This is a genomic window from Nocardiopsis ganjiahuensis DSM 45031, assembly GCF_000341085.1.
Taxonomy (GTDB): domain Bacteria; phylum Actinomycetota; class Actinomycetes; order Streptosporangiales; family Streptosporangiaceae; genus Nocardiopsis; species Nocardiopsis ganjiahuensis.
Map to the genome: position 1 here is coordinate 171,079 of NZ_ANBA01000013.1, position 229,117 is coordinate 400,195.

General features: G+C 70.4%; 215 protein-coding genes, 4 tRNA genes, 1 pseudogene and 3 riboswitches (1 of these 223 cut by a window edge). Of the genes and pseudogenes, 157 read left to right on the forward strand and 63 right to left on the reverse strand.

From position 1 onward, the window contains the following. The 25 genes from D458_RS0118640 to D458_RS0118760 form a co-directional block, all read left to right on the forward strand. Positions 1 to 1,053 carry the 3' portion of a zinc-dependent metalloprotease gene (locus D458_RS0118640; RefSeq protein WP_026119453.1) on the forward strand. The gene continues 27 nt to the left of window position 1, outside the view, so the window shows 1,053 of its 1,080 coding nt (coding positions 28–1,080); its start codon lies off the left edge, out of view; it ends in the stop codon at positions 1,051 to 1,053. Then, positions 1,050 to 2,063 (forward strand): tRNA lysidine(34) synthetase TilS, encoded by a 1,014-nt coding sequence (tilS, locus tag D458_RS0118645; RefSeq protein ID WP_017588271.1) that lies wholly within the window; start codon positions 1,050 to 1,052, stop codon positions 2,061 to 2,063. The genes D458_RS0118640 and tilS overlap by 4 nt, the downstream gene beginning before the upstream one ends. Positions 2,064 to 2,159: 96 nt before the next feature. Continuing rightward, entirely contained in the window at positions 2,160 to 2,714 is a 555-nt protein-coding gene (gene hpt, locus D458_RS0118650; RefSeq protein WP_026119454.1) for a hypoxanthine phosphoribosyltransferase, read from the forward strand. A gap of 271 nt (positions 2,715 to 2,985) precedes the next feature. Next, complete coding sequence (gene ftsH, locus D458_RS0118655; protein ID WP_017588273.1) at positions 2,986 to 4,989, forward strand: ATP-dependent zinc metalloprotease FtsH; 2,004 nt, start codon at positions 2,986 to 2,988, stop codon at positions 4,987 to 4,989. Beyond that, on the forward strand, positions 4,986 to 5,579 hold the full coding sequence (folE, locus tag D458_RS0118660; protein WP_017588274.1) for a GTP cyclohydrolase I FolE: 594 nt from the start codon (positions 4,986 to 4,988) through the stop codon (positions 5,577 to 5,579). The genes ftsH and folE overlap by 4 nt, the downstream gene beginning before the upstream one ends. A 133-nt stretch (positions 5,580 to 5,712) precedes the next feature. Further along, positions 5,713 to 6,618 carry a dihydropteroate synthase gene (gene folP, locus D458_RS0118665; RefSeq protein ID WP_017588275.1) on the forward strand — a complete coding sequence of 302 codons (906 nt, stop codon included), beginning with the start codon at positions 5,713 to 5,715 and terminating at the stop codon, positions 6,616 to 6,618. Beyond that, complete coding sequence (locus D458_RS0118670; RefSeq protein ID WP_017588276.1) at positions 6,615 to 7,061, forward strand: nuclear transport factor 2 family protein; 447 nt, start codon at positions 6,615 to 6,617, stop codon at positions 7,059 to 7,061. Before folP ends, D458_RS0118670 begins: the two co-directional genes overlap by 4 nt. Next, the gene (gene folB / locus D458_RS0118675) at positions 7,061 to 7,432 is read left to right on the forward strand and encodes a dihydroneopterin aldolase (RefSeq protein WP_017588277.1); all 372 of its coding nucleotides are present in this window, start codon (positions 7,061 to 7,063) and stop codon (positions 7,430 to 7,432) included. The genes D458_RS0118670 and folB overlap by 1 nt, the downstream gene beginning before the upstream one ends. A 31-nt stretch (positions 7,433 to 7,463) precedes the next feature. Beyond that, the gene (gene folK, locus D458_RS0118680) at positions 7,464 to 8,003 is read left to right on the forward strand and encodes a 2-amino-4-hydroxy-6-hydroxymethyldihydropteridine diphosphokinase (RefSeq protein WP_017588278.1); all 540 of its coding nucleotides are present in this window, start codon (positions 7,464 to 7,466) and stop codon (positions 8,001 to 8,003) included. Continuing rightward, positions 7,993 to 8,487: a DUF3180 domain-containing protein gene (locus D458_RS0118685; RefSeq protein ID WP_017588279.1), complete on the forward strand. Its 495-nt coding sequence runs from the start codon at positions 7,993 to 7,995 to the stop codon at positions 8,485 to 8,487. Before folK ends, D458_RS0118685 begins: the two co-directional genes overlap by 11 nt. A gap of 150 nt (positions 8,488 to 8,637) precedes the next feature. Continuing rightward, positions 8,638 to 9,129, forward strand: coding sequence for a PH domain-containing protein (locus tag D458_RS0118690; protein ID WP_017588280.1), 492 nt, complete (start codon positions 8,638 to 8,640; stop codon positions 9,127 to 9,129). Positions 9,130 to 9,294: 165 nt separating this feature from the next. Next, a complete protein-coding gene (locus D458_RS0118695) occupies positions 9,295 to 10,704 on the forward strand; it encodes a PH domain-containing protein (protein WP_017588281.1) in 1,410 nt (469 codons plus the stop codon). 243 nt (positions 10,705 to 10,947) lie between these two features. Continuing rightward, positions 10,948 to 11,187, forward strand: a complete 240-nt coding sequence (locus tag D458_RS0118700; RefSeq protein WP_017588282.1) for a membrane protein — start codon at positions 10,948 to 10,950, stop codon at positions 11,185 to 11,187. Positions 11,188 to 11,627: 440 nt separating this feature from the next. After that, entirely contained in the window at positions 11,628 to 11,870 is a 243-nt protein-coding gene (locus tag D458_RS0118705; RefSeq protein ID WP_017588283.1) for a hypothetical protein, read from the forward strand. Positions 11,871 to 12,059: 189 nt separating this feature from the next. Next, positions 12,060 to 12,944 (forward strand): Rossmann-like and DUF2520 domain-containing protein, encoded by an 885-nt coding sequence (locus D458_RS0118710; RefSeq protein WP_026119457.1) that lies wholly within the window; start codon positions 12,060 to 12,062, stop codon positions 12,942 to 12,944. 186 nt (positions 12,945 to 13,130) lie between these two features. Further along, positions 13,131 to 14,006 (forward strand): pantoate--beta-alanine ligase, encoded by an 876-nt coding sequence (gene panC / locus D458_RS0118715; protein WP_026119458.1) that lies wholly within the window; start codon positions 13,131 to 13,133, stop codon positions 14,004 to 14,006. Positions 14,007 to 14,059: 53 nt separating this feature from the next. Further along, positions 14,060 to 16,666 carry an L-aspartate oxidase gene (locus D458_RS0118720; RefSeq protein ID WP_026119459.1) on the forward strand — a complete coding sequence of 869 codons (2,607 nt, stop codon included), beginning with the start codon at positions 14,060 to 14,062 and terminating at the stop codon, positions 16,664 to 16,666. A gap of 61 nt (positions 16,667 to 16,727) precedes the next feature. Then, positions 16,728 to 17,510 (forward strand): type III pantothenate kinase, encoded by a 783-nt coding sequence (locus D458_RS0118725; RefSeq protein WP_017588287.1) that lies wholly within the window; start codon positions 16,728 to 16,730, stop codon positions 17,508 to 17,510. A gap of 120 nt (positions 17,511 to 17,630) precedes the next feature. Next, the gene (gene lysX / locus D458_RS0118730; RefSeq protein ID WP_017588288.1) at positions 17,631 to 19,130 is read left to right on the forward strand and encodes a bifunctional lysylphosphatidylglycerol synthetase/lysine--tRNA ligase LysX; all 1,500 of its coding nucleotides are present in this window, start codon (positions 17,631 to 17,633) and stop codon (positions 19,128 to 19,130) included. A 703-nt stretch (positions 19,131 to 19,833) separates the two neighbouring features. After that, on the forward strand, positions 19,834 to 20,157 hold the full coding sequence (locus D458_RS0118735) for a LuxR C-terminal-related transcriptional regulator (RefSeq protein WP_017578778.1): 324 nt from the start codon (positions 19,834 to 19,836) through the stop codon (positions 20,155 to 20,157). 153 nt (positions 20,158 to 20,310) lie between these two features. Next, positions 20,311 to 20,892 (forward strand): amino-acid N-acetyltransferase, encoded by a 582-nt coding sequence (locus D458_RS0118740; protein ID WP_017588289.1) that lies wholly within the window; start codon positions 20,311 to 20,313, stop codon positions 20,890 to 20,892. 450 nt (positions 20,893 to 21,342) lie between these two features. Beyond that, entirely contained in the window at positions 21,343 to 21,624 is a 282-nt protein-coding gene (locus D458_RS0118745; RefSeq protein WP_026119460.1) for a hypothetical protein, read from the forward strand. 217 nt (positions 21,625 to 21,841) lie between these two features. After that, positions 21,842 to 22,180: a histone-like nucleoid-structuring protein Lsr2 gene (locus D458_RS0118750; RefSeq protein WP_017588291.1), complete on the forward strand. Its 339-nt coding sequence runs from the start codon at positions 21,842 to 21,844 to the stop codon at positions 22,178 to 22,180. A 987-nt stretch (positions 22,181 to 23,167) separates the two neighbouring features. Then, entirely contained in the window at positions 23,168 to 25,672 is a 2,505-nt protein-coding gene (locus D458_RS0118755) for an ATP-dependent Clp protease ATP-binding subunit (RefSeq protein WP_083936359.1), read from the forward strand. Positions 25,673 to 26,142: 470 nt separating this feature from the next. After that, a complete protein-coding gene (locus D458_RS0118760; protein ID WP_017588293.1) occupies positions 26,143 to 26,742 on the forward strand; it encodes a DUF3105 domain-containing protein in 600 nt (199 codons plus the stop codon). 45 nt (positions 26,743 to 26,787) lie between these two features. On the opposite strand, the gene D458_RS0118765 is transcribed toward D458_RS0118760, so the two are convergent. Next, positions 26,788 to 27,663, reverse strand: coding sequence for an HhH-GPD family protein (locus D458_RS0118765; protein ID WP_026119462.1), 876 nt, complete (start codon positions 27,661 to 27,663; stop codon positions 26,788 to 26,790). Between the two features lie 144 nt (positions 27,664 to 27,807). Between D458_RS0118765 and D458_RS0118770 the strand changes: the two genes are divergently transcribed. Together D458_RS0118770 and D458_RS0118775 are read left to right on the forward strand one after the other, a co-directional pair. Then, complete coding sequence (locus tag D458_RS0118770) at positions 27,808 to 28,494, forward strand: hypothetical protein (RefSeq protein WP_017588295.1); 687 nt, start codon at positions 27,808 to 27,810, stop codon at positions 28,492 to 28,494. A gap of 92 nt (positions 28,495 to 28,586) precedes the next feature. Next, positions 28,587 to 28,985: an SSI family serine proteinase inhibitor gene (locus tag D458_RS0118775; protein ID WP_017588296.1), complete on the forward strand. Its 399-nt coding sequence runs from the start codon at positions 28,587 to 28,589 to the stop codon at positions 28,983 to 28,985. A 51-nt stretch (positions 28,986 to 29,036) separates the two neighbouring features. Here the strand turns inward: D458_RS0118775 and radA are convergent, their stop codons facing one another. Next, entirely contained in the window at positions 29,037 to 30,425 is a 1,389-nt protein-coding gene (gene radA, locus D458_RS0118780) for a DNA repair protein RadA (RefSeq protein WP_083936360.1), read from the reverse strand. Positions 30,426 to 30,621: 196 nt separating this feature from the next. Between radA and D458_RS0118785 the strand changes: the two genes are divergently transcribed. The 8 genes from D458_RS0118785 to D458_RS0118820 all read left to right on the forward strand — a co-directional run bounded on the left by D458_RS0118785 (position 30,622) and on the right by D458_RS0118820 (position 39,361). After that, positions 30,622 to 31,563, forward strand: coding sequence for an SGNH/GDSL hydrolase family protein (locus D458_RS0118785; RefSeq protein ID WP_017588298.1), 942 nt, complete (start codon positions 30,622 to 30,624; stop codon positions 31,561 to 31,563). A gap of 221 nt (positions 31,564 to 31,784) precedes the next feature. Beyond that, entirely contained in the window at positions 31,785 to 32,375 is a 591-nt protein-coding gene (locus D458_RS0118790; protein ID WP_026119463.1) for a C40 family peptidase, read from the forward strand. Positions 32,376 to 32,556: 181 nt separating this feature from the next. Continuing rightward, positions 32,557 to 33,495 carry a sugar phosphate isomerase/epimerase family protein gene (locus tag D458_RS0118795; protein ID WP_026119464.1) on the forward strand — a complete coding sequence of 313 codons (939 nt, stop codon included), beginning with the start codon at positions 32,557 to 32,559 and terminating at the stop codon, positions 33,493 to 33,495. Positions 33,496 to 33,614: 119 nt separating this feature from the next. Continuing rightward, the gene (gene proC, locus D458_RS0118800) at positions 33,615 to 34,409 is read left to right on the forward strand and encodes a pyrroline-5-carboxylate reductase (RefSeq protein ID WP_017588301.1); all 795 of its coding nucleotides are present in this window, start codon (positions 33,615 to 33,617) and stop codon (positions 34,407 to 34,409) included. 564 nt (positions 34,410 to 34,973) lie between these two features. Further along, entirely contained in the window at positions 34,974 to 36,527 is a 1,554-nt protein-coding gene (locus tag D458_RS0118805; RefSeq protein ID WP_017588302.1) for a hypothetical protein, read from the forward strand. A 219-nt stretch (positions 36,528 to 36,746) separates the two neighbouring features. Then, positions 36,747 to 37,907, forward strand: a complete 1,161-nt coding sequence (locus D458_RS0118810; protein ID WP_017588303.1) for an acetoin utilization protein AcuC — start codon at positions 36,747 to 36,749, stop codon at positions 37,905 to 37,907. Between the two features lie 194 nt (positions 37,908 to 38,101). After that, entirely contained in the window at positions 38,102 to 38,899 is a 798-nt protein-coding gene (locus tag D458_RS0118815) for a phosphatase (RefSeq protein ID WP_017588304.1), read from the forward strand. A gap of 258 nt (positions 38,900 to 39,157) precedes the next feature. Beyond that, positions 39,158 to 39,361 (forward strand): helix-turn-helix domain-containing protein, encoded by a 204-nt coding sequence (locus D458_RS0118820; protein ID WP_013155995.1) that lies wholly within the window; start codon positions 39,158 to 39,160, stop codon positions 39,359 to 39,361. A 144-nt stretch (positions 39,362 to 39,505) separates the two neighbouring features. Here D458_RS0118820 and D458_RS0118825 read toward each other — a convergent pair whose 3' ends face one another. Then, entirely contained in the window at positions 39,506 to 40,648 is a 1,143-nt protein-coding gene (locus tag D458_RS0118825) for an epoxide hydrolase family protein (protein WP_017588305.1), read from the reverse strand. 63 nt (positions 40,649 to 40,711) lie between these two features. Between D458_RS0118825 and D458_RS0118830 the strand changes: the two genes are divergently transcribed. From D458_RS0118830 to ccsB, 5 genes are all read left to right on the forward strand, one after another. Then, positions 40,712 to 41,671, forward strand: a complete 960-nt coding sequence (locus D458_RS0118830) for a helix-turn-helix transcriptional regulator (protein ID WP_026119465.1) — start codon at positions 40,712 to 40,714, stop codon at positions 41,669 to 41,671. A 93-nt stretch (positions 41,672 to 41,764) separates the two neighbouring features. Next, positions 41,765 to 42,538 (forward strand): TlpA family protein disulfide reductase, encoded by a 774-nt coding sequence (locus tag D458_RS0118835; protein WP_394296589.1) that lies wholly within the window; start codon positions 41,765 to 41,767, stop codon positions 42,536 to 42,538. Beyond that, the gene (locus D458_RS0118840; RefSeq protein ID WP_017588308.1) at positions 42,538 to 43,356 is read left to right on the forward strand and encodes a cytochrome c biogenesis CcdA family protein; all 819 of its coding nucleotides are present in this window, start codon (positions 42,538 to 42,540) and stop codon (positions 43,354 to 43,356) included. Before D458_RS0118835 ends, D458_RS0118840 begins: the two co-directional genes overlap by 1 nt. 1 nt (position 43,357) lies before the next feature. Further along, complete coding sequence (resB, locus tag D458_RS0118845) at positions 43,358 to 44,983, forward strand: cytochrome c biogenesis protein ResB (protein WP_017588309.1); 1,626 nt, start codon at positions 43,358 to 43,360, stop codon at positions 44,981 to 44,983. Beyond that, positions 44,980 to 45,975, forward strand: a complete 996-nt coding sequence (gene ccsB / locus D458_RS0118850; protein WP_017588310.1) for a c-type cytochrome biogenesis protein CcsB — start codon at positions 44,980 to 44,982, stop codon at positions 45,973 to 45,975. Before resB ends, ccsB begins: the two co-directional genes overlap by 4 nt. A gap of 70 nt (positions 45,976 to 46,045) precedes the next feature. On the opposite strand, the gene D458_RS0118855 is transcribed toward ccsB, so the two are convergent. Continuing rightward, positions 46,046 to 47,041 carry a LacI family DNA-binding transcriptional regulator gene (locus D458_RS0118855; protein ID WP_017588311.1) on the reverse strand — a complete coding sequence of 332 codons (996 nt, stop codon included), beginning with the start codon at positions 47,039 to 47,041 and terminating at the stop codon, positions 46,046 to 46,048. Between the two features lie 250 nt (positions 47,042 to 47,291). On the opposite strand from D458_RS0118855, the gene D458_RS0118860 reads away from it, so the two are divergent. Further along, positions 47,292 to 48,626 (forward strand): pectate lyase family protein, encoded by a 1,335-nt coding sequence (locus D458_RS0118860; RefSeq protein WP_017588312.1) that lies wholly within the window; start codon positions 47,292 to 47,294, stop codon positions 48,624 to 48,626. A gap of 182 nt (positions 48,627 to 48,808) precedes the next feature. On the opposite strand, the gene D458_RS0118865 is transcribed toward D458_RS0118860, so the two are convergent. Both D458_RS0118865 and D458_RS0118870 read right to left on the reverse strand, forming a co-directional pair. After that, positions 48,809 to 49,165 (reverse strand): PLD nuclease N-terminal domain-containing protein, encoded by a 357-nt coding sequence (locus D458_RS0118865; protein ID WP_017588313.1) that lies wholly within the window; start codon positions 49,163 to 49,165, stop codon positions 48,809 to 48,811. A 114-nt stretch (positions 49,166 to 49,279) separates the two neighbouring features. After that, positions 49,280 to 49,480, reverse strand: coding sequence for a BldC family transcriptional regulator (locus D458_RS0118870; RefSeq protein WP_017535950.1), 201 nt, complete (start codon positions 49,478 to 49,480; stop codon positions 49,280 to 49,282). A gap of 410 nt (positions 49,481 to 49,890) precedes the next feature. On the opposite strand from D458_RS0118870, the gene D458_RS0118875 reads away from it, so the two are divergent. Beyond that, complete coding sequence (locus D458_RS0118875; protein ID WP_017588314.1) at positions 49,891 to 50,253, forward strand: DUF4229 domain-containing protein; 363 nt, start codon at positions 49,891 to 49,893, stop codon at positions 50,251 to 50,253. Between the two features lie 60 nt (positions 50,254 to 50,313). Here D458_RS0118875 and D458_RS0118880 read toward each other — a convergent pair whose 3' ends face one another. Then, positions 50,314 to 51,582 carry a hypothetical protein gene (locus D458_RS0118880; protein WP_017588315.1) on the reverse strand — a complete coding sequence of 423 codons (1,269 nt, stop codon included), beginning with the start codon at positions 51,580 to 51,582 and terminating at the stop codon, positions 50,314 to 50,316. Positions 51,583 to 51,746: 164 nt separating this feature from the next. Here D458_RS0118880 and D458_RS0118885 point away from each other — a divergent pair, with 164 nt between their 5' ends. From D458_RS0118885 to D458_RS33730, 19 genes are all read left to right on the forward strand, one after another. Beyond that, complete coding sequence (locus D458_RS0118885) at positions 51,747 to 52,457, forward strand: demethylmenaquinone methyltransferase (RefSeq protein WP_017588316.1); 711 nt, start codon at positions 51,747 to 51,749, stop codon at positions 52,455 to 52,457. Positions 52,458 to 52,885: 428 nt separating this feature from the next. Continuing rightward, a complete protein-coding gene (locus tag D458_RS0118890; protein ID WP_017588317.1) occupies positions 52,886 to 54,190 on the forward strand; it encodes a geranylgeranyl reductase family protein in 1,305 nt (434 codons plus the stop codon). A gap of 188 nt (positions 54,191 to 54,378) precedes the next feature. Further along, positions 54,379 to 54,738 carry an NADH-quinone oxidoreductase subunit A gene (locus D458_RS0118895; protein ID WP_017588318.1) on the forward strand — a complete coding sequence of 120 codons (360 nt, stop codon included), beginning with the start codon at positions 54,379 to 54,381 and terminating at the stop codon, positions 54,736 to 54,738. Between the two features lie 82 nt (positions 54,739 to 54,820). Then, positions 54,821 to 55,366, forward strand: a complete 546-nt coding sequence (locus D458_RS0118900; protein WP_017588319.1) for a NuoB/complex I 20 kDa subunit family protein — start codon at positions 54,821 to 54,823, stop codon at positions 55,364 to 55,366. Between the two features lies 1 nt (position 55,367). Beyond that, positions 55,368 to 56,108 carry an NADH-quinone oxidoreductase subunit C gene (locus D458_RS0118905; protein WP_017588320.1) on the forward strand — a complete coding sequence of 247 codons (741 nt, stop codon included), beginning with the start codon at positions 55,368 to 55,370 and terminating at the stop codon, positions 56,106 to 56,108. A gap of 55 nt (positions 56,109 to 56,163) precedes the next feature. Then, positions 56,164 to 57,459, forward strand: coding sequence for an NADH-quinone oxidoreductase subunit D (locus D458_RS0118910; RefSeq protein ID WP_017588321.1), 1,296 nt, complete (start codon positions 56,164 to 56,166; stop codon positions 57,457 to 57,459). Then, entirely contained in the window at positions 57,456 to 58,193 is a 738-nt protein-coding gene (nuoE, locus tag D458_RS0118915) for an NADH-quinone oxidoreductase subunit NuoE (protein WP_017588322.1), read from the forward strand. Before D458_RS0118910 ends, nuoE begins: the two co-directional genes overlap by 4 nt. Continuing rightward, on the forward strand, positions 58,190 to 59,512 hold the full coding sequence (nuoF, locus tag D458_RS0118920; RefSeq protein WP_017588323.1) for an NADH-quinone oxidoreductase subunit NuoF: 1,323 nt from the start codon (positions 58,190 to 58,192) through the stop codon (positions 59,510 to 59,512). Before nuoE ends, nuoF begins: the two co-directional genes overlap by 4 nt. Next, positions 59,509 to 61,968: an NADH-quinone oxidoreductase subunit G gene (locus D458_RS0118925; protein ID WP_017588324.1), complete on the forward strand. Its 2,460-nt coding sequence runs from the start codon at positions 59,509 to 59,511 to the stop codon at positions 61,966 to 61,968. Before nuoF ends, D458_RS0118925 begins: the two co-directional genes overlap by 4 nt. Next, on the forward strand, positions 61,965 to 63,338 hold the full coding sequence (gene nuoH / locus D458_RS0118930; protein ID WP_017588325.1) for an NADH-quinone oxidoreductase subunit NuoH: 1,374 nt from the start codon (positions 61,965 to 61,967) through the stop codon (positions 63,336 to 63,338). Before D458_RS0118925 ends, nuoH begins: the two co-directional genes overlap by 4 nt. Next, a complete protein-coding gene (nuoI, locus tag D458_RS0118935; RefSeq protein WP_017588326.1) occupies positions 63,331 to 63,879 on the forward strand; it encodes an NADH-quinone oxidoreductase subunit NuoI in 549 nt (182 codons plus the stop codon). The genes nuoH and nuoI overlap by 8 nt, the downstream gene beginning before the upstream one ends. After that, positions 63,876 to 64,847 carry an NADH-quinone oxidoreductase subunit J gene (locus D458_RS0118940; RefSeq protein ID WP_017588327.1) on the forward strand — a complete coding sequence of 324 codons (972 nt, stop codon included), beginning with the start codon at positions 63,876 to 63,878 and terminating at the stop codon, positions 64,845 to 64,847. The genes nuoI and D458_RS0118940 overlap by 4 nt, the downstream gene beginning before the upstream one ends. After that, on the forward strand, positions 64,835 to 65,134 hold the full coding sequence (nuoK, locus tag D458_RS0118945; RefSeq protein ID WP_017543069.1) for an NADH-quinone oxidoreductase subunit NuoK: 300 nt from the start codon (positions 64,835 to 64,837) through the stop codon (positions 65,132 to 65,134). The genes D458_RS0118940 and nuoK overlap by 13 nt, the downstream gene beginning before the upstream one ends. Positions 65,135 to 65,148: 14 nt before the next feature. Further along, on the forward strand, positions 65,149 to 67,095 hold the full coding sequence (gene nuoL, locus D458_RS0118950) for an NADH-quinone oxidoreductase subunit L (RefSeq protein WP_017588328.1): 1,947 nt from the start codon (positions 65,149 to 65,151) through the stop codon (positions 67,093 to 67,095). Then, positions 67,096 to 68,748: an NADH-quinone oxidoreductase subunit M gene (locus D458_RS0118955; RefSeq protein WP_017588329.1), complete on the forward strand. Its 1,653-nt coding sequence runs from the start codon at positions 67,096 to 67,098 to the stop codon at positions 68,746 to 68,748. It begins immediately after the preceding gene. Continuing rightward, positions 68,745 to 70,406, forward strand: coding sequence for an NADH-quinone oxidoreductase subunit NuoN (gene nuoN / locus D458_RS0118960; RefSeq protein WP_017588330.1), 1,662 nt, complete (start codon positions 68,745 to 68,747; stop codon positions 70,404 to 70,406). Before D458_RS0118955 ends, nuoN begins: the two co-directional genes overlap by 4 nt. Positions 70,407 to 70,546: 140 nt before the next feature. Further along, positions 70,547 to 71,551 carry a polyprenyl synthetase family protein gene (locus tag D458_RS0118965; RefSeq protein WP_017588331.1) on the forward strand — a complete coding sequence of 335 codons (1,005 nt, stop codon included), beginning with the start codon at positions 70,547 to 70,549 and terminating at the stop codon, positions 71,549 to 71,551. 243 nt (positions 71,552 to 71,794) lie between these two features. Continuing rightward, positions 71,795 to 72,538: a hypothetical protein gene (locus D458_RS0118970; RefSeq protein ID WP_026119467.1), complete on the forward strand. Its 744-nt coding sequence runs from the start codon at positions 71,795 to 71,797 to the stop codon at positions 72,536 to 72,538. 300 nt (positions 72,539 to 72,838) lie between these two features. Beyond that, complete coding sequence (locus D458_RS33730; protein WP_160168056.1) at positions 72,839 to 73,852, forward strand: serine/threonine-protein kinase; 1,014 nt, start codon at positions 72,839 to 72,841, stop codon at positions 73,850 to 73,852. A 104-nt stretch (positions 73,853 to 73,956) separates the two neighbouring features. On the opposite strand, the gene D458_RS0118980 is transcribed toward D458_RS33730, so the two are convergent. The 3 genes from D458_RS0118980 to rarD all read right to left on the reverse strand — a co-directional run bounded on the left by D458_RS0118980 (position 73,957) and on the right by rarD (position 77,446). Beyond that, the gene (locus D458_RS0118980; RefSeq protein WP_017588334.1) at positions 73,957 to 75,240 is read right to left on the reverse strand and encodes a hypothetical protein; all 1,284 of its coding nucleotides are present in this window, start codon (positions 75,238 to 75,240) and stop codon (positions 73,957 to 73,959) included. 206 nt (positions 75,241 to 75,446) lie between these two features. Further along, positions 75,447 to 76,361 (reverse strand): hypothetical protein, encoded by a 915-nt coding sequence (locus D458_RS36765; protein ID WP_026119468.1) that lies wholly within the window; start codon positions 76,359 to 76,361, stop codon positions 75,447 to 75,449. A gap of 125 nt (positions 76,362 to 76,486) precedes the next feature. Continuing rightward, positions 76,487 to 77,446, reverse strand: coding sequence for an EamA family transporter RarD (gene rarD, locus D458_RS0118990; protein WP_017588335.1), 960 nt, complete (start codon positions 77,444 to 77,446; stop codon positions 76,487 to 76,489). A gap of 134 nt (positions 77,447 to 77,580) precedes the next feature. Between rarD and msrA the strand changes: the two genes are divergently transcribed. After that, the gene (gene msrA / locus D458_RS0118995) at positions 77,581 to 78,246 is read left to right on the forward strand and encodes a peptide-methionine (S)-S-oxide reductase MsrA (protein WP_083936362.1); all 666 of its coding nucleotides are present in this window, start codon (positions 77,581 to 77,583) and stop codon (positions 78,244 to 78,246) included. Positions 78,247 to 78,418: 172 nt separating this feature from the next. On the opposite strand, the gene D458_RS0119000 is transcribed toward msrA, so the two are convergent. The 3 genes from D458_RS0119000 to D458_RS0119010 all read right to left on the reverse strand — a co-directional run bounded on the left by D458_RS0119000 (position 78,419) and on the right by D458_RS0119010 (position 81,999). Then, positions 78,419 to 80,035 (reverse strand): aldehyde dehydrogenase (NADP(+)), encoded by a 1,617-nt coding sequence (locus D458_RS0119000; RefSeq protein WP_026119469.1) that lies wholly within the window; start codon positions 80,033 to 80,035, stop codon positions 78,419 to 78,421. A gap of 46 nt (positions 80,036 to 80,081) precedes the next feature. Next, a complete protein-coding gene (locus tag D458_RS0119005) occupies positions 80,082 to 81,005 on the reverse strand; it encodes a 5-dehydro-4-deoxyglucarate dehydratase (RefSeq protein WP_017588338.1) in 924 nt (307 codons plus the stop codon). 91 nt (positions 81,006 to 81,096) lie between these two features. Next, complete coding sequence (locus D458_RS0119010; RefSeq protein ID WP_017588339.1) at positions 81,097 to 81,999, reverse strand: LysR family transcriptional regulator; 903 nt, start codon at positions 81,997 to 81,999, stop codon at positions 81,097 to 81,099. A gap of 297 nt (positions 82,000 to 82,296) precedes the next feature. Here D458_RS0119010 and D458_RS0119015 point away from each other — a divergent pair, with 297 nt between their 5' ends. The 5 genes from D458_RS0119015 (at position 82,297) to D458_RS33740 (ending at position 90,203) form a co-directional block, all read left to right on the forward strand. Continuing rightward, complete coding sequence (locus D458_RS0119015) at positions 82,297 to 83,316, forward strand: acyltransferase (RefSeq protein ID WP_026119470.1); 1,020 nt, start codon at positions 82,297 to 82,299, stop codon at positions 83,314 to 83,316. A gap of 134 nt (positions 83,317 to 83,450) precedes the next feature. Further along, a riboswitch (cobalamin riboswitch) is annotated at positions 83,451 to 83,562 on the forward strand. Positions 83,563 to 83,597: 35 nt separating this feature from the next. Next, on the forward strand, positions 83,598 to 87,188 hold the full coding sequence (cobN, locus tag D458_RS0119020; protein WP_017588341.1) for a cobaltochelatase subunit CobN: 3,591 nt from the start codon (positions 83,598 to 83,600) through the stop codon (positions 87,186 to 87,188). Further along, complete coding sequence (cobF, locus tag D458_RS0119025) at positions 87,185 to 87,910, forward strand: precorrin-6A synthase (deacetylating) (RefSeq protein ID WP_017588342.1); 726 nt, start codon at positions 87,185 to 87,187, stop codon at positions 87,908 to 87,910. The genes cobN and cobF overlap by 4 nt, the downstream gene beginning before the upstream one ends. Beyond that, complete coding sequence (locus tag D458_RS33735; protein ID WP_017588343.1) at positions 87,907 to 89,433, forward strand: cobyric acid synthase; 1,527 nt, start codon at positions 87,907 to 87,909, stop codon at positions 89,431 to 89,433. The genes cobF and D458_RS33735 overlap by 4 nt, the downstream gene beginning before the upstream one ends. Further along, a complete protein-coding gene (locus D458_RS33740) occupies positions 89,430 to 90,203 on the forward strand; it encodes a cobalt-precorrin-6A reductase (RefSeq protein ID WP_040702556.1) in 774 nt (257 codons plus the stop codon). Before D458_RS33735 ends, D458_RS33740 begins: the two co-directional genes overlap by 4 nt. Here the strand turns inward: D458_RS33740 and D458_RS0119040 are convergent. Beyond that, positions 90,167 to 90,829, reverse strand: a complete 663-nt coding sequence (locus tag D458_RS0119040) for a response regulator (protein WP_017588345.1) — start codon at positions 90,827 to 90,829, stop codon at positions 90,167 to 90,169. The genes D458_RS33740 and D458_RS0119040 overlap by 37 nt on opposite strands. Next, entirely contained in the window at positions 90,826 to 91,944 is a 1,119-nt protein-coding gene (locus tag D458_RS0119045) for a sensor histidine kinase (protein WP_017588346.1), read from the reverse strand. The genes D458_RS0119040 and D458_RS0119045 overlap by 4 nt, the downstream gene beginning before the upstream one ends. 196 nt (positions 91,945 to 92,140) lie before the next feature. Here D458_RS0119045 and D458_RS0119050 point away from each other — a divergent pair, with 196 nt between their 5' ends. After that, positions 92,141 to 92,548, forward strand: coding sequence for a DUF6223 family protein (locus tag D458_RS0119050; protein WP_017588347.1), 408 nt, complete (start codon positions 92,141 to 92,143; stop codon positions 92,546 to 92,548). A 139-nt stretch (positions 92,549 to 92,687) separates the two neighbouring features. Here D458_RS0119050 and D458_RS38180 read toward each other — a convergent pair whose 3' ends face one another. The 3 genes from D458_RS38180 to D458_RS33745 form a co-directional block, all read right to left on the reverse strand. Next, the gene (locus D458_RS38180) at positions 92,688 to 92,897 is read right to left on the reverse strand and encodes a DUF397 domain-containing protein (RefSeq protein WP_083936363.1); all 210 of its coding nucleotides are present in this window, start codon (positions 92,895 to 92,897) and stop codon (positions 92,688 to 92,690) included. A 95-nt stretch (positions 92,898 to 92,992) separates the two neighbouring features. Continuing rightward, positions 92,993 to 93,658, reverse strand: coding sequence for a response regulator transcription factor (locus D458_RS0119055; RefSeq protein ID WP_017588348.1), 666 nt, complete (start codon positions 93,656 to 93,658; stop codon positions 92,993 to 92,995). After that, positions 93,655 to 94,824, reverse strand: coding sequence for a sensor histidine kinase (locus D458_RS33745; RefSeq protein ID WP_017588349.1), 1,170 nt, complete (start codon positions 94,822 to 94,824; stop codon positions 93,655 to 93,657). The genes D458_RS0119055 and D458_RS33745 overlap by 4 nt, the downstream gene beginning before the upstream one ends. 134 nt (positions 94,825 to 94,958) lie before the next feature. On the opposite strand from D458_RS33745, the gene D458_RS33750 reads away from it, so the two are divergent. Continuing rightward, complete coding sequence (locus D458_RS33750) at positions 94,959 to 95,900, forward strand: DMT family transporter (protein WP_051049718.1); 942 nt, start codon at positions 94,959 to 94,961, stop codon at positions 95,898 to 95,900. A gap of 265 nt (positions 95,901 to 96,165) precedes the next feature. Here the strand turns inward: D458_RS33750 and D458_RS0119070 are convergent, their stop codons facing one another. Beyond that, positions 96,166 to 96,420: a DUF397 domain-containing protein gene (locus D458_RS0119070; protein WP_017588351.1), complete on the reverse strand. Its 255-nt coding sequence runs from the start codon at positions 96,418 to 96,420 to the stop codon at positions 96,166 to 96,168. Next, the gene (locus tag D458_RS0119075) at positions 96,407 to 97,273 is read right to left on the reverse strand and encodes a helix-turn-helix domain-containing protein (protein ID WP_017588352.1); all 867 of its coding nucleotides are present in this window, start codon (positions 97,271 to 97,273) and stop codon (positions 96,407 to 96,409) included. Before D458_RS0119075 ends, D458_RS0119070 begins: the two co-directional genes overlap by 14 nt. 229 nt (positions 97,274 to 97,502) lie before the next feature. Between D458_RS0119075 and D458_RS0119080 the strand changes: the two genes are divergently transcribed. After that, complete coding sequence (locus D458_RS0119080; protein WP_040702557.1) at positions 97,503 to 98,084, forward strand: ATP-binding protein; 582 nt, start codon at positions 97,503 to 97,505, stop codon at positions 98,082 to 98,084. 127 nt (positions 98,085 to 98,211) lie between these two features. Next, positions 98,212 to 98,694 (forward strand): hypothetical protein, encoded by a 483-nt coding sequence (locus D458_RS0119085; protein WP_017588354.1) that lies wholly within the window; start codon positions 98,212 to 98,214, stop codon positions 98,692 to 98,694. Between the two features lie 297 nt (positions 98,695 to 98,991). Here D458_RS0119085 and D458_RS0119095 read toward each other — a convergent pair whose 3' ends face one another. Continuing rightward, positions 98,992 to 99,567: a hypothetical protein gene (locus D458_RS0119095; protein WP_017588356.1), complete on the reverse strand. Its 576-nt coding sequence runs from the start codon at positions 99,565 to 99,567 to the stop codon at positions 98,992 to 98,994. 77 nt (positions 99,568 to 99,644) lie between these two features. On the opposite strand from D458_RS0119095, the pseudogene D458_RS38185 reads away from it, so the two are divergent. After that, positions 99,645 to 99,725, forward strand: a pseudogene (locus D458_RS38185) (IS5/IS1182 family transposase); the annotation flags it as partial. A gap of 28 nt (positions 99,726 to 99,753) precedes the next feature. On the opposite strand, the gene D458_RS0119105 reads toward D458_RS38185, so the two are convergent. The 5 genes from D458_RS0119105 to D458_RS0119125 form a co-directional block, all read right to left on the reverse strand. After that, positions 99,754 to 100,434, reverse strand: coding sequence for a DUF2306 domain-containing protein (locus D458_RS0119105; protein WP_051049719.1), 681 nt, complete (start codon positions 100,432 to 100,434; stop codon positions 99,754 to 99,756). Positions 100,435 to 100,521: 87 nt separating this feature from the next. Next, a complete protein-coding gene (locus D458_RS0119110; RefSeq protein ID WP_026119472.1) occupies positions 100,522 to 101,190 on the reverse strand; it encodes a response regulator transcription factor in 669 nt (222 codons plus the stop codon). Further along, entirely contained in the window at positions 101,187 to 102,326 is a 1,140-nt protein-coding gene (locus D458_RS0119115; protein WP_017588360.1) for a sensor histidine kinase, read from the reverse strand. The genes D458_RS0119110 and D458_RS0119115 overlap by 4 nt, the downstream gene beginning before the upstream one ends. 95 nt (positions 102,327 to 102,421) lie before the next feature. Continuing rightward, positions 102,422 to 103,549 carry a DUF308 domain-containing protein gene (locus D458_RS0119120; RefSeq protein ID WP_017588361.1) on the reverse strand — a complete coding sequence of 376 codons (1,128 nt, stop codon included), beginning with the start codon at positions 103,547 to 103,549 and terminating at the stop codon, positions 102,422 to 102,424. A 62-nt stretch (positions 103,550 to 103,611) separates the two neighbouring features. Further along, positions 103,612 to 104,634: a GlxA family transcriptional regulator gene (locus D458_RS0119125; protein WP_017588362.1), complete on the reverse strand. Its 1,023-nt coding sequence runs from the start codon at positions 104,632 to 104,634 to the stop codon at positions 103,612 to 103,614. A 70-nt stretch (positions 104,635 to 104,704) separates the two neighbouring features. Between D458_RS0119125 and D458_RS0119130 the strand changes: the two genes are divergently transcribed. Together D458_RS0119130 and D458_RS0119135 are read left to right on the forward strand one after the other, a co-directional pair. Then, entirely contained in the window at positions 104,705 to 105,544 is an 840-nt protein-coding gene (locus tag D458_RS0119130; protein WP_239648002.1) for an alpha/beta fold hydrolase, read from the forward strand. A gap of 266 nt (positions 105,545 to 105,810) precedes the next feature. Further along, the gene (locus D458_RS0119135) at positions 105,811 to 106,410 is read left to right on the forward strand and encodes a Uma2 family endonuclease (protein ID WP_017588364.1); all 600 of its coding nucleotides are present in this window, start codon (positions 105,811 to 105,813) and stop codon (positions 106,408 to 106,410) included. Here the strand turns inward: D458_RS0119135 and D458_RS0119140 are convergent. The 3 genes from D458_RS0119140 to D458_RS0119150 all read right to left on the reverse strand — a co-directional run bounded on the left by D458_RS0119140 (position 106,391) and on the right by D458_RS0119150 (position 111,674). Continuing rightward, entirely contained in the window at positions 106,391 to 108,859 is a 2,469-nt protein-coding gene (locus D458_RS0119140; RefSeq protein ID WP_017588365.1) for a cobyrinate a,c-diamide synthase, read from the reverse strand. The genes D458_RS0119135 and D458_RS0119140 overlap by 20 nt on opposite strands. A 77-nt stretch (positions 108,860 to 108,936) precedes the next feature. Further along, entirely contained in the window at positions 108,937 to 109,551 is a 615-nt protein-coding gene (cobO, locus tag D458_RS0119145) for a cob(I)yrinic acid a,c-diamide adenosyltransferase (protein WP_017588366.1), read from the reverse strand. Next, positions 109,551 to 111,674, reverse strand: coding sequence for a VWA domain-containing protein (locus D458_RS0119150; RefSeq protein ID WP_394296590.1), 2,124 nt, complete (start codon positions 111,672 to 111,674; stop codon positions 109,551 to 109,553). Before D458_RS0119150 ends, cobO begins: the two co-directional genes overlap by 1 nt. 30 nt (positions 111,675 to 111,704) lie before the next feature. Then, a riboswitch (cobalamin riboswitch) is annotated at positions 111,705 to 111,839 on the reverse strand. Positions 111,840 to 111,894: 55 nt separating this feature from the next. Between D458_RS0119150 and D458_RS0119155 the strand changes: the two genes are divergently transcribed. Together D458_RS0119155 and D458_RS0119160 are read left to right on the forward strand one after the other, a co-directional pair. Then, positions 111,895 to 113,127, forward strand: a complete 1,233-nt coding sequence (locus D458_RS0119155) for a bifunctional cobalt-precorrin-7 (C(5))-methyltransferase/cobalt-precorrin-6B (C(15))-methyltransferase (RefSeq protein WP_017588368.1) — start codon at positions 111,895 to 111,897, stop codon at positions 113,125 to 113,127. A 214-nt stretch (positions 113,128 to 113,341) separates the two neighbouring features. Continuing rightward, positions 113,342 to 113,944, forward strand: coding sequence for a Uma2 family endonuclease (locus tag D458_RS0119160; protein ID WP_026119475.1), 603 nt, complete (start codon positions 113,342 to 113,344; stop codon positions 113,942 to 113,944). A gap of 31 nt (positions 113,945 to 113,975) precedes the next feature. On the opposite strand, the gene cobM is transcribed toward D458_RS0119160, so the two are convergent. The 15 genes from cobM to D458_RS0119235 form a co-directional block, all read right to left on the reverse strand. Beyond that, on the reverse strand, positions 113,976 to 114,728 hold the full coding sequence (cobM, locus tag D458_RS0119165) for a precorrin-4 C(11)-methyltransferase (RefSeq protein WP_017588370.1): 753 nt from the start codon (positions 114,726 to 114,728) through the stop codon (positions 113,976 to 113,978). Then, a complete protein-coding gene (locus tag D458_RS0119170; RefSeq protein ID WP_017588371.1) occupies positions 114,713 to 116,227 on the reverse strand; it encodes a precorrin-2 C(20)-methyltransferase in 1,515 nt (504 codons plus the stop codon). Before D458_RS0119170 ends, cobM begins: the two co-directional genes overlap by 16 nt. After that, entirely contained in the window at positions 116,224 to 116,889 is a 666-nt protein-coding gene (locus D458_RS0119175) for a precorrin-8X methylmutase (protein ID WP_017588372.1), read from the reverse strand. The genes D458_RS0119170 and D458_RS0119175 overlap by 4 nt, the downstream gene beginning before the upstream one ends. Further along, complete coding sequence (locus tag D458_RS0119180; RefSeq protein ID WP_017588373.1) at positions 116,886 to 117,803, reverse strand: hypothetical protein; 918 nt, start codon at positions 117,801 to 117,803, stop codon at positions 116,886 to 116,888. Before D458_RS0119180 ends, D458_RS0119175 begins: the two co-directional genes overlap by 4 nt. Before the next feature lie 55 nt (positions 117,804 to 117,858). Then, positions 117,859 to 118,063, reverse strand: a riboswitch (cobalamin riboswitch). Positions 118,064 to 118,227: 164 nt separating this feature from the next. Beyond that, positions 118,228 to 119,490, reverse strand: a complete 1,263-nt coding sequence (locus tag D458_RS0119185) for a cyanophycinase (protein ID WP_063825738.1) — start codon at positions 119,488 to 119,490, stop codon at positions 118,228 to 118,230. Positions 119,491 to 119,565: 75 nt separating this feature from the next. After that, entirely contained in the window at positions 119,566 to 120,762 is a 1,197-nt protein-coding gene (locus tag D458_RS0119190; RefSeq protein ID WP_040702589.1) for a M20/M25/M40 family metallo-hydrolase, read from the reverse strand. Between the two features lie 5 nt (positions 120,763 to 120,767). Then, the gene (locus tag D458_RS0119195; RefSeq protein ID WP_017588376.1) at positions 120,768 to 121,544 is read right to left on the reverse strand and encodes an amino acid ABC transporter ATP-binding protein; all 777 of its coding nucleotides are present in this window, start codon (positions 121,542 to 121,544) and stop codon (positions 120,768 to 120,770) included. Continuing rightward, a complete protein-coding gene (locus D458_RS0119200; protein ID WP_017588377.1) occupies positions 121,541 to 122,479 on the reverse strand; it encodes an amino acid ABC transporter permease in 939 nt (312 codons plus the stop codon). The genes D458_RS0119195 and D458_RS0119200 overlap by 4 nt, the downstream gene beginning before the upstream one ends. Positions 122,480 to 122,545: 66 nt before the next feature. Beyond that, complete coding sequence (locus tag D458_RS0119205; RefSeq protein ID WP_017588378.1) at positions 122,546 to 123,469, reverse strand: ABC transporter substrate-binding protein; 924 nt, start codon at positions 123,467 to 123,469, stop codon at positions 122,546 to 122,548. A 165-nt stretch (positions 123,470 to 123,634) separates the two neighbouring features. After that, a complete protein-coding gene (locus D458_RS0119210) occupies positions 123,635 to 124,504 on the reverse strand; it encodes a MurR/RpiR family transcriptional regulator (RefSeq protein WP_017588379.1) in 870 nt (289 codons plus the stop codon). A gap of 112 nt (positions 124,505 to 124,616) precedes the next feature. Continuing rightward, positions 124,617 to 126,419, reverse strand: coding sequence for an ATP-binding cassette domain-containing protein (locus tag D458_RS0119215; RefSeq protein ID WP_017588380.1), 1,803 nt, complete (start codon positions 126,417 to 126,419; stop codon positions 124,617 to 124,619). Then, complete coding sequence (locus D458_RS0119220) at positions 126,416 to 128,281, reverse strand: ABC transporter ATP-binding protein (RefSeq protein ID WP_017588381.1); 1,866 nt, start codon at positions 128,279 to 128,281, stop codon at positions 126,416 to 126,418. Before D458_RS0119220 ends, D458_RS0119215 begins: the two co-directional genes overlap by 4 nt. A 258-nt stretch (positions 128,282 to 128,539) precedes the next feature. Next, complete coding sequence (locus D458_RS0119225; RefSeq protein WP_017588382.1) at positions 128,540 to 130,087, reverse strand: tripartite tricarboxylate transporter permease; 1,548 nt, start codon at positions 130,085 to 130,087, stop codon at positions 128,540 to 128,542. Next, positions 130,087 to 130,695 (reverse strand): tripartite tricarboxylate transporter TctB family protein, encoded by a 609-nt coding sequence (locus D458_RS0119230; protein ID WP_017588383.1) that lies wholly within the window; start codon positions 130,693 to 130,695, stop codon positions 130,087 to 130,089. Before D458_RS0119230 ends, D458_RS0119225 begins: the two co-directional genes overlap by 1 nt. Next, a complete protein-coding gene (locus D458_RS0119235) occupies positions 130,692 to 131,684 on the reverse strand; it encodes a Bug family tripartite tricarboxylate transporter substrate binding protein (protein ID WP_017588384.1) in 993 nt (330 codons plus the stop codon). The genes D458_RS0119230 and D458_RS0119235 overlap by 4 nt, the downstream gene beginning before the upstream one ends. A gap of 217 nt (positions 131,685 to 131,901) precedes the next feature. Between D458_RS0119235 and D458_RS0119240 the strand changes: the two genes are divergently transcribed. Together D458_RS0119240 and D458_RS0119245 are read left to right on the forward strand one after the other, a co-directional pair. Continuing rightward, positions 131,902 to 133,563, forward strand: a complete 1,662-nt coding sequence (locus tag D458_RS0119240; RefSeq protein WP_017588385.1) for an ATP-binding protein — start codon at positions 131,902 to 131,904, stop codon at positions 133,561 to 133,563. Beyond that, the gene (locus D458_RS0119245; protein WP_026119476.1) at positions 133,560 to 134,243 is read left to right on the forward strand and encodes a response regulator; all 684 of its coding nucleotides are present in this window, start codon (positions 133,560 to 133,562) and stop codon (positions 134,241 to 134,243) included. Before D458_RS0119240 ends, D458_RS0119245 begins: the two co-directional genes overlap by 4 nt. 12 nt (positions 134,244 to 134,255) lie before the next feature. Here the strand turns inward: D458_RS0119245 and D458_RS0119250 are convergent, their stop codons facing one another. Beyond that, a complete protein-coding gene (locus D458_RS0119250; RefSeq protein ID WP_026119477.1) occupies positions 134,256 to 134,855 on the reverse strand; it encodes a Uma2 family endonuclease in 600 nt (199 codons plus the stop codon). Positions 134,856 to 135,003: 148 nt separating this feature from the next. On the opposite strand from D458_RS0119250, the gene D458_RS0119255 reads away from it, so the two are divergent. Further along, positions 135,004 to 135,372: a VOC family protein gene (locus D458_RS0119255; protein ID WP_017588388.1), complete on the forward strand. Its 369-nt coding sequence runs from the start codon at positions 135,004 to 135,006 to the stop codon at positions 135,370 to 135,372. 125 nt (positions 135,373 to 135,497) lie between these two features. Here the strand turns inward: D458_RS0119255 and D458_RS0119260 are convergent, their stop codons facing one another. Both D458_RS0119260 and sigJ read right to left on the reverse strand, forming a co-directional pair. After that, positions 135,498 to 136,670, reverse strand: coding sequence for an FAD-dependent oxidoreductase (locus D458_RS0119260; protein ID WP_017588389.1), 1,173 nt, complete (start codon positions 136,668 to 136,670; stop codon positions 135,498 to 135,500). Positions 136,671 to 136,674: 4 nt separating this feature from the next. Beyond that, a complete protein-coding gene (sigJ, locus tag D458_RS0119265; RefSeq protein ID WP_017588390.1) occupies positions 136,675 to 137,583 on the reverse strand; it encodes an RNA polymerase sigma factor SigJ in 909 nt (302 codons plus the stop codon). 135 nt (positions 137,584 to 137,718) lie between these two features. Here sigJ and D458_RS0119270 point away from each other — a divergent pair, with 135 nt between their 5' ends. Continuing rightward, positions 137,719 to 138,255, forward strand: a complete 537-nt coding sequence (locus D458_RS0119270; RefSeq protein WP_017588391.1) for a GNAT family N-acetyltransferase — start codon at positions 137,719 to 137,721, stop codon at positions 138,253 to 138,255. Between the two features lie 161 nt (positions 138,256 to 138,416). Here the strand turns inward: D458_RS0119270 and D458_RS0119275 are convergent, their stop codons facing one another. From D458_RS0119275 to D458_RS0119300, 6 genes are all read right to left on the reverse strand, one after another. Then, positions 138,417 to 138,635, reverse strand: a complete 219-nt coding sequence (locus D458_RS0119275) for a hypothetical protein (protein WP_017588392.1) — start codon at positions 138,633 to 138,635, stop codon at positions 138,417 to 138,419. A gap of 109 nt (positions 138,636 to 138,744) precedes the next feature. Continuing rightward, on the reverse strand, positions 138,745 to 138,957 hold the full coding sequence (locus D458_RS0119280; protein ID WP_017588393.1) for a hypothetical protein: 213 nt from the start codon (positions 138,955 to 138,957) through the stop codon (positions 138,745 to 138,747). A 348-nt stretch (positions 138,958 to 139,305) separates the two neighbouring features. Then, positions 139,306 to 139,845 (reverse strand): hypothetical protein, encoded by a 540-nt coding sequence (locus D458_RS0119285; RefSeq protein WP_017588394.1) that lies wholly within the window; start codon positions 139,843 to 139,845, stop codon positions 139,306 to 139,308. Positions 139,846 to 140,041: 196 nt separating this feature from the next. Then, positions 140,042 to 140,704, reverse strand: coding sequence for an NAD(P)-binding oxidoreductase (locus D458_RS0119290; protein ID WP_017588395.1), 663 nt, complete (start codon positions 140,702 to 140,704; stop codon positions 140,042 to 140,044). Positions 140,705 to 140,836: 132 nt separating this feature from the next. Continuing rightward, entirely contained in the window at positions 140,837 to 141,910 is a 1,074-nt protein-coding gene (locus tag D458_RS0119295; protein WP_017588396.1) for a 2-oxoacid:ferredoxin oxidoreductase subunit beta, read from the reverse strand. Further along, positions 141,903 to 143,753 (reverse strand): 2-oxoacid:acceptor oxidoreductase subunit alpha, encoded by a 1,851-nt coding sequence (locus D458_RS0119300; RefSeq protein WP_017588397.1) that lies wholly within the window; start codon positions 143,751 to 143,753, stop codon positions 141,903 to 141,905. The genes D458_RS0119295 and D458_RS0119300 overlap by 8 nt, the downstream gene beginning before the upstream one ends. Positions 143,754 to 144,247: 494 nt before the next feature. On the opposite strand from D458_RS0119300, the gene D458_RS0119305 reads away from it, so the two are divergent. Then, on the forward strand, positions 144,248 to 145,108 hold the full coding sequence (locus D458_RS0119305) for a M48 family metalloprotease (protein ID WP_017588398.1): 861 nt from the start codon (positions 144,248 to 144,250) through the stop codon (positions 145,106 to 145,108). Positions 145,109 to 145,348: 240 nt separating this feature from the next. Here the strand turns inward: D458_RS0119305 and D458_RS0119310 are convergent, their stop codons facing one another. Next, positions 145,349 to 145,846: a YajQ family cyclic di-GMP-binding protein gene (locus D458_RS0119310; protein ID WP_017588399.1), complete on the reverse strand. Its 498-nt coding sequence runs from the start codon at positions 145,844 to 145,846 to the stop codon at positions 145,349 to 145,351. A gap of 223 nt (positions 145,847 to 146,069) precedes the next feature. Between D458_RS0119310 and D458_RS0119315 the strand changes: the two genes are divergently transcribed. The 17 genes from D458_RS0119315 (at position 146,070) to D458_RS0119395 (ending at position 161,904) form a co-directional block, all read left to right on the forward strand. After that, positions 146,070 to 146,151: transfer RNA gene (locus tag D458_RS0119315), tRNA-Tyr, on the forward strand. A 397-nt stretch (positions 146,152 to 146,548) separates the two neighbouring features. Beyond that, positions 146,549 to 146,794 (forward strand): hypothetical protein, encoded by a 246-nt coding sequence (locus tag D458_RS0119320; RefSeq protein WP_017578673.1) that lies wholly within the window; start codon positions 146,549 to 146,551, stop codon positions 146,792 to 146,794. Positions 146,795 to 146,850: 56 nt separating this feature from the next. Continuing rightward, complete coding sequence (locus D458_RS0119325; protein WP_017588400.1) at positions 146,851 to 147,102, forward strand: hypothetical protein; 252 nt, start codon at positions 146,851 to 146,853, stop codon at positions 147,100 to 147,102. Between the two features lie 12 nt (positions 147,103 to 147,114). Next, positions 147,115 to 147,360, forward strand: a complete 246-nt coding sequence (locus D458_RS0119330; RefSeq protein WP_017588401.1) for a hypothetical protein — start codon at positions 147,115 to 147,117, stop codon at positions 147,358 to 147,360. A gap of 11 nt (positions 147,361 to 147,371) precedes the next feature. Beyond that, entirely contained in the window at positions 147,372 to 147,695 is a 324-nt protein-coding gene (locus D458_RS0119335) for a hypothetical protein (protein ID WP_017588402.1), read from the forward strand. 130 nt (positions 147,696 to 147,825) lie between these two features. Next, on the forward strand, positions 147,826 to 148,377 hold the full coding sequence (locus D458_RS0119340) for a hypothetical protein (RefSeq protein ID WP_017588403.1): 552 nt from the start codon (positions 147,826 to 147,828) through the stop codon (positions 148,375 to 148,377). Between the two features lie 221 nt (positions 148,378 to 148,598). Next, a complete protein-coding gene (locus tag D458_RS0119345) occupies positions 148,599 to 149,717 on the forward strand; it encodes a DUF2397 family protein (protein ID WP_026119479.1) in 1,119 nt (372 codons plus the stop codon). Continuing rightward, entirely contained in the window at positions 149,717 to 151,105 is a 1,389-nt protein-coding gene (locus D458_RS0119350) for a TIGR02678 family protein (RefSeq protein ID WP_026119480.1), read from the forward strand. The genes D458_RS0119345 and D458_RS0119350 overlap by 1 nt, the downstream gene beginning before the upstream one ends. Next, positions 151,059 to 155,804, forward strand: a complete 4,746-nt coding sequence (locus D458_RS0119355; protein WP_017588405.1) for an SbcC/MukB-like Walker B domain-containing protein — start codon at positions 151,059 to 151,061, stop codon at positions 155,802 to 155,804. The genes D458_RS0119350 and D458_RS0119355 overlap by 47 nt, the downstream gene beginning before the upstream one ends. Positions 155,805 to 155,957: 153 nt before the next feature. Further along, complete coding sequence (locus tag D458_RS0119360) at positions 155,958 to 158,063, forward strand: ATP-binding protein (protein ID WP_017588406.1); 2,106 nt, start codon at positions 155,958 to 155,960, stop codon at positions 158,061 to 158,063. Between the two features lie 265 nt (positions 158,064 to 158,328). After that, positions 158,329 to 158,404, forward strand: a tRNA-Thr gene (locus D458_RS0119365). 101 nt (positions 158,405 to 158,505) lie between these two features. After that, positions 158,506 to 158,581 (forward strand) — tRNA-Met (locus tag D458_RS0119370). Between the two features lie 101 nt (positions 158,582 to 158,682). Then, positions 158,683 to 158,847: a 50S ribosomal protein L33 gene (gene rpmG / locus D458_RS0119375; RefSeq protein ID WP_026117477.1), complete on the forward strand. Its 165-nt coding sequence runs from the start codon at positions 158,683 to 158,685 to the stop codon at positions 158,845 to 158,847. Positions 158,848 to 158,962: 115 nt separating this feature from the next. Next, positions 158,963 to 159,406 carry a MaoC family dehydratase N-terminal domain-containing protein gene (locus D458_RS0119380; protein ID WP_017588407.1) on the forward strand — a complete coding sequence of 148 codons (444 nt, stop codon included), beginning with the start codon at positions 158,963 to 158,965 and terminating at the stop codon, positions 159,404 to 159,406. A gap of 17 nt (positions 159,407 to 159,423) precedes the next feature. Beyond that, entirely contained in the window at positions 159,424 to 159,852 is a 429-nt protein-coding gene (locus D458_RS0119385) for a MaoC family dehydratase (RefSeq protein WP_017588408.1), read from the forward strand. A gap of 55 nt (positions 159,853 to 159,907) precedes the next feature. Further along, positions 159,908 to 160,984 (forward strand): UDP-N-acetylmuramate dehydrogenase, encoded by a 1,077-nt coding sequence (locus D458_RS0119390; RefSeq protein WP_193374632.1) that lies wholly within the window; start codon positions 159,908 to 159,910, stop codon positions 160,982 to 160,984. A gap of 326 nt (positions 160,985 to 161,310) precedes the next feature. Then, entirely contained in the window at positions 161,311 to 161,904 is a 594-nt protein-coding gene (locus D458_RS0119395) for a TMEM165/GDT1 family protein (RefSeq protein ID WP_026119481.1), read from the forward strand. Positions 161,905 to 161,974: 70 nt separating this feature from the next. On the opposite strand, the gene D458_RS0119400 is transcribed toward D458_RS0119395, so the two are convergent. Continuing rightward, positions 161,975 to 163,024: an adenosine deaminase gene (locus tag D458_RS0119400; protein WP_017588411.1), complete on the reverse strand. Its 1,050-nt coding sequence runs from the start codon at positions 163,022 to 163,024 to the stop codon at positions 161,975 to 161,977. 114 nt (positions 163,025 to 163,138) lie between these two features. After that, entirely contained in the window at positions 163,139 to 164,347 is a 1,209-nt protein-coding gene (locus tag D458_RS0119405) for a pyridoxal phosphate-dependent aminotransferase (RefSeq protein ID WP_017588412.1), read from the reverse strand. A gap of 225 nt (positions 164,348 to 164,572) precedes the next feature. Between D458_RS0119405 and D458_RS0119410 the strand changes: the two genes are divergently transcribed. The 5 genes from D458_RS0119410 to rplA all read left to right on the forward strand — a co-directional run bounded on the left by D458_RS0119410 (position 164,573) and on the right by rplA (position 167,524). Continuing rightward, positions 164,573 to 164,645, forward strand: a tRNA-Trp gene (locus D458_RS0119410). A gap of 103 nt (positions 164,646 to 164,748) precedes the next feature. After that, positions 164,749 to 165,003, forward strand: coding sequence for a preprotein translocase subunit SecE (gene secE / locus D458_RS0119415; RefSeq protein WP_017588413.1), 255 nt, complete (start codon positions 164,749 to 164,751; stop codon positions 165,001 to 165,003). 222 nt (positions 165,004 to 165,225) lie between these two features. After that, positions 165,226 to 166,047 (forward strand): transcription termination/antitermination protein NusG, encoded by an 822-nt coding sequence (nusG, locus tag D458_RS0119420; protein ID WP_017588414.1) that lies wholly within the window; start codon positions 165,226 to 165,228, stop codon positions 166,045 to 166,047. A gap of 282 nt (positions 166,048 to 166,329) precedes the next feature. Continuing rightward, a complete protein-coding gene (gene rplK, locus D458_RS0119425) occupies positions 166,330 to 166,758 on the forward strand; it encodes a 50S ribosomal protein L11 (protein WP_017578654.1) in 429 nt (142 codons plus the stop codon). 88 nt (positions 166,759 to 166,846) lie between these two features. After that, entirely contained in the window at positions 166,847 to 167,524 is a 678-nt protein-coding gene (rplA, locus tag D458_RS0119430; protein ID WP_017588415.1) for a 50S ribosomal protein L1, read from the forward strand. A gap of 81 nt (positions 167,525 to 167,605) precedes the next feature. Here rplA and D458_RS0119435 read toward each other — a convergent pair whose 3' ends face one another. From D458_RS0119435 to D458_RS0119445, 3 genes are all read right to left on the reverse strand, one after another. Next, positions 167,606 to 168,463 carry an LppX_LprAFG lipoprotein gene (locus tag D458_RS0119435; protein ID WP_017588416.1) on the reverse strand — a complete coding sequence of 286 codons (858 nt, stop codon included), beginning with the start codon at positions 168,461 to 168,463 and terminating at the stop codon, positions 167,606 to 167,608. Positions 168,464 to 168,603: 140 nt separating this feature from the next. Next, positions 168,604 to 169,476: a hypothetical protein gene (locus D458_RS0119440; RefSeq protein WP_017588417.1), complete on the reverse strand. Its 873-nt coding sequence runs from the start codon at positions 169,474 to 169,476 to the stop codon at positions 168,604 to 168,606. 58 nt (positions 169,477 to 169,534) lie between these two features. Continuing rightward, positions 169,535 to 170,296: a hypothetical protein gene (locus D458_RS0119445; RefSeq protein WP_017588418.1), complete on the reverse strand. Its 762-nt coding sequence runs from the start codon at positions 170,294 to 170,296 to the stop codon at positions 169,535 to 169,537. Positions 170,297 to 170,616: 320 nt separating this feature from the next. Here D458_RS0119445 and rplJ point away from each other — a divergent pair, with 320 nt between their 5' ends. The 41 genes from rplJ to truA all read left to right on the forward strand — a co-directional run bounded on the left by rplJ (position 170,617) and on the right by truA (position 205,773). Continuing rightward, a complete protein-coding gene (gene rplJ, locus D458_RS0119450; protein ID WP_017588419.1) occupies positions 170,617 to 171,144 on the forward strand; it encodes a 50S ribosomal protein L10 in 528 nt (175 codons plus the stop codon). Between the two features lie 97 nt (positions 171,145 to 171,241). Next, positions 171,242 to 171,625, forward strand: a complete 384-nt coding sequence (gene rplL, locus D458_RS0119455; protein ID WP_017588420.1) for a 50S ribosomal protein L7/L12 — start codon at positions 171,242 to 171,244, stop codon at positions 171,623 to 171,625. Between the two features lie 866 nt (positions 171,626 to 172,491). Next, positions 172,492 to 175,959 (forward strand): DNA-directed RNA polymerase subunit beta, encoded by a 3,468-nt coding sequence (gene rpoB, locus D458_RS0119460; RefSeq protein ID WP_026119482.1) that lies wholly within the window; start codon positions 172,492 to 172,494, stop codon positions 175,957 to 175,959. A gap of 34 nt (positions 175,960 to 175,993) precedes the next feature. After that, complete coding sequence (locus D458_RS0119465; RefSeq protein WP_017588422.1) at positions 175,994 to 179,872, forward strand: DNA-directed RNA polymerase subunit beta'; 3,879 nt, start codon at positions 175,994 to 175,996, stop codon at positions 179,870 to 179,872. A gap of 149 nt (positions 179,873 to 180,021) precedes the next feature. Further along, positions 180,022 to 182,772, forward strand: coding sequence for a hypothetical protein (locus tag D458_RS34905; protein ID WP_026119483.1), 2,751 nt, complete (start codon positions 180,022 to 180,024; stop codon positions 182,770 to 182,772). 471 nt (positions 182,773 to 183,243) lie between these two features. Further along, complete coding sequence (gene rpsL / locus D458_RS0119475) at positions 183,244 to 183,615, forward strand: 30S ribosomal protein S12 (RefSeq protein WP_014912437.1); 372 nt, start codon at positions 183,244 to 183,246, stop codon at positions 183,613 to 183,615. Between the two features lie 2 nt (positions 183,616 to 183,617). Next, positions 183,618 to 184,088: a 30S ribosomal protein S7 gene (gene rpsG, locus D458_RS0119480; RefSeq protein ID WP_017543010.1), complete on the forward strand. Its 471-nt coding sequence runs from the start codon at positions 183,618 to 183,620 to the stop codon at positions 184,086 to 184,088. A gap of 45 nt (positions 184,089 to 184,133) precedes the next feature. Continuing rightward, a complete protein-coding gene (fusA, locus tag D458_RS0119485) occupies positions 184,134 to 186,245 on the forward strand; it encodes an elongation factor G (RefSeq protein ID WP_026119484.1) in 2,112 nt (703 codons plus the stop codon). An 83-nt stretch (positions 186,246 to 186,328) separates the two neighbouring features. Then, positions 186,329 to 187,522 carry an elongation factor Tu gene (tuf, locus tag D458_RS0119490; RefSeq protein WP_017588424.1) on the forward strand — a complete coding sequence of 398 codons (1,194 nt, stop codon included), beginning with the start codon at positions 186,329 to 186,331 and terminating at the stop codon, positions 187,520 to 187,522. 260 nt (positions 187,523 to 187,782) lie between these two features. Next, positions 187,783 to 188,091 carry a 30S ribosomal protein S10 gene (rpsJ, locus tag D458_RS0119495; RefSeq protein WP_013156110.1) on the forward strand — a complete coding sequence of 103 codons (309 nt, stop codon included), beginning with the start codon at positions 187,783 to 187,785 and terminating at the stop codon, positions 188,089 to 188,091. 12 nt (positions 188,092 to 188,103) lie between these two features. Beyond that, a complete protein-coding gene (gene rplC / locus D458_RS0119500) occupies positions 188,104 to 188,754 on the forward strand; it encodes a 50S ribosomal protein L3 (RefSeq protein WP_017588425.1) in 651 nt (216 codons plus the stop codon). 3 nt (positions 188,755 to 188,757) lie between these two features. Continuing rightward, positions 188,758 to 189,429, forward strand: a complete 672-nt coding sequence (gene rplD / locus D458_RS0119505) for a 50S ribosomal protein L4 (protein ID WP_017588426.1) — start codon at positions 188,758 to 188,760, stop codon at positions 189,427 to 189,429. Next, a complete protein-coding gene (rplW, locus tag D458_RS0119510; RefSeq protein ID WP_017588427.1) occupies positions 189,426 to 189,716 on the forward strand; it encodes a 50S ribosomal protein L23 in 291 nt (96 codons plus the stop codon). Before rplD ends, rplW begins: the two co-directional genes overlap by 4 nt. Before the next feature lie 59 nt (positions 189,717 to 189,775). Beyond that, positions 189,776 to 190,615, forward strand: coding sequence for a 50S ribosomal protein L2 (gene rplB / locus D458_RS0119515; protein WP_026119485.1), 840 nt, complete (start codon positions 189,776 to 189,778; stop codon positions 190,613 to 190,615). Between the two features lie 12 nt (positions 190,616 to 190,627). Beyond that, on the forward strand, positions 190,628 to 190,906 hold the full coding sequence (gene rpsS, locus D458_RS0119520) for a 30S ribosomal protein S19 (protein WP_017543003.1): 279 nt from the start codon (positions 190,628 to 190,630) through the stop codon (positions 190,904 to 190,906). A 74-nt stretch (positions 190,907 to 190,980) separates the two neighbouring features. Beyond that, positions 190,981 to 191,349 carry a 50S ribosomal protein L22 gene (gene rplV / locus D458_RS0119525; protein WP_017578640.1) on the forward strand — a complete coding sequence of 123 codons (369 nt, stop codon included), beginning with the start codon at positions 190,981 to 190,983 and terminating at the stop codon, positions 191,347 to 191,349. Then, entirely contained in the window at positions 191,349 to 192,128 is a 780-nt protein-coding gene (rpsC, locus tag D458_RS0119530) for a 30S ribosomal protein S3 (RefSeq protein ID WP_017588429.1), read from the forward strand. Before rplV ends, rpsC begins: the two co-directional genes overlap by 1 nt. Before the next feature lie 3 nt (positions 192,129 to 192,131). Next, positions 192,132 to 192,545, forward strand: coding sequence for a 50S ribosomal protein L16 (gene rplP, locus D458_RS0119535; RefSeq protein WP_017588430.1), 414 nt, complete (start codon positions 192,132 to 192,134; stop codon positions 192,543 to 192,545). Beyond that, the gene (rpmC, locus tag D458_RS0119540) at positions 192,545 to 192,799 is read left to right on the forward strand and encodes a 50S ribosomal protein L29 (protein ID WP_017542999.1); all 255 of its coding nucleotides are present in this window, start codon (positions 192,545 to 192,547) and stop codon (positions 192,797 to 192,799) included. Before rplP ends, rpmC begins: the two co-directional genes overlap by 1 nt. Continuing rightward, positions 192,796 to 193,068: a 30S ribosomal protein S17 gene (rpsQ, locus tag D458_RS0119545; protein WP_017588431.1), complete on the forward strand. Its 273-nt coding sequence runs from the start codon at positions 192,796 to 192,798 to the stop codon at positions 193,066 to 193,068. Before rpmC ends, rpsQ begins: the two co-directional genes overlap by 4 nt. A gap of 104 nt (positions 193,069 to 193,172) precedes the next feature. Next, entirely contained in the window at positions 193,173 to 193,541 is a 369-nt protein-coding gene (gene rplN, locus D458_RS0119550) for a 50S ribosomal protein L14 (RefSeq protein ID WP_013156121.1), read from the forward strand. 3 nt (positions 193,542 to 193,544) lie between these two features. Continuing rightward, the gene (gene rplX, locus D458_RS0119555) at positions 193,545 to 193,850 is read left to right on the forward strand and encodes a 50S ribosomal protein L24 (RefSeq protein WP_017588432.1); all 306 of its coding nucleotides are present in this window, start codon (positions 193,545 to 193,547) and stop codon (positions 193,848 to 193,850) included. Beyond that, positions 193,850 to 194,425 carry a 50S ribosomal protein L5 gene (gene rplE / locus D458_RS0119560; protein ID WP_017578634.1) on the forward strand — a complete coding sequence of 192 codons (576 nt, stop codon included), beginning with the start codon at positions 193,850 to 193,852 and terminating at the stop codon, positions 194,423 to 194,425. The genes rplX and rplE overlap by 1 nt, the downstream gene beginning before the upstream one ends. Positions 194,426 to 194,438: 13 nt before the next feature. Beyond that, positions 194,439 to 194,624: a type Z 30S ribosomal protein S14 gene (locus tag D458_RS0119565; protein WP_017588433.1), complete on the forward strand. Its 186-nt coding sequence runs from the start codon at positions 194,439 to 194,441 to the stop codon at positions 194,622 to 194,624. 273 nt (positions 194,625 to 194,897) lie between these two features. After that, complete coding sequence (rpsH, locus tag D458_RS0119570; RefSeq protein ID WP_026119486.1) at positions 194,898 to 195,296, forward strand: 30S ribosomal protein S8; 399 nt, start codon at positions 194,898 to 194,900, stop codon at positions 195,294 to 195,296. 18 nt (positions 195,297 to 195,314) lie between these two features. Continuing rightward, positions 195,315 to 195,851 carry a 50S ribosomal protein L6 gene (rplF, locus tag D458_RS0119575; protein ID WP_017588435.1) on the forward strand — a complete coding sequence of 179 codons (537 nt, stop codon included), beginning with the start codon at positions 195,315 to 195,317 and terminating at the stop codon, positions 195,849 to 195,851. Between the two features lie 2 nt (positions 195,852 to 195,853). Continuing rightward, complete coding sequence (rplR, locus tag D458_RS0119580) at positions 195,854 to 196,234, forward strand: 50S ribosomal protein L18 (protein ID WP_017588436.1); 381 nt, start codon at positions 195,854 to 195,856, stop codon at positions 196,232 to 196,234. 51 nt (positions 196,235 to 196,285) lie between these two features. Next, positions 196,286 to 196,888: a 30S ribosomal protein S5 gene (gene rpsE, locus D458_RS0119585; protein WP_017578630.1), complete on the forward strand. Its 603-nt coding sequence runs from the start codon at positions 196,286 to 196,288 to the stop codon at positions 196,886 to 196,888. A gap of 2 nt (positions 196,889 to 196,890) precedes the next feature. Further along, positions 196,891 to 197,076 carry a 50S ribosomal protein L30 gene (gene rpmD / locus D458_RS0119590; protein ID WP_017578629.1) on the forward strand — a complete coding sequence of 62 codons (186 nt, stop codon included), beginning with the start codon at positions 196,891 to 196,893 and terminating at the stop codon, positions 197,074 to 197,076. Continuing rightward, positions 197,073 to 197,537: a 50S ribosomal protein L15 gene (gene rplO / locus D458_RS0119595; RefSeq protein WP_017588437.1), complete on the forward strand. Its 465-nt coding sequence runs from the start codon at positions 197,073 to 197,075 to the stop codon at positions 197,535 to 197,537. The genes rpmD and rplO overlap by 4 nt, the downstream gene beginning before the upstream one ends. A 282-nt stretch (positions 197,538 to 197,819) precedes the next feature. Then, positions 197,820 to 199,130, forward strand: a complete 1,311-nt coding sequence (gene secY, locus D458_RS0119600) for a preprotein translocase subunit SecY (protein ID WP_017588438.1) — start codon at positions 197,820 to 197,822, stop codon at positions 199,128 to 199,130. Further along, the gene (locus D458_RS0119605; RefSeq protein WP_193374633.1) at positions 199,131 to 199,790 is read left to right on the forward strand and encodes an adenylate kinase; all 660 of its coding nucleotides are present in this window, start codon (positions 199,131 to 199,133) and stop codon (positions 199,788 to 199,790) included. It begins immediately after the preceding gene. Further along, a complete protein-coding gene (gene map, locus D458_RS0119610) occupies positions 199,790 to 200,614 on the forward strand; it encodes a type I methionyl aminopeptidase (protein WP_017588440.1) in 825 nt (274 codons plus the stop codon). The genes D458_RS0119605 and map overlap by 1 nt, the downstream gene beginning before the upstream one ends. Positions 200,615 to 200,701: 87 nt before the next feature. After that, on the forward strand, positions 200,702 to 201,145 hold the full coding sequence (locus D458_RS0119615; RefSeq protein WP_017588441.1) for a DUF1707 SHOCT-like domain-containing protein: 444 nt from the start codon (positions 200,702 to 200,704) through the stop codon (positions 201,143 to 201,145). A gap of 356 nt (positions 201,146 to 201,501) precedes the next feature. Next, entirely contained in the window at positions 201,502 to 201,723 is a 222-nt protein-coding gene (gene infA, locus D458_RS0119620; RefSeq protein ID WP_017578623.1) for a translation initiation factor IF-1, read from the forward strand. A 54-nt stretch (positions 201,724 to 201,777) separates the two neighbouring features. Beyond that, a complete protein-coding gene (gene rpmJ, locus D458_RS35600; protein ID WP_082206327.1) occupies positions 201,778 to 201,891 on the forward strand; it encodes a 50S ribosomal protein L36 in 114 nt (37 codons plus the stop codon). 222 nt (positions 201,892 to 202,113) lie between these two features. After that, positions 202,114 to 202,494, forward strand: a complete 381-nt coding sequence (gene rpsM / locus D458_RS0119625; protein WP_017588442.1) for a 30S ribosomal protein S13 — start codon at positions 202,114 to 202,116, stop codon at positions 202,492 to 202,494. 69 nt (positions 202,495 to 202,563) lie between these two features. Continuing rightward, positions 202,564 to 202,968 carry a 30S ribosomal protein S11 gene (gene rpsK, locus D458_RS0119630; protein ID WP_017542982.1) on the forward strand — a complete coding sequence of 135 codons (405 nt, stop codon included), beginning with the start codon at positions 202,564 to 202,566 and terminating at the stop codon, positions 202,966 to 202,968. A 181-nt stretch (positions 202,969 to 203,149) separates the two neighbouring features. After that, on the forward strand, positions 203,150 to 204,172 hold the full coding sequence (locus D458_RS0119635; RefSeq protein WP_017588443.1) for a DNA-directed RNA polymerase subunit alpha: 1,023 nt from the start codon (positions 203,150 to 203,152) through the stop codon (positions 204,170 to 204,172). Positions 204,173 to 204,237: 65 nt separating this feature from the next. After that, complete coding sequence (gene rplQ / locus D458_RS0119640) at positions 204,238 to 204,723, forward strand: 50S ribosomal protein L17 (RefSeq protein ID WP_017588444.1); 486 nt, start codon at positions 204,238 to 204,240, stop codon at positions 204,721 to 204,723. Between the two features lie 168 nt (positions 204,724 to 204,891). Further along, entirely contained in the window at positions 204,892 to 205,773 is an 882-nt protein-coding gene (gene truA, locus D458_RS0119645; RefSeq protein WP_086002521.1) for a tRNA pseudouridine(38-40) synthase TruA, read from the forward strand. 209 nt (positions 205,774 to 205,982) lie between these two features. On the opposite strand, the gene D458_RS38100 is transcribed toward truA, so the two are convergent. Next, positions 205,983 to 207,308: a hypothetical protein gene (locus D458_RS38100; protein WP_338037010.1), complete on the reverse strand. Its 1,326-nt coding sequence runs from the start codon at positions 207,306 to 207,308 to the stop codon at positions 205,983 to 205,985. A gap of 947 nt (positions 207,309 to 208,255) precedes the next feature. Between D458_RS38100 and rplM the strand changes: the two genes are divergently transcribed. From rplM to D458_RS0119675, 4 genes are all read left to right on the forward strand, one after another. Further along, a complete protein-coding gene (gene rplM, locus D458_RS0119660) occupies positions 208,256 to 208,705 on the forward strand; it encodes a 50S ribosomal protein L13 (RefSeq protein WP_026119489.1) in 450 nt (149 codons plus the stop codon). Positions 208,706 to 208,742: 37 nt separating this feature from the next. Then, positions 208,743 to 209,255: a 30S ribosomal protein S9 gene (gene rpsI / locus D458_RS0119665; RefSeq protein WP_017588448.1), complete on the forward strand. Its 513-nt coding sequence runs from the start codon at positions 208,743 to 208,745 to the stop codon at positions 209,253 to 209,255. A 163-nt stretch (positions 209,256 to 209,418) separates the two neighbouring features. Then, positions 209,419 to 210,756, forward strand: a complete 1,338-nt coding sequence (gene glmM / locus D458_RS0119670) for a phosphoglucosamine mutase (RefSeq protein WP_017588449.1) — start codon at positions 209,419 to 209,421, stop codon at positions 210,754 to 210,756. 163 nt (positions 210,757 to 210,919) lie between these two features. Continuing rightward, the gene (locus tag D458_RS0119675; protein ID WP_017588450.1) at positions 210,920 to 211,948 is read left to right on the forward strand and encodes an ROK family glucokinase; all 1,029 of its coding nucleotides are present in this window, start codon (positions 210,920 to 210,922) and stop codon (positions 211,946 to 211,948) included. A 3-nt stretch (positions 211,949 to 211,951) separates the two neighbouring features. Here D458_RS0119675 and D458_RS0119680 read toward each other — a convergent pair whose 3' ends face one another. Beyond that, positions 211,952 to 212,542, reverse strand: coding sequence for a Uma2 family endonuclease (locus tag D458_RS0119680; RefSeq protein ID WP_017588451.1), 591 nt, complete (start codon positions 212,540 to 212,542; stop codon positions 211,952 to 211,954). A 203-nt stretch (positions 212,543 to 212,745) separates the two neighbouring features. On the opposite strand from D458_RS0119680, the gene D458_RS0119685 reads away from it, so the two are divergent. Further along, on the forward strand, positions 212,746 to 213,519 hold the full coding sequence (locus D458_RS0119685) for an SDR family oxidoreductase (protein WP_017588452.1): 774 nt from the start codon (positions 212,746 to 212,748) through the stop codon (positions 213,517 to 213,519). 9 nt (positions 213,520 to 213,528) lie between these two features. Next, positions 213,529 to 214,293: a crotonase/enoyl-CoA hydratase family protein gene (locus tag D458_RS0119690; protein ID WP_017588453.1), complete on the forward strand. Its 765-nt coding sequence runs from the start codon at positions 213,529 to 213,531 to the stop codon at positions 214,291 to 214,293. A 77-nt stretch (positions 214,294 to 214,370) separates the two neighbouring features. Here the strand turns inward: D458_RS0119690 and D458_RS0119695 are convergent, their stop codons facing one another. Continuing rightward, positions 214,371 to 216,044, reverse strand: coding sequence for a stealth family protein (locus tag D458_RS0119695; RefSeq protein ID WP_239648003.1), 1,674 nt, complete (start codon positions 216,042 to 216,044; stop codon positions 214,371 to 214,373). A 368-nt stretch (positions 216,045 to 216,412) separates the two neighbouring features. Here D458_RS0119695 and D458_RS0119700 point away from each other — a divergent pair, with 368 nt between their 5' ends. Then, positions 216,413 to 217,513: a DUF6716 putative glycosyltransferase gene (locus tag D458_RS0119700; RefSeq protein WP_026119490.1), complete on the forward strand. Its 1,101-nt coding sequence runs from the start codon at positions 216,413 to 216,415 to the stop codon at positions 217,511 to 217,513. Between the two features lie 309 nt (positions 217,514 to 217,822). Then, the gene (locus D458_RS35605) at positions 217,823 to 218,353 is read left to right on the forward strand and encodes a DUF6309 family protein (protein ID WP_017588456.1); all 531 of its coding nucleotides are present in this window, start codon (positions 217,823 to 217,825) and stop codon (positions 218,351 to 218,353) included. A 6-nt stretch (positions 218,354 to 218,359) separates the two neighbouring features. Here D458_RS35605 and D458_RS0119710 read toward each other — a convergent pair whose 3' ends face one another. Further along, on the reverse strand, positions 218,360 to 220,474 hold the full coding sequence (locus D458_RS0119710; RefSeq protein WP_017588457.1) for an acyltransferase family protein: 2,115 nt from the start codon (positions 220,472 to 220,474) through the stop codon (positions 218,360 to 218,362). 819 nt (positions 220,475 to 221,293) lie between these two features. Between D458_RS0119710 and D458_RS0119715 the strand changes: the two genes are divergently transcribed. From D458_RS0119715 to D458_RS0119735, 5 genes are read left to right on the forward strand one after another with little or no spacing between them, the layout of a single operon-like run. Next, positions 221,294 to 223,930, forward strand: a complete 2,637-nt coding sequence (locus D458_RS0119715; protein ID WP_017588458.1) for a phage tail protein — start codon at positions 221,294 to 221,296, stop codon at positions 223,928 to 223,930. Then, entirely contained in the window at positions 223,930 to 224,793 is an 864-nt protein-coding gene (locus D458_RS0119720; RefSeq protein ID WP_017588459.1) for a phage distal tail protein, read from the forward strand. Before D458_RS0119715 ends, D458_RS0119720 begins: the two co-directional genes overlap by 1 nt. A gap of 54 nt (positions 224,794 to 224,847) precedes the next feature. Next, a complete protein-coding gene (locus D458_RS0119725) occupies positions 224,848 to 225,834 on the forward strand; it encodes a hypothetical protein (RefSeq protein ID WP_017588460.1) in 987 nt (328 codons plus the stop codon). Between the two features lies 1 nt (position 225,835). Further along, positions 225,836 to 227,002 carry a hypothetical protein gene (locus tag D458_RS0119730; protein WP_017588461.1) on the forward strand — a complete coding sequence of 389 codons (1,167 nt, stop codon included), beginning with the start codon at positions 225,836 to 225,838 and terminating at the stop codon, positions 227,000 to 227,002. Beyond that, complete coding sequence (locus tag D458_RS0119735) at positions 227,002 to 228,675, forward strand: right-handed parallel beta-helix repeat-containing protein (RefSeq protein ID WP_017588462.1); 1,674 nt, start codon at positions 227,002 to 227,004, stop codon at positions 228,673 to 228,675. The genes D458_RS0119730 and D458_RS0119735 overlap by 1 nt, the downstream gene beginning before the upstream one ends. Positions 228,676 to 229,117: the final 442 nt, after the last annotated feature.

Genomic DNA, 229,117 nt, shown 5'->3' on the forward strand with positions numbered 1-229,117 from the left:
ACCGGTGTCCGCCTCGTGCGCCCTGGGCCGCAGGTGGACCTGTCCGACGCACGGCAGGCCGTGGTGCAGTTGCGCGAGCTTTCCACTGTGGCGGCCGGGCACGTGCGCGAATTCACCGGAATGAACCCCCTCGAACCCTCAGGGCCGGCGGTCATCGTCGACCGCCCGGGATGGATTCGAGCCAACGTCGACGGGTTTCGGGTTGTTCTCGAACCCGTACTCGAACAGATGGGCGCCGACAGGCTGAAGAACAGCCCGGCCGGGAACCTGACCAGCGCGGTCGGGTCGCGGATCACCGGGGTGCAGCTGGGGGCGGTCCTCTCCTACCTGGCCGGGCGGGTCCTCGGCCAGTACGAACTCTTCCTGCCGCCGGACCCGGACGGCAGTTCGCCGACCGGTCGCCTGACCCTGGTGGCACCCAACATCGTCAACACCGAACGCGAGCTGGACGTCGACCCGCGCGACTTCCGCCTGTGGGTCTGCCTGCACGAGGAGACCCACCGGATGCAGTTCACGGCCACGCCGTGGCTGCGGGGGCACGTCCAGGACCTCATGCAGCAGCTCCTGCTGTCCACGGAGATGGACGCCTCCGACCTCATCGACCGCCTCCGGCAGGCGGGCGAGGCCGTGGCCGACGCCGTGCGGGGCGGTGAGGGCAACCTGCTCACCGCCTTCCAGACCCCGGAGCAGAACGCGCTCATGGACCGGATCACCGCGGTCATGAGCCTGGCCGAAGGGCACGGCGACTACGTGATGGACGCCGTCGGCCCGGAGGTCGTGCCCTCGGTGGAGACCATCCGCGCCCGCTTCCAGAAGCGGCGCCAGTCGCCCAACCCCCTCGACCGGGTCATGCGCCAGCTCCTGGGCATGGACCTCAAGATGAAGCAGTACGAGGAGGGCGCCGCCTTCGTGCGGCAGGTCGTCGCCCAGGTGGGGATGACCGAGTTCAACAGGGTGTGGACCTCGAGCGAGACGCTGCCCTCCCTCGAGGAGATCCGCAGCCCCTCGCAGTGGATCGAACGGGTCGTGCGCCCCGCCGCCATCGCCGAGTGAGCGGTCCGCCCCCCGCCGTGGCCGCCGTCCGTTCGGCGGTCCGGCGGGTGCTGTCCGACCTGCCGGAGGGAACCACCGCGCTGGTGGCGTGCAGCGGCGGGGCCGATTCCCTGGCCCTGGCCGGCGCGGTGGCCTTCGAGGCGCCCCGGCTGGGGGTCCCCGCGGGCGGGGTCACCGTCGACCACGGACTCCAGGAGGGGTCGGGCCGACACGCCGAGGCCGTCTCGGGTGTCCTGCGCGGGCTCGGCCTGGACCCCGTCCGGGTCGCCGCGGTGCGGGTCTCCGGCGGCGGCGGACCCGAGGCCGCGGCGCGGCGGGCCCGCTACGACGCCCTGGACGAGACGATCGCCGAACACGCCCCGGCGGTGGCGCTGCTCGGCCACACCCTCGACGACCAGGCGGAGACGGTCCTGCTCGGGCTGGCCCGCGGATCGGGCGCCCGGTCCCTGGCCGGGATGGCCCGGCGCACCGGGGACTACCTGCGCCCCCTCCTGGACCTGGACCGGGCCACCGTCCGTGAGGCCTGCTCCCTGATGGGGCTGAGCCCGTGGGAGGACCCGCACAACCACGACCCGCGCTTCGCCCGGTCCCGGGTGCGCCACGAGGCGCTGCCCGCCCTGGAGAGCGCGCTGGGGCCGGGGATCGCGGCCGCCCTGGCCAGGACCGCGGCCCTGCTGCGTTCGGATGCCGACACCCTGGACGCGCTCGCGGACACCCTCCACGAGCGGGCCCGGGCGCTCGCCGGCACCGGGGGTTCCGCTGAGGGAGCAAACCCCGCGGCGGACGGAAGCCTCGCGGTGGAGCCGCTGGAACACGCCGAACCCTCCCTGCGCACCCGCGTGCTGCGCCGCGCGGCCCTCGAATCGGGCTGCCCGGCCAGCGCGTTGAACGCGCGTCACGTACGTGAGCTCGATCGCCTTGTCACGGAGTGGCGCGGACAGGCCCACATCGACCTGCCCGGCGGGATTCGGGGACGTCGGAGTGCCGGTCGGATCCTCTTCGAACGCTGAACCGGGCGCCCCGGCCAGCCCGTCGGGCACCATGGCCTCGTTCGGCACGTTTATCCTGGTTGCCGCAAACGGGGAACCCAGCAGCGAGGAATCAGCGTGGACGCTAAGGACATGGGTCAGGACCTGGAGAAGGTCCTGGTCACCGAAGAAGAGATCAAGACGCGCCTGGCCGAGCTGGGGGCGCAGATCGATGCGGACTACGCGGGCAAGGACCTGCTGATCGTCGGGGTGCTCAAGGGCGCGGTCATGGTCATGGCCGACCTCGCGCGGGCACTGCACAGCCCCGTCGCCATGGACTGGATGGCCGTCTCCTCCTACGGGGCCGGAACCACCTCGTCGGGTGTGGTGCGCATCCTCAAGGACCTGGAGACCGACATCAAGGACCGCGACGTCCTGATCGTCGAGGACGTCATCGACTCCGGGCTGACCCTCTCCTGGCTGGTGGGCAACCTGAAGTCGCGCGGCCCGAAGTCCGTGGAGATCTGCACCATGGTCCGCAAGCCCCTCGCCTTCGACGTCGACCTCGAGGTCAGGTACATCGGTTTCGACCTGCCCAACGAGTTCATCGTCGGCTACGGGCTCGACTACGCGGAGAAGTACCGCAACCTGCCGTTCATCGGCACCCTCGCCCCGCACGTCTACGAGAAGTAGGCTCCCCGGCCGCCGTGCCGGGCCCTGGGGCCCCGCGCGGCGGCGTTCACGGGAACGGCGGCCACGGGAACAAGGGAACGGGTCGCCGTCGTTGCCTTCATGACGGCCTCGTGTCCGGCCTGAGCGGTGTGCCCGCTCCGCACGGCGAGGTGTAGCGTCGAATATCCCGGCGTCATCGCGGGGAGCACGTGTCCGATAGGTCCTGCTTCGGAAAGTCCTCTGAGGCGGGCGGCCTGGTCAGGAGGGACGGACCCGACAGGGTTCCGCTCACATGAATCTGAAGCGTTTTTTCCGCGGCCCGTGGATCTGGATCCTGGCCGTCGCCCTCATGCTCGTCATCGGTTTCCGCGTGTTCGACGTCGGCGCCGGTCCACAGCCCGAGGAAACCGACATCTCGACGGTCTACCAGCTCATCGAGCAGGACCGGGTGGACAACGCCGAGATCGTCGACCGCGACCAGCGCATCCAGCTGACCGACACCGACGGTGACATCCACGAGGCGTACTGGGTCGAGGGTCAGGGCCTGGAACTGGCCAACATGCTCCAGGAGTCCAGCCAGAACCCCGACGGGAACCTGGACTCCTACGAGGTGTCGGTCGCGACCACCCCGATCTGGACCACGGCCCTGTTCAGCCTTCTGCCGCTGGTCATCATCATCGTCATCTTCTGGTTCATCTTCAGCCAGATGCAGGGCGGCGGTTCGAGGGTGATGCAGTTCGGCAAGTCCAAGGCCAAACTCATCACCAAGGACACCCCGAAGAACACCTTCGAGGACGTGGCCGGTGCCGACGAGGCCATCGAGGAGCTCCACGAGATCAAGGAGTTCCTCCAGAGCCCCGAGAAGTTCCAGTCGATGGGGGCCAAGATCCCCAAGGGCGTCCTGCTGATGGGGCCGCCCGGAACCGGTAAGACCCTGCTGGCCCGCGCCGTCGCCGGCGAGGCCGGGGTCCCGTTCTACTCCATTTCCGGCTCCGACTTCGTCGAGATGTTCGTCGGTGTGGGCGCCTCGCGTGTACGCGACCTGTTCGAGCAGGCCAAGGCGAACGCCCCCGCGATCATCTTCATCGACGAGATCGACGCCGTGGGCCGCCACCGCGGAGCCGGCATGGGCGGCGGGCACGACGAGCGCGAGCAGACCCTCAACCAGATGCTGGTCGAGATGGACGGCTTCGACGTCAAGGGCGGCGTCATCCTGATCGCCGCCACCAACCGCCCCGACATCCTCGACCCGGCCCTGTTGCGCCCGGGCCGCTTCGACCGCCAGGTCGTCGTGGACCGCCCGGACATGGACGGCCGCAAGGAGATCCTCGCGGTCCACTCCAAGGGCAAGCCGATGGCCGACGACGTGGACTTCACCGTCATCGCCCGCCAGACCGCCGGGATGACCGGCGCGGACCTGGCCAACGTCATCAACGAGGGCGCCCTGCTGTCGGCCCGCGGGGACAAGAAGGTCATCGACCACGCCGTCCTCGAGGAGGCCATCGAGCGCGTGATGGCCGGCCCCGAGCGCAAGACCCGCGTGATGTCGGACCGCGAGAAGAAGGTCATCGCCTACCACGAGGGCGGTCACGCCCTGGTCGGCCACGCGCTGCCCAACTCGGACCCGGTCCACAAGATCACGATCCTGCCGCGCGGCCGCGCCCTCGGCTACACGATGTCGGTGCCGACCGAGGACAAGTTCCTCACCTCGCGCTCGCAGATGATGGACCAGCTGGCCATGATGCTCGGCGGACGCGCCGCCGAGGAACTGGTCTTCCACGAGCCCACCACGGGTGCCGGGAACGACATCGACAAGGCCACCAACCTGGCCCGCAACATGGTCACCGAGTACGGCATGAGCGAGCGCCTGGGCGCCCGCAAGTTCGGCTCCTCGAACACCGAGCCGTTCCTGGGCCGGGAGATGTCCCACGCCCGCGAGTACTCGGAGGAGATCGCCTCCATCATCGACGAGGAGGTCCGCCGCCTCATCGAGTCCGCGCACGACGAGGCCTACGACGTCCTCGTCGAGTACCGCGACGTGCTCGACGACCTGGTCGTGCAGCTGCTGGAGAAGGAGACGCTCACCAAGAGCCAGGTGCTGGAGATCTTCGCGCCGGTCGAGAAGCGGCCCTCGCGTGGCTCCTACACCGGCTACGGAAAGCGTCAGCCCTCCAACCGGCCGCCGGTCCGCTCCAAGAAGGAGCTGGCCTCGCTCAACGGCGCCGAGATCCAGGGCTCCTCCACCAACGGCCAGCTTCCGGGGCCGTCCACCAGCACAGAAGGAGACCAGGAGTGAGCCCGGACCTGCCTGCCAGATCCGTGGACCGCGAGCGCATCGAGCACGCGGTTCGGGAGATCCTCATCGCCATCGGGGAGGACCCCGACCGCGACGGTCTGACCAAGACGCCCGAGCGGGTCGCCCGGGCCTACGAGGAGCAGTTCGCCGGGCTCGGCCAGAAGCCCGGTGACGTCCTCACCACGGTCTTCGAGGCCGACCACGAGGAAATGGTCCTGGTCAAGGACATCGAGCTGTACTCGACCTGTGAGCACCACCTCGTGCCGTTCTACGGGGTCGCGCACGTGGGCTACATCCCGGGTGCGCACGGCCGGATCACCGGGCTGAGCAAGCTCGCCCGCCTGGTCGACGTCTACGCCCGGCGCCCGCAGGTGCAGGAGCGCCTCACCGGCCAGGTCTCCGACGCGATCATGGACCACCTCGACCCGCGCGGCGTGATCGTGGTCATCGAGGCCGAGCACCTGTGCATGACCATGCGCGGGGTGCGCAAGCCCGGTGCCAAGACGGTCACCTCCGCGGTGCGGGGCATCTTCCGCAGCAGCGACCGCACCCGTGCCGAGGCCATGAGCCTCATTCTGGACCGGCGCTGACCGGACCGGCACCCACCGGTCGGCGCCGACCGGAGCGGAGCCGGACAGCGTCCGGACACACTCCGACAACACCGGCCGAGGGGCCGGGGGCCGTGTGCCTCCGGCCCCTCGGCGTACGCGTAGGGTGATGCGCATGGCGCCGAAACACACACTTCCGGGGCTGCCCGACCGCGGGCGGTGCCTGGTCATGGGGGTCGTGAACGTCACCCCCGACTCCTTCTCCGACGGCGGGTCCTGGTTCGACCCCGAGCGTGCGATCGAGCACGGTCTGCACCTCGTCGAGGAGGGCGCGGACATCGTCGACGTGGGCGGTGAGTCCACCCGCCCCGGCGCCCAACGGGTCTCCGCCGCCGAGGAGCTGCGCCGGGTCGAGCCGGTGGTGCGCGAACTCGCCTCGCGGGGGATCGCCGTCAGCGTCGACACGATGCGCGCCGAGGTCGCCGCGAACGCGGTCGAGGCCGGCGCTGTGCTGGTCAACGACGTCAGCGGCGGGCTCGCCGACCCGGAGATGGCACGACTTGTCGCTTCTTCCGGTGTGGCCTATGTGTTGATGCACTGGCGTGGGCATAGTCATGACATGCAGAGCCGTGCCGTGTACACGGATGTCGTCCAGGAGGTCCTCGATGAGCTCCGCGACCGTATGGAGGCCATGATCAGTGCAGGTGTCGACCCCGGCCAGATCGTTCTGGACCCGGGGCTGGGATTCTCCAAGCGCCCCGAACAGGCGCACAACTGGGCGCTGCTCCAGCATCTCGACCGGTTCCACGAACTCGGCCGGCCCGTCCTGGTGGCGGGATCGCGCAAACGCTTCCTGAGCCGTCTGCTCGGTGACGCCAAGGGCGAGGAACGGCCCTTCGTGGAGTGCGACGCGGCCACCGCGGCCGTGACCACCCTGTCCGCGGACCGGGGCGCCTGGGCGGTTCGGGTCCACGACGTCCGTCCCAACGCCGACGCCGTACGGGTGGCGGCGGCCTGGGCCGACGGCGGTGCCGGGCTCGACGAGGGCCGCGGCGAGACCGTGGACCGGAGCGGCCAGTGAAGTCCCGCCAGGAGGTCATGGAGCGCGTCGCCGAGGCCAACGCGCAGTTCTACAGCGCCATCGAGAACGGCGACATCGACCTGATGCGCACCGTGTGGGCGGAGGAGCACGAGGCTCCCGACCTGGTGTGCGTCAACCCCGGATGGCCGCTGCTGCGCGGCCGGACCGAGATCATGCGCGCCTGGTCGCTGATCATGGCCAACGTGACCTACATCCAGTACGTGCTCACCGAGACGCACATCGGGGTCGGCGGCGACATCGCCATGGTGACCTGCGAGGAGAACGTGCTCACGGCGGAGGACGGCAGCCCCGGGTTCGTGGCGGGCGGGCAGGTGGTCACCACCAACCTGTTCGTCGACACCGACCAGGGGTGGCGGCTGTGGTCGCACCACGCCTCCCCGGTGCTGATGGAGGACGACGACGAGGCGGAGGCCGAGGACTGATGCGGGACCGCATCGAGCTCCGGGGCCTCCGGGCCCGGGGCTACCACGGGGTGTTCGACTTCGAGCGCCGCGAGGGCCAGGACTTCGTGGTCGACGCCGTGCTGTACCTGGACACGGCCCCCGCCGCGGCCAGCGACGACGTCGGCGACACGGTGCACTACGGCCTGCTCGCGGACCGGCTGGTCGCGGTGGTGACGGGCGAGCCCGTGAACCTGATCGAGACCCTGGCCGAACGGCTGGCCGAGGTGTGCCTGGCCGAGTCGTTGGTGGAGGGTGTGGAGCTGACGGTGCACAAGCCGTCGGCCCCCATCGAGCACGAGTTCACCGACGTGGCGGTCACCGTCACCCGGGGGAAGCGGGGCCAGTGGTGAGGTTGACGGTGAGAGGGAGGCTGGAACAGTGGTGACGCGTGCCGTGCTCTCCCTGGGCTCCAATCTCGGCGACCGCATGGCCGCTCTCCAAGGTGCCGTGGACCTGCTGGCGACCGGGCCGGGGAGCACGCCGGTGGCGGTGTCGCCGGTCTACGAGACCGCTCCGGTGGGCGGGCCCGAACAGGGCGCCTACCTCAACGCGGCCCTGGTCGTGGACACCGCGGGCGAGCCGAAGGAGCTGCTGGAGCTGGCCCGGTCGGCGGAGCGCGCCTTCGAACGGGTCCGCGAGGTCCGGTGGGGCCCGCGCACCCTGGACGTGGACGTGATCGCCTTCGGTGAGCTGACCGACGACGACCCGGAGCTGACCCTGCCGCACCCGCGCGCCCATCTGCGCGCGTTCGTGCTGCGCCCCTGGCTGGACACGGACCCGGCAGCGGTCCTGCCCGGACGGGCCCCGGTCGCCACCCTGCTGGCCGGGGTGGAGGCCGCGGACACCGAGGGGGAACAGCTGCTGACGCGCCGGGAGGACCTGCGGCTGAGGCTGCCGGGGGAGGCGGACCGTGTCCGATGACGGCAGGGGCACGCTCACCCCGACCGGGTGGCGTGTCCCTTCCCTGCTGGCCCTCCTCGGGGCCCTGGCCGGGCTGTTGGTCGCCAACTCGGTGAGCGGTCTGCCGCTGATGCCGTGGTCGGCGATCCCGACCCTGCTGCTGCTCGCCTTCGCGGAGGCCTTCACCGCGGGGCGCACCGCGCGCCGTATCCGCCGGGCGCCGGGGACCGAGCCGATCGAGCCGCTCAGCGCGGCCCGGCTGGTGGCCCTGGCCAAGGCGAGCGCGCTGTTCGCGTCACTGGCCACGGGGTTCTTCGCGGGGACGGCCCTGGCCGTCTCCGACCGGCTGGAGCTGCCCAGCCACCGCGAGGTGTTCCTGACGGCGCTGGGCACGGCGCTCGCCGCCGGGCTGCTGCTGGCCGCCGCCCTCTACCTGGAGCACGCCTGCCGGGTTCCGGAGGACGACGGCGACCAGGACGGGGACGACACCCCCGGGCTCGCCTGAGGGGTCGGCCCGGCCGCGCGGCGGGTTCGGATGCCGGTTCGGGCCGAGCCGTTTCGGACGGGGCTTGCCCGCTGATGGTTGACTGAGGCGGTGGACACCAGTGAACCGACATCACCGACAGCGGAGGGGGCCGAACGGCCGCCCCGTCCCGTGGACGACGCCTTCACCGCGCCCGGGGACACGACCTGGCAGCGGATCCCGACCGCGTTGGCCTGGTACCGCCGCCTGGTGACGGGTGCGGGCTGCCTGGCCCTCGGCGCGGGGGGCGCGCTGCTGCTGCTCCTGTGGGGGAAACCGGTCCTGGCCGGGGTCTGGGCGGCGCTGGTCCTGGTGGCCGCCGCCGTCCTCTGGTTCCTGGCCGGGCGCTTCCAGCGGTCCTGGGGGTACGCGGAGGCCACCGCCGAGCTGTACCTCACCTACGGGGTCCTGGTCCGCCAACTGGTGGTCGTCCCCTACGGCCGGATGCAGGTCGTGGACGTCACCGCCGACCTGCTCGAACAGGCGCTGGGGATCGCGACCGTGCGGGTGCGCACCGCCGCGAGCACCGCGGACACCCGTGTGGTGGGGCTTCCGCTCGCCGATGCCGTCCAGCTGCGCGACCGGCTCGCGGCGCGCAGCGAGAGCTTCTCAACGGGGTTGTAAGTGCACGGACCGCCGCAGCAGCCCGGACCCCGGCCGTACGAGGGCCGGCAGGCCGGGCCCGAGCCTCACGGGCCCCAGCAGCCCGGATACCACCAACCTGCTCCGCAGCCGACCGGTCCGCCACCCGGTCCGCAGCCCGGCCCGCCGCCCGGCTGGGGTCCGGCGATGCTGCCGCCGCGGTACGCCTGGGGCGCACCGCCGCCGGGGCCGCCGCGGAAGCCCGATCCGGATGGCGACGTCACCACGGGGGTCTTCCGCTCCCACTGGCTGGTCATCCCGTTCCAGGTCCTCGCGGTCACCCTGGTGTTCGTGGCGCTGATCGGGCCGATCCTGATCTCGTTCGGCTACGCCTGGGTGCTCCTGCTGGGTGTGTCCGTGGTGTTCGGTTCCCTCGCCTACGCGCTGCCCGCCTGGTGGTACGGCACCTTCGGGCTGCGCGAGGACCACCTCGTGGTGCACAGCGGTCTGGTCCTGCGCAGTTCCCGGGAGATTCCACTGAGCCGCCTGCAGGCGGTGGACGTGGTGCAGCCCCTGCTGATGCAGGTGTTCGGGCTGGCGGAGCTGCGGATCGAGCTGGCCGGCGGCGACGGGAGCGCCATCCGGCTGCGCTGTCTGCGCCGGGGGGTGGCGGAACGGCTGCGGGTGGCGGTGCTGGCGCACGCCGCCGGGCTGCCTGGGCGTTCGCCCGAGGCGCCCGAGTGGCCCTTCTACCGCCTGCCCTTCCTGCTGCTCCTGGGCGCCCTGACCTTCCGGGTCCCGGTGCTGCTGTGCTTCATCCTGCTGCTCCTGCTGGCCACGGCGTTCGTGGTGTTCCTCGAACCCGGTGTGCTGGGCGGGGCCGTTCCGCTGGTCCTGGGGCTGCTGCGCTACTACTGGGGCCCGCTGGCCCGGTACACGGATTTCTACGCCTCGCTGTCCTCGGACGGGCTGCGGCTGCGCTACGGGATGTTCCAGCGCCGCATGCAGACGGTTCCGCCCGGTCGGGTCCAGGCCGTGCGGGTGGTGGAGCCGCTGCTGTGGCGGGCGCTGGGGGTGGCCAGGGTCGAGGCGACCGTGGCCGGGTACGCGGGCGCGCGCCAGGGCGACTCCGCCGACCTGCTCCCGGTGGCACCGCGCGGGCGGGCGTTCTCCTTGGTGAACGAGCTGTTCCCGGAGAGCGAGGCGTCGTCGGTGCCGCTGGTGGACAACCGCGGCCTGATGTCGAACGCCGCGGGGGTGGACGAGCGGCTGTTCGTGAGTGTGCGGGGGCGGTTCTGCCGGGTGACGGAGATCGTCCCGGTCGAGCGGATGCAGACGCTGCGGCTGTCCTCGGGGCCGCTCGCCCAGCTCAGGGGGAGGGCGACCGTCGACGTGGACACACCCCCGGGGCCGGTCACGGGGCGTGCGTCGGACCGTGCGGCGGACGAGGGGCGCCGGTTCCTGGACGCCCTGGTCGAGTACGGAAGGCGGGCCAGAGTGCCTTCCGCGGGAACGGAACGGTGGGCGACTCGGGCGACCATGCGCGGAGAGTCGGTAACCAACCGGGACGAGGGCGAGGAACCGGAAGTTCGAAGCGGTGACACCCCCGAGAGATGACTGTGGCGTGCCTCACATTGTGGTGCTGAAGTGGTTCCAGTTAAGGGATCCATATCCGACATGTCTGATCACTATTGGTGATATCTCCAGGTCAGGGTTGCAGAATTCTTCTGCGTTCTGGTCACGTGCGGCGACCGAGTGTGGCTAAATAGGGGTGAACACGTTGAGTGTTCACTGTCATACACATCGTCAACGTTATCGACCGGTTGGCGCCCCTGCCCTCCGGTCCGACGGGAGAAACACATGCTGAAGAAGGCTCTCGCCGCCACGGCCATCGCTGCTGCCGCTGGCAGCGTCCTGTTCGCCGGCGCTCCGGCCATGGCCAACAGCAACGTCTTCACCTCCGGCAACGGCAGCATCCTCGGCGGCAACCAGCTCGTCGCCGACCTGGACGTTCCGATCAACGTCTGCGGCAACGCCATCTCCATCCTGGGCGTTTCCGGTGCTTCCTGCACCGACTCCGACGCCAAGGTGCTGAACTAGCCGCACTCTGACTTTCCGGCCCGGCCGGGCGGGGGTGTCCAGTCGGAGACGTCCCGACTGAACCGACCCGACCGAGGCCAGCGAGCTTTCCGCGCAAGGGGCGCCACTCCGTGACGACGGAGTGGCGCCCTTTTCCTGTGCCCGGGGGTCGGACCGCGGTGCACGCCCGGAATCGGCATTGGTGCCTGGCTGCAACCCTGAACTGCGGTAACGCTGCGCGCACGGGTGGGGTGACGAACTCCCCGCCTTTGTCCCGATCGGCCCCGGGGTGTTCTGCTACCCAGTGTGAACTTTGGTGGTTTTCCGTGATCAATGCAGTTCAAGGCATGTTCATGGGGCTTGTGTCTCGGTAATTTCTTTCTCGGCACCCCCCGGGTGTCGGGAAAGAAACACTGCGAGTCCGGCCGGTCCCCCCGCCCGGACACAAAAGGAGACAAGTAGTGCTGAAGAAGACGCTCGCCGCCGGTGCCGTGGTCCTCGCCTCCGCTGGGGTCCTCCTCTCCGCTGCCCCGGTCGCGGCGCACGCCGGCGCCTGGACCTCGGGCAACGGCTCCGACGTCAGCGGGAACATCGCCTACATCAACGGTGTGGACAACACCAACTACGGCTGCGGCAACTCCAACGCCGTCCTCGGCCAGTCCGTGGGCTCCTGCTTCAACTCCGGCGTGATCATCCAGAACTGATCCCGGGGACCCCTCTGACGGAGGGGGCGCGGTGAACTCGCGGGGACGGGCAACGGAGCCCGTCCCCGCTCCCGTGTGCGCGCTCTTCCCGAGGGGGCGGGGCGGCAGGTCACCGGTCCGGGAGGGCTATCGTGTGCTCAGCGGTGCGGGGAGAAACGGCCGCGCCGGGACCACGAGGGGACACGGAACATGGAGACGACAGAGGGGCGTCCCGCCCGCCTGCGCGTGGGCGTCATCGGGGCCGGCCGGGTCGGCTCCGTTCTCGGCGTCGCCCTGGCACGGGCCGGACACAAGGTCGTGGCGGCCTCGGCGGTCTCCGACGCCTCGGTGGCCCGGGTCGAGGAACGCCTGCCCGGCGCACGGATCCTCGAACCCGCCCAGGTGGCTGAGGCCTCCGACCTCGTTCTGCTGACCGTCCCCGACGACGCGCTGCTCGACCTCGTCGAGGGCCTCGCGGCGACCGGGACCGACCTGCGCGGCAAGATCATCGTGCACGCCAGCGGAGCCCACGGCTACGGCGTCCTCGCCCCCGCCACCGTCGCCGGAGCCCTCCCCCTGGCCCTGCACCCGGCCATGACCTTCACCGGGCGGGACGAGGACGTCGACCGGCTGGCCAACTGCGCCTTCGGCGTGACCGCGCCCGAACAGCTCCGCCCCATCGCCGAGGCCCTCGTGGTCGAGATGGGCGCCGAGCCGGTGTGGATCGCCGAGGACAAGCGCACCCTCTACCACGCGGCACTCGCGGGAGGGGCGAACCACCTGGTCACCCTGGTCGCCGACAGCGCTTCCCTGCTCAGCGCCGCCGGGGTGCCCGAGCCCGGCCGGATGCTCGCGCCCATGCTCAGCGCCGCCCTGGACAACGCCCTGCGCCTGGGCATCCACGGGCTCAGCGGCCCGGTCCTGCGCGGTGACGCCGGAACCGTGGCCGGTCACGTCGAGCAGCTGCGGGAGAACGCGCCCGAGAGCGTGGCCAGCTACGTCGAGCTCGCGCGGCTCACCGCGGACCGCGCCATCAACGCGGGGATGCTCAAACCCGAGGACGCCGTGCGCCTGCTCGACGTCCTCCGGCGCTGACCGCCCCGACCGCTGCCGCTCCGGCGGCCGTACGGCTCCGAACACCCACGAACCACTCCCTCCCAGAGCGCGGAGCGCCCCAGCCGACGGGAAGCGCCGCGACCACGACGTCCACCGGCGAGCGCACGGGTACCGGGCACCGTCCCGGACACGATGCCGCTGCGGCAGACCATCAAGGAGAGAACCATGACCGAAACCGCTCCGCGCGACCCCGCCCGGGGTCCGCTCGTCGTCCGCACGGCGAAGGAGCTGCGCGCCGCCCTGGCCGACGCGGGCCGGGTGGGCCTGGTCCCCACCATGGGCGCCCTGCACGGCGGCCACCGCAGCCTCATGCGGCTGGCCCGGGAACAGGCCGACACCGTGGTGGTCAGCGTCTTCGTCAACCCGCTCCAGTTCGGCCCCGACGAGGACTTCGACCGCTACCCGCGCGACCTGCCCGGCGACACCGCGCTGTGCGGTGAGGAGGGTGTCGACGTGGTCTTCGCCCCCGAGACCGCCACCGTGTACCCCCTCCCGCAGATGGTCACCGTCGACGCGGGTGCCATGGGCGAACGCCTGGAGGGCGCCTCCCGCCCCGGCCACTTCACCGGCGTCCTCACCGTCGTCACCAAGCTGTTCAACCTGGTCCGCCCGGACTTCGCCGTCTTCGGGGCCAAGGACGCCCAGCAGATCGCCCTGGTCCGCCGCCTGGTCGCCGACCTCGACCTCCCCGTGGAGATCGTCGGCGCCCCCACCCTGCGCGACCCCGACGGGCTGGCCTCCTCCAGCCGCAACGCCTACCTCTCCGACGAGGAGCGCGTCAGCGCCCTGGCCCTGTCGAGGGCCCTGCGCGCCGGCGCCGACGCCGCGTCCGGCGGGGCGGAGGCCGTCCGCGAGGCGGCCCGGGCCGTCCTGGAGGAGGCCGCCAAGGCCGACCCGCCGCTCGAACCCGACTACCTGGCCCTGGTCGACCCCGCCACCTTCGCCGACGTCGCCGCCGGCCACCGGGGTGAGACCGTCCTGGCCGTCGCGGCCCGTGTGGGCGCCACCCGACTCATCGACAACGTGTCGGTGAACCTCTAGGCCGTTCCCGGCCGGCCGCCGACCACCGGCGGCATCGCGGAAAGAGACCCCAGATGAGTTCTGCCAGACAGTCCCGTATCGAGGCACCCGAACCCAGTTGGTTCGTCCACGCGGACGTAGCGGTGGTCGGTTCGGGTATCGCGGGCCTGAGCACCGCCCTGCGGTACGTCCAGCGCACCGACGCGGGCCGGGTGGTCCTGGTCACCAAGGACCGTCTCTCCACCGGTTCCACGGCCTACGCCCAGGGCGGCATCGCCGCGGCCATGGCGCCCGAGGACGGTCCCGTCGCCCACATGGTCGACACGCACCTGGCCGGGGCCGGGCTGTGCGACCCCCACGCCGTCAACGTCCTGGCCACCGAAGGCCCCGGCGCACTGCGCTGGCTCATCTCCCTCGGCACCGAGTTCGACCGGGACGACGACGGCGGGCTCTCCCTGACCCGCGAGGGCGGCCACCGCGCCGACCGGGTGGTCCACGCGGGCGGCGACGCCACCGGTGCCGAGATCCAGCGCGCCCTGGTCCAGGCGGTCCTGGACGAGGAGCGCATCGAGGTCGTGGAGCACGCCGTCGCCCTGGACGCCCTGCGTGATCCGGACAGCGGCGCGGTGCGCGGGGCCACCCTGCACGTCATGGGGGAGGGGCAGCGCGACGGTGTCGGCGCCGTCGTGGCCCCCGCGGTCGTGCTGGCCACCGGCGGCATGGGCCAGGTCTTCGCCGCCACCACCAACCCGACCGTGTCCACCGGCGACGGGCTCGCCCTGGCCGCCCGGGCCGGGGCCCGCCTGCGCGACCTGGAGTTCATCCAGTTCCACCCGACGGTCCTGTGGCTCGGCCCGCACGCCCGCGGCCGACAACCCCTCATCTCCGAGGCCCTGCGCGGCGAGGGCGCCTACCTCGTGGACGCCGGGGGCCGCCGGATCATGGAAGGGGTGCACGAGCTCGGCGACCTCGCCCCCCGCGACGTCGTGGCCCGCACCATCGCCAGGACCATGGCCGAACAGGGCACCGACCACGTCTACCTGGAGACCCGCCACTTCGGCCGGGCCACCTGGGAGCGCCGCTTCCCGACCATCCTGGCCTCCTGCCGCGCCCACGACATCGACCCGCTCACCCGGACCATCCCGGTCGCCCCTGCCGCGCACTACGCCTCCGGCGGTGTGGAGGTCGACATCGACGGCCGCACCGGGGTGCCCGGACTGTGGGCCGTGGGCGAGGTCGCCCGCACCGGAGTGCACGGGGCCAACCGCCTGGCCTCCAACTCCCTGCTGGAGGGGCTGGTCTACGCGGACCGGATCGCCGCCCGCCTGGCCGAAGCCCCGGCCGGGGCTCCGGCAGCACCGGACTCCGGCGGCGCGGAGCCCCTGGGCGCCACCACGCCGCTGGTGGACCCGGACTCCTCCGCCACCGTCCGCGCCCTGATGTCCCGCGACGCCGGGGTCCTGCGCACCGGTGAGGGCCTGACCGAACTCGTCACCAGGCTCGACGCCCTGGCCGCACCCGCCGAGCACGTCGCCCCCGACGTCGCCGCCTGGGAGGCCACCAACCTGCTCACCGTGGCCCGCCTCGTGGCCGCCGCCGCACTGCACCGCACCGAGAGCCGAGGCTCGCACCAGCGCGCCGACGCACCCGAACCCCGACCCGAGCTGCGTGTGCGGCCCGTGGTCGTCCGACTGGAAGGGGACTCGATCGTGACCACGGACGAGACCTGGCAGCCCTCCCTCCCGCCCGCCCTCGTGGCCGAGCTCGACGCCGTCGCGTTCCCCCTCGCCCGGCCGGAGGCCTCACCCGAGGCCCGCGCCGAGTTCACCCTCCCCTGGACGGCGCCGCACCAGTCACACGTGGACACCGTCCGCCGCGCCCTCGCCGAGGACCTCACCGCCGGGCCCCGCATCGACGTCACCACGGTGGCGACCATCCCCGCCGACCAGGTCCGCACCGCCCACGTGGTGGCCCGCGCCGACGGCACCGTCAGCGGGCTCCCCCTCGCCGAACTCGTCTTCTGGCTGGTCGCCGAGGGAGCCCTGGAGGTCGCCCGGCGGGCGGAGGACGGTGACTCCGTCAAGCGCGGGGACGTGCTCATGACCGTCACCGCCCGCACCCGCGACCTGCTCACCGCCGAGCGCACCGCGCTGAACCTGCTCACCCACATGTCCGGGATCGCCACCGCCACCCGTACCTGGGTGGACGCGGTGGCCGGCACCGGAGCCCGGGTCCGGGACAGCCGGAAGACCACACCGGGCCTGCGCGCACTCGACAAGTACGCGGTGCGCTGCGGCGGCGGGGTGAACCACCGGTACAGCCTCAGCGACGCCGGCCTGGTCAAGGACAACCACGTGGTCGCCGCCGGGGGTGTGGGCGAGGCGGTCCGCGCCATCCGCGAGCGCTTCCCGGACCTGCCCCTGGAGGTCGAGGTGGACCGGATCGACCAGGTCGAGGACGCGCTGGCCGCCGGGGCCGAGGAGATCCTGCTCGACAACTTCACCGTCGACCAGCTCACCGAGGCGGTGGCCCTGGTCGGCGGCCGGGCCCGGCTGGAGTCCAGCGGAGGACTCACCCTCGACGTCGCCGCCGACGTCGCCCGCACGGGCGTCGACTACCTGGCCGTCGGGGCGCTCACCCATTCCAGTCCGGCACTGGATATCGCGCTCGACCTGTTGTGAGCGGTCCGCGTGGTGGAAGATTCCTTTGGTACATCCCAATTCGACCAGTGAGGCCCCCAGAATGCTGCTCGCGATCGACGTCGGCAACTCCGAGACGGTCTTCGGTCTCTTCGAATCCGACGACCTTCTCGAACACTGGCGGGTGGGAACCGACACCAGGCGCACCGCGGACGAGTGGGCGGTGGTCCTGCGCGGACTCATCGACGGCAGCTCCCTGAGCAACCTGAACGAGGTCGACGGCATCGCGATGTGCTGCTCGGTTCCCTCCGTCCAGCACGAGATGCGGGACATGTTCCGCCGCCACTTCGGCGACCTGCCCGCGGTGATCGTCGAACCCGGTGTGAAGACGGGCGTGCCGATCCGGATGGACAACCCGAAGGAGGTGGGCAGTGACCGGATCATCAACGCGCTGGCCGCCAGCCACCTCTACGGGGGGCCCTGCGTGGTGGTGGACTTCGGGACCGCGACCACCTTCGACGCGGTCAGCTCCAAGGGCGAGTACGTGGGCGGCGCCATCGCGCCGGGCATCGACATCTCGGTGGACGCCCTCTCCCGGCGGGGCGCGCAGCTGCACATGGTCGAGATCGTGAAGCCGCGTACCGCCATCGCCAAGAACACCACGGAGGCGCTGCGCTCGGGGATCGTCTACGGCTTCGCCGGGCAGGTCGACGGGATCGTGGACCGCATGGTCGCCGAGCTCACCGACAACCCCGACGACGTGACGGTGGTCGCCACCGGAGGCCTGGCCTCGACGGTGGTGAGCGAGTGCGAGACGGTCGACGTCCACGAGCCCTGGCTCACCCTCACCGGCCTGCGCCTGGTCTTCGCCCGCAACACCGGCTGAGGGCAGGGGTGGGCGGTGACACCGCCCACCCCTGCGGTTCCGGTCGCGGCGCTGGACGCGGGCTCGGGAGAACCGGTTCGTGGTGCGTCCGGGGGTGTCGGCGCCGGTAGGATCGGGGCCGTGAATGACACGCACGACGACTACGACGACATGCCCGAACAGATGCGGGTCCGGCGCCAGAAGCTGGACCGTCTCCGGGAGGAGGGCATCGATCCCTTCCCCGTGAACTACCCGCGGACGACGTCGATCGGCCCCGTGCGTGAGAAACACCAGGGCCTGGAGCCCGACACCCACACCGGGGCGAAGGTCGCCATCGCCGGTCGCGTCATGCTCTACCGCTCCGGCGGCAAGCTGTGCTTCGCGACCCTGCGCGACGAGACCGGGGACGTGCAGGTCATGCTGTCCCTGGACCAGGTCGGCCAGGAGAGCCTCGACGCCTGGAAGGCCGATGTCGACCTCGGCGACCACGTGGGTGTGGAGGGCGAGGTCATCACCTCCCGCCGCGGCGAGCTGTCCGTCCTGGTGAGCGACTGGACGCTGACGGCCAAGTGCCTGCGTCCGCTCCCGGAGAAGCACAAGGGCCTGACCGACCCCGAGGCCCGGGTGCGCCAGCGCTACGTGGACCTCATCGTCAACCCCGAGTCGCAGCAGATGGTGCGCAGCCGATCGGCCGCCATCCGGGCGATCCGGGAGGGGCTGGGCTCCCGCGACTACATCGAGGTCGAGACCCCGATGCTGATGCGCGTGCACGGCGGCGCCACGGCGCGTCCGTTCGTCACGCACATCAACGCCTACGACATGGACCTGTACCTGCGCATCGCTCCCGAACTGTCGCTCAAGCGGCTGGTCGTGGGCGGCCTGGAGAAGGTCTTCGAGGTCAACCGGAACTTCCGGAACGAGGGCGCGGACTCCACGCACAACCCCGAGTTCACGATGCTGGAGTTCTACCAGGCCTACGCCGACTACAACGACGTGGCGGAGGTGACCCGCGAGCTCGTCCAGGAGGCGGCCCGAGCGGTCTTCGGCTCCACCACGATCGAGCGTGACGGCCAGACCTTCGACCTGGGCGGGGAGTGGCCGCGCATCACCCTGTACGGCTCGGTCTCCGAGGCCCTGGGCGCCGAGGTCACCCCGCGCACGCCGATCGAGGACGTCCGCCGCCTGGCCGAGGCCAAGGGTGTCGAGTACAGCCACGAGTGGGGCCCGGGCAAGCTCGTCGAGCACGTCTTCGAGGAGCTGGTCGAGCACACGCTGATCCAGCCCACGTTCGTGTGCGACTTCCCGGTCGAGACGAGTCCGCTCACCCGCCAGCACCGTGAGGACCCGCTCCTCACCGAGAAGTGGGACCTGATCGGCTTCGGTATGGAGCTCGGTACGGGCTTCTCCGAGCTGGTCGACCCGGTCGAGCAGCGCCGCCGGCTGACCGAGCAGTCGCTGATGGCCGCCGAGGGCGACCCCGAGGCGATGCAGCTCGACGAGGACTTCCTGCGCGCGCTGGAGTACGGCATGCCGCCCACCGGCGGCGTGGGCATCGGGATCGACCGCCTGCTCATGGCCTTCACGGGCAAGAACATTCGGGAAACTGTGCTTTTCCCGATCGTGAAGCCCTCTGGGGACTAGCCTCGATCCTTTGACCCTGCCCAGGGAATGAGCAGAGGGTTAATCTCCATAGAGGGATGACCGAAAGAGCAATTCGGGGCCGTCGCACCTCAGGTGCGACGGCCCCGACGTGTAGGCCCCTGCCTGCGCTTATGTGGTTGAGAACACGAGATCTGGCTCACTTGTCGGTCATACGGAACAAACTCCCAGCCAGGAGGGGATGTCCTGCGAAGGCAGAGCACAGTTTTTCCCTGAGGAGTGGGCTTGCCGGGGCCGTGCCTTTGTTGGAGATTGTTTACGCAGGTCAGGATGGGGAGGATATTTCCAGGCCCATGGCATTGTGACTGAGTGGCTTTGCTTAATCACGCATGGTGATTTATTGGGCCTTGACGGTATCATCTGCTCCGCCTAGCGTGCTGAGAGCGGGCTTCGGTCCGCGAGTTTGCCGAAGTGCATCGAGAAAACGGTGAGCAGGGGTTCGGGTCGAGATGCGACCGAGAACCCGCCGCACACGCACCCATGGTGTGGTCTGTCCGTCCCAGACCACGACGTTCGGGGTTCGTGTGTCCTTGTGCTCCCCTCCGACTCCCACCCCTGTGCCAGAGGGGCTCCGGGAGCGGTCCGGGGTGGCCGGGACTCGCCCGCGCCGACAATCCAGTCGGATGCGCTCGATCGTTCGGTGACGAGTTGATGTTCCGCACTCACATGGATGAGGGAGGACGGAGTGGAACAGGCCACACTCGTACGACGTACCGTTGAGGATCAGAACACCCTCTCGCCGCGGGAGCACAGGGAGAACGTGGTTCCCCTGCAGGCCCGGTCGCGTGAGAACACGCTCAACGGCGCCTACACGCCGGTTGAGCTGAGCCACGAAGAGCTGGAACTGCTCGCCGAGATCGCCACCGGTGTCACCACCGAAGTGGCCGCTCGGCACCTCGAGCTCAGCGCCCGAACCCTGCGTCGCCGTATTCGCAACATCTGCGACGTGCTGGGCGTGAACACACCCATCGAGGCGGTCGTGTGGGCCGCGAGGCGTCAGCTCATCTGATCCGGTCGTCCGACCGGTCTTTTCGACCTGACGCTTCCCGGTGACTGCCGGGAGACACACCGCGGGCATACCGGCCCAGGAGACCGCGCGTTTCCGCCCACCGGATGAAGAGCGTTCCGGTGGGAGGTCACGTGGGCGTAGTCTGGTCCGGCTATGCCCGTTCGTCATGTCCGGGTCCGCCGCGCCAGGACGCGCGACGTCACCCACATCCGCCGCCTCGTCGACACCTACTCCGTCGACCGGCGAGTGCTCTCCAAGAGCACGGTCAACCTCTACGAGGACATCCAGGAGTTCTGGGTGGCCGAGGCCGAGACGCTTCCTGACGACACACCGGGCGAGCCCCCGCCGCCGGAGGGTGAGCTCCGCGTGGTCGGCTGTGGCGCCCTCCACGTCCTCTGGGAGGACCTGGCGGAGGTGCGCACGGTCGCGGTGGACCCCTCTCTGCGCGGATTCGGTGTCGGTCACCGAATCGTGACCGAGCTTTTGGGCACTGCGCGTGAGTTGGGAGTACGGCGTGTGTTCTGTCTGACATTCGAGACCGGTTTCTTCGCCAAACACGGCTTTGCCCCGATCCAGGGCACTCCGGTCCCCTTCCGTGTCTACGAGGAACTTCTGCGTTCCTATGATGAGGGCGTGGCCGAATTCCTCGACCTCGAGCGGGTCAAACCCAACACCCTGGGGAACACCCGGATGCTTGTGCACCTCGACGGGACTCCGGCGAGTGCGCCCGGCTAAAGGTTTTGGGGTCCGGATAGGACGTGCTTCCCCCCTTCCGAACCGTTCGTCTCATCCTCCCGCCGCTGTAGGCGCTTAAGTGCACCGGGTGGTATGGATGTGGAACAAGGCAGGTAATGTGTACCTGCGTCAGCCTGGATCGCCGGTTCCCCGGTGAAGTGACTTCGGGACGTTCGGCCACACCGGTTTTGCCGGTGCCGCCACTGCTCGACCGTCTCCGCGTCGGAGGTCTTCCGCGTGACACCGGAACAGCCGACCGGACATTGGACGCAACGGGCTTTGCCGGGGCGTCTTCGGTACGTCCGGTGTCAAACCGGGGGCAAACGATGTCTATGATGTCTGGTATGCGTTTGCCCGGTCGTGCCGGAGCGCCATCCCCCCAGGACTGTCCCGACACTGAGTCGGGTATTTGCTGCAATAAGTAACAACCGGGAAGGGTAGGCCGCTTCGATGGGTGACTTTTTGTCGTCAGTGCTTCCTCCTGGACTGATCGACGTATTGTCCGCGCTCATCCCGCCAGTGGTTGTCGCGACCGTGTTCTGTGCCTTCGTCATCAAGCTGCTGCGCAAGGAGATGGCACCGCGCAGGATGGACGGAAGCCTGGTCAGCGACGGGGCGGACGATGATGCCGGCGCGGGTGACAACGGCTCGGCCGGGGTCGACGAGACCGAGGCGCCGAACGAGACGCCGATTGTCCGGGGTGGGGAACGCACCGAATCCGACGGTCGTTAGGCGTGGTGCCTGACTGACACTCGGTCCCAAGTGCCCCCGGTACTGGGACTCCGCGTGTGCGGGCCGACTCGCCGCCCCCGCGCTGCTTCGGTGACCCCGAATCCCGCCGATCCGGATCCGGATGATTTCTGGCACGCCGGGAATTGTCTTTCGCGTTCTCGCGAGATAGCTTTATATTCAGGTGTGGAGACACCGCTCTTCTGAAAGGTTTGATTCCATGGCACAGAAGGTCCAGGTTTTCCTGGTCGACGACCTCGACGGCGGCGAGGCCGAGGAGACGGTGACGTTCGGTCTGGATGGGTCGACGTACGAAATCGACCTCAGCGCGGGTAATGCCACCAAGCTCCGCGAGGCCCTTAGCCCGTTCGTCGAGGCCTCCCGCAAGGCTCCCGCGAAGCAGGTTCGCGGTACCGCCCGGCGCGGTAGCCGGAATGCTCCCAGCCGTGAGCGCAGCGCGGAGATTCGCGCCTGGGCGAAGGCCGCTGGGAAGCCCGTCAATGAGCGTGGCCGTATCCCCGCTGCCATCGTCGCCGAATATGAGGCGATCAAGGGTTAGGTTTGCCACTGCCCCGGGCGGCCGAAATGTTGTCAGGTCTTGATCGAAATTTCGCCGCACGCCTCGCTGATCGCCGTCCTTGACCCGTACATCCCGAGGCCCGGTTCGGTCCGGATGTCCTATGAGTGAGGGCGTTCGAGACGTCGGAAATCCGGATCGCCGGATTCCGAGCGCTTCGGACCCCGCCGCCCCGGGACCCGTGACACCGAGAGCCTGTGACATCGGGACGACAGGGGATGTTCCACGGGACGCGAGGCCCGGCAGGATCGGGCCGCTGACCGGGCCCGGGGGAGTGCCCGGCCGAACCCGGGTGTGTTCGGCGGATGCTGCCCGCCACCGCCGACCTCGGTGGACGGGGCGGGTAGCGTGGTGTGCGGACACCTCGCCGACGAGGCGGATCCGGCACCACGGTCGGAAGCACGTGCGGCCGACGCCGCGACGCGGTCCCGACCGCGTCGCGACGAGGCGGCTCGGTCGAGGAGGAGCCCGCGGGGGCCATGGGGCCCCCGCCGCTCATCCCGGCCCCGCCGCCGGGGAGACGCTCCGCGGTCGGCCCGACACAGGGGCCGCCGCACACGGGACCGGGACGGGTCCCGCCCGGAGATGGTTCGGACCATTTCCGCTTGAAGAACAACACGGCTTCGGCTTGTTCGCTAAGAGCCGATAATCCGGCTTACGCACGTGCGGCCCGGGCACTCTCGTGATGGATGGGAGTGCCCGGGCCGTTCGCCTTCGGCGTACAGGGAAATCTGTCGCGTCAATTGGTAGTTGGATGTTGGGTGAACGCCCTATCGTCGGGGAAAGTCTCTGGCACGGACGGCTGCGGTCGGCCGTACGGAGACGTCCACTCTGTCGACAGCCGTCGGCAAGGTGGACGGGTGCGACAGTGCTCCCCGGGGCGGTTAATCCCTGTGGGGCCTATATGCGGAAGAGTTGGGTCGGTAATGACCGTCCCTGCCTGACCGCTCTGTAGAGGAGCGACGAGACATGTTCGAGAGGTTTACCGACCGCGCGCGGCGAGTGGTGGTTCTGGCTCAGGAAGAAGCCAGGATGCTCAACCACAACTACATCGGTACGGAGCACATCCTGCTCGGCCTCATCCACGAGGGTGAGGGTGTCGCCGCCAAGGCTCTGGAGAGCCTTGGTATCAGCCTCGAAGCGGTTCGGCAGCAGGTCGAGGAGATCATCGGTCAGGGCCAGCAGGCTCCGTCGGGGCACATTCCCTTCACCCCGCGCGCCAAGAAGGTCCTTGAGCTGTCGCTGCGCGAGGCGCTTCAGCTCGGCCACAACTACATCGGTACCGAGCACATACTGCTGGGCCTGATCCGCGAGGGCGAGGGCGTCGCAGCCCAGGTCCTCGTGAAGCTCGGCGCGGACCTGAACCGCGTCCGTCAGCAGGTCATCCAGCTGCTGCACGGGTACCAGGGCAAGGAGCCGCAGGCCACCGGTGCCTCCTCCGAGTCCACCCCCTCCACCTCGCTGGTGCTGGACCAGTTCGGCCGCAACCTGACGCAGGCCGCGCGTGAGTCCAAGCTCGACCCGGTCATCGGCCGGGACAAGGAAATCGAGCGCGTCATGCAGGTGCTCTCGCGGCGCACCAAGAACAACCCGGTGCTGATCGGTGAGCCCGGTGTCGGTAAGACCGCGGTCGTCGAGGGCCTGGCGCAGAAGATCGTCAAGGGTGAGATCCCCGAGACGCTCAAGGACAAGCAGCTGTACACGCTCGACCTCGGGGCCCTGGTGGCCGGCAGCCGCTACCGCGGTGACTTCGAGGAGCGCCTCAAGAAGGTGCTCAAGGAGATCCGCACCCGCGGCGACATCATCCTCTTCATCGACGAGCTGCACACGCTGGTCGGAGCGGGCGCGGCGGAAGGCGCCATAGACGCCGCCTCCATCCTGAAGCCCATGCTGGCCCGGGGTGAGCTCCAGACCATCGGTGCGACCACGCTCGACGAGTACCGCAAGTACCTGGAGAAGGACGCGGCTCTCGAGCGCCGCTTCCAGCCGATCCAGGTGGACGAGCCGACGATCACGCACGCCATCGAGATCCTCAAGGGCCTGCGTGACCGCTACGAGGCCCACCACCGGGTCTCGATCACGGACAGCGCCCTCGTGGCGGCCGCGCAGCTGGCCGACCGCTACATCAGCGACCGGTTCCTGCCGGACAAGGCGATCGACCTCATCGACGAGGCCGGTTCCCGGATGCGCATCCGCCGGATGACCGCTCCGCCGGACCTGCGCGAGTTCGACGAGAAGATCGCCGCCGTGCGCCGTGACAAGGAATCGGCCATCGACGAGCAGGACTTCGAGAAGGCCGCATCCCTGCGGGACGACGAGAAGCAGCTGCTCAACAAGAAGGCGCAGCGGGAGAAGGAGTGGAAGGCCGGCGACATGGACGTCGTGGCCGAGGTCGACGAGGAGCTCATCGCCGAGGTCCTGGCCGCCTCCACCGGCATCCCGGTCTTCAAGCTGACCGAGGAGGAGAGCTCGCGCCTGCTGCGCATGGAGGACGAGCTGCACCGCCGGGTCATCGGCCAGGAGGACGCCATCAAGGCGCTCTCCCAGGCGATCCGCCGTACCCGCGCCGGTCTGAAGGACCCCAAGCGCCCCGGTGGTTCGTTCATCTTCGCCGGTCCGTCCGGTGTGGGTAAGACCGAGCTGTCCAAGACCCTGGCCGAGTTCCTGTTCGGGGACGAGGACTCGCTGATCCAGCTGGACATGTCCGAGTTCATGGAGAAGCACACGGTCTCGCGGCTGTTCGGTTCGCCTCCCGGCTACGTCGGTTACGAGGAGGGCGGCCAGCTCACCGAGAAGGTGCGCCGCAAGCCGTTCTCCGTGGTCCTCTTCGACGAGATCGAGAAGGCCCACAACGACATCTTCAACTCTCTGCTCCAGGTGCTGGAGGAGGGTCGTCTCACCGACGCCCAGGGTCGCATCGTCGACTTCAAGAACACGGTCATCATCATGACGACCAACCTGGGTACGCGGGACATCTCCAAGGGCCAGGCCATGGGCTTCGCCAAGGAGGACGACGCCAACACCAACTACGAGCGGATGAAGGCGAAGGTCAGCGAGGAGCTCAAGACCAACTTCCGGCCCGAGTTCCTCAACCGTGTGGACGACGTCATCGTCTTCCACCAGCTGACCGAGAAGGAGATCTTCCAGATCGTGGATCTCATGATCACGAGCCTGGACGGTCGCCTCAAGGAGAGGGACATGGGCATCGAGCTCCGCCCCAAGGCGAAGCAGGTCCTGTCCGAGCGCGGTTTCGACCCGGTCCTGGGCGCGCGGCCGCTGCGTCGCACGATCCAGCGGGAGATCGAGGACCAGCTCTCCGAGAAGATCCTGTTCGGCGACCTCAAGGCGGGTCAGATCGTCGTGATCGACGCCGAGGGCGAGGGCACGGACGCCAAGTTCACCTTCAAGGGTGTTCCGAAGCCCGCCGCGGTGCCGGACACCCCCGAGGTGGAGTCCGCCGCCAAGGGCGAGTAGCACCGCCGGCCGGTTCCGTACCGGCTCCGGTCTGAGGACGGGGGCATCCCTTCGGGGGTGCCCCCGTCGTCGTTCCCGGGAGGAGACCCCGGAGGGGGCGGGACGCTAGTGTGCGGTTCGTGGCCTATCCAAACGATCCCCGCCAGGGCGGCTCTCAGCCCTCGCAGGGGCCTTCTCCCGGTTCCCCGTCCCCGAACGGCCCCTCGGGGGCTCACGAAGCGCCTCAGGGGCCTCCCTCAGGCCAGGGTCCGCCGCCCGGTTACCCGCCGCAGGGGCCGCCCCCCGGTTACCCGCCGCAGGGAACGCCTCCGCCCGGCTATCCGCCGCAGGGTCCTCCCCCCGGCTATCCGCCGCAGGGGCTGCCCCCCGGTTACCCGCCGCCCGGTTACCCGCCGCAGGGCTACCCGGGCGCACCCGCGCCCCAGCCGAAGAAGAGCTCCGCGGCGCCGTGGCTGATCGCCGGCGGCGTCGTGCTCGCACTGCTCCTGGTGGGAGCCGTGGTCCTCGGCGGGATGTGGATGTTCGGCAGCCCCGGCTCCGGCTCCAGCGGCGGCGGCACGGCCGGCAGCGGTGGTGCGGACGCCGACGGGGTCCAGACCTTCGAGGACCTGTCCCGGGAGCACGTGGAGACCGGCGAGACCGTCGACTACGACCAGTTCCCGCCGGTGGGCGGTGAGCACTACGGCTTCTGGCAGAACTGCGGGGTCTACGACGAGCCGGTCCTGACCGAGGCGGCCGTCCACTCCCTGGAGCACGGCGCGGTCTGGATCACCTACGACCCGTCGCTGAGCTCGTCCGACGTCGAGGCGCTGGCCTCGCACCACGTCTCCGGGTCCTACGTGCTGGTCAGCCCCATGGAGGGGTTGCCCGCCCCGATGGTGGCCTCGGCCTGGGGCGCACAGCTCCAGCTGGAGGACGCCTCCGACCCGCGACTGGTCGCCTTCCTGAACGAGTACGAGCAGAGCCCGGACTCCCCGGAACCCGGTGCGCCGTGCAGCGGCGGCTTCGGCGGTACCCAGGCGGAGTTCGACGCCGAGGGCGCCGGCGTCCTCGGCGCACGGATGGACTGAGCGCTCCGGTCCGCCGGGCCGGCGGACCCTGGGCGGGGCGCCGGGTTACCCGGGCAGCGCGTAGCGGCCGTCCTCCAGGGGATCGACGAGGCCGTCGGAGACCAGGGCGTCGAGGGCGCGTTCACGCTGGACGCGGTCGTCCCAGACCGCGTCCAGCGCGCTCTTGGCCACGGGGTCGGGGGAGTCGCGCAGTACGGCGAGGAGCTTGCCGCGCACCTGCCGGTCGGTGCCCGCGTAGGTCTGTCCGCGCCGGGGCGGGCCGTCGTGGGCGGGTTTGCCCGCGAGTTTCCAGGCGCACTGTCCGGCGATGGGGCAGTCCGCGCAACGCGGGGCGCGCGCGGTGCAGACCAGGGCGCCCAACTCCATCACCGCCACGGCCCAGCGGGCCGCGACGGAGGGCGTCGGCGGCAGGAGCGACTCGGCCAGGGCGGTCTCCGCCTTGGTCTGTGCTTTCGGCGGGTACTCGATCCCGGTTTCGGCCCGGGCCAGGACCCGCCGCACGTTGGTGTCCAGAACCGCGTGTCGCTGCCCGTAGGCGAAGCTCGCCACCGCGGCCGCGGTGTACGCGCCGACCCCCGGCAGGCTGAGCAGCGTCGCGTGGTCGTCGGGGACCTTCCCGTCGTGCTCCTCGGTGATGGCGACGGCGCAGGCGTGCAGCCGAAGGGCCCGGCGCGGGTAACCGAGCCGGTTCCACATGCGGACCGCCTCACCCGAGGGTTCCTTCGCCAGGTGGGCGGGGGTGGGCCAGCGTTCCATCCAGGCCTCCCAGGCGGGGAGTACCCGCACGACGGGGGTCTGCTGGAGCATGATCTCGCTGACCAGAATGGACCAGGACGAGGCGTTCGGTGCACGCCAGGGAAGATCTCGGGCGTTGGTCTCGTACCACGCCAGAACCGCGGTGCTGTAAGGGTTATCGCTCATCTTTAACGGGAAATCGGCGGGTTGAGTAGGTGAGGGGCGCGCAAAACCGCAATACTACGGCCCATGGCGTCAAGTACCGGACACCCAGCACCCGTCAGCCGTGAGACCTACTGGAAGCGACGGGCCTTCGTACTGGCTGGTGTGATGCTGGTGTTCACACTGATCGCGCTCGCCTTCCGGGACACCGGTGACGACGCCGATCCGGCGGGCTCCCAGGCGGGTGTCGAGGAGCCCGAGGCCTCCCCCAGTGTCCCAGCCGAAGAGCCCTCCGACCCCGAAACCGAGGAAGAGACCGAGGATCCGTCCCCTTCGCCCTCCCCGTCGCCCTCGGAGGAGGACGGCAACAAGGACGAGGAGGGGTCCGGGGACGGCTCCGAGGGCGGCTCCGGTGAGGGCTCGGCCGAGGCCCCCGCGCCCGAGCGCCCCGAGGATCCGTGCCGACCCCAGGACGTCGTGGTCACCTTCGACTTCGCGGAGCGGGACCGTGAGGTGTACGGCGGCGGCGCCGGCCCCGAGTTCAAGGTGACGGTGGTCAACGTCGCCGAGCAGACCTGCACCGTGGACGTGGGGCCCGAGGCGTTCGAGCTGAGGCTCGACTCCGGTGACGACCGGGTCTACTCCTCCGCCGACTGCGTGGAGGGGAAGGCCGAGGAGGAGCGCCAGCTCAAACGGGGCACCCCGCACGAGTACACGATCACCTGGGAGTTGGAGCGCTCCTTCACCGACTGCCGCGAGAGCAGCGCCAAGGCCCAGCCGGGCTGGTACAAGGCCAATCTGCGCGGGGACTACGTCGGCAGCGTCGACCAGCTGGTCTTCCAGCTCAAGGCCTGAGACCGGGCGGGTTCCCGCAAACTTCACGACGAACAGTCACCTAGTCGTTACTATTCGTGGTGAAGTGGTGTCCCCGTCCCAGGAGTTGACCAGTGAAACGCATCGCCACCGCCCTGACCTGTGCCGCCGCCCTCGCGCTCTCCCTGGGTGCGCCCGCGTACGCGGAACCCGAGACCGACCACGCAGGGGCCACCGGCTACACGCTCGAGATCCTCTCTTCGGAGGGCGGTCTCGGCGGTGTCCAGGACTCGGACCGCCGGACCGCCCTGGACTGCGACCCGGCCGGGGGCAGCCACCCCAGGGCCGAGGAGGCCTGCCGCCTCATCGACGAGCACGGTGACATCGCCAGTGTGCGGATGGAGTCGGGGGGTGTCTGCACGCTGGAGTACCGACCGGTCACCGTTCGGGTCACCGGGGCCGAGGAGTACCAGGAGACCTTCGGCAACGAGTGCGCCATGAAGAACACCAAGGGCGCGGTCTTCGACTTCTAGGCACCGGGTTCCAGGTCCGGAGCTCCAGGGCAGGGCGCTTCCGGCGGTCGGCTACTCCTCGGCGGACTCGCTCTTGGGGCTCCGGCGCCGGCGGCGCCGCTCGACCCAGGACAGGGCCTCGCTCAGCTCCTCCACCTCGTGGACCCGGATGCCCTGGATCGGGTCGCCGAAGTGCTTGGGCACGACCGCCTGGGTGAAGCCCAGGCGCTGTGCCTCGGCGACCCGGCGCCGGACCCCGTTCACGCTGCGGACGTCGCCCGCCAGGCCGACCTCGCCGATGGCGATGAACCCGCTCGGCAGCGGGACGTCGTTGCTGGAGCTGGCCGCGGCCATGGCCAGGGCCAGGTCCACCGAGGGCTCGCCCAGTTTCACCCCGCCCACGGTCGAGGCGTACACGTCCATGTTGGCCAGCTTCATCCCGGTGCGCTTCTCCAGTACCGCCAGGATCATGTTCACCCGCGAGGTGTCCAGACCCGAGGTGGCGCGGCGGGGCGCGGGCAGCGGGGTCGGTGCGACCAGTGCCTGCACCTCGGTGATGAGGGGGCGGCGCCCCTCCAGGGTGACGGTCACGCAGGTGCCCGGTACCGGGTCGGTCCGTTCGGTGAGGAAGAGGCCGCTGGGATCGGGCAGTCCGAAGATGCCCTTCTCGGTGAGCTCGAAGACGCCGATCTCGTCGGTGGGCCCGTAGCGGTTCTTGACCGCGCGCAGCAGCCGCAGCTGGGAGTGGCGTTCGCCCTCGAAGTGGAGGACGACGTCCACCAGGTGCTCCAGCATGCGGGGTCCGGCGATGGAGCCGTCCTTGGTGACGTGGCCGACCAGCACGGTCGCGATGCCGCGCTCCTTGGCGATCTGGATGAGCGCCCCGGTGACCTGCCGGATCTGGTTGACACCGCCGGGGACGCCGGTGGCCTCCGGGGAGACCATGGTCTGCACCGAGTCCACGATCAGCAGCTTGGGCGCCACCGCGTCGACGTGGCTGGCGAGCGTGGCCACAGAGGTCTCCGCGGCCAGGAAGAGCTGGTCGGAGAGGGCGCCGAGGCGTTCGGCGCGCAGGCGCACCTGGCCGGCCGACTCCTCGCCGGTGATGTAGAGGACGGGGGCCTGCGCGGCGCGCATCGCGGCGACCTCGAGGAGGAGCGTCGACTTGCCCACACCGGGCTCGCCGGCGAGCAGGACCACACCGCCGGGGACCGCGCCGCCGCCCAGGACCCGGTCGAGTTCGTCCACCCCGGTGGGCACCGCCTCGGCGCTCTCCACGCTGATCTCGGTGATGGGGCGGGCCCGGGAGGTGACCGGTGCGGCCGCGACGGCGGAGGGCGCGGGGGGACCGGCCTCGTCGACGGTGCCCCAGGCCTGGCACTCGCCGCAGCGCCCCACCCACTTGAGGGTGCTCCATCCGCACTCGGCGCACCGGAACGTGGTCTTCGCTGCTTTTGCCATGGTCGACACGCTAACGGCTGTGAAGGACAGACCTCGTTGGAACGGGTGCGCCCCAGAGGGCACAAGAAAGTTACCTACGAGTTAGGGCGCCGGTTTCGTCAATCATGTTAAAGAGTGTGTGTGGGGACGGTCACCCTCCGTCCCCCGAGTCCCGAACACTCCGATGCCCCCGCTCCTTGGAGAGAGGAAAACCCTCGTGTTCCGCTTGCGCCGACCGCCCGCCGTCCCCCATTCCCCCACGGACTCCGCGAACCCCGGAAGCTCCGCGCGCCCCGGAGCCCTGCGCGGGCTCGCCCGCCTCAGCGCGCCGTTGGTCCTCGCGGCCCTGGGCGTCTCACTGGCCACCGCCCCCGTCGCGGCCGACGAGGTCGAGTCGGCCGCGTTCGGCCACTACGTCGCCCTCGGCGACTCGTTCGTCGCCGGGCCCATGGTCAGGGCCCAGATGCCGCTGCTGGGCTGCATGCAGTCCTCGGTCAACTACCCCAAGCGCCTCGCTGAGGAGCTGGGGATCGCCGAGATCACCGACGTCAGCTGTTCGGGCGCGGTGATGAGCCACTTCTACGAGGCGCAGTTCGACGACGCACCCCCGCAGCTGGACGCGCTCCGGCCCGAGACCGACCTGGTCACGGTGGGTATCGCGGGCAACGACTTCGGCTTCTCCGAGGTCCTCGTCGAGTGCGCGAAGCGGAGCCTGGGCAACCCGTGGGGCAGTCCGTGCGCCAGCCACTACGGCGACGAGCTGGACCATCGGATCGAAGGGATGCGGGGCGAGGTCTCGGGTGTCTACGCGGACATCGCGGAGCGCAGCCCGAACGCCACGGTCCTCAGCATCGGTTACCTCCAGATCCTGCCGGAGAGCGGCGGCTGCTGGCCGAGCACGCCGATCGCCCGGGGCGACGTGCCGTTCCTGGACGCGGCCCAGACGGCCCTCAACGCGATGCTCAAGGAGGAGGCGGAGGCCCAGGGCGCGGTCTTCGTCGACACCTTCGAGCGCGGCCACGACGTCTGCCAGGGCTCGGACACCCGCTGGGTCGAGGGGCTGATCCCGGAGGACGGGGCGCCGATCCACCCGAACAACCTCGGCATGGCGGCGACGACCGATTTCGTCCGTGACGCCCTGGGTGTCCCGCAGCCCTGACGCACGGTCACCGGGCTCGGGGACGGATGGTTGGTTGGTGGTTCGCTGACCGTTTTGTCCACCGAGGTCAAGCAGTCTTTACCGTCTTTGGATACCGATTAGACTACGGAGAGTGACTTCTCGTGACGTCTGTGTGACCAATGGTGGTGTGTTGGGGGTCAGGAGATCCGCGTCACAGTGGCGCGGACGGCCCCGACGGACCATGCAGGGAGAACCACGTCATGCGACTACCGCGACACCACGAGCAAACGCGGGCCTGCCGTTCCACCACGGACCCGGGGCGGCAGGCCGCACCCGCTCAGTCGCGTCGCCGTACGCCACGCGCACTCGCCGTCGCCGTCCTCGCGGCCACGGCCCTGGTGGCCGGGGGAGCCCCGGCCCTGGCCCAGCCCGCACCCACCGCTCCGGCGGTCGCCGCGGAGAGCGGCGCCGAACGGATCCACCAGGCGCTCTCCGCCTCCGCCATCGAGAAGGCCATCAGCGCCGCGGAGTCCCAGAAGGGCAAGCCCTACGCCTGGGGCGGGACCGGGCCGGACTCCTTCGACTGCTCCGGGCTGGTGCAGTACTCCTTCAAGCAGGCCGGCGTGAGCCTGCCCCGCATCGCCCACGACCAGGTCAACTCCGGGACCCGGGTCACCTACGCGAACGCCGAGCGCGGTGACGTCCTCTACTGGACCGACGGCGGCGGGTACGCCTACCACGTCGCCATCTACCTCGGCGGCGGCCGCATGATCGACGCCCCGAGCTCCGGCGGCACGATCTCCGAGCGGGACGTGACCCGCCACAACCTCGCAGGCGCCGTCCGGCTCTGAACCCCGCCGACCGCGCCGCTGCTCCACCGTTCTCCGACGGCCGCGCCCCCGTGCACCCGGGGACGCGGCCGTCCCTCCTGTCACGGGGACACCGTGAAGCCGACCGGAAGCGGTTCAGCGCCACGCCGCGTTCACGGAGTCGGACGCCCCAAAGCGCCGCGAAGCGCATAGTCTGGGTTTCGTGAGCCCTATCCAGGTCCCAGACGCGCCCGTGGTCCTCTCGTCGGCGTCGGTCTACCCGGAGAAGACCCCGGCCGCCTTCGAGATCGCGGCGAAGCTGGGGTACGACGGTGTTGAGGTCCTCGTCTCCTCCGACCCGGCCAGCCAGGACATCGAACTCCTCCGGCGTCTCTCGGACTACCACCAGATGCCCGTCACCGCAGTCCACTCGCCCTGCCTCGTGCTGACCCAACGGGTGTGGGGCCGCGAGCCCTGGGGCAAACTCGTCCGCTCCAAGGAGATGGCCGAGGCTCTGGGAGCCAAGACGATCGTCGTGCACCCGGCCTTCCGCTGGCAGCGCGAGTACGCCCGCGACTTCGAGAACGGCGTCGCCCGCATGCAGGACGAGACCGACGTGGTCTTCGCCGTCGAGAACATGTACCCGGTGCGGGTGCGCGACCGCGAGGTCGTCCCCTACGCGCCGAGCTGGAACCCGCTCGACCGCGACTACCCGGACGTCACCCTCGACCTGTCGCACACCGCCATGTCCGGCTCCGACGCGTTGGACATGGCCAAGCAGCTGGGCAACCGCCTCTCCCACGTACACGTCACCGACGGTTTCGGCGGCCAGAACCTCGACGAGCACCTCATCCCCGGGCGCGGCAGCCAGCCCGTCGCCGAACTGCTCGAACACCTGGCGGGCAACGGCTACGAGGGCCAGCTCGTCCTGGAGGTGAGCACCCGCAAGGCCGCCGACCGCCAGGCGCGCATGCGGGAACTGGCCGAGGCGCTGGCCTTCACCCGGCTGCACTTCGCGCAGGGACCCCAGAACCCCGAACCCCGGCTGGACCGCCGCGAGCGCATCGCGCTGCTGCGCAGGCGCCCGCAGTCCCCGCCCCGGCGCTTCTCGGTGGACCCCGGTGGATCGGTCGACGACGAGGGCTCGGTCGACCAGGACTGAGGGGGCCGGCCCCCGGAGCTGCGGTCGCGGCCGCCGGTTGTCCGACCGATGAGACAACCGGTCGGTTCCGGCGTCCGGGGGCGGCTAGCGTGGAGGGGACTCGCAGAGAGGACCCCTTCATGATCGCGATCATCGGTGCAGGAAAGATGGGCGAGGCGCTGCTCGCCGGGCTGCTGGCCAAGGGCCACGCTCCGGAGGACGTGCTCGTCACCGAGCCGCGTGAGGAGCACGCGGCGGAGCTGCGCGGCCGCTACGGGGTCGAGACGGTCCCGGCGGAGGACGCCGCCAAGCACGCGGACACCCTGCTCCTGGCCCTCAAGCCGCAGGACATGCTCGCCCTGTTGGACGACATCGCGCCGCACCTGTCCAAGGACCACCTGGTCATCTCCGTTGCCGCCGGGCTGACCACGGCCGTCCTGGAAAGCCACCTGCCCGCGGGTGTGCCCGTCGTGCGGGCGATGCCCAACACCCCCGCGCTCATGGGCCAGGGGATGACCGCCGTCTCCGGCGGGGCGCACACCGGCACCGCGCACCTGGACCGGGCCGAGGAGCTGCTGGGCACGGTCGGCGAGGTGCTCCGGGTCGGCGAACAGCACATGGACACGGTCACCGCCATCTCCGGCAGCGGACCGGCCTACTTCTACTTCATCGCCGAGACCATGATCGAGGCCGGGGTCGCCATGGGTATGCCCCGTGTCACGGCGCAGCGGCTGGTCGGCCGGACGATCACCGGCGCCGCGGCCATGCTCGACGGTTCGGGGGAGCACCCGGTGGTACTGCGCGAGGCCGTCACCTCGCCGGGCGGAACCACCGCGGCTGCCCTGCGTGAGCTGGAGCGGCACGGGGTGCGCACCGCCTTCACGGACGCCATCGAGGCGGCCCGGGACCGGAGCCGGGCGCTCTCCGAGAGCTAGGCCGCAGCATATGTGACGCATATCACATATCGAATTCGGGGGTCGACTGGTCATGGGGCGCTGGACGCGGCGTCGTACCTGGTGAATAAAGTCGGGATAAGAGGGGTTCGCCCCTCCTTACCCTCCCGCCTGTGTACGTGTTCCCCTCTTCACTGATTCCGGGGCCCCATGACAACTCCTCAACCCCCTTCGGACCCGTCCAACAACCCCGGCCAGCCCGGACCCGCGACGCCTCCCCCTGTACCGAGCGGCCCGCAGAATCCCGTTGGGGGTTCCCCCACGGGAGGCAACCCCGCCGCGCAGAACCCCACCGGTGGCCAGCCCCCGTTCGGGGGTCAGCCCCCCGGCGGTCAGCCTCCCGGCGGACCGCCCCCGGGAGGCCCACCGTCCGGAGGGCAGCCGCCGCTCGGCCGCACCCCCTCCGGTGGAGTGTCCCCGATGGGACCGGGCGGCCCCCCGCCCGGTCATTTCAGCGGGCCGCCCCCCGGCGGACCACCGCCTTTCGGACAGCCGCCTGGCGGTCCCGGTGGCCCCGGCGGCCCCGGTGGGATGCCTCCGGGTGGGATGCCCCCCGGCGGTCCCGGCGGTCCCGGCGGTCCCGGCGGCCCCGGCCAGTTCGGCGGCCCGCCGATGCCCCCGCCCCTGCCCCCGCTCGGCCTCTTCCAGTCGAAGTCGGGGCTGCGCGCCGCGCTGCTGAACCTGTCCGGCCTCGGCGCAGGCTACTTCTACCTGCGCAGCTGGGTGTTCTTCGGGATCACCCTGGCCGTCACCATCGGCCTGCTGGTCACCGCCGCCGTCATGGGCGCCGCCGACAACCTGCTCACCTGGGTTCCGTCGCTGCTCGCCTGGGTCCTGGCCACCGTCGTGCACGGCCTCTTCGCGGGCCGCCAGCACGACCGGCGCCTCATGGCCCAGGGCGTGCCGCCCGCGGCCCGGTCCAAGCCGCTCATCCTGGCGGCCTGCCTCGTCGTGGCCATGATGCTGTCGCTCGTCGGCGTCTGGCAGACCGGCGAGTGGCGGCTCCGGGTCGCGGACGCCGCGCACGCGCGCGGTGACTGCGACACCGCGACCGACGTCTACGGCCAGGTGGAGGGCGGTTTCCAGCTCTCCATGTCGCCCTCGCTGATGGACCGGGCCCGCGCCGGGAGCGAGGCCTGCCGACTCCTGAACAGCGCTCAGGCCGACGTCAGGAACGAGGACTACGACCTCGCGCTGGAGTCCTACACCGACTACTTCGCGCACGAGGCCGCCCGCTGGGAGGACACCGACGGCAGCATCGCCGAGATCCAGTTCGACTACGCCGGCCAGCTCGCCGCCGAGGCGGGGGAGCTCTACGCCGGTGAAGTGACCGAAGAGGTCAGCGGGACCTACCGCCAGGCGCAGGAGACCTACGCCTTCATCGCCGAGGACCTCTCCGACACCCCGGCCGCCGCGGAGGTCCCCGCGGCCCTGACCGAGATGTACGACCTGGCCACCAGTGACTACGCCGGCGAGAGCTGGTGCTCGGGCTTCGACCAGATCGAGATGTTCGAGGGCCTCGACTGGGACGCGGCCCCCGACATCGCCGACCGCATCGAGACGGAGCTCCCGGACGCGGCCCTCAACTGCGGCTGGGCCCAGGTCGACGCGGGTGAGTTCGACGACGCCGAGGCCCGCGCGGACTACCTCGCGGCCGAGTACCCGGACCACGAGGCCGACGACGTCGAGAAGCTGGTCACGCACGCCGGGGCCGGCCGGATCGAGGCGGAGATGGACCGGGCGGTCCTCCTCGGCGAGAGCGACCTCGACGCGGCCCCGTTCGAGACCGGTGGCGGCGGCAAGGTCTCCGTCGAGTACGTGAACTACACCGACGAGGAGATGCGCTTCCTCTACGTGGGCCCGGACAAGGTGCACGGGGAGGTCATCATCGAGCCCTGCGCGGACTGTGACGTCTCCTCCCCGCCGACCGACACGTCCTGTCTGAGCGACGCCAACGCCATGGACCTGACGCTGGACCCGGGCAAGTACCGGATCCTGATCGGCTCGACGGAGAGCCTGTTCGACCGTCCCCTGCACGGTGACGTCAACATGAAGGCCGGAGAGACCTACGCGGACTGCTTCTACCGTGAGGAGGGCTGACCCGAAGCCCTCTTCCACGGCGGCTCCGTGAAGGTGCCGACCGACCGTGTCCCGGGCCCCGGTGTGAAGGACTCCTTCACACCGGGGCCCGCTCCCTTCCCGGCGGCAACCACCCCCGGGGTTCTGTCCGGACCCTCTCTTGCGTACTGTGTGCTTCGAAGCACGCACACCTGAAACGGGGGTCACCACATGGGAGGGCGCACGTCCTGCTCGCTTCGGGTGGCATGGGACGACGGACTCACTGCCTACGACTTCGGGCCGCAGCACCCGATGGCACCGATCCGGGTCGAGCTGACCATGGCGCTCAGCCGTGAGCTCGGCGTCTTCGACGGGCCGGGGGTCGATCTCCTGGACGTCGAACCGGCCTCCGACGAACTCCTCTCCCTGGTGCACGACCCCGCCTACATCAAAGCGGTCAAACGGGCCGGCCGGACCCTCGAGCCCGACGACGCCCACATGCTCGGGACCACCGACAACCCCGTGTTCCGTGACATGCACGAGGCCTCCGCGCTGATCTCCGGCGCCTCGGTGGCCGCCGCCAAGGCCGTGTGGACCGGACAGAGCGCGCACGCCGCCAACATCGCGGGCGGCCTCCACCACGCCATGCACGGCAACGCGTGGGGCTTCTGCGTCTACAACGACCCCGCGCTGGCCATCGCCTGGCTCCTGGAACAGGGTGCCAAGCGCATCGCCTACGTCGACGTGGACGTGCACCACGGGGACGGCGTCCAGAACGCCTTCTACGACGACCCCCGGGTCCTCACCATCAGCCTCCACGAGTCACCGGTGACCCTGTTCCCGGGCACCGGGCAGGCCTCCGAGGTCGGCGGTCCGAACGCCGAGGGGTACGCGGTCAACGTCGCCCTGCCCGCGGGGACCGGGGACACCGGCTGGCACCGCGCCTTCGACGCGGTCGTCCCGCCGCTGCTGCACGAGTTCCAGCCCGAGATCCTGGTGACCCAGCAGGGCTGTGACACCCACGCCCTCGACCCCCTGGCCAACCTCACACTCAGCGTGGACGGTCAGCGCCGGGCCTACGAGGAGCTCCACAAACTGGCGCGCAAGACCGCGGGCGGCCGCTGGCTGCTGTTCGGCGGCGGCGGCTACGGCCTCGTGCACGTCGTACCCCGGGCCTGGACCCACCTGCTGGCCGAGGCCGCGGGCTCGCCCATCGACCCGGACAGCGAGACGCCGCAGGGCTGGCGCGACTTCGTGCGCCGGCGCACCGGCGAGCTGGCCCCGCTCTACATGACCGACGGCCGCGGGGTCTCCTTCACCCCGTTCGAGCAGGGCTACGACCCGGGCGACCCCGTCGACCGGGCCATCCACGCCACCCGCACCGCGGTCTTCCCCAGCCACGGGATCGACCCCACGCTCTGAGTCCGCTCCTCGCCCACCCCTCCCCGTCCCGGACCACGCCGCTCTCATCACGCCCTGGTGAAATCTCCGCGATTGCCGCGTGGCGTGCGTTCAGCGGGTAGGAAGAGGATGAATACCGGGCGAACAGGAGCCGACGCCGTGGTGGTCGCGCGGCGTGTCACAGGCTCGCCGCGCAGACGAGGAAGGGAACGCAGGTGACGCCGCCGACACGCGCTGAACTCATCACCTATCTGGTTCGCACGGGGATCGCGGGGCATGTCGACACCCCACGGCAGAACAACCTGCGTCACTACCGGAGGCTCGTGCAGAAGGACCCGTACCACCAGTTCGGGCTGACCTTCTCCCACGACTGGACCTACTCCGAGGTCCTGTCCCTGATGAACAAGCGCTGCGGTGTGGTGGGCGACGAGGAGTACGTCTGGGGGATCGACACGATCGACCCCGACCGCACCATCGACGCCCTGGAGGCCCTCGGCGACCGGCTGGCGCTGGCGGCCGAGCGCCGGGAGAGCGTCATGTTCGCCACCGGCCACCCCCGCAACCTCCGGGAGACCTACCAGGCCTGGAAGGAGGCCCTGGTCGGGCGCGGCTGCAGGGTCGTCACCGCGGCGGGCGGATACTCCTACGAGGTGACCACGGAGCGGCCGCCCAACCGCCGGATCGTCGTCTGGAAGGGTGACGTCGCCCTGGTGACGGACGGGCACCTTCCCCGGCACAGCCACCACCCCTTCGCCATGCGGGCCATCCTCGGGGAGCTCTCCGACCGCGGTGAGGCATGGCCGCAGTTGGTCATCGCCGACCACGGCTTCGCGGGCGCCGCGGGGGAGGCGGGCCTCCCCACGATGGGCTTCGCCGACTGCAACGACCCGGCGCTCTTCCTCGCCGAACACGAGGGAAAACTACTGGTCACGGTGCCTCTGGACGACGGTTACCTGCCCGAGGACTACGCCCCGCTGCGCGACTACGTCCTCGCCAGAGCGGGCCTTCTCTGAGCAGGGAAGACCATTTATACCCACCGTTAAACCTCAACTGACCCGTGTTCAACGTATAACCCGGAAGACAGCACAAACGACCTTCCGCAGAAGAGAACTCGGCTCTACTCTGAAAACGGACGTGTCAGTAGTGACAGCATGACACGCTGGCGTGTCGGTGGGACGGGCACAGGTTTTCCGGGGTCGCCCACCCACCGCAGGCGCGCCAGGGCTGAACGGTAGACAATTGCTCACGTCCGGGAATGAGGGCGTCGGAAGATGAACGGGAGCAAGCCGCCTCTCGAAGAGGTCAGGTTCTTGACCGTGGCGGAGGTCGCCACGATCATGCGTGTGTCCAAGATGACCGTTTACCGAATGGTGCACTCGGGAGTTCTCCCCGCGATTCGTGTGGGGCGTTCCTACCGGGTTCCCGAACGGGCCGTGCACGACTACCTCCGCGAGGCTTTCGTCGAGGCTGGTTGACAGGCCAGGCAGGGCCCGGGTGCGGGGCGAGACGCCAAGCACCCGGACCGCCGACAACCCGGGGGGCGATGAGTCCCCAGCATCGCCCCCACCGGGAAACACCCGCCTCGCGAGCGCCGCTCCGGGCACGGTCCTGACGCGGAGTCAGGAAACGCCGCGGAAGAAGGTGCGGATGTCGTCCGCGAGCAGCTCCGTCTCCTCCATCGCGGGGAAGTGGCCGCCCTCGGCGAACTCGCTCCAGTGGCCGATCGCCTTCCCCGGATCCATCGCGCGGCGCACGAGCGGGTGGGTGTCGAACACGACCCAGCCGGAGGGCACGTCGGAGGCCATGAGCAGGTCGGTCCCGGAGTGCTCGGACTCGTAGTAGAACTGCGCGCTCGACGCGCCGCTGCGGGTGAACCAGTACAGGCTGATGTTCGTGAGGAGCTGGTCGCGGTCCACCGACTCGTCCGGCGTCCGGTAGGCGCCGCCGGCCCTGGTGCTGAACTTCTCGGCGATCCACGCGAGCTGGCCGACCGGCGAGTCGGTGAGCGCCGCACCGATCGTGTCGGGACGGTGGTCCTGCATCGCGAGGTACCCGCGCTCTGCCGCGTACTCGGCGCGCACGGCCTCGATCCGGGCGTTCTCGTCATCGGACAGGCCCTCGGGGTAGGGGAACTTGTCGCCGAGCAACCCGAGCAACCGGGAATCGACGCCGATGTGCGTGCCGATGACGCGCTCCGGGTGGAGCGCCGCGAGGCGGCCGGTGGTGCCCGCACCGATGTCGGTGCCGTGGGCCGCGAACCTCTCGTAGCCCAGACGCGTCATGATCTCTGCGTAGGCCTCCGTCGTCCGCGCCAGCTCCCAGCCGGTCCCTGACAGCGGGGTGGAGAACCCGAAGCCGGGCAGCGACGGGACGACCACGTGGAACTCGTCGGTCAGCAGCGGGATGAGCCGCTGGTACTCGACGAACGAGCCCGGCCAGCCGTGGTTCAGGAGCAGCGGGGTGGCCTCCGGGTTCGCCGATCGCACGTGGACGAGGTGGAAGGTCTGGCCGTCGACGACCGTCGTGAACTGTTCGTGCTCGTTGAGCTTCTCCTCCTGCGCGCGCCAGTCGAACCCGTCGCGCCAGTACTCGGCGAGCTCCTCCAGGTACACCGGCGGGATGCCGCGGCTGAAGTCGGTGCGGTCGTCCCGGCCCGGCACGGGAGCCGGCCGGCGCGTGTGCGCCAGCCGGTGGCGCAGGTCGTCGATGTCGGCCTGCGGGACGTGGACGCGGAACGGTGTGAGTGCGCTGTTCTCGTTCATGGAGCCGACGCTCTCAGCCAATGCGGCAGACCGGCTTCCGCGATTTCCGGGATGATCGGGAACATGTTGGAGACTTCGGCCCGCCTGCTCGAACTGCTGTCACTGCTCCAGCTCAAGCGCGACTGGACGGGCTCCGAGCTCGCCGGCCGGCTCGAGGTGAGCCCGAGGACCGTGCGCGCCGACATCGGCAAGCTGCGGTCGCTCGGCTACCCCGTGGACGCGCGCCCCGGCGTCGCGGGCGGGTACCGGCTGGCCGCCGGGACGGCGATGCCCCCGCTGCTGCTCGACGACGACGAGGCCGTCGCAGTCGCGGTCGGACTGGGGACGGTCGCGACCCAGAGGCGCGGCGTCGAGGAGACATCGCTCACCGCGCTCGCGAAGCTGGAGCAGGTGCTGCCCTCGCGCCTGCGTCGGCGCGTCGAGGCGGTGCGCGAGGCGACGAGCGTCGTTCCAGGGGCCGAACCGCCGCTCGACCTCTCGGTCCTCGGCGCGGTCGCCGCCGCGATCCGCGGTCGCGAACGGCTCCGGTTCGGTTACACGAAGCCGGGGGCCGCCGAGGGGGCCCGCCACACCGAACCGCAACGGCTGGTGAGCTGGGGTCCGCTCTGGTACCTGCTCGCGTGGGATCTCGACCGTGACGACTGGCGGATCTTCCGCGTGGACCGCATGGTCGCGCACGCACCGACGGGTGCGCGGTTCCGGCCGCGCGCCGTCCCGGCGGACGACGTCGTCGAGTACGTCGTCGGGCGCGTCAGCAAGGCGTCCTGGAAGTACCGCGCCCGGGTACTCGTGCACGCTCCCGCCGCGGAGGTAGCCGCGAAGATCCCCCTCCCGGTCGGCGTCGAGGCGGTCGACGAGTCCACGTGCCGTGTCGAGCTGGGTTCCGACGACCCGGACGGGCTCGCGCTGTGGCTGACGCAGCTCGACGCCGACATCGAAGTGATCGACGGGGACGAGCTCGCGGCGGCGTTCGACCGGCTCGCGAGGAGGCTCCGCCGCGCGGCGGTTCGGAACACCCTCTAGCCCCGGGGCGGCGGAGTGGGCCCCAGAGCATCTACTACACTTTGTCGTTGTTGTAGTCCGCCCTGTTCACACCCCGTTCGCGAGGTCGCCTCGATGCCCAGTACCAGTACAGGTACGCGACGCCGCCGTGCCGTGCCGCGCTTGTCGGCCGCCGCGCTGGCCGCCGTCCTCGCCCTGTCCGGATGCGCCGGGGGTACCGAGATCGAGACCGGCGGCGAGGACGACCGGTTCATCTCCGGCGACGGCAGCGCCACCGTCTTCGAGGCGGGAGAGCGGGAGCCCGCCCCGGACGTCACCGGAACCACCTTCGAAGGTGACGAACTCGCGCTGAGCGACTACGCGGGCGAGATCCTCGTGCTCAACGTGTGGGCCAGCTGGTGCGGCCCCTGCCGCGCCGAGCAGCCCGTGCTGGACGAGGTGCACGCCGAGTACGGCGACCTCGGCGTGGAATTCCTCGGTGTGAACATCAAGGACAACGAGACCGCCGCGGTCGCCTACACCGACAACAAGGGCGTGCTCTACCCCAGCCTGTACGACCAGCCCGGCGAGATCCCGCAGGCCTTCCGGGACACGGTCCCGCCCCGCGCGATCCCCAGCACCCTGATCATCGACCCCGACGGCGACATCGCCGCCCGGGTCATCGGTCCCACCACCTACGGGCAGCTCACCGGACTCCTCGACCCGCTGGTGGTCGAGTTCGACCTCGGCGACCCCGAGGACCGCCCCCGCGTCTCCGAGCAGGAGGGCTACGGCGAGGGCGCGGAGGAGGACGGCTCCGAGGCCGCCGAGGACGGCGACGAGGACTCCGGGACCGCCGAGGACGCCGGCCGGGAAGCCGACGACGGCGCCGCGGACGGGGACAGCTGATGGATCCGATCGGCACCACCGTCCTGACCGGTTCCCTCCTCCTCGCCGCGCCCCTCGCCTTCGCCGCCGGCCTGGTCTCCTTCCTCTCCCCGTGCGTGCTCCCGCTGGTGCCCGGCTACCTGTCCTACGTGTCCGGCATGAGCGGCTCCCACGTGCGTGAGCGCCGGCAGAGCGCGGCGGTCGGCGGGGGCGGAACGGCCACCGGCACGGTGGCCGACATCGACGCCGAACTCGCTCAGCGCCGGTGGACGATGGTCACCGGCAGCATCCTCTTCATCGCCGGGTTCACCCTGGTGTTCGTCGCCGTGGGCGGCTTCATCGGCTGGCTCGGCGACCTCCTCATGGACTACGCCGACCCCATCACCCGGGTGCTCGGCGCGCTCACGATCGTCCTGGGCCTGGCCTTCATGGGCCTCCTGCCGGGGTTCGGCCGCGAGTTCCGGTTCCACCGGCTCCCCCGCGCCGGTCTGGCCGGGGCACCGCTCCTCGGCGTCCTGTTCGGCCTGGGCTGGACCCCGTGCATCGGACCGACCCTGGCCGCCGTCCAGACCCTCGCCTTCATCGAGGGCGGCGCCGGACGGGGAATGCTCCTGTCCCTCGTCTACTGTGTCGGTCTGGGCCTGCCGTTCATCCTCGCCTCCCTGGTCTACCGGCGCGCGCTGAACGCGTTCGGGTGGCTCAAGCGCCACACCCGAACGGTCACGGTGTTCGGCGGTGTCATGCTCGTCCTGGTCGGCCTGGCCATGGTCACCGGCCTCTGGACGCAGATGACCATCGCCATGCAGGGCTGGGCCGCCAACTTCCAGACGGTGATCTGACTTGACCACGAGCACGACCGAGAACCCGGAGAACACGACCGGGGCGAAGCCGGCCGAGAAGGGCCCCAAGGGCCTGGGCATCGCGGGCTGGGGGCGCTGGGTCTGGCGAACCCTCACCTCGATGCGGACCGCCCTGATCCTGCTCTTCATGCTGGCGCTGGGCGCCATCCCCGGCTCGATCCTGCCGCAGAACGTGGTCAGCGTCGACGAGGTGAGCACCTACTTCCGGGAGAACCCGGAGCTGGCGCCGTGGCTGGACCGCTTCTACCTCTTCGACGTCTTCTCGTCACCGTGGTACGCCGCGATCTACCTGCTCCTCTTCGTCTCCCTGGCCGGGTGCGTGATCCCGCGCGCGCTGGTCCACGCCAAGGCGGTCCGGGCCCGCCCCGTGCCCACCCCGCGCAACCTGGGCCGGATGCCCTACGTGGCCCGGTTCAGCACCGACGCCGCACCCGAGACCGCCCTCGAACAGGCACGCAAGGTCCTCAAGGGGTACCGGGTCGAGCGGTACGCCGACTCGGTCTCCGGTGAGACCGGCTACCTGCGCGAGGTCGGGAACGTGCTGTTCCACTTCGCGCTCCTGGCGCTGCTGCTGGCCCTGGCCGCCGGCTCCTTCTTCGGCTACCGCGGCAACATGCTCGTCGTCGAGGGCGACGGCTTCGCCAACACGCTGCCGTCCTACGACGCCATCTACCCGGGGCACTGGACCGACACCGACCGGTTCGAGCCCTTCACGATGCACCTCGACAGCTTCGAGGCCTCCTTCATCAGCGAGGGGGACCTGCGCGGCCAGGCCGAGTCCTACGTCGCGGAGGTCACCTACAAGGAGGCGCCCGGGGCGGAGGAGAAGCAGCACACGCTGGAGGTCAACCACCCGCTGAGCGTGGACGGCGTCCAGGTCTACCTGCTGGGCCACGGCTACGCCCCGGAGTTCCAGGTCCACAACGCCGAAGGCGACCTGGTCTTCGACCAGGCGGTCCCCTTCCTGCACCGCGAGACCATGAGCTACACCTCCGACGGGGTCATCAAGGTCCCGGACACCGGCGGCGAGGAGCTCGGGTTCGTCGGGGTCTTCCTGCCCACCGCGGTGGAGGACGCCGAAGGCGAGCTGACCTCCTCCTTCCCCGGCCCGGAGAACCCGATGGTGACCCTGGAGGCGTATCGGGGCGACCTGGGGATGGTCAACCCGCAGTCGGTCTACCAGCTCCAGACCGAAGGCATGGAAGGGCTCGGCGAGTCACCCGTGATGGCCGTCGGCGACACCTGGGAACTGCCCGACGAAGCCGGGTCGATCACCTTCACCGGCTACAAGCAGTACGCCACGCTCCAGAGCAACCGGGACGGCGCCCGCCTCCCGGCCCTGGGGGCGGCCACGGTGGCCGTGGCGGGCCTGCTCCTCACGCTGTTCGTGCGGCCCCGCCGAGTCTGGGTGCGGGCCACCGAGGGCGAGGACGGGCGCACCCGCGTCGAACTGGCCGGACTCGGCAAGACCGAGGTGGCCGGGGACAACGCCGAGTTCCACGAGATCACCAAACAGCTTGCCGGACGGCTCCGGAACGAGTCGGACGACAACCCCCGCACACCATCCGACCCGCCAGAGTCGACGACAAGAGGGAGTGACCGGTGACGTACACACTCGCCGGACCGGTGGACGAGACGATGGCGTCGGCCAGTGACACGCTGATCATCGCGATGATCGTGACGTACGCGGCCGCCCTGTTCCTCTTCGCCATCGAGGCCGCCTACGGACGACGCACCAGGCTCAGGGCCGGACGGCTCATGCCGGTCGGAGCCGGGGCCGCCGAGGGCGCCCACGACAGCGGCATCGAGGTCAACGTCCGCACCACCGAGGGTGAGGCCAGGGCCTCCCAGAGCGCGCTCGGCAGGATCGCCCTGGCCGTGACCGCGCTGGGCTTCCTGTTCGGCCTCGCGCAGATCGTCACCCGGGGGCTGGCCGCGGGCCGCTGGCCCTGGGGCAACATGTTCGAGTTCGTCGTGGCGATGTGCCTGGTGGCCGTCGGCGGACTGCTCTACGCGGCCTGGCGCTACCAGGCCCGCTTCCTCGGCGCCTTCGTCCTGGTGCCGGTGCTGCTCCTGCTGGGCATCGGCGTGCGCTGGCTCTACGTGGACCCGGGTCCGCTGATCCCCGCCCTGCACTCCTACTGGGTGCCGATCCACGTCACCGCGGTGATCATCGCGGGCGGCGCGTTCATGGTCTCCGGCGCCGCGGGCATCACCTACCTGGTGGCGCACCGGGCCGAGGCGAAGCGGGCCCTGGGGGAGAAGGTCGCCGGTATCGCCGGCCGCCTGCCCAGCTCGGAGCTGCTGGACCGCATCTCGCACCGCTTCATCCTCTTCGCCTTCCCGCTGTGGACCTTCGGCGTCATCGCCGGCTCCATCTGGGCGGACGAGGCCTGGGGCCGGTTCTGGGGCTGGGACCCCAAGGAGGTCTGGTCCTTCATCTCCTGGGTCATCTACGCGGCCTACCTGCACGCCCGGGCCACGGGCGGCTGGCGCGGACCCAAGGCGACGTGGATCAACGTGATCGGCTTCCTGACCGTCATGTTCAACTTCTTCGCCGTGAACTACATGTTCAGCGGTCTGCACAGCTACGCGTGATCCTTTCGGGCCTCCGCTTCCGGGCGCCCGAACGGAAAAGAACCCCCTGGGTTTCGCTACTCGAAGAGGCTCATCCGGCCGCGTCGTCCCTCCGGGGCGGCGCGGTCGAGTCGCGTACGACCAGGGCCGTCTCCAGGGACACCGTGCCCGTGGAGCCGCCCGGGGCCACCGCCTGGAGCAGCAGGTCGACGGCGCTGCGCCCGGCCTCGGCCACGGGCATGTTCACCGTGGTCAGGGCCGGGGTGGAGTAGCGGGCCAGGTGGCTGTCGTCCACACCGACCACGCTGAGGTCCCCCGGAACGTCCACTCCGAGCTCGGCCGCCCGCCGGGCCAGACCGAAGGCCATCAGATCGTTGTGGGCCAGGACGGCGGTGGCGCCGCTGGCCACGACCTCCTCGGCCGCGGCGCGCCCGCCCTCCTCGGTCGGCGCGTTGGGGCCGATCCGCTGGATCAGCACACCGTGCTCGTCGGCGATGCCCCCGGCGGCGCGCTCGATCTCACCGCTGGTCCAGGCACGTCCGGGGCCGCTCACCAGCGCGATCTCGCGGTGTCCGAGGCCGAGCAGGTGCTCCACGGCCGAGCGGGCGCCCGCCCCGACGTCCATGAGCACACCGGGGACGCCCCGCAGCCGCCGGTTGACCACGACCAGCGGGAGCTCCTCGGCGAGCGAGGCGATGGCGCTGTCGGTCAGCCGCGGCGCGACCAGCACGGCGCCGTCCACCTGCTTGGCCATCGAGTGGACCAGCTCCTCCTCGACCCGGGCCTGTTCGTCGGTGTCGGCGATGAACACGTGGTAGTCGCGGGCACGGGCCTGGGCCTGGGCGGCCTTGAGCAGCGGTGGGAAGAAGGGGTTGGCGATGTCGGCGACGATCAGGCCGAGGTTGCCGGTCCGCCTGGTGGACAGGGCCCGGGCGGCCCGGTTGGGGCGGTAGCCGAGCTGGTCCGCGGCGGCCAGGACCCGGGCCCTGGTCTCGGGTTTGACCAGGTGGGCCGCGGTGAGGGCCCGCGAGACCGTGGAGACGTGGACCCCGCTCACCCGTGCCACGTCCCTGATGGTGACGGCCACCCTCGTACTCCGTTCCGCAGACGCAGTGAATCGACCGGTGCAGTGCTGATGCGACAACTGTTTGCGGGAAGAAACCGGATCCGCGCTCGCCGCTTTTGTCATCCTGACCTATCGAAGGCCCGCTTTTCCAGGGTTTTCCGGAACGAACTTCCACTGGAGGGTTGACGCCCCCTCGCTGATCGGGGAGATTCTTGCAAACGTTTGTAGTCAGACCGCTCTGACTCCGACGACCCCCTGAGGAGCAACCCCCATGCGTAGGCCCATCCCGCGCCCACCCCTGACCCTGGCCCTTGCCGCGTCGGTCCTGTTGGCCGCCACGTCCTTCGCCCCCGCCTCGGCGGAACCCGATCCCGACCCCCGCGGCCTCGGCCGCCAGACCCTGCCCGAGGGCGACGGCTGGGGCTCCGCCGGGTACGGGACCACCGGTGGCTCGGCGGCCGCCCCGGAGGACGTCCACGTGGTCTCCACCTTCGAGGACTTCCGGGAGGCGGTCGGCGGCAAGGACGACGACACCCCCAGGATCGTCTACGTCGAGGGGGTCATCGACGCCAACACCGCGGCTGACGGGACCCCGCTGACCTGTGCGGACTACGCGGTGGACGGATACACCCGGGAGGACTACCTGGAGACCTACGACCCCGGGGTCTGGGGCTGGAAGGACCCGGAGGGCCCGTTGGAGGAGGCCCGGATCGCGTCGTCCGCCGCGCAGGCCGAGCAGATCAGGGTCGAGGTGGGCTCCAACGTCACGGTCCTGGGCCTGGGCGACGACGCCGTCCTGACCGGCGCGAGCCTGCGGGTCCACGACGTGGACAACGTCATCCTGCGCAACCTGACCTTCGCCGACGCCCACGACTGCTTCCCCGGCTGGGACCCCGGTGACGGCGGCAGCGGCAACTGGAACTCCGAGTACGACCAGGTGGAGGTCTCCGGGGCGACCAACGTGTGGGTGGACCACAACACCTTCAACGACGGTGACAACCCCGGAACGGAGCTGCCCGAGTACTTCGGCCGCAAGTACGAGGTGCACGACGGCCTGCTCGACATCGTCCGGCAGACGGACCTGGTCACGGTCTCCCGGAACCACTTCGACGGGCGGGACAAGGCCATGCTGCTCGGCAACAGCGACGGTCGGACCAGCGACCGCGGCTATCTGCGGGTCACCTGGCACCACAACCACTTCGACGGCCTGGGGGAGCGGGCGCCCCGGGTGCGCTACGGGCAGGTGCACGTCCACAACAACTACTACACGGTCCGCGACCCGGACCACTTCGGCTACGGCCTGGGCGTGGGGAAGGAGTCGCACCTGTACGCGGAGAACAACATCTTCGACCTGCACGACGGGATCGGCGCCGGCGAGCTGCTGTACAACTGGGGCGGCACGGACATCGTGGAGCAGGGGAACGTGCTGATGAGCGGGGGCTCGGGCAGGCTGACTCCGGTGGACCTGGTCGCCGAGCACAACACGCTGTTCCCGGACCGGCCGCTGGGCACCGACCTGACCTGGGTGCCGCAGCTCACCGCCGAGGTGGAGCCGGTGCACGCGGTGCGCGGACTTCCCCGGAAGGTGGGCGCCGGGCGCCTGTGAGCGGTGCCGGCCGAGCGGTACCGCCGGTGAGCGGTACCGGCAGAACGACGGTGGGGCCGTACCCGGTTCGGGTACGGCCCCACCGTGCTGGGAGCTGTGCTGCTGAAGGCAGTGGTCTCCGGATGCCGGAGCCTTCGGAGGCTTCCCTTCGGTGACGACGGCCGGGACACCGTCCCGGGGGCTCAGTCCTCCGGGTCGATCCGGCGGTTGAGGTCTCGGAGGAAGTCCGGATCGTCGTCAGGGCCGAGTGGATGCGGGCTGTCCGAGGGCTTGGCGAAGTCTGACGGGTCAAGGTCGTCTACGGACGCGGCGGCCTGAGCCGGGGAGGCCGCGTTGCCCAGGACGGAGGCGGGCTTGCGCGGACGACCGAGGAAGAGCCACAGGATCGATCCCACGGGCATGAACAGCGCGATGACGACCAGCCACAGGACCTTCGGGAGATTCCGAACCTCCTGGGCAGGGGTGGTCAACGCGTCGAAGAACGCGTACACCCATAGAACGATCGATACGAGCGTGATCAGGCCACCGAGCCACACCATGGTTCCAGCCTACTCTTGCTGTCGACTCCTCACAGCCGGGGACACCGGACCAGGGGTGCGGGAGACCGCGCGGATCTTCGGGTCCGGGGCCGCAGAGGGTGTGTTGAACGTCCGTCAGGGGGTGCTCTCGCTCGGCTCCCCGAGTAGGAGGGCACGCACCTCGGACTCCCGGAAACGGCGGTGTCCGCCGGGGGTCCGAATGCTGCTGATCCGCCCGGAGGCGGCCCAGCGCGTGACGGTCTTGGGATCAACCCGGAAGAGTGAGGCCACTTCCCCGGGGGTCAACAGGCGTTCGCTTGCTCGTTCCACCTTCACATTCCCCCAATCGTGCCCGCCTGGACTGAGGGGGCGGCGGGCGTTTGATCCCCTAGTGTGCACGAGTTGGTCCGTTTCCTCCCTAGTTTTCGGAGAAATTGCGGTGTTCGGGGGAAGAGCGGGGGATATGTGATCGGAACGTGATGTTCAGGCCCTGCTGTCGGGATTGGAAACATCCCATGACTAACTGAATCCGATACCGCCCGCGCCTGTCCCTGCCTGCGGTGGAACACACCCCGCCCTGGTGCGCGCCGGCGAAGGCACGCCCTTAACCTGGAGGTAAGGCTGCCTGGTGCGGGGCACCGCCCCTTCGACCGCGGTCGTACGACTCGTCACCCGCGTACGTGATCTGCGCGGATGGGCGTGCTGACCAATCTAGTGCAGGTAAACGTCTGTTGTGAGGCTTTTTGATGCGTAGCTGGCTGACCTATACCGCCGCCCGTGTGGCGCTGTTCGCGGGCGCCTTCGGGGTCGTCTACCTGTTCGGTGCGCGGTCGTGGATCGCGCTGATCCTCGCGTGGGTGATCAGCGGACTCGCCTCCTACGTCCTCCTCTCGAAGTGGCGCGACCAGATGTCGGCTTCGGTCGTCGACTGGTCGAAGAAGCGCGAGGAGCAGAACAAGGCCGTGGGCAGCCGCCTGGTCGGCGGCGCCGCCCGGGAGGACGAGATCCAGGACGAGCTCCTGCGCGCCCAGGAGGCGGAGGGCGGCACGGAGGCCGCTGCCGGGGCGGGGGCCGAGGAGGCCCCGAAGGCCGAGGGCACCAAGAAGTAGGAACGACGAACGGGGCGGCTCCGCCGACGGCGGACGCCACCCCGTGCGGTTCCCCGTCCGTCAGGCGACGGGGAACATCCCCAGCCGGGCGTGGTACTCGTCGGCGAGCTGCTCGGTGTCGCTGCCGACGTAGAGGCCGTCGGGGGTCGCGTGCAGCGCCTCCACGCCGTGGCCGCGCGTCCGGCCCGGGTTCCAGGGCAGGGCCCGGCCCGTGACGGGGTCCACCGCGCCGATGCCCTCACGGGCGACCGAACCCGGGCCGGGGTTCATGGCGCCCAGCTCGTTGTCCATCCAGCGCTGGTGGCCGCCCACGTAGACGGCGGACGAGGTGATCTCGACCGAGTACAGCGAGTCCCCGCCGGTCATGTTGGTCCAGGTGGGGGTGGCGTCCGGTGTGTCGGTGTTCTCGAAGCGGGCCGTGGACTTGCACAGTCCGGGCTTCGTCTGCGGGCCGCCCCCGGTCACCACGGCGAAGTAGGAGCCGTCGGGGGAGAAGTCCATCTGCCGCATGTACGTGTGGATCGTCGGGTAGTCACAGGGCGCCTCGTAGGCCGAGGTCGACCAGGGGCTCAGCGCTCCGGCCGCGGTGTCGATCATGGCGATCTGGTAGCGGTCCTGGCCGTCGACCTTGGTGAAGGTCCCGTTGACGGCGAGCCTGTCCCCGTCGGGGCTCAGGGCCATTTCCTGGACGCGCAGGGTGCCCCGGCGCTGCTCCGAGAGGATCGGGGTGAAGTCAGGGTCCACCTCTCCCGTGGCGGCGTCGATCCGGGCCAGACCGGTGCGCTCCTGCCCGTTCACCCCCGAGAAGTTCCCGCCGAGGTAGACGTCGCTTCCGTCACCGACCAGCCGGTGCACGCCCCCGTCGTCCACCGAGGCGTCGAAGTCCGCCGCGTTCTGGCCCGTGCGCGCGTCGACGCGCGCGACCCCTCGGCTGTCCGCGCCGTTGACCTGCCGGAAGCGGCCGCCGAGGATCAGTGATCCGTCGGGCCCCTCGGCCAGTGAGGTGACGGTGCCGTCCACCCCCGGCGCGAACTCGGGGAGGACCTCACCGCTGCCGTGCCGGAAGGCGAAGACGTTGCGGCGGTCGTGGGTGCGGCCTCCGTCGGGGTCGGACACGCTGTTGAACTCGCCGGCCACCACGACGGTGTCGCCGATGCGGAGGATGTCCTTGATCGCCCCGTCCAGGACGTGGGGTGTCCACTGGACGGGCTGTTCGCTGACCACTCCCTCGTGAGGGGCCGCGGAGGCCGGTGCGGCGGTCGCGATTCCCAGCGGGGGCAGGAGCAGAGAGCTCATCGTCAGTGCGACGAACGATCGGACCGGTTTCACGGGACTCTCCTCGGGCGCGCGGTACGGGGTTTCGGAAACCACATTATTGCACGCTGTTGCCGTTTGATTACTGCAAGTAATCGAATGTTCCGCTGTCCTGTCCGGTTTCCGGCTCTCCGTTCACCCGGTCCGCGTCGCTGTTCGGCCACCCTTAGGCTGTTTCCATGACCCGCGCGAAGCTCGACAAGAAGCCTCAGGACGTCGCCGCGATGTTCGACGGCATCGCAGAGAACTACGACCTCGTCAACGACGTCATCTCGCTCGGCCAGGACCGCGTCTGGCGACGCTCCGTGGTCGACGCGGTCGACGCCCACAGCGGCGAACTGGTGCTGGACCTCGCCGCGGGTACCGGTACCTCCTCGGAGTCCTTCATCAGGAAGGGCGCCCGTGTGATCGCCTGCGACTTCTCGCTGGGCATGCTCCAGAACGGGGCCCGGCGCCGGGGCGGCGCCTCGCGCGGAGGGGTGACCTTCGTGGCCGGGGACGCGCTCTCGCTGCCCTTCGCCGACGAGACCTTCGACGCGGTGACGATCTCCTTCGGCCTGCGCAACGTCGCCGACGTGGACCAGGCCCTGCGGGAGCTGCTCCGGGTGACCAGGGTCGGCGGCCGGCTGGTCATCTGCGAGTTCAGCCACATCCCGGTGGAGTTCGTGGACAAGCTGTACTCGACCTACCTGATGGCGGCCCTGCCGAAGATCGCCGGAGTCTTCTCCGGGCGCAGCGAGGCCTACAACTACCTGTCGGAGTCGATCATGGCCTGGCCCGACCAGGCCGAGCTGTCGAAGTACCTCCAGGGCGCCGGATGGTCGAGGGTCGCCTGGCGCAACCTCACGCTGGGCACGGTGGCCCTGCACCGCGGCTTCCGGGAGAAGTAAAACCCGACATAACGCCCATGGGGCGAAAGACTTCACTTTTAATCAAAAACTACGCAAACCCCGAGAAGCGATCTGTTTCTCGGGGTTTTCTGTTACTCATCAGTCACTTGAGTCCCAGTGGTGTCCTACTGGGTGTTGCCAGCTGCGACTTTGACACCGAGTGACGGCTTTGGTGGTCATGTAGAGGCTTATGGGCGCTATATCCGATTTCTTGAAGAAGGCACCCCGGGGGTCGCCTCTCGGCTCGGGAGGGTCTAGACTGCGGAAAAGTGGCTTGTGAAGTGCTTCACAAGGCCACGAGGCATCGGACACAAGACCTGTGTCGGATATGTCGGAAGTCCCAAACCGCCCCATAGCACCCCCCGTGAGCGGGTCGACCCCGCACTGACCCGCCACGGCGTACCGCGCGAGTAGTCGAGGACACATCCGTGAGCGAGACAGCCACCTCCTCTCCCAGAGGCCGGGAACGGATCGAGTACGACGCCGACGTCATCGTCGTCGGCGCTGGCCCTTCTGGCTCCACCACCGCCTACTACCTGGCCCAGGCCGGACTTGACGTCCTCCTCCTGGAGAAGACCTCCTTCCCGAGGGAGAAGGTCTGCGGTGACGGGCTCACCCCGAGGGCGGTGAAACAGCTCACCGCCATGGGGATCACCTTCGAGGACGAGGGGTGGATCAAGAACCACGGCCTGCGCATCGTCGGCGCGGGCGTCCGCCTCGAACTCCCCTGGCCCGACCTGGCCGCCTACCCGGGCTTCGGGCTCGTCCGCACGCGCTTGGACTTCGACCAGATCCTGGTCAACCGGGCCGTGTCCGCCGGGGCCAAGCTCCTGGAGCGCACCAACGTCACCGGGCCCCTCATGGACGAGCGCAGCAACCGCATCGTCGGGGTCCACGCCAAGAACGCCGACCGCGAACCCGTGACCTTCCGGGCGCCGCTGGTCGTCGCGGCCGACGGCAACTCCTCCCGGCTCTCCGTCGCCATGGGCATCCGCAAGCGCGACGACCGCCCCATGGGCGTGGCCGTGCGCACCTACTTCGAGAGCCCCCGCCACAAGGACGACTACCTGGAGTCCTGGCTGGAGCTGTGGGACAAGAGCGGCGACAAGGACGTCCTCCTGCCCGGCTACGGGTGGGTCTTCGGTGTCGGCGACGGCACCAGCAACGTCGGCCTGGGCATCCTCAACTCCACCTCCTCCTTCCAGGACACGGACTACCGCAAGCTGCTGCGCCGGTGGACCGAGTCGATGCCCGAGGAGTGGGGCTTCACCGAGGAGAACCAGAAGGGCGGCATCCGCGGAGCCGCGCTGCCGATGGGCTTCAACCGGGTCCCGCACTACTCGCGCGGCCTGCTGCTGGTCGGTGACGCGGGCGGCATGGTCAACCCCTTCAACGGGGAGGGCATCGCCTACGCCATGGAGGCCGGGCAGATCGCCGCCGACGTGATCGTGCAGGCGCACGGCCGGACCACCCAGCAGACGCGTGAGCGCGCGCTGCTGCACTACCCGGACGTCCTGGCGGACACCTACGGCGGCTACTACACACTCGGCCGCTACTTCGTGAAGGTCATCGGCCAGCCCGAGTTCATGAAGTACGCGACCAAGTACGGACTGCGTCAGCGCACGCTCATGAAGTTCGTGCTGAAGATGCTCGCCAACCTCACCGAGCCCAGCAAGGGCGACGCCATGGACCGGGTCATCAACGGCCTGACCAAGATGGCGCCCGCCGCCTAGCGGCCCACTCGTACGGCCGGACCGCGGACGTCCCCCGGTTTTCCGGGCCCTTCCGCCGAAGCGGTCCGGCCGTGTCGGAAGTCGCAGCACAAAGTCATTTCGGGAAGAGCCGAGAGAACCACGTGAAAACGTTCACAAGACTGCCGGTCACGCGCTCCGGCCAGCCATTCAGTGGAGGAGGGTGAGCCGTGGAGCTGTACACACCGATATTCGTGCTCGGCGGGATCGGCGCCGCGTTCGTCGTGGTGTCGATGGTCGTCGGCGCCGTCGTCGGTCCCAAGCGGTACAACCGGGCCAAGATGCAGGCCTACGAGTGCGGTATCGAACCCACTCCGCAGCCGGCGGGCGGCGGTCGTTTCACCGTCAAGTACTACATGACGGCGATGATGTTCATCGTCTTCGACATCGAGATCATCTTCCTCATCCCGTGGGCCGTGCACTTCGACGCCCTGGGCTGGTTCGGCGTCATCGCGATCATCCTCTTCCTGGTGAACGTCTCCATCGCCTACGCCTACGAATGGCGCCGCGGAGGCCTCGAATGGGACTGATCCCCCTGAGCCACGCTCCCCGAGGCCCCCGCGCCCGGACACACCAGACCCAGCCGCCCATCCCGGAGGAGGTCCGCAGCTGATGGGACTCGAAGAGAAACTGCCAGCCGGAGTCGCGCTCACCACGGTCGAGCAGGTCGTGGGCCTGGCCCGCAAGACCTCGATGTGGCCCGCCACGTTCGGTCTGGCCTGCTGCGCCATCGAGATGATGTCCGTCGGCGGCCCCCACTACGACCTCGCCCGGTTCGGCATGGAGAAGTTCGGCGCCACCCCGCGCCAGGCCGACCTGATGGTCGTCGCCGGCCGGGTCAGCCAGAAGATGGCCCCGGTCCTGCGCCAGATCTACGACCAGATGCCCGAGCCCAAGTGGGTCATCGCGATGGGCGTCTGCGCCTCCAGCGGCGGCATGTTCAACAACTACGCGATCGTCCAGGGGGTCGACCACATCGTGCCGGTCGACATCTACCTGCCGGGCTGCCCGCCGCGGCCGGAGATGTTCCTGGACGCCGTGCTCAAGCTCCACGACAAGGTGCAGAACACCAAGCTCGGCGCCCACCGGGAGCAGGAGATCACCGAGACCGAGGAGCGCATGCTCCGCCGTTCGCTGCCCCTGGTGACCAAGGACTGACATGAGTAACGAGAACGAGCGCGACGAGGCGGCGGAGAACCTTCCCGACCAGCTCGGTCGCGAGCGCTTGGCCGCACCGGTCAAGCGCGTCGGCATGTTCGGCGCGAACACCACGGGGGACACCTCCGGTTTCGGCGGCCTCCAGGTGCGGGGGAGCGCTCCCGCCCACAGCCGGCGCCCCTTCACCGATCCGGACGACCCGCGTACCGCGGACTTCGACCGGGTCGCCGACGACCTGGAGGCGGCGCTCACCGGGATCGGCAAGGAGGGGGAGGTCGAGCGGGTCGAGATCGCCCACGGCGAGATCACCTTCCACGTGCGCCGCGAGGCCCTGCTGGAGCTGGCCCGCGTCCTGCGTGACGACCCGGCCCTGCGCTACGAGCTGTGCACGGGTGTGGCCGGGGTGCACTTCCCCGACGACGCCGGTCGCGAGCTGCACGCGGTCTACCACTTCCGGTCGATCACCCACAACAGCGAGATCCGGGTCGTGACCACCTGCCCCGACGCCGACCCGCACCTGCCCTCGATCGTGTCGGTCTACCCGACCAACGACTGGCACGAGCGCGAGGCCTGGGACTTCTTCGGGATGGTCTTCGACGGCCACCCGTCGCTGACCCGCATCCAGATGCCCGACGACTGGCACGGCCACCCCCAGCGCAAGGACTACCCGCTGGGCGGCATCCCGGTCGAGTACCGGGGCGCCACGGTGCCCCCGCCGGACGAGCGGCGGTCCTACAAGTGATCCGCCCGGCCACCACACCAGCCACACGAAGGCCCCTCCAGAAGGGAGGCACGGCATGACCGTCACCGAGGACTACATCGACGCGTCCGGTGGGGACTGGGACGACGTCATCGAGAAGGCCCAGGGCACCAGTGCCGAGCGCCTCGTCGTCAACATGGGACCGCAGCACCCGTCCACACACGGAGTGCTCCGACTGATCCTCACGCTGGACGGCGAGACGTGCACCGAGGCCCGCGTGGGCATCGGTTACCTGCACACCGGTATCGAGAAGAACATGGAGTACCGGACGTGGACGCAGGGCACCACGTTCGTGACCCGCATGGACTACCTCACGCCGCTCTTCAACGAGACGGCGTACTGCCTGGCGGTCGAGAAGCTGCTCGGCATCACCGACCGGGTGCCCGAGCGCGCCAGCGTCATCCGCGTGATGCTCATGGAGCTCAACCGGATCGCCTCGCACTTCGTGGCCATGGCGACCTTCGGCATGGAGCTGGGCGCCACCACGGTGATGACCAACGGCTTCCGTGAGCGCGAGATGATCCTGGACGTCTTCGAGCTCATCACGGGCCTGAGGATGAACCACGCCTACGTCCGGCCCGGAGGGGTGGCGCAGGACCTGCCGCCCGGTGCCGTGGGCAAGGTCCGGGAGCTGCTCAAGGAGATGCCCAAGCGCATCCGGACCATGCGCAAGCTCCTGGACGAGAACCCGATCTACCTCGCCAGGACCAAGGACGTCGCCTACCTGAACCTGCCCGGCTGCATGGCGCTCGGCATCACCGGCCCGCTGGTGCGCGCCTCGGGCCTGGCCTGGGACCTGCGCAAGGCCAAGCCGTACTCCGGCTACGAGAACTACGAGTTCGACGTCCCGGTCTCCGACGGCGGCGACGTGTACGCCCGCTACCGGGTGCGCATCGCCGAGATGGAGGAGAGCCTCAAGATCGTCGAGCAGTGCCTGGACAAGCTCCGGACCGGCCCGGTGATGATCGAGGACGCCAAGATCGGCTGGCCCGCCAAGCTGGCGCTGGGCCCGGACGGCCTGGGCAACTCCCCGGACCACATCGCGCACATCATGAGCGGCTCCATGGAGGCGCTCATCCACCACTTCAAGCTGGTCACCGAGGGCTTCCGGGTCCCCGCGGGCCAGGTCTACGCGGCGGTGGAGAGCGCCAAGGGCGAACTCGGCTGCTATGCGGTCAGCGACGGGGGCACCCGCCCCTACCGCGTGCACTTCCGCGACCCCTCGTTCACGCACCTGCAGGCGGTCGCCGCCATGTGCGAGGGCGGGACGGTGGCGGACGTCATCGCGGCCGTGGCCAGTATCGACCCGGTGATGGGAGGCGTGGACCGGTGAGCGAACACAACGAGAACAACCCCGAGGAGACCCCCGAGGTCTTCACCGACGAGGTCGTGGCGCGTCTGGAACAGGACGCCAAGGAGGTCATCAGCCGCTACCCGAAGCCGCGCTCGGCGCTGCTCCCGCTGCTGCACCTGGTGCAGTCCGAGGAGGGGCACGTCAGCAAGGCCGGGATGCAGTTCTGCGCCGACCAGCTCGACCTCACCCTCGCCGAGGTCAAGGCGGTCGCCACGTTCTACACCATGTACCGCCGCGAGCCCGGCGGCGACTACCAGGTGGGCGTGTGCACCAACACCCTGTGCGCGGTGATGGGCGGTGACGAGATCTTCTCCGCCCTCAAGGAGCACCTGGACGTCGCCAACGCGGAGACCACCGGCGACGGCAAGGTCACGCTGGAGCACGTCGAGTGCAACGCGGCCTGCGACTTCGCGCCGGTCGTGATGGTCAACTGGGAGTTCTTCGACAACCAGACCCCGGCCACCGCCAAGCAGCTGGTGGACGACCTGCGCCTGGGCAGGGACGTCGCGCCCACGCGCGGCCCCGCGAGCCTGTGCACCTGGAAGCAGGCCTCGCGCGTGCTGGCCGGGTTCGACGACGGCCGCGCGGGCGAGGGCGTCCAGGCGGCCGGTCCCTCGCTTGCCGGGCTCGAACTGGCCCGGCGCAAGGGCTGGTCCGCTCCCGACCCCGCCGACCTTCCGATTCGCGAGCAGGGCGAGGAGGGCTCGAAATGACCACCCTGACCCCGATCCTGTCCCAGAACTGGGACCGTCCCGACTCCTTCACGATCGACGGCTACCGGGCCACGGGCGGCTACGACTCGCTCCGCAAGGCCCTGGCCATGGACCCCGACTCCATCGTGGACCTGGTCAAGCAGTCCGGGCTGCGCGGCCGCGGCGGCGCGGGCTTCCCCACCGGGATGAAGTGGGGGTTCCTGCCCAAGGACAACCCCAACCCGCGCTACCTCGTCGTCAACGCCGACGAGTCCGAGCCGGGTACCTGCAAGGACATCCCGCTCATGCTCGCCAACCCGCACGTGCTGGTGGAGGGCGTGGCGATCGCCTCGTACGCGATCAAGTCCAACCAGGCCTTCATCTACGTGCGCGGCGAGGTCGTCCACGTCATCCGCCGCCTGCGCCAGGCGGTCGCCGACGCCTACGAGGCCGGCCTGCTCGGGAAGGACATCCTCGGCAGCGGCTTCGACCTCGACGTCGTCGTGCACGCCGGGGCGGGCGCCTACATCTGCGGTGAGGAGACCGCCCTCCTGGACTCCCTTGAGGGCTACCGGGGCCAGCCCCGGCTCAAGCCGCCGTTCCCCGCCGTGGCCGGGCTCTACGCCTCGCCCACCGTGGTGAACAACGTGGAGTCCATCGCCAGCGTCCCCGGGATCGTCGCCAACGGCGCCGAGTGGTTCACGTCCATGGGCACCGAGAAGTCCGCCGGCTTCGGCTTCTTCTCCCTGTCCGGGCACGTCACCAACCCCGGCCAGTACGAGGCGCCGCTCGGGATCACCCTGCGCGAGCTCCTGGACATGGCCGGCGGCATCCGCGAGGGCCACCAGCTCAAGTTCTGGACCCCGGGCGGCTCCTCCACGCCGATCTTCACCGAGGAGCACCTGGACACCCCGCTCGACTTCGAGTCGGTGGGCGCCGCCGGGTCCATGCTCGGCACCCGCGCCCTCCAGATCTTCGACGAGACCACCTGCGTGGTCCGCGCCGTCGGCCGCTGGATCTCCTTCTACGCGCACGAGTCCTGCGGCAAGTGCACGCCCTGCCGCGAGGGCAACTTCTGGATGGTCCAGGTGCTGGACCGGTTGGAGCGCGGCGAGGGCACCGAGGCCGACATCGACAAGCTCCTCCAGATCTGCGACAACCTGCTCGGCCGCTCGTTCTGCGCGCTGGGCGACGGTGCCACCAGCCCCGTCATGTCGTCGATCAAGCACTTCCGCCAGGAGTACGTCGACCACTTCGAGAAGGGCGGCTGTCCCTTCGACCACTCCAGGTCCACCGTCTGGGCGGACCGGCCGACCACGGAAGAGGGAGGGAACCAGTGACCGTCACCTCCAACACCTCCGGCGGGTCATCACCCGCCCCGCCCCCCGAGGACCTGATCACCGTCACCATCGACGGTTTCCAGATCCGGGTCCCCAAGGGCACCCTGCTGATCCGGGCCGCCGAGCTCCTCGGCATCCAGATCCCCCGGTTCTGCGACCACCCGCTCCTCGACCCGGTCGGGGCCTGCCGCCAGTGCCTGGTGGAGATCCCCGACATGGGCAACGGGCGCGGAATGCCCAAGCCGCAGGCCTCCTGCACCATCACCGTGATGGAGGGGATGGTGGTCAACACCCACCTCACCTCCGAGGTGGCGGAGAAGGCGCAGCGCGGGATCATGGAGTTCCTCCTGATCAACCACCCGCTGGACTGCCCGGTCTGCGACAAGGGCGGCGAGTGCCCCCTGCAGAACCAGGCCATGTCCACGGGCCAGGGGGAGTCCGAGTTCGTCGACATCAAGCGGACCTTCCCCAAGCCGATCGCGCTCTCCACCGGGGTGCTGCTGGACCGCGAACGCTGCGTCCAGTGCGCCCGCTGCACCCGCTTCGCGGCGCAGATCGCCGGAGACCCGCTCATCGAGCTGATGGAGCGCGGCGCCAAGGAGCAGGTCGGCATCGCCGAGGGGGAGGCGTTCAACTCCTACTTCTCCGGCAACACCGTGCAGATCTGCCCGGTCGGCGCGCTCACCGGATCGGCCTACCGGTTCCGGTCGCGCCCCTTCGACCTCGTCTCCACCCCCAGCGTGTGCGAGCACTGCGCGGGCGGCTGCGCCCAGCGCACCGACCACCGCCGGGGCAAGGTCACCCGCCGGCTGGCCGGGGACGACCCGCAGGTGAACGAGGAGTGGAACTGCGACAAGGGCCGGTGGGCGTTCACCTACGCCAGCCAGTCCGACCGCCTCTCCCGTCCCCTGGTCCGCGACGAGGACTCCCGGGCCCTGGAGTTCGCCTCCTGGCCCGAGGCGATCGGCCTCGCCGCGCAGGGGCTGGCCGCCGCCCGCGGCAAGGTGGGCGTCCTGGTCGGCGGGCGCCTCACCTACGAGGACGCCTACGCCTACGCCAAGTTCGCCCGTGTGGCCCTGGGCACCAACGACGTGGACGCCCGCGCCCGCGAGCACTCCGCCGAGGAGGCCGACTTCCTGGCCGCGCACGTGGCCGGGACCCCGGTGGGCGTGGACTACACGGCCCTGGAGAAGGCTCCCGCCGTCCTGCTGGCCGGGTTCGAACCCGAGGACGAGTCGCCCCTCGTGTTCCTGCGCCTGCGCAAGGGTTCGCGCAAGCGGGGACTGAAGGTCTACTCGGTCGCCTCGCACGCCAGCCTCGGCCTCACCAAGGCCAAGGGAACCCTGGTCCGCACGGTCCCCGGCGACGAGGGCCGCACCCTCAACGCCCTGGACACCGAACACTCCGAGGTCGTCGAGGCGATCGGCCAGGAGGGCTCGGTCATCCTGGTGGGCGAGCGGCTCGCCGCCGTCCCCGGCGCGCTGACCGCCGTCGCGGCCCTGGCCGAGCGGACCGGCGCCCGGCTGGCCTGGGTGCCGCGCCGCGCCGGTGAGCGGGGCGCGATCGACGCCGGGGCGCTGCCGGGCCTGCTGCCCGGGGGCCGCCCGGTCGCCGACGCCTCGGCCCGCGCCGAGGTGGCCCGCGTCTGGAACATCGGCTCGCTGCCGGTCACGCCCGGACGCGACACCGCCGCGATCATCGCCGCTGCTGCTGCCGGAGAGCTCGACGCCCTGGTCGTCGCCGGGGTCGAGCTCGACGACCTGCCCGACCCCGAGGCCGCCCGCGCGGCCCTGGCCCGGGTGCCGTTCATCGTCAGCCTCGAACTGCGCGCCAGCGACGTCACCGACCGCGCCGACGTGGTCCTCCCGGTGGCCGCGGTCGCCGAGAAGTCCGGCACGTTCGTCGACTGGGAGGGCCGCCACCGGCCCTTCGGCGAAGCGCTCCGGGTGCCCGGCGCCCTCTCGGACCTGCGGGTGCTGTCCGCGGTCGCCAACGAGATGGACGTCCACCTGGGCCTGCCCGACGCCGACAGCGCCTACGCGGAGCTCATGGAGCTGGGCATGTGGCTGGGGGACCGGCCCGCCGGACCCTCCGTCCGTCCGGTCCCGGTCCCCGAACCCGCCCCGGGGCAGGCACTCCTGTCCACGTGGCGGCAGCTGCTCGGCACCGGCCGGATGGAGGACGGCGAGCCCTACCTCGCCGGTACCGCCCGCCAGCCGCGCGCCTACCTGTCCAAGGCCACGGCCGAAGAGGTCGGAGTCCCCGACGGCGGATCGCTCCGCGTCACGGGGGAGCGGGGTTCGGTGACCGTCCCCGTGGTCGTCACCGACATCGCCGACCGGGTCGTCTGGCTCCCGGCCAACGCCCACGGCTGCGACATCCGTCGTGACCTGGGCGGCAGGGCCGGGCAGACGGTCGCCCTGGCCGCGCCCACCACCAACGGGAGGCAGCAGTGACCCCCGACGCTCTGGAACCGAGCGTGCTCCACCTGGCCTCGGAGAGCACCCTGGGCGCCTTCGGGAACGACCCGTGGTGGATCATCACCGTCAAGGCCGTGGGGATCTTCGTGTTCCTCATGGTCTGCGTGCTCATGATGATCATGGCCGACCGCAAGGTCATGGGCCGGATGCAGCAGCGGCACGGTCCGAACCGGATGGGCCCCTTCGGCCTCCTCCAGTCCCTGTTCGACGGCATCAAGCTCTCCCTCAAGGAGGACCTGATCCCGCGCGGGGTGGACCGGTTCGTCTACATCGCCGCACCCATGATCGCGGCCGTCCCCGCGTTCATCGCCTTCTCGGTCATCCCGATGGGCAACGAGGTGAACATGTTCGGGGTCCTGACCCCGCTCCAGCTCACCGACCTGCCGATCGCCGCCCTGCTGGTCCTGGCCACCGCGGCCCTGGGCGTGTACGGGTTCGTGCTCGGCGGCTGGGCCTCCCAGTCGCCCTACGCCCTGCTCGGCGGTCTGCGCGCCTCCGCGCAGGTGATCAGCTACGAGATCGCGATGGGCCTGTCGTTCGTCGCGGTCTTCATCATGGCGGGCACGCTCACCACCTCCGGCATCGTCGCGGCCCAGGAGAACCTCTGGTTCGCGGTGCTGCTCCTGCCCTCGTTCCTCATCTACATCGTCACGATGGTCGGCGAGACCAACCGGCTCCCGTTCGACCTGGCGGAGGGCGAGGGCGAGATCGTCGGCGGCTTCATGACCGAGTACGGGTCCATGAAGTTCACGATGTTCTTCCTCGCCGAGTACGTGAACATGTGCACCGTCGCGGCGGTCTCCGTGACGCTCTTCCTCGGCGGCTGGCACGCCCCGCCCGGGGTCACCGCGGTCTTCCCCGGCGCCAACGAGGGCTGGTGGACGGCCCTGTGGTGGCTGCTCAAGTTCGTCGCCGTCATGTTCCTGTTCATCTGGGCCCGCGGCAGCCTCCCGCGTGTCCGGTACGACCAGCTCATGAAGCTCGGCTGGAAGGTCCTCATCCCGATCCAGCTCGTGTGGATCACCGGTGTGGCCGTCGTCCGCATGCTCGTCATCGACGAGGCCCACCCGCTGGTCATCGCCGCCGTCGTCGCGGGTTTCACGATCGCCACGGTCGCGGCCATCGCCGCCTGGGTCCGCTTCGTGCGCCGCGAGCGCGCGGAGGACGCCCGCCAGCGCGCCGAGAACGCGCGCCGTGCCCACAAGGAGCCCTCCTTCGGCGGGTTCCCGGTGCCTCCGAGCACCGCCGCCCACTACGGCAGCAGTGTGCCGGCCGAACCGTCGAGGACGGCCCCGGTCGGCACCGCCGAACGCAACCAGAAGAAGGGGGAGGTTACCGGTGCTTGAGTGGCTCAACCCCGTCAAGGGTTTCGGTGTCACCTTCCACACGATGTTCAAGAAGGTGCCCACCGTCGAGTACCCGGAGGTCAAGCGCCCCACGGCGCCGCGCTTCCACGGACGGCACCAGCTGAACCGGTGGGCCGACGGCCTGGAGAAGTGCATCGGGTGCGAACTGTGCGCCTGGGCCTGTCCGGCCGACGCCATCTACGTGGAGGCGGGAGACAACACCGACGACGACCGGTACTCGCCCGGAGAACGCTACGGGCGCGTCTACCAGATCAACTACCTGCGGTGCATCCTGTGCGGTCTGTGCGTGGAGGCCTGTCCGACCCGCGCGCTCACCATGACCAACGAGTACGAGCTGGCCGACGACAGCAGGCAGAGCCTGATCTGGACGAAGGAACAGCTGCTCGCCCCGCTCCGGGAGGGCATGGAACAGCCGCCGCACCCGATGCGGCTCGGCGACAGCGACCTGGACTACTACGCCACCGGCCGCGGTGAGCACGGTACCCAGGACCGGCCGGAGAACACGGGGGCGGCACGTTGAACCCGCTGACTCCCCCGATTCCGGCGACTCCGTCCCCCGAGTACCACCTGGCCGCCGCGGCGCCCATCGGTTCGGGTGAGGCCACCGTCTTCTGGATCCTGGGCACGGTCGTCGTGCTCGGCGCCCTGGGCGTGGTCTTCTCCCGCAAGGCCGTGCACTCGGCCATGTCGATGGCGCTGGCCATGGTGGGCCTGGCGATCTTCTACGGCATCAACGAGGCGCCGTTCCTGATGGTCGTCCAGATCGTCGTCTACACCGGCGCCGTGCTCATGCTGTTCCTGTTCGTGCTGATGCTCGTCGGCGTCAGCTCCGCGGACTCCCTCGTGGAGACCCTGCGCGGACAGCGGCTCATGACCGCGGTCGTCGCGATCTGCTTCGTCGGCGCCCTGGCCACCGGGCTCACCCGCATCGTCGTGGGCGACCCGGCCGGGATCGCGGCCGCGGCCGCCCCGGTCGGCGGCACCATCCCGTGGATCGCCGGCGAGCTCATCCTGCGCTACGTGGTGGCGTTCGAGGCCACGGCCGCGCTGCTCGTCACCTCGGTGCTCGGCGCCATGGTGCTCGCGCACACCGCCCGCACGGGCAAGCGCCGCACCCAGCGGGAGCTCTCCGAGGACCGCATCCGCGGCGACCACCCGACCCCGCTGCCCGGACCCGGCACCTACGCCCGGCACAACGCGATCGACATGCCCGCGCTGCTGCCCGACGGCACGGTCTCCCAGCTCTCGCTCAACCCGGTCCTCACCGCCCGCGACCCGGAGTTCCAGTCCGGGATCCCGAGCGAGGCCCGGACCGGGCGGTCCGCGCTCCCCGGCGGAGCGTCGGACTCGACCCGCTCCAAGGAGAGCGATCCGGTCGCCGAGGAGGAGGTCCGCCCCGGTGAAGGGGAAGGACCCGCCTCCGAGACGGACGGCGAAGAGAACGGCAACGGCAACGGGCAGGAGGTCGAGTCCACGTGGACCCGATGAACTACATCGTCCTCGCGGCGCTTCTGTTCACCATCGGCGCGGTCGGCGTCCTCGTCCGACGCAACGCGATCATCGTCTTCATGTGCGTCGAGCTCATGCTCAACGCCTGCAACCTGGCGTTCGTCGCGTTCGCCCGGATGCACGGGGACATCGAGGGGCAGGTCGTCGCCTTCTTCGTGATGGTCGTGGCCGCCGCCGAGGTGGTCGTCGGCCTCGCGATCATCATGCAGATCTTCCGAACCCGCAGGTCGGCGTCGCTCGATGACGCGAACCTGCTCAAGCACTAGAAGGCGACGGGAAAGTGACACAACATCACGCGTACCTCGCCGCCGACCCCGCGGTGGCGACCGCGGCCGACAGCGCGGTGCTGTCGAACGCCTGGCTGCTGATCGCCCTGCCACTGGTGGGCGCGGCGATCCTGCTGCTGGGCGGGCGGCGCACCAACGGGTGGGGGCCCCTGCTGGCCACCGCCCTGCCGATCGGCTCCTTCGTCTGGGCGCTCCTGGCCCTGTTCGAACTCCTCGGCCGGGGCGCGGCCGACCGCGCCGTCTCCGTCCCCGTCTACGAGTGGTTCGCGGCCGGTGACTTCTCGGCCCGGATCGACCTCCTGGTGGACCCGCTCTCGATCAGCTTCGTCCTGCTGATCACCTTCGTGGGCTCGCTCATCCACGTCTACTCGCTCGGCTACATGGCCGAGGACCCGGGCAGGCGGCGGTTCTTCGCCTACCTCAACCTGTTCGTCGCGGCCATGCTCGTGCTGGTGCTCGCGGACAACTTCGTGCTGCTCTTCCTCGGCTGGGAGGGTGTGGGCCTCGCGTCCTACCTGCTCATCGGGTTCTGGCAGTACAAGCCCTCGGCGGCCACGGCGGCCAAGAAGGCGTTCCTGATCAACCGGGTCGGCGACATCGGCCTGCTCGTCGCGATCATGATCATGTTCACCGTGCTCGGCGCGGTGAGCTTCAGCGAGGTCTTCGCCGCGGTGCCCGGCGCCGGTGACGGCGTCCTCCTCGCGATCGGCCTGCTGCTGCTCCTGGGCGCCTGCGGCAAGTCCGCGCAGCTCCCGCTCCAGGCCTGGCTGCTCGACGCGATGGAGGGCCCGACCCCGGTGTCGGCGCTCATCCACGCCGCCACCATGGTCACCGCCGGTGTGTACCTGATCGTGCGCGCCGGTCCGATCTTCGAGGGCGCGCCCGTCGCGCAGACCGTGGTGATGTCGGTCGGCGCCGCCACCATGCTGGCCGGCGGGCTCATCGCCTCCGCCAAGGACGACATCAAGAAGTCCCTGGCCGGTTCCACGATGAGCCAGATCGGCATGATGGTGCTGGCCGCCGGGCTCGGCCCGGTCGGCTACGTCGCCGCCATCGCCCACCTGATCACGCACGGCTTCTTCAAGGCCGGGCTGTTCCTGGGCGCCGGTTCGGTCATGCACGGCATGAACGACGACGTCGACATGCGCAAGTACGGCGGACTGGCGTCGAAGATGCCGATCACCTTCGCCACCTTCGGCCTCGGCTACCTCGCCATCATCGGTGTGCCGTTCCTGTCCGGCTGGTGGACCAAGGAGAGCATCATCTCCGCGGCCTTCGGCATCGGAGGCACCGCAGGCATGGTCTTCGGCAGCGCGATCATCCTCGGTGCCGCGCTCACCGCCTTCTACATGTCGCGGATGGTCTTCATGACCTTCCTCGGCAAGAAGCGCTGGGACGAGGGCGTGCACCCGCACGAGTCGCCGGTGAGCATGACCGCCCCCATGGTGGTGCTCTCGATCGGGTCGGTCGCCCTCGGCGGCTTCCTGGTCTTCGGTGACCGGTTCGCGGGCTTCCTCGCCCCGGCCATCGGTGCCGAGCCGCACCACTTCACGGTGGGCCACGCCTTCACCGCGCCCTACGGCCTGGCCGCTCTGGCCGTGCTGGTCCTCGGCGTGGCGCTGGCCTGGTTCATGTACCTGCGCAAGCCCGTGGAGCGCACCGCGCCCAAGGGCAACCTCGTCACCAACACGGCCCGCAACGAGCTGTACGGCAACGAGATCAACGAGGGCCTGTTCATGCGTCCCGGCCAGGTGCTCACCAAGGCGCTGGTCGTGATCGAGGACAAGGTCATCGACGGCGCGGTCAACGGGATCGGTGCCGGGGTCAGTGACTCCTCCACCGGGCTCGGCAGGACACAGACCGGGTTCGCCCGCACCTACGCGCTCACCATGCTCCTCGGCGCCGTCATCGTCGCCGCGACGCTGGTTGTGAGGTTCTAAATGATCCCCTGGCTCACTCTCGCGATCGCGCTTCCCGCGATCGGCGCGGCCGTCATCTGGGCGCTGCCGCGCGTCACGCCCCCGGCGGGCGCCTCCGGTGCCCCGGCATCGGCGGCGGCCCGCGCGGAGGCCGGTTCGGGCACCGCCACGGCCACCAAGGTCCGTCCGGCCACCGGCGGCGCGGCCCAGGGCGACCCCGCCCTGCTCGCCAAGCGCCTGGCGCTGGGCTTCTCGGTCGCGACCCTGCTGCTGGTCGCGGTCATGGCCCTGAACTTCGACACCTCCGGGGCGGGCGGCCTCCAGTTCGAGGAGGTCTACCCGTGGATCCCCTACTTCGGGGTCCACTTCGCGGTCGGCGTCGACGGCATCGCCCTCGTGCTGATCCTGATGTCCGTGGTCCTGGTGCCGCTGGTGGTGCTGGCGGCCTGGAACGAGCATGCGGACCGTGAGGACGGCGGGCGCGGCTACTTCGCGCTCGTCCTCGCCCTCGAGGCGATGATGATCGGGGTCTTCGCGGCCACCGACGTCTTCCTGTTCTACGTGTTCTTCGAGGCCATGCTCATCCCGGTCTACTTCATGATCGGGCGCTACGGGCGCGGCGCCGAGCGCGCCAAGGCCGCGGTGAAGTTCCTGCTGTACAGCCTCGCCGGCGGCCTCATCATGCTGGTCGCGGTGATCGGCGTGTACGTCATCGGCGGCACCTTCCTGTGGTCCGAGCTCACGGCTCCGGGCAGCGCCCTCGCGGCGGTCGACCCGGCCACCGCGCGCTGGCTCTTCCTCGGGTTCTTCATCGCGTTCGCGATCAAGGCCCCGATGTGGCCGGTGCACACCTGGCTGCCCTCCGCGGCGGGCTCGTCGAGCCCCGGCACGGCGGTGCTGCTGGTCGGTGTGCTGGACAAGGTCGGCACCTACGGCATGCTCCGGTTCTGCCTGGAGCTGTTCCCCGCCGCCGTGTCCTGGTTCGTGTGGCCGGTGGTGGCGCTGAGCCTGGTGAGCATCGTCTACGGCGCGGTCCTCGCGATCGGCCAGAGCGACATGATGCGCCTGATCGCCTACACCTCGGTGTCCCACTTCGGCTTCATCACGCTGGGCATCTTCGCCCTGACCCAGCAGGGTCAGGCCGGGGCCGCCCTCTACATGGTCAACCACGGCTTCGCCACCGGCGCGCTCTTCCTGGTGGTGGGCTTCCTGATCGCCCGCCGGGGCAGCGCGCGCATCGAGGACTACGGGGGCGTCCAGAAGGTCGCGCCCAAGCTGGCCGGGGTCTTCCTGGTCGCGGGGCTGGCCGGTCTGGCACTGCCGGGCCTGGCACCCTTCGTCAGCGAGTTCCTGGTCTTCGTCGGCGTGTACGCGTTCAACCCGGTCCCGGCGGTCATCGCCGCGGTCGGCGTGGTCCTGGCCGCGCTCTACATCCTGTGGATGTACCAGCGCACGATGACCGGTCCCACCCCGGAGAAGCTGTCCGCGCTGCCGGACCTGTCCGCGCGTGAGACCTGGGCGGTCGCCCCGCTGATCGCCCTGATCATCGCGTTCGGCGTCTACCCGCAGCCCCTGCTCAACGTGATCAACCCCGCCGTCGAACGCACCGTGGAGGCCGAGGCCGACACCGAGGTGGCGGTCGCGGACGGCGACGCGGAAGGAGAAGAGGAGTGATCCCCCTCAACCTCGCGGACGGGGCGCCTCCGGCGCTCCACGGCGTCACCGAGGCGCCGCCGACCCTGGACTGGTGGCTGCTGGCCCCGTTCCTGGTGCTGTTCGGCGCCGGTGTGCTGGCGGTGCTCTTCGAGGCCTTCTGGCCCAAGGGCTCCCGCCGCACCCTGCAGATCGCCCTCGCGGCGACCGCCCTGCTGGTCACGTTCGTCCTGCTGGTCCTCCAGGTGGAGGCGGTCGGGGACGGCACGACCGTCGGCAACGGCGTGCTGGCCGTGGACCGCACGGTGCTCTTCTTCCAGGGCACCATCACCGTGCTGGCCCTGGTCAGCCTCATGCTGATCGCCGAGCGGCGGGACGGCCGGGACGCGTTCTCGGCCCAGGCCGCCACGGTCCCGGGCAGCGAGGAGGAGCGCACGCACATCCTCGCGGGCTCGCAGCACACCGAGGTCTACCCGCTGGTGCTGTTCGCTGTGCTGGGCATGCTGATGTTCCCGGCCTCGAACGACTTCCTGGTCATGTTCATCGCCCTCGAGGTGATGAGCCTCCCGCTGTACCTGCTGTGCGGTCTGGCCCGCAGGCGCCGCCTGTTCTCGCAGGAGGCCGCGGTCAAGTACTTCCTGCTGGGCGCGTTCTCCTCGGCGTTCTTCCTGTTCGGGATCGCCATGGTCTACGGCTACGCGGGCTCGGTGAACTTCGGTGTGATCCGCGGGGCCGTTGAGTCCGGCGGGGCCGAGATCTTCCAGGGCGGCAACGGTGAGCCGCTGCTGCTCATGGGTGTGGGCCTGGTCGCGATCGGCCTGCTGTTCAAGGTCGGCGCCGTGCCCTTCCACAACTGGAAGCCGGACGTCTACCAGGGCGCCCCGACCCCGATCACCGCGCTGATGGCCTCCTGCACGCTGGTGGCCGCCTTCGGCGCGCTGCTGCGGGTGTTCTTCGTGCCGTTCGGCACGTCGGCCGCGATCTGGGAGCCGATGCTGTGGACGGTGGCCATCCTGACGATGGTCGTCGCCGCGATCGTGGCCGTGACCCAGCGCGACATCAAGCGCCTGCTGGCCTACTCCTCGGTGGTGCACGCCGGGTTCATCCTCACCGCCGTGGTCGCGGGCAGCGTCGAGGGCCTCGCGGGCGCCATGTTCTACCTGGCCGCCTACGGGTTCACCACGCTGGGCGCGTTCGCCGTCGTCACCCTGGTACGGACCAGGGACGGCGGGCAGGAGCTCGGCGACCTCGACAAGTGGGCCGGGCTGGGACGCCGTTCCCCGGGCCTGGCCCTGGCCCTGTCGCTGTTCCTGCTGGCCTTCGCAGGCATCCCGCTGACCAGCGGGTTCATCGGCAAGTTCGCGGTGTTCGAGGCCGCTGTCTCCGCCGGTGCGACCCCTCTGGTCGTCGTCGGTGTCCTCAGCAGCGCCGTCACCGCGTACTTCTACGTCCGGATCATCGTTGTGATGTTCTTCCGGGATTCCGAGGGCGAAGGTCCCACGGTGGCCCGTGCGGGCGTGCTCACCGGCGGTGTGATCACCGTGGGTGTGGCGGCCACGCTGGCGCTCGGGATCTTCCCGGGACCGGTCCTGGACCACCTTGTACCGTCCGGTGAGCCGGGTCAGGAACCCACCGCGGTGATGGTCGACCAGGTCACGGAGGATCCGGTCGACGAGTGACCGGTGACCCGGGTGTGGCTTTGGACCATCATTCCGGGTCGGATACCGTGGCAAGTCGGATCATGTTCATGTGCTGAGCGTGTGACGGCCCCCTTCCGAGGGGGCCGTCAGCACGCCCGTTCAACAGGTGGAGCATTACGGTGAGCGGTGCTGTCCCGAGCGGGTTTCTCGCTCTGCCGAGAGTCGACCCGACCCTCGCCCGGGAGGTCCAGGACGACCTGGAGAAGGTCGAGGATCTGCTGAGGGAGTCGGTCCGGTCCAGCGACCCCATGCTGACCGAAGCCGCCTCGCACCTGCTGGCCGCCGGAGGCAAGCGCTTCCGGGCCATGCTGGTGCTGCTCGCGGCCCACTTCGGCGACCCCAGGGTCCCCGACCTCATCCCGGCCGCGGCCGTGGTCGAGCTGACCCACGTGGCCACGCTCTACCACGACGACGTCATGGACGAGGCGGAGCTGCGCCGCGGCGAGCCCAGCGCCAACCAGCGCTGGGGCAACTCCATCGCCATCCTCACCGGCGACTACGTGTTCGCCAAGGCCTCGACGATGCTCGCCGACCTGGGCACCGAGGCGGTCCGGTTGCAGGCCGAGACCTTCGCCCGGCTGGTCCAGGGCCAGATCCTGGAGACCTCCGGGCCGCGGGACGGCGTCGACCCGCTCGACCACTACCTCAACGTCATCGACGACAAGACCGCGTCGCTGATCGCCTCCTCGGCGGAGTTCGGCGGCATGTTCGGCAAGGTCGACCCGGACACGGTGAGCACCCTGACCCGCGCCTGCGACGCGCTGGGCATGGCCTTCCAGCTGGCCGACGACATCCTGGACGTGGCCAGCGAGAGCGCCGAGTCGGGCAAGGTCCCCGGAACGGACCTGCGCGAGGGCGTGCTGACCCTGCCGATGTTCTACGCGATGCGCTCGCAGGACCTCGCCGACGAGCGGCTGAAGTCCCTGCTGGGACGACCGCTGGACGACACCGAGGCCGAGGAGGCCCTGGCGCTGCTGCGCCCGCACCCGGCCATGGCCGAGGCCGACGCCACCCTGCGCGGCTGGGCCGACAAGGCACGCGAGGAACTGTCCACCCTGCCGGACATCCCGGCCCGGAGCGCCTTCCTCGCCCTGTGCGACTACGTGGTGGAGCGCAACGGCTGACCCGCCGCTCCCGAGCTCTCCGCTCCTGGTTTTTCTGAGGCCCTCGCCACCCGTTCTCCGGGTTCCGAGGGCCTCCGCCGTCAGGGGGCCTCCAGCGCCCCGAACCGCCTGCCGCACTCCGGCGTCACACCCTCAGCCCCCAGAGGAAAGCCGAGTCGAGATGTCCTTCCTCGTCCCCCAAGGCCCTGAGAACCCGAGGCCCCGAGGCCCCGGGACCCCCCTTCGACACGCCTGGAGCGCCCCGTGAACCGACCCTCCCCCTCCCCCCGAGCCCGTGCCTGGTCGTGGGCGCTTTCCGCGTCCGCGGTGTTGCTGGGGGCCGCGACCGGATGCTCACTGTGGAACGAACCGACGGATGAGGCGTCCGAGGCCGAGGCCCAGACCGCCCCCGTCGTTGAGGCGGAGGAGCCCGAACGCGGCGGTATCGGCCTCCTGGACCCCGAGGGCGTCGAGGTGGTCGAGTTCCTGGGTATGGACGACGACGGCGGGTCCACGATCCTGATCTACACCGCCGACTTCACCAACCTGGGCACCTACGAACCGGCGCCGGAGCCGGAGGAGGGAGAAGGGCTCGCGGAGCTCGACTTCACCTCGGTGGAGACACGAGACGGCGCGGTCGTGCTGACCGCCGAGGTGACCTATCTGTACGGGAGCGGGGACCTGACCGTGCACGCCGACGACTTCACCGGTTCCGTCCTTCCCGACGGGCACACGGGGGACCGGCATGAGGAGTACACCGCCGAGGAGGAGGGCGTCCTCGCCGTCGTCACCCCGGAGGAGGCCTCAGCCGGGTTCACCCTCACCTTCGCGGGACTGCCGGAAATGAGCCTGCTCCGTTACGAACTGCTCTCGGAGAACGCGCACGTCCGCGACAGCCAGCGGGAGCCGGGCCCGATCTCCGCCGTCAGGTGTGTCGACGCGGGCGGTGAGGACGCCCGGGTCTGGAGCCGGACCGACGGTGCTCCCTGTGATCCCGACTGGGGCTGAGCAGCTCGGAGTCCGGGCAGGGGCACGCCCGGCTCCAGCCGGGAGGGGCGGCGTGGCGTGCCAGGCGTCGCCGAGGGTGACGCCGTGCATCCGGACGAAGCGACCGCCGATCGTGTCGAAGAGCCTTCCGAGGACCGTCGTGCGCCTGGTTGCCGAACGATGGTCAGCGATCGACGTCAAGGGGTCTCAGCGGCAACGGTTGTGATGGCCGGATCAGGACGACAACCGCCGTCGGGGGCCGGGCATCCCACTGGGTGACCGCCTGCCCGCTCCCCACGGAAGGCCGCGACCATGCCCCTGGTGCCGCACGCTGCCCGTCGACCCCTCGGACTGTCCCCGCTCGCCTCGCGCGATCCCGAGCGAGTGGGCGCCTACACGCTGGTCGGCCGGTTGGGCGCGGGTCGGACGGGCACCGTCTACGCCGCACGGGGGCACGACTCACAGCTCTTCGCGCTCCGGGTCTTCCACCCCGAGTTCGCCGAGGACCCCGGCTTCCGGGCGCGGCTCCGGGAGGAGGTCGCAGCGGTCCGTCAGGTCAGCGGGCCGTTCGTCTCGCGCTTCCTCACCGCGGACCCGCAGGCCCGCGCCCCCTGGCTGGCGACGGAGCTGGTGCCGGGGCCGACCCTGGGCCGGTGGGTCGAGGACCGGGGTCCGCTGACCGGCGCGGCCCTGGTCGCCCTGGCCGCGGGGACCCTGGACGCCCTGCGCGTGCTGCACGAACGAGGTGTGGTGCACCGGGACCTCAAACCGGGCAACGTCGTCCTGGCACCCGAGGGGCCGAAGGTGCTCGACCCCGGGATCGCCCGGGCGCTCGACGAAACGGTGCTGACCCGTACCGGCGGGCTGTCCGGGGACTCGGGCTGGATCGCGCCCGAGCGGTACCGGAACGGGGCCTCCACCCCCGGGGCGGACGTGTTCGCCTGGGGTGCGCTGATGGTGCTGGCCTCGACGGGGCGCGAGCCCTTCGGCACGGGCAAGCCCCAGGTGGTGGCGGGCAGGGTGCTCTGGGAGGAACCCGACCTGGAAGGTGTCCCCGCCGACCTGCTGCCCTTGGTCGGGGCCGCGTTGGCCAAGGACCCGGAGCGCAGGCCGAGCGCGGCGGAACTGCTCCGTGCGCTGTCGGAGCAGGGTTCGGCGGACGGTTCCGGGAGCGTCGCGGAGGGCTCCGCCGGGGCGGTCGCGCTGGTGGGCCGCGGGTGGCGGGGCTTCGAGGAGCTCCGGTCCCAGGGGGAGCGGAGGTGGCGCGGGACCCTGGTCCTGGCCGCGCTCGCCTGCTCCCTCGTCCTGGCCGGAGTGGTGGGCGCGCTGTTCTGACGCCCCGGGAGCCCGGGACGCGGGACCCGAACGACGGCGGCGCCGCCCCGGTGCGTGGGACGGCGCCGCCGCGGTGCTGTGACGCGGACGTGCTTCGGGTGGGGTCAGCTCACCAGGGGGAGGGCCTCGGAACCGGGCAGGTCCATGAAGGTGGGGTGCTCGACCATGCCCTCGGGGGTCTGGGGCTCGGCGGTGCCGCCCTCGATGGCCACCAGGTCGCTGGTGTCCACCTGGCCGAGCAGGTCGCCCTCGCTGAGCCCGGCGACCAGGTCCTCGGCGACCGTGGTGTCGAGGCCCTCGGCCACCTGGGGCAGCTGAGCGTCGGCCAGCGGGCCGTCCAGGGAGACGGGGTCGGCCGTGCCGCGCTCGGACACACCCGTCACCAGGGCGTCGGTCAGGTCCTGGACACCGGGGGCCTCGGGGACGTCCAGACCGGGGGGCTGGGCGGCGACGGTCCCGGGAGAGCTCTGCGGGACGGTCTGCGGGTCGGTCAGGTCGCGGTCCTCCCAGGCGCGGTTGCCGACCATGCCCAGGACCTCCTCCTCGCCGAGGTTCACGTAGTTGTCGGCGGTCAGCTCGGTGGACTCCACCACGTCCTGGAGCTGGTCGGGGGTCTCCAGACCGAAGGCGGCCGCCAGGTCCCACATGTTGGGCGCGGTGAGGTCGGTGTCCGCGCCCGTGGCGGGGGCGCTCATGCGCACGGGCGGAGGCGTCGGCTGGGTCAGCGCCTCGACAGGGGAGAGCTCGTCCAGTGCGAGCGTGTTCTCCCCGGTCAGGTCGGTGACGTCGCTGAGGGAGGGCGCCTCGCTCAGCTCGGGCAGGCGGCGGTCGGCCAGGTCGGGCAGCCGCGTCGAGTCCAGCTCGGGCAGGACGAGCATCTCGTCGCGCAGGTCCGCCACGGACTGCACCGTGTGCGGCAGCACCGTGGTGGCGGTGTCCTCCGCGGAGGCGCCCGCCTCACGGGCGGTGTCCCCCACCGCGTTGCCGGTGTCCTGGGCGCTGGCCTCCAGGGCGCGGCCCGCGGAGTGGCCCACGGTCTCGTGCGGGTCGCCGTCCAGGCCGGTGGCGTCCTGCGCCTCGGTCACGGCGTCGGCCAGCTGGGAGTCGGGCAGCACGGCGCCCAGGTCCGGCGCGGGCTTCTCGGTGTTCGCGGTGGCCTGGAGCTCGCTCAGGGCGCTTTCGGCGATCGGGGTGACCCCCTCGGGAGCCAGCTTGTTCATGGTCGGGGCCACACCCTCGACGAGCGCGCGCTCGACGACGGGGGCGATCTCGTGCATCGGGGTCTGCAGGCTCTCGGCACCGGCGACTCCGGCGCCGAGGGCCACGAAGCCCGCGGTTCCTGCTGCGAGGAGTACGGCTCGGGCGGAGTAACGCTTGGTCTGCGTCATGGGTTTCCTTCCCTGGTGAAGCTCTGGGTGTACGGGACGGCCGCTATGTCGTGGACGGCGGCTGTGCGAAGCCGGGGCGGACCACCGGCTGACGTGAATCACGTGAACGACGGCACGGGACTCAGGTCAGCTCCCAGGAGGCTGTGAGGGGCGTGCTGGGAACGGTCCGGGGGCGCGGTAGGAGGCGCCCGGGGCGGGACCGTTCGCTAGTCCGGCGAGACCGTGGGGTCGGCGGCCGGGCCGACGGGCACGGCGCGCAGCCGGTGTGCGGCCAGCCGTACGGCGTCGGTGGCGGGCGCGGGCAGCGGTGCGGCCGTGAGGTAGCCGGCGACGGAGGGCGCGGAGGCCGGTCCGTTGGAGGTGGGCGCGTGGGAGCCGGTCGTCGGCTGGACGCGCTGCTGTTCGGGCGCGTGGTCGGCGGTGCCCCGCTCGGCGGCGTCCGTGGCCGCGGCCTGCAGGGACGGGGCCGGGTGGTGCTGGCCGGTCACCGCGTGGCGGGCGGGCGCGCCCCGGTCGGGCGCCGGCTCGGAGGCGTCGGCCTCCCTGTCCCGCTCGGAGCGCCGGTCCGCACCGGTGTCCGCGGCGGCCTCGGCGGCCGGGGAACGGGGCGTGCCGGGTTCGGCTCCGGGGAGCGTGTGGGCCGGCCCCCGTTCGACCGCCTCCTCGCGGGCGCGGTCGAGGTCGGCGACGAAGCCGCGCACCTCGCCGCGCACCTCGGTGACGGCGGGTTCGGGCAGGGCGGCGGCGACCGCGGCGGTGTCCGCGGCACCCTTCTCCAGGCGCTGGTGCCCCTGTTCCAGGCCCTGGTGGACGGTGCCGAGGGTCGAGGCCACCGGTTCGGCGACCTCCTCGGGCACGACCCCGTCCAGGGTCCGGGACTCACCCAGGCCGAGGGCCTCGCCCGCGCCGGCGGCGGCCTCGGAGACCGGGGCGCCGAGAGCGGTGGCGGGGCCGGAGGCCTCGGAGGCGGTGGTGTCGGCCTGGGCCGGGGCGGCGCAGAGCAGCCACAGGACGGCCAGGAACGCGCCGATCAGGAGCGGGAGGCCGAGCAGGGAGGGTGCCGCCGCGCACACGGCCGAGGCGGCACGGAGCGTGCCGGTTCGGCTGGTGCGAGGAATCAAGGGGACCCTCCGGGACATGTGGCCAGGTCGGGGCGGGGCAGAGCCCGGCGCCCACAACCTGACGTTAGCACAGTGTCACGTAGGGTAGTTAAAGAAGGGCCGAAATCAAGAGGACTGGGATCGGGTCAGGCCCGGGGGTCGGTCGGGCCGGTGGGAGCTGGTTCGCCGGCCGCGAGGGCGGCCTCGGTGCGGGCCGCCGCCGACCGGGCGCGTGAGCTCCGGATCTGATCGTAGGCGAACACGCACACGGCCAGCCAGACGAACAGGAAGCCGATCCAGCGGCTCAGCGGCATCTCCTCGCCCTGGAGCAGCCAGCCGATCAGGAACATCATCGTCGGCGCGATGAACTGCAGCATGCCGATCACGCTCAACGGCACCTTGCGTGCCGCCAGGCCGAACAGCAGCAGCGGCAGCGCGGTCACGAAGCCGCCGCCCACCAGCAGGGCGGTGTGCGCGGGGGAGACGGAGAAGGTCGTGCCCGCCCCGGTGGCCTCCAGGTAGACCACGAACCCCAGCGCGGGCAGGAACATCACGAGGGTCTCGACGGTCAGGCTCTGCATCCCGTCCAGGCTCACGTACTTCTTCACCGCCCCGTACGCGGCGAAGGAGCTGGCCATGAGCAGGGAGAGCCAGGGGGTGGAGCCGTACGCGACGGTCATCACGCCGACCGCCGCCACGCCGAGGCCGACCGCGACCCACTGCGCGGTGCGCAGGCGCTCGGAGAAGAACAGCACGCCGAGGCAGACCGTCATCAGGGGGTTGATGAAGTAGGCCAGCGAGGCCTGGAGGGTCTGGGTGATGGAGACCGAGTAGATGAACCCCCACCAGTTCACCGAGATGAGCACCGCGGCCGCGGCGACCGGGAGCAACTGCCGGGGAGTGCGCAGGACCTGGGGCAACCAGGACCAGCCCCGCCTGGCGAGGAACAGGAAGACGCACATCGCGAGGAGGGCCCACACCATGCGGTGGGCGAGGACCTCGGTGGGTTCGGAAGAGGCGGAGAGAAAGGGCCAGTAGAGGGCCGCGAAGCCCCACAGGAGGAAGGCGCCCGCCCCGAGGGCGACGCCGCGGTTGGTTTCCGACACATCCGCAATCGTAGGACGAATTCTCCGCCCTGTCGCCTGTGATTCCCAGCTTGTGGACAACGCCACCGCCCCGCTTGTCCACAGGCCCGGAACGGGCCCTGGGAAGCCCTGGACGGGGCGGATAGCCTGGAAGCATGTTCGGCACAAAGACGACGATGGTCGACCCCGCACGCGCCCTGCCCGGCAGGGACACCCCGATGGACGTGCCCTTCGGACACACCGTGCTGGGGACCCAGCTCACCCCGCCCTACCCGGAGGGCAGCGAGATCGCCGACGTGGCGATGGGCTGCTTCTGGGGCGCCGAGCGCACCTTCTGGAGACTGGGCGCGGAGCACGGAATCATCACCACCGCCGTGGGCTACGCCGGCGGCTACACGCCCAACCCCACCTACGAAGAGGTGTGCTCGGGCCTGACCGGCCACACCGAGATGGTCCGGGTGGTCTTCGACCCGGCGAAGATCTCCTTCACCGAGATCCTCAAGGTGTTCTGGGAGGGCCACGACCCCACCCAGGGCATGCGCCAGGGCAACGACGTCGGCAGCCAGTACCGGTCGGCGATCTACTACCACTCCGAGGCCCAGCGCGAGGCGGCCGAGGCCACCCGCGACGCCTTCCAGCCTGCCCTGACCCGTTCGGGCTACGGATCCATCACCACCGAGATCGCCCCGCTCAAGGCCTTCTACTTCGCCGAGGACTACCACCAGCAGTACCTGTCCGACGCCAAGAACCCCAACGGCTACTGCGGTATCGGCGGCACCGGCGCCAGCTGCCCCATCGGGGTGGCCACCGCCGAGGACTGAGCCGGACCGACCGCGACCGCACGGTACCGAGAACTTCCGCCACCGGGGCGCCGACCGAGGGAGTCCGACAGTACGGACCCCGGGTCGACGCCCCGGTCGACGGTGGAAGGCATCGAGTCGTGTCCGGCGACCGGTACGACCTCGACTCGGGCGATACGGGGCCCGGGCCTGCTCAGACGTCCTTCTCCGCCTCCGCCGGCACGTGGACGCCGTCGACGCGACGGGCCAGGTTCCAGGGGTTGTCCGCGTGCACCGGCGCGGGCTGGAGCGCGGCCGGGACGTTCTGGTAGACCACCGGCCGCAGGAAGCGCTCGATTGCCGCGGAGCCGACCGAGGTCGAGCGCCCGTCCGAGGTGGCCGGGAACGGGCCGCCGTGGACCATGGCGTCACCGACGTCCACACCGGTGGGCCAGCCGTTGACCAGGATCCTGCCCGCGCGCAGTTCGAGGGCCTCGAACAGCTCGCGTACGCCGTCCCCGGTGTCGGTCTCGGCGTCCAGGTGCACCGTGGCGGTGAGCTGCCCCTCCATGCCCTCGACCAGCGTCGGCAGCCGGTCGGCCGAACCGTAGCGGACGACCAGGCAGACCGCGCCGAAGATCTCCTCCGCCAGGCCCGGTGCCTCGGCGAAGGTCGCGGCGTCGGTGGTGTACACGGCCGGCGCGGGGGCGTTCTGGCCCTCGCCGCCGCGACCGTGGCCGACCTCGCGGACACCGGTGATCCCGGCGAGCCTCTTCTCACCCTCCAGGCGCGACGAGCAGATCCCCGGGGTCAGCATGGTCTGCCCGGTGGCGGCCGTGAGCCGGTCGGAGATCCGGGCGACGAGGTCGTCGCCGTCGGGCCCCTCCGCGACGAACAGCAGACCCGGGGCGGTGCACAGCTGGCCCGCCGATCCGTTCAGCGAGGTCACGAAGCCGTCGGCCAGCGCGTCGCGGTCGCCGGTCAGGGCCGAGGGGAGCACGAAGACCGGGTTGACGGAGCTCATCTCGGCGTACACCGGGATCGGAACCTCGCGTGCCGCGGCCGTCGCCATCAGCGCGGTACCGCCGCCGCGGGAGCCGGTGAAGCCGACGGCCTTGATCCGCGGATCGGTGACGAGCTGCTGCCCCACAGCGGTTCCCGGTCCGAAGACCAGCGAGAAGACGCCTCCGGGCAGGCCGTGGTCGGCGACGGCGCGCGACAGCGCCGTGCCGACCAGCAGGCCCGTGGCGGGGTGGGCGTTGTGGGCCTTGAAGACCACCGGGCAGCCCGCGGCCAGGGCCGAGGCGGTGTCGCCGCCCGCCACCGAGAAGGCGAGCGGGAAGTTGGAGGCGCCGAAGACCGCGACCGGTCCCAGCGGCAGCGTGCGACGGCGCAGGTCGGGACGGGGCAGCGGAGTGCGGTCGGGCAGTGCGGGCTCGATGCGCACACCGTGGTGGTCACCGGCGCGGACGACCTTGGCGAACAGCCTCAGCTGGTTCGTCGTCCGGGCCAGTTCGCCGCGCAGCCGGGCCTCGGGAAGCCCGGTCTCGCGCATGGCGGCGGCGACGATCTCCTCGCCCGCCTCCGCGATCCGATCGGCGCCGGAGTCCAGGAAGGCCGCGCGTACCTCGGGGGAGGTCCTGCGATAGGCGGCGAAGGCCTCGTCCGCCGCGCGGGCGGCCGCGGCCACCTGGTCGCCGCCGAGCAGGGTGAACTCAGGGCCAGTCGGAGCGCCGAGGGCCGGGTCGACGGCCCGGATGGTGCCCTCGGTCCCGGGGACGGGCTCTCCCGCGATCAGTGAGTGGTGGGTCTGTCCGGTCAATGTGGTCATCGCGTGTTCCTATGGCTGCGTCAGTGGCGGATGTGGGGCCGACGGGTCAGGGGCCGGCGGTGACGCTGCCGACCAGGGCGTCCAGCCGCTCCTGCTCCTCGGCGGAGAGGTCGCGCAGGGGCGGGCGGACCGGGCCGGCGTCGCGCCCGACGGAGCGCAGGCCGGCCTTGACGATGGACACCCCGTACCCGTTGCCGCGGTCGCGGATGTCCAGGTACGGCAGCACGAAGTCGGTGAGCTTGCGCTGCACCGCCTCCCGGTCCTGCGCGCGCACGTTCCGGTAGAAGTCCAGCGCGAACTCCGGAACGAAGTTGAACATGGCGGAGGAGTAGGTGCTCAGGCCGAGCTGGAGCAGCGGGAGGGCGAACGTCTCCGCCGTGGGCAGGCCGCCCAGGTAGAAGAGCCGGTCCCCGTTGGCGGACAGGACGCGCGCCAGCTGTTCGAGGTTGCCGATGCCGTCCTTGAACCCGATCAGGTTGGGGTGGGCCTCCGCGAGCCGTGCGACCGTTTCGGCGCTGTAGAGGGCGTTGGCGCGGTTGTAGAGGATCACCCCGAGGTTCGTGGCCTCCAGGACGGCCTTCGCGTGGGCGAGCAGGCCCTCCTGGGTGGTCTCGGTCAGGTAGGGCGGCAGCAGGAGCAGGCCGTGCGCGCCGGCCTCCTCGGCCTGGCGCGCGAGCGCCACCGCCTGGGCCGTGTTGCCGCTCGCCGAGCTGAGCACGGGCACGCCGTCGCGGACCGTGGCGACCGCGGCCCGCGTGACCGCTCCGTGCTCCTGGGGGGAGAGGGAGAAGCCCTCGCCGGTGCCGCCCGCGATGAACAGACCGCCGATGTCGTAGCTCGACTGCCACTCCAGGTGCGCCACCAGCTTGGCCTCGTCGACCTGGAGGTCCTCGGTGAACGGTGTGACGGGGAAGGACAGCAGTCCGTCCTTGAGAACACCGGCGAGTTCGCCGGGGGTGTAGTCGGACATCGGGGCCTCCACGGGAAGGGGTAGGGACGCCTTCACGCTAGGGACTTCCCGTGATGCCTGTCCAAGCTCCTTTTCGTATGAGCCGATACCTTTACTGCATCGGCGGCCCGGCGTCGACGGGTTCCCTCAGCATCGGGAGCGCTCGGTGGAGCGCGGGGTTGGTGGAGGTCGACAGCCACACCGCGTGCAGTTGTACCGCGTCGGGAGGGGACTCCAGCAAGGGGAGCATCCTGACGCCGGGCATCCCCAGGTACTGGGTGGATCGGGGGACCAGCGCTGTCCCGTGCCCGGAGCCCACGAGCGCGACCAGAGTGAGGATCTGGGCGGCGGTGTGCGTCACCTGGTCCGCTCGTACCTCGACGAGGCCGGCCACCAGTTCGCTGAAGTACTCGGCCTGGTCGGGGGAGTACATGATCATGGACTCGTGCCGCAGTTCCTCCGCGGACACGGGCGCGCCGCGCCCGGCGAAGCGGTGCCCGGCCGGTACCGCCACCACCAGGGGCTCGGTCAGCAGCGGGGCGGAGTCCACGTCCTCCAGGTCGAACGGCGGGCGCGCCAGTCCGACGTCGATCGCGCCGTTGCGCAGTCCCTCCAACTGGTGGGAAGTGACCATCTCGTGCAGTTCCACGGCGACCCCGGGCACGGCTTCCTTGATCCGTGCGAGCACGGCGCCGAGCACGCTGAACCCGGAGGCGGCCGTGTAGCCCAGGCGGATCAGCCCGACCTGGCCGGAGGCGATGAGCTGTGCCCGGCGCGGAGCGCGGTCGGCCAGCTCCAGCAGCTGGTGGCACTCGTCCCGGAACGCCTTGCCCGCGGCGGTGAGTGACACTCCGCGCGGCTCGCGCAACAGGAGTGTGACCCCCAGTGTCTTCTCCAGTTTCTGGATCTGACGACTCAGCGGGGGCTGTGTCATGTGGAGCCGTGCGGCCGCTCGCCCGAAGTGCAGTTCTTCGGCGACGGCGACGAATGCCCGGGCCTGGTCGAGCGTGAGCACGCCACGCACCTCCCTCGATATGCCCCGAAGGTATCAACCTTTGTGAAATCTGGTTCGGGAAGGTATTGCCCCTGTTCTCTCCCCTCGTGGAGGGCCGTCGGTGTGCCGCCGGGGCCTCGTCGGTGGGGGCGCCGACGCCCTCGCACGGCTCGTCACGGAGCTCCGGTGGCCGGGGCCGGGAACGGACTTGCGTTTTATGTAACGAACAGATATCGGTAGGGGGTGCGAGTAGATGAAGCCCCTCAGAGAACCGGAGCACCGTCCCCGAGAGTGAAGGCCCCCGCGGACACCGCGTGGATGGACTTCGCGCGAGTGGCCGCCATGTCGGCCGTCGTGCTGGTGCACGTCTGCTCACCGTTCGTGAGTACGACCTACACCGACCTGGGCACGCAGACCTGGTGGGTGGCGCACGTGGTGGACGCCGGGACGCGCTGGTGCGTGCCCGTGTTCATCATGATCAGCGGGGCGCTGCTGCTGCGACCGAAGGACGAGGACGTCGCCGGCTTCTACCGCAAGCGGTGGGCCAGGATCGGCGTTCCCCTGGTGGTGTGGACCGCCGCCTACCTGCTGTGGCAGCAGTGGCGTGACGGGATCGGGTTCCCCGACGCCCTCGGCCAGGCCGCCTCGGGCACGCCCTCGATCCACCTGTACTTCCTGTACGTCATCGCCGGGCTCTACGTGTTCACGCCCTTCCTCCGGACGGTGGTGGCCCACACCCCCCGCACCGGGCTGTGGTGGTTCGCCGGGGCGGCGCTGGCCGTGGGCGCCGCCGATCAGCTGCTGGCCCTGGTGGACGGGGCCGGGGGCGTGACCGCGGCCTCCCGCTTCCTGCCGTTCCTCGGTTTCTACCTGCTCGGATGGCTGCTGACGGACGGCGGCCCCCGGGACCGCGACGTGCGTTACGGCTCCACCGCCTTCGTGGCGGGCACCACCGTCACCGCCCTGGGCGCCTGGGGCGTTGCCAGGGCGGAGGGCGAGTGGGGGGCCGGCGCCGAGTACGTCTACGGCTTCCTGTCCCCGAGCATGGTCCTCGCGTCGGTGGGCGCCTTCCTGCTGCTGCGCGCCTGGGGCACGCGCCTGGCGGAGAAGGGCCCCGAGAGCCTCACCAACCGGACGATCGCCGTGCTCTCCGGCCTGAGCTTCGGGGTCTACCTCGTGCACGTCATGGTGCTGTACACGCTGCGGGACCTGGGCGGGACACCCGACGGCACCGTGGGCCTGACCCTCGCGGCCGGGTACGCGATCGCCACCGTCCTGATCAGCCTTCTCCTGGTGGCGGGGGCCCGGCGCGTTCCCCTGCTCCGCTCCACCGTCTGAAAGGCGCCCGGCGCCGCGTTCCCCTCCGCGGCCCGCCCGCGTGTCCCGCCCCCGGGCGGAGGACGGCACCGCAGGATCGGGCCGGCGCTCCCCGGCCTCCCCGCCGGGAGCCGGACGGGCCGACCCGGCTACAGTGTGAATCCTTTGCCCGTGGTGCAGGAACCCGGTGTGATTCCGGGGCGGTTCCGCCACTGTGACACCCCGTCAGGGGTGCAGCCAGACACTGGCCTCGGGCAGTCCGACCGCCGATGGGGCGAGAACCCCGAGGGAGGAGCCCGGCCATGACGGTCCGGATCGCTCTGCTGTCCACGTCCGACACCGACCTGCTGTCCGCGCGGGCCAGCGGAGCCGCCTACCTGTGGGCCAACCCGTCCCGCACCCCCGACGCCGAACTCACCGGCACCGTCGAGCGCGCCGACCTCGTGGTGGTGCGCCTGCTGGGCTCCTCGCACGACCTGTGGCCCGGCCTGGCCGCCGTCCGCGAGCGCGGCACGCCCCTGGTGGTGCTCAGCGGCGAGCAGCAGCCCAGCGCCGAGCTGATGGAGCACTCCACCGTGCCCGTCGGGCTGGCCACCGAGGCCCACCGCTACCTCGCCGAGGGCGGCCCGGCCAACCTCGCCCGCCTGCACGCCTTCCTGTCGGACACCGTGCTGTTGACCGGCGAGGGCTTCGAGCCTCCCGCGGCACTGCCGGCGTGGGGCTTCGCCGACCGGGAGAGCCCCCGGGAGCCGGACCTGCCCAAGGTGGGCATCCTCTACTACCGGGCCCACCAGGCGGGCGGCAACACCGCCTTCGCGCACGCCCTGGCCGACGCCGTCGACGCGACCGGCCGGGCCGTGGGCGTCCCCGTCTTCGCCGGGTCGCTGCGCTCGGCCCCCGACGACCTCTACGAGGCGCTCGGCTCCTTCGACGCCCTGATCGTCACCGTCCTCGCGGCGGGCGGCAGCGTGCCCGCCTCCGCGAGCGCCGGGGGCGACGACGAGGCCTGGGACGTGGAGCGCATGGCCGCCCTGGACGTCCCCGTCCTCCAGGGCCTGTGCCTGACCAGCTCGCGCGCGGCGTGGGAGGAGTCCGACGACGGGGTCACCCCGCTCGACTCGGCCACCCAGATCGCCATCCCCGAGTTCGACGGCCGCATCATCACCGTGCCGTTCTCCTTCAAGGAGATCGACAGCGACGGACTGCCCCGCTACGTCGCCGACCCCGAGCGCTGCGCCCGCCTGGCCGGGACCGCGGTCGCCCACGCCCGGCTCCGGCACGTGCCGCCCGCCGAGAAGCGGCTCGCCGTGGTCCTGTCCGCCTACCCCACCAAGCACGCGCGGATCGGCAACGCCGTCGGCCTGGACACCCCCCGCTCCCTGGTGCGGCTGCTGCGCCGCCTGCGCGAGGAGGGCTACGACCTGGGCGGCCCCGACGCCCTGCCCGGCCTGGACCTGCCCGACGAGACCGAGGCGGGCGACGCCCTGATCCACGCCCTGATCGAGGCGGGCGGCCAGGACGAGGACTGGCTGACCTCCGTCCAGCTCACCGAGGCGCACGTGCGCATCACCCCCGAGCAGTACGCCGAATGGACCCGGGACCTGGACCCGGCCCTGAAGGAGGCGATGACCGAGGCGTGGGGTCCCGCGCCCGGCAAGCTGTACGTGAACGAGCAGGGCGAGCTGGTGCTGGCCGCGCTGCGGGCGGGCAACGTCGTCGTGCTGGTCCAGCCGCCGCGCGGCTTCGGCGAGAACCCGATCGCGATCTACCACGACCCCGACCTGGCCCCCAGCCACCACTACCTGGCGGCCTACCGCTGGCTGGAGCACGGCTTCGGCGCCCACGCCGTCGTGCACCTGGGCAAGCACGGCTCCCTGGAGTGGCTGCCCGGCAAGAACGCCGCGCTGTCCGCGGCCTGCGCCACCGACGCCGCCCTGGGCGACCTGCCGCTGATCTACCCGTTCCTGGTCAACGACCCGGGCGAGGGCGCCCAGGCCAAGCGCCGCGCCCACGCCACGGTCGTCGACCACCTCATCCCCCCGATGGCACGTGCCGAGAGCTACGGCGACATCGCGCGCCTGGAACAGCTCCTGGACGAGTACGGCAACATCGCCGCCATGGACCCGGCCAAGCTGCCCGCGATCCGGGGCGAGATCTGGGCGCTGATGCGCGCCGCCGAGATGCACCGCGACCTGGGCCTCGAGGAGCGGCCCGGCGACGAGGAGTTCGACGACTTCCTGCTGCACGTCGACGGCTGGCTGTGCGAGATCAAGGACACCCAGATCCGCGACGGGCTGCACGTGCTGGGCGAGGCCCCGGGCGGCGGGGCCCGGGTCAACCTGGTCCTGTCGATCCTGCGCGCCGCCCAGGTCTGGGGCGGGGTCGGGGGCGCGGTGCCCGGCCTGCGCGCCGCCCTCGGGCTCAAGGAGGATGCGCCCACCCACGAGGTCGACGCGGTCGAGGGGCTGGCCCGCGGCCTGGTCGAGCGCATGGAGGCCGCCGGGTGGGACCCGGCCGCCGCCGCGAGTGCGCACGACGACCCCGAGGTGCGCCGCGTGCTGGAGTTCGCCGCCGAGCAGGTGGTGCCCCGGCTGGCCCGCACCACCGACGAGGTCGACCACGTCCTGCACGCCCTGAACGGCGGTTTCATCCCCGCGGGGCCGTCCGGCTCCCCGCTGCGCGGCCTGGTCAACGTGCTGCCGACCGGCCGCAACTTCTACACCGTCGACCCCCGGGCCGTGCCCTCCCGGCTCGCATGGCAGACCGGTCAGGCCATGGCCGAGTCCCTGCTGCGCCGCCACATGGACGAGACCGGAACCTACCCGGAGTCGGTCGGCCTGTCGGTGTGGGGCACCTCCGCCATGCGCACCTCCGGCGACGACATCGCCGAGGTCCTGGCCCTGCTGGGCGTGCGCCCCGAATGGGACGAGGCCTCCCGCCGGATCGGACAGCTGCACGTGGTGTCCCTGGAGGAGCTGGGCCGCCCGCGCATCGACGTCACGGTGCGCATCTCCGGTTTCTTCCGCGACGCCTTCCCGCACGTGGTCGCCCTGCTGGACGACGCCGTCAGCCTGGTCGCCGGACTCGACGAGCCCGACGAACAGAACTACGTGCGTGCCCACATGCACGCCGACCTGGCCGAGCACGGCGACCAGCGCCGCGCCACCACCCGGATCTTCGGTTCCGCCCCCGGCTCCTACGGCGCCGGGATCCTCCAGGTCGTGGAGTCCGGCAACTGGCGCGACGACCGCGACCTCGCCGAGGTCTACACGGCCTGGGGCGGCTTCGCCTACGGGCGCGGCCTCAACGGTGTCCCGGCCGCCGACGACATGCGGGCCAACTACCGGCGGATCAAGGTCGCCGCGAAGAACATCGACAGCGCCGAGCACGACATCGCCGACTCCGACGACTACTTCCAGTACCACGGCGGCATGATCGCCACCGTGCGCGCCCTCAGCGGCTCCGACCCCAAGGCCTACGTGGGCGACTCCACCTCGCCCGACGCGGTGCGCACCCGGCCCCTCGCGGACGAGACCGCCCGGGTGTTCCGCGCCCGCGTGGTCAACCCCCGCTGGATCGCGGCCATGCGCCGCCACGGCTACAAGGGCGCCTTCGAGCTGGCCGCCACCGTCGACTACCTGTTCGGTTTCGACGCCACCGCCGGGGTCGTGCACGACTGGATGTACGAGAAGCTCGCCGCCGAGTACGTGCTGGACGCCGAGACGCAGGAGTTCATGCGCCGCTCCAACCCGTGGGCGCTGCACGGCATCGTCGAGCGGCTGCACGAGGCCGCCCGGCGCGGGTTGTGGGCGGAGCCGGACCCGGCCACCATGGAGGCCCTCACCGAGGTCTACCTGGAGGTCGAGGGCGACCTGGAGGAGCGGTCCGAGTGAGGGTGCGGATCCTGGGGATCGGCATGGGCCCCCAGCACGTCACCGGTGAGGCGGCCGAGGCCCTGCGGGGCTGCGACTACGCCGTCGCCGTCCGCAAACGGGACGACGACGGCCTGTTCGCCCTGCGGCAGGAGGTCTGCGACGCCTTCGGGGTCCCGCTGGTGGCGGTGCCCGACCCCGAGCGCGACCGCGACGACCCCGCCGACTACCCGGCGGCGGTCGCCGACTGGCACGAGGCGCGCGTGGCCGCCTTCGAGCGGGTGCTGGGCGAGCGCGGCGGCACCGCGGCCTTCCTGGTCTGGGGCGACCCCTCCCTGTACGACTCCACCCTGCGGATCGTCGCGCGGATCGCCGAGCGCGGGAACGTCGGCGTGGACCACGACGTGCTGCCCGGGATCAGCGCGCCCCAGATCCTGGCGGCGCGGCACCGGATCGTGCTGCACGGGGTGGGCCGCCCGGTGCACGTCACCACGGCCCGGCGGCTGCCCGAGGCCGTGGCGGCGGGGCAGGACAACATCGTCGTCATGCTCACCGGGCGGCACGGTTTCGAGGGCCTGGAGGACTGGTCCCTGTGGTGGGGCGCCAACCTGGGCACCGACTCCGAGGAACTGGCCGCCGGACGGGTGGCGGACGTGCTGCCCGAGATCGAGGCGGCGCGCCGGCGGGCCAGGGAGAAGGCGGGCTGGGTGATGGACACCGCCCTGCTGAGGAGGCCGCAGTGAGCGGGCTGCTGGTCGCCGGGACCACCTCCGGCGCGGGCAAGAGCGTGGTCACCACCGCCCTGTGCCGGGCCTTCGCCCGCAGGGGCGTGCGGGTGGCGCCGTACAAGGCGCAGAACATGTCCAACAACTCCATGGTCTGCCACGGACCGGACGGGCGCCCCGCGGAGATCGGCCGCGCCCAGTGGGTGCAGGCGCTGGCCGCCCGCGCCGTCCCCGAACCCGCGATGAACCCGGTGCTGCTCAAGCCCGGTAGCGACCGGCGCAGCCACGCCGTGCTGATGGGCCACCCCGCCGGGGACGTCTCCTCCTCGAACTGGGAGGCCGGGCGGCGCCACCTCGCCGAGGCCGCGCACGCCGCCTTCGACGACCTGTCCGAGCGCTACGACGTGGTCGTCGCCGAGGGCGCGGGCAGCCCCGCCGAGATCAACCTGCGCGCGGGCGACTACGTGAACATGGGCCTGGCCCGGCACGCGGGGATGCCCGTGGTGGTGGTCGGCGACATCGACCGGGGCGGGGTGTTCGCCGCGATGTACGGGACGGTGGCGCTGTTGGAGCCCGCCGACCAGGAGCTGATCGCCGGTTTCGTGGTCAACAAGTTCCGGGGTGACCACGGCCTGCTCCGACCGGGTCTGGACGACCTCGAACGGATCACCGGGCGACGGGTGTTCGGGACCCTGCCGTGGGACCCCGGGCTGTGGCTGGACTCCGAGGACGCCCTGGACCTGGAGGGACGGCGGGCCGACGGGGAGGCGGCGCTGCGGGTGGCGGTGGTGCGCCTGCCGCGGATCAGCAACTTCACCGACGTGGACGCGCTCGGCCTGGAACCCGGGCTCGACGTGGTCTTCGCCTCCGGGCCGCGCGACGTCGCCGACGCCGACCTCGTGGTGCTGCCCGGAACCCGCTCCACCCTCGCCGACCTGGCCTGGCTGCGCTCGCGCGGGCTGGACGCGGCGATCACCGAACACGTGCGCCGGGGGCGTCCGCTGCTCGGGATCTGCGGCGGGTTCCAGATGCTCGGGCGCACCGTCGCCGACCCCGAGGGGGTCGAGGCCGCCCCGGGGTCCTCGGCGGAAGGCCTGGGGCTGCTCGACGTGCGCACCGACTTCACCGCCGAGAAGACCCTGCGGCTGCCCGAGGGCGAGGCGCTGGGCGCGCCCGCGCACGGCTACGAGATCCACCACGGACGCGTCACCGTGGGCGGGGGAGCGGAGGAGTTCCTGGGCGGAGCGCGTGCGGGGAACGTCTTCGGCACCATGTGGCACGGCAGCCTGGAGGGCGACGCCTTCCGGGCGGCCTTCCTCGACCGGGCGCTGGGGTACGGGCCGTCCGGGACGGACTTCTCCGCCGCGCGCGAGCGGCGCATGGACCTGCTCGCGGATCTCGCGGAGCGCTATCTGGATGTTGACGCGCTGCTGGAGCTGGCCCGCGAGGGTGCGCCCGCCGGGCTCGCCCTGCTCGGTCGGGCCCACCCGTCGCCCGCCACCACCCTCAACGGACGCCTTCGGCGCAGCCATCTCCTATGAGACTCCTGTTGCTGGGTGGCACCTCCGAGGCCCGTGAGCTGGCCGCGCTGCTGGTCGAGGCCGGTGTGGACGTGACGACGTCGCTGGCCGGACGGGTGGCCCGGCCGCGCCTGCCGGTGGGGAAGGTGCGGATCGGCGGGTTCGGGGGCGTGCCCGGGCTGCGCGCGGCCCTGGCCGACTACGACGCGGTGGTGGACGCCACCCATCCCTTCGCGCTCGGGATGACCGCGAACGCGGCGGCCGCCTGCACGGACCTGCCGCTGCTGCGGTTGGAGCGGCCGGGCTGGGAGCCGGATCCGGCGTGGCACTACGCGGACACCCACGAGGAGGCGGCAGGACTGGCGGCCGGGCTCGGAGAGCGGCCGTTCGTGACGGTCGGCCGCCAGGAGTTGGCCCGCTTCGTGCCCGACCTGGGCGAACGGGCGGTTCTGGCCCGGGTGGTGGACGTGCCCGAGCTCGAACTGCCGGGCGCCTGGCGCCTGCTGACCAGCCGGGGGCCGTACCGGCTCGAAGGTGAGCTGGAGCTGATGGCCGGGCACCGGGCGGACGTGCTCGTCACCAAGGACTCCGGCGGTACCTACACCTGGCCGAAGATGGAGGCCGCGGGGAGGCTGGGAGTCCCGGTCGTGGTGGTGCGGCGCCCGGCCGGACCGGAGGGCGTGCCCACGGTCCACAGGGTGGCGGAAGCGTTCGCCTGGGTGACCGGGCTGGGACGATGGTCGGATCACGGATGTCAGGAGCCGCGCGGGAGCACCAGTCCGGACTCGTAGGCGAGAATGACGAGCTGGGCGCGGTCTCGGGCGTGGAGCTTGATCATGGCCCGGTTGACGTGGGTCTTCGCGGTCAGCGGGCTGATCACCATGCGCTCTGCGAGCTGGTCGTTGGACAGGCCCCGCGCCACCAGTGCCACGGCCTCGCGCTCACGGTTGGTCAGCCCCTCCAGCCCCGCGTCGGCGCCGGTGACGAGCGGCTGGCTGACGTACCGGTCGATCAGCTTGCGGGTGATCGACGGTGCGAGCAGCGCGTCGCCGCGTGCGGCGACGCGCACGGCGTGCAGGAAGTCCTCCGGTTGGACGTCCTTGACCAGGAACCCGGCCGCCCCCGCGCGCAGGGCGTCGAAGACGTACTCGTCCAGGCCGTAATTGGTCAGGATGACGACGTGCACCGCCGCGAGTACCGGATCCGCGGCGATGCGCCGGGTCGTCTCGATCCCGTCCATGACCGGCATCCGGATGTCGACGAGCGCGACATCGGGCCGGTGCTCCCTGGCCATCGCCAGGCCCTCACCGCCGTCCGCCGCCTCGGCCACCACCTCGACACCGTCCTCGGCGTCCAGGAGCGCACGGAACCCGCTGCGGATGAGCGGCTGGTCGTCGACCAGCAGGACACGGATCACGGCGCGGGCTCCACGGGCAGTTCGGCGCGGACGGTGAAGCCGCCCCCGTCCCGGGGCGCCGCTCGTAGACGGCCGCCGAGAGCGGTGACCCGTTCGCGCATCCCGAGCAGTCCGACGCCGGGCACCGGCGCGCTGCCGGGGGCCGCCTCACCGTCGTCGTCGACTCGAATGACCAGGGAGTCGCCGCGGTGCTCGATCCGCACCGACACCGTCGCGGCGGCAGCGTGCCGAACGACATTGGTCAGCGATTCCTGGACGATCCGGTAGGCGGTCCGGTCCACCGCCGCAGGGACCTCCTTCGGCCGTCCCCCGACCGCCAGCGCCGCGTTCAGCCCGCTGCTCCGGGCCTGTTCCAGCAGCTCCGGGAGGTCGTCGAGCCCGTGCGGCGGGTTCCTGTCGTCGTCACGCAGCGCCTCCAGGGTCGCCCGCAGCTCCCGGGTGGCCTCCCTGGCCGCCCCCTGGATCGCCAGCAAGGGCTCCGATACCTGTTCACCGCGCTTGCGGGCCAGGTGGACGGCGACCTCGGACTGCACTTTGATGACGGAGATCTGGTGGGTGAGCGAATCGTGCAGCTCCCGCGCGATGCGCAGCCGCTCCTCGTCGGCACGGTGCCGCGCGGTCTCCTCACGGGTGCGCTCGGCCTCCTCCGCCCGGCGCTCGGCTTGGCGCACCGCTTCCCCCGCTGCCCCGGCGGCGATCAGCCAGGCCAGTTGGAGGGCCTCCCGGGAGTGCGTGAACGCCTCGCCCAGGGACGGTGTCTGCGCGGAGGCCAGCAGTACGAGCGGGAGTGCGAGCAGCATGACCGCTGTGGCCGCCACCGCGGCGGTGCGGTGCCCCGCCCGCATGGCGGCGTATACCGCGAAGAGGTAGGCGACGGCGGGTACGTCGACACCGGAGGCCTGTTGACCCAGGGCTGTCAGCCCGGTCACGGCCAGCACGGCGATCGGAGCCCGGCGGTGCCGGACCAGCGCCAGCCCGCCGACGCCCAGCAGGGCGTAGCCCAGCCACTCGGTACCCGTGGGGAGATGCTGTCCGGACAGGACGGTGACCAGCAGGACCGCCGCCGCCCCGGCGGTGACCGCCCAGTCTCCGGCGCCGATCCGACCCCTGGTCATGCGTGAACTCTAACCGGATGCTCGCGTGGGCGACTCCGCCCCGCGGAGGATCTGTCGACTACTGCGCACGCGGTAGTTCCGCGCTTTCTACGGTGTCGGCGGCAGCGCGAAGTGTCCGCGTCCGCACGACGACCGGAGGGGATCCCGACGGACATGATCGAGGCTCGTCCGGTCGTCGAAGGCAGAGGAGCACCCCATGTCTGTCCGCTACTTCCCCCTCGTCCCCGTGGCCGCCCTGCTCGGGGTGTTCGTTCTCGCCGCTCCGGCGGCCGCGTTCGAGTCGGTCGGGCCGGTCGGGTCGGCCGCAGCCTGGGGCGGCATCGTGACCTTCGGGCGCGCCGGGACGCTTGTGGCCGCCCTGGTGGGGTTGGTCGGTACGGCCGTCGGTGGTCTGGCCCTGACAAGGCCCAGCCGTACCGGTGCCTTCGCGGCCCTGGCGGCGGGTCTGGTCAGTGTGGCCCTCGGCGGGTTGTTCGCGTACATCGCCGAGGGCGGGCCGGGCAGCGGGAGCGGGGTCGTCGGGGCCTACGTGGCCATCGTGGTGGGACTGGTCGCCGCGGTCCTCGGATGCCTGGTCCTGCTGCGGGCCCGGCACACCGGCTGAGGGGTAGGGAGGACGAACATCGTCCTTGCGTACGGTGGGGCCCCTTCGTTTCCTGTGGGGATCGGGGCCCGTGGAAGGCAGGAGCGTCCGGTTGCCCTTGGGGGAGTAGCGATCGCCGGGCGCTCCTGCTCTCGGCTGTTCAGGGGGAGAGCGCGGAGTGGAGAAAGGCCGTCCACTCAGCGGTGGGGAAGGGGAGGTGCCCGGCGGTGGGGTGCTTGGAGTCGCGGACGGCGGCGCCCCCGGTTTCCTGAGGGTGCCCACTGTCAACAGGGTGGCGGAAGCGTTCGACTGGCTGGCCGGTCTGGAGTGAGACCGCACTGGGGGAGTTCGAGTTCCTTGGGGCCAGCACCTACCGGGGCGATTTTCGTCAGGGCCCAGGAGGGTTTCCCGGCAAAGCTCTCTGGGAGAGCTCCCCCCGAGGGCGGTGCGACCGGGGCGTCCTACTCAGACCTGGGGCGACACCAGTCCGCTCTGATAGCTGATCACCACCAACTGCGCTCGATCACGTGCGCCCAGCTTGACCATCGCCCGGTTGACGTGCGTCTTCACCGTCAGGGGGGAAAGGAACAGCCGTTCGGCGATCTCGGTGTTGGACAGCCCTTCAGCGACCATGACGGTCAGTTCCCGTTCGCGAGGAGTCAACTCGCGGATACCCGGGCGCGGCTCGGTCACCGGGTGCGCGGGGCTCTCCAGGAAGTGGCGAACCAGCCCTCGGGTGGCCTTCGGTGACAGCAGCGCGTCACCGCGCACCACCGAACGGATCCCGGCCAGCAGCTCTGCGGGCTTCACCCCCTTGCCGAGGAACCCGCTCGCTCCGGCCCTCAACGCCTGGTACACGTACTCGTCGATCTCGAAGGTGGTGAGGATGACGATGCGTGTCCCGTCCAGTCCGGGCTCGGCGGTGATGGCGCGTGTGGCCCGCAGACCGTCCATGCCGGGCATGCGGATGTCCAACAGCGCGACGTCGCACCCGGTCCGGCGGATCAGTTCGATCGCCTCGGCGCCGTCGCCTGCTTCACCGACGACCTCCATGTCCTCGGCCGCGTCGATCAGTACCCGGAAACCGCTCCGGACCAGGGCCTGGTCGTCCGCGAGTACCACTCGGATCATGAGTTTCCCCTGTTCTCCAACGGCACAGCCGCATACACCCGGTACCCGTCCTCAACCTGTCCGGTCTCCAGGGTCCCCCCTATCGCGGTGACCCGTTCGCGCATTCCGATCGTGCCCAGGCCGGACGGGCTCGGAGCGGTGCCGCCAGGGTGCAGGGGGTTGCGCACCTCCAGTGACAACCGCGCCGCACCGTAGGCGAGGCACACGGTCGCGGTACCGGCGCCGTGCTTGTGGGCATTGGTCAGTGCCTCCTGGAGGAGTCGGTAGGCGACCAGCCCTGTGCCCGGACCGAGGGGAACAGGAGACCCGGAGACCCGGTAGTCGACCTCGAACCCTGCCTCCGTGAACGTCCGCAGCAGTTCGGGGAACTGGTCGAGCCCTGGAGCTGGGGCTGTCGGATCCTCCTCGCCGTCGGCACGCACCACGCTGAGCAGGGCGGACATCTCCGACAAGACCGACCGGCTGCCGCGTCGGACATGGCCCAGCGCCTGTTCGGCCGCGTCCGGGTCGCTGCGTAGCAGGTGGGCGGCCACCTCGGCCTGCACGTTGACGAGGGTGAGGTTGTGCGCGACCACGTCATGCAGCTCCCGGGCGATGCGCAGCCGTTCCTCGGCGACCCGTCGGCGGGCCTCCTCCTCGCGCTGCTCCTCGGCCCGGCGGGCCCGGTCCTGGGAGTCCGCCAACCGTTCGCGGTGCACGCGGACCGAGTAGCCGACAGACATCGCGGCCGCCACGGACATGGGCCACCACAGCACGCTGGGACTGAACAGGACAGCTCCCCACGCCAGATCCATGGCGGTCAGGGTCACGACCGCGCCGGTGCCCACCGCGGCACGGACGCCTCGTCCCGAGCGTGAGGCTGTGGTGTACAGCAGGACGGTCAGTGCGAGCTGAAGCGGGGTCTGGAAGGCACTGACGGCCCCGGCCATGACACAACCGCTGAGCGAGACGAGGGCGGCCGGCGCTGGGAAGCGTCGGCGCAGCGCCACTGGAGCACAGGCCAGCACGGCACTCGCCAGGGCGACGGCTCCGGTACCTTCGTCCCACTCGACGGTCCCCTCCGCCAGGAGGGCGAGCGCCAGCCCGAGAAGACCTGAGCACAGCAGGCCGTCCAGCAGCCAGGGGGACCCGGCCCGAGCCGTCTCCCCGAGGCGCACGCCGCGCATGTGTTCCTCCCCTGCCCCAGCCGGTGCCCGCAGGATGTCACAGACCGAAGCCGACGGTGTACTGCGTCCGGAGTAGGTGGGAAGCCCGCGTTCGGAGGACGACAGGGACCGGCCTGTCCGACAGGTTCGTGGGCATGGTGAACCCCGTCTGGCTCGGTGTCGCACTGGGCGTGCTCTCGTGCGCCGCGTACACGGCCGCAGCAGTGGCGCAGTGGCGGCTGGCCGTCCTCGTTCCCGAACCGCTCACGGGGCGGCACCCGTTGGCCGTTCTCCTGCGCCACCCCCTGTGGTGGGTGTCGGCGGCTCTCAACGCGGGGCGGGCCGGTTTCCAGGTCGGTGCGGTGGGGCTTGCACCGCTGACGATGGTGCAGCCGTTGGGGGTGCTGGTACTGGTGTTCGCGGTTCCCTGGGCGGCACGGGCCGGTGGGCGGAGGGTGACAGCGAGGGAGTGGCACGGAGCCTTCCTGACCGTTGTCGCCTTGGGCCTGTTGTTGGCTGTGGCCGTGACGGGAGGTCAGGGGCATGCCCTCGGCCGCGCCGGTTCGCTGCTGCTCACGGCCGGGACTCTGGTGCTGCTCGGCGGTTGTTCCTGGATCGCAGGCCGTTGCGGGGTGACGTGGCGCGGTTACCTGCTCGCCGCGGCGGCGGGGATCGCCTTCGGAGTCTCCTCCGCCCTGGCCAGGACCGCGACCACGGTGGTCGGTGCGCAGGGGGTGAGTGGGGTGCTTCACCCGGCCGCAGCCGGTGCCGCGATCATCGCGGTCCTCGGGCTGTTCCTGGCTCAGGCCGCCTACCAGGGGGTGGAGTTGGGAGCGCCGCTGGGTGTGACCACGGTGGTCAACCCGATCGCCGCGGCCACGGTCGGGGTTGTCCTCATGGGGGAGTCCTACAGCGGTGGGTGGAGTGGTGCGGGTGTCGCGGTGCTCTGCGCGATCCTCGGCGGTTACGGGATCGTCCTGCTGACGGTCGAACGCCCCGGCTCCGAGGCGGGGCCGTCCGAAGGCACTGCCTCAGCTGAGTCGGAGAGGGATCTCCGGAAGCCATGCCGAGCAGCGCCGTTGGAGAGACGGCGGTGAAGGGTTCCCGCGGGTCGCGAAGCCAGCGAGCACCCCGGGCCCGCTCCTGGACTTCGTGTACACGATCATCTGCGGTGTGAGCGGGGACGCGATGAATGACGACGGCAACAACTGACGTGGCCAGTGGGGGACAGGGAGGACGTACATCGTCCTTGCGTGCGGTGGGCCCTTTCGTTTCCTGTGGGGATCGGGGCCCGTGGAAGGCAGGAGCGCCCGGTTGCCCTTGGGGGAGTAGCGATCGCCGGGCGCTCCTGCTCTCGGCTGTTCAGGGGGAGAGCGCGGAGTGGAGGAAAGCCGTCCACTCGGAGCTGGGGAAGGGGAGGTGCCCGGCGGTGGGGTGCTTGGAGTCGCGAACGGCGGCGCCGCAGGGGAGGTCAGCGACCTCGACGCAGTGGCCGCCTGTCTCTCTGCTGTAGCTGCTCTTGCGGAAACCAGTGGGGATGTGCGCGACCTCGACGCAGTTCACGCGATCGCTGCTGTAGCTGGATTTGAAGAACTCCAGGCTGTCAGGTGTTCTCATGCTGTTTGTTCGGCTCCAGGATCTTTCGGATGAATTGGATGGTATGTGAGGTCCTCATCGCTGCTGCGTTGAGATGAGAGAAAATCGCCACAAAGCGCTGTACAGAATCTGATTCTTGAACAAATAGGCTATCGGTCGCTGTCTCGGTGTACACGAGGCTGGGATCCAGCTCACCGGGGAAGTCCAGAAGCACGAACGAGCCCGACATCCCAGCGTGCATTCCCGCGCTGAAGGGAAGCACCTGGATGTCGATGTTGTGGCGTGTGGCCATGTTGAGTAGATGCTGGAGCTGATCGCGCATGATGCTCGGGTCGTCCAGCTCACGGCGTAGCGCAGCTTCATCGATGATGGCCCAGAGGTGGGGCGGCTTGTGGCGTCCCAAGATGTGCTGACGCTGCATGCGAGCGTCCACGTGACGCTGCACTTCGGTCTTCGAGTAAGCGCCTCCGCCCAAGAACACCGCTTCGCTGTACTCCGGAGTCTGGAGAAGACCGGGGATGACCATGCATTCGTAAGAACGGATCATGGATGCCTCGACCTCGAAGTCCGGTAGTGCGTTGCCTCCGAAGACATCCTTGTAGCTCGACCACCAACCCTGCTCTTTGGACTCTCTGGAGAGTTCGTGGAGGGCGGCCCGGATGTCGTCTGATGCTTCGTACAGGTCTGCGAGAACATCGATGTCGCGTGCCTTGATGCGTCGCGCCTCAGCATTCTCGATGTTGCTGAGCGTGGAGAGTGGAACCTTGGCCTGTTTCGCTGCTGTGGAGAGCTTGAGGTCCTGTGTCTCCCGCAGTCGTCGAAGCTCACGGGCCAACCGTCGACGGCGCACGGTGGGGCTGATGGGACTCTGCATGGGAAGATCCTACTCTGCAGTAGTGCGAATTTCGAATAGAAGCGGTTGACTGCTCGAAATTCGTGTAGCACTATGTGGGTGTAGTCAGTGACTGATGGATCACACAGGGTTCATGTCGGTCAGGCTACGCCTCGCCCGTAACGCGCCTCAGGTCAACCGCGAACCTTCCCCACGGGCACTCAGCACGACCCTCTGCTCATGTCCTGCCATGCCAAGGAGTGTGTTCGTCATGCCGTCAACCGCACCCGCACCCGTATCCACCCTCGCACCCGTGCCGCCAGTCCAGGGGGAGGCCACGGTGCCGCTGGCCAGCTTCATCCGGCCCTTCCAGCGGCACTATTTCTCCGGGACGCCAGAGCGCCCCAACTACCGGGCGCGCAGCTACGACTTCGCCGGAACCCCCGCCGTGATGCCGCTGGTCCGCGCCTTCCTGGACACCTGCGCCGCCACCGAGTCCGGCGACTACCGCTACCTCTTCACCCTGCTCGGCAGCGAGCTCGCCAACAACGCCATCCGCCACAGCCTCTCCGGGCACCCGGGCGGCAGCTACACCCTGCGCGTGCACCGCACCAAGGACGGCCTGCACCTGACCTGCCGCGACCGGGGCGGACTACGCACCCGCAACGCACCACTGACCCCCCACCCCCGGGGCCTGGACCCCGACGCCGAATCGGGCCGGGGCCTGGCCATGATCGACGCCCTGGCCACCGACTGGGGCGACAACGGCAACGCCGAGTACCGCAGTGTCTGGCTCTACCTGGCCCACGACCTGGACCGCAGCCGCTGGAACACCACCATCGCCGGGCGCTGAACCACCGACGCTCACCGGCACCACACATGCCCCGCGCATGAGACGGGCCCAGGAAAGCGCGCCAACGCTTGCCCTGGGCCCTGAACCCCCGAAACCCAACAAGGCATATGCAAGGAAAGAGGATCTGATGCAGCACCCTATCCCGAGGCCCCGACGCTCCGACGACCTCCGCCCCCTCCCATCCCGCCCGCGCCACAACCCCCTGGAAGGCCCCGCTTGCCCGCCCGTCGCCCTCCACCACCCTCAACGGACGCCTTCGGCGCAGCCCTTTCCCGGATGTGAGCACCCCTCCTGCCGACAGCGCCGCGCCCAGAACCTGCCCCGCCTGGGCGGGCACCGCTCCGAGTACGCCCGCGAGCACACCCAGGCCGCGCAGCTCCAGGCCCACTACCGCCACCTGATCGTCTACTACGGCGAGGCCACCCAGTCCTTCTGGGCCGCCACCCCCACCGGCATGATCGAGGCGCCCGACGTCGACACGCTCCTCCTGGCGCTGTGGACGTACACCGCTCCGCCCGCCCCACCCGCCCCGCCCGCCTCACTCGCCACGCCCGCCGTACGTCCTCGGGCCCGGGACACGGGCCGCACCCGTCTCCTCGCGGCGGCCTGACCTTGTTCGGACCGCGTCCCCACAGCGTCGTGGCGCGCGCCCCCCGCACGTCCCGGCGCCCGTTGTCCGTCCTCCTGCACCACCCCCTGTGGTGGGTGTCGGCGGCTGTTCCCGGTTCGCAGGCCGTCTCGGGGTGGCGTGGCGCGGTTACCTGCTCGCCGCGGCGGCGGGGATCGCCTTCGGAGTCTCCTCCGCGCTGGCCAGGACCGCGACCACGGTGGTCAACCCGATCGCCGCGGCCAAGGACAAGGAGGCACTCCGGCCGAACGCGGGGAGCACGTACGAACTCCGGCTCCCTCAGAGTCTGCCTTCCATGAGGACCGTGCGATGCCCCCCGAGCGCGCGTGAGAGACCCTCGAGGAAGCCGGGGCTGAAGTCGGGCCAGTCCCAGAACTCGAAACCGAGATACCCGAAGGCGAAGTAGTTATCCGACCAGGTCCACGCACTCAGGTCACCAGGGCGCCGACAACGCGGGCAGTCGACTGCCGCGCTGCCTGTGTCGTCCCAGTCGCTGATGGCCTCACCGAAGAGTTCCCACGCACCCTCGATCTCCTCCATCCAGTCGGTGTAGAAATCCGTTCGACCGGCACAGTGGGGGCACACCGCGTACCTGGGTTCGCCCTGGCCGCAGTTGAATATGGTGCGGCCGATCTCGACCTTGAGTCCGTCGGTGGGCTCCCAGTCCTCCTGACCGACCGCCTTGGCCCAGGAGGGGCCGGGCGGATGCCCCAAGGGCGCCCCGAGAACACAGTCGGTGAGCTCGGCCCGGACGATCCCCTCCCTGACCAGCCAGTCGAGTCCGCTGTCTGCCAGGGTCCGGGCGTCCGCATGTGTGGCGTCGAGATCGACGACGGTCTGAAAGTAGTTCCCCATGAGGAAACAGTAGAAGCAGCCCCCGACAGCCCGTCACTCACGACTCCGACACCCACCGGTCCTGCACATCCCCGGACGTCCGGGCCGGCCTGCCGTTCCACTCGGGCAAGCACAAGAAGCACGGCATGGACGTCCAGGTCCTCACCGACCCGGCCGGGGGCGCCCACTGCCGCCCGGCCACCGCCTTCACCCCGGCGCGCGCTCCGGAACGCGCCGGACGGCACGCGGGCGGCGAAGGGTCCGGTGGATGACCCACTCGGCCACCACCATGTTGATCACCCACCCGGCACCCATGAGCAGCCCTCGGCTGAGCTCGTCGTACTCACCGACCAGGAGCGTCCAGGGCAGGTGGGTCAGCACCTGCGTCCCGGCCCCCTGAGCGATCGCGTAGGCGCGGATCATCCAGGCGCCGTGCCGGGCGAACTCCCGGCGCCGCGCCGCCACGAAGCCCAGGACCAGCGCGAGGGCCATGGCCGAACCGAACACCAGCCGCTGCACGGTCAGGAAGCCCGTGTCGATCGCCGGGACCGCGTAGAACAGCGTCATCCACAGCCCCGACAGCGCGGCGACCAGCCCCAGGGGCACGAGCATCCGGCCGGAGGCCCTGTGCCAGCCGGGACGTCGGCGGCGCAGGGTCGGGGAGAACTGGAGGGCTCCCAACAGGCAGTAGGGGCCCGCGGCGAGGATGTGCAGCACCACGGGCAGGGGCGAGGCGGCGAAACGGGCGTTCTCGGCGGTGACCGGCGCGCCGGTGGCCAGCTCGCCGATCCGGAAGGCACCGGCGAGGAGGGGCACGACGCTCAGCACGATCAGGAGGGCGATCACGGTCCACTCGGCTCGGGCCGGGGGTTTCACGGTGGTGGTCATGTCCTGATCGTGGCCGCCGGGAGGGGTGCCGGACATCGGAGCACAGGCCGGGATCCACTCGGCCGAAAGTACGGGTTCCGCCCCGTACTACCGGTGCCAGCGCCCCCGTACGCGGCCGGTCTCGTAGGCCCACATGGCGATCTCGACCCGGTTGCGGACCCCGAGCTTGCCCATCAGGCTCGTGATGTGGGTCTTGACCGTGCTCAGCGCGATGTGGCACTCCTCGGCGATCTCATGGTTGGTGCGACCGCGCGCCACGGCGGCGAGGACCTGCTCCTCCCGGCCGGTCAGGGGCTGCAAGGGCTGGGCCGGCGGCCCTCCGGGACCGGACACGGCGAAAGCGTCGAGCAGCCGGGCGGTCACGCTCGGGGCGATGAGCGCCTCGCCCGCGGCGGCGGCTCGCACGGCCCGGGTGAGCAGGTCGGTCCCGGCGTCCTTGAGCAGGAACCCCCGGGCACCCGCCCTGAGGGCGGCGTAGACGTACTCGTCGAGGTCGAAGACGGTGATGACGACGACGGCGAGGGGGTCCTCGACCTCGGGCCCGGCCAGGGCACGGGTCGCCTCCACCCCGTCGAGCACGGGCATCCGGATGTCGAACAGGCACACGTCCGGGCGCAGCCGCCGCCCCAGTTCCACGGCCTCGCGCCCGTCGGCGGCCCGGCCGACCACCTCGATGCCGGGTTGGGCGTCCAGGATCATGGACAGGCCGGTACGCACGATCTCCTGGTCGTCCGCCACGACCACCCGGATACTCACGCGGACGCCCCTGAACGGGGCAGCACGGCGGTCACGGTCCAGCCCCCGTCGGGGTTCGGGGCGGCCTCGCAGCTGCCCCCGAGCAGTTCGGCGCGCTCCGCCATGCCGATGATCCCGTACCCCGGCGGAGCGGTCGGCCGCAGGCGGCCGGTGTCACCGTCGTCGCTCACGCTCAGGCGCACCGAGGTGTCGTCGGCGTCCACGCGAACGGTGACGAGGGTGGCGTCGCGGGCGTGGCGCCGGGCGTTGGTGACCGACTCCCGGGCCAGGCGGTGGACCGCGGCCGTGACCGCCGGCGGGAGGTCGTCGAGGGATCCGTTGACCTCCACCGCCACGGCCGGGCCCGGTCCGGCCCGGCAGGCGAGTTCCTCCAGCTCCCCGATGCCCGGGTTCGGCGAACGCTCGGCGGGCCCGTCCCGGCGCAGGGCCCGCACCATGGTGCGCATCTCGTCCAGGGCACGGGAGGCCTCGGACTCGATCACCCCGAGGGCCTCGACGGCGGCCTCCGGTCGGGTCCGGGCGACCGCCTGCCCGGCCTGGGCGCGGATCGCCATGGCCGAGACGTGGTGGGCGACGGTGTCGTGCAGTTCCCGGGCGATGTGTTCGCGTTCGAGCAGCCGGGCGCGGTCGATCTCGCGCGCTCTGGCCCTGCCCCGGTAGCGCAGCGCCGAGCCGAGGGCGCCGGTGGCGAACAGGACGGCGGCACCGCCCAGGAGGTCCGCCGCCGGCGCCCCGTCGAGGAACAGGTCGACGGAGGAGGACAGGAGGACGATCGCGGCCCCCGCCGCGACCTCCCGGCCGGACCCCCACCGCACCAGCGCGTAGGGCAGCGCGAGGAAGTACACCGTCGTGTACATCTGCCCGGACCCTCCGCCGGTCGCCAGGGTGAGCAGGGTCGCGCCGCCGAAGACCGCGGCGACCACGGCCAGCGGTCGGGTCCGCCGCCACAGCAGGGCGGGGGCCAGGCCGGCGACCACCGCGACGGTCGGGACCGGCCAGGGCAGGTCCGTTCGCAGGACGCCCTCGGTCAGCGCGGCCAGTGCGCACACCACGACGAGGGCCCCGTCCCACCAGGTGGGTCCCCGCGCGCCGGGAGGGCGGGGTTCGTTCCACAGGGAACGGAGTAAGCCGTGCACAGCTACAGGCTAGCCGGGCGGCCCTGTCGGCGGATCGGCCGAAAGTCGGAGACGGGGCCGCGCCCCCAGAGGTGTGCCGCCCCTTCGAGGCCCCCTCACACGGGGTCGGCGGCGTTGCTCAGCCAGGTCCCCGCCTCCAACGCCTCGCGAACGGCGGTGTCCCGGGCCTCACGGATGGCCTGGAGTTCAGCTCCGTCCGTCAGGTGGTCGGCTCCGGGCAGACTGCTGGTCGCCTCCGCGAGCAGGTCCCGGTACTCGTCGTTCCTGGCCACGTTGGCCTCGACCTGTTCCCACTCGCGTTGGGCGGTGACGGCCAACCCGACCTTGCGGACGTAGGCCTGGATCCCCTCGACACGCTCGGCTACGGCCCTGCGCGAGGCGTCGATGACGTCCTGTTGCGGGCGCAGCGACGCGCGGACCGCGTCGGAGGCGGCCGCGCTGGAGCGCTCCTCCAGGTCGGCGCGTAGACGGCTCTGTTTGAGCAGGAGCCGTGCCAAGCGCCACTCCTGGTCGCGCAGGACCAGATCGGCGTGTACCCCGTCGAAGGCGTCCCCGAGTTCGCGGGAGGCCGGTTCGAGGCATCGGCGGGCCTGTTGGACCCGCAGCAGGAAGCGGAACTCCTCGAGCCCGAGATCCGAAGGAAGGACGTAGTGGTCGCGGTAGAGCTGCGGGGCCTGTCCGGTGTCGACCTTGCCGGTGTCGGGTTTCCCGGTACCGGTCTTCTCGTTGTCGTCGGAGAAGACCGTCGCGATGGTGAGGGCCAGCCCCAGGAACGCGGTGACCCCTGTGAGCAGCCAGCTCACACCAGTGCTCCCGAGCGCCTCCGCCACGAAGAGCGCGGCCACTGTGAGCACGATGGAGAGCAGCCCGACAAGGCACCCTCCCGCCCGGAAGGCCATGACGACGCCACCGAGCGCCAACACCGCGGCGATCACCCAGATGAGGGGCATGAGCACGGTGGTGAGCCACAGGACAGCGGCGCTGAGCAGGCCGGTGAGGATCAGGAGGATCACGCCGAGCGCGATCTTGTCCCCGACGGTGAGGGGCTTGGTCTTCTTCGGCCCGGTGCGAGCTGAGGGTTTGCGTTCGCGCCGTGGGCCGTCGGCCGACAGCAACTTGTCGGGGTCCGCCGACAGGGCGGCGACGACCTCCTCGGAAAGATCCGGATCGAATACCGGGAGTGCTTCGTGGGGAAGTTCTTCTTCGTGCTGCCGCGGTGTCAACGTGATCCTCTGGCGGGGGGAGGTTTACCGGAATCGAACGCTACTTGGACGCACAGGCGCCCCTACGGGTTGCCCGGCCCCGCGGGCCCTTGGCTGACGGTGTGCGTTGACGGCACCGGGCCGCGGCCTTCCTGCCGGATCTGGCGGAACGCCCTCCGATAGGCGCCGGGTGTGGTGCCGAAACCCGTCCGGAAGCGGCGGCGCAGGTTGATCGCCGAGACCAGTCCGACCCGGGCGGCGACGGCCTCCACCGGAAGGTCGGTCCGCTCCAGCAGGTCCCGTGCCGCGTCGAGGCGCTGGCGGAGCAGCCACTGCCCCGGACTGGTGCCCAACTGCTCCGTGAACCGCCGGGCGAGGGTCCGTCCGGACACCCCGGCGCGTCCGGCGAGCCGGTCGACGGTCAGCCGGGTGCCGAGCCGGTCCGCGGCCCAGTCCAGCAGCGGAGCCAGTGACTCCTCCGCCCTGGCCGGGACGGGCCGCTCGGCGTGCTGGAGCTGGTTCCCCTCCCGGTGCGGCGGCAGCACCATGTTCCTGGAGACCTGGGCCGCGTACGCCGCGCCGTGGTCACGGCGCACCAGGTGCAGGTACAGGTCGATGCCCGCGCCGGTTCCGGCGCTGGTCGCCACGTCGTCGTGGTCCACGTAGAGCACGCCGGGGTCCACGCGCACCTCGGGGAAGTCGGAGGCGAGCCGGGCGGCGTGGCGCCAGTGCGTGGTGGCGCGGCGGCCGTCGAGCAGCCCGGCCGCGGCGAGCACGAACGACCCCGTGCAGGCGGAGACGATCCTGGCACCCCTGCGGTGGGCGGCCCGCAACGCCTCGGTGACGGTCGGCGGAACCGGTGCGGCGGGCGGTCGCCGACCCGGGACGACCACGGTGTCCGCCTCGCTGAGGGCGTCCAGCCCCGTGTCGACGATCATCGGGTAGCCGGCGGTGGTCAGGAGGGGGCCGGGGGTCTCGGCGCAGATCCGGAAGTCGTAGCGGGTCGGCGCGTCCGGCGTGAGCATGCCGAAGACCTCCGCGGCGCAGGCGAGTTCGAAGGGTGACTGTGGCGGGCTGAGCAGTGCCACGACCCGGTGGAGGCGCATGGCAGGAATGTACCCGTGGGTGTCCTTCCAGGCTCTGTGCCGGTGGGCCGCTTCCGGCCACAGTGGTCCCATGAGCGAAACCACTGAGACAGGCGTGCGGAGGGCGGAAGTCCGGACCGGGAGCGGGGCGGTCAGTTACCTGACCGCGGGACAGGAGGGCCCGGCCGTGCTGTTGCTGCACGGAACCTACTGGAGCAGGGCCTGGCTGCCGGTGCTGAGCCGACTCGCGCAGGCGGGACTGCGGCCCTTCGCGGTCGACTTCCCCGGACTCGGACGTTCGGGCGGTGAGCTCACCCCGGAAACGGCCGCCGTCCCGGCCCTCGCCGAACGGGCGGAGGAGTTCGCGTCCGCGCTGGGGCTCTCCGGCCCCCTCGCCGTCGCGGGCCACGACATCGGCGGCGCCGTCGCCCAGCACCTCCTGGTCCACGGCCGGGTGGAGGTCTCCGGGCTGGCCCTGGTCAACTCGGTCACCTACGACTCCTGGCCGGTGCCCGGAGTGGCCCGGTTCCGGGACCCGGAGGTCGTCGCGGCGACCACCGCTGAGGAGTTCCTCGCCGCCCGCCGCAAGGCGGTGACGGCGGCGCTGGCCGGAGCCGCCACCGAGCGGCTCGTCGCCGACTACCTGGACCCGTTGAGCGACCCGCGGGTCCGGCGGTCCTGGATGGCGCTGGCGGGCGCGGCCGACCAGCGGTACACCCTCGACCTCGTCCCGGGGCTGCGGGGGAGCGCGGTGCCCAAGCTGTTGGTCTGGGGCGAGGACGACGGCTTCCAGAAGGTGGAGTACGCCGAGCGGTTCGTCTCGGAGATCCCGGAGAGCAGCCTCGTCCGGGTCCCGGGTGCGGGCCACATCCCGATGGAGAACGACCCCGGCCGGGTCGCCCGGGCCCTCGCGGACTTCTTCGCCGAGTAGCGCGCCCGCCGAGCTGCCCCGGTCCCAGGACACGAGCGGAAGCCGCGTCCTTGCCTCGGCCTGACCCCACCCCGTGACCCCGTGACCCCACGCATCGTGTCGGTGCGGTCCTGCCCGCAACGTGCTCGTGCGGGACCGCACCACTGGCATGATCTGTCCGTTCCAGCTCGGACCGGAAGGAAAGGCGGAAGACAGGAGACAAGGGGATCCCCGGCTTCGACAGACAAACCAGTGGAGGGCAGAGGCGTCTCATTTACCATGTCAACATGACCGTCGCCGAACATCACCCGCCGCCAAGCCCCGAACCACCCATCACCCCAGAACTGTTCGAGCGCCTCGCTGAGATCGCCCGCAACGAGGAGGGAGCCACCCTCGAACACATCAACGGAAAGGTCTGGGTCCACAAGGTGACCGACGGGGCCCACGGCGGAATCCTCATGTGGCTGATGCGCGAATTCATGGCGCACCGACCCGACCTGGATCTCAATGTCACCGGCCAAGGGCTACGGATCGACCCTTATCGGAAGGGGCGTGCGCGGCCCGACGGGGTCCTCGCTCCAGTCGGTCATTTCAACCACTCAGGAGAGTGGGCCGACCCCGATGGTGTTCTCGCTGTCGTCGAGGTGACTTCCTGGGACGCCGACACACACGCTCGGGACAGGGTGGAGAAGCCCGCGACCTACGCCGATACCGGTATCGGCGTGTACTTGTTGGTGGACCGCGAGGCAAACACCGTTGTGGTGTATTCCCGGCCGGTGGGAGGCCGGTACCTGGACAGGTCGGAGCACCCCTACGGAGAAGCGGTCGAACTCCCGGGGATCGGGCTCGTCCTCGACACCGACGGTCTCAAGGATTTCGTCCGCTGAACCTCTCCGAGCTCGGTGTACGCACGGTTGACTCACTCGAAGCCAGGGCGGCGAGCAGCTTCCGTGTGGTCTCCGGAGGGCGTACGGCCACCCGCACCCAGTCAGGGCCCAACCCGGGGAAGGTGTCGGCCCGGCGTACGGCGACTCCCTGTCCCCGCAGTCGGGCGTGGACCCCTTCGCCCGCCTTGACCAGCACGAACGGGGCCCGGGAGGGTACGAATCCGATCCCCGCCCCACGCAGGCCCTCCTCCAGTCCGGCGCGCCAGCCGTCGAACTCCTTCGCCCGGCGCTCCGCCTCCGCTCCCGCCTCCCCACTCGTGCAGGCGACGGTGGCGGCGATCGCGGGCGCCGACACCGACCAGGGCGTCTGCACCCGGGCCAGCCCGCGCACCACCGCCTCGTCACCGACCGCGTAACCGGCGCGGATACCGGGGATCGACCAGTGCTTGGTGAGGCTGCGCAGGACCACCAGCCCCTTGATCCGCTCCCCGGCCAGGGACTCCGGTTCCCCGGGCAGGGCGTCCATGAACGCCTCGTCCACCACCACCAGCCGACCGGGGCGGCACAGTCCGCGCAGCACCTCTGCGGGATGCAGGGCACCGGTGGGGTTGGTGGGGTTGCCGACCACCACCAGGTCCGCGTCCTCGGGAACGGCGGCGGGGTCGAGGGCGAACCCGCCGACCTCCGAACAGAGCACGGCGGTGACGGTGTGCCCGGCCTGCTCCAGGGCGGCGTGCGGCTCGGTGAACTGCGGATGCACGACCACGGGGCGCTTCCACGGCCGCAAGCGGGCGACCAGGGTGAACGCCTCGGCCGCGCCCGCCGTCGGCAGGACCTCGGCGGGCCGCCGGGAGTGCCGGTGCGCGACGGCCTCGCGCGCCGGTTCGGGGTCGGGGTAGACGCCCGCGTGGTCCAGGCTCTCGCGCAGCGCCCGGTCGAGCCAGGCGGGCCGCCGCCCCGGATGGACGTTCACGGCGAAGTCGAGCATGCCGCGCGCCTCCACGTCGCCGTGGTGGCGCAGCGGGTCCGCCACCGGACCGGTGACGGGGGCGCTCCCGCGGGCGGCGGGGGTTGCGGGGGCGGCGAGGGCCGCGGGGGAGGGCCCCGCATGCGCCGTGCCCGGGGTCGCGGCCGGAGCGCCGTGCACGGCCTCGGCGAACCTCGCGGCGAGCCGCGGGTGCCCGGCCCAGTGCGTGTGCAGGTAGGAGGCGTGCAGGGTCGTGGAGGCGAAGCCCTCCGGTGCGCCGTCCACCTCCCAGGCCGGACGGTCCCCGGAACCGGGCGTCAGGGCCGTGCGGTGGAACTCGTGGCCGGTGACCCGCTCCCCGGCCCGGGTCAGCAGGGTGTCCCCGGGGGAGACCGCCTCCGGGTAGCGCAGGGTGAGCCGCTCCGCCATCCGGGCCCCGGCCGGGACCACCCCCGCCATGCCGTGGCCGTCCAGCGACTCGGCCAGGTAGAGCAGTCCCGCGCACTCGGCGACGGTCGGGACGCCGCCGAGGACCGCCTCGCGCAGCTCGGCCAGCAGACTCCGGTTCGCGGCCAGCTCACCCGCGTACACCTCCGGGAAACCGCCGCCCAGGTAGAGGCCCCGGGTGCCGGTCGGCAGCCCGGTGTCCTCCAGCGGGTCGAAGGGCACGACCTCGCACCCGGCGGCGGTGAGCAGCTCCTCGGTCTCGGTGTAGCGGAAGGTGAAGGTGCGCCCCCCGGCCACGGCGACCACCGGGCGCGGCCCCGTGCCCGGTGCCGCCACCTCCTCGGTCGGGTCCCAGGGGCGGGCGTCCAGAGCGGGCGCGGAGCGGGCGGCCTCCAGCAGGGCGGCCAGGTCCACGTGCTCCGCCACGTGCTCGCCGAGCCGTGCGACCACCTCCACCGAGCCCTCCCGCTCGGCCGCCGGGACCAGACCGAGGTGGCGGGAAGGGCTGGCGATGCGCTCGTCGCGGGGGACCACACCCAGGACGGGCAGGCCGACCGAACGGGTGATCTCGGCGACGTTGCGCGCCGAACCGGCCTTGTTCAGGATCACCCCGACGACCTCGACCGCCGGGTCGAAGTCCGCCATGCCCTTGACCAGCGCACCCACCGAACGCGACATCCGGGACACGTCCACCACCAGCACCACCGGGGTGCGGGTCAGCGCCGCCACGTGCGCGGAGGAGGCGAAGCCGCCGGTTCCGATCCGCCCGTCGTGCAGCCCCATGACCCCTTCGACGACGGCCGCGTCCGCGCCCCGGGCCCCGTGCAGGAGCAGCGGGGCCACCCGGTCCTCGCCGACCAGGTGGGGGTCGAGGTTGCGGCCGGGGCGGCCGGTGGCCAGGGCGTGGTAACCGGGGTCGATGTAGTCCGGGCCGACCTTGTGGCCGCTCACCGCCAGACCGGTGTCCCCGAGCGCGGCCATCAGCCCGGTGGCGATCGTGGTCTTGCCCTGCCCGGTCATGGGAGCGGCGACCATCAGCCTCGGCAGCTCCGCCGACCGCGGCGGGAGCGCGGGGCGGGACGGCTCCGTCGGCCCGGAGGCCGCCGGAGCCTTCACCACTCGATCCCCCGCTGTCCCTTGCGGCCCGCGTCCATCGGGTGCTTGACCTTGGTCATCTCGGTGACCAGGTCCGCTGCCTCCAGGAGTTCGGGGGCGGCGCGGCGGCCGGTGACGATCACGTGCTGGCGGCCGGGACGGTCCCGCAGGGCGGACACGACGTCGTCGACGTCCACCCAGCCCCAGTGGATCGGGTAGGTGAACTCGTCGAGGATGAGCAGGTCGTGCGTCTGTTCGGCGAGCCTGCGCTTGATCTCCGCCCAGCCCTCGGCGGCGTCCGCGGCGTGGTCCTCGGTGCTGCCCTGACGGCGGCTCCACGACCAGCCCGAACCCATCTTGTGCCACTCCACGGGGCCGCCCTCGCCGGTCTCCTCGTGCAGTTCACCCAGGCGTTCGAGCACGGTCTGCTCGCCGATGCGCCACTTCGCCGACTTCACGAACTGGAACACCCCGATCCGCCAGCCCTGGTTCCAGCCGCGCAGGGCGAGCCCGAACGCCGCGGTCGACTTGCCCTTGCCGTCACCGGTGTGCACCGCGAGCACGGGCTGGTTGCGGCGCTGCCGGGTGGTGAGCCCGTCGTCGGGGACGACGAGCGGTTTGCCCTGGGGCATCAGGCGGCCCTCTCTCTCACGGCGGTGCTCAGTGCGTCGGCGCTGACCTCGCCGACGGGAAGGTGCTCGGCGCCCATGCGGGCGGCGAGGGAGGCGACCAGGCCCAGCCGCATCGGGCCGGACTCACCGTCCACGACGACGGTGGACACACCCAGTTCGGCGACGTGGTCGGCGGCCCGCAGCGAACGGCCGACCGAACCCCGGCCGCCGGTGGCCCGGCCGTCGGTCACCAGCACGAGCAGCGGGCGCTGCCGGGGGTCGCGCAGGCGTTCGCGCCGCAGGACCCGGGCGGCCTCCAGCAGGCCCTCGGCGAGCGGGGTGCGCCCGCCGGCGGGCAGCTCGTCCAGACGGGCGGCGGCGGTGTCCACCGAACGGGTCGGCGGCAGCACCAGCTCGGCGCCCGTTCCCCGGAAGGTCACCAGGCCGACCTTGTCGCGGCGCCGGTAGGCGTCCAGGAGCAGGGAGAGGATGGCGGTCTTGACCTCGCCCATGCGCTTGCGCGCCGCCATGGAACCGGAGGCGTCCACGCAGAACAGCACCAGGTTGCTCTCCTGGCCCTCGCGCACCGCCACCCGCAGGTCGCGGGGGCGCAGGGCGACCTTGCCGCCGCCGTGCGGCCGGGAGGCCGCGGCCTTGACGGTCTCCACCAGGTGGAGTGAGCTGCCCGAGTCCCCGCCGGGCGGTTCGGCGCCGATCCGGCGGCCCCGGGTGCCGACGGCGCGGCTGCGGCGGCCGTCCGCGCCCGACCCCGTGCCCCGCGCGGTGAACGTGCGGGGGCGGTAGGGGGTGCCGGCGCTGACCGTGGTGCCCGCCGCGGGCCGGGGCCCCGCCTCGTCCCGCTCGGCGTCCTCGGGCTCCCGGGACGCCTCCGGCTCCTGGGAGCCCTCCGGGCCCCGGGGCGGTTCGGGGTCCTGTTCCGGTTCCTCGGTACCGGCCTCCGAGGGCCGGGCGGAGCCCTCGTCCGCGCTGTCGGGGGCGCCTTCGTCGTTCTGGTCGCCCTCCCCGCCGTCCTGGGCGGGGGAAGCGGAGTCGCCGGAGTCGGAGGGGTCCTCGGAGCCGCCCGGCGGTTCGGGGTCGTCCGGCGGCGGCTCCTCGTCCCCCAGGATCCGGTCGAGGAGTTCCTCGTCCAGCCCCGGAGCGTCAAAGGGGTTGCGTCGGCGCCGGTGCGGCAGGGCGAGCAGGGCGGCGCGGCGGATGTCGGCCAGGGTGACCGAGGTCCGGCCCTGCCAGGCGGCGTGCGCCAGAGCCGTGCGCGCGGTCACGATGTCGGCGCGCAGGCCGTCGACCTCGAACGCCGCGCACACCTGCGCGATCTTGAACAGGGCGGCGTCGGACAGCCGGGCGCGCCGGACGGTCTCCCGGGCGGTCGCGATGCGCTCCGCGAGGGCCTTCTCCGTCCGGTCGTAGCGCTCGACGAAGGCCTCGGCGTCGGAGTCGTAGGCCATCCGCCTGCGGACCACCTCGACCCGGGCGGCGGGGTCGGCGGGCGCGGCGACCTCCACGGTCAGCCCGAACCGGTCCAGGAGCTGCGGGCGCAGCTCGCCCTCCTCGGGGTTCATCGTGCCGATGAGCAGGAACCGGGCGGCGTGCTCCACGGAGAACCCGTCGCGCTCCACGGTCACCCGGCCGGTCGCGGCGGCGTCCAGGAGGAGGTCGACCAGGTGGTCGTGGAGCAGGTTGACCTCGTCCACGTAGAGGAGGCCCCGGTGGCTGCGCGCCAGCAGCCCGGGTTCGTAGGCGACCTGGCCGTGCGTGAGCGCCTGCTCCAGGTGCAGCGAGCCCAGGACGCGGTCCTCGGTGGCGCCCACCGGGAGTTCGACCAGGCGCACCGGGCGGCTCTCCACGGCCGTGCCGGGTGTGAAAGGGCCGTCCGGTGAGTGCTGGGAGGGGTCGGCCGGGTCCGCGGAGAAGCGGTCGCCCCGGTAGACCTCCACAGGGGGGAGGAGTGAGGCCAGGGCCCGCACCGCGGTGGACTTGGCGGTGCCCTTCTGGCCGCGGACCAGGACGCCGCCGATCTCCGGGGAGACGCTGGCCAGGACCAGGGCCAGGCCGAGGTCGTCGAGCGGTTCGGTGTCGCAGCCGACGATCGCCGAGAAGGGATAGTGGGACGTCCGCAATGGCATGTGAGGCTCCCGCTCGTTTCGCCATCGGTCATGGGCGGGTGCGGGGCCGGTCTTCGGACTTACCGGGTCCTCCTGTACGGAGGCTCGGTTCACCGCAGCGGGCCTGTGCCGGAATCTCACCGGGCTTCCCAGATTCTCCCCGGGCACCGTCCCCACCGTTTCCGATGGCTGGGCAGCCGGGGCACCTCGCACCTTCGGCCGCCACGATAGCGTCCTGCCCATGAAGGTCGAGACGTCCCCTCCCCGAATCACGGTCCTCGGCATCGGCGCCGACGGCTGGCCAGGCGTGCCCGAGAGGCTGCGCGGACTGGTCCTGGACGCCCCGGTCGTGCTGGGCGGGCGCAGGCACCTGGAGATGCTGCCGCCCAGGCCCGGACAGCACCGGCAGGTGTGGCCCTCGCCCCTGAGCGAGGGGCTGCCGCCGCTGCTGGAGTCCCTGGCCGGCCGTGAGGTCGTGGCCCTGGCCTCGGGGGACCCGATGGTGTCGGGGATCGGGACCACCCTGGTCGGGCTGCTGGGAACGGACACGGTGCGCGTGGAGCCCGCCGTCTCCTCGGTGGCCCTGGCCCGGGCGCGGATGGGCTGGTCGGCGGAGAGGTCGGCGGTGCTGACCCTGGTCGGACGCGACCCGCACCTGCTGATGCGCGAGGTGGCCCCCGGCCGCCGCGTCCTGGTGCTCTCCTCCGGACCCGGCACCCCCGGAACGGTCGCCGCCCTGCTGGTCGGGGCGGGCTACGGGGCCAGCCGGATGACCGTCCTCGGGGATCTGGGCTCGGCCTCGGAGTCACGGCTGGAGGGCACGGCCGACGACTGGGTCGGCACCCCCGCCGAGGAGGTCCCCCGGCTGCACGTCCTGGCGTTGGAGCTCGCCGGACCGGCCGGGTACGGCCTGGTCACCGGGCTGCCCGACGAGGCGTTCGAGCACGACGGCCAACTGACCAAACGGGACCTGCGCGCCTGCGCCCTGGCCCGGCTGGCGCCCTCACCGGGCGAGCACCTGTGGGACGTGGGAGCGGGCGCCGGTTCGGTGGGCATCGAGTGGATGCGCGCCCACCCCTCGTGCACGGCCACGGCGGTGGAGGCCGACACCGTGCGAGCCGGGCGGATCGGCCGCAACGCCCACCGGCTCGGCGTCCCCGGCCTGCGCGTGGTCACCGGCCGGGCGCCGGACGCGCTGGACGGGCTGGCGGCACCCGACGCGGTGTTCGTCGGCGGCGGCGCCACCCGTCCGGGCGTGCTCGACACCTGCCTGGACGCGCTGGGCCCGGGCGGCCGGATCGTGGTGCACGGGGTGACGATGGAGACCGAGCAGTTGCTCGCGCAGGCCTACCGCGAGCACGGCGGGGAGCTGACCCGCGTCGCCGTGGAGACCACCGCGCCCATCGGCACGTTCACCGGCTGGACCCCCGCCCGCACCGTCACCCAGTGGTGCCTGACCACGTCTGACCGGTGACGTTCGGAGCGGCCCGGTCAACGTCCTGGGCGGACCGGCTCCTCGGAATTTCCACCACGGGCATGCCCTCGGTTCCTTCACGGAGCTACTCTGGCTAGGTGAAGGGGCCTGAACCATCGCATTCGGCGACTTCCCTGAGGGGCCACCGGATGCCCGGGTCGGAGACCGTGCCCGTGTCGTCACCACCCGCCACCGGTATCGCACAGGGGGCCGCATGACCGTCGCAGAGCACCACCCGCCGCCTGAAATGCCGACGTTTCCCATGGGAACCGAACTGTTCGAGCACCTCGCGGAACAGGCGTTCGAGGCCGACCGCGTTCGTATGGAGATGTTCAACGGGAAGGTCTGGGTCCACAAGGTGACCGACGGAGCCCACGCGGGGATCCTCACCTGGCTGATGCGTGAGTTCATGGCCCATCGCCCTGACCTGGATCTCCTTACCAGCGGCCTGGGAATCAAGGTTGACACCTACCGCAACGGCCGTGCCCGACCGGATGGTGTCCTCGCTCCGATCGGCCACTTCGACGATGCGGGGGAGTGGGCCGACCCGGACGGCGTCCTGGCCGTCGTCGAGGTCACCTCCTGGGACGCCGACACCCACGCCCGCGACCGTGTCGAGAAGCCCGCCGCCTACGCGGCGACCGGTATCGGCGTCTACCTGCTGGTGGATCGGGACGCCAACGCCGTGGTGGTGCACAGCAGGCCCGTCCGCGGTCAGTACCTGGACCGAAGCACCCATCCCTACGGCGAGGCCGTTCCGGTCCCCGGGACCGGAGTCACCCTGGACACCACCGGGCTCAAGCGCTTCGCCCGCTGAGGCGGCCGCTCCGTTCGTGGCCCTGTAACAGTCAGCGGGGCCGGGCGGGGTCGTACAGGTAGGACTCGCCGCCTCCTTCGGAACCGAGCGCACGTCCGACCAGCACCACCGCGGCCTGCCGCAGGCCCGCCTCCTCCACCAGGCCGGCGACGGTGGCGACCGTGCCGCGCAGCACCGCCTCCTCCGGCTGGCTGGCCCGGTACACGACCACCACCGGGCAGTCCGCGCCGTACTCGGGCTCGATCTCGGCCATGAGCTCGCGCACCCGCCGGATCGCCAGGTGCAGTACCAGCGTGGCCCGGGTCGCCGCGAACGCGGACAGCGACTCGGTGTCCGGCATGGCCGTGGAACGGGCACTGGTCCGGGTCAGCACCACCGACTGGGCCACCAGCGGCACCGTCAGCTCCCGGCCCACCAGGGCCGCGGCGGCCGCGTAGGCGGGCACCCCCGGAGTCACGTCCCACGGCACCCCGTGCGCGTCCAGCCGCCGGGTCTGCTCGGACAGCGCCGAGTACAGCGACGGGTCCCCGGACGTCAGCCGCACCACGTCCCGGCCCGCGCGGTGCGCGGCGACCAGGCGCCCGGTGATGCGGTCCAGGTCCAGGCCCTGGGTGTCCACCAGCTCGGCGCCGGGCGCGCAGTGGGTGAGCACCTCCGGGTCCAGGTAGGTGCCGGGGTAGAGCACGACGTCGGCCGCGTTGAGCATGCGGGTGGCACGCACGGTGAGCAGGTCGGCGGCACCGGGCCCCGAGCCCACGAAGTGCACGGTCACGGCTTCACCCACCTCGGTGTCCAGACCCGTCCCGACCGGGAGACGCGCGTCCCGGAGGCGCCGACGATCAGCAGGCAGCGCATGTCGATGTCCGCGGGGTCGAGCTCCCCGAGCGTGGTCACCGTCAGGGACTCGCCCGGCCTGCCGACGCCGCGGCCGACGACCACCACGGTGTCGGGCTTGCGGTGTTCCAGCAGGACGTCACGGGCGGTGGCGACCTGCTCGGTCCGCGACCGGGAGGCCGGGTTGTAGATCGCGAGCGCCATGTCGGCCTCGGCGACGGCGCGCAGGCGGCGCTCGATCACCTCCCAGGGCTTGAGCCGGTCCGACAGGCTCATCACCGCGAAGTCACCGCCGACGGGCGCACCGGCCCTGGCCGCGACCGCCTGCACGGCGCTGACGCCCGGCAGCACCCGGACCGGAACCTGCGCGTAGGCGGGGTCCTCGGCGGCCTCGAACACGGCGGTGGCCATGCCGAACACCCCGGCGTCCCCGCCCGAGACCACGGCCACGCGCTCGCCCTCGCGGGCCAGGTCCAGGGCGAGGCGGGCGCGGTCGATCTCGACGGTGTTGCCGGAGGCGTGCCGGGTCAGGCCGGGGCGCTGCGGGACGCGGTCGACGTAGGGGCCGTAACCCACCACGTGGTCCACCCCGGCCAGCGCGTCGGAGGCCTCGGGGGTGAGCCAGTGGTCGGGGCCGGGGCCCAGGCCCACCACCAGCAGTTCGGCCGCGGTGTCCGCGGTCTCCGCGGCCTGGGCCCGCGGCACCGCCCGGTCCCGGGACCTCCTGCCGTTGCGGCTGTCCCCGGTGACCAGGATCAGCGAGAAGTACGGCACCGTCGCCGGATCGACCTCGGCGACCGGCAGCCGCCGCTCCCCGTCCATGGAGGCGCGCTCCACGTACACGGCGTGCTCCAGCCGCCCGGACGCCTCCAGGGCGCGGCGCACCGCCGGGAAGGTCCGGCCCAGCTTCATGACCACCGCCGCGTCGGTGTCGGCCAGGCGGCGGGCCAGCTCCGGTTCGGGCAGGGTTCCGGGCAGCACGGTGAGCACGTCGGTCTGCCGGGCCAGCGGCGCGGCGGCAGCGGCGGCGGCCGCGCCGAACGCCGGGACCCCGGGGACGATCTCGGTCTCGTACCGTTCGGACAGCCGGTCGTGCATGTACATGTACGAGCCGTAGAACAGCGGGTCGCCTTCGGAGAGCAGCACGACGTCGCGTCCGGCGTCCAGGTGGGCGGCCAGCCGGGCGGCGGACTCCTCGTAGAAGTCGGCCAGCGCGCCCGCGTACCCGCCCGGATGGTCGGTCGTGCCGGTGGTCACCGGGTAGGTCAGCTGTTCCTCGACGGCGGAGGCCGGGATCAGCGACTCGGCGATACGGCGGGCGTTGGAGGCCTTGCGGACCCCCGCGTGGTAGGCGACGACGTCGGCGGCGGCGATCAGCCGGGCCGCCTTGAGGGTGATCAGCTCGGGGTCGCCGGGGCCGACACCCACGCCGTGGAAACGTCCGGTCACTCCTCCTCCTTGGCGAGTGCGTTGAGAGCGGAGCAGGTCATCGCGGAGCCTCCGCGGCGTCCGCGCACCGTCACGTACGGGATGTCGGCGCCGTGCCGTTCGGCGAACCCGGCGAGGGCCTCCTTGGACTCGGCGGCGCCGATGAAACCCACCGGGCAGCCGACGATCGCGGCGGGGCGCGGCGCCCCGTCGGCCAGCATCTCCAGCAGGTGGAACAGGGCGGTGGGCGCGTTGCCGACGGCGACCACGGCCCCCTCCAGCAGTGGTTCCCACAGGGACACCGCGGCCGCGGTGCGGGTGGTGCCCCATGCGCGGGCCAGGTCCGGGACCCGGGCGTCGCCGAGGAAGCAGAGCACCTCGTTGCCGCTGGGCAGCCGGCTCGCGGTCACCCCGCTGGCCACCATGCGCGCGTCGCACAGGATCGGAGCGCCCCCCTCCAGGGCGGCGCGGGCGGCGGGGACCAGACCGGGGTGGACCACCAGGTCCTCGGCCAGGTCGACCTGGCCGGTGCCGTGGATCATCCGCACGGCGAGCCGTTCCGCGTTCGCGGGCAGGTGCTCCAGGCGGGCCTCGCGCCGGATGGTCGCGAAGGAGTCGACGTAGATCGCGGGGCCGTCGTCGACGTACTCGTAGTGCCGGTTCGGCCGGCGCGGGGCGGTCACTGCGCCTCCTCGGGGTGGGATCCGGACTCTCCGGGAGCGGGGCCGTGCCCGCCGGGAACGAACACGCCGCGCCAGGGCGTGACGACGAGCTCTCCGTGGCCCGCGGCCTCGGCCCTGTCGGCGAGCTCCCCGGTCCCCGCCGGGTCCAGGCCCTCGTCGGGAACCCGCGTGTGGAGACCGCCGCCGGGCGCGGTCCCGTACGGCAGGGGAGGGGAGGGCTCCGGCAGCCCCGGGGCGGGTTCGGACGGTTCGGCCAGGGGCGCCGGGAGTTCGGCGACGTGCCACGGCGCGGCGGGGCCCTCCCCGCGGCGGTCCAGGAACTCGTCCGCGAACCCCAGGAGCGCGGCGGGGGCGTCCTCGAGCGGTACCACCGGCCCCCAGTTCCCGCCGACGCGCAGTTGGGCGGTCCTGCCGTCCAGAGCGACCAGCCCGAGGTCGCAGGAGCGGTCGAGCAGGTCACCGCGTCCGTCGTCCAGGACGAAGAGGAAGCGTCCGGGCAGGCCGGCCAGGCGCGGGGCGGAACACAGCATCGTGTCCAGGTCGCGGGCGAGGGGGCGCAGGTCGGCCCGTCCGCCGCCCGGGGCCCGCTGACCGGTGCACGGGGAGACCATCACGTTGCGCACCAGCTCGTGGGTGCGGGAGGGCAGCAGACCGGTTTCCTCCAGGGCGCGCAGCACCTCCGGCGGCAGGACTCCCTCACGGCCGGGCAGCCCGCGCAGCTGCAGGTTGGCCCGGCCGGTGACGTGGACCCGTCCGGTTCCGTACTCCTGGGCCACGGCGGACAGGGCGCGCAGCGAGCGGGCGGGGAGCCGGCCGCCGACGAGGCGGAGGCGGACCAGCAGACCGTCGTCGGCGGTCCAGGGTCTGAGTGCGCCGGGGCAGCGGTCACGCCGCGTTCGGGCCGCTCGGGGCATGCGTGTCCTTCGGGTCAGGGGACCCGTACGCGGGGTCCGCGGATGACCTGGCGGCTCCTCGCCGCCAGCACCAGCAGGTCTTCGGACTCGGGTTCGACCGGTGCGGAGCGCCTTCCCGGAGCCTCGCTCCAGTGGCTGTCCCGGGAAACTTGTCCCGTGACGTGCCCCGCCCGTCACCCTCACCGCTGCGCGTCAGTCCCGGATTCGCACCGGGTTCCCTGTTCCACCGAGTGGAGTTCGACTGGCCCGACGAGGTTACCCGGTCGCCCCCCGGCCCTGTTCAGCGGACTTCGCTTCCGCGCCCGCGCCCTCCCCGGCCGCTCCCCGGCCCGCGCGCGCCCGCCCGAGCACGCCCCGGCCCCGCCGAGCGGTGGCTCGGCGGGGCCGGTGGGATCCTGGAGCTTTCGGAGCCCGGGAGGCCCGCTCAGTGGCGGCGCACGCCCACCCGCAGGTCGAAGAAGGAGATGCCCTCCGCGTCGCTCCGGTAGGCGGCGAACCCCGCCGTCTTGTCCAGTTCCACCACGAAACGGGGGGAGCGCTCGTAGGTCAGCCCGTCCACACCGGTGCTCCTGCCGCTGCCGGCGAGCTCACGGGCCAGCCGCAGCATCGCGCCGGGGTCCCGCCGGGGTGCGTCGTAGGAGGAGAAGACGTCCTTGCCCGTCCTGACGGAGGAGCCGGACGGCTGGAGCGGTGCCTTGCCCTGTGCGGGGGCGGCGGTCCAGGAGGCGGCGTCGTAGGTGTCGCCGTGGGTGAGCGCCGACCAGCGCACGCCCGACACGCTCCACTCACCGCCCGCGGACCCCACGGAAGCCCGCCGCAGGTCGAGGACGTGGACGGCTCCGCTGCCCACGACCCTCATCCGGCCGGAACCGATGGCCACCAGGGCGGTGTCCTCGTCCACGCCGAAGACGCGTTCCTGCCCGGTGTCCGCGGCCAGCCGCATCATCCGGCCCTGCCTGCCGCGCTCGGCGAAGTGGGTGTCCACCAGCCCGTGCCCGAAGAAGCCGAAGCCGCCCTCCTCCAGGTGGCCGAGCACGGTCGGGTCGTCGAAGTAGCCCGGCGACGAACCGTCGCGCACACCCTGGTAGCTGTCCCCGCCGGTGACCATCGGGCCCCGCTGCTGGATCGCGGCCCCCGCACTGGTGCCCGCCACCAGGGCGCCCTCCTCCAGGCGTTCCCGGATCGCGGCGAGGACGGCGCTGTCCTCGTGCTCGGGCCCGCGCAGCAGGGTGGTGACGTAGCGGTACTGGTCGCCGCCGCCGAAGAAGAAGCCGTCCATCGAGCCGACCTGCGCCACGACCTCGGCGGACTCGGCGTTGTCGAGGTGGTCCAGGTCCACCGGGATCCACTCCGCCGAACCGGCCCCGTGGTCGAGGAGCAGATCCGCGTAGTACTCGCCGTTGCACCTGCTGTTGTTGCACCGGTCGGTCCCGGCGTCGGGGTCCTCGGACTCGGGGACCGAGGACGCGGTGACGATCCCGAAGCGCGCCTGGGAGCCGCCCGCCAGCTCGACGATCTCCTGGTAGATGCGCTCGTCCGAGAGCGAACCCCCGACGAGCACCACGGGGCCGGGGCCCCCGGAGCCGTCGGCGTGCGCCGCCACCGGCGCGCTCAGCGCCGCGGTGAGGGCGGTGGCCACGAGGGCGGCTCCCGTACGAGTGAGTCCGCCCAGAGGTGTCCGTGTCATCTCTGCCTCCTTGCTGTGGGCCGCCCCGGGGCGGGGCGGCCGCTTCTCTCCCCCGTGCGCGCTGCCGTGGTGCGGTCAGCCCGCTTCCCGGGCCAGGACCCCCCGGTCCGCCAGGGCCTCGGAAACCTTTCTGATCAGCCCGGCCAGAAGCGCGACCCGGGGCACCACCGAGTGCAGGTCGAGCCACTCACCGGTGCCGTGGTCGCCCCCGCCGACCGGACCCAGCCCGTCGAGCACCGGGATTCCGTGCGCCGCGACCAGGTTCGCGTCGGCGCTGCCGCCGGTGTCCGCGGCCCGCAGGTCGATCCCGAGCTCCTGCGCCAGCAGCAGCGCCTCGTCGCGGAGCCAGCCCTCCTCGGGCCCGGTCCGCCAGGGCGGGGCGGGGGCGACCACCTCGGCGGTGGCGCTCACCCCGTCCACCAGCGGGCCCTCGACGGTTGTGCGCACCGCCGCCAGGACCGCGTCGAAGGTGGCGTTGTGCTCGGCCCGCACGTCCAGGACCAGCCGGGCCTGTCCGGCCACCACGTTGGGCCGGTCGCCCGCCCGCAGCACCCCGACGTTGAGGCTCGCGTCGGGCCACCGGCCGTTCAGGGCCTCCAGCTCGACCGTGGCGAGCGCCGCGGCCAGGGCCGCGTTGGCTCCGAGGCCCCGGTCGATGCCGGCGTGGGCGGCCCGCCCCCGGAAGAGGACCTCCACGTCGGCCACACCCTTGCGGCCGGAGACGATGTCGCCGTTGGCGCGCGCGCACTCCAGGCACAGGGCGGCGTCCGCCTGCTCGGCGAGGAAGCCGAGCAGGGAACGGCTGCCCAGCGAGCCGATCTCCTCGTCGGGGCCGCAGTAGAGGGTGATCTCGCCTCCGTCCCAGCCCGGGGCGATCTGGGCCAGGGCGGTGATTCCGGCGAGGAGTCCGCCCTTGTCGTCGCACACACCGGGCCCGTGCGCCCATCGGCCCTCACGGACGGAGAACGGCCGTGCGGCGGCGGTCCCGCGCTCGAAGACGGTGTCCATGTGGCCGACCAGCAGGATCCGGGGGCCGCTTCCGCGGCCGGCGAGCCGTCCCACCACCGCGTTCCCCAGCCCGGTGCCGTCGGGGTGCACCGCCTCGTGCCGTTCCACCGCCAGCCCGGCCTCGGAGAGGTAGGCGGCGACCCGGTCGCCCACGGCGTCGACGCCGCGGGCGTCCGTCGAGCCGCTGTCGATCGACACGAGTTCGGCCAGGCGCTCCAGGTACTGCGGGTAGAGGCGCTCGGCCCCCTCCAGGAGGTGTCGCATCCCCTTCACAGGACCTTGGACAGGAAGGCGCGGGTGCGTTCGTGCTGCGGGTCGTCGAGGACGGCCGCCGGGTCGCCCTCCTCGACGACCGCGCCGCCGTCCATGAACACCAGGCGGGTGGCCACCTCGCGGGCGAAGCCGATCTCGTGCGTGACGACGATCATCGTCATGCCCTCGCGGGCCAGGCCCTTCATCACGTCGAGGACCTCGCCCACGAGTTCGGGGTCCAGCGCGGAGGTGGGCTCGTCGAAGAGCATCACCGTCGGGCGCATCGCCAGGGCGCGGGCGATGGCCACGCGCTGCTGCTGGCCGCCCGACAACTGCCCGGGGTAGGTGTCGGCCTTGTCGGCGAGCCCGACCCTCTCCAGCAGCCGGTGCGCCTCCGCCACCGCCGAGCCGCGGGGTTCCCCCTTCACGTGCAGGGGGCCCTCCAGGACGTTCTCCAGGGCGGTCAGGTGCGGGAACAGGTTGAAGCGCTGGAAGACCATCCCGATCTCCCGCCGCTGCGCGACGATCTCCCGCTCCGGGAGTTCGTGCAGGCGGTTGCCGACCTGGCGGTAGCCGACCAGCTGACCGTTCACGGACAGGCGGCCCCCGTCGATCTTCTCCAGGTGGTTGAGGCAGCGCAGGAACGTGGACTTGCCCGAACCCGAGGGGCCGATGACGCAGCACACCTCCCCGGCCCGGACTGTCAGGTCGATGCCCTGGAGCACCTCCAGCCCGCCGAAGCGCTTGCGCACGCCCTCCGCGACCACGATCCGGTCGCTGTCCGTCACGGTCACAGTCGCTCCTTGGTGCTGATGAGTCGGGACAGCGCCCCGTCACGGGAGGCGGCGGTCTCCCCGAAACCGCGGCCGAAACGCTTCTCCAGGTGGTGCTGGCCCAACGAGAGCAGGCTGGTCAGGACCAGGTACCAGAAGACCGCCACCGCGAGCAGGGGGATGACCTGGAAGTTCTGCGCGTAGACGTTCTGCACGGCGGTGAGCAGGTCGCTGCCGCCGATGACGGAGACCAGGGCCGTCATCTTGAGCATGTTGATGGTGTCGTTGCCCATGGGCGGGACGATGACCCGCATGGCCTGGGGCAGGACGATCCGCCGCAGGATCCTGATCCGGCGCATCCCCAGCGCCTGGGCGGCCTCGGTCTGGCCGCGGTCGACCGAGAGCATGCCGCCCCGGATGATCTCCGCGGCGTAGGCGACCTCGTTGAGCGCCAGACCGAGCACGGCCGCGACGAAGGGGGTGACGACCCGGCTCGTGGGCTCGTCGAACAGGACGACGCCGGTGAACGGGATCTCCAGGAACAGGCGCGGGTAGAGCGCGCCGAGGAAGCCCCAGAAGATGATCTGGACCAGCAGCGGGGTACCGCGGAAGAACCACAGGTAGAACCACGCCACGGTGCGCAGGACCGGGTTGGGGGACATGCGCATGACGGCGAGGAGCACGCCGCCCAGGACACCGATCACCATCGCGACGACGGTGAGCACGATGGTGATGCCCAGGCCCTTGAGGACGAAGTCCCGGGTCAGGTAGCTCAGGACCAGGCGGATGTCCAGGTTGGGGTTGGTCAGCAGGGACCACAGGAGGGCCGCGGCGGCCAGGGAGACGGCGACGGCTCCCAGCCATCGCCCGTAGTGGCGGACGGGGACGGCGGTGAGTTCCTCTGGTCGCGGCGGTGCGGCGGCCCGCGGGGTCGGTGGTGCGGCCGGGGTCGGCATGGTGGGGTCCTTGGGGTCATGAGGACCGACGGCCCGTCACGGGCCGTGCGGCTGCTGGGGGAGGGGTCAGTCGATCGCCTGGTTGACGGTGGCCTCGTCGAGGGCGATGGCCTCCTGCCCCCACTTGGCGAGGATCTGCCCGTAGGTGCCGTCGTCCATCAGCGACTGGAGGGCGGCGCGGTAGGCCTCGACCAGCTCCTCCTCGGCCTTGAGGAAACCGAAGCCGTTGGGGCTGGCCAGGTAGCCGTTGGGGTGGTCGGGGTCGATGACCAGTTCGACCTCGTCCCCGAGCTCGGCGGCGGTCTGCACGAGGTTGACCTGGGTGGCCCCGACGGCGTCGACCATGCCGGCCTTGAGCGCGGTCACCGCCTGGGTGTTCTCGGGGTAGCTGGTGATCTCCAGCGGCTCGTCGCAGTTCTCCTCGGCGTACTCCTCGAGGATCTCCTGCTGCCTGGAGGCCTGCTGTACGCCCACGTGCAGCCCGCACAGGTCGGAGATCGCCCCGATGCCCTCGGGGTTGTCCCCGGTGGTGAGGACGCCGGTGCCCGAGGCCGAGTAGTCGACGAAGGAGGCGACCTCCTGGCGTTCCCGGTTGTCGGTGATGCCGCCCGCGATGAGGTCGTACTTCCCGGCCTGGAGTCCGGGCACCAGGCCGTCGAAGGGCTGCTGCTGGAACTCGGCCTCCAGGCCCAGCCGCGCCGAGGCCGCGAGCACGAGGTCGTGGTCCAGGCCGACGAAGTCCTCCTGGTTGCCCTCCTCCAGGAAGGCGATGAAGGGTTCGTAGGGGGCGTTGGTGGCGACGCTGATCCGGTCGCCCTCGCTCAGGCGGTCGGGAAGCTGGCCGACCAGTGCCCCGTCGGCCTCGACCGGTCCCACGCCCTCGATGGTGACCGGGCCGGCGGCGGGTTCGGCGGGGGCGTCGGATCCGCAGGCCGTGGTCATCAGGCCCAGGAGGGCGAGTAGCGAGCCCGCGCGCAGCATCGTGTTCATCAGGGGATCCTCTTCGGTTCAGCCAGCCGGAAAGACTGAAACAAGTGTTACAGGTCACCTGATGTTTGGGCAATGTATAACGTATGAATCGTTACCAGGGCATGATCTGGCCTGACGGAACAAGAAGAACACCCTCCGCTCGCCGAAACCCGAAGGGCCGAACCGTCAGAGCAGCCCGAACCTGCGGCTGGTCTCCTCGAAACGGCGCAGCCGCTCCTCCGCGCCGTCACCGAGGGTGTGGATCACGCCCGCGACGAGCGCCTCGCACACCGCCATGGTCGGCACCAGGGAGTCGTACGCGGACAGGGAGCCGACCTGGGCGGGCAGGACCACGTCGGCCACTCCGGAGACCGGTGACAGCCAGCGGTCGGTCAGCAGGACGACCTTGGCCTCACGTTCGGCCACCCCCTCGGCCAGACGCAGGTGCTCCTCCTCGTAGCGGCGGAAGTCCAGGATCACGAAGACGTCCCGCCGGCCGGCGTCGGAGAGCAGGTCGGCCCGCTCCACCGGGCTGTCCGGCAGCACCGTGCTGCGCCCCCGCACCTGCATCAGGTGCAGGACGAGGTACTCGGCGAGCACCCGCGAGAACCGGCCGCCGCACGCGACGACCCGACGGTCCGTGTCACTGAGCAGGCGGACCGCCGCGTCCAGCTCGTAGCGCGGGATCCCGGTCAGGGTCTCCTCCACCGCTTCGGAGAGCGTGGCGGCGGCCGACCGCCCCAGGTGCTCCGGGTCCAGCCTGCCCCGGGCCTCCTCTCCGACCCCCGAGCTGTAGGCGTTCAACGGTGACTGGTCGCGCTCGGCCAGTTCCTCCAGCAGGCTCCGCTGGAACTCGGGGTAGTTGGCGAAGCCGAGGCGGTTCGCGAAGCGCAGCACGGTCGGCGCGCTGACGCCGGCGCGCTCGGCCAGGAGCCGGACCGTCTCCAGCCCGGCGGTCGGGTAGGAGGCGAGCAGGGCCCGCGCCACCCGGCGCTCCCCCGAGCTGAAGTCGCCCAGGCGTGTCCGGATCGAGTCGGCGATGGACGAGGAGTTCACGGCGGCGGTCCTTCGTTCTCGGAACATCTGTTACAGCATCGTCCCACTGCCGTACCCCGGAACGTCAGCGGTCCGCCGGTACCGCACCGGGCCCCGCCCGGTGTGCGTGCCCCTACCCTGTGCTGCCGGGCGCGTAGGCGCGGGCCTGGATCCCGTACAGCTCGGCGTAGGTACCGCCCCTGGCGAGCAGCTCGCGGTGGTCGCCGGACTCCACGATCCGACCCCGGTCCATCACCAGGATCAGGTCGGCGCCGGCCACCGTGGAGAAGCGGTGCGAGACCACCACGGTCACCGCCCCGGTCCGCTTCCCGTACACGCGGGCCCGGTCCGCGTAGCGGCGGAAGATCGCCTCCTCGCTGTGCGCGTCCAACGAGGCGGTCGGCTCGTCCAGCACGAAGAGCAGCGGATCGGCGCGCATCGACCCCCGGGCCAGGGCGGTCCGCTGCCACTGCCCCTCGGACAGGTCGGTGCCGCCCAGTTCGCGGCCCAGCTGGCTGTCCATCCCCTCGGGCAGCCGCTCCACCAGCCCGCCGGCGTCGGCGGCGTGCACGGCCGCGCCCAGCGCGTCGGCGTCGTCGATCCTCGGCAGGTCGCCGATCCCCACGGTCTCGCCGAACCGGATGCGGAAGCGGCCGAAGTCCTGGAACACCGCGCTGCAGCGCCGCCGCCAGGCCGGGACCGAGATCCCCGCCAGGTCGGCGCCGTCCAGCCGGACGCTCCCCGAGTCCGGCTCGTACAACGCCAGCAACAGCTTGACCAGGGTCGTCTTGCCCGAACCGTACTCACCGACCACCGCGACCACCGCACCCGCGGGCAGGTCGACGGTGACCCCGTCCAAGGCCTTGCGGTCGGTACCCGGGTAGGTGAAGTCCACCCGGTCCAGGGAGAGGCCCCGGCCCAGGACCGGGGGCGGCGGATCGGCGGCGACGGCGCGTTCGCGCTGGGCTCGCACGTAGGCGCGCAGCCACAGGTACGGCTCGACGACCCGGCGCGAACCGGCGGCCGCCACGGTGGCGGCCACGGTGCTCTGCATGGTCTGGCGCAGGCTGACCGCCATCATCACGGTCAGCACCAGGTCGCCCACGCCGCCGGCTCCGACGGAGGCCCGGTACACGACCAGGGCGATCGCCCCGGCGAAGGCGGCCACGAACACCGTCCACCCGGCGGCGTTCCACAGGGCGGCGCCGACCCGGGCCCGGAACCGGACCCGGACCGCGTCGTCCCAGGCCTCCTCCTGAAGCGCGACGAGCCGGTCGGCGGCCCCAGCCGTCCGGACCTCCTTGCCGCCCTCGGCCGAGGCCACCGTCTCGAACAGGTGCTGCTGCAGCCGGTAGGGCTCCGCCCCGGCCACCTCGGCCCGCTGGACCAGCAGCTGGCCCCGGTGGTTGCACCAGATCGGGACGGCCGCCAGCAGGACGAGGACCAGCAGCAGCGGGTGCACACTGCCCAGCAGTGCCACGGTGACCAGCAGTTTCAGCAGGTTGGACAGGCTCAGCAGGGCGTTCCAGGCGCTGCGGGCGATCTCCCCCGTGGAGCGGCGCACGATGCTCACCCGGTCCAGGAAGTCGCTCCGCTCCAGGTGCTCCAGACCCTCCACGGAGTTGATGTCGCGGTGCACCGCCGGGTGCAGTCCCAGCCGTCCGGTGCGGTCCGCGACGGTGTTCACGCAGTCGTCGGTCAGGTCCTGGACCACCAGGGTCAGCGTGTAGGCCAGGGCCACCCCGGCCGCGCCGACCAGCGCGGTCACCAGCGAACCCCGGGCGGTGGCGTCCAGGGTGGCGCGCATGGTCAGGCCGACGGCGGCGACCGAGACCACGGACGCCGCGATCACCCCGAGCGTGCCCGCCGTGTACCCGGGGACGGTCCGCCACGACAGCCGCAGGACCTCCCACCACAGGGACGGATAACGCCTCATGCCGGGTCCTCCTCCTCGGTCCGGAAGCGCCGGGCCTGCACGGCGAACATCTCCGCGTAGGCCCCGCCCCGCTCCATCAGCTCCTCGTGGGTGCCGGTCTCGGTGATCCGCCCCGCCTCCAGCAGCACGATCCGGTCGGCCCGGCGGACGGTCGAGAGGCGGTGCGAGATGAGTACGATCCCGGTGCTGCGGCGCCGCTCGGCGAGCCGGCCGAACAGTTCGAACTCGGTGCGCACGTCCAGGTGTGCGGTGGGCTCGTCGGCGACGATCAGGTCGGCTCCGCGGCGGACCGCGTAGAGGGCCCGGGTGAGGGTCAGCTGCTGCCACTGGCCGCCGGACAGGTCCACGCCGCCGGTGCGGGACCGGGCCAGCGGGGTCTCCCAGCCGTCGGGGAGGCGTTCGAGGACGGGGGCGAACCCGGCGTCCGCGGCGGCGGCGCGCAGGTCGGCCTCCTCGTCCGCGCCCCTCCGACCGGGGGCCGTGCCGTCCCGGGCCGCCGCGCCGAGCAGGACGTTCTCCCGGGCGGAGAGTTCGTAGCGGTTGAAGTCCTGGAAGATCACCGACAGCCGGGTCCGCCACTCCACGGGGTCCATCTCCGCGATGTCCGCGCCGTCCGCGGTGATACGGCCGGAGGTGGGCCGGTACAGCCCGCTCAGGAGTTTGATCAGGGTGGACTTGCCCGCCCCGTTGAGGCCGACCACGGCGAGCAGTTCGTCGGTGCGGATCTCCAGGTCGACCCCGCCCAGGACCTCCCGATCCGTACCGGGGTAGACGAAGCGCACCCCCTCGAAGCGGATCACCCGAACCCGGTCGGGGACGGCTGTCCCGGGCTCGGCGCGGCCGTCCCCGCCGATCGCCTCCGGTTCGGCCAACAGCGCCCGGAGCCGGTACGTGGACCGGGCGACCCGGGCCGCGCCCGCCATGTGGTGCAGTTCCAGCGCGGAGCCCAGGGACTGGAACAGCGACCAGCCGGCGGCGAGCACCGCGGTCTGCACGGTCACCGTGGCCGCTCCGCCGACGGCGTCCGCCGTGACCAGCAGGTACACCGGCAGCAGTCCGCTGACCATCAGGACCGCTGAGAGCCACTGCAGGCGGATGACGCGGGTCACGTGTGTCCACAGCGGCTCGTTGGCCTCGCGGATGTGGCCCTGCATGCGCTCGACCAGCCAGTCGGTGAGACCGAAGATCCGCACGTCCTTGCCCTCCGCGGGGGACACGGTCGCGTTCCGCCACACGTCGGCGTGCATCTCGCCCTTGATGGCCAGCCGCCAGCGGTCGGTGACGGCCGAGGACTGGCGGAACCGCAGCGCCCGGTTCACGATCACCGGAAGGAGGACCAGCGGAACCGCCCACCAGGCGTACCGGAGGAGGATCGCGCAGGTCACCACCGCGCCCAGGAGTCCGCACAGCCACTTGAGCACGGCGACGGCCCCGTCCCCCGGTGTGGTCTCCACCCCGTGGTCGGGGTCGGCGCGCACCTCGCGCAGCAGTCTTCGGACCTCGGGGGACTCCAGGGCGGCGATGCCGGGCGCGGAGGCGGCCGTCCGGGCCACCCGGGAGCGGTGGGCGCCGTCCACCCGCGACTTCACCAGGTACTCCAGCGGGGCGGCCGCGGACTCGCCCAGGTGCCCGGCCAGCAGGACCAGCGCGAGCAGGAGGACCGGCACGAGCGCCGCGGTGAACAGCTCCGGACCGTCCGGCCGGGGCGGGGCGATCTCGGTGACCAGGGCGGCCAGAGCCAGCGCGGCCAGCGGCGGCACCAGCCGTTCGGCCAGCCGGACCGCGAACAGCGCCAGGAACGGCACCGGCCCGGCCCTCCACAGGGTTCGGAGCAGACGAGTGCGGTTCCGGACGAATCCCATACGGCTCCTCTCCACGGCCACGGGCCGCGCCGGAGGCACCGGCGGGGCCCGGCGGGTGGAGGGGTGCACCCGCGTCGGGGTGTGACGCGGCCGACACGCCTCCGGTTCGCGGGGGAGGGTCCCGGGCACGGGAGCGGACCCGGGCAGGAAAGGGAACGGCCCCGGGCGGGGAAGCGGTCCGGGGTACGGGAGCGGCCCCCGGCGGGACGGTCGCCGGGGGCCGCTGGAGTGTCGGGCCGATCGGACCCGGAAAGGGGGTCAGACCAGGCCCGCGGGCTTCCTGACGTCGGCCGCCCGGTCCGCACGGCGGCGGCGCAGGTGGGCGATCAGCGGAATCACGGCCGCCATCACGACCAGGGCGTACAGCCCGATCGAGATGCCGCTGCTCACGAGGATGGCCGGGTCGCCGGAGGAGGCGGCCAGCGCGCGGCGGAACTCGGTCTCGGCGATCGGGCCCAGCACCACACCGATCAGCGCGGGTGCGACCGGGACCCCGAAGGTCCGCATCCCGAGCCCCACCAGGGCGATGGCCAGCAGAATCACCAGGTGCACGACCGAGGTGTTGATGGCGTACACCGCCAGCACCGAGAACAGCGAGATGCCCGCGTACAGGTACGGCTTGGGCAGCTTCAGCAGCTTGGCCCACAGCGGTGCGAACGGCAGGTTGATGATCAGCAGCATGACGCTGCCGACCAGCAGCGAGGCCAGCAGGGTCCACACCAGGTCGGCGTTGCGCTCGAAGAGCACCGGGCCCGGCTGGAGCCCGTACTGCTGGAAGGCGGCGAGCATGATCGCGGCCGTCGCCGAGGTGGGCAGGCCCAGGCCCAGCAGCGGGACCATCGTGCCCGCGGCGCTGGAGTTGTTGGCCGACTCCGGACCGGCCACACCCTCGATCGCGCCCCGGCCGAACTCGCTCCGCTCCCCGGTCCGGCGCTCACGGCGCTCGGCGAGCTTGCGCTCCAGGCCCAGGGAGAGGAAGGTCGGGATCTCGGAACCGCTGCCGGGGATCGGCCCGAAGGCGCTGCCCAGCGCGGTACCGCGCAGCCACGGCTTCCAGGAGCGGCGCAGGTCCTTGCGGCCCAGCCACGGACGTCCGGCGCGGATCGCCGCGAAGTTCGGCGCGGACCTGCCCCGGGCCGCGATGTAGAGCACCTCGCCCAGGGCGAGCAGGCCCACGGTGACGATCACGATGTCGACGCCGTCCAGCAGGCTGGACGAGCCGAAGTCGAACCGGGCGGTCCCGCTCTGCCCGTCGATCCCGACCATGCCGATGGCCAGGCCGATGAGCAGCGAGGCGATGCCGCGCACCACCGAGCCGGACACCACCGCGGCCACGGCCACGAACGAGAACACGGTCAGCGCGAAGTACTCGCCGGGCCCGAAGTTGAGCGCGAACTCCACCATCACCGGGGCGAACAGCGCCACGACCATCGTGCCGATGACGCTCGCCACGAACGAGCCGATCACGGCCGTGCCCAGTGCCTGGGCGGCCCTGCCCGTGAGCGCCATCCTGTGGCCCTCGTAGGTGGTGGCGATCGACGACGCCTGACCCGGGGTGTTGAGCAGGATCGAGGTGGTGGCGCCGCCGAACATGCCGCCGTAGTACACGCCGGCGAACAGGATGAACGCGGCGGTGGGGTCCAGGCGGAAGGTGACGGGCAGCAGCAGGGCCACCGCCATCGCCGAGCCCATGCCCGGCAGGACGCCCACGGCGGTGCCGAGCAGCACGCCGAGGAAGGCCCACACGAGGTTCTGCGGGGTCAGCGCCGCGGCCAACCCGCCCGCGAGGTCGATCAGAGTGTCCATCAGAGCACCAACTCCAGGAAACCGCCCGGCAGGCTGAGCCCGAGACCGAGAGAGAAGCCGACCTGGACCGCCGCGGACACCGACAGCGCCACGGTCGCGTCACGCAGGTGGGCGCGGGCGCCGAAGGCGTAGGCCACGGTCCAGAACAGCAGGGCGCCGGCGAGCAGCCAGCCCAGGAACTCGAGCAGCGCGACGTGCACCACCAGACCGGCGAGGACGAGCAGGACCGGACGGCCCTCGAACCAGGCCAGGGAGGGCGTGCCGTCGCCCGTGGCCCGGTTGCGCAGGTTGACCACGGCCATGCACGCGGCGGTGATCAGCAGCAACACGCCCACGACGGCGGGGAAGGCGCCCGGGCCGGGGCGGGTGGCGTTCGGCGGGGCCTCGATGGTGAGGCCGCCCCACACGCCGACCAGGCCGAGCACCGTGAGCAGGGCGGGGACGACCCACGCGGTCGGGCCCCGCCACACGGCTTTCTCAGGGTCGGGTGCCGGCGCCTCCTCGGCCCCGGCGGTCCCAGCGGCCTCAGCGTGCTCCGGGACCTCGGTGCGCTCCGGGGCGGGTGCCTCCCGGACCTCGGGCTTCCCGTCGACTCCGTCGGTCGTCACAGTCCCAGCTCCTTCACGGTCTCCTGGGTCAGGGCGACCTCCTCGGCGAGGAACTCCTCGAACTCGGGACGGCTCTGGAACGTGTCGGTCCACCGGTTGCGCTCCAGGGTGTCCGCCCAGGCCTCTCCGGCCAGGAGGTCGATCACCAGCTGTTCCAGGTCGTCGGCCTCCTCCTCGGTCAGACCGGGCGGGGCGATGACCCCGCGCCAGTTCGACATCTCCACGTCGTAGCCCTGCTCGACGATGGTGGGGGTGTCCATACCGTCCAGGCGCTCGGGAGAGGAGACCGCCAGCGCGCGCATCGGGCCGCCGTCCTCGATCTGGTCGCTGAAGTCGCTCAGGGAGCCGAACCCGACCTCCGACGTGCCGGAGAGCAGCGAGGTGAGGACCTCGCCGCCGCCCGAGTACGGCAGGTAGTTGATGTCCCCGGGGGCGATGTCCATGGCCTGGGCGACCCGGGCCGCGAAGATCTGGTCGACGCCGCCCATGGAACCGCCCGCCACGGGCAGGTTCCCGGACCGCTCGCGCCAGTCCTCGGCGAGGTCGTCGAGGCTCTCGTAGGGAGAGTCCTCGGGCACGACCACGGCCAGGTACTCCGACGCCAGCTGGGCGATGGGGGTGGAATCCGCCATCGTGTAGGGCGAACCGGTGGTCTCCACCGCGCCCACCATGCCGAGCCCGGTCATGGTCAGGACGTTGTCCTGGCCCTCCCGGCTCGCGGTCTGGGCCAGGCCGATGGTTCCGCCCGCGCCCTCGGCGTTGCGGACCTCGACGTTGAACCGCAGGTCCTCCTCGCGCAGCCCGTTCTGCATCTCACGGGCCAGCGAGTCCCAGCCGCCACCGGGGCCGGCCGGCGCGATGAGCAGGAGCTTCTCCTGGGCACCGTCGCCGGAGGCGGCACTCTGGCGTACGTCGTACAGTGCCACCCCGACGAGCAGGAGGGCACAGAACCCTCCCGCCGCGCGGAGCAACACGCCACGATCGCGCATCGTCCTCTCCTTCCTGAGTGTCTGTGCACGTCCCCCGGTGCGCAGACGCAGGGGGAGATCCAGGCCACAGTGTGACCCGGCGCACGCCCGTGCCCGGCCTTTGTTAAAACTGGAGTCATATTGGTCGTATTGTTCGTGAAGTCCCCATGCGGAATCTGACCAAGAGGGCTGGGACCTGCGCGTTCACCGGCCCGCGCCCCGGTCACTGGAGTGCCCCATGACCTCTCCCCCCGCACCCGGGCGCCTCACGCTCACCGGGTCCCTCTTCATCGGCTACGTCTGCCTGCTGGCGGTGGCCCTCACCGTGCTCGGCGCGCTCTGGGCGCTCCACTTCGACCGCGAGACGGACCGGCAGTACTCCGAGCGGGTCCTCAGCGTGGCCCGCTCGGTGGCGGTCCTGCCCGAGGTCGTCGACGGCCTCCAGAGCCCCCACCCGACTGACGCACTGGACCCGCTGGCCGACCGGATCGCCTCCGCGACCGGTGCGGACTACCTGGTCATCGCCTCACCGGACGGAATACGGCACACCCACCCGGACAAGGACCGCATCGGTGAACCCGTGTCCACCCCGCCCGGCCCGGCCGCCCGGGGCGTCGAGTGGACGGGGGTGCAGGACGGCACGCAGGGCCGGACGGTGCGCGCGAAGGTGCCCGTGTTCGCCGGAGGGGGTTCGCAGAACGGGGGCGACGCCCGGGGCGAGGTCGTGGGCTACGTGTCCCTGGGAATACTGGACTCCAGCGCCACCACCGACGCCCGCGCCTCGCTCCCCGTCATCCTCGCCGCCACCGCCCTGGTCCTGGCCCTGGGCGTGGGCGGGTCGTGGGCGCTCTCCCGGCAGGTGCGCGCCAAGACCCACGGGCTGGAGCCGGCCGACATCACCGCCCTGCTGGAGAGCCGGGAGGCACTGCTGTACGCGGTGCGCGAGGGGGTGCTCGCGGTCGACCGGGACGACCGGGTCGTGCTGGTCAACCAGCCCGCCCGCACCATGCTCGGCCTGCCCGAGGACGTGGAGGGCCGCCGCCTGGACGAGCTCGGCCTGTCGGAGCGGGGCCGGGACATCGTCTCCGGCGCGGACCCGGGCGAGGACCTGATCCTGCTCTCCGGCGACCGCGTACTGGTCGCCAACCGGATGCCGGTGCGGATCCGCGGCCACGAGGCCGGGGCCGTGGTGACCCTGCGGGACCGCACCGAGGTCGACCGGCTCACCGGTGAACTGGACGGTGCGCGGACCGTCACCCGCGGGCTGCGCGCCCAGACCCACGAGTTCGCCAACCGGGTGCACACCGTCGCCGGGATGCTGGAGCTGGGCGCCCACGAGGAGGCCAGGACCTACCTGGCCGACCTCGCCGCCACCCACACCCGCACCTCCAGCGGGGTGGCCGAGCACGTCCGCGACACCGCGCTGGCCGCGCTCACCCTGGCCAAGTCGGCGCAGGCCTCGGAACTCGGCGTCGACCTGAGACTGTCCCCGATGACCCGCGTCCCGGTCACCCTCCAGGGGGAACTGCGCTCCGACGCGCTCCTCATCCTCGGCAACCTGGTGGACAATGCCCTGGACGCGGTCACCCCGAACGGCTGGGTGGAGCTCATGGTGCGCCTGCACAGCGCCGACGACACCGACCTCCCGCACGACCTCCTGGAGATCCGGGTGACCGACTCCGGGCACGGGGTGTCCGACGACGTGGCCGAGGAGATCTTCCGGTACGGGTTCACCACCAAGGCGTCCCGCGACGGAGGCACCCGGGGACTGGGACTGGCCCTGGTCAAACAGGTGTGTGAGAGCAGAGGGGGAAGCATCGAGATGGAGGCACCCGACGCCGAGGAGGGCGCGGTGTTCACCGCGTGCCTGCCCGCGGCCACGGCTGCGGAGGACCGGTGATCCGCGTACTGGTCGTCGACGACGACGTGCGGGTGGCCCGCAACCACCAGGAACTCGTGGAGTCGGTTCCCGAGTTCACCGTGGTCGGGGCGGCGCACACCGCGGCGGCCGCCCTGGCCCAGGTCCGAGGCCACCGCCCCGACCTGGTCCTGCTCGACCTGCACCTGCCCGACGCCTCGGGCATCTCGGTGATGCACGCCCTGCGCTCGGCCTCCGCCCGGGGCGCTCCGCAGCCGGACTTCCTGATGATCACCGCCGTCCGCGACATCGCCCAGGTCCGCTCCGCCCTGCACGGCGGGGCCGTCCACTACCTGCTCAAGCCGTTCCCGCTCAGCGCCCTGCGCGACCAGCTCGAACGCTACGCGGTGGCGCGCCGCCAGATGGAGGGCGAGGGCCAGGCCACCCAGCGGGACGTGGACCGGCTGTTCGGCCTGCTGCGCCCGCCCGCGGCGCGTTCCCTGCCCAAAGGGCTGACCTCGGCCACCGTCGACCTGGTCGCGGGCGTGCTCCGCGAGGCCGAGAGCGAGGTCTCCGCCTCCGACGTCGCCGAACGCTCCGGCGTCTCCCGGGTCACCGCCCGCCGCTACCTGGAGCACCTGTGCGCCGACGGCCGCGCCGAACTCCGCATGCGCTACGGGTCAGCGGGGCGCCCCGAACACCTCTACCGCTGGGTCGTCTGAGGCGCCGCGGATTCAGTCCCCGGCCGGGCCGCCGAGGTTCTCGCGCCAGGGCCCGCTGGCCACCAGCCAGTGGGGGACGAACTTCACGGGAAAGGGGACTTCCGTCTCGAAGAGCTCTTCTCCCTGAGTCTGTCCGACCTCCTGGTAGACACCATCCACCAGGCGGAACTCCATGATGCCCGGCTTGTCGGGGTTGGGGTTGATGATCCAGTAGGACGGGATGCCGAACGCCGCGTACTCGTGCCGTTTGGTGTGGTTGTCCCGGAACACGCTCTCGGGTGAGACGATCTCCACGGCCAACAAAGGAGGGGCGGTGTAGTAACCCTCCTCGGGGGGTTCCTGGGCGAAGACAGCCAGGTCGGGGATGCGGTGCTTGCCCGAGTCCCCGCTGAGGATGATGCCGGGACCTTCGCCGATCTCCAGCTCATCCGATGCGTGGCGGCCGAGGTGGAAGCCCAGGCGGTAGGCCACGCGCGTGTGCAACGGCTTGGGGGCGGGAGACACGTCAAGCCTCCCGTCGGCCAATTCGTACCGGCGCCCATCGTCCGGGGTGTCCTGTAGATCGTCCACGGTCAGCCGTCGTTCGGGTGCTTCCGGGTGCCGGATGCTCATGACAGACATACTGCCTCCTCAGGTGCATGAAGACCAGTATTCGGAGTCACGCTGGGTTACCGGCCGGTTTCCACAGGGGTGAACCCGCCTTCCCGGCCGGGCACCGCGCTTCCCCGGGAATGCCAGTGGCGCGTGTCACACTCGTGGCATGCTCGATCACCTCGGTATCCAGGTCGCCGACCCCGAAGCCAGCGCCGCCTTCTACGACGCCGTCCTCGCCGCGCTGGGGCACGGGCGCATGCTCCAGTACGGGCCGGTCATCGGCTACGGCACCGACCACCCCCGGTTCTGGATCTCCCCGAGCGAGACCGGGGGCCCGGCGCGGGAGTCGCACATCGCCTTCCTCGCACCGGACCGGCAGACGGTGAACGCCTTCTTCCGGGCGGCCGTCACCACGGGGGCCGAGGTCCTGCACGAGCCGAAGGTGTGGCCCGAGTACCACGAGCACTACTACGGGGCGTTCGTGCGCGACCCCGACGGCAACAACGTCGAGGCGGTCAGCCACGCCCCGGTCTGAACAGGGCGGGCCCGGGGCGCGACAGCCACGCCCCGGGCCCGCTGTCCGGAGAGGCCGAGGTGCGCTCCTCGTCCGGGTGAGCACGCCGTCCGCCGCCTCGGAGGAGGCGGCGGACGGGAGACCTCTCAGCGCGCGGCCGCCCGGCCCGGGGCTCCGGGCCGGGCCGTGCCGCCGCCCGTGGCCAGTTCGGCGGCTCGGACGGCGCTGGTGACCGCCACCTCGCCCAGCATGCCGGGCGCGGCCACCGAGTCGCCGACCAGGTAGACGCCCCCGCCCCGGTCGATGGCGGGCCGCTCCCGCCAGGTGGTGCCGGGCAGGTCCACGGCGCCGGTGCGGCCCCGGGCCACCTGGTCGCGCCGCCAGGTCCCCCGTGCCCGCCAGCCGTCCAACGCGAGGTCGAGGAAGGCCTCCATCCGGGCGGTGGCCTCGGCCCGGGACTCCCCGGGACGGACCGGGAGCTGGGCCTGGACGAGGTCCTCCCCGTCCGGGGCGAGGGCGGGGTCGACGACGGTGTAGCGCTCCAGGAAGCCGCACCCGTCGGAGTCGAAGACCAGGAACGGGTCCCGGTCGCGGCGCCTCAGGCCCAGGTCCACCATGAGTGTGTGGCCGCTCTCCCAGGTCAGGGAGGCGTCCCCGAGCAGGGCGCGCGCCGAGTCCAGCGACGTGGCCACGATGGCCGTGCCCTCCGGGAGTTCGGTCACCCGGTTCCGCGTCTGGATCCGGACGCCGGCCTCCCGCGCCTTCTCGGCCAGGTGGTCCACCAGCGCGGTCCACCCGCCGACCACGTACCGGGCCGAGGGCCAGCGCGGGCTGGTCACCCGCAGGAACCGGTCCCAGACGAAGGCGGCCGACAGCCGTGCGGGTTCGGCGTGGAAGAGGACCACTCCCATCATGCTGCCGACCGCCCGTGCGGCCTCGGCCCCGAGCCTCTCCTCGGCCCACGCGCCGAACTCCTGGTCGTGCGGGGCGCGCAGCCCTCGGCGGGCGGCGGCCCGGAGCACGGGGGAGGGCGGGCCGCCGATCCGGTCCCGGTACCGCCAACGGACCCCGAGTGCGGCCCGCAGGGGCAGGGCCTTCGACGGCGGGACCAGACCGCGGCGGTCCAGCCAGGCGTACGGGGCGGAGTCGGAGTACAGGACGTGGGGGCCGTCGTTGGCCACGTACGGCGGTTCGGTGGAGCGGGCCCTGCCGCCCAGGGTCCGGTGGGCTTCCAACAGGGTGACGTTCGCGCCCAGTTCGGCGCTGGCGATGGCCGCGGTCAGTCCGGCGAGGCCACCGCCCACAACGGTGATGTCCATGTACCTAGGACGGATCGGGGGCCCGCAGACGTGACATCTTCTCCGGATTGACCAACATGTACACGTGCTGGACCCGGCCCTCGAAGACGTCCAGGACCAGCAGGAGCACCGGGGCGCCCTCCGAGGACACCACCGCCGCGGGCCCTCCGTTGACCTCGGTGACCTCCGTGTCCAGCTGGTCCGCGGCCGACAGGCCCACGGAGTCGAGGAACCGCGAGATGTTGCGCTCCTGGGAGATCGCGGCCAGGAAGCGGCCCACCTTGGCCGAGCTGCGCAGCACCCGCAGCGGGGCCCGCGCCTTGCCGCCGCTGTCGCTGACCATGGTGGCGTCGTCGGCGAGCATCCCCATGAGCCCGTCCAGGTCGCCCTCCAGGCAGGCCTGGAGGAAGCGTTCGGTGATCCGCCGCCGCGCGGTGCGGTCCGCCTCGAAACGGGGCCGGCGTTCACGCACGTGCTCGCGGGCCCGCCGGGCCAGCTGCCGGGTGGCGTCCTCGCTCCTGCCGATGACCCGGGCGATCTGCGCGTAGGGCAGCTGGAAGGCCTCGTGCAGGACGAACACGGCCCGCTCCAGGGGGCTGAGGGTCTCCAGCACCACCATGAGCGCGAACTCCACCGAATCGGCGATCTCGGCCCGCTCGGCGGCGTCGGGCAGGTCGCTGACCGGTTCGGGCAGCCACTCGCCCACGTAGGACTCACGCTGGGCGCCGACCCTGCGCAGCCGGTCGATGGCCAGCCTCGACACCACGGTGACCAGGTAGGCGCGCGGGTTGTCGACCTCGTCCGGAGACACCCGGGACCAGCGCAGCCACGCCTCCTGGACCACGTCCTCGGCATCGGCGGCCGTCCCGAGGATGCGGTAGGCGACCCCGTTCAGCAGGGGCCGGTGCCCCTCGAAGACCTCTGTTGTCGTCATGTCAGGGAAGACGTACCACGCGGTCCCCGCCGTGACACGTCCGCGCGGACCCGAACCTCCGGCAAAAGGGCTTGCCTCGGACGGGCACGGGTTCTAGGTTGGCGCGACCTGGACCGTCGGTGAGAGGGGTTGTGGTTGTACCGAGTACGTGAGTGGAACCGGGGCGACGCCGATCGGCTGCTGGAGGCCTTCCGCTGGGACGAACTGGCCCGGCAGGAGTCGGACGTGCCGAACACGGAGGACGAGGCCCTGGAGTGGATCGCCCGGCGCGCGGTCCTGGCCAAGGAGGAGGACACCCACGGGTTCGTGGTGGTCGACGGCATGGACCGGGCCCTGGGACACGTGCAGGTGTCGGTTTCCAGCCGCAGGCACGACATCGGCTGGCTGTCCTACTGGACGCACCCGGCGGAGCAGGGGCGGGGCGTGGCGTCGGCCGGGGCCCGGCTGGCCACGGAGTTCGCCTTCGCGGAGCTGGACCTGTACCGGGTGGAGACGGGGCACCGGTTGAACAACCCGGGGTCGTGCGTGGCCGCCCGGCGGGCGGGTTTCCGTCCGGAGGGGATCGAGCGGGCCAAGCTCCGCTACGGGACCTCGCGCTACGACACGGGACTCCACGCGCGGCTGGTGACGGACCCGGTGGAGGGCGTCGAGGAGGGTGTCTGCGGGGGCTGATCCCCGGAGAGTCCGCAGGACGGGGACCGGAGCCCGTAGGACGGGGACCGGAGTCCGCAGGACGGGGACCGGAGCCCGTAGGACGGGACCCCGAACGGCAGAACGCGGGGCACGGTGCGTGCGCACCGTGCCCCGCGTCATCCACGCTCTGGCGGTGTGGACTACCAGTGCTTGCCGACGGAGATGCCCGAGGTCTCGGTGATGTTGGTCACGTTGCAGCCGTCGGAGCTGATGCCCGAGAAGGTGAGGACGTCGGCGCAGATCGGCACGGTCACGTTCTGGATGTTGGCGTTGTTGTCCGCGGCGGCGGTGCCGGTCATGGCGCCCAGGGCGAGGCCGGTGGCGAGGATGAGGCCGGAGACGGCGGTGATGCGCTTCATGGTGTGCTTCCTTTTCGGATCGCGTTGTTCGTGTACTACGGGAAGGTCTGAAGAGGTGTCGCGAGAACCCGGGGGTGTGTCGCGACGGCTCGGGCGCCTGTCGCGACGGCTAGTCGTGGACGGCGATGCCCGAGGTGGAGTCCCAGTTGACGACGTTGCAGCCGCTGGCGCTGACGCCGGAGGCCTTGAGGACGTCGACGCAGACCGGGATGGTGATGTTCTGGACCTCTGCGTTGTTGTCGGCCGCGGCGGTACCCGTGAGGGCGCCGAAAGCAAGGCCGGTGGCCAGGACGAATCCGGAAACCTTGGCGATACGGGACATGGTGGTTACCTTTCGGAAGTGCAAAACAGGTTGGCTGCGGCCGCCGGAATTAACTTAGCGTAGCCAAGCGCATGCTTGAAGTAGTTTCAGGGAAGATTCCAGAGTTTCCTTGGAGTTTCTTCAGCTTCGAGGTCGACATGACCGTCATGTCGTTGCTTTGAGGGCGTCCGCGTTACACAACCGAAAGCGTGGCTAGGAAAGACTTCTGGCGAATGCATCGGAATCAGTCAATGTCTGACATCACCCGCCGTGGGGACACGAAGGCGTGCACAAATCGGACTCGCAGGGCACAGAAAAGGGCCCGCACGGTCTCACCGTGCGGGCCCTGCTGTCTGCGAGCGGGTTCGGTTACCAGCCCTGCTGCTGACCGTAACCCGGGTACTGCTGCCCGTAGCCGGGCTGCTGGCCGTATCCCGGCTGCTGCTGGCCGTAACCCGGGTACTGCTGCTGGTCGTAACCGGGGTACGGCTGCTGGTGCTGCTGCTGCCCGTAGCCCTGGCCGTAACCCGCGTACGGGTCCTGCTGCTGAGCGCCCGTGGGGTGCTGCTGGTAGGGCTGCTGCTGCCCGGACTGGTCCTGCTGCGGAGCCTGCTGCTGGGGCTGCTGCTCGGCCTGCTCCGGCGCCTTCTTGGACTCGGTGTCCGGGCGGAAGATGAACAGACGCGCGGCCGCGGACTCGCCGGTCTCGCTCGGGGTGATCAGCTCCAGGCGCCAGCCGGCCTCCTCGATGCCCTCGAGGATGCGGGTCAACCCGGGGCGCAGCTTGCTGGAGGCCTCGTCATAGGCGTTGACCTCGAGCTGGATGATGAACATCCGGCGCTTCTGCTGCGCGGCGACCTTGGCGTGCTCGACGACCGTGCTGTCCCTCACGACCTGTGTGACGCTCATGAATAACCGTACCCATCTGCTCTGCGGAGCTGCTTCACCCGTCGGGGTCGTTCCCGGTCGTCCGCGTCCACCGTGACGGGATTCCGCCGGGCTCCGGTCCCATCATGCCTTCTATGGGGGCATCTGGCCACAGAGGACCGAAAGCACCACCGAAGACGGGGCGCCGGCTGGACCGGGGCCCGCGGTCCCGCGGAAGCTAACCGGCGACGGCGCGGACGGCCTCGACGACGGGTGTCTCACCGTTCACCAGGTTGAGAGTCCTCTTGGCCGTGCCCGGTTCGTCCAGAAGGGCGACGATCACGGCGGCCACGTCGTCACGTGTCACCGCGTCGCGCTCCACGGCCTCACCCAGGTCCACCTGGCCGGTTCCGGCCTCGTCGGTCAGCCGCCCCGGACGCAGGATGGTCCAGTCCAGGTCGAGGTCGTGCTCGCGCAGGTCGTCGTCCGCGGCCTTCTTCGCGGCCACGTAGGCGGCCCAGACCTCGTCGGTGCCCTCCGGCACCGGCTGGTCCACGTTGATCGCGGAGATCTGGACCAGGCGGCGCACCCCGGCGAGGGCGGCCGCGTTCGCGGTCAGGGACGCGGCCTTGTGGTCCACGGTGGACTTGCGGTCCGCACCGCTGCCCGGTCCGGCTCCGGCGGCGAACACCACGGCGTCCGCGCCCATGATCTTCTCGGTCAGTTCGGTGACCGTGGCCTGTTCCAGGTCGACGAGGGCCGGCTCGGCCCCGGCGTCGACGACGTCCTGGGTGTGGTCGGGGTTCCGGATGAGGGCGACGGGACGGTCACCGCGGTCGGCCAGAAGCCTGGCCAGCCGCAGCGCGATCTTCCCGTGTCCTCCGGCGATGACGATACGCATGGGGGAAGCGTATTGCCTGGGCCCCGGACGCACCGGAAGGAACCCCGGGCGGCGCCGGTGAACTTCACGACGCCGCCCGGGGGAATACGAACCGTGCGACCGGTACGAGCCGGTACGGCCGGACGGGTGCGGCTAGTCGACCGTCCAGGTGTCCCCGCTGGCCAGCAGGGCCGCCAGCTCGCCGTCACCGCGTTCGGCCCGGGCGTCCTCGACCTGCTCGTTCAGCAGGTCGTCGTAGGTGGGGCGCCGCACGTCCCGGAACACGCCGATCGGCACGTGCTCGAAGGCCGGATAGTCCAGTCGCGACAACGCGAACGCGTACCCCGGGTCCTCGCGGTGCGCGTCGTGCCGGATCAGCCGGTCCTCGCCGACCGAGTCCACGTCCACGACCTCCAGGCCGCCGAACTCACCCGAGACCACACCCCGGTCCGGCCCCAGCCGCAGCGGCTCGCCGTGCTCCATCCGGAGCAGCCGCAGGTCCCGCGCGGCGGGGTCCTTCAGCGGCTCGAAGGCGTCGTCGTTGAAGATCGGGCAGTTCTGGTAGATCTCCACGAACGAGGCGCCGGGATGGTCCGCCGCGGCCCGTAGGACCGAGGTCAGGTGCTTGCGGTCGGAGTCCACGGTCCGTGCCACGAAGCTCGCCTCGGCGCCCAGCGCCAGCGACACCGGGTTGAACGGGTGGTCCAGCGAGCCCACCGGCGAGGACTTGGTGATCTTCCCGGCCTCGGAGGTGGGGGAGTACTGGCCCTTGGTCAGCCCGTAGATCCGGTTGTTGAACAGCAGCACGTTGATGTTGACGTTGCGGCGCAGGGCGTGGATGAGGTGGTTGCCGCCGATGGACAGCCCGTCGCCGTCCCCGGTGACGACCCACACCGACAGGTCGGGGCGGCTGGCCGCCAGCCCCGTCGCGATCGCCGGGGCGCGCCCGTGGATGGAGTGCACCCCGTAGGTGCTCAGGTAGTACGGGAAACGCGACGAGCAGCCGATCCCGGACACCATCACGATGTTCTCGCGCGGCACGCCCAGCTGCGGCAGGAACGACTGGAAGGCCGCCAGGATGGCGTAGTCACCGCACCCGGGGCACCAGCGCACCTCCTGGTCGGACTTGAAGTCCTTCATCTTGTACTCGGTGTCCGACTTGGGCACCAGCCGCAGACCGGCCAGTTCGCCCTCGTGGCTCAGGTTCCCGTTCAGGTTCTCAGTCACGGTCGACGACCTCCTGCAGCACGTCCGCGAGCTCCTCGGCCTTGAAGGGCAGTCCGCGGACCTTGTTGTAACCGATGACGTCCACCAGGAACCGGCCGCGCAGCAGCAGCGACAGCTGGCCCAGGTTGATCTCCGGGACCACGACCCGGTCGTAGCTCCTCAGCACCTCGCCGAGGTTGGCGGGGAAGGGGTTGAGGTGGCGCAGGTGCGCCTGGGCCACCCGGCCGCCCGCGCGCCGCACCCGGCGCACCCCGGCGGTGATGGATCCGTAGGTGCCGCCCCAGCCCAGCACGAGCACCTTCGCGTCGCCGGTGGGGTCGGACACCTCCAGCTCCGGGATGTCGCGGGCGATCGCGTCCACCTTGGCCTGGCGGGTGCGGACCATCAGGTCGTGGTTGTCCGGCGTGTACGAGATGTCACCGGTCTCGGAGTGCTTCTCGATCCCGCCGATGCGGTGCTCCAGCCCCGCCGTGCCCGGTACGGCCCACGGACGGGCGAGCGTCTCCTCGTCCCGCAGGTAGGGGAGGAACTCGCCGCCGGCCCCGTTGGGCTCGGTGGCGAAGCCCGGTTCGATCACGGGCAGCTCCGACACCTGCGGAAGGCGCCAGGGCTCCGAACCGTTGGCGAGGTAGCCGTCGGAGAGCACCACCACCGGGGTCCGGTACTTCACCGCCAGCCGGGTCGCCTCCAGCGCCGCGTCGAAGCAGTCGGCGGGGGAGGACGGGGCCACCACGGGCAGCGGTGACTCGCCGTTGCGCCCGAACAGCGCCATCAGCAGGTCCGTCTGCTCGGTCTTGGTGGGCATGCCGGTACTGGGACCGGCCCGCTGGACGTCGATGATGACCAGCGGGAGCTCCGTCATCACCGCCAGACCCACGGCCTCCTGTTTGAGGACCATGCCCGGCCCCGAGGTGGTCGTCACCCCGAGCGATCCGCCGAACGCCGCGCCGAGGGCCGCGCCGACCCCCGCGATCTCGTCCTCGGCCTGGAAGGTGCGCACGCCGAACCGCTTGTGCCGGGATAGCTCGTGCAGGATGTCCGAGGCCGGGGTGATCGGGTACGACCCCAGGAACAGGGGCAGCCCCGACTGCTGGGACCCGGCGATCAGCCCGTAGGCGGTGGCCAGGTTCCCGGTGATGTTCCGGTAGGTGCCGGCGGGCAGCCTCGCGGGTTTGATCTCGTAGGAGACCGCGAAGTCCTCCGTGGTCTCCCCGAAGTTCCACCCGGCCTGGAAGGCCGTGAGGTTGGCGGCGAGGATGTCCGGCTTGCTCGCGAACTTCGACTTCAGGAACGAGGTCGTCCCCTCCGTCGGCCGGTTGTACATCCACGACAGCAGGCCCAGGGCGAACATGTTCTTCGCGCGCTGGGCGTCCTTCTTGGAGATGTCGGAGTCGGCCAGGGCCGCCACGGTCATCGAGGTGAGGCCCACCGCGCTCACCTTGAACGCGTCCAGCGTCCCGTCGGTGAGCGGGTCGACCGCGTAGCCGACCTTGGCCAGGCTGCGCTTGGTGAACTCGTCGGTGTTGACGATGATCGTGGCACCCCGCGGCAGGTCGCCGAGGTTGGCCTTGAGCGCGGCGGGGTTCATCGCGACCAGCACGTCCGGGGCGTCGCCCGGCGTCATGATGTCGTGGTCGGCGAAGTGCAACTGGAAGCTGGAGACCCCAGGAAGGGTTCCGGCGGGGGCCCGGATCTCCGCGGGGAAGTTCGGCAGCGTCGAGAGGTCGTTGCCGAACGACGCGGTCTCCTGGGTGAAACGGTCACCGGTCAACTGCATCCCGTCGCCGGAGTCCCCGGCGAACCGGATGATGACCCGGTCGAGTTGTTCGATCTGTTTGGCCACTGAGATCGACGACCTCCTTGGTGAGCCGCCGGTCGCGACGGGCGGCGGCGCTCGGGTGTCTACCCCCGGCCGGACCGCACCGTCGCGGGCCGGGTGTCTGGATCGGGGGCAATGAGGACGGAGTGGCCCCCGCACGCCCTGGGTGCGCCAACCCAGCGCGGCGTTCGACGGTGCACGACCGCGACCGGGCCGCCTGCGGTTGCCAACCTCGGACGGCACGGCCCTCCGCTCACGTCGGTGGGGACGCTCACCTCGGTGAGGAGCCGTCCCGCCTCTTCAGCGCTCGGAGTGACAAGGGCCACGTTCGCACTATAGGTCGTCGGTGCCGTTCGGGGGCGGGCCGGGTGGCCATTGTCACAGCACCCCCGCGTCCGGCCTGGAAGGGGGATGTGACCGACAGCTGGTCACATGGGGAACGCAAGACGCCGACCCGCACGTTTGTCACCATGTACGCATCCAAAGCCGGGCAGCGGCGAACAGCGGAAGGAGAGCGCGTGCACGTCAACGCGATCCGCGCGGTCGGACTGTTCGTCGGGGCCTCGGTGCTCGCCGTCGTGGTCGGCTGGCTGTGCGGCTCGGCGAAGGGCGTACAGGTCTCGGTCGTGCTGGTGGCCTGTGCGGGGATCCTGGTCTACCTCTTCGGGAACTCCCTGGCCCTGCGGGCGATGCGGGCCCGGCCGGTGAGCGAGATCGAACGCCCAGAGCTCTACCGGATGGTCCGGGAACTGGCCACGGCGGCCCGGCAGCCGATGCCGAAGCTCTACCTGTCGCCGGTGCGCTCGCCCAACGCCTTCGCCACCGGGAGCAGCCCGCGCCACGCCTCCCTCTGCTGCACCACGGGTCTCCTGCGCACCCTCAACGAACGCGAACTGCGCGGTGTCCTGGCCCATGAGCTGGCGCACATCCGTTCGCACGACACCCTGATCAGCTCGGTGGCGGCGACGCTCACCACGCTCATCACGGCCCTGACCGCGGTCTCCTTCCTGCTCCCGCTGGGCGACTCGGAGGAGACGGACCTGCCCAACCTGCTGGGCGGCCTGATGATGGCCGTGCTCGCCCCGCTGGCGGCGGTGGTCGTCTACTTCGGTGTGGGCCGGGCGCGGGAGTTCCGGGCCGACGAGAGGGCGGCCGCGCTCACCGGGGACCCGCTGGGACTGGCCGACGCGCTGCGCAAGCTGGAGTCCGGGAACCGGGCCTACCCGCTGCCCAAGGAGCGGATCCTGCTGGCCACCTCGCACCTGATGACCACGAACCCCTACCCGGGCGCGGTGGGCCGCCTGTTCTCCGCGCACCCGCCGGTCCAGGAGCGGATCCGCCGGCTGCGCGAGCTGCGCCGCAAGTGGGACCTGGGCTGACCCCGGGCACACGACGGCCGCCGACCCCGCGGGGGAGGGCGGCCGTTCGGCGTCTAGGGCCTGTTTTTCTGGATGCTTTCGCTCGTGTCGGCGGAGCCGACATCGATGCGAGCGGCCGTCCAGGCAATCTCTCGCAAGACGATGAGCGAAGGTCAGCCCGGGTCTGGCTGTCCGAGCTTCATCGGCGCAGCGAGAGGCAGCCTGGTGGTCGCGAGCGCGGAATGATCCAAAAAACAGGGCCTAGCGGTAGTTCACGAACTGCAGCGCCAGGTCGTAGTCCTGCTCCTTGATGAGGTTCATGACGCCCTGGAGGTCGTCCTTCTTCTTGGAGCTGACCCGCAGCTCGTCGCCCTGGATCTGCGCCTTGACCCCCTTGGGACCCTCGTCCCGGATGAGCTTGGAGATCTTCTTGGCGTCCTCGGAGGTGATGCCCTCCTTGAGGCTGATCGGCAGGCGGTACTCCTTGCCGGAGATCTTCGCCTCCTCCGCCGCGTCGAGGATCTTCAGGGAGAGCTTGCGCTTGACGAGCTTCTCCTTGAACACCTCCAGAGCGGCGGCGGCGCGCTCCTCGGAGCCGCTCTTGATCTCGATGCCGTCCTCGCCCTGCCAGGCGATGGTGGTCCCGGTGCCCTTGAAGTCGAACCGCTGGGACAGCTCCTTGCCCGTCTGGTTCAGCGCGTTGTCGACCTCCTGCCGGTCGAGCTTGGACACCACGTCGAAACTGGATTCGGCGGCCACGTACTCTCACACCCCGCTACATCTCATGGATCACGTGCGCCCGAGGGCGCCCGTGTGCGTCTCGTCCGGCCCGGTCCGGGCCGGGTTGAGAGCTTAGCCGCGGCGCGCCCGCCTCCGCTGGCTGAGCCCGCCGGGGGCGCGCCCGGGGAACCGATTTCAGGTTCAGGGCCAACATCCGCTATTGTCGTTCATGCGCAGCGACGCACAGCGTCGCCGCAGCCCAGGCAGGTTGCCCGAGCGGCCAATGGGAGCGGACTGTAAATCCGTCGGCTTAGCCTTCGAAGGTTCGAATCCTTCACCTGCCACATCAGGGGAACGAAGCCCCCGGCACCACACGGTGCCGGGGGCTTCGTCGTGTCCGGGGGCATCCGCCCCGATCATCACCCTTCGTAGTGGCAGTTGCGGAGGGTGAGGGGATTCGGGTGGTTGCGAGATGATCACGCTCCGAACACGTTGATGTCACTCCGGGTGATCTTCGAGGAGCGTCGGGGCGGCCGGTCGTGCTGAAAAATCATCGCATTGTCCTATTTGATTTGTGGGGCGAAAGGAATGCCTCCGGCAATCTGGACAAATTGTGCCCCGAGTTTCGGCGTTGACAAAAACTGAGGGCCGGATGATGATTGCACCAGTCCACCGCGACACAGGTGCAAAAGCGCCTGCGTCTTTTTCTGTCAATGCCTCGATTGATTTCCCGGGGGAAACATGATCAAGAAGCTGACCGCTGCTGGCCTGGTCGCTGGTGCCGCGATGGGCGCGCTCCTCATGGGGGCTCCCGCTCACGCCTCGCACGGCGGTGACCAGCAGTTCAACCAGAACCTCCAGCTCGTCCCGGTGCAGTCCTGCAACCTGACGGGCAGCGTTGGCCTGGTTGCCGTCACCGTGCCGATCCTGTCGCCGCAGACCACGGGCGACTGCGTGAACGGCCCCGTCGGCACCAACATCAGCTAGTTCCGGCAATTAGCTCTACCGAGACGATATCTCAAACTTTTTCGAAGGGTAATTCAATGCTGCGTAAGCTCGGTGTTGCCGGCCTCGTTGCTGGTGCTGCTTTCTCTGCCGTTCTGGCCGCCACCCCGGCCTCCGCCTCTGGCTCCCACGGTGGCGACCAGCAGTACAACCAGAACCTGCAGGCCATCCCGGTCCAGCTGTGCAACACCAGCGCGGCCGTGGGCCTGGTCGGTGTCAACGTGCCGATCCTGTCGCCGCAGACCACCGGTGACTGCGTCAACGGTCCCATCAGCACCAACATCGACTAGGAGAACCCCAACATGCGCAAGTTCACCGCAGCCACCGCCATTGCCGGTGTCGCCCTCGGCGCCCTGCTCGCCGCGGCTCCCGCGTCCGCCTCCCACGGTGGCGACCAGCAGTACAACCAGAACCTGCAGGCCGTCCCGGTCCAGCTGTGCAACACCGAGCTGGCCGTCGGGCTGCTCGCCGGTGTCAACGTGCCGATCCTGTCGCCGCAGACCACGGGCGACTGCATCAACGGCCCGGTCAGCACCAACATCGACTAGGAGAACCGCAGATGCTGCGCAAGTTCACCGCCGCCACGGCGATCGCCGGTGTCGCCCTCGGTGCGATGCTCGCGGCCGCTCCGGCCTCCGCGTCGCACGGTGGCGACCAGCAGTTCAACCAGAACCTGCAGCTGGTGCCGATCCAGTTGTGCAACACCGAGCTGGCTGTGGGCCTGGTGGGCGCCAACGTGCCGATCCTGTCGCCGCAGACCACCGGTGACTGCGTCAACGGTCCGGCCGGTACGAACATCAGCCACGACCGCGGTGACCACGGCCACGGCGGTCACGGTGACCACGACCGCGCCGGTCACGGCGACCACGGGCACGGCTACTGATCACCTGAGGGTGGTCGACGGGGTCCTCGGACTCCGGTGACGGAACAGAGCGGGTCGGAGGCCCCCCGGCGTGTGCCGGGGGGCCTCCTCTGTGTTCACGGCCATGACGGTCGCGACCTGAGGAGGGCAAATGAACCTGGAGGGCCGGATGAATCCGGGAAACCGGTGGAAGCGCACACTCCTGGCCGGGGCGGCCCTGGCCCTGGCGGTCTCGGCCTGCGGGCAGGCCGACGATCCCGAGGAGGACCGTGCCCCGGCCGGGGAGGAGGCCCCGAAGGCGGAGGGCTCCCCCGGAGGAGGCGGCGCCGAGGGTGGGACGGAGGCCGGAGACGAGGTCCACGTCCTCAACATGTACGGCGACGAGGAGGGCTTCGACGACCAGCGTCCGACGGACTACGTCGCCAACGAGTTCACGACCTTCTCCGACATGGAGTGGGACCAGTGGGACGGGACGCGCGCGCTGGGCGAGGGCGAGGTCCTGGGCACCTGGTGCATGGACCAGGGCTGCCAGGACGACCCCTACGACGTGGAGATCGAGCTCGGGGACCCGGTCGAGGCGAACGGCACCCGGTACTTCTCCACGTACACGGTCACCGAGTACGACGACGACATGCCGCAGGAGCAGCGGGACGCGCTGGAGCAGGCCGACGGCGGACAGCTCAACACCCCCGCGGCCGAGTGACCCCGTTCCCCGGCGCCGGACGGCAGGCGCCGGGACACACGTGAACGCGGCCGGGGCGGGGCGAACGTGAGCTTCGACTCCGCAGCTCTTCTCGGAATCCTTGCAAAGTTCAGAAATCACCTGAAACCGCTGGTCAGGGCGGGCATTGGATCGGCTTGAACGGGGCCGGAGGGTGCCGAACCGGGCGTGGCGAGCCCCGGAGGTCTCTAGTCTGCTGAGTTGTGGGACTCAACCAGTGGGCGGACAACCGCGCGGACGAAGGACAGGACACCGGCGACCGGCCGGTGCCACGGCACGGCCGTGCCGCTCTGCTGCGGCTGGCCGCCTGGTTCGAGGAGTCCGGACCCGACAGGGCCGACGCGCTCGCCACCGCCGCCTTCGCCCTGCACCCCGCCCGCCACCTGGAAGGCCGGGTCGACGACAGCGTCGCGGCGACCACCAGCTGGTGGCAGTCCGAGCCCGACCGCAGCACTGTCACCGAGCACCCCGGCACCCGTCTGCCCGAACCCGTGCGCGACCACCGCGCCCAGCAGGCCCGGCTGCGGGACGCCGCCGAGTCCTCCGCGCACTGGCGCCGGGCCGGCGCGGAACAGGTCCGGTCCCTGCTCACCGAACCCACCGGCGACCGCGCCCGCCTGGACCTGTCCGGGGCCGGCATGGAGGTGCTCATGGAGCTCCTCACCGCCGCGCTCGGGTCGGGCGACGCCACCCGCCGCCCCACGTCCGCGGGCGACCTGGAGTTCGGCCTGCGCCTGCACGTCCACGCGGCGCCCGGAGCCGAGGTCACGGTCCGCGGTGAGGGCGGGGACCTGACGCTGGAGGGACTGCGCCTGTGCGTGACCTCCTACGAGCAGCACACCGCGCCCCGGCCCATGGCGGCCCCGGGGGTCGCGGCCCGCTCCGCCCTCGACTCCACCCGGCCCGTGACGGCTCCGCCACCTGCGGCCGATCCCGAACCCGTGTCCGATCCCGTGGCTGATCCCGAACCCGTGTCCGATGCCGGATCCGTGGCCGGCCCCGGTCCGGTCCCCGACACCGCGGCCGGTTCCACGGCACCCGCCGCCCCCGCCTCCCGCACGGCGGACGCGGACGGGGGCGGGTCCCACGCGGAACCCTCCTCACCGCGCTCCGAACCCCCGTCCTCCGACGAGCCCGGCGCTCCGGCGAGCCCTCCGCCCGCCGGTCCGCCGGTCAGCACCGCCGACGCCCCGGACGCTCCGGACGCCCCTGTCGCCGACCCCGCTCCCACCGATAGCCTCCCCGGACCGGACCCCGACGTGGAGACCACCGGACCCATCGACATCGCGAAGCACACGCCCTGGACGCGGAGGTGGGGGTGATGGAGACCAACGCCCACATGGAGGACGCCGCCCTCATCGGTGAGCGGCAGGCCGCCGCGCGCGCCCTCATGTCCCGGCCCCTGCTCACCCGGCGGACCCACCCGGCCGAGTTCTCCCTCGTGCGCTCGCACGCGGAGTGGCTGATCCAGCGCTTCCAGCGGGTCCTCGGCTACCGGCTCACCGTGGCCGACGACCACGCCCGCCTGGTCAAGCGCGGTCTGGTCGACGAGGTGGTCCTTCCCACCACCCGCTCCACCGGTGCCCGATTCACCCCCCGGACCCACACCTACCTCGCACTCGCGCTCGCGGTCCTGGTCGAGCAGACCGGACCCACCACGGTCCGCTCCCTCGCCGTCCGGGTCCGCGCCGCCGCACGCGAGGCCGGGGTCGACGCCGACCCCGCGCGCGGCCTCGGTGAACGCCGCGCCTTCTGTGCGGCCCTGCAGTACCTGGTCGGCCTCGGCGCGCTCGCCGAGACCTCCGGGAGCGTCCGGGCCCACCAGGCGGACGCCGCCGTGGACGCCGGCCTCGCACCGGACACCGAGGCCCTGCGCTCGGTGACCGCACACCTGCCCAAGGCGGGCGACGACCCCGTCTCCTTCCTCGCCGACGCCGCCGACACGGACCCCGAGAGCGACCAGGCGGGCGAGGTCGCCCTGCGCCGCCTGCTCGCCGAGACCGCCGTCGTCTACCGGGAACAGCTCCCGGACCGCCAGCGCGACCGCCTGGCGGCCCACCAGTGGCGGGCCGCCGCGGCGCTCGGGAACCTGCTCGGCTGCGACACCGAGATCCGCGCCGAGGGTGTGGCGCTCGTCATGCCGGACGAGGCCGCGGCGACCCCGCGCTTCCCCTCGGACGACCCCGTCGGACACACGGCCCTGGCCCTGGTCCGGCACCTCTCCGGCCGCCTGCACCCCGGCCGCCCCGCCACCTCCGTCCCCGTCCCCGACCAGGAACTCCTTGCGGCACTGGAGGTCCTCGGCGGCGCCGACGCACCGATCCGGTCCGAGTGGGCGCGTACCGCGGGTCCCGAGCTCCCGGCCCCGGACCGGCTGTCCGGTCTCGTGCTGGAGCTCCTCACCGGCCTCGGCCTGCTCACGGGAGGGCCCGGAACGTGGGCGCTCACCGCTGCGGCGGCCAGGTTCGGCGCCGACGTGGACGATCGCGTCCCCCGTATCCAGGACAATGACGAAGACAGCCGGACACACCCCACGCAACCGCGTGGTTCCGGTCACGGCGAGCCCGAGGACGAGGCCGACCCCCAGGCCGATCCCCGCGGCGACCTCGACCGGGTGGCGTCCGTGCTGCAAGCGGTGGCGAACGAGAAGGTGAGCGCGACCAGTGGTGACACAGGAGACGAGCGAGGCCCCCGGGACGGCTCCGGCTGATCCTGCCGACACCCCCCGTTACCGCCTCGAGCGCGCGGGCATCCGGAACGTCTGGCAGTACGACGACCACGTCCTGGACTTCGCCGAAGGGCGGCTTCTGCTGCGCGGCCGCAACGGCGCCGGCAAGTCCAAGGCGCTGGAGATGCTGCTCCCCTTCCTGCTGGACGGGGACGTCCGACGCCTGGACACCACCGGGACCAACCGGACCAGCCTGCGCTGGCTCATGGCCGACGACCCCCGTGCCTCCCAGGGCCCCGACGAGGGGGGTACCGGCCCCGACCTGCTGGGCGGCCCCGCCGAACCCGAACCCGCGTCCGACGACGGCGCGGACTCCCCGGATCCCTCGGACGCCTCCGGCGCCGTCACCCGGCTGGGCTACCTGTGGGTCGAGTTCACCACCGCCCGCGGCGACCGCGGCCTGGACTCCGCCGGGCCGAACCAGGGCACCCGCACCCACACCGGCCCCAACACCGCCTCGGCTCTGCTCGCCGCCTCCGCCCCCGACACCACACGGCCCCCCACGGGCCTCGCGCCCGCGGCCCCCGGTTCGGCCGCCTCCCTCCTGGCCGCCCCCGAGGACGCGGACACCCCCGCCACCGGCATCCCCGTCGTCGGTTCCCCCGGCGCGGGCACGGACACCGGCACCCCGGAGGACGCCTCCGACGAGGACGGCGCACCGCCCCGGCACCTCACCCTCGGCGCCGCCGTCATGGCCGTGGGCGACGCCGACCCCCGCTGCGTGTTCTTCGTGACCGACCGCCGCGTCGGCCACGACCTCGAACTGGTCACCGAGGGCCGACCCAAACCCGTGGACCGGCTCCGCTCGGAGATCGGCTCCGACAACTGCTTCACCAGCGCCGTCCCCTACCGCGCCCGAGTGATGCGGGACCTGTTCGGGATCGACGACTCCGTCCGCTACCGCAACCTCATCCACCTGCTCTACCGCCTGCGCCGCCCCACCATCGGCGACCGCCTCGAAGCCGGCGAGCTGGTCAGCGTCCTGTCCGAGGCCCTCCCGCCCATGGACGAGTCCGTCCTGGACGAGGTCGCCCGCAACATCGCCGACCTCGAACAGGCCCGCACCGACAAGAACGAGCTCACCGAGGCCGGGGCCGGGGTCACCGCCTTCCTCGCCGACTACCACGGCTACCTCCTGCACACCCTGCGCGCCCGCGCCGCCGAGGTCCGCGAACAGCTCGACTCGTGCACCCGCCGCACCGAGGAGACCGACCGCCTGCGCGCCGAGCTGGACGAGCTCATCACCGCGGAGAGCCAGATCGCCGAGGAGCGCGACCAGGCCCGCCGCACCCGCGACACCGCCAACGCCGACGACGGCACCCTCGCCGCCGCGCAGAACAACGCGGCCACCGCCACCACCAACGAGCGCCGCGCCTACGACGCGGCCGTCGGCGCCTACATCCGCGCGGCGGAGGCCGCCTGGGCCGCGGCCGAACACGCCGCGGCCACCGAGACCCACGCGGTGGAACGCCTCGGCGAGGACACCGCCGCCATCGAGCGCGCCCTGGAGGTCCTCCGGCAGACCCATCTGGAGGCCTCCCGCGCCGCGACCGCCGCCGGACTCGACCCACAGGCGCTCGGCCAGGTGCCCGACGCCCGCACCGCCGTCCACGCGCCCCGGGAGAACACCACCCGGGTCGACCTCCAAGGGTTGGAACAGGCGGTGGAGCGCGCCCCGGTCAACGGCATCGACCTCACCGACCTGCGTGAACACCTCGGCCGCCTGCACGACCGGCTCACCTCCGCGGGCAACGCCGCGGCCGACCGCACCGACCTCGCCACCCGGCTGACCGGACTCACCACCGCCGAGGCGGCCGCCGACCGCCGCCTGGTCGCGCTGACCAGCGAGGCCGAGAGCGCCGAGGCCGCGCTGGAGCACACCCACACCCGCGAGCAGGAGGCCATCGCCGCCCTGCGCACCGAGAGCGCCACCTACGCCGACGGCGTCCGTGACTGGGCGGCCGCCCTGCGCGACTCCAGCCACGCCCACGCCCTCGGCGAGGCCATCCACGAGCTGGAGGGCAGCGTCGAACTGCCCATCACCGACGCCCTGCGCGTCCTGGACCCCGAGGTCCCGGCCACCGTCGCCCGCCTCGCCCACACCGCGGTCGACCCGCTCCTGGAGGAGCTGCGCGCCCGGCGCGACGTCGCCGTCAACGAGGAGGGCCAGCTCGCCGACGAGCTCGCCGACCTCGCCGCCCGCCGCGCCAAGAACGCCGACAGCGCACCCGAACGCCCCGGCTGGGCCACCTACCCGCGCCCGGACGGCGACGGCGTCCCCTTCCACCTGGCCGTCGACTTCGCGGACGGCCTCACCTCCCGGGAACAGGCCGGACTGGAGGCGGCGCTGGAGGCCAGCGGGCTGCTCTCCAGCTGGATCCGCGCCGACGGCACCCTCTACGACCCCACCACCCGCGACCTCGTGGTCACCCCGGGCCGCCCGGCCAAGGGCCGCACCCTCCTCGACGTCCTCGTCCCCGTGGCACTCCCCGACCGGGGCGTGCAGAGCGACAACCTGCGCGCCCTGCTGGCCTCCGTCGCCCTGCGCTCGGAGGCCCCCGGAACCGCCGAGGACACCGAGGCCAAACACCGCCGCGACGGCTCCGTGGCCACCGTCAGCTCCATGTCGCTCTCCGGCGGCTGGCGCCTGGGCGTGGCCTCGGGCGCCCACTACAAGAGCGAACCCGAGTTCATCGGAGAGGCCGCACGCAAACGCGCCCGCGACCGCCAGTCCGCCAACACCGACCGCCGGATGGCCATCGCCGAGGCGCTCCTGGCCGAGGCGGGGGAGCGCCGCTGGGCGGTCGAACACTCCTACTCCGAGCTGCTGGAGGTCTCCCGCGACCTCCCCGAAGCCGCTCCGCTCATCCGCGCCTGGGCCGTGCTCGACGTCGCCCGGGACGACGTGGCCGCGGCCCGCCGCGCACACGAGACCGCCCAGTCCGCCGCCGAGGCCGCGCGCGCCGAGCTCCTCGGCATCCGCTCCCGCCTCTCCGAAGCCGCCGAGGGCGCGGCCCTGCCCACCACCCGCGCCGAACTCGACAGCGCCCTGCGCGCCCTGGACCACCTGCGGGTCCTCATCGCCTCGGCCCTGCGCGACCTCGACGTCCTCGCCTGGGAGCTCGCCGACCACGACCGCCACGTGGCCGCCTGGTCCCGCACCCGCGCCGCCCGCGTCCTGGCCGAGGACGCCCGCGCCGCCGCGATCGACGACATGATCACCGTGCGCCGCCAGTTCGAGCTCGGCGACCGCGCCCGGGGCGTGGCGGACGAGCAGATCGACGCCGCCCGCGAGCAGGTCCGGGCCCGCGCCGAGGAGGCCGCCCAGCGCCTCCCCGAACTCGAACGCGACGCCCAGAGCGCCCGCGACGAACGCGTCAGCGCCGAGGCCCGCCTCGACGTCGCCACCGCCGAACGCGCCGAACAGGTCCGCCGCGCCCTGGCGGCGGGGGAGGCCCTGGTCTCCGCGGTCACCACCGTCGGCGACCCCGACAGCAGGAACGTCACCGGCACCGAGGACACCGTCCCCGACGCCGTCCTGCTCGGCGCCGCCGGGCTGGGGGACTGCGCCTCCGAGGACGCGCCCCTGGCCCGCTACCTGGAGGCCGTCAACGGGGGACCGGAGGCCGAGCCCTCCGGCCCGGACGAGCGCCTGGCCCTCCTGGCCTCCTTCGTCGGGCAGCTGGAGGAAGGGCTGGCCGGACAGGGGGACGTCGCCGACGTCGACGACAGCGCCATCCTCGGCAGCCGCGAGGAGCTGCACCGCCTGCTCACCTCGGTGGGCTGGTCCCAGACCCGCACCGAGCTCACCGAGCCGCGCGGCGTCAAGCGCCTCACCGTGCACGACGAGGACGGCGCCCACGACGTCACCGCCTACGCCGAACGCGTCGCGCAGGCGGTCACCCGCGCCGAGGAGACCGTCGCCATCGCCGAGGAGGAGGCCTTCGAACGCCACCTCCTCGGCGAGCTCGCCGGCCACCTGTCCCACCAGATCGACGAGGCCCGCGGCCTCATCGCGACCATGAACGACGTCCTCAAGGACGTCACCACCTCGGCCGGGCTCGGCGTACGCCTGGACTGGAGCCTGGCGCCCGACGCCGGGGCCGACATCGAGGCGGTCGTCCCGCTGCTGGCCACCCCGGCCGAGGAGCGCACCCGCGTCCAGACCACCCGGCTGCGCGACGCCCTGCGCCGCTGCATCGAGGCGATCCGTCGCCTGGACCCGACCGCCACCGGCGGCGCCCAGCTGCGCGCCGCCCTCGACTACCGCTCCTGGTTCACCTTCACCGTCTACGTCACCGACTCCGCCGGGGACGAGCGCCGCCTGGGCCACCGCACCGCCCTCAGCCAGGGCGAACAGCGCGTGGTCGCCTACCTGGTGCTGTTCGCCGCGGCCGCCGCGCAGTTCGACGCCCTGGCCGTGCGGGCCCCGTGGGCGCCGCGCCTCATCCTGCTGGACGACGCCTTCGCCAAGGTCGACGAACCCACGCACGGGCGCCTGCTCGGCCTGCTGGTCGAACTCGACCTGGACTTCGTCCTCACCTCGGAACGCGTCTGGGGCTGCTTCGCGAGCGTGCCGAGCCTGAACATCTACGAGTGCCTGCGCGATCCCAACGTCCCGGGCATCGCCACGCTGCACTTCACCTGGGACGGCAGCCGGAGGAGGCTCGTCGGGGTGTGATCCCCGGGCGGCCCGGGCCACTTCCGGCGGGGCGGGAAACCCCGGCCCCTCCGGGCCCGGACGGGTTCCGGGTGCGTGCCGGTACACACATCACCAGCGCGCTTCCTCCCGTCCTGTCCTACTCTGCTGGTGAAGGCTTGCGAACGGAGCGGGGTGGCGAAGGTGACTCGGGGACCCGAGGCGAACACACGCGCAGGACGGGACGGCCACGAGGCCGCGCCCCAGGCCGACGACCCCACCACCAAGGCCCTCCTCGACGCCTTGGCGCGCTCGGGGCTGCCCGAGGGGGTGAGGGTCTGGATCAGCGCCGCCCTGTGGGGCGAGGACGCGCTCGAGGCCCTCCTGAGGGGCGAGCACGTCCCCGAGGCCCTCCCCGCCGGGCCGTCGGAGCCCCCGCCGGGGCGGGTGCGCCGGGCCTACCTCACGGGCATCCGCGTCCAGGGCTTCCGCGGCATCGGGCGCCCGGCCGACCTCACCTTCGCCCCCGGCCCGGGCCTGACCGTGATCGTCGGCCGCAACGGCTCCGGCAAGTCCAGCTTCGCGGAGGCCGCCGAGGCCGCCCTGACCGGCCGCAACCCCCGCTGGGACGCCATGCCCACCGGCTGGCGCGACGGCTGGCGCAACCTGCACTACGACGAGCGCACCGAGGCGACCGTCGACATCCACATCGCCGGGGACAGCGGACCCACCCGGATCAGCCGCCGCTGGACCGGGGAGAGCGTCCGCTCCGCACGCGGCGAGGTCGTGCACCCCGACGGCGAGGTGTCCCCCCTGCGCACCCTCGACTGGGGCGAGAACCTCGTCCGCTACCGGCCCTTCCTGTCCTACGACGAACTCGGCCGCACGGTGACCGGTCGCGCCGCGGAGCTCTACGACACCCTCACGGCCCTGCTCGGGCTCACCGGCCTGGCCGAGGCCGAACGCCGCCTGGCCAAGGTCTGCGACGGCCTGGTCCGGCGCCGCGACCGCCCCTCCCGGGAGCTGCGCCCCCTCATGGAGGCCCTCAACGCCTCCGGCGACCCCCGGGCCGCGCAGGCCGTGAACCTCCTCTCCGCGCCCTCCATGGACCTGGAGGCCCTGCGCCGCGTCGCCGCCGACGACGGCCCCAGCGACCCGGCCCTGCACGTGGTCCTGCGCCGTCTGCGCCGCCTGGCCGTCCCCGAGCGCACGATCATCGCCGACGTGGTCAACGAACTGCGCGGCGCCGCCATGGAACTGGCGATGGCCGCCGGGAGCAAGGGCGACCACGCGCACGGCGTGGTCCAGCTCCTCGAACAGGCGCTGGAGCACCACAAGCGCCATCCCACCGAGACCACCTGCCCCACCTGCTCGGCCACCGGTGCCCTCGGTGCCGACTGGGTGCGCCGGGCCAACGCCCAGCTCCGCGCGCTCCGCCCCCAGGCCGCCGGCGCCTCGGCCGCCTACGACCGCGCCGAGGCCGCCCGCGACCAGGCCCGCTTCCTGCTCTCCCCGGCGCCGTCCTGGCTGCCGCCGGAGAGCGAGCTCGGCCAGGTGTGGGCGCTGTGGGAGTCCGGTGCGACCATCGAGGACCTCGGGGAGCTGGCCGAGCACATCGAGACGGTGGGACGCAAGCTCCGGGCCGCGGCGGTCAGCGCCCGCAGGGACGCCTCCGAGCGCCTGGAGGACCCCACGGACGGCTGGTCCGACCTCGCGGACCGCCTCTCCGGCTGGTTGGACGACGCCCAGGGCGCCGTCGCCGCCAGTGAGACCCTGAGCGCCGCCGAGACGGCCCTGAACTGGCTGGCGGAGTACGCGCGCGGGGTCCGGGCGGAGCGGTTGGGCCCGGTGGCCGGTCAGGCCGAACAGGTGTGGTTCCGGCTGCGCCAGGAACGCCACATCGACCTCCAGGGCATGCGGCTGATCGGCCGCGGCGCCCGCAGGAGGGTCGAGGTGGACGTGTCCGTGGACGGTGTGGCCGACCAGACCAGCGCCCCCGGACTGCTCAGCCAGGGGGAGTTCCAGGCCCTGGCGCTGTCCATCTGCCTGCCGCGCACGCTGGTGGAGGGCAACCCGTTCGGCTTCCTGCTGCTCGACGACCCGGTCCAGGCGATGGACACCGAGACGGTCGAGGGGCTGGCCTCCGTCCTGGCCGAGGTGGGGCGGCACCGGCAGCTGATCGTGTTCACCCACGACACCCGCCTGTCGGACGCCCTGCGCCGGCTGGGCCTGCCCGCGGACATCCGCACGATCAACCGCGACGCGATGTCCAACGTCTGGCTGGCCGAAGGGGCCTCCTGAGGCCCTCTGAGGAGAGTGCACGGCGTCACATCCGGCCTCTTCCCGGGCTGTTCCGGGGAGGCCGGGAAAGCTCGGAAACCCCGCTCCCAGCGGGGTTTCCGCGTGTCCGGAGGGGTGCGGGGGAGGGTGCCGGGAGCGCCGCCCGAAGCCCTTCGGGAGGGGGTCGGGCATTCGATTTGGCAGACCACCCCCTGATCCCTGTATAGTCATGTTCAGCGCAAGGGGGCAACACCCCCGGGGCGGACGAAAGAAAGCCCCACAGCGCGCCCCTTTAGCTCAGTCGGCAGAGCGTCTCCATGGTAAGGAGAAGGTCTACGGTTCGATTCCGTAAAGGGGCTCCACCACTTGATGAGGTTCCGGTCCACTCAGGTGGGTGGCCGGTGGAACATCACCGGCCTGGGCCGGGAGTGTTCCGTACTGGATCGACTCCCGTCTGATCCGGGGCGGGGTAGCTCAGTCGGTAGAGCAAGCGGCTCATAATCGCTGTGTCGTCGGTTCAAGTCCGGCCCCCGCTACCAACCCGCTGACCCCTGAGCCTCAATACTCAGGGGTCGTCGTGGGTCTCCAGCAGTTTTCAACTGCGCCTAGGTAATGTCTCCAGCGAGAAAGGCACTCCGAAGTGGCTGCCACAGACGTGAGGCCGAAGATCACCCTGGCCTGCCAGGAGTGCAATCACCGGAACTACATCACGCGCAAGAACCGTCGGAACACCCCCGACCGTCTCACGATCAAGAAGTTCTGCCCGAACTGCCGCAAGCACAACGACCACCGCGAGACCCGCTAGGTTCTCGAAGGTCCGTTGTCCCAGGCAGGGAGCGGTCAGCTTCTCGTAGACTCCAGCCCGGTGAGCACATCGCTCACCGGGCTTTTGTTGTTGCCCAGCACAGGAGAGACAGAGCGTGGCGATCAACCCTGACTACCTCGGCCGGGAGTACCCCGCCCCCGAGGCCTACGAGGTGACCCGCGGCAAGATCCGCGAGTTCGCCGAGGCGATCAACGACCTCAACCCCGTCTACCTCGACAGGGCCTCCGCCAAGGCCCTCGGGTACACCGACGTCATCGCCCCGCCGACCTTCCCCGTGATCCTGGGCATGGCCGGCTCGGCGCTGGCCCTGGCCGACCCCGACCTCGGGGTGGACTTCTCCCGGGTCGTCCACGGCGACCAGAGCTTCCACTACAGCCGCCCGCTCCGCGCGGGCGACGTCCTGAGCACGGTCACCCGCATCACCGACATCAAGGCGCTGGGCGGCAACGAGCTCATCACCCTGGAGACGGTGGCCGAGGCGGCCGACGGCGAGCACGTGGTGACGGCGGGCATGATGCTCGTCGTCCGGGGTTCCTAGGAAGCGGGGAAGAGCAGATGAGCAGGATCAGCCACGCCGACGTCGAGGTCGGCACCCAGATCCCCGAGCAGACCTTCCCGGTCCGCCGCCTGGACCTGGTCCGCTATGCGGGCGCCTCGGGTGACTTCAACCCGATCCACTGGAACGAGCGCTTCGCCAAGTCCGTCGGGCTGCCCGACGTGATCGCGCACGGCATGTTCACCATGGCCGAGGCCGGCCGGGTCGTCACGGACTGGACCGGGGACCCCGGCAGCGTCGTCGACTACTCGGTGCGCTTCTCCGCCCCCGTGGTGGTCCCGGACGACGACGAGGGCGCGGAGATCACCGTCGGCGGCAAGGTCAAGGCCAAGCACGACGACGGGACCGTCACCGTGCTGCTGACCGCCCGCTCCGGCGGGGCCAAGGTCCTCGCCAAGGCCTCCGCCGTCGTCCGCCTGGCCCAGTAGCCGGCCGGGCCGCACCCACCACCCCGCACCCGCGTTCGCTCCCTTCACCAGAGGTATGCCCGTGTCCACGATGCTCGCCGACCACACCACCCTCGGCCTGGGCGGTCCCGCCAAGGCCTTCCGGACCGCCGTCTCCACCGAGGAGCTCGTCCGGCTCGTCACCGAGGCCGACCGCTCCGAGGAGCCCGTCCTCGTGCTCGGCGGCGGCAGCAACCTGGTCGTCGCCGACGACGGGTTCCCCGGCACCGTGGTCCTCGTGGCCTCCCAGGGCGTCACCACGACCGGGGGCGGCACCGACCCGGAGACCGGCGAGGAGATCGTCCTCCTGAGGGCGGACGCGGGTGTGGAGTGGGATCCGCTGGTCGAGCGGACCGTCGCCGAAGGGCTCAACGGCGTCGAGTTCCTCTCCGGCATCCCCGGCCGGGTGGGCTCCACCCCCATCCAGAACGTGGGCGCCTACGGCCAGGACGTCAGCCAGACCGTCCGTGAGGTGCTGGTCCTGGACCGCACCACCGGCGAGCTGGTCACGATGACCAACGCCGACTGCGGGTTCACCTACCGCGACAGCGTCTTCAAGGGCCACGACCGTTACGTGGTGTGCGAGGTCGTCTTCGAGCTGCGCCGGAGCGGGCTCAGCCGCCCGGTCCGCTACGCCGAGGTCGCCCGCACCATGGGAGTGGAAGCGGGCGAGCGGGTCCCCCTAGCCCGGGCCCGCGAAGTGGTCCTGGGGCTGCGCAGGGGCAAGGGCATGGTCCTGGACCCCGCCGACCCCGACACCCGCAGCGCCGGTTCGTTCTTCACCAACCCGGTCCTGGCGCCGGAGGAGTACGCGGCCTTCCACGAGCGCGCCGTTGAGCGACTGGGCGCCGGCACCGAGGTCCCCGGCCACCCCGACGCCGACGGCAACGTGAAGCTCTCCGCCGCCTGGCTGATCGACCGGGCCGGGTTCACCAAGGGCTACGGCGACGGCCCCGCACGCATCTCGGGCAAGCACACCCTCGCCCTGACCAATCCCGGTGGCGCGACCACCGCCGACCTGCTCGACCTGGCCCGGGAAGTACGCGCCGGGGTCGAGGAGGCCTTCGGCGTGCGCCTGGTCAACGAGCCCGTGATGCTCGGCGTGAGCCTCTGACATCCCATCAGGGACAACACGCCAAAGAATCGAGTTAGGCGCTCCTAACTCCTTTTTCAGGCCAACCTGATAAATCAATTCGCCAGAGCGACAAATTGCAATGCAAAATGGTTCTGGTAATGTCGTGGGCGTCGAAGGGGAGTAGTCCCCAATCTGCGCGGTCGACATACTGGACCACCGTCCCGGCCGCGTGAGCCCAGTTCAGGGTCCCCGTTCAAGGGCCTGGACCACACGGGCGGACGAGACCTTTGACCCGGTAGGAATCGACCGGGTTGAAGGGGCGTCCCCGCCTCCTTCTGCCCATCACGGACAGCAGGAGCAAGTACATGTCAGCATTTCTGGTCGCGCTCGGCGTGAGCAGCCTCGCCATCTTCGTCGCCGAAATGGGTGACAAGACCCAGCTCGTCGCGATGTCCCTGGCGACCCGGTACCGCGCCCTCACCGTCATCCTCGGCATCACCGTCGCCACCGCCGTGGTGCACCTGGGCAGCGTGTTCGTCGCCGAGGTCCTCGGCGCCGCACTTCCCACCGACTGGCTCACTCTGGCCGCCGGTGTCGCCTTCCTGATCTTCGGCGCCTGGACGCTGCGCGGCGACGAGATGAGCGACAAGGACGAGGAGCGCGCCGCCTCCCGCCGCATCCGCTCGGGGTTCATGACGGTGTTCGTGGTCTTCCTCGTGGCGGAGCTCGGCGACAAGACCATGCTCGCCACGATCACGGTCGGCACCCAGTACCACTGGCTCCCGGTGTGGATCGGCTCCACCGTCGGCATGGTCGCCGCCGACGCGATCGCCATCGCCATCGGCGCGGTCCTCGGCAAGAAGCTCCCCGAACGGGCCATCCAGATCGGTGCAGCCGTGCTGTTCTTCGTCGCCGGCGCCGCCATGCTCGCCCAGGGCGCCTGGATGCTCCTCCGCTGACGGAGCCCTTCATCCCGGAGGCCCCCGCCCCCGGAGCCCCGGCCGCGGAGTCCCCGCTGCCGGGGCCCGGTCAGTCCGCCACGGGTTCGGGGTCGCCGGCCAGCCAGGCGTCCACCCCCGAGATCAGGTCCTTCTTCAGGGAGTCCGGGGCCCCCGCGCCGCGGATGGACATCTTCGCCAGGTCCGCCAGCTCGGCATCGGTGAACCCGAAGACCTCGCGGGCGATCCGGTACTGCTCCACGAGGCGGGGGCCGAAGAGCAGGGGGTCGTCGGTGCCCAGGGCGATGGGCGCGCCGGCCTGGTAGAGCCTGCGCAGCGGCACGCGGTCGAGTTCCTCGAACACCCCGAGGCTCACGTTGGAGGTCGGGCAGACCTCCAGGGTCACCTCCTGGGTGGCGATCCGCTCCAGGAGGTAGGGGTCCTCGACGGCGCGCACGCCGTGGCCGATGCGGTCGGCGTCGAGTTCGTCCAGGCACTCGCGCACGCTGCGGGGACCGTTGAGCTCACCGCCGTGCGGCGTGGAGAGCAGCCCGGCGCGTTTGGCGATGCGGAAGGCCGCCTCGAACTCGCGGGCGCGGCCCCGCCGCTCGTCGTTGTTCAGGCCGAACGAGACCACGCCCCTGCCCGCGTACTGCCGGGCCAGGCGTGCGAGGGCCCGGGCGTCGAGGGGGTGCCGGGTGCGGTTGGCCGCGACCATCAGGCCGATGGACACCCCGGTGTCCCGTTCGGCGGCGCGGGCGGCGTCCAGGATCAGCTCCAGGGTCGCGGTGAGCCCGTCGAAGAGCGCCGCGTACCCGCTGGGGTCGACCTGGATCTCCAGCCACGCGGAACCGGCCGCCTTCTCGTCCTCGGCGGCCTCGCGCAGCAGGCGGTAGATGTCCTCCGGCCTGCGCAGGACGGAGCGGGCGATGTCGTAGAGGCGCTGGAAGCGGAACCAGCCCCGTTCGTCGGTGGCCCGGAGCTTGGGCGGCCACTCCTTGACCAGGGCCTGGGGCAGGTGCACTCCGCGCTCCTCGGCGAGCTCCACCAGGGTGTCGTGGCGCATCGAGCCGGTGAAGTGCAGATGAAGGTGTGCTTTGGGCAGCCGGTCCAGTCGGCGAGCGGTGGTCGGTGTCTCCATGAACCAAGCCTGCCGTATGAAGGGCACCGGCCGTGCCAGGAATGGTCAACACCACAGAAACACGGACGCGCCCCGTGATCCGGGGCGCGTCCGCCGTGAGCGTCGGGGGAGCGGCTACCTGGCCTCGGCCAGCAGCTTCTGGATGCGGCTCACGCCCTCGGCGAGGTCCTCGTCGCTGAGCGCGTAGGACAGACGCAGGTATCCGGGGGTACCGAAGGCCTCACCGGGCACCACGGCCACCTCGGCCTCCTCGAGGATGATCTCGGCGAGCTCGGCGGAGGTCTGCGGGCTCCTGCCGCGGATCTCCTTGCCGAGGACGCCCTTGACCGACGGGTAGGCGTAGAACGCGCCCTCGGGGACGGGGCAGACGACACCGTCGATCTCGTTGAGCATCCGCACGACGGTCCGGCGGCGGCGGTCGAAGGCCTTCTTCATCTCCTCGACGGCGGTGAGATCGCCGGAGACGGCGGCCAGTGCGGCGGCCTGCGAGACGTTGGCGACGTTGGAGGTGGCGTGCGACTGGAGGTTGCCCGCCGCCTTGACGACGTCCTTCGGGCCGATGATCCACCCCACGCGCCAGCCGGTCATCGCGTACGTCTTGGCGACGCCGTTGACGACGACGGTGCGGTCGGCGATCGAGGGGACCTCGACGGGCAGCGAGGAGAACTCGGCGTCGCCGTACACCAGGTGCTCGTAGATCTCGTCCGTCAGCACCCACAGGCCGTGCTCGTCGGCCCACCGGCCGATGGCGCGGACCTGCTCGCGCGGGTAGACGGCGCCGGTCGGGTTCGACGGGGAGACGAAGACCAGGACCTTGGTGCGCTCGGTGCGCGCGGCCTCGAGCTGCTCGACACCCGCCATGTAGCCCGTGCTCTCGTCGGTGACGACGAAGACCGGGACACCGCCGGCGAGCTTGATCGACTCGGGGTAGGTGGTCCAGTACGGGGCGATGACGATGACCTCGTCACCCGGGTCCAGCATGGCGGCGAAGGCCTCGTAGATGGCCTGCTTGCCGCCGTTGGTCACCAGGATCTGGGCGGGCTCGACCTCGTAGCCGGAGTCACGCCGGGTCTTCTCCGCGATGGCCTTCTTCAGCTCGGGAAGGCCGCCGGCGGGGGTGTAGCGGTGGAAGCGGGGCTCACGGGCGGCGGCCACGGCCGCGTCCACGATGTAGTCCGGGGTCGGGAAGTCCGGTTCTCCCGCGCCGAAGCCGATGACGGGGCGGCCCTCCGCCTTCATGGCCTTGGCCTTGGCGTCCACCGCCAGCGTGGCGGACTCGGAGATGGCGCTGATACGTGCAGAGACACGGGGTCGGTCAGTCATGTTTCCCATGGTGTCACGTGCCCCTTTGCGATGCCGGGGGGAAGTCACTTCCCCCGGCGGGGAAGGTCACCCGCCGACGGGCGGGAACGGGTCATCCGGTTTGGACGCAGCGGTGGAGAGGGCATACACTCGTCCGCGTCGGCCGGTCGTTATACGGGCGTCACACCCCCGAGGGTGTGCGACAGCACTCCGGACCGGCTATGGTGGGGAACGCAGTTTCCGCTAAGGGCAGTGGCTCAATTGGCAGAGCACCGGTCTCCAAAACCGGCGGTTGGGGGTTCGAGTCCCTCCTGCCCTGCAAGTCCGCACGCGGTTCCGGGGTGGCGATCAGTCGCCACCCCGACCGCGAGCGCAACGGAACTACGGGGATACGAAGCAGCCCGCGACCCTAAGGACCCCAGGTGACTCAGACTGACGCCGACGCGAAGCCCGACAAGGAGCCGAAGCGTCGTACCGGTCCGGTGACGTTCACCAAGCAGGTCGTCGGAGAACTTCGCAAGGTTCGCTGGCCCACGCGCAAGGAACTCGTCACCTACACCATCGTCGTGTTGGTGTTCGTCGTGATCGTCCTCGCCTACGTCTCCGTTCTCGACTTCGCCTTCGGCGAGGCCGTGACCTGGCTCTACAGCAACTTCGGCCGTCCCGCCGGCGTCTAGCCCGCGTTCCGGCGCCCCTCGGGGGCGCCGCCCGACGGCGGTCGTGTCCGCCCTCCGAGTCTTCCGACCGGACTCCCGCTCGGCCTCTGCCCGGTCCCGTTCGTCCGCGCGTTGGTCCCGCTTCGCCCGGAGAGACCGTAAGCTGGCAGAACTGGGTTCGACGCACGGCCTGTTCGGTGTGCGTCGTGCGCATCAGCGAATCCGACGAGAGAAAGAGCAGCCGTGTCCGAGTCCCCACTGACCTCTGACGACTTCCCCGAAGAGGAGCCGGATCAGTCGTCGGCGGAAGAGACCGGCCTGGCGGGCGAGCTGTCCGAGGAAACGGTCGAACCGACCGACGCCGACAGCCCGGAGCCGGCCGAAGAGGCCGACGAGAGCACCGAGGAAGCCGAAGAGACCGAAGAGGTCGAAGAGGCTGACGCGGAGCCCGAGCTGCCCCGTCTCGACCCCGTCGAGGAATTCAAGAACGAACTCGTCCTGCTGCCCGGCGACTGGTACGTCGTGCACACCTACGCAGGCTACGAGAAGCGGGTCAAGGCCAACGTCGAGAGCCGTACCCAGTCCCTCAACATGGAGGAGTACATCTTCCAGGTCGAGGTGCCCGAGCACGAGGTCACCGAGGTCAAGAGCGGCAAGCGCCAGCAGGTCACCGAGAAGGTCCTGCCCGGTTACGTCCTCGTCCGCATGGACCTGACCGACGAGTCCTGGTCGGCCATCCGCAACACCCCCGGTGTGACCGGTTTCGTGGGCCTGTCCAACAAGCCCGCCCCGCTGAGCCTCACCGAGGTGGCCAAGCTTCTGGCTCCCGAGCCGGAGGAGGAGCCGGAGCAGGCCCAGCAGGCCAAGGGTTCGGGCGGCGAGGTCCGCTCGGACGTGGCCTACGAGGTCGGCGAGTCCGTCACGGTCATGGAGGGTCCGTTCGCGACCCTGCCCGCCACCGTCAGCGAGATCAACGCCGACACCCAGAAGCTCAAGGTGCTGGTGTCGATCTTCGGGCGCGAGACCCCGGTCGAGCTCTCCTTCAACCAGGTCGCCAAGATCTGACCCTTGTGGGGCCTTCCCCACAAACCCGCCCGGACCACTGTCCGGGCGACGTAGACTTGGTAGGTCCGTCCCTCGCGGGGCGGACCTACTGTCGCGTGTCCCTCCCGGGTGGAAACCCGGGTGGAACGCGCTCCGGCCCGTCCGGTCCCGACGGGCCGTGACCCCGTGCTCCCGCACGGGACAGCCTCCTTCGGCAACGGTTCCGCCGTGGTCCCCGTGACCCGCGGCGCCGAGGGGGAGGCAGGGGCCGGCACACAACGCAGATCAGGCAAAGGACCCGATATGCCTCCGAAGAAGAAACTTGCCGCACTCGTCAAGGTGCAGCTCCCCGCCGGTCAGGCGACCCCGGCGCCGCCCGTTGGTACCGCTCTCGGTCCGCACGGCGTCAACATCATGGACTTCTGCAAGCAGTACAACGCTGCTACCGAAGCCCAGCGCGGCAACGTCATCCCCGTAGAGATCTCCATCTACGAGGACCGTTCCTTCACCTTCATCACCAAGACGCCCCCGGCGCCGCGGCTGATCCTGAAGGCCGCCGGTCTGGACAAGGCCGCCACCGACCCGGGTCGCAGCACCGCCGGTTCGATCACCGCCGACCAGGTCCGTGAGATCGCGCAGACCAAGCTGCCCGACCTCAACACCGACGACATCGAGGCCGCGTCCAAGATCGTCGCCGGTACCGCCCGTTCGATGGGCATCGAGGTCAAGTAGCTCCCTTTCGGGGTTGCTCGACGGTAAGAACCACCGTGGCAGGGCCAGGCGCTGGCCCAATGACCACACGTTCCCGTAGGAGAACAGCGTGAAGCGCAGCAAAAACCACCGCAATGCCAACAACCTGGTGGACCGTGACCGGTTCTACGGCCCCGCCGAGGCCCTGAAGCTGGCCAAGGAGACCACCAAGGTCAAGTTCGACGCGACCGTCGAGGTCGCCCTGCGCCTGGGCGTCGACCCGCGCAAGGCCGACCAGATGGTCCGCGGCACCGTGAACCTGCCGAACGGCACCGGCAAGACCGCTCGGGTCCTGGTCTTCGCGACCGGTGAGCGTGCCGAGCAGGCTCGTGCCGCGGGCGCGGACATCGTTGGCGACGACGAGCTGGTCGAGAAGGTCCAGAACGGCTTCCTCGACTTCGACGCCGTCGTGGCCACCCCGGACCTCATGGGCAAGGTCGGCCGCCTCGGCCGCGTGCTCGGTCCGCGTGGCCTCATGCCCAACCCCAAGACGGGCACCGTCACCCCGGACGTGGCCAAGGCCGTGACCGAGATCAAGGGCGGCAAGATCGAGTTCCGCGTGGACCGCCACGGGAACCTGCACTTCATCATCGGCAAGGTGTCCTTCGACGACGCCAAGCTGATGGAGAACTACCAGGCCGCGATGGACGAGGTCAACCGCCTCAAGCCGTCCGCCGCCAAGGGCCGCTACATCAAGAAGGCCGTGGTCACCACCACGATGGGCCCGAGCATCCCGCTCGACGCCTAAGGCCTTCGCGCTCCTCGTGTGACAGACGAGCGGCCCCCGCCTCCTCAGGGAGTGCGGGGGCCGCTCGCGTGTGTGCGGGGGTTACGGCTGCATGGCGCCGATCTCTTCCTCGGCGGGCACCTCGAAGGAGGTCGACCCGAGGGCGGAGAACTCCATGGCCACGTCGGCCTCGTCGTCGGAGAACTCCATGCGCATCGGGAAGCCGTCAGCGTCGATCCACAGGGTGACGTCCAGGGATCCGGCGATGCTGCCGCCCATGAGCTCCTTGAGCGCGGCGGCCTGCGCGGTGTCGAGCTCGCCCAGCTCCTCGCCGGTCATCGAACCCGCGACGACGGTGGTCTCCACCCCGTCGATCGTCTCGTTCCCCGTCTCCTCGGCCTGGTCGAGCTCGGCGAGCGCGCCGGCGAGCTCGGGCAGCGACTCGACGTCGAAGACCTCGTCGGGGTTCTGGTCCATGTTGGACGCGTCGGTACGGATCCAGGCGGTGTCACCGTAGAGGCCGTTCTGGTTGGCCATCAGCGGGTCCTGGCCCTCTTCGACGATGACGACGATGGTGCCGAGGTCCTCCGCGGTGACATCGGCGGGCAGCTCGCCACCGAGGGACATCAGGTCGAACATCATCTCGCCGAGGAACGGCATGTTCATGGTGCTCTGGACGGCCGCCGGGTCGTCCATCACCTCGGAGACCATGGAGATCTCGATGTCGCCCAAATCCTCGTCGGGCATGGACATGTCCATGGTCAGGGTGTAGTTGGTGACCTCCTGGGTGTTGTCGCCCAGGCTGCTGAGCAGCTCCGAGAGTCCACCCTTCTGCTCCTCCTGCTCCTCCTCCACCGCGTCGACGGCGGTTTCGTCGGCCGCGTCGTTGCCGCAGGCGGTGAGGGCGAGGACCAGGGACAGGGAGCCGGCGGCGATCACGGCCGGAGTGCGGGTCTTCAAGGGGAAGCGTTCACTTTCTCAATGGGGGAAGAACAAGGACGCGACTGGGAGCGGGACGTCCTTCGAGCTCTGATACTCCCACCTGAGACGGACATTCCGGTCACTCGGTTCCGTCGGGTGCGAGGATCGGAATCAGTTCCTCACCGGACGGTGACCTCGTCCTCGGACGGGATCTCGAAGGAGGCACTGCCCACCTCGGTGAACTCCAGGACGCCCTCGGAACCGTCGCCGGACAGCTCCATCCGCACGGGGAAGCCGTCGGCGTCCACCCACAGGGTCACGGCCAGTTCCTCGGGCGTCCGGCCGAGCAGGGTGTTCAGGGACTCGCGCTGATCCTCCGCCAGGGCGGCCAGACCCTCGTCGTCCAGGGTTCCCTCGATCACGGCGGCCTCGCCCCCGTCGACCTTCTCGGTGCCGGTGTGCTCGGCCCCCTCCAGGGTGCTCAGGGAGTCCACCAGGTCGGACAGCTCCGTCACCTCGAAGTCCAGGGGCATGTCGACGGAGACCGAGCTCCCGGGGTCCCCGCTACGCAGCCACGGGGTGTCCACCCCGTAGATCCCGTCCGAGTCGTCGACGTAGACCAGCCCGTCGTGGGAGATGTACTCGTTGCGGGCCAGCTTCTCCACGGTCGCGCCTTCGGGGACGCTGCCGTGCTCCTCGAAGGCCTCCATCGCGAGTTCGCCCGCGTAGGGCATCTCGCTGACGCAGTGGTGGGCCTCCGGTTCGGCCATGACCGTGCAGGAACCGGTCCTGGTCAGGTCGCCCTCCTCCAGGCCGTCCGCGGAGACGTCGGCTGCGACGGTGTAGGAGGACACCGAGCCGAAGGCCTCGGTCAGTCCTTCCAACAGCTCGGGGACGTCGACCGGGGCGGTCTCCGTGGACTCCTCGGCGGCGTCGGCCGCCTCGGTCTCCGGGGCCGGGCCCGGTTCGGCGGAGCCGCAGGCACTCAGGGCGAGGGTGAGGGACAGGGTGAGGCAGCCCGCTGTGAACAGGGCGGGCACGGGGGACTTCACGGGGGGCGTTCGCTTTCTGAACCGGGGGCGCGTCAGGGAGCGGGAGCGCCCGGCCGGGTCATGATGCCACGGGTTCGCTGACCTCGTCGCCGTTGGGGACGTGGAAGGAGGTCCGGTCGCGGTCGGAGAACTCCAGCCACAGCGACGCCTCCTCTCCGGAGGACTCCATACGTACCGGGAAGCCCGACCGGTCCACCCAGACGTACACGTCCAGGGCCCCGGAGGCGTCCTCGCCGAGCAGGGGCACGACGGCGTCGCGCTCGGCGGCCGCGCCGTCCGCCGCGGCGGGCAGGACCCCGGTCAGCGGGAGGGCTTCGGTGCGACCGACGCTCTCGGCGGGGCCCGCCTCGGCCCCCTCCATCCCGGCGAACAGGTCGACCAGTGCGGACAGGGAGGCGAGGTCGAACACCTCGGCAGGGGCGGGCGCGGGCAGCAGGTCATCGCCCCGGACCCACTCGGTGGGGGCACCCAGCAGGTCCCCGGTGTCGTGCAGCAGGGCCTCGCCGTCCTCCGGGTAGACCACGACCAGCTCCGATCCGTCGGCGCGGGTCAGGGTGGCCCGTACCGCGGCGGGGGAGTCGGAGACCTCGTAGGACAGACGCGTCCCCGAACCGTCCGGTCCGTCCGGTGAGCCGGGGCCGAAGCCCAGTTCCAGGGTGTAGTTGTCGGCCCGGTCGGCGGCGTCGGCCAGGGCCGAGAGCAGCGCCTCGGGGTCGGCCTCCTCGTGCCAGGGCCGGTCCGCGGCGCTCAAGACCACGCATCCCGAGAGGCCGAGGGCGAGAACGCAGGTGAGGGCAGCGGTGGAACGGGGGGACTCCACGGGGGAACGGGCTCCTTCTGCGCGGGGGGTGGCGACGGTCATACGTATCCGTATCAGACCGCAGACCAAAGCACTCCCGCGGTCGGCTAGTATCAGTAATTGCCGAAGACCGCTGGTAGTCACCCGCTCGGGTGACCCAAGGACCCGTTGATGGGCGCCCGCGCAGGTGTCACCAGAGCTTTCCCGTTCCGGTACGTGCCAGTCACGTCCTGAGAACGCGGTCGTGCCCCGTGCGCCTCGCGCTCGGGGCTTTTTCTCGTGCTGACGCCGATCGTGGAGTCCTTGGGAGTCAACCAGCGTTCACTGTTGGAAGGAGTCCCATGGCGAGGCCGGACAAGGCAGCCGCGGTCGCCGAACTCGCGGACCAGTTCCGTGAGTCGAACGGCGCCGTGCTGACCGAATACCGGGGGCTCACTGTCGCGCAGATCACTGAACTGCGCAACAGCCTCGGCCAGACTGCGCGTTTTCGCATCGTCAAGAACACGCTGACCAAGATCGCGGTCAAGGACGCCGGTGTCGACGAGCAGATCACCGATCTGCTCGAGGGCCCGTCCGCCATCGCCTTCGTCCACGGGGACGTTGTCGAGGCCGCCAAGGGTCTGCGTGACTTCTCGAAGGCGAACTCGCCCCTGGTGATCAAGGGCGGCATCATCGACGGCAAGTCGATGAGCGCCGAGGACATCACCAAGCTGGCCGATCTGGAGTCCCGAGAGGTTCTCCTCTCGAAGCTTGCCGGCGCGCTCAAGGCCAAGCAGGGCCAGGCCGCCGCCGTCTTCCAGGCGCTCCCGTCCAAGGCCGTGCGTCTCGCACAGGCCCTGGCGGACAAGCGTTCCGAGGAAGCCGCTTAAACCCCATGAACCACGGCGGGTGCCGACGGCGCCCGGCTATTGGCTCGCACGATGCGCCGTCGGGCGCGCGTGTCGTTAGAGAAAGAGAGATCGCATCATGGCGAAGCTCAGCAACGAGGACCTGCTTGCCGCGTTCGAGGAGATGACCCTCCTCGAGCTCTCCGAGTTCGTGAAGCTGTTCGAGGACAAGTTCGACGTCACCGCTGCCGCCCCGGCCGCCGTCGCCGTCGCCGGCCCCGCCGGTGCCGCTGCCGCCGAGACCGAGGAGCAGAGCGAGTTCGACGTCGTCCTCGAGTCCGCCGGTGACAAGAAGATCCAGGTCATCAAGGAGGTCCGCAGCCTCACGAGCCTGGGCCTCAAGGAGGCCAAGGACCTCGTCGACAACGCCCCGAAGGCTCTCCTCGAGGGTGTCAACAAGGAGGCCGCCGAGAAGGCGAAGGCCGCCCTTGAGGGCGCTGGCGCCACCGTCACCCTCAAGTAGTCCTCCGCGGGCCTCAGACGCCCGCTGGTCTGCGCGAAGCGGCCGTTCCTCCTCCGGGAGGGGCGGCCGCTTTCCTGTGTCCTGGGACGTCTGGAGGGCGCCTGGCGGCGTCCGGGAGGCGCCGGAGGGGCGCCCGCGGGAGGTCGGGGGATTCGGTCCGTCGAGAACCCCGGCGTTCCGGTCCGCTCGTGGAGCCCGAACGCCCCCGCGGGCTGGGGCCCGACGTCCCGTATGTCGTGAACGACGCCGTGTCTGAACCGTCGTGAGCTGGGTGATGTGCGAAGCTGTGCCTGTCCGGGGGGAGAAACCCCGAGCTCGCGTGTGCGAACTGTCCCTTGGACGCGATAACCTCCCGTCCCGGGAATCTTGACGGGGCTCGGGGAGAGTGTTTACCCGCCTGGGGCGGGGGAACCTTTCCGGGTGTCCGTTGGCTCACATCCCCCGTGGGGCCAGGGCAGGCGCGCTGTTACACCCTGATGGTCCAGGGCCTTCCCCCGGGGATGTCCGTGAAGACGGTTCCACCGTCCACCGGGACCCGGCCCGGAGCTGTCAGCTCCCACCGGAGTCGCTGCTGGTCGGGCGGTGGGCTTGACGGATCGCTCTCCAGGGGTGATCCTGCCGGTGTCGTGAGTGGCGCTGTGGACCGTGAGTGGACAGCGGTGTGGTGTTCGGCTACACTGCTCTTTTGCGCTGCCCTTTGGTGATCCCTGTGTCGGAGTTCGGCTTCCGCCATCCCATTCTTCTGGAATCCGGAAGGCCCGTTCCCGCTCGATGTGACCGTCTCAACCGCGTTGCGGCGGTCCTTCTCGTGACGGATCGTCTGGCGTGCGCGCTTCAACCGCCACAAGCCTTCGGAAGGACCCCTGTTGGCAGCCTCGCGCAACGCCTCCGCTAACGCCCTTGGTCCGCACCGCGTTTCTTTCGCCCGTATCCAGGAGCCCCTCGAGGTTCCCAACCTTCTGGCCTTGCAGACCGAGTCGTTCGACTGGCTGCTTGGCAACGACACGTGGAAGACCCGGGTCGAGACGGCCCGCAACGCCGGCCGCAAGGACGTTCCGGAGCAGTCCGGTCTCGAAGAGATCTTCGAGGAGATCAGTCCGATCGAGGACTTCTCGGGCACGATGTCGCTGTCGTTCCGCGACCATCGGTTCGAGCCGCCCAAGTACTCCGAGGAGGAGTGCAAGGACAAGGACATGACGTACTCCGCCCCGATGTTCGTCACGGCGGAGTTCATCAACAACGACACCGGTGAGATCAAGAGCCAGACGGTGTTCATGGGCGACTTCCCGCTCATGACCGTCAAGGGCACCTTCATCATCAACGGCACCGAGCGCGTTGTCGTCTCCCAGCTGGTCCGTTCCCCGGGTGTGTACTTCGACAAGTCCGTCGACAAGACCTCGGACAAGGACCTCTTCGGCTGCAAGGTCATCCCGTCCCGCGGTGCCTGGCTGGAGTTCGAGGTCGACAAGCGCGACTTCGTCGGCGTCCGCATCGACCGCAAGCGCAAGCAGGGCGTCACCGTCCTGCTCAAGGCGCTCGGCTGGACCACCGACCAGATCCTCGAGCGCTTCGGCCAGTACGAGTCGATCCGCAACACCCTGGAGAAGGACCCCACAGCGGGCACCGACGACGCGCTGCTGGACATCTACCGCAAGCTGCGCCCGGGAGAGCCGCCCACGAAGGAGTCGGCCCAGGCGCTGCTGGAGAACCTGTACTTCAACCCCAAGCGCTACGACCTGGCCAAGGTCGGCCGGTACAAGATCAACAAGAAGCTCGGCCTCGACACCGACTTCACGCAGGGGACCCTCACCGAAGAGGACATCGTCGCGACCATCGACTACATGGTCCGCCTCCACGCGGGCGAGGTCGAGAAGGAGACCGTCCTCGGTCTCCGTCCGGTCGAGACCGACGACATCGACCACTTCGGCAACCGTCGCCTGCGCACCGTCGGCGAGCTCATCCAGAACCAGGTCCGCCTGGGCCTGGCCCGCATGGAGCGCGTCGTCCGTGAGCGGATGACCACTCAGGACGTCGAGGCGATCACGCCGCAGACCCTGATCAACATCCGTCCCGTCGTGGCCTCCATCAAGGAGTTCTTCGGCACCTCGCAGCTGTCCCAGTTCATGGACCAGACCAACCCGCTCGCGGGCCTGACCCACAAGCGCCGCCTCTCGGCGCTGGGTCCGGGCGGTCTGTCCCGTGAGCGCGCGGGCTTCGAGGTCCGAGACGTTCACCCGTCCCACTACGGCCGCATGTGCCCGATCGAGACCCCTGAGGGCCCGAACATCGGTCTGATCGGCTCGCTCGCCGCCTACGGCCGGGTGAACTCCTTCGGGTTCGTGGAGACCCCGTACCGGAAGATCATCGACGGCAAGGTCTCGGAAGAGGTCCACTACCTGACCGCTGACGAAGAGGACCTCTACGTCATCGCGCAGGCGAACACCCCGATGAACCCGGACGGCACCTTCGCCGAGCCCAGCGTGCTCGTCCGCCGTAAGGGCGGGGAGTTCGAGCAGGTCAGCACCGACGAGGTCGACTACATGGACGTGTCGCCGCGCCAGATGGTGTCGGTCGCCACCGCCATGATCCCGTTCCTGGAGCACGACGACGCCAACCGCGCGCTCATGGGCTCCAACATGCAGCGCCAGGCCGTGCCGCTGCTCCGCGCCGAGTCGCCGTTCGTCGGCACCGGCATGGAGTACCGCGCCGCCACCGACGCCGGTGAGGTCATCCTCGCGGAGAAGGCGGGTGTCGTCGAGGACGTCACCGCCGACTACGTCACCGTGATGGCCGACGACGGCACGCGCAAGACGTACCGCATGGGCAAGTTCCAGCGCTCCAACCAGGGCACCTGCTTCAACCAGCGCCCGATCGTCCACGACGGTCAGCGCATCGAGGCCAAGCAGGTCCTCGCCGACGGTCCGTCCACGGACCAGGGCGAGATGTCGCTGGGCAAGAACCTCCTCGTGGCGTACATGTCCTGGGAGGGGCACAACTACGAGGACGCGATCATCCTCAGCCAGCGCCTGGTGCAGGACGACGTCCTCTCCTCGATCCACATCGAGGAGCACGAGGTCGACGCCCGTGACACCAAGCTGGGCCCGGAGGAGATCACCCGCGAGATCCCCAACGTCAGCGAGGAGGTCCTGGCCGACCTCGACGACCGGGGCATCATCCGCATCGGCGCCGAGGTCGTCGACGGTGACATCCTCGTCGGCAAGGTCACGCCCAAGGGCGAGACCGAGCTGACCCCGGAGGAGCGCCTGCTGCGCGCCATCTTCGGCGAGAAGGCCCGCGAGGTCCGCGACACCTCCCTGAAGGTGCCGCACGGCGAGACCGGCAAGGTCATCGGCGTCCGCGTGTTCAGCCGCGACGAGGGCGACGAGCTCGCCCCCGGCGTCAACGAGATGGTCCGCGTCTACGTGGCCCAGAAGCGCAAGATCACCGACGGTGACAAGCTCGCCGGCCGTCACGGCAACAAGGGCGTCATCTCGAAGATCCTGCCCCAGGAGGACATGCCCTTCCTGGAGGACGGCACCCCCGTCGACATCATCCTCAACCCGCTGGGCGTGCCCGGCCGAATGAACGTCGGCCAGGTACTCGAGGTCCACCTGGGATGGCTGGCCAAGAACGGCTGGCTGGTCGAGGGTGTCGAGGAGGAGTGGCAGAAGTCGCTGCACGCGATCGGAGCGGCCGAGGTCGAGCCGAACTCGCGCGTGGCCACGCCGGTCTTCGACGGCCTGCACGGTGACGAGCTCAGCGGCCTCATCCAGTCGGTCCGCCCGAACAAGGACGGCAACCGCCTCATCAACGAGGACGGCAAGGCCCGCCTGTTCGACGGCCGCACCGGTGAGCCCTTCGCCGAGCCGATCTCCGTCGGTTACAAGTACATCCTGAAGCTCCACCACCTCGTGGACGACAAGATCCACGCCCGCTCCACCGGCCCGTACTCCATGATCACGCAGCAGCCGCTGGGTGGTAAGGCGCAGTTCGGTGGCCAGCGATTCGGTGAGATGGAGGTCTGGGCGCTGGAGGCCTACGGTGCCGCCTACGCGCTCCAGGAGCTGCTCACCATCAAGTCCGACGACGTCGTGGGCCGTGTCAAGGTCTACGAGGCCATCGTCAAGGGCGAGAACATCCCCGAGCCGGGCATCCCTGAGTCCTTCAAGGTGCTCATCAAGGAGATGCAGTCGCTCTGTCTGAACGTGGAGGTGCTGTCCAGTGACGGTATGTCCATCGAGATGCGGGACAGTGACGAGGACGTCTTCCGCGCCGCGGAAGAACTGGGAATCGACCTGGGCAGGCGAGAGCCGAGCAGTGTCGAAGAGGTCTAACTTCCGCGGAATTCGAGAGCAGGGGACGAATTAAGTGCTCGACGTCAACTTCTTCGACGAGCTGCGGATTGGCCTCGCCACCGCCGACGACATCCGCCAGTGGTCACACGGCGAGGTCAAGAAGCCCGAAACCATCAACTACCGCACCCTCAAGCCCGAGAAGGACGGACTCTTCTGCGAGAAGATCTTCGGTCCGACCCGGGACTGGGAGTGCTACTGCGGCAAGTACAAGCGCGTCCGCTTCAAGGGCATCATCTGTGAGCGCTGCGGCGTCGAGGTGACCCGTGCCAAGGTGCGCCGTGAGCGGATGGGCCACATCGAGCTGGCCGCTCCCGTCACGCACATCTGGTACTTCAAGGGCGTGCCCTCCCGTCTGGGCTACCTGCTTGACCTGGCGCCGAAGGATCTCGAGAAGATCATCTACTTCGCCGCCTACATGGTCACGTGGGTGGACACCGAGGCCCGTGAGCGCGACCTCCAGTCGCTCGAGGCACGGATCTCGGTCGAGAAGCAGCACCTGGAGCAGCGCCGCGACTCCACCATCGAGGAGCGCCACCGCAAGCTCGAGGCCGACCTGGCCGAGCTCGAGGAGCAGGGTGCCAAGGGCGACGCGCGCCGCAAGGTGCGCGAGGGCGCCGAGCGTGAGATGCGCCAGCTGCGCGACCGCGCCCAGCGCGAGATCGACCGCCTCGACGAGGTGTGGAGCCGTTTCAAGAACCTCAAGGTCCAGGACCTCGAGGGCGACGAGATGCTCTACCGCGAGATGCGCGACCGCTTCGGGAAGTACTTCCGCGGCGGCATGGGCGCCCAGGCCATCCAGGACCGCCTCTCCAACTTCGAGCTGGACGAGGAGGCGGAGAAGCTCCGGGAGACCATCCGTACGGGCAAGGGCCAGAAGAAGGCCCGCGCCCTGAAGCGGCTCAAGGTCGTCTCGGCGTTCCTCAACACCACCAACAGCCCCATGGGCATGGTGCTGGACTGCATCCCGGTCATCCCGCCGGACCTGCGTCCGATGGTGCAGCTGGACGGTGGCCGCTTCGCGACCTCCGACCTCAACGACCTGTACCGTCGCGTCATCAACCGGAACAACCGCCTCAAGCGGCTTCTGGACCTCGGCGCGCCCGAGATCATCGTCAACAACGAGAAGCGGATGCTGCAGGAGGCCGTCGACGCGCTGTTCGACAACGGCCGCCGCGGCCGCCCGGTCACCGGTCCCGGTAACCGCCCGCTCAAGTCGCTGTCCGACATGCTCAAGGGCAAGCAGGGCCGTTTCCGTCAGAACCTGCTCGGTAAGCGAGTCGACTACTCCGGCCGTTCGGTCATCGTCGTCGGCCCGCAGCTGAAGCTGCACCAGTGCGGTCTGCCCAAGCAGATGGCCCTGGAGCTCTTCAAGCCGTTCGTGATGAAGCGCCTGGTGGACCTGAACCACGCGCAGAACATCAAGAGCGCCAAGCGCATGGTGGAGCGGTCCCGTCCGGTCGTGTGGGACGTCCTCGAAGAGGTCATCACCGAGCACCCGGTTCTGCTGAACCGTGCTCCCACGCTGCACCGTCTGGGCATCCAGGCCTTCGAGCCGCAGCTGGTCGAGGGCAAGGCCATCCAGATCCACCCGCTCGTCTGCACGGCGTTCAACGCCGACTTCGACGGTGACCAGATGGCCGTGCACCTGCCGCTGTCCGCCGAGGCCCAGGCCGAGGCGCGGCTGCTGATGCTCGCCACCAACAACATCCTCAAGCCGTCCGACGGCAAGCCCGTGACCATGCCCACCCAGGACATGATCATCGGTCTGTACTACCTGACGACCGAGCGTGCGGGTGCCGCGGGCGAGGGCCGTGCCTTCCGCTCCCCGGCCGAGGCCATCATGGCCTACGACCTGGGCGCGCTGGACCTGCAGGCCAAGATCCGACTGCGTATCGCCGACGGCGCTCCCGCGCCCAAGGACTGGACGCCGCCGGAGGGCTGGGAGCCGGGTGACGTCTACGTCCTGGAGACCACTCTGGGCCGGTACCTCTTCAACGAGGCCACCCCGGTGGACTACCCGTACGTCAACTTCCAGGTGGGCAAGAAGCAGGTCTCGGTCCTGGTCAACGACCTCGCCGAGAACTACCCCAAGGTCCAGGTCGCCACGACCCTGGACGCCCTGAAGGACGCCGGTTACCGCTGGGCCACCCGGTCCGGTCTGACCATCGGCATCGAGGACGTCGTCGCGCCTCCGCAGAAGGCCGAGATCCTCGGTGGCTACGAGCGCAAGGCCGACAAGATCCAGCGCGAGTACGACCGCGGTCTGATCACCGACGACGAGCGCCGCCAGGAGCTCACCGAGGTGTGGACCCAGGCCACCGCCGAGGTCGCCAAGAACATGGAGGACAACTTCCCCTCCGACAACCCGGTGTGGATGATGGTCCAGTCCGGTGCTCGTGGTAACCCGATGCAGGTGCGCCAGATCGCCGGTATCCGTGGCCTGGTCTCCAACACCAAGGGTGAGACGATCCCGCGTCCGATCAAGTCCTCCTACCGTGAGGGCCTGTCCGTGCTGGAGTACTTCATCTCCACTCACGGTCAGCGGAAGGGTCTGGCCGACACCGCCCTGCGTACCGCCGACTCGGGTTACCTGACCCGTCGTCTGGTGGACGTCGCGCAGGACGTCATCGTCCGCGAGATCGACTGCGGCACCGACCGCTCGCTCTGGCACGAGATCGGCGAGAAGAACGCCGCCGGTGTCGTCGTGCGCAAGCACAACGTCGAGAACACCGGTTTCGGCCGGACGATCGCCGAGGACACGCTGGACCCCGAGGGCAACCTCGTGCTCCCGGCGCTGTCCGACACCTCCGAGCAGAACATCGACAAGCTCGTCGCCCACGGGGTCACCCGCGTGCGCATCCGCTCGTCGCTGACCTGTGAGGCGAAGATCGGTGTCTGCACCACCTGCTACGGCCGCTCCATGGCGACCGGCAAGCCGGTGGACGTCGGCGAGGCGATCGGTATCATCGCGGCCCAGTCCATCGGTGAGCCCGGTACCCAGCTGACCATGCGTACCTTCCACATGGGTGGTTCGGCCGGTCAGGACATCACCCACGGTCTGCCCCGTGTCCAGGAGCTCTTCGAGGCCCGTATCCCGAAGGGTATGGCCCCGATCTCCGAGATGGAGGGCCGGATCCGGGTCGACGACACCGAGAAGAGCCGCAAGATCGTCGTCATCCCCGACGACGGCACGGACGAGATCGCCTACCCGGTCCCGATGCGTGCGCAGCTCCTGGTGAGCGACGGCGACCACGTCAAGGTCGGCCAGCAGCTCATCCAGGGTGCGATCAACCCGCACGAGGTGCTTCGCATCCAGGGCCCGCGCGCGGTGCAGCAGCACCTCGTGTCCGAGGTCCAGGAGGTGTACAAGTCGCAGGGTGTGTCCATCCACGACAAGCACATCGAGATCATCGTCCGCCAGATGCTCAAGCGAGTGAACATCCTGGAGTCGGGCGACACCGAGCTTCTGCCCGGTGAGATGGTCGAGCGGCCCAAGTTCGAGCGGATCAACCGACGCGTCGTGTCCGAAGGCGGCCAGCCGGCCGCCGGACGTCCGGTGCTGCTGGGTATCACCAAGGCCTCGCTGGCCACGGAGTCCTGGCTGTCGGCGGCCTCCTTCCAGGAGACCACCCGCGTGCTGACCGAGAACGCGATCCACGGCAAGAGCGACCCGCTGCTCGGCCTCAAGGAGAACGTCATCATCGGTAAGCTCATCCCGGCCGGTACCGGTATTCCGCAGTACCGCAACATCCGGGTGGAGCCGACCGAGGAGGCCAAGGCCTCGATGTACTCGGTCTCCGGTTACGAGGAGCCGAGTGAGTACACCTTCGGTCAGGGATCGGGCGAGGCCGTTCCGCTGGAGGAGTACGACTTCGGGCCGTACAACCGGTAAGCGCCAACCTGAACGTTGGCTGAGCTGACGGCGGCGGTCAGCCACCCCCACATCCGGGGGTGGCCCCGCCGCCGTTTCGTCGTTGTCGGTCGACACACTGCTGTGTTGACGGGGAGAGGGCGCTACGGCGCCGGCGGGAGAGCAGGCAAGTGACTGATAACGGGGGCGGATCACCGGGCAACCGGGGTTCCGAGGCGGACGCGGACTCGTGGTTCAAGCCCAGCGAGAACCGCAACCGCAAACAGTCGGAGTACCAGGATCCACTGGAGAACGAGGGCGCGTCCGAGGGCGACGCCCCGGCCGGTGGCGCGGTCTTCCCCGACAGCGGAGGCTACGCGGGGCTGAGCGCGTCGCGTCCGGCCATGGTCGAGCCCTACCCGGACGCGCTGGGCGGACCGCCCGCGGCGGAGCAGCCCCAGTTCGTCCCGGGGGCCATCTCGTACCCGGGGGCCGGTACGTCGGCCTACCAGCCGGTGACGCGCATCCCCGGGGACAGTGATCCGCTGGGGACCCCGAGAGACGACAACGACCCGGGCGGCGGCACGGAGGAGTCCGTGAGCCCCGCCCCCACCGGCGGTTACCCGGGTATCGCCGCGAGCGCCCAGGTCCCGCTGCCGCCGGAGGACCCCGAGAGCCCTTCGGAACCGGCGCACGACAGCTGGGCGACCGGCACCAACGACTCGTGGGCCCCCGAGCCCGCGCGAGAGGCACCCGCGCCGGAGACGCCCGCCGAGGCCCCGGCCGACGACACCTGGGCGGCTGACGCCCCGGCCGACGCGTGGTCGAGGCAGGAGCCCGCCGCCCCGGCGGCCGACACGTGGTCCCCAGAACCTTCCGCCCCGGCCGCTGACGCGTGGTCTTCCGAACCGCCCGTTCCGGCGACGGACGCGTGGTCGAAGCAGCCGCCTGCTCCGGCGACCGACGCGTGGTCGAGGCAGGAGCCCGCCGCCCCGGCGGCCGACGCGTGGTCCCCAGAACCTTCCGCCCCGGCCGCTGACGCGTGGTCTCCCGAACCGCCGGCCCCGGCGACGGACGCGTGGACACCCGAACCGCCCGCACCTGTCGCTGACGCGTGGTCGAAGCAGGAGCCCGCTCCGGCGACCGACGCGTGGACACCCCCGGCTGAGGACTCCTGGGCCCCGCAGGCGTCCCCGGAGCCCGCTGCGCCCCCCGTGGGTGAGCCGTGGGCCCCGCAGCCCGCCCAGGACGCCTGGGAGGCTCCGGCCGAAGAGCTCTGGAAGCCCGAACCGGCCCAGGAGCAGCCGAGCGAGTGGCAGGGCACCGGCGGCCTGGACAGCTGGAGCCCCGCCCCGGACACCGGGGACGAGTGGAAGGGCGCGGGTACCACCGAGCCGTGGGCCGAGCCGGCCGCCCAGCCGTGGGCCGACCACGCCCACACCCCGTCTCCCGGCAGCGACCGGTACGACGACGAGCTCTCCCCGCGGCCCGCGCCGCCGCTGGACGGGCCCGCGGCCCGGACCGCGGACCAGTACGGGGAGCGGTACGACGACGAGCTCTCCCCGTCCTTCTCGGACGCGGTACCCGCCGACCAGGGCGGGCTCGGCAGCGGGAGCGGCAACACCTGGGCCTTCGACCGCAACGACCCGCGCCTGCCCGACGTCGTCCGCGACGCCGAGCGCCGCCGCAGGGAGTCGGCACCGGAGAAGCCCTCGTTCACCGAGTGGGGCGCTGACACCGGCTGGGACGGCGGGACCGGTGAGGAACGTCCGGCGGAGCAGGAGGGCAACCCCGACACGGGTGAGCTCTCCGCCGCCGTGCCGACCTCCAGCGACCCCCTGGCCGCCATCGCCGACATGCAGTCGCGGGCCAAGGCCAAGGAGACGTCGGAACCGCAGGACGAGCTCGGGTCCGAGCCCGGGCAGGAATGGGACGAGCGGCCCTGGGACGCGCCCGCGCGGGCCGAGGCCGCCTGGGACCCGCAGCCCGCCGAGGAGCCGGCCCCGGCCTCCTGGGAGGGGACGCCCTCCGCGGGCGACGACTCCTGGCGGGGCGGCGAGGGCGCCACCCAGATGTTCACGGCGCCCTCCTTCGACCGGGCCCCCGGGCTCGGGGGACGGGGCTACGACGAGCTCGGTTACGACGACCGGGGCCAGGACGCCCGGGGTTACGACGAGCGGGGTTACGACGAGCGGGACCACGGCGCTCAGGGTCACGGTGAGCTCGGTTACGACGACCGGGGCCAGGGCGTCCGGGGTTACGAGGACCGGGAACACGGGGAGCTCGGTTACGAGGACCGGGACCACGGCGCCGCGGCTTACGGCGAACAGGGCCACGACGAGCTCGGTTACGGGGAACGGGGTTACGGGGAGGCCGACTACGACGAGCTCGGCGGGCCCGCGGCCGACCGCGGTCCGGTGGCCGCCGGGGTCCCGTCCGACCTGGGCTCCGGGCCCTCCTTCGACCAGGGACCCTTCGACCAGGGGGCCGACGGCCGGGACCGCGAGGGGCAGCCGGCCGAGGACCGGGCCCCGGAGGGGGAGTCGGACTACGAGGACGGCTTCACCCCCGCGGACTACGGGATGCCGGAGCGGCCCAAGCCGTCCCGGCGCCGCAGGGACCGGATCGCCGAGGACTTCCCCGGCTTCGACGACGCCACGGAGAGCGGGGACTACCCCGGCTACGACAGCATCGACTTCCTGGCCGACACCGAACCCGGGGCGAACGTCACCCTGTGGCTGGGTGTGGCCTCGCTTATCCCCGGTCTCGGTGTGATCACCGCGGTCCTGGCGCTGTTCGTCACCGGCCCCAAGGCGAAGAAGGCGATCCGTGAGTCGCGCGGGGCCCTCGACGGCCTGGGCCGGATCACCGCCGGCACCGTCTTCGCGGTCATCGGCATCGTGGTGACGGTGATCTCCCTCGCGATCTGGTTGGTGCTGTAGCTTCTCGGCCGCTCCCGGGGCACAATGGGACCCCTGGGAGCGGCCGTTCACTCTTTGCGGCCCTCCGCCCGCCTTCCGGCGGGAACATGGGGCGAAACGAGTCCGGAAGCGCGTAGACTGTTGGTGACCCACGGCTACGCGAGAACCGGTTCCGCTTGTCTCGCCATGTCGCACACCGTTTTGACCGCATGTTCGGTTAGCGGTAGCCTGTGTGATTGTGCCCGTGAGTCGACGGGTCACACGTGTGTGTGCGGCGCCCCAGTCCTCCACAGGACGGACGCAAGGCGCGCAGCGCATGTGAACCCCCTCCTGTGAATCGGCCTTTCGGCCGGGTGTGCACCCGTTCGCCATGCGTGGCAACGAGGGCGACACGCCCGACCTCGGGGGTCGGGGAGGTTCGGGAAATTCAGCAGGTCAATAGCGATATCGGCTACGAGAACCGGCGTAGGTCACGAGGAAGACGGAGACGCGGTGCCCACCATCCAGCAGCTGGTCCGCAAGGGCCGACAGGACAAGGTCGCAAAGAACAAGACCCCGGCGCTGAAGGGGAGTCCGCAGCGTCGTGGTGTGTGCACGCGTGTCTACACCACTACGCCGAAGAAGCCGAACTCCGCTCTGCGTAAGGTCGCTCGCGTCAAGCTGAGCAGCGGCATCGAGGTCACGGCCTACATCCCCGGCATTGGTCACAACCTCCAGGAGCACAGCATCGTGCTGGTTCGTGGCGGTCGTGTGAAGGACCTGCCGGGCGTTCGCTACCGAATTGTCCGCGGTTCGCTCGACACCCAGGGTGTCCGAGGCCGCAAGCAGGCCCGTAGCCACTACGGCGCCAAGAAGGAGAAGTAAGCATGCCGCGCAAGGGCCCGGCGCCGAAGCGCCAGCTCATCACCGACCCGGTCTACGGCTCGCCGCTCGTCACCGCACTGATCAACAAGGTGCTCCTCGACGGCAAGCGCTCCATCGCTCAGGCGGTCGTGTACGACGCCCTCGAGGGTGCTCGTGAGAAGTCCGGTCAGGACCCGCTCGTCGTCCTCAAGCGAGCCCTGGACAACGTCAAGCCCGCGCTGGAGGTCCGCAGCCGCCGCGTTGGTGGCGCGACCTACCAGGTGCCGGTCGAGGTCCGCGCCTCCCGGTCCACCACGCTGGCCCTGCGCTGGCTGGTCTCCTACTCGCGTCAGCGTCGTGAGAAGACCATGACCGAGCGTCTGATGAACGAGCTGGTTGACGCCAGCAACGGTCTGGGCGCGGCTGTCAAGAAGCGTGAGGACACGCACAAGATGGCCGAGTCGAACAAGGCCTTCGCCCACTACCGCTGGTAACCCCGCGGCGAATCGATTCCTTGAGACCTAGGGAAGACGAGCCTCATGGCTAAGACTTTGCTTGACCTGGCCAAGGTCCGCAACATCGGCATCATGGCCCACATCGACGCGGGCAAGACGACGACGACTGAGCGGATCCTCTACTACACCGGTGTGACCCACAAGGTGGGCGAGGTCCACGATGGCGCCGCCACGATGGACTGGATGAAGGAGGAGCAGGAGCGGGGTATCACCATTACCTCGGCTGCTACCACCACCCACTGGGACGACCACACCATCAACATCATCGACACGCCTGGCCACGTCGACTTCACGGTCGAGGTCGAGCGGTCGCTGCGTGTGCTCGACGGTGCCGTCGCGGTGTTCGACGCCAAGGAAGGCGTCGAGCCCCAGTCGGAGCAGGTCTGGCGTCAGGCCGACCGTTACAAGGTCCCGCGGATCTGCTTCGTCAACAAGATGGACAAGATCGGCGCCGAGTTCCAGCGCTGTGTCGACATGTTCCGTGAGCGCCTCGGCGCGAACGCCATGCCGATCCAGCTCAACATCGGTGCTGAGAGCGACTTCAAGGGCGTCATCGACCTCGTGAAGATGAAGGCCTACGTCTGGAACGACGAGGCCGCGCTCGGCGAGATGTACGACACCGTCGACATCCCCGAGACTCACACCGAGGCCGCCCGCGAGGCCCGCGACCAGTTCATCGAGACGCTGGCCGAGGCCGACGACGAGATCATGGAGCTGTACCTCGAGGGCCAGGAGCCCACCGAGGAGCAGCTGGTTCCCGCGATCCGTCGCGCCACCATCGCCGGCACCGCGATCCCGATCGTCTGCGGCACCGCGTTCAAGAACAAGGGCGTCCAGCCCCTGCTCGACGCGGTCACCGCATACCTTCCCTCGCCCCTGGACGTGGACGCCATCGAGGGCCACGACCCCAAGGACGAGACCGAGGAGACGAAGCTCGAGCGCAAGCCGAGCGTCGACGAGCCGATGTCCGCGCTGGTCTTCAAGATCATGAGCGACCCGCACCTGGGCCGTCTCACCTACCTGCGCATCTACTCGGGTGTCCTCAACACCGGTACCCAGGTTCTGAACAGCCTGAAGGGCCGGAAGGAGCGCATCGGCAAGATCTACCGCATGCACTCCAACAAGCGTGAGGAGATCTCCGAGGCGGGCGCGGGCGACATCGTCGCGGTCATGGGTCTGAAGGACACCACGACGGGCGAGACGCTCTGCGACCAGTCGGCTCCGATCGTCCTGGAGTCCATGACGTTCCCGGCTCCGGTCATCGAGGTGGCCATCGAGCCGAAGACCAAGAGCGACCAGGAGAAGCTGGGCATCGCGATCCAGCGTCTGGCGGACGAGGACCCCTCCTTCCAGGTGGCCTCGGACGAGCAGACCGGCCAGACCGTGATCTCCGGCATGGGTGAGCTGCACCTCGAGGTGCTGGTCAACCGCATGCGCGACGAGTTCAAGGTCGAGGCGAACATCGGTAAGCCCCAGGTGGCCTACCGAGAGACCATTCGCAAGAAGGTCGAAGGCCACGTCTACACCCACAAGAAGCAGACCGGTGGGTCGGGCCAGTTCGCCAAGGTCAAGATCGACCTCGAGCCGCTCGTGGCCGAAGAGGGCGACGCGTCCGGGTACGAGTTCGTCAACTCCGTCACCGGTGGCCGCATCCCGCGGGAGTACATCCCCTCGGTCGATGCCGGCTGCCAGGAGGCCGCTGAGCTGGGTGTGCTCGCGCACTACCCGCTCGTCGGCATCAAGGTGACGCTGCAGGACGGTCAGTACCACGACGTCGACTCCTCCGAGATGGCGTTCAAGACCGCTGGTTCGATGGCCTTCAAGGAGGCCGTCAAGCTCGCGAAGCCGACGCTGCTCGAGCCGGTCATGGCCGTCGAGGTCACCACTCCTGAGGAGTACATGGGTGACGTCATCGGTGACCTGAACTCCCGCCGTGGACAGATTCAGTCCATGGACGAGCGTTCCGGTGTCCGGATCGTCAAGGCCCAGGTGCCCCTTTCGGAAATGTTCGGCTACGTGGGTGACCTGCGCAGCCGTACGCAGGGTCGAGCCAACTACTCGATGGTGTTCGACTCCTACGCGGAGGTTCCGTCCGCTGTCGCCCAAGAAATTGTGGCGAAGGTTCGCGGCGAATAGTCGCGAACACGAAACCCGACTGTTCCCCGTGCCCGCGGGGTTGGACCACAGTCAGATAGATCTGTACGTCTAGGAGATTTCCAGTGGCGAAGGAAAAGTTCGAGCGGACTAAGCCGCACGTCAACATCGGCACCATCGGTCACATTGACCACGGCAAGACCACGCTGACCGCGGCCATCACCAAGGTGCTGCACGACGCGTACCCGGAGCTGAACCCGTTCACCCCGTTCGAGGACATCGACAACGCTCCTGAGGAGCGCGAGCGCGGTATCACCATCTCCGTCGCTCACGTCGAGTACCAGACCGAGGCGCGTCACTACGCTCACGTCGACTGCCCCGGTCACGCTGACTACGTGAAGAACATGATCACGGGTGCCGCGCAGATGGACGGCGCGATCCTGGTCGTGGCCGCCACCGACGGCCCGATGCCGCAGACCAAGGAGCACGTGCTCCTGGCCCGCCAGGTCGGCGTCCCCGCCATCGTCGTCGCCCTGAACAAGGCCGACATGGTGGACGACGAGGAGATCTTCGAGCTCGTCGAGCTCGAGGTGCGTGAGCTCCTCAGCGAGTACGAGTTCCCCGGCGACGACGTTCCCGTCACCAAGGTCTCGGCGCTCAAGGCGCTCGAGGGCGACGCCGAGTGGGGCAAGTCCGTCCTGGAGCTCATGGGCACGGTCGACAGCTTCATTCCGGAGCCCGAGCGTGACACCGAGAAGCCCTTCCTCATGCCGATCGAGGACGTCTTCTCGATCACCGGTCGCGGCACCGTCGTCACCGGTCGTATCGAGCGCGGCATCGTCAACGTCAACGAGACCGTTGACATTGTCGGCATCAAGGAAGACAAGCAGACCACCACCGTCACCGGTGTTGAGATGTTCCGCAAGCTGCTCGACCAGGGCCAGGCCGGCGACAACGTCGGTCTGCTCCTGCGCGGCATCAAGCGCGAGGACGTCGAGCGCGGCCAGGTCGTGATCAAGCCCGGCACGACCACCCCGCACACCGAGTTCGAGGGCCAGGTTGTCATCCTGTCCAAGGACGAGGGTGGCCGCCACACGCCGTTCTTCAACAACTACCGCCCGCAGTTCTACTTCCGCACCACTGACGTCACCGGCGTCGTGACGCTGCCGGAGGGCACTGAGATGGTCATGCCCGGTGACAGCACCGAGATGTCCGTCCAGCTGATCCAGCCGGTCGCGATGGAAGAGGGCCTCAAGTTCGCCATCCGTGAGGGTGGCCGGACCGTGGGCGCGGGTCGCGTCATCAAGATCCTCAAGTAGCACACACACGTTGGGGTGGCCCCTCTCGGAGCCGCCCCAACGTGGTGGGTGGGCCGCTTCACCGCGGCCCACCCACCACACACACAAGACGTCATCGGGCTCTGTGACGGTGACGCACCGCAGGGGCAAGCCCTGTTGCGGTTTCTCAAGGGAATAGGGGCTCACGGCCAACACGCCGGCGGATTCGCCGACGGGCCTGGGCGTCTGTGACCGGGACAGCTCACCGTTACGGACACTGAAGCGAAGGACGAACAGGCCACATGGCGGGACAGAAGATCCGCATTCGGCTAAAGGCCTATGACCACGAGGTCATCGACAGCTCGGCGCGCAAGATCGTTGAGACTGTGACGCGAACTGGCGCACAGGTCGCGGGCCCGGTGCCGCTGCCGACGGAAAAGAACGTTTACTGCGTTATCCGATCGCCGCACAAGTACAAGGACTCGCGCGAGCACTTCGAGATGCGCACCCACAAGCGGCTGATCGACATCATCGACCCCACGCCGAAGACGGTCGACTCGCTCATGCGACTCGACCTCCCGGCTGGCGTTGACATCGAGATCAAGCTTTAAGGACGCACAGACATGGCCACCAAGCAGATCAAGGGAGTTCTGGGCGAAAAGCTCGGCATGACCCAGGTCTTCGACGACGCGGGCAAGATGGTGCCCGTGACCGTCCTGAAGGCCGGTCCGTGCGTCGTGAGCCGCATCCGGACTCCGGACACCGATGGCTACTCCGCCATCCAGCTCGGCTACGGGCAGATCAACCCGCGCAAGGTCAACAAGCCCCTGGGCGACTACCTTCGCGCGCACGACCTGACCCCGCGCCGGCACTACGTCGAGGTGCGCACCACCGACGCCTCCGAGTACACGCTCGGCCAGGAGGTCGACGCCGCCTCGTTCGAGACCGGCCAGAAGGTCGACGTCACGGGCAAGAGCAAGGGCAAGGGTTTCGCCGGTGTGATGAAGCGCCACGGTTTCCGTGGTCTCTCCGCCTCGCACGGCACCCAGCGTAAGCACCGCTCGCCCGGTTCCATCGGCGGCTGCGCCACACCCGGCCGCGTTTTCAAGGGCATGAGGATGGCCGGGCGCATGGGCAACGTGCGCAAGACCGTCCAGAACCTGACCGTTCACTCTGTGGACGCGGAGAAGGGCCTCATCCTGGTCAAGGGTGCTGTCCCCGGTCCCAACGGCGGTCTGGTGCTCGTCCGCACCGCTGTGAAGGGGGACAAGTAAGCCATGGCCCAGATCGAGGTCAAGAACCCCGAGGGCGGTAACAAGGGCAGCGTCGAGCTTCCCGAGTCCGTCTTCGCCCAGCAGGTCAGCATCCCGCTGATCCACCAGGTCGTGAACGGCCAGCTGGCCGCCGGCCGGCAGGGCACGCACGCCACCAAGACCCGCGGCGAGGTTCGCGGCGGTGGCAAGAAGCCCTACCGCCAGAAGGGAACCGGTCGCGCCCGTCAGGGCTCGATCCGCGCCCCGCAGTACACCGGTGGTGGCACCGTTCACGGTCCCCAGCCGCGTGACTACAGCCAGCGGACCCCGAAGAAGATGAAGGCCGCCGCCCTGCGTGGCGCCCTCTCGGACCGGGCCAACCACGGCCGCATCCACGTCATCACCGATTTCATCGCTGAGGACGCGGACAGCAAGTACACGCAGACCGCTCTGAAGTCGCTGCGTCAGGTCACCGAGTCCGACAAGGTTCTCGTCGTCCTGGCCCGCGAGGACGAGCACAACCGGCGCGCCCTGCGCAACCTCGAAGAGGTGCACATCCTCGACGCGGACCAGGTGAACACCTACGACGTCCTCTACTCGGACGACGTGGTCTTCACCGAGGCGGGCTACGCCGAGTTCCTGGCCCACGCGGCCGGTACCTCGAAGGCCGCTGAGTCCGAGGAGGACGACCAGTGAGGATCGCCGACCACCGGGACATCATCGTCGAGCCGGTGATCTCCGAGAAGAGCTACGGGCTCATGGACGAGAACAAGTACACGTTCATCGTTCGCCCCGACGCCAACAAGACCCAGATCAAGATCGCGATCGAGAAGATCTTCGAGGTGAAGGTCACGAGCGTGAACACGATCAACCGGAAGGGTAAGCGCAAGCGGACCCGTTTCGGTTTCGGGAAGCGTCCCGACACCAAGCGCGCGATCGTCAGCGTGGCCGACGGCCAGCGGATCGACATCTTCGGTGTCTGACCTCTCCTAGGGTCTGACCGCTACATGTCAAGCAACACGTAAAGGAATGCGCGAAGAAGATGGGCATTCGTAAGTACAAGCCGACGACGCCGGGTCGTCGCGGCTCCAGCGTGAGCGACTTCGTCGAGATCACGCGCTCGGAGCCGGAGAAGTCCCTGGTCCGTCCGCTTCACTCCAAGGGCGGTCGTAACGGCCACGGCCGGATCACCGCTCGCCACCAGGGCGGTGGCCACAAGCGCGCCTACCGCGTGATCGACTTCCGTCGTCACGACAAGGACGGCGTTCCGGCCAAGGTCGCTCACATCGAGTACGACCCCAACCGCACCGCTCGCATTGCCCTGCTGCACTACGTGGACGGTGAGAAGCGCTACATTCTGGCGCCCGCCGGCCTCAAGCAGGGCGACAAGATCGAGAACGGCCCCCAGTCCGACATCAAGCCGGGCAACTGCCTCCCGCTGCGCAACATCCCCACGGGTACGTTCGTGCACGCGGTCGAGCTGAAGCCGGGCGGCGGTGCCAAGCTGGGCCGTTCCGCGGGGTCGCAGATCCAGCTCCTCGCCAAGGAAGGCCGCTACGCCACGCTGCGTATGCCCTCCGGTGAGATGCGCATGGTCGAGATCTCCTGCCGCGCCACGGTTGGTCAGGTCGGCAACGCCGAGCAGTCCAACATCAACTGGGGCAAGGCCGGCCGCTCGCGGTGGAAGGGCAAGCGCCCGACCGTCCGTGGTGTGGTCATGAACCCCGTCGACCACCCGCACGGTGGTGGCGAGGGCAAGACCTCCGGTGGTCGTCACCCGGTCAGCCCTTGGGGCAAGAAGGAAGGCCGGACCCGGACCAAGAACAAGGCCAGCGACAAGCTGATCGTGCGGCGTCGGCGTAGCGGTAAGAAGAAGCGGTAAGGAGCACGTCTGATGCCACGTAGCCTTAAGAAGGGTCCCTTCGTCGACGACCACCTCATCAAGAAGGTGGAAGTTCAGAACGAGAAGGGGACCAAGAACGTCATCAAGACGTGGTCCCGGCGATCCATGATCGTCCCGGAGATGATCGGTCACACGATCGCCGTCCACGACGGCCGCAAGCACGTTCCGGTGTTCGTGTCGGAGTCGATGGTCGGCCACAAGCTCGGTGAGTTCGCTCCCACGCGTACTTTCCGTAGCCACGTCAAGGACGACCGCCGCAGCCGCCGATAGCGGTTGCAGCAGTTGTAAGAACCATTTTCTCCACGGTGAGTGGGGAATGAATTTCCGTGAGCGAGGGAAAAGCGATGGGAACGAGGGCACAGGCGCGGTTCGTCCGCGTTACGCCCCGAAAGGCTCGCCGGGTGGCGGACCTTATTCGCGGGTTGCCCGCTGACGAGGCACAGGCGGTGCTCCGGTTCGCGCCCCAGTCGGCGAGCGAGCCCGTTGGCAAGGTGCTGGCTAGCGCCATCGCCAACGCTGAGCACAACGACAAGCTGGACCGCGAGTCCCTTGTGGTCGAGCGCGTGTGGGTGGACGAGGGTCCGACCCTGAAGCGCATTCGCCCGCGGGGCTTCGGCCGGGCTTTCCGGGTCACGAAGCGCACGAGCCACATCACCGTGGTCGTCGCTGAGAACTCGGGCGCCTCGTCCAAGACGAAGGAAAGGACCCGATAGTGGGGCAGAAGGTAAACCCGCACGGGTTCCGCCTCGGCATCACCACCGACTTCAAGAGCCGTTGGTACGCCGACAAGTCTTACAAGGACTACGTCAAGGAAGACGTCGCGATCCGTCGGATGCTGACCCGTGGCATGGAGCGCGCGGGCATCTCCAAGGTCGAGATCGAGCGCACCCGTGACCGTGTCCGCGTGGACGTCTACACCGCCCGGCCGGGCATCGTCATCGGCCGTCGCGGCGTTGAGGCCGACCGGATCCGTACGGACCTGGAAAAGCTCACCGGCAAGCAGGTGCAGCTGAACGTCTTCGAGGTCAAGAACCCCGAGATCGACGCGCAGCTCGTCGCCCAGGGCGTCGCTGAGCAGCTGAGCAGCCGCGTGGCCTTCCGCCGCGCGATGCGCAAGGCCATGCAGAGCGCCATGAAGAGTGGCGCCAAGGGTATTCGTATCCAGTGCGGTGGCCGCCTGGGTGGGGCTGAGATGTCCCGCTCGGAGTTCTACCGCGAGGGTCGCGTCCCGCTGCACACGCTGCGCGCCGACATCGACTACGGCTTCTTCGAGGCCCGTACGACGTTCGGTCGCATCGGCGTCAAGGTGTGGATCTACAAGGGCGACGCCCCTGTGACCCGCGCCGAGCGCGAGGCGGCTCAGGCCGCGGCTCGCACCGCCGGTGGCGGTCAGCGCCGTGAGCGTCCGCAGCGCCGTCGTCGTGCCGGCGCCCCGAACACTGAGGCCAAGGCTGGTGCTTCGGCCGAGGCCCCGAAGACCGAGGGGAGCTAACCGATGCTTATTCCTCGTAAGGTCAAGTACCGGAAGCAGCACCACCCGGACCTTCGTGGCAAGGCTCAGCGCGGTACCACGGTCACCTTCGGTGAGTTCGGTATCCAGGCGCTCGAGTCGGCCTACGTGACGAACCGTCAGATCGAGTCCGCTCGTATCGCCATGACGCGTCACATCAAGCGTGGCGGCAAGGTGTGGATCAACATCTTCCCGGACCGTCCGCTGACGAAGAAGCCCGCCGAGGTCCGCATGGGCTCCGGTAAGGGTTCACCCGAGTGGTGGGTCGCTCCGGTCAAGCCGGGGCGTGTGATGTTCGAGCTGTCGGGCGTGCCCGAGGCCGTGGCCAAGGAGGCCCTGCGCCGTGCGATGCACAAGCTCCCGATGAAGTGCAAGTTTGTTAAGCGGGAGGGGGAGTGATGGCGAAGTCCGTGACTGCCCACGAGCTGCGCGACCAGTCCGTCGAGGACCTGGTCACGAAGCTCAAGGAAGCCAAGGAAGAGCTCTTCAACCTCCGCTTCCAGGCCGCTACCGGCCAGCTCGACAACCACAGCCGTCTTCGTACCGTCAAGCGCGAGATCGCGCGGATCTACACGGTCCTGCGTGAGCACGAGCTGGGCATCGTCCCGCTGTCTGGTGAGTCGGCTGAGGAGACGAAGGAAGCAGCCGAATGAGCGAGAACCAGACTGAAACGCGCAACTACCGCAAGGTGCGCGAGGGATACGTCGTCAGCGACAAGATGGACAAGACCGTCGTTGTCGAGGTTGAGGACCGCGTCAAGCACGCCCTGTACGGAAAGGTCATCCGTAGGACGACCAAGTACAAGGCGCACGACGAGGCGAACTCTGCTGGCGTCGGCGACCGGGTCCGCATGATGGAGACCCGGCCGCTCTCTGCGACGAAGCGTTGGCGCGTCGTGGAGATCCTGGAGAAGGCTAAGTAACCCCAGCCTGTTGGCGGCCGGCACGAGTTGTCGGCCGCCGACGCGAGGGGTGAGACCACCTAGCCGTGCGGCAGTGGACCGCACGCATCACATCAGGAGCAGACGTGATTCAGCAGGAGTCGCGACTCAAGGTCGCTGACAACACGGGTGCCAAGGAGATCCTCACCATCCGTGTTCTCGGTGGCTCGGGTCGGCGCTACGCCGGGATCGGCGACACTATCGTCGCCACGGTGAAGGACGCCCTGCCTGGCGCTGGAGTCAAGAAGGGCGACGTCGTCAAGGCCGTTGTCGTGCGCACCGTTAAGGAGCGCCGCCGGCCCGACGGCTCCTACATCCGCTTCGATGAGAACGCTGCCGTGCTCATCAAGGACGGTGGGGACCCGCGAGGCACCCGCATCTTCGGCCCGGTCGGCCGTGAGCTGCGTGACAAGAAGTACATGCGCATTATTTCGCTGGCGCCGGAGGTGCTCTAAGCGATGAAGATCAAAACTGGCGACGAGGTCATCGTTCTCGCCGGCAAGGACAAGGGTGCCACCGGCAAGGTCGTCAAGGCCATGCCCAAGGAAGACCGTGTCGTCGTCGAGGGCGTCAACCTGGTCAAGAAGCACAGGAAGGCCAACCCGGCCGGCGGCCAGCAGGGCGAGGTCGTCACCAAGGAGGCTCCCCTCCACGTGAGCAACGTTGCGCTCGCGGAGGACGGTAAGGCCACTCGGGTCGGCTACCGCTTCGAGGAAGACGGAACCAAGGTTCGGGTCTCCCGTCGCACCGGTAAGGACATCTGATGACGGTTACGAACGACATCACCGCACCTCCGATGCCGCGGCTCAAGGAGAAGTACCGCAACGAGATCGCTGCGGGCCTCAAGGACGAGTTCGACATCGCCAACGTCATGCAGATCCCCGGTCTCACGAAGATCGTGGTCAACATGGGCGTGGGCGAGGCCGCTCGTGACGCGAAGCTGATCCAGGGCGCGATCGCCGACATCACGGCGATCACCGGCCAGAAGCCGAAGGTCAACCGGGCCAAGAACTCCATCGCGCAGTTCAAGCTGCGCGAGGGTCAGCCGATCGGCGTCACTGTGACGCTGCGCGGCGACCGGATGTGGGAGTTCCTCGACCGGCTGCTTTCGCTGGCCCTGCCCCGGATCCGGGACTTCCGTGGCCTTTCCCCGAAGCAGTTCGACGGGAACGGCAACTACACGTTCGGTCTGACCGAGCAGGTCATGTTCCACGAGGTCGACCCGGACAAGGTCGACCGCCAGCGTGGGATGGACATCACGGTTGTCACGACGGCGACCACCAACGAACAGGGCCGCAGCCTGCTCAAGCGGCTCGGTTTCCCGTTCAAGGAAGCCTGAGGGGTTACCACAGATGGCTAAGAAGTCCCTGATCGCGAAGTCGCAGCGGAAGCCGAAGTTCGGCGTTCGCGCGTATACTCGATGCTCCAGGTGCGGTCGCCCCCGCGCCGTCTTCCGGAAGTTCGGCCTCTGCCGTATCTGCTTCCGCGAGATGGCTCACAAGGGCGAACTGCCCGGTATCACCAAGTCGAGCTGGTAGTTTCCGGTGGGGCCGACCCTGCGCTCTAGCAGCGCGGTCGGCCCCCCGAAACGCCGCCTTCTCGGTGGCTCACAGCAGTGTCCGCCACCGCCCCATGGCGGTGGGTGGATCAGCAACATCCATTCATCAGGGCACGGCAGTCCCGTGAGGGACCGCGGTGCCCACGACCACGCCGTAGGTCCGTTTGTGCACTCCCGAGGGGCAACCCTGGTGGGAGGCAGGCTCTGGGAAAGCCCGCACTCGGAAACCGCGGTGAGGAAGGGCCAGTCGGCCATGACAATGACCGACCCGATCGCAGACATGCTGACGCGTCTGCGTAACGCGAATTCGGCGTACCACGACACCGTGACGATGCCGTATTCCAAGATCAAGGCGCACATCGCCGAGATCCTCCAGCAGGAGGGCTTCATTCAGGGCTGGCGGACCGAGGAGGCCCCTGTGGGCCAGAGCCTCGTCCTCGACCTGAAGTACGGCCCCACCCGTGAGCGTTCCATCGCGGGCATCCGCCGGGTCTCCAAGCCCGGTCTCCGGGTGTACGCGAAGAAGGAGAACCTTCCGCGTGTGCTGGGTGGCCTCGGTGTGGCGATCATTTCGACGTCCGGTGGCCTGATGACTGACAAGCAGGCCAAGAAGCGTGGCGTGGGCGGCGAAGTCCTCGCTTACGTCTGGTAACTAGGGAGAGACTGAAGCATGTCGCGAATCGGTCGACTGCCGCTCTCGGTCCCCAAGGGCGTCGAAGTCACGATTAACGGGCAAGACGTCACTGTCAAGGGGCCGAAGGGCGAACTGAAGCACACGATCGCCGAGCCGATCACCGCCTCCTTCGAGGACGGAATCGTCACGGTGGCGCGTCCCGATGACAAGCCGGAGAACCGGTCGCTGCACGGTCTGACCCGTGCGCTGATCGCGAACCTCGTCGAGGGTGTCTCCAAGGGCTACAACAAGACGCTGGAGATCCACGGTGTGGGTTACCGCGTCCAGGCCCGCGGCTCCAACCTGGAGTTCTCGCTGGGCTTTAGCCACCCCGTGGTCATCGAGCCCCCCGAGGGCATCACCTTCCGCGTGGAGAAGCCGACGATCCTCCACGTCGAGGGCATCGACAAGCAGCTGGTGGGCCAGGTCGCCGCGAACATCCGTGCTCTGCGCAAGCCTGACCCGTACAAGGCCAAGGGCGTGCGGTACAAGGGTGAGCACATCCGCCGCAAGGCCGGAAAGGCTGGTAAGTAGGCATGGGCATCACCGTGAGCCGTAAGCGCACCGCCAAGGCCACCACCTCGCGCAAGCGCCGGCAGTTCCGCGTTCGCAAGAAGGTCGTGGGCACCAGCGAGCGTCCGCGCCTGGCCGTGTTCCGCTCCTCCAAGCACATCGTCGCGCAGGTGATCGACGACACCAAGGGTCACACCCTGGTCGCCGCCTCCAGCGTTGAGACCGACGTGCGTGGCGCCGACGGCACCAAGTCCGACAAGTCCGTCAAGGTCGGTGAGCTCGTCGCGCAGCGCGCGAAGGACGCCGGTATCACCGCGGTCGTCTTCGACCGCGGCGGTAACCGCTACGCCGGTCGTATCGCCAAGCTCGCCGACGCGGCGCGCGAGGGTGGGCTGGAGTTCTAGTTCTATGACCTCTGTAAAGGCCAAGAGCAACCACGAGAAGAGGAATCACTGATGGCTGCAGCACCGCGGCGCGGCGCCGGAGGCGAGCGGCGTGATCGCCGTGACGATCGCCGCGGCGGCGCCGCAGACAAGGGTGTCTCCTACATCGAGAAGGTCGTGACCATCAACCGGGTCGCGAAGGTCGTCAAGGGCGGCCGTCGCTTCTCCTTCACCGCGCTTGTTGTCGTCGGTGACGGCAACGGCATGGTGGGTGTCGGTTACGGCAAGGCCAAGGAAGTTCCGGCCGCGATCGCCAAGGGTGTCGAGGCCGCGAAGAGGAACTTCTTCCGCGTCCCGCGCATCCAGGGCACCATCGTGCACCGGGTCCAGGGCGAGGAAGCCGCGGGCGTCGTCCTGCTCCGTCCGGCCGCTCCGGGTACCGGTGTTATCGCCGGTGGCCCCGTGCGCGCCGTCCTGGAGTGCGCCGGCATCCACGACATCCTGAGCAAGTCGCTCGGTTCGTCCAACCCGCTGAACATCGTGCACGCCACGGTGGCAGCGCTCAAGGGCCTCAACCAGCCTGAGGAGATCGCGGCCCGCCGCGGTCTGCCGATCGAGGATGTGGCCCCGGCTGCCATGCTGCGCGCCCGCTCTGAGGCGAAGGCAGGAGCCTGATCATGGCCAAGATCAAGATCACGCAGACCCGTTCCAAGATCGGCGGCAAGGTGAAGCAGCACGCTGCTCTCCAGTCGCTGGGCCTGGGCCGGATCGGTAAGTCCACCGTCCGTGAGGACCGCCCTGAGGTTCGCGGGCAGATCACGATCGTCTCGCACCTCGTTTCTGTCGAGGAGGTCGCAGAATGAGCGACTACAACCCCGACGAGCTGCTCAAGCTGCACCACCTGCGTCCCGCCCCGGGTAGCAACAAGTCCAAGGTCCGTAAGGGCCGCGGCGAGGCTTCCAAGGGTAAGACCGCTGGTCGCGGTACCAAGGGCACCAAGGCTCGTAACACCGTTCGTCCCGGTTTCGAGGGTGGGCAGATGCCCCTCATCCGCCGGATCCCGAAGCTCAAGGGCTTCAGCAACGCCCGGTTCAAGACGACCTACCAGGTCGTCAACCTGGACAAGCTGAGCGAGCTCTACCCCGAGGGTGGCGAGGTCACCGTCGAGGGCCTGGTCGCCAAGGGCGCGGTTCGCAAGAACCAGCTCGTCAAGGTGCTGGGTACGGGTGAGATCACCGTCGCCGTGCAGGTGAGCGTTAACGCGTTCTCCGGCGCTGCGAAGGAGAAGATCACCGCCGCCGGTGGCACTGTCACCGAGCTGTAGGGGTTTCCCTACGATGCGCACTGGGGGGCGCCCGCCCGGTAGGTCCGTGAAGGTCCTGCCGGCGGGCGCCCTCGTGCGTTGTGAGTGTTGATCGTTATGCCTCATGAACCCCTCCGTCGGGTGATGGCTGTTACAGTGCCATCTGTTTGAGCTCCCCGCTTGACGTAATGTGAGTACTTCCGAGCGCCGGGCGACAGGCCCGGCGCTGACGTTCTACGACGATTCAGGATCGGCCGCGATGTCTGGAACCCGTTCCGCCGCCGAAGCCGCGCAGGAGGAGACGTGCTAGGTGCGTTCGTTCGTGCATTCCGCACGCCCGACCTGCGCAATAAGCTGCTGTTCACACTGTTCATCCTGACGATCTTCCGTCTGGGCTCTGTGATCCCCGCCCCCGGCATCGACTCGGCGGCGATCAGGGAGCAGATGGAGGTCATCACAGCGAGCGACCAGTCCGGCGTCTACGCCCTGGTCAACCTGTTCAGTGGTGGCGCGCTTCTGCAACTGGCGGTGTTCGCGCTCGGGGTCATGCCGTACATCACCGCGAGCATCATCATCAACCTGCTGACGGTGGTCATTCCTCGTCTGGAGGCCCTCAAGAAGGAGGGCCAGGCCGGACAGAGCAAGATCACCCAGTACACCCGCTATCTGACCCTGATGCTGGCGGTCCTCCAGGCGACCAGCATCGTGGCCATGGCCAGAACCGGCGCGCTGTTCCAGAACAGCATCCCGGTCTCCTCCTACATGCCCAACCAGGACATCCTCACCATGGTGACGATCGTCTTCGTGATGACCGCGGGTACCGCGATCATCATGTGGATGGGCGAGCTCATCACCGAGCGCGGCGTCGGCAACGGTATGTCGCTGCTGATCTTCACCCAGGTCATCGCCGTCTTCCCCTCCTCCATCCTGGGGCTGTACGAGGAGCGGTCGGTCTGGATCTTCATCATCATCTGCATGGCCGGTCTGGCCCTGATCACCGCCGTGGTGTTCATGGAGCAGGCCCAGCGCCGCATCCCGGTGCAGTACGCGAAGCGGATGGTGGGGCGCCGCATGTACGGCGGCAGCTCGACCTACATCCCTCTGAAGGTCAACCAGGCGGGCATCATCCCCGTGATCTTCGCCTCGTCCCTGCTCTACCTCCCCCAGCTGATCGTCGGTCTGATCGGGCAGGACTCCACCCACCCGGTGGCCCAGTTCTTCCAGACCTACTTCCTCACAGGCACTCACCCGGTCTACCTGACGACCTTCTTCGTCATGATCATCGGGTTCGCGTTCTTCTACGTGGCGATTACCTTCAACCCCACTGAAGTCGCGGACAACATGAAGAAGTACGGTGGTTTCATCCCGGGTATCCGACCAGGGCGTCCGACCGCCGAGTACCTCGACTACGTCTTGACTCGGCTGACGACCCCCGGCTCTCTGTACCTGGGTGTGATCGCTCTCCTGCCCATGGTCGCCCTCGGTGCCACCGGCGCCGAAATGAGCATCTTCGGCGGGACGAGCATCCTGATCATGGTGGGTGTCGGGCTGGACACGGTGAAGCAGATCGAGAGTCACCTCCAGCAGAGGAACTACGAAGGTTTTCTGCGATAAATGCGTGCAGTATTGGTGGGGCCGCCTGGGGCCGGTAAAGGCACCCAGGCCCAGATCCTCGCGGAAGAGCTGTCGATCCCGAAGGTGTCCACTGGTGACATCTTCCGGGCCAACGTCAGCGGTGGTACCGAACTCGGCAAGAAGGCCAAGGAGTTCATGGACCGTGGCGACCTCGTCCCCGACGAGGTCACGAACGCCATGGTCAAGGACCGGCTGGCCCAGGACGACGCCGCGGGGGGTTTCCTGCTCGACGGGTTCCCGCGCAACGTCCCCCAGGCGGAGACCCTCAAGGGGATGCTCTCCGACCTCGGCAGCACCCTGGACGTCGTCCTGGAGCTGAGGGTCGACGAGGAAGAGGTCGTCAAGCGCCTCTCCGGTCGTCGTTCCTGCCCTGAGTGCGGCCGTGTGTACCACGTCGAGTACGACGCTCCTCGGACCGAGGGCAAGTGCGACAACGAGGGCGCCGAGCTGTACCAGCGCGAGGACGACCGCGAGGAGACCATCCGGCACCGCCTGAAGGTCTACCGCGACCAGACCGCTCCGCTGGTCGAGTTCTACTCCGGTGAGGGCCTGCTGGCCACCATCGCCGCCACGGGCCCCGTGGCGGAGGTGACGGCCCGCGCGAAGGCCGCCATCCAGGAGAAGCGGTCGGCGGCCTGATGTTCGGAAAGGCGGATCCGAGCGTGCAGATCAAGACGCCGGAACAGATCGCCAAGATGAGGGCGGCGGGCCAGGTCGTGGCCCGCGCCCTGGACACCCTCCGGGCCGCGGTGCGGCCCGGGGTGTCCACCCTCGAGCTGGACTCGGTCGCGGAGAAGGTCATCCGGGACGCCGGGGCGATCCCTTCGTTCAAGGGCTACCACGGCTTCCCGGGTTCCATCTGTGCCTCGGTGAACGAGGAGGTCGTGCACGGCATCCCGACCGCCGAGCGCGTCCTCGTCGAGGGCGACATCGTCTCCATCGACTGCGGTGCCATCCTCGACGGCTGGCACGGCGACTCCGCGGTGACCATCGCGGTCGGCGAGGGCCGGCCCGAGGACCTCGCGATGATGGAGGTGTGTGAGGAGTCCATGTGGCAGGGGATCGCGCAGATGCGTCCGGGCAAGCGCCTGGGCGACATCGGACACGCGATCGGCGGCCACATCTCGGCCAACGGCGGCTACGGCAACGTGCGTGAGTACGGCGGCCACGGCATCGGCACCGAGATGCACATGGACCCGCACGTGCTGAACTACGGCAAGAAGGGCCGAGGTCAACGGCTGGTCGAGGGCATGTGCCTGGCGATCGAGCCGATGACGACGCTCGGCAAGCACGACGTGGTGGAGCTCGATGACGGCTGGACTGTCGTGACCCGTGACGGCGGCCGTGCCGCCCACTTCGAGCACACCGTCGCGATCACCGCGGACGGCCCGATGGTGCTGACCGCTCGCGAGTCGAATCGCGATAAAATTGCGCAGATGGGGTTCGTCCAGCCGACCTGGTGACGGCGGGCCCACCCCCTGCTCCTCCGGCGAACCGCCGAAGTGGTGGGGGTGGTGACCACTCACGGGTGTAGAGGCGAGGTGTGCGCAGTGTCCGACCCGGTGCCGTCGATACGAACGTCCGACTCCGAACGCGACCGTGTCGCGCAGTTGCTCCAGGAGCACTTCGCGCAGGGCCGGCTCGACCACGAGGAGTTCACCGAACGCCTCAGCGAGGTCTACAAGGCCAAGACGGTGGACGAGCTCTCCAAGGTCACCACCGACCTCCCCGAACGGGACCTGGCCGACGTCGGCCGGGTCGCCTTCAACGAGAACTCCGTCCCGCCGATGCGGCTGCGCGACCCCGCGCTCATGGTGCCGTGGGTCCTCTACGGCGGCGTCAACATCCTCTGCTTCTCCATCTGGCTGATCCTGTTCCTCACGACCGGCGCCACCTACCCGTGGTTCCTGTGGGTGCTCGGCCCGTGGGGGATCCTGATGTCCGTCGTCACCTTCGGGGTGCTCGCCGTCCAGCGGGGCCAGGGCGAGGACTAGCACGGCCGCCCGGCGGTCCCGCCGACGGCTCCGCCCCTCGGCGAACGGACGGCCCTCCGCGCCGGTTCGCCCCGCTGGACGGACGGTGTAGAGTGCTCTGCCCTTCGGTTAGGAGTACTTGCCGGAAGGGGATAGACTGTCATTGCCCATACGCGGGCTGTTGGGTCAGTCTGCCTTCTTTGTGCCACGTCTTTCCAACCGACGTACGCTCTCTCGCAGTTGGCCCGAGCTTCCAGTGTGTTTTGGCTCTGGCGATCCGGTTCTCCGTGGTCGCCCGGGTCCTCGTGTCATGCGAGGCCACTGGGGTCGCGTCGGGTTGTCATGATCAACCAATTGATGAGCGAGGCGTGGAGGACATGGCGAAGAAAGACGGCGCCATCGAGATCGAGGGTTCCGTTGTCGAGTCGCTACCCAACGCTATGTTCAAGGTAGAGCTCGACAACAAGCACACGGTCCTTGCCCACATCAGCGGCAAGATGCGGATGAACTACATCCGTATTCTCCCCGACGACCGGGTCGTCGTGGAGCTGAGCCCGTACGACCTCACGCGCGGGCGCATCGTTTACCGCTACAAGTAGCCCGTCAGGGGCCGCACGGCCCAAGACTGGTGATGTGATGAGTTCGGAGTCACCATGAAGGTCAAGCCGAGCGTGAAGAAGATCTGCGCGAAGTGCCGCGTGATCCGTCGTAACCGTCGGATCATGGTCATTTGCTCGGACCCGCGCCACAAGCAGCGCCAGGGCTAGTAGCCCCGGTTCGCCGGTCGCGGCTTCCGCACAGCGAGGACCCGGTAAGGGGAGTTCTTCCCCGCCGGGCACGTGAAACAACAAAAAACCTGTTCCGATCTCCCGCCGTCGAGTGACGCGCGGGGGAGAACCCCCGGTCGGAGGCCGGGGCCTCGTCGATTGGGCGACGAGAGGATGGAACGGGTCAGACCTCCGCATATGCATGGATGGAGTCTCGCCCACATGGCACGTATTGCCGGCGTTGACCTCCCCCGCGACAAGCGGGTGGAGATCGCTCTCACTTACGTTTTCGGGGTTGGCCGTACCCGCGCCCTCGAAACCCTGAAGAACACCGGCGTCGACGGGAACACCCGCGTCTACCAGCTCGCCGAGGAAGACCTCGTCAAGCTGCGCGAGTGGATCGACGCCAACTACCAGGTCGAGGGTGACCTGCGACGCGAGGTCCAGGCCGACATCCGTCGCAAGATGGAGATCGGGAGCTACCAGGGCATCCGCCACCGTCGTGGCCTTCCGGTCCGCGGTCAGCGTACGCAGACCAACGCCCGTACCCGCAAGGGCAAGAAGAAGACCGTGGCCGGCAAGAAGAAGGCCGGCAAGAAGTAGTCCGCCTCGGACCTGTCAACCGCGTCCGAGAAGACACACACGGACCGATGATCTCTGGGAGTTTCGCTCATGCCGCCTAAGGGCCGTCAGGGTGCCGCGCGCAAGGTGCGCCGCAAGGAAAAGAAGAACATTGCCCACGGGCACGCTCACATCAAGAGCACGTTCAACAACACGATCGTGAGCATCACCGACCCCACCGGTGCGGTGATCGCGTGGGCCAGCTCGGGCCAGGTCGGCTTCAAGGGGTCGCGTAAGAGCACCCCCTACGCCGCGCAGATGGCCGCCGAGGCCGCTGCCCGCCGTGCCCAGGAGCACGGCGTCCGCAAGGTCGACGTCTTCGTGAAGGGCCCGGGTTCCGGCCGGGAGACCGCCATCCGTTCGCTCCAGGCGACCGGCCTCGAGGTGGGCTCCATCCAGGACGTCACCCCGGTTCCGCACAACGGCTGCCGCCCGCCGAAGCGCCGCCGCGTCTGATCGGCACCGGCACCCGCGCCTCCTACCGCGCGGGTGCCCCGTGGTGCAGTGCCCGCCGCGGCCCCTGTCTGGGGCCGCGCGGGCAGGGTAGGAATCCGAGTAGAGGGCACCACCGCTTCGGAGGTGCCCGTCCGGTGGCCGTCAAATAGCGGGCGGCCATGTGGAAGGGAAGTCACGGACCATGTTGATCGCACAGCGTCCCACGCTCGCCGAGGAAGTCGTCTCGGACCTGCGCTCGAGGTTTGTCATCGAGCCGCTCGAGCCTGGTTTCGGTTACACCATCGGCAACTCGCTTCGGCGTACCCTGCTGTCCTCCATCCCCGGTGCGGCTGTGACCAGCATCCGCATCGAGGGCGTCGAGCACGAGTTCACCACCGTGCCCGGGGTCAAGGAGGACGTCACCGAGATGATCCTCAACCTCAAGGGCCTGGTCGTCAGCTCCGAGCACGACGAGCCGGTTCTGATGTACCTGCGCAAGCAGGGCCCCGGTGTGGTGACCGCCGCGGACATCGCTCCGCCGGCCGGTGTCGAGGTGCACAACCCCGACCTGCACATCGCCACGCTGAACGGCAAGGGCAAGCTGGAGATGGAGCTGACGGTCGAGCGCGGCCGCGGTTACGTCTCGGCGACGCAGAACAAGCAGCAGGGCCAGGAGATCGGTCGGATTCCGATCGACTCCATCTACTCGCCGGTGCTGCGTGTGACCTACAAGGTCGAGGCCACCCGAGTCGAGCAGCGCACGGACTTCGACCGCCTGATCGTCGACATCGAGACCAAGCCGGCCATCCGTCCCCGTGACGCCGTGGCCAGCGCGGGCAAGACCCTGGTCGAGCTGTTCGGTCTGGCGCGTGAGCTCAACGTCGACGCCGAGGGCATCGACATGGGCCCGTCGCCGACGGACGCCGCGCTCGCGGCGGACCTGGCGCTGCCGATCGAGGACCTCAACCTCACGGTCCGGTCCTACAACTGCCTCAAGCGTGAGGGCATCCACAGCGTTGGTGAGCTGGTTGCCCGCTCCGAGCAGGACCTGTTGGACATCCGCAACTTCGGTGCCAAGTCCATCGATGAGGTCAAGCAGAAGCTCATCGACATGGGCCTGTCCCTGAAGGACTCCCCGCCCGGATTCGACCCCAGCACCGCGGCCGACTCCTTCGGCTCCGAGGACGACGAGGGTGAGTCCTTCGTCGAGACGGAGCAGTACTGACCTTCGTCGCCCAAAGGTCCCCGGCCGAGTGCGGCCGTGGACCGCATCACTAGGAGAACGACACCATGCCCACGCCTACGAAGGGCGCCCGTCTGGGTTCCGGGCCCGCTCACGAGCGGCACATCCTGGCGAACCTCGCCACCTCGCTGTTCCAGCACGGCCGTATCCGCACCACGGAGGCCAAGGCCAAGCGCCTGCGTCCGTACGCCGAGAAGCTCATCACTCTCGGCAAGCGCGGTGACCTGCACGCCCGTCGCCAGGTGCTGACCAAGATCACGGACAAGTCCGTTGTGCACGAGCTCTTCACCGAGATCGGCCCGCGCTTCGAGAACCGTCCCGGTGGTTACACCCGTATCACCAAGATCGGTCCGCGCAAGGGCGACAACGCCCCGATGGCGATCATCGAGCTGGTCGAGGCGCTGAACGCCCCCGCCGCGGCTCCGGCTGCCGCTCCCGTCGAGGAGCCCGCCGAGGCCAAGGCCGAGGACACCACCGAGACCACCGCCACGGAGGCCCCCGAGGCCACCGAGGAGAGCTCGGAGAGCAAGTAGGGCCTGACGCGTCGGACTCCGGTCCGCGCGACACGCTCGTCGAGTGCCCGACCCTTGCGGGGGTCGGGCACTTTTCTTTTCCGGGGCTGCCGGTGACGGACACGGCGGGGCCGGGCGGACCTGATCGGGGTGGGGATGGACAAGAACGAGACGACCGGGGCGGCCGGGATGCCCGGGGCGGCCGGGATGCCCGGGGCGGCCGCGGAAGAGTTCGCCGAGGAGACCGTCCGGCTGCGGCTGGACATCGCCTACGACGGGACCGACTTCTCCGGGTGGGCCACCCAGCCGACCCGGCGCACCGTGCAGGGGGAACTGGAGTCGGCCCTGGCGAAGGTGCTCCGGCTGCCCGAGGCCTCGGTGACCTGTGCCGGGCGCACCGACGCGGGCGTGCACGCCCGCGGCCAGGTGGCCCAGGTGGACGTTCCGCTCGCCACCTGGGAGAGCGAGGGGGAGCGGGTGCTGCGCAGGCTCGCCGGCGTGCTCCCCAAGGACGTGCGGGTGAACGGCGTGCGGCTCGCCCCGCCGGGGTTCGACGCGCGCTTCTCCCCGTTGTTCCGCCGCTACGTGTACCGGATCAGCGACGCCCCCTACGGCGTGGATCCGCTGCGCCGCCGCGACGTGCTGTGGCACCGGCACCCCGTGGACGTGGACCGGATGAACGAGGCCGCCGCGCTGTTGGTCGGCGAGCACGACTTCGCCGCCTTCTGCAAGAAGCGCGAGGGCGCCACGACCATCCGCGAGCTGCTGAGGCTGGAGTGGGTCCGTGAGGACGAGTACCTGATCGCCGGGACGATCCAGGCCGACGCCTTCTGCCACAACATGGTGCGCGCGCTCGTGGGCGCTCTTCTGGCGGTGGGGGACGGGCGGCGCGGGGTCGAGTGGCCCGGCGGGGTCCTGGGCGCCGCTGTGCGCGACTCGTCGGTGCACGTGGTCGGACCCCAGGGGCTGAGCCTGGAGGAGGTGCGCTATCCGGCCGACGAGGAGCTCGCCGAGCGCGCGAGCCTCACCCGGCGGGTGCGCGAGCTTCCGTGCAAGGGGCACACGGAGTAGCGGTCGTGCCGGGCACGGGCGGGAGCCGCTCCGAGCGACGGGTGCGCCGGGACGGTGCCGTGCCCGGGTGGGGGCACGGCCGTGCCGGCGGAGACCGGGGCTCCCCCATGAGGTCGAGTAGAGCTGGGAACACGAAACGACGCCACTCCGGGTCCACAGTCTGTGGACGACGGGGTGGCGCCGTTTCGTGTCGGCCCCTGCTCCGGGGCTCAGGCGCGGTCGTCCGCCAGAGCCCCGTAGGCGGTGTCGATGAAACCCTCGCCGATGTCGCGCAGCTCGGTGGCGTCGGCGCCCTCCTCGGAGTCGTCGCCGCTGCCGTCGCTGTTGGCGGACAGGGAGAAGAGGACGTAGCGGCCCCACTGGCCGCTGCTGCCGTAGCCGCCCGAGTATCCGAGGCGTTCGGCGGGGGTTCCCTCCTCGCCGGGCAGGCCGGCGAACCACTGCGCGGCGACCAGGTCCTGCGAGCTCAGGGCCGCCTCGGCCTCGGTGTCGCTGGGCATGGCCGCGACCCCCACCGTGACGGCGTGGTTCTGGTCCTCGCTCAGGTAGGAGGCCCGCACCAGTTGGCGGCAGTCGTTCTCGGCGAGGACCTCGTCGTAGTCGCCGTGGGTGCCGACGGAGCAGTCCTCGTTGTCGTCGACGGCCACGCGGCTGAACGTGCCCTGGCCCTCGATCTCGATCTCCTCGGGGAACAGGCTGTCGGGCGAGAGGGCGCCCGGGTCACTGGCCTCGTCCGCGACCGCGGTGGCGCCGCCGCCACCGCCGGAGCCGAAGCCGCCGCTGGCGAAGTAGAAGGCGCCGCCGCCCGCGATCACGAGCAGGACGACGAATCCGGAGGCCATGAGCACGGTGCGCTTCTTGGACCGCTGCGGCGGGTACCGGTCGTCGTAGCTGTCGTAGTCGTCGTAGTCGTCGTAGTCGTCCTGGACACCCCGGACGTCGAACTGCGCGGTGTCGGCACCGGCGTCCTCGGGGACCTCGTCGCGGTACAGCGGACGACCGCCGGACGCCGAACCCGTACCGGGGGCGGGAACCGCGCGCAGGTTCTGGGTCGCGCCCATGGCGTCGGCGGGGAAGACCGGCTCCTCCGCGGGCCGGGGCGGAGCGGCGGGCGGCTGCTGGCCCGGAGGCGGGGGCGGGGGCGGCGGTGCCCCCGCGGGCGCACCGTGCGGCGGCATGCCGGGACGGCCCGGGGCCCCGGGAGCGCCGGGTGGGAGCGCGTTCGGCGGGGGCGGGCCCTGCGGGCGCATCGGAGGCTGGCCGCCGGTGGGCGGATGCGGGGGAGCCCCGGGGGGACCCTGGTGCGGGCCGGGCTGGCCGGGCTGGCCCGGGTACTGGCCGGGGGGCGCCTGCGGCGGACGGTTCTGCATGTGCGGCGCGGACGGGGCGCCCTGCGGGAGCGGGGGCCTCGGGGCGCCGGGCGGCAGGGTCTGCCCGGGGTTGGGCTGGCCGGGGCCCTGCGGACCGGGTCCGGGCGGGCCGCCGCGGGGCGCGCCGGGCGGGACGTTCGGTCCGCTCTGGGTGAGATGTCCCATGCCGGGGTGGCCGCCGGTCGGGCCGCCGGGGCCACCGGGGAGGGGACCGCCGGGCGGGGGGCCGTTGGGCGGCTGCGGCGCGCCCGGGGCACCGCCCTGGGGGTACTGGGGAAACGGTCCGGGCGGGGGGAAGCCCTGCGGGGGGTGGGGTGCCTGCGGCGCCTGCGGCCCGCTGGGCCCGGCGTGCGGCGGGAGCTGCGGGCCCGAGGGCGTGCCGTGCGGTCGCTGCGGGCCCGATGTGGGATGCTGGCCCTCAGGCTGGGAGGGCGACCCGAGCAGGTCCTGACCGTCGCCGGCCTCCGGCTGGAGAGGTCGTCCGTCTGGGCCGTACTGAGGCGGGTTCGGATGGGTGCTGATGGGAGTCTCCGAAGGCTCTGAGGGTGGGGACTGGACCGCGGTTCGCCGGGCCCGTGGCCTGTGTCCACGCTGCGGCGTCCGTACGGTGGCCTCCGTGCTGCCGGCGACCGTGACGGGCGTCTCCAAGGTTCGCGTCATCGCCCGTGGTACCGGGCGGAGACCGGCCTTTCGGTGCAAGGGTAACCAACGCGCGGGCGGGAGCAGGACGAAGCACTCCCGACAACAGGCATAATAAAAGGCGGAGAGGTCACGGATGTGAACCCGTCCCGGCGCTTTCCCGCCAGACGAATCCCACCGGGCTGCCCAACGCACGCTTTGACCTGCGTTAGGGTAGGCAGGTAGGATATTTCGTCGTTGTGCGTTGAGTTGCCGTGGGCCCCAAACTCCCGAAGCTGGGTGCCGATCCACGCACCATCGTCTGCGCACTCACGACCGGGTCGTCCTGATTGGACATGGGACATCCGGCCAAGTAGCAGCCCCGCACCCGCGACGGCTGTTCCCGGCCCCGCACCCGTTGGGGTGTTCCGTAATACGAGTCCACCATCCCGTTCGGGATGGGGCAGCCGACTGAAGAGCGAAGGCAAACGATCGTGCGCACATACAGCCCCAAACCAAGCGATGTCCAGCGTCAGTGGCACGTTGTTGACGCGACCGATCTCGTGCTCGGGCGTATGTCGAGCCAGATCGCCACGCTCCTTCGGGGCAAGCACAAGCCCTACTACGCGCCCCACATCGACACCGGCGACTTCGTCATCGTCGTGAACGCCGAGAAGGTCGCGCTGACCGGCAAGAAGCTCGAGCAGAAGCGCGCTTACCGGCACTCCGGCTACCCCGGTGGTCTGCGTTCGATCGCGTACGCCGACCTGCTGGAGAAGAACCCCGAGCGGGCCATCGAGAAGGCCGTCAAGGGCATGCTCCCCAAGGGCTCCCTCGGCCGCCAGATGGCCAAGAAGCTCAAGGTGTACGCCGGTGCGGAGCACCCGCACCAGGCCCAGCAGCCGGTCCCGTTCGAAATGAAGACGATCGCGCAGCCCGCGTAGGCGTTCGCAGACTTTTACAGGAAGCACGAGGATAACCGTGGTCGAGCCCACCGGCATCGAGAACGTCGAGCAGGAAATCGCCGAGAACCCGGAGGAGTTCCCCTCCGAGTACACGAGCGAGTCGGACGAGGCGACTGACGCCGCCTACGTCCCCACCGCGTCCGGCCCCAGCGCCGGCACCGGTCGTCGCAAGCAGGCTGTCGCCCGTGTCCGCATCGCCCCCGGTTCGGGCGAGTGGAAGATCAACGGCAAGCCGCTTGAGGTCTACTTCCCGGACAAGGTCCACCAGCAGACCGTCAAGGACCCCTTCGTCTCCCTCGGGTTCGACGGCGCCTACGACGTCTTCGCCCGTCTGGACGGCGGCGGCACCAGCGGCCAGGCCGGCGCCCTGCGTCACGGCATCGCCCGTGCCCTGGCGACCCTGGACGCCGAGAACAACCGCCCGACCCTGAAGAAGGCCGGTTTCCTCACCCGTGACGACCGCGAGGTCGAGCGGAAGAAGGCCGGTCTCAAGAAGGCGCGCAAGGCTCCGCAGTTCTCCAAGCGCTAATGCTCATGCGCCGACACCTGCTCGGCTGAGTTTTCGCCCGTACGTCGTCCCCGCTCCAGGGGGCGGCGTACGGGCTTTTGGTTTTTGACGGTGGCTTTCTCCGCCACGCTGAACTTCACCGGCGCCGGTTTCCCGGCGCCGCTTTCGAAAGGGGCTGTCGCCTGTGGCTCGGCTGTTCGGAACAGACGGCGTACGCGGTCTCGCGGGACGCGACCTGACCGCTTCGCTCACCCTGGAACTGTCCATCGCGGCGGCGAGGGTCCTGTCCGGTGACGAGGAGGGGCGGCGCCCGCTCGCCGTCGTGGGCCGCGACCCCCGCGCGTCCGGGGAGTTCCTGGAGGCCGCGGTCGTCGCGGGCCTGGCCAGCACCGGCGTGGACGTCGTGAAGGTCGGTGTGCTCCCGACCCCGGCCGTGGCCTACCTGACCGGTGCCCTGGGCGCCGACTTCGGTGTGATGCTCTCGGCGAGCCACAACCCGGCCCCGGACAACGGCATCAAGTTCTTCGCCAAGGGCGGCCAGAAACTCGAGGACGCCCTGGAGGAGGAGATCGAGGGCATGCTCGGTGTCCCCTCGACCCCCGCCGTGGGCGAGGCGGTCGGCCGGGTCACGGAGTCCCACGACGGTGCCGAGCGGTACACGCAGCACGTCCTGGCCTCCCTCCCGCACAGCCTCAAGGGGCTCAAGGTCGTCATGGACTGCGCCAACGGGGCGGCCAGCACCGTCGCCCCCGAGGCGCTGCGCCGGGCGGGCGCGGAGGTCATCGCGATCGGTGACGCGCCCGACGGCCACAACATCAACCAGGGCTGCGGCTCGACCAGCCTGGGCGCCCTCCAGGAGGCGGTGCGCCTGCACGGCGCGGACGCCGGTATCGCCAACGACGGAGACGCCGACCGCTGCCTCGCGGTGGACGCCGACGGCAACGTGGTGGACGGCGACCAGATCCTCGCGATCCTGGCGACCGAGGCCAAGGAGGCCGGCCGCCTGGCCGAGGACACCCTCGTGGTGACGGTCATGTCCAACCTGGGGCTCAAACTGGCGATGGCGCGCGAGGGCGTCACCGTGGTGGAGACCGCGGTCGGTGACCGGTACGTGCTGGAGGAGATGAAGCGCGGCGGGTTCGGCCTGGGCGGCGAGCAGTCCGGCCACGTGATCCTGCTCGACCACGCCAGCACCGGCGACGGCCTGCTGACCGGCCTGCACCTGCTGGCGGCCATGGCCCACCACAAGCAGGGGCTGGCCGAGCTGGCCAAGGTGATGACCCGCCTGCCGCAGACCCTCATCAACGTCCCCGACGTGGACAAGGACCGCGCGGCCGAGTCCGAGGAGCTGGCCGCCGCCGTCCGCGAGGCCGAGGCCGAGCTGGGCGAGACCGGCCGGGTGCTGATCCGCCCGAGCGGGACCGAGCCCAAGGTCCGCGTCATGGTGGAGGCCCCCGAGCAGGAGCAGGCCACCGCCGTGGCCGAGCGCCTCGCCGGGGTGGTCCGCTCCGCCCTCGGCTAGGTCGGAGCGCACTGGGGTTCTCGCGCGCACCCGGGCACACGGTGGCCCGGGTGCGCGTTTGCGTGTGTAGGCGGTGTGGTGGGGCACCCACCCGGTGGGTGCTGCCCAGGGACGAGGAACCGGGGTCTTCCGGCAGGACGCCGGGTCACGGAGCGGAGCGGTCATGGTGACGGGCATGCGGTACGGGCACTCCCTGACGATCGGTGTGGACATCGGCGGGACCAAGGTCGCCGCGGGGGTCGTGACCCCCGGCGGGCGGGTGCTGGCGCGCCTGCGTACGGAGACGCCCGAGCGGAGCAAGAGCCCCTCGGTGGTGGAGGACACGATCGTGTCGGTCGTCTCCGAGCTGCGCCAGGAGTACCGGGTCCGCGCCGTGGGGGTGGGCGCGGCCGGGTTCGTCGACGAACGGCGCTCCCGGGTGCTGTTCGCACCGCACCTGTCCTGGCGGGAGGAACCGCTCCGGGACGCGCTGTCGGTGCGTCTGGGGCTGCCGGTGGTGGTGGAGAACGACGCCAACGCCTCGGCCTGGGCCGAGGTCCGTGCGGGCGCGGCCCAGTGCGTGGACGACGTGGTGGTCGTGAACCTGGGCACGGGGATCGGCGGCGCGATCGTCCTCGACGGCCGGCTGCGCCGGGGGCGCTACGGCCTGGCGGGTGAGTTCGGGCACATGACGGTGGTGCCGGGCGGACACCGCTGCGAGTGCGGGAACCGCGGCTGCTGGGAGCAGTACGCCAGCGGCAACGCGCTCACCCGTGAGGCCCGGGAGCTGGTGGCCGCGGAGTCACCGGTGGCCGAGGTGCTGCGCCAGGCGGTGGGCGGCGACCCGGCGCTGATCACCGGGCCGCTGGTGAGCGAGCTGGCCCGCAAGGGCGACCGGGCCTGCCGCGAGCTCCTGGAGGACGCGGGCGGCTGGCTGGGTGTGGGCCTGGCCAACCTGGCGGCCGCCTTCGACCCGGAGCTGTTCGTGATCGGCGGCGGGGTCTCAGAAGTGGGGGAGCTGCTGCTCGGCCCGGCGCGGAGCGCGTTCGAGAAGGGCCTCACCGGCCGCGGATACCGCCCGGAGGCGCGTGTGGTCGCCGCGGCGCTGGGCAACGAGGCGGGCATGATCGGCGCCGCCGACCTCGCCCGAGAGGCCCTGCCGCGGGGGAGGCGGCGCCGCAGGCAGCCGCGCCTGGGCAGAGCCCGCTGGTGACCCTCAGCGCCGACCGGTCAGAGCCCTCACGTCGATGTCGATCGGGAAGGGCACGTCCAGCTTGAGTCGTTCCCGGGCGATGGTGACCGGGACGTACCTGGGCTCCTTCGTGCCGTCGAGCTCGTACACGTGGATCGCGGGGCCGTTCTCCTCGCGCTCGACCCGCCAGAAGTGCGGGATACCGGCGGCCGCGTACTTCATCGGCTTGGTGGTGCGGTCCCGGTCCTGGGACTCCTCGGAGACGATCTCAACCACGAGTAGGACGTCCTCCGGGGGGATGTGGGTATCGGACTGCCAATCCCCGTCCGCATCAGGAGAGAACCGGTAGACGACGAGGTCGGGTTCGGGACGCTGGTGTTTGCCCAGTTTCATCGTCATCTCGTGCATGACGTCGATGTCCTCAGGGGCGGCTTGCTGGAGTTCGTGCAGCAGGTTCACCATGACCTTGCCGTGGAACTTGGTCTGTGGGGAAAGCAAGACGAGTGCTCCGTCGATGAGCTCCATCCGGGGGGCTCCCGGGGGGAGATGGTCCATTCGGTCTGCGGTCCAGCCCCCGGGCGGGGTGAGGAACCAGTCGGGGAGCGGCTCGGCCATCGAATCCTCCTGGGTCGATTCCTGAGCCCACTCTAATGTCGCTGTTCTCCGCATGACAGGAACGTAGCGCTGCGTGACGACAGAGCGGGGTGCTTTGCCCATACCCGCTTCGGGATGCCGCAACGAGGCTGGTCACGGGATTACCCGCGATTAACCGAACCCGGTTCTAGTGCGTGGGTCACATCCTCGGTAGAGTGCGGCACATGGATCTCAACGGAATTTCCGCCCTCGTCTCGGGCGGCGCGAGTGGCCTCGGTGAGGCCACCGCCAGGGAACTCGCCTCCGCCGGTGCCACCGTCGTCGTCGCCGACCTCAACGCCGAGCGCGGCGAGGCCGTCGCGAAGGAGATCGGTGGCGTCTTCGTCTCCACCGACGTCTCCCAGGAGGACCAGGTCAAGGCCGCGGTCCAGGCCGCCGCCGACACCGGCAAGCCCTTCCGCGTCGCGGTCTCCTGCGCCGGCATCGGCTGGGCCACCCGCACGGTGGACCGCAACGGCAACCCGCACGACCTGGACAGCTACCAGAAGGTCATCCAGGTCAACCTCATCGGTACGTTCAACGTGCTCCGCCTGTCGGCGGCCGAGATCGCCAAGACCGAGCCGGTCAACGAGGACGGCGAGCGCGGCTCGATCCTCAACACCGCCTCCCTCGCCGGCATCGAGGGCCAGATCGGCCAGATCGCCTACTCGTCCTCCAAGGGCGGTGTGATCGGCATGACCCTCCCGGCCGCGCGCGACCTCGCCGCCATCGGCGTCACCGTGAACACCATCGCCCCCGGCATCCTCGAGACGCCCATCTACGGCGACGGCCCGGGCTCGGAGGAGTTCAAGCAGAAGCTCGCCGCCCCGGTGCCCTTCCCCAAGCGCCTGGGCACCGCCGCCGAGTTCGGCAAGCTCGCCCGGACCCTGCTCGAGGTCAGCTACGTCAACGGCGAGGTCGTCCGGATCGACGGCGGCCTCCGCATGCCCCCGAAGTAGGAGGACACCGTGTCCGACGAGGTTCTCTACACCGCCGATGACGGCGTCGCCGTCATCACCATCAACCGTCCCAAGGCCAAGAACGCGGTCAACGCGGCGGTCGCCGCCCAGATCGCCGAGGCCCTCGACGACGTCGACGCCCGCAAGGACGTCAACGTCGCGATCATCACGGGTGCCGGCGGCACCTTCTGCGCCGGGATGGACCTCAAGGCCTTCATGAAGGGCGAGGTCCCGGTGGTCGAGGGCCGCGGTTTCGGCGGTTTCGCCGAGCGCGGCCCGAAGAAGCCGCTGATCGCCGCGGTCGAGGGTTACGCCCTCGCCGGCGGTTTCGAGGCGGTGCTCGCCTGCGACCTGGTCGTGGCCGCGGACGACGCCAAGTTCGGCATCCCCGAGGTCAAGCGCGGCCTGGTCGCCGGTGCCGGCGGCCTGCTGCGCCTCCAGCACCGCATCCCGCGCAACATCGCGATGGAGTTCGCCCTGACCGGTGACTTCGTCGGCGCCCAGCGCCTCGCGGAGCTCGGGCTGGTCAACCAGGTCACCGAGAGCGGCGGCGCCCTGGAGGGTGCCAAGGCCCTGGCCGCGCGCATCACCCCCAACGGCCCGCTGGCCCTGAAGGTCTCCAAGGAGATCATCCAGGCATCCGACGACTGGTCCAGCGACCAGATGTGGGACAGGCAGAACGAGCTGGCGGGCCCCGTGTTCGTCAGCCAGGACGCCATGGAGGGGGCGGTCGCCTTCGCGGAGAAGCGCGCCCCCGTCTGGAAGGGCGAGTAGCCCTCCACCCGGCCCGAACCAGGCGTCATACGGCGGCCGTCCCCACACGGGGGCGGCCGCCGTCGCCGTTCCGGGGCTCAGGTCCCGGCCGGGTACGGGCGGGCTCCCGACGCCCGTACCTCGAAGGAACCGCGAAGCGGCAGGTACCGGCTGAGGAAGTCCTCCAGGTACCCGTCGGCCCCGGGGTCCTCGCTCTCGGTGGTGTCGTTGACGCAGAAGGCCTCGAACCTGCGGTCATTCAGCATCTCCCGCGAGCGTTCGCGGAAGGCTTCGGGGTCCGCGAGGTTGAGGTAGGCGTAACTGAGCCGCGAGTGGACGGCTCTGCCCGTGAGCAGGGAGTAGTGGTGGTGCAGGGACGAGGGGATCGAGTGGTCGTCGGGGCTGCGAAAGCGCGAGGCCGCGGTCCGCGCGAACACCTCCGGGAACCGTTCCTCCAGCTCCCGGAGCACGGACCGGCGCTGGGGGATCGGCGTGTGTTTGAACTTGGACACCGCCGTGCGACCGAACAGGGACTGGATCAGGGTGTTGTTCATCTTCGCGGCGGCGTCCACGGGCTGGTCCTCGACGGTCGCCTCGCCCAGTCCGAAGCGGTAGGGGGAGGGGTTCAGCTTGACGATCCCGTTCGGGTGGAAGAAGTGCTCGGCCGTCACCGGCCGTCCGAAGGCCACATCGTCGTTCAGGTAGAGGTAGTGCTCGGACAACCCGTCGATGTGGTGCAGCTGGGATTCGATGGCGTGTGAGTTGAAGACCGGCAGGAGGCCGGGGTCGTCGAAGATCTCCTTGTGGTCCACGACCTGGATCCGCTCCTGGCCGGTGTCCAGCCAGGCGGGTACCTGGCCGTCGGTGACGATGTAGACCTTGCGGATGAACGGTGCGTACATCTCCAGGGAGCGGAGCGAGTAGAGGAGCTCGTTCCTGTTGGCGTACCTGGAGTTCGAGGCGGCATCGGGGTTGAGCGCCCCGGCCTCCTCCAGGTAGGAGTTCCTGTTCGCCCTCCACCTGGGGTCGTTGCCGTCCACCCAGGTGTAGACGGCGTCCACCGGGAAGGTGATGTCCGTGGTCAGGGTTCGTGCGAACACCTCCAGGGTCGGATACCTCCGCCCGTTGACCTCGGCCTCCGCGGGTGTGCGCTCCGCCTCCGGGACGATCTCACCGACGGGGTTGGGGCGCGGTGCGACCAGAGCCCCCTGCAGCACGCTCTCCGGAGCCACGACCTTGAGGTTCTCCAGGGTCTCGGCGCCCCCGTCCTCCTGTGCGAGGACCTCGGCGCCCTCCTGCCAGAACTCGATCACGCACCCGTGCTCGAAACCCGCGACGACGGAACGGCCGCCCCCGGTCACGTACTCACCGAGCCGGAGGTAGGGGGTTCTCCTCAGCGCTCTGAGCGCCCAGCTCGAGACGGGGCGCGCGCCCCGGTCGGGGCGGCTGACATACATGCCGGAGCCCGTGAATTCCCGAGCCAGCAGCTCGAGTACGGCAGGTCGGTGAGCCACGTCCACCGCGATGGCGTGTTGGTAGTTCCTGCTGTTCCGGACCAGGAAACAGGGGATGTCGTGTGCGCTCAACAGCGACGTGCAGCGTTCGAGCTGGAGGGCCGCGAACTCCGTGACGGTGAAGGCGCCCTCCCACTTCCTGGCGAGCACGGCGCCGTTGCGGTGGACGGCCACGCTCAACCCCCGGTAGCGGCCGGGTCGGAGGGCCTTGAGAACCCGTCTGTAGGCGATCTTCAGCGGTATCGGTGTATTCGCCACTGTGTACCGGCGAACTTTTCCGTACAGGTCTCGGATTTTTCCCACCTTCCATTCCGGTTCGAGAAATCCTCGGGACTGGCGAGTTCCCCCTGACGCGGAGCCGAGGTCGGACTGTTCTCTCCGTCTCGCCGGACGATCCTCCTTCTGTGAAACGTTGCGCTGACGAAAGTCGTGCCGAAGTCTTTTGGTGGCCACTTCCCGATGTGCTCGCTGTTAATCAGAGGTTCGGCTCACGCCGCGGACGGGGCCGCCCCGGGCGGTCACCGACCTCTTCCCCCCCCTCCAGCGGGCAGAACCACGAGTTCCGGAGTGCTCACGCTGCGTGTGTAGCCTGGGAGGATCCATCAGAATTCCAAGGAGGCGGCTTCGTGACCCTTGTTCCCACGTGGAGTCGCCCTGCCGGACGGGCCGGGGGACTCACGGTCCTGGCGGTGGCCGACTCGACCGAACGCGTCGGGCTCAGCGTCGCCATGCTCGACCGGCTCTCCGTGCCGGGGACCACGGTGGGACTGGCCGTCGTCCGCACCGGGCACACGCCCTCGCCCGCCCGTATCCGCAACGAGACGGAGGGCACCCGGCAGGCCGGGCTGCGCGTACCGGTCCTGTCCGCGCGACAGGTCCGCAGGCTCGTCCGGCGCCGGCGCCCCGACGCCGTGGTGCTCAACTGCTCCGGTCCGCTCGTGGAGTCCCTGTCCTGGTCGATGCGGTCGGTCATCCGCCGGTACCGCCCGGTGGTGGTCTCCGCCCTGCCCGCGCTGGCGGTTCCGGCCGTCGAGGGGGAGTGGCTGCACCGCTCCCGGGCCGACCTGGTCGTGGCGCACAGCCACCGCGAGGTCGCCGAGTACACGGCCCTGGGGGAGAAGCTCGGCGCCCGGGGCGAGGTGGGGCTGGGAAGCCTGCCGCTCGGGCGCCGGGAGGCCGATCAGGAGGCCCGGCGGGACCGGGTGGTGTACGCGGCCCACCCCGGGGTCCCGGACACGGAGAGGGCACGTCAGAGCGTTCTGCTCGCTCTGGCCGAGCTCGCCGGGAACCGTCCCGACCTGGAGGTGGTCGTGCACCTGGGCCGGGAGAGGAACGCCGGCCCCGAACTCGTGGTGACCTGGGACGCCCTGCTCGCCGAAGGGAGGGTCGGTGAGCACGCCCCGCTCTTCCGCTCGGGTTCCCTGGTCGATCAGCTGGGCCGGGCCCGCGGCCTGGTGGCGGTGGGTTCGACGGCCGTCCTCGAAGCGCTCGCCCACCGGGTGCCCGCCCTGGTTCTCACCGACTTCGGCGTGGGCCCGGCCCAGGGCAACGCCGTCTTCGAGGACAGCGGCCTGTTCGGCACCCTGGCCGACGTCCGCGCCGCGCGCTTCCGGCGCCCCAACCGCTACTGGGGCGAGCGCAACCACTTCCACCCGCCCGGGCAGGACGACTGGGTGGAGCGCCTGTACGACCTCCACGAACGCGGCCGCCGGGGCGAGCTCGCCTGAACCCGCCCCGAGCGCGAGGAGGACGGCCACGAAACCCTTCGGGGTCGTGACCTTTGTACCCGGCCCGGTCAGGGGCGGATCGGTACCGGGCGGCCGCTGCTGGTCCACGGCTGCGAGCTCTTCCGGGACCTGCCCCGAGGGAACCGAACGCCGAGTACGCCCTGGTGTGCCGGCTCCGTGCCGCACCGCCCGTCTGATCGCGGAGCCGGGGCACGCATGGGACGGACGTTTTCGCGGCCTTCCGAGCTGAGGGCGTCCATTATCTTTGTGGGTGGTTTTCATCCCCCGAAGAGAGCTGATCCCCCACTCATGAAGATCATTGAACCGGTGACCACGGAAGAGGTGCTCGAGACCTTCCGACGCACCGGGCCCCCGCACGACGACATCACCGCGCGGGACGCGGAATCCTACGCGGAGAAGATGACGCTCCTGGCGGTGGAGCAGCACGGGGAGCCGTGGTACAGAGTACGTCTGAGCCGCAAGGACGTTCTGGCGGTGGTGCTTCCCTGGCACCGCGGGGAGAACGGAGAGCTCGAACTCGTCCCCCCGACGGGAGCGACGGTTCAGGAGACGTTGACCAGGTTGAGCGCCTGGGGCGACGAATACCCCACGGCCAACCCCCTGTGCTGGGAGAAGCTGCACAGGCACTCCGACACGGACCTCTCCCCGCTGATCCTGAGTGCCGGGGTGGTGGACCACCCGCACTACGCGGATCTAAGCGACCGTGACTCCCTCACCCACCTGGACGGGTTGCACCGGATGCTGGCCTGGGGACTGGAGGGGCGGCTGCCGCGCTTTCGCCGGCTGGACGCCTACGTCGTCGGCCTGAACCGCTACTGAACCGGATCAGAGAACGGAGTCGTCCCTCTCCTCCGCGGCGACAGGGGCCAGATCACTCTCGTGGCCGGCCATCGCACTGTCGAACAGGGTGAGCCCGCCCTCGGGTACGGCGTGCCCGATCGCTTCCAGCAGATAGGGCTCCATGACCATGGCCAGGGACTGGGAGAAGGCGTACGAGAAATGGTTGGTGTCGTAGTACACCAGCTGGTTCCCGATCACGCCGTGGCAGACGCCGTCCTGGCACAGGTAGTCGGTCATGTCCAGGAACCGGGTGTTGTGCGGGACGTTGGCCAGCTCCTTGAAGGGCGCCTCGTCCGACATCGAGTTGGACCGCGGCTCGGAGCACTCGCTGCGGTCGTTGCGGTCGATGCAGTCGGGCACCCGGAAGGAGAACCGGGGGGTGTCCCGGACCGCGACGACGTCGATGCCCAGCTGGTCGAGCTGGCGCCAGCGCTCCACGAAACCCTCGGGGACGTACTCCTCCGGACCCGAGCGCCGGCTCGTCAGTGAGGCCAGCCCGAACACGGTGTCCGGTTTCAGCTCGGCCAGTTCAGCCATGACGTTGTCGTTCCACTCCGCGCACTCCACGTACTCCGAACCGCGGTAGTGCTGGACCTCGGTGCTGAACTGGCATGCGTTCTTGGTCATCGTGACCAGGCGCCACCCGTGTTGGTCGGAGAGGGTCTCCAGCGCCTGGAACCAGTGCCGCACGTGCGAGCTGCCGACCAGGGCGATCGTGTGGTCCGAGTCCAGGTCGCCGAACTCGCAGGTGACGACCTCGGTCTGGTCGGCCAGCGCGTTGCACTCGCGGGTCTGGTCGATGGTGTCCCGGGCGACCGTGGTCGTGTCGGGGTAGATGGGGAGGAGGGGCAGGTTCTCGGCCAGGTCCTGGTCCAGACGGACAGCCGCGCCCGGGTAGGCGAGCGGGTTGGAGCTGAGCTCGATGCGCAGCTGCCGGTCGCGTTCGATGGACTGGCCCCACAGGGCGCCCGCCACCAGTACGGGGACGATGAAGAGGACCCCGGCCGCCAGCGACCAGCTCGGGGTACGCAGCCTGCGGGTGACCCGGTTGACCCCGCCGTCGATCACCCAGCTGGTGGCCAGTGCCGCCGCGAACGAGGAGCCCAGAACCATGAATCCACCGGTCAGCGACGGTTTGACCCGGTCGGTGAGCTCCAGGTAGACGATCAGCACCGGCCAGTGCCACAGGAACAGCGTGTAGGCGTGCCCGCCCAGCCAGGTCAGCGGGCGCAGGCTCAGGAGGCGGTTCGCGGACAGGCGGCTGTTGTCGGCCTCGCCCGCGCCGGCGAGGATGATCAGCAGGGCGGCCAGGGTCGGCCACAGCGAGGCGTACCCCGGGTAGGGCAGGGAGTCGCCGATCACGAAACCGCACAGGACCAGCCCGGCCAGGCCGACCCATCCGGCGGCCGTGCGCAGCCGGCCCGGCAGGTTCACCCGGTGGACGACCAGCGCGAGCAGACCGCCCAGGGCCAGCTCCCACAGACGGGCGCCGGTGTCGAAGTAGGCCCAGACCGGCTCGGTGGAGGTGATCCACAGCGAGTAGGCGAAGGAGATCGCGAACACCGCGCCCACGGCCACCAGCGCCGCACGGCGCACCCGGGTGCCCAGCCAGACGGCGACCAGCCCGGCGGCGGTGATCAGGAGCGGCCACAGCAGGTAGAACTGCCCCTGCACGGCCAGCGACCAGAAGTGCTGGACAGGGCTGGCCGCGGCGTTCTCCGCCATGTAGTCGACCGAGCCCAGCGCCAGGTGCCAGTTCCCGTAGTAGAGCACCGCCGCCCGCACGTCGTCGATGACCGTCATCCACTGCGAGCGCGGGAAGAACAGGTAGGTCATCACCAGGACGGCACCGAGCACGACCGCGCCCGCCGGGAACAGCCGCTTGACGAGCTTGGTCCAGAATGCCGCATAGTCGATGCGCCCCTCGCGCTCCATCGCCCGGACCAGCGACCCCGTGATGAGGAAGCCGGTGAGCAGCAGGAAGACGTCGACGCCGCCGGAGACCGTGCCGAACCAGATGTGGTAGACGGCGATCAGCAGGGCGGCGACGGCGCGCAGCCCCTCGATGTCGGGGCGGTGCCGGTGCTTCGGCGCGGTCACGGGAGACGTGACGGCGTCGGAGACACGGTTACGGGCAGGAACGGACACAGGTCAGCCTCGGGCTCGAAGGAGGTGAAGGCAGGGGGCCGGCCGGATCAAGCGGCTCGTGCTGTGGGCCGTAGGAGTACGGCGGCGCCTCAGAGGGCACCCTGCTGGTCCAGTATCGGCAACAGGACCAGCAGTCCACTCCGAGGGGCGCCCATGTTGTCGAGTCGAGATGAAATCTGTGTTGATATGTAGCACTATCTGAGGGTTTCAGTGTCTTGCGTCACAATCCGAGTCGCCCCTGGTGAGCGCCTTCTCTGGCTGCTTTGCGCTGTGTTCAGGACAGTTTTTCTGGGTTTGCCGAATATGGCGGAGAGGGGTGCAAAAGACTTGTGAAATTATCTTCCTGAAATAACCCTGTGTCTTTAGTTTTTTTGTTGGGCTCCTAGGTGGCACGTGTGAAGTCCCGACCCCGGGGCTGTGTCGCAGTGCGGTCGGTCCCTGAGATGATCCTGTGCGGGGCTTGTGCAACAGCCCCGACCTGTGGCACGCTCTCTCACAGCACCACAGGTGTGTTCAACCCGGCCCAGAGCCGGGTTTTCGTGTTTCCGGGGCCCTGTCACCCCAGTCCGACGCCGTAGCGCCGCGCTCACGGATGGTTCGTTCCGTCCCACTAGGGCCCCGCGCTCGCCTGCCCCGGTCACCCCTCGACGCCTGAGGCGTCCTCTTCGGTGCTGACCGGCGGTTTTCGCGTTGCTTCTGCCTTCTTCCTGGTCACAGGGCCCAGCCATGTCTACAGCGAAGAAGAGGTGAGTGATGTCTGGTGCTGTTTCTGTGCGTGTCGACCTCATTCCGGAGTTTCAGAGCATCGGCAACCAGATCCGCAAGGAGGTGGAGAAGGATCTGGCCACACTGCCCAAGGTGGGCCAGCAGGCGGGCAACGAGGTCAGTACACAGTTCGCGAACGCGGTGACCGGGCAGCTCTCCTCGGCGTTATCAGGCACCCCGCCCGCGGTGCAGGCCCTGGGTGATCGGGTCGGATCCACGCTGAGCACCTCGATCGTGGGGGCGGGCGAGCGGGTGGGCGCCGAGCTTGGATCGACGCTGATCAACGGGGTCTCGCCGAGCGTGCAGACGATGTTCGACGAGCTGCCCTCAGCCGCGGGCAGTGCCGCATCCCAGGCGGCGAACTTCCTGACGAGCACTCTGCCCCAGGCCGGGGCGGAGGCCGGGCAGGAGCTGGGCTCGCGGTTGAGCAGTGCCGCCACCGGGCTCTTCGAGTCAGGGATGCAGCAGCTGCCAGGTGTGGTCTCGAACCTGGGCGATCAGGCGGGTCAGATCCTCCAGGAGAAGCTGCCCGAAGCCGGTGCCGACGCCGGCCGGGAGCTGGGTACCAAGCTGGCTGACGGCGCCAACGACCTGATCACGCAGGGCCTGTCGGGGATGCCACCTTCGGTCCAGGCCCTGGGACAGCGAGCTGGCGACTTCCTCAGCGAGACCCTGCCCGGATACGGGGCCAAGGCCGGTGAAGAGCTGGGATCCAAGGTCGCCGACGGCGCGGTCGCCCTGATCGAGAGCGGTGTCGAGGGCCTGCCGGGGGTGATCGACGGGGTCACCTCCACCATGGGCAGTCTGTTCAAGGGAGAGATGCCCTCGATCGGGCTCAGCGGTGGATCCGAGCTGGGTTCCAAGCTCAGTGACACCGCGATGGGCCTGATCGGTGACGGCTTGGACGCCCTGCCCGACATCGTGGACAACCTTGGGGCCAAGGCCGGAGCGCTCCTGGTGGACAAGGTCACCGAGGGCGCGGCCGACGCCGGTCGCCAGGGTGGCGAGAAGTTGGCCGCCAAGGCCAACGAGATGATCGAGTCGGGGCTCTCCAACATGCCCCCGGCGGTACAGCAGTTCGGCTCCCAGGTGGGTGCGACCCTGAGCGCCACGCTGCCGGACGCGGGTGAGCAGATCGGCCGCGCCCTGGCCGGGAAGCTGGTGGATACCGCCGGTCCGGTGGTCTCCAAGGGCTTCTCCGCGGGGACCGACGCCTTGCGCAACATGGCCTCCGGGTTCCGCTCGGCGGGCTCCAGCGCATCGGGGTTCTCCCGGCACCTCACGATGGCCGGCGCGGCGAGCAAGGTCGCCGCGGTGGGCAAGAAGGGCCTGGCCGCCGCCCAGAAGGTGCTGAACACGGTGATGCGTGCCAACCCGATCGGGTTGATCGTGACGGCTCTGGCCGCTCTGGCCGCGGGTCTGGTCTACGCCTACAACAACAGTGAGACGTTCCGGGAGGTCGTGGACGCGGTGTTCTCCTTCGTCAAGGACATCGCCGAGGACGTCATGAGCTTCTTCACCGAGACCCTGCCCGGGATGTGGGAGGCGCTGAAGGAGAAGGCGCAGGAGTTCTGGGACGGTCTGGTCGGTCTGATCGAGACCGCTTGGGAGTGGATCAAGGCGATCATCGCGCACCACCCGTTCGTCATCCTGTTCACCTACTGGGACGAGATCAAGGAGGCCATCGGGCAGGTCTGGGACTGGTTGGTCGAGAAGACCACCCAGGTGTGGGACTCGATCATCGAGACGATCACCGCGGTGGCGCAGGGGATCGCCGAGTTCCTGTCCGGGATCTGGGAGTCCATCACCTCGGCGGTCGAGGCCGCCTGGACGTGGGTGACGGAGCTGATCTCGGGGGCCTGGGACACGATCCTGGACCTGGTGGGTTCGGCTGTGCAGTGGGTGGTGGACCGCGTCACCTCGTTCCGCGACCGGGTGGTGGAGATCTTCACGGCGGTGCGGACGCGCGCCCAGGAGATCTTCGCGGCGATCCGGGAGCGGATCGTGGCGATCGTGACGGGTCTGCGCGACCGTGCGATCGCGATCGCGACCGCGATCCGGGACCGGATCGTCAGCACCTTCACGGGTGCCCGCGACCGGGCGGTAGAGGCGTTCTCGGCCATGCGCGACCGGGTGCGGGACCGGATCGAGGGTCTGATGAGCACGATCAGGGAGATTCCGAACAAGGTCAGGGAGGCGTTCTCCAACGCCAAGACCTTCCTGCTCCAGGCCGGTAAGAACATCATCACCGGTCTGATCGACGGTGTGAAGAACATGATCGGTTCGCTCAAGGACCAGTTCTCCAAGGTCACCGGCATGATTCCGGACTGGAAGGGGCCGCGCCGGGTGGACCGGCGCCTGTTGACCCCGGCGGGCCAAATGATCATGGACGGCCTGATGGGCGGTATCGACGACAAGCTTCCGGATCTGCGCGGACAGCTCGGGAACGTCACCGGCGAGATCAGCAGCCGCATCGTCCCGCCCTCCCCGGAAGTGCGCAGCCATGCGGTCACCCGGTCTGCCTCCCCCTTCTCCCCTGGCACCCCCGCGGTGCACATCGAGCACTTCGAGGCGACCGAACGGATGTCCCCGCACGAGGTGGGGGAGCGACTGATGTTCCTGATGCGATCGAGAGGTATGTGATGAGTGACCTGACCGAAGGCCAGATCCGCTGGCGGGACCGCCTGCTGTTCGACGGCCGTGACCTGGCCCTGGTCGACCTCCAGGGCTGGGACGACCTGCCCGACGTGGAGAGCGGGAACGTCGAGCGCCCCTCGCGCCACGGTGCCTGGCCCGGCAGGGCCCTGGCGGGCCAGCGGTTCGTCACCGCCACCGGGGTGCTCACCAGTGCCCGCAACCTTCAAGCGGTGTCCACCGTGCTCGCCCCGCTGCGTCGGGCCCTGACCCTCTCCGGGGACGCACGGCAGCACCCGCTCAGTATCCGGGTCGGAGGGCAGGCCCTCACCTCCTACGGGCAGGTCAGCGCTCGGTCCATCCCCGGCGGCCCCGGGTACCAGGCGGCCCGGCCCACCGTGGTCGTGCAGTGGACCTGCCCCGATCCCCGCCGGTACGGGCGCGGCCGGGCCACCCAGATCAACGCGCCCCTTCCGAGCGATGACGGCCTGGAGTATCCGCTGGAGTACCCGCTCGACTACGGCGAACCGGCGCGGGGAGGGTCGGCCGTCCTCACCAACGGCGGCGACACCGCCACCCACCCGGTCGTCACGATCACCGGCCCCTGTACCCGCCCCCGGCTGATCAACCGGAACACCGGCCGGACCCTGGAGTTCCACCTGGCCCTGGCCGAGACCGACACCCTGGTCGTCGACTGCGATCGGGGCACGGTCACTGTCAACAGCAACGACGGTTTCCACCACCTGAGCACCGCGTCGGTTCCGCCTGAGCACTGGACCCTGGAACCCGGCGCCAACCCGGTCCACTTCCGCCCCGAGACCTCGGGGCACGGCGCCGCCGCCAGTGTCGTCTGGAACGACGCCCACCTCTGATCCGGGCGTGCGCCCCGACCCAGCATCCACGAACACCACCACCGAAGGAGAACCATGTCCGTTCGCACCCTCGCCCTCCGCTCCGGGGAGACCTCGGCGGAGGACCACCGACTGCTCATCGGCTCGCTGCTCGGGGCGGCCGACGACCCCTGGCCCCTGCACCGGCGCGGCGGTCTCATGTACGCCCCCGGAGCCGCCGACCTGAGCGGTTCCGGGATGACGGCGACCATCAGACCCTTCTCCGCGGCCGTGACCGGCCGCTCCTCCCCGCTCCAGGGCAGCTACCTGGTGGTCAGCACCGAGGACGTCGACATCCGTCTGGAGGACGGTCCCACCACGGGCAGCCGCACCGACCTGGTCGGCGTGGTGGTCAAGGACGACCTCTACGACGACTCCGACGAGGTGCTGGCCGAGATCCGGGTGATCGACCCGGAGGAGGACGAGACCTACCTGCCCCTGTTCGAGATCGTCGTCTCCCAGGGCGCGAGCACCGGTACCGGAGGCATCACCTGGCCTGCCCAGCCGGGTTCCTCGCTCCCCGGCAACATCCGCGACCTGCGTGACTACACCTCCTCGGCGGGCGGTGTGGTCAGCGTGCCGAACGTGTCCGCCCGAAACAGGATGGGCGACGTCCGAGACGGCACCGTCGTGTACGTCGGTGCCACCCGCGACCTGTACATCCGGGATTCGGGGGCCTGGCGTCCGGTGGCGGGGCCCGCCGCCGATGCGGCCCTGGACAACCGCTACGAGCCGCTCGGGGCGCCGAGCATGTGGTCGGGAACGGTCAGGATCACGCCGGAGGAAGTGGTCGAGAACAGTTTCTACACCAAGGACTACTACCGGGGCTTCGCACGGGTGGACCTGCCGGAGGGCCTGTTCTCCCGTGCCCCGCGCATCCTGCTGACCGCGCACTCCCAGGTCCCCGGAACGCTCATCGACGCGACCTACACCGAGCCCTCCGCTTCCGGTTTCACGATCGTGCTGGCCCGGGCCACGACCGTCACGACCAACGTCAGTTGGCTCGCGGTTCAGGAGGGCTGACATGTCCTTCTACCGCTACCAGTTCTGCGACCTGGTCACCGACCGGCCCATTGCCGAGCTCGACCTCGCCGGGGTCCGCTTCGACCGCAGGATCTGCCAGGCGGGTGCGTTCAGCGGTTCGGTCCCTGTCACCAGCCCCGAGGTGGCGGAAAAGGTCGCCAAGGTGGCAGGGCGGCGGGACAACGACCTGACCAGCGGGCCTGGACGCACCGTCGTGCACGTCTGGCGGGGCGATCGGATCTGGGGCACCTACCTGATCTGGTCCGCCGAGCCCAAGGCTGACGCCCGGGGCCGGGTCACCGTGGACCTGAACGGCGCCTCTCTGGAGAGCTACCTGCACCACCGCGAGATCCGCTCCGACACCAGCTTCGCCGGTGTCGACCAGCTGCGGATCGCGCGCACCCTGGTTCAGAGGATGGAGGCGGCCCGGCCGATCGGCCTGGTCCCTGCCGACGCCCGGAACTCCGGGGTCACGCGCGACGCCGTCTACCTCGCCTCGGAGGCGCTCACCTACGGGGACGCCCTGGAGACCCTCTCTTCACACGAGGAGGGACCCGAGTGGATGGTGCGCACGGTGGTGCGCGGGGGCGAACGGATCCGTGAGTTCGTGGTCGCGCAGCGGCTGGGAAGTACCCAGGCCGAGCACGTGTTCGCCCAGCCCGGCAACGTTCTGGGCTGGAACTACCCGGCCGACGCCACGGACGCGGCGACCTCCTGGCAGGCCCGCGGAGACGCGCCCGAGACCGACCCCGAGGAGGAGACGGAGCAGGTCCTGTCGCGGATCTGGTCCGATCCCCGGTTCGCCGAGAACGGCTGGCCGCTCCTGGACCGCACGGTGGACGCTCCGGGGGTCACCGACCGGGACGCCCTGGACGCCCACGCCCGCTGGTGGGCCCGCCGCTCCTCGGGCGCGGTGCGGTTCCCGCAGGTGACCGTCCGACTGGACGAGCAGAGCACGTTCACCCCGGACCACCTGGGGGACCGGGCCCGGATCACTCTGGTCAACGACTGGTTCCCGCTGGTCAACGGGCGCCCCACCTTCTCGAACAGCTGGCGGGTGATCGGGGTGGAGGTCACCCCGGCCACGCGCGGCCAAGGGCAGGACACGGCCACGCTGATCTTCGAGGAACCCAACGACACCGCACCCGGAACGGAGGGCACGGACTGATGCCGCTACCCAGCTACCCACCCGACCTGGCCACTGAGTGGGCCGGTCTGCGCAGGAAAGTACGGGCCACCTACACCTCCTCCCAGCGGCGCGGTCCCCTGACCCGGCCCGGCAGTCTGGCCCGGCTCGGTGAGGACGGGAGACTGCCCGCGCACTCCATGCCCTCGGAGAGCGTGCTCACCGGGGTGCACGACGTGCGCGCCTTCGGTGCCCTCGGTGACGGAAGCAGCGACGACACGGCGGCCCTCCAGTCCGCCCTGTCCCACGTGCGGGACAACGGCGGGGGGACCGTCTACCTGCCGGGCGGTACCTACTCGGTGCAGAACCCGCCGTTGCGGATCTACCGCGACACCCGGCTGGTCCTGGCCCCGGACGCGGTCGTGCGCCGCGACGGGGAACGCACCCTGCTCACCAACGGGGACCCCGGCCAGAACCTGCCCGGCTACAGCGGGCACGGGAACATCCTGGTGGAAGGGGGCGTGTGGGACGGCAACGCGGTCGGGGTGCCCAGGTACAACAACATCTTCTCCTTCGGGCACGCCACCGGGATCACCGTGCGCGACACGGTGATCCGTGACGTTCCCGGCTATCACGCGCTCGAACTCAACGCGGTCCGGCACGCCAGGGTGGTGAACCTGCGCTGCGCCGGCGTCGCCGATCCGGGGGGCAGCCGCTCTTTCACGGAGGCGGTCCAGCTGGACTTGGCCAAGGCCAGTACCTACTTCGGGGAGTTCGGGCCCTACGACGACACCCCCTGCACCGACGTGGCGTTCTCGGGCTGTTCCTTCACCGGATCCGACACTCCGGGGGTCGGTCCCTGGCCGCGCGGGATCGGCTCCCACGCCGCCACCCTGGGCCGTACCCACAGTGACGTGCGGATCATCGGCTGCCACTTCGAGAACTGCACTCGGGAGGGGGTGCACGCCTACGTCTGGGACCGGGTGACCGTTCAGGGCAACACCTTCCTGGACTGCTCGGGCGGGGTCGCGGTGGCCGCGATCATCGACACCAAGGAGAACGACACCCGCCCGCCGGGGTGGGGCGATCCGACCGGGCGCTCACAGCCTGTCTCGGACGTCACCATCAGCGGGAACATCTTCACCGGGGCCGGGTCGCACTCGGCGGTACGGCTCGAGGGGTATCCGAACGGGGGCTGGATAGACAACGTCAGTCTCAGCGGAAACACCGTCAACGGCAGCACTTCCTACGGGTTCGAGGGCCGTCGTGTTCGGGGCCTGGTCTGCTCGGCCAACCTGTTGACCGGGACCTCCCTGTCCGCGGTCCGTGTCGAGGAGTCGGCAGGCCTGTCCGTGAGCGCGAACACGTTCGTCGACACCGGTAGCACCGGCCTGTACCTGGTCGGGGTCGAGGACGCCGTGGTGTCCGCGAACTCCCTGCGCGGGATCGGCCACAACGGCCTGCACGTCCAGGCTGGTGAGCGGATCAAGGTCAGCGACAACCAGGTCGGCGGTGCCGACCACTACGGTGTGCGGGTCAGCGCGGGGACCACCGGTTTCTCCTTCACGGGGAACCGTGTGGTCAGTGGTTCGGAAGGGCTCTCCATCACCGCCACCTGCCGGGAGGTCGTGCGCCACGGCAACGACCTGCGCGGCTCGGACGGCCTTGAGGACTCCTCCCCGGACCCCGTCACGGACCCCGGCGACCTGGTCTGAGCGGCCGGATACCGCAGGCACCACGCACACGTTGAGATGACACGAACACACCGAACGGCTCCGCGTCCCTCAGGGGCGCGGAGCCGATCTCGTGTCTGCTCCGGAACGAGCCGAAGGCGAAGCGCCGGCCGCCTTCCGCGGCTGGAAGCAGAGCTCCGGTGAGCGGGAGGAAAGCGTCCACACTCCCGGAGGTGGCGCCGAACCGGAGACGGTTGACGGCGATCAGGGGTGCCGTGACCGCACGCAGGTCCTCGTTGTCGTCGCGGCGCCTCCTGCCTGTGGGGCTCACCGGACTGCGGACCGCACCGAGCGCGGGGTCCTGGACGGGAAGGGGCAGGGAAAGAGCCTCGGGCCCTGGAGAGCGCTGTGCGAGGAAGCGGCGGCAAAGGGGCCCCGGGCGGACACCTGTCGTGTGACCGCTCCGGGGCCGGAGAGGGGAGAG

Coding starts and splice junctions, on each gene's coding strand:
- ftsH (WP_017588273.1), top strand. CDS start 2,986: ATGAATCTGAAGCGTTTTTTCCGCGGCCCGTGGATCTGGATCCTGGCC.
- folP (WP_017588275.1), top strand. CDS start 5,713: ATGGCGCCGAAACACACACTTCCGGGGCTGCCCGACCGCGGGCGGTGC.
- folB (WP_017588277.1), top strand. CDS start 7,061: ATGCGGGACCGCATCGAGCTCCGGGGCCTCCGGGCCCGGGGCTACCAC.
- D458_RS0118695 (WP_017588281.1), top strand. CDS start 9,295: ATGCTGCCGCCGCGGTACGCCTGGGGCGCACCGCCGCCGGGGCCGCCG.
- D458_RS0118700 (WP_017588282.1), top strand. CDS start 10,948: ATGCTGAAGAAGGCTCTCGCCGCCACGGCCATCGCTGCTGCCGCTGGC.
- D458_RS0118710 (WP_026119457.1), top strand. CDS start 12,060: ATGGAGACGACAGAGGGGCGTCCCGCCCGCCTGCGCGTGGGCGTCATC.
- panC (WP_026119458.1), top strand. CDS start 13,131: ATGACCGAAACCGCTCCGCGCGACCCCGCCCGGGGTCCGCTCGTCGTC.
- D458_RS0118720 (WP_026119459.1), top strand. CDS start 14,060: ATGAGTTCTGCCAGACAGTCCCGTATCGAGGCACCCGAACCCAGTTGG.
- D458_RS0118725 (WP_017588287.1), top strand. CDS start 16,728: ATGCTGCTCGCGATCGACGTCGGCAACTCCGAGACGGTCTTCGGTCTC.
- D458_RS0118740 (WP_017588289.1), top strand. CDS start 20,311: ATGCCCGTTCGTCATGTCCGGGTCCGCCGCGCCAGGACGCGCGACGTC.
- D458_RS0118745 (WP_026119460.1), top strand. CDS start 21,343: ATGGGTGACTTTTTGTCGTCAGTGCTTCCTCCTGGACTGATCGACGTA.
- D458_RS0118750 (WP_017588291.1), top strand. CDS start 21,842: ATGGCACAGAAGGTCCAGGTTTTCCTGGTCGACGACCTCGACGGCGGC.
- D458_RS0118755 (WP_083936359.1), top strand. CDS start 23,168: ATGTTCGAGAGGTTTACCGACCGCGCGCGGCGAGTGGTGGTTCTGGCT.
- D458_RS0118765 (WP_026119462.1), bottom strand. CDS start 27,663: ATGAGCGATAACCCTTACAGCACCGCGGTTCTGGCGTGGTACGAGACC.
- D458_RS0118770 (WP_017588295.1), top strand. CDS start 27,808: ATGCTGGTGTTCACACTGATCGCGCTCGCCTTCCGGGACACCGGTGAC.
- radA (WP_083936360.1), bottom strand. CDS start 30,425: ATGGCAAAAGCAGCGAAGACCACGTTCCGGTGCGCCGAGTGCGGATGG.
- D458_RS0118790 (WP_026119463.1), top strand. CDS start 31,785: ATGCGACTACCGCGACACCACGAGCAAACGCGGGCCTGCCGTTCCACC.
- proC (WP_017588301.1), top strand. CDS start 33,615: ATGATCGCGATCATCGGTGCAGGAAAGATGGGCGAGGCGCTGCTCGCC.
- D458_RS0118805 (WP_017588302.1), top strand. CDS start 34,974: ATGCCCCCCGGCGGTCCCGGCGGTCCCGGCGGTCCCGGCGGCCCCGGC.
- D458_RS0118820 (WP_013155995.1), top strand. CDS start 39,158: ATGAACGGGAGCAAGCCGCCTCTCGAAGAGGTCAGGTTCTTGACCGTG.
- D458_RS0118825 (WP_017588305.1), bottom strand. CDS start 40,648: ATGAACGAGAACAGCGCACTCACACCGTTCCGCGTCCACGTCCCGCAG.
- D458_RS0118830 (WP_026119465.1), top strand. CDS start 40,712: ATGTTGGAGACTTCGGCCCGCCTGCTCGAACTGCTGTCACTGCTCCAG.
- D458_RS0118835 (WP_394296589.1), top strand. CDS start 41,765: ATGCCCAGTACCAGTACAGGTACGCGACGCCGCCGTGCCGTGCCGCGC.
- D458_RS0118840 (WP_017588308.1), top strand. CDS start 42,538: ATGGATCCGATCGGCACCACCGTCCTGACCGGTTCCCTCCTCCTCGCC.
- D458_RS0118860 (WP_017588312.1), top strand. CDS start 47,292: ATGCGTAGGCCCATCCCGCGCCCACCCCTGACCCTGGCCCTTGCCGCG.
- D458_RS0118865 (WP_017588313.1), bottom strand. CDS start 49,165: ATGGTGTGGCTCGGTGGCCTGATCACGCTCGTATCGATCGTTCTATGG.
- D458_RS0118875 (WP_017588314.1), top strand. CDS start 49,891: ATGCGTAGCTGGCTGACCTATACCGCCGCCCGTGTGGCGCTGTTCGCG.
- D458_RS0118885 (WP_017588316.1), top strand. CDS start 51,747: ATGACCCGCGCGAAGCTCGACAAGAAGCCTCAGGACGTCGCCGCGATG.
- D458_RS0118900 (WP_017588319.1), top strand. CDS start 54,821: ATGGGACTCGAAGAGAAACTGCCAGCCGGAGTCGCGCTCACCACGGTC.
- D458_RS0118905 (WP_017588320.1), top strand. CDS start 55,368: ATGAGTAACGAGAACGAGCGCGACGAGGCGGCGGAGAACCTTCCCGAC.
- D458_RS0118910 (WP_017588321.1), top strand. CDS start 56,164: ATGACCGTCACCGAGGACTACATCGACGCGTCCGGTGGGGACTGGGAC.
- nuoF (WP_017588323.1), top strand. CDS start 58,190: ATGACCACCCTGACCCCGATCCTGTCCCAGAACTGGGACCGTCCCGAC.
- D458_RS0118955 (WP_017588329.1), top strand. CDS start 67,096: ATGATCCCCTGGCTCACTCTCGCGATCGCGCTTCCCGCGATCGGCGCG.
- D458_RS0118980 (WP_017588334.1), bottom strand. CDS start 75,240: ATGACGCAGACCAAGCGTTACTCCGCCCGAGCCGTACTCCTCGCAGCA.
- msrA (WP_083936362.1), top strand. CDS start 77,581: ATGTTCGGCACAAAGACGACGATGGTCGACCCCGCACGCGCCCTGCCC.
- D458_RS0119000 (WP_026119469.1), bottom strand. CDS start 80,035: ATGACCACATTGACCGGACAGACCCACCACTCACTGATCGCGGGAGAG.
- D458_RS0119005 (WP_017588338.1), bottom strand. CDS start 81,005: ATGTCCGACTACACCCCCGGCGAACTCGCCGGTGTTCTCAAGGACGGA.
- D458_RS0119015 (WP_026119470.1), top strand. CDS start 82,297: ATGGACTTCGCGCGAGTGGCCGCCATGTCGGCCGTCGTGCTGGTGCAC.
- cobN (WP_017588341.1), top strand. CDS start 83,598: ATGACGGTCCGGATCGCTCTGCTGTCCACGTCCGACACCGACCTGCTG.
- D458_RS33740 (WP_040702556.1), top strand. CDS start 89,430: ATGAGACTCCTGTTGCTGGGTGGCACCTCCGAGGCCCGTGAGCTGGCC.
- D458_RS0119045 (WP_017588346.1), bottom strand. CDS start 91,944: ATGACCAGGGGTCGGATCGGCGCCGGAGACTGGGCGGTCACCGCCGGG.
- D458_RS0119050 (WP_017588347.1), top strand. CDS start 92,141: ATGTCTGTCCGCTACTTCCCCCTCGTCCCCGTGGCCGCCCTGCTCGGG.
- D458_RS0119055 (WP_017588348.1), bottom strand. CDS start 93,658: ATGATCCGAGTGGTACTCGCGGACGACCAGGCCCTGGTCCGGAGCGGT.
- D458_RS33745 (WP_017588349.1), bottom strand. CDS start 94,824: ATGCGCGGCGTGCGCCTCGGGGAGACGGCTCGGGCCGGGTCCCCCTGG.
- D458_RS33750 (WP_051049718.1), top strand. CDS start 94,959: ATGGTGAACCCCGTCTGGCTCGGTGTCGCACTGGGCGTGCTCTCGTGC.
- D458_RS0119070 (WP_017588351.1), bottom strand. CDS start 96,420: ATGAGAACACCTGACAGCCTGGAGTTCTTCAAATCCAGCTACAGCAGC.
- D458_RS0119075 (WP_017588352.1), bottom strand. CDS start 97,273: ATGCAGAGTCCCATCAGCCCCACCGTGCGCCGTCGACGGTTGGCCCGT.
- D458_RS0119080 (WP_040702557.1), top strand. CDS start 97,503: ATGCCGTCAACCGCACCCGCACCCGTATCCACCCTCGCACCCGTGCCG.
- D458_RS0119085 (WP_017588354.1), top strand. CDS start 98,212: ATGCAGCACCCTATCCCGAGGCCCCGACGCTCCGACGACCTCCGCCCC.
- D458_RS0119095 (WP_017588356.1), bottom strand. CDS start 99,567: ATGGGGAACTACTTTCAGACCGTCGTCGATCTCGACGCCACACATGCG.
- D458_RS0119105 (WP_051049719.1), bottom strand. CDS start 100,434: ATGACCACCACCGTGAAACCCCCGGCCCGAGCCGAGTGGACCGTGATC.
- D458_RS0119125 (WP_017588362.1), bottom strand. CDS start 104,634: ATGCGCCTCCACCGGGTCGTGGCACTGCTCAGCCCGCCACAGTCACCC.
- D458_RS0119130 (WP_239648002.1), top strand. CDS start 104,705: ATGAGCGAAACCACTGAGACAGGCGTGCGGAGGGCGGAAGTCCGGACC.
- D458_RS0119135 (WP_017588364.1), top strand. CDS start 105,811: ATGACCGTCGCCGAACATCACCCGCCGCCAAGCCCCGAACCACCCATC.
- D458_RS0119140 (WP_017588365.1), bottom strand. CDS start 108,859: ATGGTCGCCGCTCCCATGACCGGGCAGGGCAAGACCACGATCGCCACC.
- cobO (WP_017588366.1), bottom strand. CDS start 109,551: ATGCCCCAGGGCAAACCGCTCGTCGTCCCCGACGACGGGCTCACCACC.
- D458_RS0119150 (WP_394296590.1), bottom strand. CDS start 111,674: ATGCCATTGCGGACGTCCCACTATCCCTTCTCGGCGATCGTCGGCTGC.
- D458_RS0119155 (WP_017588368.1), top strand. CDS start 111,895: ATGAAGGTCGAGACGTCCCCTCCCCGAATCACGGTCCTCGGCATCGGC.
- D458_RS0119160 (WP_026119475.1), top strand. CDS start 113,342: ATGACCGTCGCAGAGCACCACCCGCCGCCTGAAATGCCGACGTTTCCC.
- D458_RS0119180 (WP_017588373.1), bottom strand. CDS start 117,803: ATGCCCCGAGCGGCCCGAACGCGGCGTGACCGCTGCCCCGGCGCACTC.
- D458_RS0119185 (WP_063825738.1), bottom strand. CDS start 119,490: ATGACACGGACACCTCTGGGCGGACTCACTCGTACGGGAGCCGCCCTC.
- D458_RS0119190 (WP_040702589.1), bottom strand. CDS start 120,762: ATGCGACACCTCCTGGAGGGGGCCGAGCGCCTCTACCCGCAGTACCTG.
- D458_RS0119200 (WP_017588377.1), bottom strand. CDS start 122,479: ATGCCGACCCCGGCCGCACCACCGACCCCGCGGGCCGCCGCACCGCCG.
- D458_RS0119205 (WP_017588378.1), bottom strand. CDS start 123,469: ATGAACACGATGCTGCGCGCGGGCTCGCTACTCGCCCTCCTGGGCCTG.
- D458_RS0119215 (WP_017588380.1), bottom strand. CDS start 126,419: ATGAGGCGTTATCCGTCCCTGTGGTGGGAGGTCCTGCGGCTGTCGTGG.
- D458_RS0119220 (WP_017588381.1), bottom strand. CDS start 128,281: ATGGGATTCGTCCGGAACCGCACTCGTCTGCTCCGAACCCTGTGGAGG.
- D458_RS0119225 (WP_017588382.1), bottom strand. CDS start 130,087: ATGGACACTCTGATCGACCTCGCGGGCGGGTTGGCCGCGGCGCTGACC.
- D458_RS0119235 (WP_017588384.1), bottom strand. CDS start 131,684: ATGCGCGATCGTGGCGTGTTGCTCCGCGCGGCGGGAGGGTTCTGTGCC.
- D458_RS0119240 (WP_017588385.1), top strand. CDS start 131,902: ATGACCTCTCCCCCCGCACCCGGGCGCCTCACGCTCACCGGGTCCCTC.
- D458_RS0119250 (WP_026119477.1), bottom strand. CDS start 134,855: ATGAGCATCCGGCACCCGGAAGCACCCGAACGACGGCTGACCGTGGAC.
- D458_RS0119255 (WP_017588388.1), top strand. CDS start 135,004: ATGCTCGATCACCTCGGTATCCAGGTCGCCGACCCCGAAGCCAGCGCC.
- D458_RS0119260 (WP_017588389.1), bottom strand. CDS start 136,670: ATGGACATCACCGTTGTGGGCGGTGGCCTCGCCGGACTGACCGCGGCC.
- sigJ (WP_017588390.1), bottom strand. CDS start 137,583: ATGACGACAACAGAGGTCTTCGAGGGGCACCGGCCCCTGCTGAACGGG.
- D458_RS0119275 (WP_017588392.1), bottom strand. CDS start 138,635: ATGAAGCGCATCACCGCCGTCTCCGGCCTCATCCTCGCCACCGGCCTC.
- D458_RS0119280 (WP_017588393.1), bottom strand. CDS start 138,957: ATGTCCCGTATCGCCAAGGTTTCCGGATTCGTCCTGGCCACCGGCCTT.
- D458_RS0119285 (WP_017588394.1), bottom strand. CDS start 139,845: ATGAGCGTCACACAGGTCGTGAGGGACAGCACGGTCGTCGAGCACGCC.
- D458_RS0119290 (WP_017588395.1), bottom strand. CDS start 140,704: ATGCGTATCGTCATCGCCGGAGGACACGGGAAGATCGCGCTGCGGCTG.
- D458_RS0119320 (WP_017578673.1), top strand. CDS start 146,549: ATGATCAAGAAGCTGACCGCTGCTGGCCTGGTCGCTGGTGCCGCGATG.
- D458_RS0119325 (WP_017588400.1), top strand. CDS start 146,851: ATGCTGCGTAAGCTCGGTGTTGCCGGCCTCGTTGCTGGTGCTGCTTTC.
- D458_RS0119330 (WP_017588401.1), top strand. CDS start 147,115: ATGCGCAAGTTCACCGCAGCCACCGCCATTGCCGGTGTCGCCCTCGGC.
- D458_RS0119335 (WP_017588402.1), top strand. CDS start 147,372: ATGCTGCGCAAGTTCACCGCCGCCACGGCGATCGCCGGTGTCGCCCTC.
- D458_RS0119340 (WP_017588403.1), top strand. CDS start 147,826: ATGAACCTGGAGGGCCGGATGAATCCGGGAAACCGGTGGAAGCGCACA.
- D458_RS0119350 (WP_026119480.1), top strand. CDS start 149,717: ATGGAGACCAACGCCCACATGGAGGACGCCGCCCTCATCGGTGAGCGG.
- D458_RS0119385 (WP_017588408.1), top strand. CDS start 159,424: ATGAGCAGGATCAGCCACGCCGACGTCGAGGTCGGCACCCAGATCCCC.
- D458_RS0119390 (WP_193374632.1), top strand. CDS start 159,908: ATGCCCGTGTCCACGATGCTCGCCGACCACACCACCCTCGGCCTGGGC.
- D458_RS0119395 (WP_026119481.1), top strand. CDS start 161,311: ATGTCAGCATTTCTGGTCGCGCTCGGCGTGAGCAGCCTCGCCATCTTC.
- D458_RS0119400 (WP_017588411.1), bottom strand. CDS start 163,024: ATGGAGACACCGACCACCGCTCGCCGACTGGACCGGCTGCCCAAAGCA.
- D458_RS0119405 (WP_017588412.1), bottom strand. CDS start 164,347: ATGACTGACCGACCCCGTGTCTCTGCACGTATCAGCGCCATCTCCGAG.
- rplK (WP_017578654.1), top strand. CDS start 166,330: ATGCCTCCGAAGAAGAAACTTGCCGCACTCGTCAAGGTGCAGCTCCCC.
- rplJ (WP_017588419.1), top strand. CDS start 170,617: ATGGCGAGGCCGGACAAGGCAGCCGCGGTCGCCGAACTCGCGGACCAG.
- rplL (WP_017588420.1), top strand. CDS start 171,242: ATGGCGAAGCTCAGCAACGAGGACCTGCTTGCCGCGTTCGAGGAGATG.
- rpsG (WP_017543010.1), top strand. CDS start 183,618: ATGCCGCGCAAGGGCCCGGCGCCGAAGCGCCAGCTCATCACCGACCCG.
- fusA (WP_026119484.1), top strand. CDS start 184,134: ATGGCTAAGACTTTGCTTGACCTGGCCAAGGTCCGCAACATCGGCATC.
- rpsJ (WP_013156110.1), top strand. CDS start 187,783: ATGGCGGGACAGAAGATCCGCATTCGGCTAAAGGCCTATGACCACGAG.
- rplC (WP_017588425.1), top strand. CDS start 188,104: ATGGCCACCAAGCAGATCAAGGGAGTTCTGGGCGAAAAGCTCGGCATG.
- rplD (WP_017588426.1), top strand. CDS start 188,758: ATGGCCCAGATCGAGGTCAAGAACCCCGAGGGCGGTAACAAGGGCAGC.
- rplB (WP_026119485.1), top strand. CDS start 189,776: ATGGGCATTCGTAAGTACAAGCCGACGACGCCGGGTCGTCGCGGCTCC.
- rpsS (WP_017543003.1), top strand. CDS start 190,628: ATGCCACGTAGCCTTAAGAAGGGTCCCTTCGTCGACGACCACCTCATC.
- rplV (WP_017578640.1), top strand. CDS start 190,981: ATGGGAACGAGGGCACAGGCGCGGTTCGTCCGCGTTACGCCCCGAAAG.
- rplP (WP_017588430.1), top strand. CDS start 192,132: ATGCTTATTCCTCGTAAGGTCAAGTACCGGAAGCAGCACCACCCGGAC.
- rpmC (WP_017542999.1), top strand. CDS start 192,545: ATGGCGAAGTCCGTGACTGCCCACGAGCTGCGCGACCAGTCCGTCGAG.
- rpsQ (WP_017588431.1), top strand. CDS start 192,796: ATGAGCGAGAACCAGACTGAAACGCGCAACTACCGCAAGGTGCGCGAG.
- rplX (WP_017588432.1), top strand. CDS start 193,545: ATGAAGATCAAAACTGGCGACGAGGTCATCGTTCTCGCCGGCAAGGAC.
- rplE (WP_017578634.1), top strand. CDS start 193,850: ATGACGGTTACGAACGACATCACCGCACCTCCGATGCCGCGGCTCAAG.
- D458_RS0119565 (WP_017588433.1), top strand. CDS start 194,439: ATGGCTAAGAAGTCCCTGATCGCGAAGTCGCAGCGGAAGCCGAAGTTC.
- rpsH (WP_026119486.1), top strand. CDS start 194,898: ATGACAATGACCGACCCGATCGCAGACATGCTGACGCGTCTGCGTAAC.
- rplF (WP_017588435.1), top strand. CDS start 195,315: ATGTCGCGAATCGGTCGACTGCCGCTCTCGGTCCCCAAGGGCGTCGAA.
- rplR (WP_017588436.1), top strand. CDS start 195,854: ATGGGCATCACCGTGAGCCGTAAGCGCACCGCCAAGGCCACCACCTCG.
- rpsE (WP_017578630.1), top strand. CDS start 196,286: ATGGCTGCAGCACCGCGGCGCGGCGCCGGAGGCGAGCGGCGTGATCGC.
- rpmD (WP_017578629.1), top strand. CDS start 196,891: ATGGCCAAGATCAAGATCACGCAGACCCGTTCCAAGATCGGCGGCAAG.
- rplO (WP_017588437.1), top strand. CDS start 197,073: ATGAGCGACTACAACCCCGACGAGCTGCTCAAGCTGCACCACCTGCGT.
- D458_RS0119605 (WP_193374633.1), top strand. CDS start 199,131: ATGCGTGCAGTATTGGTGGGGCCGCCTGGGGCCGGTAAAGGCACCCAG.
- map (WP_017588440.1), top strand. CDS start 199,790: ATGTTCGGAAAGGCGGATCCGAGCGTGCAGATCAAGACGCCGGAACAG.
- infA (WP_017578623.1), top strand. CDS start 201,502: ATGGCGAAGAAAGACGGCGCCATCGAGATCGAGGGTTCCGTTGTCGAG.
- rpmJ (WP_082206327.1), top strand. CDS start 201,778: ATGAAGGTCAAGCCGAGCGTGAAGAAGATCTGCGCGAAGTGCCGCGTG.
- rpsM (WP_017588442.1), top strand. CDS start 202,114: ATGGCACGTATTGCCGGCGTTGACCTCCCCCGCGACAAGCGGGTGGAG.
- rpsK (WP_017542982.1), top strand. CDS start 202,564: ATGCCGCCTAAGGGCCGTCAGGGTGCCGCGCGCAAGGTGCGCCGCAAG.
- D458_RS0119635 (WP_017588443.1), top strand. CDS start 203,150: ATGTTGATCGCACAGCGTCCCACGCTCGCCGAGGAAGTCGTCTCGGAC.
- rplQ (WP_017588444.1), top strand. CDS start 204,238: ATGCCCACGCCTACGAAGGGCGCCCGTCTGGGTTCCGGGCCCGCTCAC.
- truA (WP_086002521.1), top strand. CDS start 204,892: ATGCCCGGGGCGGCCGGGATGCCCGGGGCGGCCGCGGAAGAGTTCGCC.
- D458_RS38100 (WP_338037010.1), bottom strand. CDS start 207,308: ATGGGACATCTCACCCAGAGCGGACCGAACGTCCCGCCCGGCGCGCCC.
- D458_RS0119675 (WP_017588450.1), top strand. CDS start 210,920: ATGGTGACGGGCATGCGGTACGGGCACTCCCTGACGATCGGTGTGGAC.
- D458_RS0119680 (WP_017588451.1), bottom strand. CDS start 212,542: ATGGCCGAGCCGCTCCCCGACTGGTTCCTCACCCCGCCCGGGGGCTGG.
- D458_RS0119685 (WP_017588452.1), top strand. CDS start 212,746: ATGGATCTCAACGGAATTTCCGCCCTCGTCTCGGGCGGCGCGAGTGGC.
- D458_RS35605 (WP_017588456.1), top strand. CDS start 217,823: ATGAAGATCATTGAACCGGTGACCACGGAAGAGGTGCTCGAGACCTTC.
- D458_RS0119720 (WP_017588459.1), top strand. CDS start 223,930: ATGAGTGACCTGACCGAAGGCCAGATCCGCTGGCGGGACCGCCTGCTG.
- D458_RS0119725 (WP_017588460.1), top strand. CDS start 224,848: ATGTCCGTTCGCACCCTCGCCCTCCGCTCCGGGGAGACCTCGGCGGAG.
- D458_RS0119730 (WP_017588461.1), top strand. CDS start 225,836: ATGTCCTTCTACCGCTACCAGTTCTGCGACCTGGTCACCGACCGGCCC.
- D458_RS0119735 (WP_017588462.1), top strand. CDS start 227,002: ATGCCGCTACCCAGCTACCCACCCGACCTGGCCACTGAGTGGGCCGGT.